Raw genomic sequence first — 184,321 nt, forward strand, 5'->3', positions numbered from 1 at the left:
ATCCTCCGCCGCCCCTGACCGCCGGTGCGGGCGCGTCTCGTACTGGAATTCCCGTCTCACGGGCATTCCGGTACGAGACACCTGCTCGCACCGCCTGCTCCACCCGCTCTGTCCGCTCATCGGTCCGGGGCGACGGCCCGCCCTTCCTGGCGACTACGCTGGACGTCGATCCGTCGTCCCCGTAACAGGAGTGAAATGGCCGTCAATCTGGTCAATGTCGAGACAGTCACCAAGGTGTACGGCACCCGTGCGCTGCTCGACGGTGTCTCTCTCGGCGTCTCCGAGGGAGACCGGATCGGCGTCGTCGGCCGCAACGGAGACGGCAAGACGACCCTCATCAGGATGCTGAGCAAGCTGGAGGAGGCCGACACGGGGCGCGTCACCCACAGTGGTGGACTGCGACTCGGTGTGCTGACGCAGCACGACTCGCTCGACCCCGAGGCCACCGTCAGGCACGAGGTCATCGGTGATCTCGCCGACCACGAGTGGGCGGGCAACGCCAAGATCCGGGATGTCCTCACCGGGCTCTTCGGCGGGCTCGATCTGCCCGGCTTCCCGCAGGGCCTCGACACCGTCATCGCGCCGCTCTCCGGTGGCGAGCGGCGCAGGATCGCGCTCGCCAAGCTGCTCATCGGCGAGCCGGACCTGATCGTGCTCGACGAGCCGACCAACCATCTCGACGTCGAGGGCATCGCCTGGCTCGCGGAGCATCTGCGCGCCCGCCGGTCCGCGCTCGTCTGCGTCACCCACGACCGGTGGTTCCTCGACCAGGTCTGTACGCGGATGTGGGACGTCCAGGGCGGCACCGTCCACGAGTACGAGGGCGGCTACTCCGACTACGTCTTCGCCCGCGCCGAGCGCGAGCGCATCGCGGCGACGGAGGAGGCCAAGCGGAAGAACCTGGTCCGTAAGGAGCTGGCCTGGCTGCGGCGCGGCGCCCCCGCCCGTACGTCCAAGCCGCGCTTCCGCGTCGAGGCGGCCAACGAGCTGATCGCGGACGTACCGCCGCCGCGCGACACCTCCGAGCTGATGAAGTTCGCCAACGCCCGGCTCGGCAAGACCGTCTTCGACCTGGAGGACGTGACGGTCCAGGCGGGCCCGAAGGTCCTCCTCACGCACCTCACCTGGCAGCTCGGCCCCGGCGACCGGATCGGGCTCGTCGGGGTGAACGGCGCGGGCAAGACGTCGCTGCTGCGCGCCCTCGCCGACGCCGCCCGCTCGCAGGGCGACGTCCAGCCCGAGGCCGGGAAGGTCGTCGTCGGCAGGACCGTCAAGCTCGCGTACCTCTCCCAGGAGGTCACCGAACTCAAGCCGACGCTGCGGGTGCTGGAAGCGGTCCAGCAGGTACGGGACCGGGTCGACCTCGGCAAGGGCCGGGAGATGACAGCAGGCCAGCTGTGCGAGCAGTTCGGTTTCGCCAAGGACAAGCAGTGGACGCCCGTCGGCGACCTCTCCGGCGGTGAGCGGCGGCGGCTCCAGCTGCTGCGGCTGCTGATGGACGAGCCGAACGTCCTCTTCCTCGACGAGCCCACCAACGACCTCGACATCGAGACACTCAACCAGCTGGAGGACCTGCTCGACGGCTGGCCGGGGTCGATGGTCGTCATCTCCCACGACCGGTTCTTCATCGAGCGGACCACCGACAAGGTGATGGCGCTGCTCGGCGACACGACGCTGCGGATGCTGCCGCGCGGGATCGACGAGTATCTCGAACGCCGCCGGACGATCGCCCGGTCGACGGTCCCGGCGCCCGCGCAGGCGCCCGTGGTGGAGCGTTCCGCCGCATCCGCGTCGGCCAAGGACGGCCGCGCGGCGAAGAAGGAACTCCAGAAGATCGAGCGGCAGCTCACCAAGCTCTCGGACCGTGAGACCACCCTCCATCAGCAGATCGCCGACAACGCCACAGATTTCGGGAAAGTGGCCGGACTGGACGCGGAACTCCGTGAACTGACCGGCGAGCGTGACGAGTTGGAAATGCGCTGGCTGGAGCTCGCCGAGGAGGCGTAGCGAAGGCTTGTAGAGACGGCGTGCAGAGCGCATAACGAGCGCATCACGGGCCGGTCCACCCTTGGGAACAGGGGCGGACCGGCCCGTCCTGTACAGCAGTTCGGGTGATACAAAGTAGGCCCGCTCGGCTGATACAGCGATGCGGGATCCACGCCCGATTCGCTCCATTCCGGTGGCCGATGGCCGACCGCCGGAATCGCGGGGGAGTCCGACCGGGCGCGGAGCGTACTCACAGGGGGAAAGCGCCGATGACCCATCCACCCGGCCGGGAACCACCGCAGGAGGGATTCGGCCCTCCTCAGGAACCATCGCAGGAACCACCGCAGGGGCAACAGCCGTGGGGCCCGCAGCAGTGGGGGCCGCAGCCCGGCCCGTACAGCGGCCAACCCGGCCCGTACAGCGGCCAACCGGGCCCGTACGGCAGCCCGCAGCCCGGCCCGTACGGTAGTCAGCCCGGCCCGTACGGCACGCCGCAGGCCGGTCCGTACGGCAGCCCGCCCGGCCCGTACGGCCCGCCGCAGCCCGGCCCGCACAACGCCCCGACCGTTTCGTACAGCGGTACTGGTGGCGGCGGCACTGGCGGCGGCAGCAACGGTGGCAGTGGCAGCGGTGGCAGGAACCCCTTCAAGGGCAAGCCCCGCGCCACCCTCGCGACCGTCGTGGCCGGGCTGTTGGTGCTCGGTGGCGGCACGTGGTTCGCGCTGAGCGGCGGTGGCGGCGACGGTGGCGGTGGCGGCGACGACGGCCGGGCCGGCCGTGAGGCGAAGCCGAAGGTCAGCAGGAGCGGACCCGCCGCGCCGAGTGGTTCGTCGGCCGCCGGTGGCTCCCAGGACTCCCGGAAGGAAGCCGACGCCTTCAACGCCGTGCGCAAGGACGGCGAGGCCAAGGTCGAGTGGCTTCACACCAACGATGTGGATCTGCCGGGCATCGGCGCGGACTCGTACGGGCCGTGGTTCGCCGGTGACACCGTCGTCAAGGCCACGTACCGGCAGGTCGTGGGCTACTCCACCACCGACGGCACGAAGAAATGGACGCTTCCGCTGCCCGCCGAGGCATGTGCCGCGCCCGCCGCTCCCACCCCCGACGGCAAGATCGTCATCGGGTTCAAGGGCGGTGTGTCGGAATCGGCCGCCTGCGACCAGATGCAGATGGTCGACCTCACGACCGGCCAGGGCGGCTGGCGCAAGGAGATCCCCGAGGCGCCCGGCGCGTACTCGATCCTCGACGTCACCATGGCGATCAGCGGAAACACCGTCACCGCCGGCCACACCGCCTACCGGGTGAGCGACGGCAAGAAGCTCTTCGGCAGGCCGCCGGGTGACTGCTTCCCGTACGCGTTCGCCGGTGGCGCCAAGCTGATCGCCGCCGAGGACTGCCCGAGCGGTGAATCCGGCAAGCAGCTGCATCAGTTGCAGGAGCTGGACCCGGTCACCGGCAAGGTCAAGTGGACCCACAGGGTCAAGAAGGACCTGGTGATCGACAAGATCTACTCGGTCGACCCGCTGGTCTTCTCCGTGAAGCACCAGGAGGACGGCGGCTGGGGTGTCTTCGTGCTCAACGCGGACGGCACCGAGCGTTCGCAGCCCACCGGCAGCGACGACCAGTTCCGGATGGACTGCGACGACAGTGAAGGCGTCGTCCTCGGCGGCCAGCCCACCACGGAGGGCTGTATCGGTGTCGTCGCCGACGCGAGCACCCTCTACATGTCGACGTCGTACGAAGAGGGAAGCGACTCCCGCGCCAACGCGATCCTCGCCTTCGACCTGGCCACCGGAAAACTCAAGTGGCGGGTCACGTCCCCCGACGACCGCATGATGACGCCGGTGCGCCTGGAGGGCGGGAACCTCCTGGCCTACCTCGCCCCCTGGGACGACCAGGCCGGTGCGGTCGTGACCATCGCACCGACCGGTGGCGCGCCCAGGACCCTGCTCCGGCACCCGGCATCGACGGACGAGATCGAGACGCACGTCTTCTCGCAGAAGTACGCCTATGTGGACGGCCGTTTCTACGTGTCCTCCAGCTCGGTCGGCGCGAGCGACGACACCGCGGAAAAGAAGCTGAAGACCATGATCGTCTTCGGTGAGTGACGCGACACGTCCCTGGGCCTGACCGCTTCTTCCGTTCCCGATCTTCCGTACTCCCCACTCCCACTCCGTACTCGCCACTTCGCTCCCTAGTCTTCTCCGAGGTACGTACGTCATGACGCAGCCGCCCCAGCCGCCCCAGCCCCCCAACGAGCCCCCGCAGCAGCCGACTCAGCCGCCCGCGCAGCCACCGGCCCAGCCGCCCGCGCAGTCGGGTTACGCGTATCCGCCCGCGCAGCCGCCCGCGCAGCCGGGGTACGGCTATCCGCAGACTCCGGCTCCGGGTCAGCAGCCGGGGCCGTACAACCAGCAGCCCGGTCCGTACGGTCAGCAGCCGGGGCCCTACGGTCAGCAGCCCGGCCCGTACAACCAGCAGCCGGGGCCGTACGGTCAGCCGTCCGCGCAGCCCGGTCCGTACGGCGGGGGCTATCCGCCCCAGCAGTTCCCCGGCGGGCCCACCCCGCCTCCCGGCGGTGGCGGCGGTGCCAAGGACTTCTTCAAGGGCAAGCCCGGCGTCATCGTCGCGGCGGCCGTCGCGGGACTGCTGGTCATCGGCGGCGGTACGTGGTTCGCCCTCAGCGGTGGCGACGACGGGCCCAAGCCGACCGCGGGCACGTCCGAGGACGCCAAGCCGACCGGCTCCACCGCGGTCGACCAGGGTGACGGCAGCGGCACCGGACGCGAGGCCGAGGACGACCTGAACGCCGGGCGCAAGGACGGCGAGTCCAAGGTGGCCTGGCTCCAGACCAACGACGTGGACCTGCCGCGCAACGGCACGGACGTGTACGGCCCGTGGGTCGTCGGCGACACGGTCGTCAAGGCCATGTACCGGCAGGTCGTGGGCTACTCCGCCGCCGACGGCACGAAGAAGTGGACGCTCGATCTGCCCGCCGAGGTATGCGCGGCGGCCAACGCGCCCACCGCCGACGGCAAGATGGTCATCGGGATCAAGAACGGTTCCACCGACAAGAGCATCTGCAACCAGATGCAGATGGTGGACCTCACCACCGGCAAGGGTGGCTGGAAGAAGGAGGTCGCCAAGCAGGGCGACTTCGACATCATGACCGACATCTCCCTGACGATCAGCGGAGATACGGTCACCGCCGCGCGCACCGGAAACTCCAACGCCTACCGGGTGAGCGACGGCAAGGACCTCTTCGACAAGATCGCGGGGGAGTGCCAGCCGTTCGCGTTCGCCGGTGGCGCCAAGCTGATCGCCGCCGAGAGCTGCCCGACCGGTGAAGTCGCCAGCACACGGAACCAGGTGCAGGAGCTCGACCCGGCCACGGGCAAGGCCAAGTGGACGTACAAGCTGGCCGACAACTGGGAAGTCGACAAGGTCTACTCGGTCAACCCGCTGGTCATCTCCGTGAAGAACAGCGACAAGAAGAGCTGGAGCGTGGTCGCGCTCAACTCGGACGGCAGCCCGCGCTCGCAGATCGAAGGCGGAAAGGACAAGTTCGCGCCCGACTGCGGCGGCGGATTCATCGTCTTCGGCGCCGTGCTGGAGGGCTGTGTCGGCGTCGCCGCCGACGCGAACACTTTCTACATGTCGACCGAGCCGGACCAGGGCGGCTCCGCGGGCACGAACGAGATCGTCGCCTTCAACCTCGACACCGGAAAGTCCAAGTGGCGCTCCAAGGCGCCCACCGGGAAGACCATGAAGCCGCTGCGCATGGAGGGCGGCAACGTTCTGGCCTACGTGGAGGCCTCGTACGACGCGGGCGGCGCGGTCGCGACCGTGGCGCCGACAGGCGGCGCTCCCAAGGTGATCCAGCAGCACCCGGCGTCCACGGCCGAGATCGAGAACTCCTTCTACTCGCCGAAGCTGGTCTACGCGGACGGTCGTTTCTACGTGGCGAGCGGGCGGGTCAGCGCGACCAACGACGAAGAGGAGAAGAAGACGAAGACCATGATGGTTTTCGGCGACTGACCGAGCCTGACCGGCGACTGACTGGGGCCTGACCGGCGACCGACCGAGTCCGACCGCTTCTTCCGTCTCACTCCTCACTCCCCTTCCGAGCTTCTTCCGAGTCTTCTCCGAGGTACGTACGCCATGACGCAGCCGCCCCAGCCACCCAACGAGCCTCCGCAGGGAGGATTCGGCGCACCGCAGGAGCCCCCGGCCGGTGGTTTCGGTGCTCCCCAGGACCCGCCCCCCGGCGGTTTCGGCGCACCGCAGGACCCGCCGCCCGGCGGGTACGGCGCTCCGGGCACGCCCCCGCCGCCGCCCGCACAGCCGCCGGGGCCCCCGCAGAACGCTCCGTACGGCTATCCGCAGACGCCGCCGCAGAGCGCGCCGGGATACGGATACCCGGGTCAGCAGCCCGGTCAGCCGGGCCAGCCGGGTCAGCAGCCCGGTTACGGCTACCCGACGCAGCCCATGCAGCCGCAGTACCAGCAACAGCCGTACCAGCAGCCGTATCAGCAGGCCGGCGGCAGCGGCGCCGGCGGCGGTAAGAAGCTGACCGCCCAGATGCAGATCATCATCGCCGCGGCCGTCGCCGTGGTGCTGATCATCGGTGGCGGCGTCTGGTTCGCCTCCTCGGGCGGCGACGACTCGGACAACGAGACCAAGGGCGGCTCGGCCGGGACCTCCCAGGGCGGCGAGCAGGCCGCGGACGGCGCCGGCAAGGAGAAGGCGCCGGACAACAACAAGGCCAAGGTGGGCTTCCAGCTGCCGGCTCCGGAGGTCGCGGACTACACCGACGTCGTCGGCTCCTGGATCACCGACAAGGCGTATGTGAAGACGGGCGTCAACCAGATCGTCGGGTACGACCTGACCACGGGCGCCCAGCTCTGGACGATCCCGCTGCCCGGCCAGGTCTGCGCGGCGACGAAGCACGTCTCCAAGGACAACAAGACGGCGATCGCCTTCGAGGCCGCGAAGCGCACCGGCGCGAAGGACTACCAGACGTGCACCGAGGTCGGTGCGATCGACCTGACGGCCGGAAAGCTGCTGTGGAGCAAGTCCGTCCAGGGCTCCAACGCCGGTGACGACAAGGTCCGTTTCGAGGAGGTCACCCTCAGCGGTACGACGGTCGCCGCCGGCGGTACGGACGGCGGCGCGGCCTTCGACCTCGCCGACGGCACGATCCGCTGGAAGCCCGAGGTCAGCGCCGAGGGCTGCTACGACATGGGCTACGGCGGCGGCGGAGGGCTGGTGGCGGCCCGCAAGTGCGGTTCGTACGACGACCCGCAGGTCACCATCCAGAACCTGAACCCGCTCACCGGCGCCCCGGTCTCCTCGTTCAAGATGCCGGCCGGTGTCGAGTACGCGGGCATCGTCTCCACGAAGCCGCTGGTCGTGGCCGCCGATGTCGGCGATACCGCGGGCGACGGCAGCAGCATCTCGGACTTCTTCTCGATCGACGAGAAGACCGGCAAGCTGCGCGCCAAGATCCCGGCGGACGCCGACAAGTACGCGGCGCAGTGCGGTTCCACCGAGGTCGAGAAGTGCCAGCAGGTCGTGGTGGGCAACGACAAGCTCTACCTGCCGACCGAGGAGCACGACGACAGCACGGGCTCGGACAACACCAACGAGATCGTCTCCTTCGACCTCGCCACCGGCAAGTCCACCTCGGACCGCGCCGACGCGGGCGACAGCTACACGATGTTCCCGCTGCGCATGGACGGCGGCAACATCATCGCGTACAAGATGCCGCCGTACGACAAGGGCGGCCGGATCGTCTCCATCAACGGCAGCACGTTCGAGGAGACGCTGCTGCTGGAGAACCCGAGCGACGAATCCGTCCGCGACGCGGAGAGCAGCTTCTCCGCGGACTATGCCGAAATCCTTTACGGGGACGGCCGGATGGTCATCTCCGAGAGCACGGTGAGCAAGCCGACGTCGTCGTCGCTGGACGAGAAGTCGTATCTCGCTGTCGCGTTCACGACCAAGTAGCGCGAAGGACCGGGCGGTAGCGCGAAGGACCGGCGGTACGAGCGCGGTAAGAGCGGTACGAGCGTTACGGGGCCCCGGCCCGTGGATGACACCACGGGCCGGGGCCCGCTTCATCTCCGCGAAGGCCGTGCCGTGCCCATATATCCGCTTCAGGTCAGCAACTAGTCCCGTATGCCGGGGAATTCGGCAATCCGGGGGGCTTCTGGCCGGTTGGGGGCGCGCGACGTCGAACAAGCGTGTAGCTTGCCGGGTCAGGAGGCCGGGGGGCCAGGGTCCAGCGGGATGGGGAGTTGCTCGATGGGCGTGCGGCTCATGGTGGTCGACGATCACAGGTTGCTCGCCGAGGCACTCGCCTCGGCGCTGAAATTACGCGGGCACCGGGTGCTCGCCGCGGCGGCGCCCACGGCGGGCGTCGCCGAACTGGTGGTGAGCAGGGCGCCCGAGGTGTGCCTGATGGGGACGGCGACGCCCGCCGATCCGGGGGTCTTCGACCCGATCGTACGGATCAAGCGCGAGCGCCCGCAGGTGGCGGTGGTGGTCCTCGGGCCCGTACCCAGCCCGCGCGGGATCGCCGCGGCCTTCGCGGCCGGCGCCTCCGGTTACGTACGTCACGACGAGCGCATAGAGGGCGTCGAACGGGCCATGGTCAAGGCGCGGGCGGGCGAGGCGGCGGTGGCGCCGCAGCTGCTCCAGGGCGCCTTCACCGAGCTGCTCAACCCGGTGGCGCAGCCGGACGACGAGGGGCAGCGGCTGCTGCGGATGCTCACGCCGCGCGAGGTCGAGGTCCTCGTCCGGGTCGCGGAGGGCGAGGACACCCGGCTGATCGCGGCGGGGATGGGCATCGCGCCCAGCACCGCCAGGACGCATGTGCAGCGGGTGCTGATGAAGCTGGGGGTGGGCTCCCGGCTGGAGGCGGCGGCGCTGGCGGCGCGTACGGGGCTGCTCGACCGGGCCGCGCTGACCGCGGGCGCGACGCCCGGACGCGCGGCGCCGGGCGGCGCGGCGCCCGGGAGTACGATGAGAGGGCCGGACCCCCGAGAGTGAAGTCCGGCCCGCTCGCGGGGAGTTACCCGGCCGGGCGGTCCTCGGCCGAGGCCTCCGCCGGCGTGGGCGGCACCGTCGGGCGCAGCTTCGGCCAGACCAGGAAGTACAGGCCGAGGGCCGGCATGCCCAGGCCCGTCCACAGATTGATGTCGATGTCCTGCGCCTTCTTCGGGCCGGCGTCGGACGCGGTGATCCCGGCGATGGTCACGATGATCCCGTAGACCACGACGAGGCCGCCGATGACGCTGCGGATGCCGAAGAGCCGTGCCGCCGTGGCGGACTTGGCCCTCGTTGCAGATCGCCGAGGAGAGTCCGCCGATGGTGATGTACGCGCGGACGAGGAAACCGGCGACGACGATCGCGACCCACTCGGGCCGGCTCAGCAGGGCCGGCTTCATGGGCATGTCGGACGTGGGCGTTCGGTCGTGCGGACGTCCGTCACGCGGTTGACGGCGACGGCTGACGGCCTCGGCTGACGGCGACGGCTGACGGCGCCCGCTCGCGCGCCCATCCGTGTGTTCACCGCTCCGCCGTTGACTCAACTGTTGGGTTGTGATTTCTTGTGTTTGCTTATGTTGAGTGGTGTGAGCGGTGTGGTCCTGGAGGCAACAACCGATGAAGAAGACGGTCACGAGGCTCGCCGACGGCCGCGAGCTGGTCTATTACGACTCCCGGGACGACGCCGTACGCGACGCGGTGGACCACAGGCCCCTCGGCCCGGTCGCGACCACCTCCGAGATCCGCCACGACGTACTGCTCGGCGACTCGATCGCCATCGCCTCGCACCGCCAGGACCGTACGTACCACCCGCCCGCCGACGAGTGCCCGCTCTGCCCCTCCCGGGACGGCCGGCTCAGCGAGATCCCCGAACCGGACTACGACGTCGTCGTGTTCGAGAACCGTTTCCCCTCCCTCGCCGGGGACGCCGGGCGCTGCGAGGTCGTCTGCTTCACCTCCGACCACGACACCTCGTTCTCCCAGATCGGCGAGGAGCAGGCCGGGATGGTGCTGGAGGTGTGGACCGACCGGACCGCCGAACTGGCCGAGCTGCCGCAGGTCGAGCAGGTCTTCCCGTTCGAGAACCGCGGCGCCGAGATCGGCGTGACCCTCGGCCACCCGCACGGCCAGATCTACGCGTACCCCTTCGCCACCCCGCGCGCCACACTGATGCTCCGCTCCGCCCGCGACCACCGGGCCGGCACCGGCCGCAACCTCTTCGACGACATCGTCGAGCGCGAGCGCACCGAGGGCACCCGGGTGGTGCTGGAGGGCGAGCACTGGGTGGCGTTCGTGCCGTACGCCGCGCACTGGCCGTACGAAGTGCACCTCTACCCCAAGCGCCGCGTCCGCGACCTGCGGGGACTGGACGACGCCGCGCGCACAGAGTTCCCACAGATCTATCTGGAACTCTTGAAGCGCTTCGACCGGATCTTCGGCGAAGGTGAACCGCCCACGCCGTACATCGCCGCCTGGCACCAGGCGCCGTTCCGGGCCGAGGGACGCGACGAGTTCGCGCTCCACCTTGAGCTTTTCACCATCCGCCGCACTTCCGGCAAGCTGAAGTTTCTCGCGGGTTCCGAATCCGGCATGAGTGTGTTCATCAACGACGTGCCGCCGGAGGCCGCGGCCGAGCGACTGCGAGAGGTAGCGAGCGAGTGAACAAGAAGTACCTGGTCACGGGCGGTGCGGGATATGTCGGCAGCGTGGTCGCGGCGCATCTGCTGGAGGCCGGGCACCAGGTGACCGTCCTGGACGACCTCTCCACCGGATTCCGCGAGGGGGTCCCGGAGGGCGCCGAGTTCATCGAGGGCCGCGTCCAGGACGCGGCCAAGTGGGTGGACTCGTCGTACGACGCGGTGCTGCACTTCGCCGCGTCCTCCCAGGTCGGCGAGTCCGTCGCCAAGCCCGAGAAGTACTGGGACAACAACGTCGGCGGCTCCATGGCGCTGCTCGCCGCGATGCGCGCCGCCGGGGTGCGCAAGCTGGTCTTCTCGTCCACCGCGGCGACGTACGGCGAGCCGGTCTCCACACCGATCACGGAGACCGACCCGACCGCCCCCACCAGCCCGTACGGCGCGACGAAGCTCGCGGTCGACCACATGATCAGCGGGGAGTGCGCGGCGCACGGTCTCGCGGCCGTCTCGCTGCGGTACTTCAACGTCGCGGGCGCGTACGGAAGCTGTGGCGAGCGCCACGACCCCGAGTCGCACCTCATCCCGCTCGTCCTCCAGGTCGCGCTCGGGCGCCGCGAGTCGATCTCCGTCTACGGCGAGGACTACCCGACACCGGACGGCACCTGCGTCCGCGACTACATCCATGTCGCGGACCTCGCCGAGGCCCACCTGCGCGCACTGGACGCGGCCGTCGGCGGCGAGCACCTGATCTGCAACCTCGGCAACGGCAACGGGTTCTCGGTCCGGGAGGTCATCGAGACCGTACGCAAGGTCACCGGGCACCCCGTCCCGGAGGTCATGGCCGCACGCCGCGACGGCGACCCCGCCGTCCTGGTCGCTTCCGCCGAAGCGGCGCACAGCCGCCTCGGCTGGACCCCGAGCCGCGCCGATCTGGCGGGCATCGTCGCGGACGCATGGGCGTTCGCACGCCGTTAAGGAGAACCAAGGGTGAGTGAGAGAGCCGGCGTGGAGCGGGCCACCGGACAGGTCGCCGAGCCGGTCGCGGACCCGGTCGCGGACCCGGCCGCCGAGGGGACCGCGGACCGGGTGGCCGAGGAGTTCCGGCGGCTGTACGGCGCCGAACCGGAGGGCGTCTGGGCCGCCCCCGGCCGGGTCAACCTGATCGGTGAGTACACCGACCTCAACGAGGGTTTCGTGATGCCGCTGGCGCTTCCGCACACCGCGGTCGCGGCGGTGTCCCGCCGCACCGACGGGCAGCTGCGGCTGCACTCCGCCGACGTCTCGCAGGGCGTGGTCCAGATCGGCACAGCCGACCTGGTCCCGCTCTCCGACAACACCGGCTGGGCCGCCTACCCGGCGGGCGTCGTCTGGGCGCTGCGCGAAGCGGGGCACGAGATCACAGGCGCGGACATCCATCTCTCCTCGACCGTCCCGACGGGCGCGGGGCTCTCGTCCTCGGCCGCCCTGGAGGTCGTCACCGCGCTCGCCCTCAACGACCTGTACGCGCTCGGCCTGAACCCCGCCGAACTGGCGGTCCTCGCCCAGCGCGCCGAGAACGCCTTCGTGGGCGTCCCGTGCGGGGTCATGGACCAGATGGCCTCCGCGTGCTGCGCCGACGGTCACGCCCTCCACCTGGACACCCGCGACCTCACCCCGCGCCAGGTCCCCTTCGACCTGGCCGCCCACGGGCTCCGGCTGCTCGTCGTCGACACCCGCGTGAAGCACGCGCTCGGCGACGGCGCGTACGCCGAGCGGCGCGCGGGGTGCGAGGCGGGCGCGCGGGCGCTCGGGGTCCGCGCGCTGCGCGACGTCCCGTACGAGGAACTGCCCGCGGCACTCGGCCGGCTGGCAGGGGAGAGCGACGACGTCCGCGCCTTCGTACGCCATGTCGTGAGCGAGGACCACCGGGTCGAGCGGGTCATCGGCCTCCTGGACGCGGGCGATGTCCGCGCCGTGGGCCGGATCCTGACCGAGGGCCACGCCTCGCTCCGTGACGACCTGCGGGTCTCCTGCCTCGAACTGGACCTGGTCGTCACCGCCGCCACGGCGGCCGGCGCGCTGGGAGCCCGGATGACGGGCGGCGGTTTCGGCGGCTCGGCGATCGTCCTGGTCGAGGAGGCCGACGCGGACGCGATCGCGAAGTCGGTCGTGGAGGCCTTCGCGGCGGAGGGCCGCACGGCGCCGCGCGTCTTCCCGGCGATCCCGTCGAGGGGCGCGCACCGGGTGTCGTGACAGGCCGGGGTGCACCGTCACAGGCGGGGGTGCACCGTCGTGAGGACGAGGCGCACCGGCTCTCGCACCGGCTTTCGCACCGACCCTCACACTGGTCATTCTCGGTCACTTGTCGAGCAAAGAACGTCAATTCTTATTGACTTCTGTCTCCCTGGCGAACAGGAGTCACACCCCGAACAGCCAGGCCGACGAGTTCCGCGAATCTCCTTCCGCTCCGGGCCTGCGCCCGTACTCTGATGCTCAGTACCGGTGGGGGCCGGTGCTGTTTCAGGGGTGGAGACAAGTCGGGTACGACGCCCGGGGTGGGGTAACAGTCATCACACGGCGGCGGCCGTGCCACTGACGTTCCACCGCACCGGGCGCCGTACTCGCGCAGTCCGCTCCCCGCCTTCAGGGGGTGTCCTTTGGTACGTATCCGGGTTCTGGTGGTGGACGACCATCGCATTTTCGCCGAGTCTCTCGCCGCCGCGCTCGCGGCCGAGCCCGACGTGGACGTCGCGGCCGCCGGCAGCGGTCCCGCCGCGCTCCGCTGTCTCGACCGGGCGGCGGCCGAGGGGCGCAGGTTCGATGTGATGCTGGTGGACGCCGATCTGGGCGCGGTCGTGGGCCCGGGCCCCGGCGCGCTGTCCGGCCCGCCGCAGGGACTGCCGTCCGGTCCGACGTCGGGGCTGTCTTCGGGGCCGGTTCATGTCCCGGTCGCCCGTGCCGTACCGGAGAGTGCCGACGCGGCCTTCACCGACGGCATCTCGCTGGTCGCCGGCGTCCGTTCGGGCCAGCCGTCCGTCCGTACGGTCGTGCTCGCCGAGAAGGACGACCCGAGCCGGGCGGCGCTGGCACTCCAGGCGGGCGCCTCGGGCTGGGTCGCCAAGGACTGCTCGCTCCAGCGGCTGCTCTCCGTCATGCGCGGCGTCCTGCGGGACGAGACCCATCTGCCGGCCGCCCTGCTCACAGGCGTCCTGCGGGAACTGACGGCCGCGCGCAAACACCGTACGGAGAGCGAACGTCTGGTCGAGTCGCTCACCCCGCGCGAACGCGAGGTGCTGCGCTGCATGGTCGCGGGCCTCGGGCGCAAAGCCGTCGCCGAGCGGCTCTTCCTCTCCCCGCACACCGTCCGTACGCACATGCAGAACGTGCTGGGAAAACTGGGCGTGCACTCCACCCTGGCCGCCGTCGCCCTGGCCCGCCGGGCGGGAGTCGGCCCGGTCGACCTGGTGCCGCGTCAGATCACCTCGACGGGATGACGGGCCGGGTGGGACTTTCGCACCGGACCTAGCCGGGGGTGATGTTGTCGAACGGGGCGGTCAACTGCCGTAGCAGATCGGCCAGTTCGCCCCGTTGCGCCCGGGACAGTTCGGCGAGGATCGCGCGCTCCTGGGCCAGCAGCCCGGCGAGCGCCTGATCCGCGCGGTCACGCCCCTCGGTGGTGAGCCTGACCAGCACCCCGCGCCGGTCGCTGGGGTCGGGCAGCCGCTCGACCAGGCCCTTCTTGGCCAGCCGGTCGATCCGGTTCGTCATCGTGCCCGATGTGACCAGGGTCTGCGTCAGCAGCTGGCCGGGGGAGAGCTGATACGGGTCCCCCGCGCGCCGCAGCGAGGTCAGGACGTCGAACTCCCAAGGCTCCAGACTGTGTTCGGAGAACGCGATACGACGTGCGCGGTCGAGATGACGGGCCAGCCTGCTGACCCGGCTGAGCACCTCGAGCGGTTCCACGTCGAGGTCGGGGCGCTCTCGGCGCCATGCTGCGACCAGTCGGTCGACCTCGTCCTCCATGACGATCAGTGTAGAGGGTCTGTCGACATGAAGTCTCTTGACGTCAAGAGAGATGGGGGTGCAGGCTGGAGCGAGCCGTGGATCAACGCCCGGACCACGGCTCGTCAGGTACGAGCGACAGGGATCCACCATGTCTTCAGCCACCTCACGTCCGACCTGGGACCCGAAGCAGTACCTCCGGCACGCCGGCCACCGCGGCCGCCCGTTCCTGGACCTGCTGGCCCGTGTCCCTGAGCTCCCCACCGGCCCCGACGGCATCGCCGCCATCGCCGACCTCGGCTGCGGCCCCGGCAATGTCACCGCGCTCCTCGCCGACCGCTGGCCCACCGCCCGCATCACCGGCTTCGACAACTCGCCCGAGATGCTCGACCTGGCGACAAAGGAGCACGCGGGCCCGACCCCCGGCGGCGGCACCATGGACTTCCGGTCCGCCGACGCCGCGCACTGGACACCCGGCGAACCGTACGACCTGATCGTCTCCAACGCGGCCCTCCAGTGGATCCCGGACCACGCCGACTCCTTCAACCGCTGGATCGACACCCTCGCCCCCGGCGGCACCTTCGCCTTCCAGGTCCCCGGCAACTTCACCGCCCCCAGCCACACCCTGCTCGCCGGACTCCGCGCCACCCCACGCTGGCGCGACCGGCTGGGCGGCGCGGACAGGGGCGCCGCCGCGGTCCTGGAGCCCGCGGACTACCTCGCGCGTCTCACGGACCTCGGCTGCACGGCGGACGTCTGGGAGACCACGTACCTCCAGCTCCTCACCGGCGAGGACCCCGTCCTCGACTGGGTGAAGGGCACGGCCCTGCGGCCCGTCCTCACCGCACTGGACGGCGACGAGGAGGCGACGGAGGAGTTCACCGCCCAGTACCGCGCCCTGCTCCGCGAGGCCTACCCGCCCGGCCCGCACGGCACGGTCTTCCCGTTCCGCCGGATCTTCGCCGTCGCCCACAAAGCGGCCTGAGCGGCTTGGCGGTCACCCGTTCCGGTGATCGACACGGATTCCCGTGCAGAGGGAAAGCCGGGGCTCGTAGCGTCCTGGCGTCGCTTGTGCCGTGGTGGTGCCTGCGCCCACACTTGGGAGGAGGTGCTTCACGATGACCGCTCTCGCACACGAGGTGATGCCGGTGACGGACGACACGCAGGCTTCCGTGCCGGTCTCCGAACTGGACGAGTTCCTGTGGCAGACGTGGAAGACCATGGAACTCCCCGAGGGCTACCGCGCCGAGATCATCGAGGGGTCCATCGAAGTGTCGCCGAGCGGTCGCCGTCGTCATGGCGTGCTCATCAACCGTCTCCGCCGGGCCTTGGACGCCCATCTGCAGGGCGGCGACTTCGCTGCGTACCAGGACGTCAACGTCATGCACCGCCGGAAGGTCTGGATTCCGGACCTCCTCGTCGCGCCTCTGGACCTGGACGAGATCCCCGATGAGGAAGATCTCGGCGTGGATGCCGCAGGGGTCGCCATGGTGGTCGAGGTCGTCTCACCCGGGCACCAGAACACCGTCCGCGACCGAGCCCGCAAGCGTCGCGAGTACGCCCGCGCCGGCATCCCCCTCTATGCGCTCGTCGACGACCACGACGGCGACGGAACGGTTGTCGTGCTGACGGCCCCCAACGCGGAGAAGGCCACGTACACCGACGAGCACCGCGTCCCCTACGGCACGGACGCGATCATCCCGGACGGCCCCGCCAAGGGCTTCGTCATCGGCGAGGCGATCACCCGGGCGTGACGGGGCCTGATGCCCCGCCCGCGGCTCCCCGGGGCGGGCCCAGAGCTCAGAGCGCGTCCAGCGCGTCCAGCGTGATGTCCACATCGACGGTGAACGGGACGCCGGTCTTCAGCCGGTCGTGGTGGATCCCGGTCAGCGCGTACGACTTGGTCAGGGGGTCCAGCTCATAGACGCGCACCACGGGGTGCTTGTCTGCGCCGGCCACCTCGACCAGCCAGAAGTGCGGGATGCCCGCCGCTGCGTACTTCTGCGGCTTGGTGCCCTTGTCGCGGGCTTCGGACTCCGGTGAGACGACCTCTACGGCCAGCAGGACATCGGCAACCTGGAAACTGGTCTGGTCCAGGCCGGTGACCGCTTCCGCGCGGACGATCGATACATCGGGTTCCGGGGCGTTGCGCCCATCCAGGACCACCGTCATCTGCCGCTCGACCGACAGACCCGGCAGTTGGGTGCCGCGCAGGCCGGCCACCAGCAGATCGACCATGACGCTGTGGAATTCCTGCTGCGGGTTCCGAAACACCAGACTTCCGTCGATCAACTCGGCGTGCGGCGGAAGGTCCGGCAGGGTGAACAGATCGTTCACGGTGTAACCGCCAGGTGGGGGCGCGGGCCGAAGCGCGGCTCCCGATCCGTCCATGAATTCTTCCATGGTCGGAATGCTCGGCCCTGGGACCTCCGAACAGAGCCGGAGGAACCACAACGTCACCGCAACGAGTGACCGCGGCTTCCCACCCCCGCTCAGACCTTCCGGTGGCCTATCAGACGCGGCTTCGGCTCCAGGTTCTCCAGCCCGTGCCAGGCCAGATTCACCAGATGCGCCGCCACCTCCGACTTCTTCGGCCGCCGCGCGTCCACCCACCACTGGCCGGTCAGCGCCACCATCCCCACCAGCGCCTGCGCGTACAGCGGCGCCAGCTTCGGGTCGAAGCCGCGGGCCTTGAACTCCATGCCCAGGATGTCCTCGACCTGGGTCGCGATATCGCTGATCAGCGACGCGAACGTGCCCGTGGACTGCGCGACCGGGGAGTCACGGACCAGGATGCGGAAGCCGTCCGTATACGTCTCGATGTAGTCGAGGAGCGCGAACGCCGCCTGCTCCAGCAGCTCACGGGGGTGACCGGCGGTCAGCGCGCTCGTCACCATGTCCAGCAGCTGGCGCATCTCACGGTCCACGACCACCGCGTACAGCCCCTCCTTGCCGCCGAAGTGCTCGTAGACGACCGGCTTGGAGACCCCGGCCTTCGACGCGATCTCCTCGACCGACGTGGCCTCGAAGCCCTTCTCGGCGAAAGCGGTACGACCGATGTCCAGCAGCTGTTCCCGGCGTTCCGCGCCGGTCATCCGGACCCGGCGGGCGCGCCTGCTGCCCGCGGACCGGCTCTTGTCGGGGCTGCCCTTGCTGCTCGTACTGCCGTCTATCGCCACAGTCCCCATCATGCCGCGTGGGAGGGGGCGTCCTGCCGCCGGGAGTCAAGACGTGACGCGGTCGGCCAGCGGACGTCCGACGCCCAGCCCAGCAGCTCGAACCAGCGGATCAGCCGTGCGCTCGAATCGAGCTGCCCCCTGAGCACGCCGTGCCGCGCGCTCGTCGGGTCCGCGTGGTGCAGGTTGTGCCACGACTCGCCGCAGGACAGCACCGCCAGCCACCACACATTGCCCGAGCGGTCACGCGACTTGAACGGCCGCCTGCCGACCGCGTGACAGATCGAATTGATCGACCAGGTGACATGGTGCAGCAACGCCACCCGGACCAGGGACCCCCAGAAGAACGCCGTGAAAGCCCCCCACCAGGACATCGTCACCAGACCGCCGACCAGCGGCGGAATCAACAGCGAGACAAGCGTCCACATCGCGAACTGGCGCGAGACCGCACGGATCACCGGATCCTTGACCAGATCCGGGGCGTACTTCTGCTGCGACGTCTGCTCCTCGTCGAACAGCCAGCCGATGTGTGCCCACCACAACCCCTTCAACAGGGCCGGAAGCGTCTCACCGAACCGCCACGGGGAATGCGGGTCGCCCTCCGCGTCCGAGAACTTGTGATGCCGGCGGTGGTCCGCCACCCAGCGCACCACCGGACCCTCCACGGCGAGCGACCCCGCCACCGCGAGCGCGATCCGCAGCGGGCGCTTCGCCTTGAACGCGCCATGGGTGAAATAGCGGTGGAAACCGATCGTGACCCCATGGCAGCCGATGTAGTACATCGACACCATCAGACCCAGGTCGAGCCAGCTCACACCCCCCCAACGCCAGGCCAGCGGCACAGCCGCCAGCACCGCGAGGAAGGGCACGACGATGAAGAGGAGCAGCGCGAACTGCTCCACGGAACCCTTGCTGTCCCCGCCCAACGTGGCGGAGGGTGTCGAGTCGGATTCATCAGGTGACGGAGAGGAGGAATCGTCGATCACATCGGGGGGTGTGGGCATGGGGATCCCCTGCGGTGAGTTATGGGGCAGATGTCTGGATACGGGTGCGTAACCTACGGCATCGTAAGTATGGCAGCGCAGAACGCCGCGAAAAGAAGCCTGTGGATAACGTCTGGCGAAGGGCACCTATCCTGGTGACGTCGGACAGCGCGGTCCGCCAGGCCGTCCGGAAACCGACGGGTGGCTTGAAAGTCTCCAGAAATCTCCAGACGTGCTCAAACACTGCAAGGAGCCGCACCTGTGAGCAGTGCCGACCAGACCTCAACCGCCAGCGCGGAGCTGCGCTCCGACATCCGCCGCCTGGGTGACCTGCTCGGGGAGACCCTCGTACGGCAGGAAGGCCCCGAACTCCTCGAACTCGTCGAGCGGGTACGCGCCCTCACGCGCGAGGACGGCGAAGCCGCCGCCGAGCTCCTCGGAGACACGGACCTGGAGACGGCGGCCAAGCTGGTCCGCGCCTTCTCCACCTACTTCCACCTGGCCAACGTCACCGAACAGGTACACCGCGGCCGCGAAATGCGGGAACGGCGCGCCACCGAAGGCGGACTGCTCGCACGCACCGCGGACCGGCTCAAGGACGCGGACCCCGAGCACCTGCGCGAGACCGTCAAGAACCTCAACGTACGGCCCGTATTCACCGCCCACCCCACGGAAGCCGCACGCCGCTCCGTCCTGAACAAGCTCCGCCGCATCGCCGAGCTGCTCGAAGCACCGGTCATCGCCTCCGACCGGCGCCGCCACGACCTGCGCCTCGCCGAATCCATCGACCTCATCTGGCAGACCGACGAACTCCGCGTCGTCCGGCCCGAGCCCGCCGACGAGGCCCGCAACGCCATCTACTACCTGGACGAACTCCACGTCGGCGCCGTCGGCGACGTCCTGGAGGACCTCGTCGCCGAACTGGAACGCGTCGGCGTCGAGCTGCCCCCCGGCACCCGCCCCCTCAGCTTCGGCACCTGGATCGGCGGCGACCGCGACGGCAACCCGAACGTGACCCCCGAGGTCACCCGCGAAGTGCTGATACTCCAGCACGAGCACGGCATCACCGACGCCCTCGAACTCGTCGACTACCTGCGCGGACTGCTCTCCAACTCCATCCGATACACCGGCGCCACCGACGAACTCCTCGACTCCCTCCAGAACGACCTCGTACGGCTCCCCGAGATCAGCCCCCGCTACAAGCGGCTCAACGCCGAAGAGCCCTACCGCCTCAAGGCGACCTGCATCCGCCAGAAGCTCGTCAACACCCGCGAGCGCCTCGCCAAGGGCACCCCGCACGCCGCCGGCCGCGACTACCTCGGCACCGCCGAGCTGCTCGACGACCTCACCCTCATCCAGACCTCCCTGCGCGAATACCGCGGCGGACTCTTCGCCGACGGCCGCATGGACCGCACGATCCGCACACTCGCCGCCTTCGGCCTCCAGCTCGCCACCATGGACGTACGGGAACACGCCGACGCCCACCACCACGCGCTCGGACAGCTCTTCGACCGGCTCGGCGAGGAATCCTGGCGCTACACCGACATGCCGCGCGACTACCGGCAGAAGCTCCTCGCCAAGGAACTGCGCTCACGCCGCCCGCTGGCCCCCACCCCCGCACCCCTCGACGCCGCCGGAGAGAAGACCCTCGGGGTCTTCCACACCATCCACCAGGCATTCGAACGGTTCGGGCCCGAGGTCATCGAGTCGTACATCATCTCCATGTGCCAGGGCGCCGACGACGTCTTCGCGGCGGCCGTCCTCGCCCGCGAGGCCGGACTCCTCGACCTGCACGGCGGCTGGGCCAAGATCGGCATCGTGCCGCTCCTGGAGACCACCGACGAACTGCGCGCCGCCGACGTCATCCTCGACGACATGCTCACCGACCCCTCCTACCGACGGCTCGTCTCCCTGCGCGGCGACGTCCAGGAGGTCATGCTCGGCTACTCCGACTCGTCGAAGTTCGGCGGCATCACCACCTCCCAGTGGGAGATCCACCGCGCCCAGCGCCGACTGCGCGACGTCGCCCACCGGCACGGCGTACGGCTCCGCCTCTTCCACGGCCGCGGCGGCACCGTCGGCCGCGGCGGCGGCCCCTCGCACGACGCGATCCTCGCGCAGCCCTGGGGCACGCTGGAGGGCGAGATCAAGGTGACCGAGCAGGGCGAGGTCATCTCCGACAAGTACCTGATCCCGTCCCTCGCCAGGGAAAACCTGGAACTGACCGTCGCCGCCACCCTCCAGGCCTCCGCGCTGCACACCGCGCCCCGCCAGTCCGACGAGGCACTCGCCCGCTGGGACTCGGCGATGGACACCGTCTCGGACGCCGCGCACGCCGCGTACCGCACGCTGGTCGACGACCCCGACCTGCCCGCGTACTTCTTCGCAGCCACCCCCGTCGACCAGCTCGCCGACCTGCACCTGGGCTCCCGCCCCTCCCGCCGGCCCGACTCGGGCGCCGGACTGGACGGACTGCGCGCCATCCCGTGGGTTTTCGGCTGGACACAGTCACGGCAGATCGTGCCCGGCTGGTTCGGAGTCGGCTCCGGGCTCAAGGCGCTGCGCGAGGCCGGCCCCGCCACGGCGCTCGACGAGATGTACGAGCACTGGCACTTCTTCCAGAACTTCCTCTCGAACGTCGAGATGACCCTGGCCAAGACGGACCTGCGGATAGCCCGCCACTACGTGGACACACTGGTGCCGGACGACCTGAAGCACGTCTTCGCCACCATCGAGGCCGAGCACGAACTCACCGTGCGCGAAGTCCTGCGGATCACGGGCGGGGAGAAGCTCCTCGACTCCAACCCCGCACTCCAGCAGACCTTCGCCATCCGGGACGCCTACCTGGACCCGATCTCCTACCTCCAGGTGTCGCTGCTGGCCCGCCAGCGCGCGGCGGCGGAGCAGGAGAAGGCCCCGGACCCGCTGCTGGCGCGGGCACTGCTGCTGACCGTCAACGGAGTCGCGGCCGGACTGCGCAACACCGGCTGATCTCTCGACGGGCGCCGGTTCCGGCGCTGGTACGGGCCTGCCCCCGCTCCCGGATTCCGGGACGGGGGCAGCCGTGTGCCGGTACGTGTGTACGGGTGGCTGTCGTACGGGAGGAAGGGCGACAGGGGGCGTCGGAAGAGCCCGGAGGAGAAGCCCAGGAGCAGAGCCCGCGGAGGCCCAGAGCTCAGATGCTCAGAGGGCGAAGAACGTGGCCAGCAGCAGCGCCGCGCCCGCCAGCGCCGTACCCCACGCCGTCCGCGTCAGGCGCAGACCCCCGCCGATGACCGCGGAGGCCAGCAGCAGCGCCCCGCCGAGCGGCACCCACGCGTACAGCAGCCCCGCCGTGCCCGTACGGACCAGCTCGTTCGTGTCCGGTTTCACCACCACCCGGAACCGCTCGCCCTTCTTGACGGCGACCGACTGCTCGATACTCATCCCGCCGCGCGGAGCCGCCGGGCTCTCCGATTCGTACCGCCCGGTGCAGGTCCCGTCCACACAGCCGGTGACCGTGAACGTGCCGTGCTCACGGCCCTTCGCGAGCATCACATGCTGCGCGGTGCCCCAGGACGACCAGACGCCCGCGACCAGGAGCAGCACAGCGACACCGCCCATCACGACCCGGCGGCCGAAGGACAGTATGCGGTGGGATGAGCCCTGCCCCTGCTTCACCCGCTTCTTCCGCTTCATGGGCGGGATCCTTGGCCATCCGTACGCGCCCGGTCAACCCATGGCCGACGAATGCGGAGGCTTGTCAGGAGTTGTACGCGCTCTGCGCGCGCTCCAGCCCCTCCGTCACCAGAGCCTCCACCGCGTCCGCCGCGCGGTCGACGAAATACGCCAGCTCCTTGCGCTCCACCGAGGAGAAATCCTTCAGGACGAAATCCGCCACCTGCATCCGGCCCGGCGGACGGCCGATCCCGAACCGCACCCGGTGATACTCCGGCCCCATCGCCTTCGTCATCGACTTCAGACCGTTGTGCCCGTTGTCCCCGCCGCCCAGCTTCAGCCGCAGCACGCCGTAATCGATGTCCAGCTCGTCATGGATCGCGACGATGTTCGCCGTCGGCACCTTGTAGAAGTCCCGCAACCCCACGACCGGACCGCCGGAGAGATTCATGTACGACGTCGGCTTGGCCAGCACGATACGGCGGTTCGCCGGACCCGGAGCGCCGATCCGGCCCTCGATCACATGGGCCTGCGCCTTCTGCGCCCGCTTGAAGGAGCCGCCGATACGTTCCGCCAGCAGGTCGGCCACCATGAACCCGACATTGTGCCGGTTGGCCGCGTATCCGGGACCCGGGTTCCCCAGACCCACGACCAGCCAGGGGGCATTGGCATCCGTCGTCATCCGCGCTGCGTCTCCTCGCGTACCGCTGCTGCTGCCGCTGTTGTCGGCGCCGTTGCCGCCGCTACGTCTGTCCGTGCCCGCCGGCCCTCAGGGACTGCCGGGCCACCGACAGACGGGGTGGCGGGCCCGCAGGCCCGCCACCCCGTCCGTCACCGTGCGAGGCTCAGGCCTCGGAACCCTCGGCCGCCTCGGCCTCGTCCGCCGGCTCCTCGGCCTGCGCGGCCAGGACCTGGAGGACAACCGCGTCCTCGTCGGTGACCAGCGTGGTGCCGGTCGGCAGCGGGACGTTCTTCGCCAGGATCGAGTCGCCGGCGTCCAGGCCCGCGACGGAGACCGTCACGGACTCCGGGATGTGCGTGGCCTCGGTCTCGACGCTCAGCGTGTTGAGCACGTGCTCCAGCAGGTTGGCGCCCGGGGCCAGGTCGCCCTCGGCGTGCACGGCCACCTCGACGGTGACCTTCTCGCCGCGCTTCACCGCGAGCAGGTCGACGTGCTCGATGAAGCCCTTCAGCGGGTCACGCTGCACGGCCTTCGGGATGACCAGCTCGTTGCGGCCGTCGATGTCCAGCGAGATCAGCACGTTGGCCGTCTTCAGCGCCATCATCAGGGCGTGCGACGGCAGGGTCACGTGGACGGTGTCGGCGCCGTGGCCGTAGACGACCGCGGGAACCTTGCTGGCGCGACGGGTACGGCGGGCGGCGCCCTTGCCGAACTCGGTACGGACCTCGGCGCTGATCTTCACTTCAGCCATGGCGGCACTCCTCGTAGAAGGTGACAGGAAATCGGCCGTCACCCGGCCACGACAGGCCTGCTACGAAGAGCGCGTCGATAACGGACCGCCGCACCAAAGAGTGCGGCCTCCCTCGCCGAGCAACTTGGTGAGTCTACCCGGCGGGGAGGCCGCCTCAGAAATCGATCTTCCACACCCGGAAACGGACGCCGGAACAGGCGTCGAGCCACCCGTCGGAGTGGTCGTCCGCCTGGCCATCCGGTTGGCAGTCCGGTTGGCGCCTCACAGCAACGGAAGAACAGGGCGAAAGAACAGGGCGTACGACTACTCCTGCTCCTCGAAGAGGCTGGTCACCGAGCCGTCCTCGAAGACCTCACGCACCGCGCGCGCGATCGTCGGCGCGATCGACAGCACCGTGATCTTGTCGAGGTCCAGATTGCCCGGGTCCGGCAGCGTGTTCGTAAAGATGAACTCACTGACCTTCGAGTTCTTCAGACGATCCGCGGCCGGCCCCGACAGCACGCCGTGCGTCGCCGTCACGATGACATCCTCCGCGCCGTGCGCGAACAGCGCATCCGCCGCGGCACAGATCGTGCCACCCGTGTCGATCATGTCGTCGACCAGCACACACACCCGGCCGGACACATTGCCCACGACCTCGTGGACCGTCACCTGGTTCGCGACGTCCTTGTCACGGCGCTTGTGCACGATCGCCAGCGGCGCCCCGAGACGGTCGCACCAGCGGTCGGCGACCCGCACCCGGCCCGCGTCCGGGGACACGACCGTCAGCTTCGACCGGTCCACCTTGTCCCTCACGTAGTCCGCCAGCACCGGCAGCGCGAAGAGGTGGTCCACCGGACCGTCGAAGAAGCCCTGGATCTGGTCCGTGTGCAGATCCACCGTCAGAATCCGGTCCGCACCCGCCGTCTTCATCAGGTCGGCCACCAGCCTGGCTGAAATTGGCTCCCGCCCGCGGTGCTTCTTGTCCTGCCGGGCATAGCCGTAGAACGGAACGATCACGGTGATGCTCCGGGCCGAGGCCCGTTTCAGAGCATCGATCATGATCAACTGCTCCATGATCCACTTATTGATCGGAGCGGTGTGGCTCTGAATCAGAAAGCAGTCCGCGCCACGTGCCGACTCCTGGTAACGCACATAGATCTCGCCGTTGGCGAAATCAAAAGCCTTGGTCGGAACTATCCCGACGCCAAGTTGCTCCGCTACCTCCTCGGCCAGCTCGGGGTGGGCGCGGCCGGAGAAGAGCATCAACTTCTTCTCGCCGGTCGTCTTGATCCCGGTCACAGCACTGTCTCCTCAGACGTGTTGACGGCCGCTGCACCCGCGCATCCCTGCGAGCCAGCCGAATTCGTGCAGATATCACGGTACGCCGAGATCAGCGCACCTGTTTCCGGTCAGCTTTCGTTCCCGGCCCTCCCCGGCGCCGACCGAGCTGCCTGCGCCGCCTGAGCGGCGGCGCTGCCCGGACGCTTCCGGGCCACCCAACCTTCGATATTCCGCTGCTGGCCCCGGGCCACGGCCAGCGAACCCGCCGGTACATCCTTCGTGATGACCGAACCGGCCGCGGTGTAAGCGCCGTCCCCCACCGTGACAGGTGCCACAAACATGTTGTCCGAACCCGTCTTGCAGTGTGAGCCGACCGTCGTGTGGTGCTTCGCCTCGCCGTCGTAGTTCACGAAGACACTCGCCGCACCGATGTTCGTGTACTCACCGATCGTCGCGTCGCCCACGTACGACAGATGCGGCACCTTCGTGCCCTCACCGATCGTCGCGTTCTTCATCTCGACATACGTGCCGGCCTTCGCCTTCACACCGAGCCGCGTACCCGGCCGCAGATACGCGTACGGACCGACCGAAGCCGACTCGCCCACCTCCGCGCCGTCCGCCACGGTGTTGTCCACCCGCGCGCCCGCGCCGACCGACGTGTCCTTCAGCCGCGAGTTCGGCCCTACCTCGGCACCCTCGCCGAGATGCGTGGCACCCAGCAACTGCGTACCCGGGTGCACCACCGCGTCCGGCTCGAACGTGACCGTGACATCGATCAGCACCGAAGCCGGGTCGACCACCGTCACACCGGCCAGCATGGCGCGCTCCAGCAGTCGTCCGTTCAGCAGACGGGAGGCCTCCGCCAGCTGTACGCGGTTGTTGATGCCGAGAATCTCGCGGTGGTCGCCCGAGACACACGCCCCGACCCGATGCCCGGCCTCCCGAAGAATGCCCAGCACGTCGGTGAGGTACTCCTCGCCCTGGCTGTTGTCCCTGCGCACCTTGCCCAGCGCGTCCGCGAGCAGCTGCCCGTCGAACGCGAACACACCCGAGTTGATCTCCCGGATCGCACGCTGCGCGTCCGTCGCGTCCTTGTGCTCCACGATCGCCGTCACCGCCCCGCTCGCCCCGTCCCGGACGATCCGCCCGTACCCCGTCGAGTCCGGGACCTCGGCGGTCAGCACGGTCACCGCGTTACCGTCGCCGGCATGGGTCTCGGCGAGCGTCTTCAGCGTCTCGCCGGAGAGCAGCGGAGTGTCCCCGCAGACGACGACCACGGTCCCGTCGGGTGCGCTCCCCAGCTCCTCGATCGCGATCCGGACGGCATGCCCGGTGCCGTGCTGCACGGACTGATAGACGGTGCGTACGCCGTCGTGCGAGGCGGCGAGGTGGCCCTCGACCTGCTCGCGGGCGTGGCCGACGACCACGATGAGCTGTTCGGGATCGAGTTCACTGGCGGCGGACACGACGTGTCCTACGAGCGAACGCCCGCAGACCTCGTGCAGAACCTTGGGGGTCTTCGACTTCATGCGGGTTCCTTCACCCGCTGCGAGGACGACGACGGCTGCCGGGCGGTTGGCGCTCACGGGAATGCCCTTCGGCTTCGGGTGGTGGACAACCGCAGGATACCGGGGGGTTTCGGAGAGGAAACGAAGGCGGGTCCCGACCGAGAGGTCGGGACCCGAATCGCGTAGCTCCCCCATCAGGACTCGAACCTGAACAGGCGCAGTCAAAGTGCGCAGTGCTGCCGATTACACCATGGGGGATTACAGGGCACCCCGAACCGGACATTTGGTTATCCGGTGAGAGTGGCCGCTCCTACTATGCCGTACCACCAGCCCTCGATGCGACGGTAAAGCTCCGCGCTTTGAGAGACCCGGATGACCAGGCAGCCCCGATATGTCTCGCCTACGTTCTTTCGTACAGTCTTCGGGTTGTGCTTCTTGAGGGTCGTCTTCTGGAAGGTGGCCGCGTCAACGCGGACCTGATCTGACCAGTACTGCTCGGCCGCCTTCGCGTCGGCGGACTCGTGGATCATGACCCGGTAGCTCAGGCGCTCGCTTTCCACCCCGATCAGCTTGAGCCAGGCGAGATAGAGCTGGATCACGCCCGCATCGCTGTTGACGAAGATGACGCTTTCGCGACGGGCGTACGGCTTGTCCTTCGTGCCCTCGGCCCAGTACAGGGCGACCCCGGCAAGGAAGAGTTCCCGGTCGCCCAGGGTGCCGATCTCGGCAACCGCCATGGCTTTCGTCTTCTGACGCTCCTCGTCCCGTATCGCCAGTTCGTGATCCCAGCGCTTCCGGGCCGCCAACCGCGCCTGTTCCTTCGCGTCGCGTCGCTCCGGCTTCGGCAGGTCCCGTACCCACAGTGAGATCGAACTCTTCGAGCAGCCCAGCTCCACCTGGATCTGGTCGTACGTGAGGCCCTGCAGGCGCAGCTCGCGGGCCTCCTCCCGCAGGTCGTCCTTGGCGTTCGGGCGCTTGGTCCACTCCGGGGGCGGTTCGCCCTCCAGGAGGCGGTTGAGGAGGTCGTTGTTGTCGATGTGTACGCGGTCGCGGATCTGGCGGCGGCTCAGGCCTTCCCGGCGCAGCGCCAGCACTTGCTCGCGAAGTCCTTCGAAGTCGGTGTATTTGATGGGAAGTGTTGTCATGGGGCGATCGTCCTGCGGAATCTGAGCTTCCGACTCGAATGCACGGGCGATTCACCAGTTCGAGTGATCGACTTGTGTTCCCGGCACGTCATGTCGTGATTCGTGGTCTCAAGGCCGCCGGATATTGGGGTGCGGGCCCCCTTAGGCTGGGAGACATGACCACAACGGGGGCCAACCAGGACGCTGCGGGCACGACCGCCCGTGGCTGGTGGTGGTGGGGACGACGGCGTAGTGCCGTGCTGGATGGGGGGCTGGCACTCGTGTCGGCTCTGGAGTGCGGGCTGGAGGGGAGCCAGTTCGCCGATTCCGCCGGGTTCTTCGTGCCCGGGGGGGTGGTTTTCGGGCTGCTGGCCGGTGCGGTGCTGCTGGTGCGGCGGCGGTGGCCGTTTGCCGTGGTGCTCGTTTCGGTCGCCATCACCCCGGCCGAGATGGGGTACCTGCTGGGGCTGGTCGGGCTGTATACGCTCGCCGCGTCGGAGGCGCCGCGCCGGATCATCGGCGCGCTGGCCGGGATGTCGCTCGTCGGGACGCTGATCGTGACGTTCGTACGGACGCACCAGAACGTGCTCGACACGGGGATCGAATCGGGGCGTTGGTACGTACCCCTCGTCGCGATTCTGATGTCGGTGGGGCTGACGGCGCCGCCGGTGTTGCTGGGGCTCTATGTCGGGGCCAGGCGGCGGCTGATGGAGAGCCTGCGGGAGCGGGCGGACAGCCTGGAGCAGGAGTTGTCGCTCCTCGCCGACCGGGCTGAGCAGCGGGCCGAGTGGGCGCGTACGGAGGAGCGGACGCGGATCGCCCGTGAGATGCACGACGTGGTGGCGCACCGGGTGAGTCTGATGGTGGTGCACGCGGCGGCGTTGCAGGCGGTGGCGTTGAAGGATCCGCCGAAGGCGGTGCGGAACGCGGCGTTGGTGGGTGAGTTGGGGCGGCAGGCGCTGACCGAGTTGCGGGAGATGCTCGGGGTGCTGCGGGCCGGTGAGCAGGTGGCGGCGCGTAAGGCGGTGGGCGGCGGGGCGGGGTCGGTTCCCGAGGCCGTGACGGTACCGCTGGCGGCTGTGGGGGTGGCGGCGGCAGCGGCGGCCGCTGCGGCGGCCGAGGACGGGCCGGGTATGGAGGACATCGAGGCGCTGGTCGGTGAGTCCCGGGACACCGGGATGGTGGTGGAGCTGTCGGTGCAGGGGGCGTCGCGCGCGTATCCGCCGGAGGTGGAGCAGACGGCGTACCGCGTGGTGCAGGAGGCGCTGACCAATGTCCTGAAGCATGCGGCGGGCGCGAAGGTGATGGTGCGGCTGGCGCATCGTGAGGCGGAGGTCGCGATGCAGGTGGAGAACGGGCCTTCGGACGGCGGTGCGCAGGACGCTGGGCTGCCGAGCGGGGGGAATGGTCTGGTGGGGATGCGGGAGCGTGTGACGGCGCTGGGCGGGGTGTTCGTCTCGGGTGAGACGGACGCGGGGGGTTTCCGGGTGTCGGCGGTGCTGCCGGATCGTGGTGCTGCTTGACGCTTGACGCTTGACGCCTGACGCCTGATGTGGGTTCTGGGGGAGTCGCCCGGCCGTGAGGCGTGAGACGGGAGCTGTGAGGCGTGAGCGGCGAGAGGTGAGCCGTGAGCGGCGGGTCGTCGGCCGTGGGCCGTGGGCTCTCAGGCCGAGGTGAGGCGTGCCGGTTCCATGCCCGTGATGAGGGTGCCGAGTGCCTGGTCGATGTCCGGTCCCAGGTACCAGTCACCGGTGTGGTCGATGCTGAAGACGCGGCCTGTGGCGTCCATCGCGAGGATCGCCTGGCCGTCGCCCTCCTCGCCGAGCGGGCTGATCTCGGTGTCCAGGGACCGGCCGAGGTCCGCGAGCGTACGGGCGAGATGGATGCCGGCCGTGGGGTCGATCCGCAGGGTGGCCGGGGCGATCTGCCGGCCGGGGCCGGGTGCGGTGATGCGCAGTCCGCCGAATTCCGCCCAGGCCTCGACGGCGGCGGCGCAGACCGTGAGCCGGTGGCCGGCGGGGGTGATGTGCGCGCGCAGGAAGTCGGCCCACTCCTCGGCCTGGCTTATGACCCAGCGTCCGGGTTGCCAGCCGGCCTCGCGCAGGGCGGTGTCGACGGGGGCGGGGAACCGGGTGGAGTGGTGGTCGGACATGCTCAGCCGTTCTCGGTCGGGTCGACGGGGCGTACGCCGAAGTGGGCGAGCAGTGCCGTGCAGGAGCGGCAGGGCGGGGCGTAGCTGCCGTGCAGGGGGTCGCCGTCCTCGCGGATGCGGCGGGCGGTCAGTTTGGACTGTTTGAGGGAGCGGCGGGCTTCGCCGTGGGTCATGGGTTTTCGTCTGGCCCGTTTGGAGCGGGCGGCGTCGGCGGCGGTGAGGTGGCGGGAGATCAGGATCACTTCGGGGCAGCGGCCGGTGAAACGTTCGCGCTGACCGCTGGTGAGGGTGTCCAGGAAGTCCTGTACGAGGGGGTGGAGGGCGGGTGGCTGGTCGGCCTTGCCCGCGGTGCAGGTGAGGTTCTGGCCGCGTACGGAGAGTGCGGCGGCGACGGCGGGCAGGATGCCGTCGCGGCGTCGGTGGAGTGCGGGTGGACGGTGTGCCTCGGTGCTGCTCCACCTCAGGCGCGGGTCGCCGGAAGCGTCGGTCGGTGCGGTCTGCATGTGTGCTGTCCCCTCCCCATGCCTGCGGCGGGCAGCCGCTGGTTCATGCCCCCGTGACTGGTGCCACGCCCCGTGTTTGGGTGGACAGCCTGCCAAATGTGACGGGCTGTGGGGAAGCTGGGGCGTGGATCGTGGCGTGGCGTCGGCGCTGGGTCACGCGGGTGTGACCGTTGGTCACGGCAAGGCGTGGCGGGGATGTGACGCGGACAGGGTGGGGTGTGCGGTCCCGGTGCGTTGGGGGCGTGGGCGGGAGCAGATGACCGGCGTGCGGGGGGAGTGAGCCCGGATGGCCGGTCGGAGGTGTCGCCGGAGGTGCCGGACCGGGACGGTGCGGAGGTGCCGGGACGGGCTGGTGCGGATGCGTCGGGCGGGGGCGGTGCGGATGCGTCGCGCGGGGGTGGGGCGGATGTGTCGGACGGTAGTGGATGTGTCGGACGGTAACGGGGAGGAGCGTCCGATCCGCTCTTGCCCCACCGCATAGGCTGTGCTGAACCAGGGCTGTGGAACCAGCCGGAAGCAGCAGGGGGCAAACGCCATGACGACAGGTCGGCTCGGGCAGCAAGCCGCGCCACCGAACGCGGCCTATGCCGGGCAGGTCGTGCACTTCCCGGATCCGGTCCGGGCCGCCCGTCACCCCAGAGGTGTACGGGTGGACGCTGACGGCTATCCGGACTTCGCGCCGTACGCGCGTGCCGCCGCGGAGATCGCGGAGCCCCCGGAGGGGTTCGGCGTGGACGAGTTGCGGCTCACGGACTACGTGTCGGCCAATGCCGCGCTGCACGCCGCGGGCCACGAGTTGTGGGACACGATCCCCCCGGTGACCACTCCGCACGGCTGGACCTGGCACCATCTGCCGGCTTCGCGCCGGATGGTGCTGGTGCCCGTCGAGGTGAAGGCGCTGTTGCGGCATCACGGCGGTCTGGCGACGACGCCGGTGGACCACGGCAAGCGGGGCACGCGTCCGCTTCAGGAGACCCGGCCGGTGCACTTCGGGCTGCCGAAGGGCGCGATATCGGTCACCGAGGAGCAGGTGCTGGGGGTCGAGGAGGATCTCGGTTACCGGTTGCCGGGCGCGTACCGCTCGTTCCTGAAGGCGGCGGGCGGCTGCGCGCCGGTGGGCGCGGCGCTGGATGCCCAGCTGGGTCTGCTGGTGGATCAGCCGTTCTTCACGGTGCGGGACGAGGCCGCGGTCAATGACCTGGTGTACGTCAACAAGTGCCTGCGGGACCACCTGACCAAGGACTATCTGGCCGTCGGCTTCGCCCAGGGCGGCATCGTCGCGGTGAAGGTCAAGGGCGACCGGATCGGGTCGGTCTGGTTCTGCGCGTACGACGATGCCAGGGATCAGGACGGGTGGAGCGTGCAGGAGCGCGTGGAGCGGCTGTTGCTGCCCTGCGGTGACGACTTCGACGCTTTTCTGCTGCGGCTGGCGGGCAGTCCGCCGGAGTTGGAGACCGTGGCGAACCTGATGGTCGACGGCGGCTTCGCGCGCGCCGTCCCGGTGGAGGGGTGAGCGCGATGGTGACCTTCGCACAGGCGCAGGAGCGCGCGGAAGACTGGGTCAACGGGGATCTGCCGGGCTACCAGCATCGTGAGGTGCGGGTACGGGAGTTCGAGCTGGGTTTCGTGGCGTGGGCGGAGGACCGTGAGGGCGGTCCGACGTCGGACGGCGGCCGGCAGCGGCTGGTGATCGCCAGGGACAGTGGTGAGGCCACCTTGTGGCCGGGGCTGCCGGTGGGCGAGGTGATCCGGCGGTACGAGGAGGATTACGGGGCGCCCGACGCGGCGGCGCCCGCGCCGGAGCCGCCGGCGCGGATCGATCTGAATCAGACGTCGTTCCTGTTGACGCCGCCGGAGTGGCTTCAGGAGGCGGCGGACAAGATAGGCATCCCGGACCGGCGGACGCCGGAGACGCCGGGGGCCTCGGCTTCGTCGGCGGCGTCTTCGCAGGCTTCGCCGTCGGCTTCGTCCTCGGGGGCTTCGTCCTCGGGCGGTGCGGACGCAGCCGTGCCGGCCGGTTCGTCCTCGGGCGGTTCGTCCTCGGCCGGTTACGGCCTTGGCACGAACGCGGACGCGGACGTCAGTACGGGTTCGGGTACGGGGGCCGGCGGCGGCGCCTCGCAGGGCGGCTCCGCCTGGCCCGGTCCGGGGGCCGGCGGTGGTGACCGGGACTACGATCCCACCGCCAACGACGGTGTTCCCGCCTCGAATTCGAGCACACCGGCCGGAACGCCGGTCGGGGCCACGCCCTGGGCCGGGACCGACACGAACGCCCCGTCCGCCTCGGCGGAGGACGGTTCCGTACCCCTGCCGGCGACGGTCTTCGCGCCGCCGCTCTCCGGGGCGGACGACGAGGACACCCCACCGCCCGGCGTGGGCGCCGACGCGCCGACCGCGCTGATGTCGGGTGGCAGCCAGCTGCCGCGTACGGCGTTCGCTCCGGCGCTGGGCGAGCGGCAGCCCGGTTCCGACTCCAGTGCCGGCTTCAGTTCCGGTTCCGGTCCTGGCTCGGGTCCTGGCCCGGGTTCCGCCGCTGACATCGCCGATGCCGAGACCGGAAAGGCACGCGTGTCGCCGACGGGTGCGCGCGGCAGTGGTTCGACGACTCCGCCGCCGCCCAGCCCGCCCGGTGTTCCGGGCGCGCGGCCGGAAGGCGCGACTCCGCCGCCGTCGGGGCCGGGTACGCCCGGTGCCCCGGCGGGCGGATATCTGCCGACGCAACTGGCCCCGCAGCTCGGCCCCGAGGGGCCCCGGCCCCCCGGTCCTCCCGGCCCGCCGCAGCCTCCGGGCCCGCCTGGTCCGCCCGGCCCTCCTGGCGTGCCGCACGGCACGCCTCCGGGTGGCGTGCATCATGCGGCGACGATGTTCGCGGATCCGAGCCAGCTCGGCCGGCCTCCGCAGCCTCCCGGTCCGCCCGGTATGCCGCCGGGCGCGCCGCAGCCGCCCGGTCCTCCCGGTGCGCCGCAGCCTCCCGGTCCTCCTGGTATGCCGCCCGGTGCGCCGCAGCCTCCGGGCCCGCCCGGCGGGACGCCTCCGGGCGGGGTGCACCATGCCGCGACCATGCTGGCCGGTCCGGGGGTCGGACCGATGCCGCCGTTGGCCCCGCAGCCTCCCGGTCCTCCTGGTCAGCCTGGTCCGCCCGGCATGCCGCCGGGCGCTCCCGGCCCCGTACCGGCACCGCCGCCGCAGGCGTACGGCTATCCGCAGCAGCCGTCCGGTCTGCCGACCGTCGGCCCCGGCTACCAGGCCGTGCTGCGTTACCGCGCGCCCGACGGCTCCGAGGCTCAGCTCATCCGCCGCTCGGCGCCCGGAACTCCGCACCCCGAGTGGCAGATCCTGCACGAGCTGCGCGCGATGAACGTGCCGCCGCAGCAGGTGCTCGAACTGCACACGGAGCTGGAGTCGTGCGAGCTGCCCGGCGGTTACTGCGCGCGGATGATCCGGGAGACCTGGCCGCAGGTACGGATCACCAGCGTCGCCCCGTACGGTCAGGACCATGCCAGCCGGCAGCAGGGCATGCAGCATCTGCTCACCCACCAGGGCGAGTTGCACCAGGTCGCGGACGGGCCCGCGCGGCCCGCGCCGGTCCGTGCGGCGCTGCCGCAGCTGGCGCCCGCGCCGCCGATACCTCCGGAGGGGATCGCGCACGAGCTGACCGGGGCGTTCGGACCGCAGGGCATCTGCCGGTTCGACCAGCGGGCGGTGTCCCGTCAGGGCGTGCCGGAGCTGGTGGCGCGCACGCTGGTGTGGGCGGGTCTGCCGGCCGACTTCGGTCCCTTCTTCTGGGCTCAGCCGGCTCAGCCGGTGGTGCCGACCCTGGCCGAACTGGCGGCGCAGCGGCAGGTGCAGCCGGCCGCCGACGCGGGTTCGTATCTGGTGATGGGCAGTGACTTCGGCCGTGCGATCTGCGTCCAGTACGGTACGGCGCACATCATGGCCGTATCGGTGGAGGCGGGTCCCGGCGGGCAGTCGGTGCCGCCGCAGTTCGTGAACACGGGGCTGCCGGAGTTCACGCGTTCGCTGGCGCTGCTGGGGCGGATGTGGCGGTTGCGCTTCGGTCTCACCCCGGAGCAGGCGGGCCGCTGGACCGTCGACTTCCAGGCGCAGCTGGCCGCGCTCGACCCGGCGGCGCTGTCGTCGCCGGAGAGCTGGTGGTCGGTGCTGCTGGAGCAGATGTGGGACGGCCTGCTGTGAACCACGGCCTCCTGAACGGCTGAACGCCGCCCGGCGGTATGTACGGATGACGAGGCGCCCCCGCGAGACGCGGTGGGCGCCTCGGTCATTTCCGTACGGCCGTCCTGCCCCTTTTCTGCGGAAAGTTGCGGCTACTTACGTTCCGTGACGCATTCTTGACCAACATGGTTGGGCGGAGTGTCGTGTTATGGGCATTTCGCTTCGATCCAGCAGGATTGCGTCGAATGGCGTTATGTGTCGGAGAGGGGCTTCAAGGATGGGTGCTGAACCGTTGTCGGCTCATGGCTTTGTGTCCGTACGAGGTCGTGGCTACCGTCCCGAACAGGTCGACCTTCGGGTCTCCGTGCTGTGCCGCCAGCGCGACGACCTCTGGGAACGCGCGGCGCGACTCACTGTTCTCGCCAAGCAGATGGAGGGCGAGGCGGAGCGGCTCCGGGAGCGGGTGGCGGCTCTCGTACCGCAGACGTACGCGACGCTCGGCCCGCGAGCCCAGCGGATCCTGGCCATCACGGTGGAGGAGGACGAGGCGGTACGGGCCGGAGCGCGCGCGGAGTGCCAGGCGCTGCTCGACGCGGCGGAGGCAACGGCCCGCAGGGTGCACGAGGCGGCGGTCGAACAGGCCGACGCCGTACGGGCGGAGGCGGAGGCGCACGCCCAGGAGGTCCTGGACGCGGCACGCGGCGTGGCCGAGGAACAGCGGATCGAGGCGCGGCGCGGAATCAAGGAGCGGCGTGGGGAGGAGCTTGTCGTACTGAAGGAAGTGCGACGGCGCACCCAGGACGTGATCGACGACCTGGAGCAGGAACAGGCCGAACGGCTGGCTGTGATGAACCGCGAATTCGCCGACCGTGAAGCCGCGTTGGAGGTCGAGCAGGCCGAACTCGCCGCGTACGCGGAGGCGCGGCTCGTCGACGCGCAGCGGGTGTTCTCCGAGGCGGGGGAGCGGGCGCGACGCTGCCAGGAGGACGCGCAGGCGAAGGCGGCCGAACTGGGCGCGCAGGCGCGGGCGCGGGCGGAGGGGATGGCGCGGGAGACGGAGCGGGTGCTGGGGGAGCACGCGGAGGCCCGGGAGGAGATGCAGGCGCACATGACGCGGGTGCAGAACAGCCTGGTGGCACTGACGGGGCGGGCGGCGGCGGAGGGGTGACGGTTCGTCTCCCGGCGGTGTGCCGTCCGGCGTGGCGTGGCGGGGTGCGGGTGCGGGTGCGTTGTGGTGGCGGTGCGGTGGTTCGTGTGCGGGTTGTTGCCGGGTGCCGCTCCGGGGGCATGTCCTGCACTGCATGATTTACGCCGCGTGCGGCTTTGTTCTTCGTGTGACGGCTCGTGAGCGGCACAAATCACGCTTTACGTTCCGGACACGACCCCTGCGCGGCCCCCTTCACCGCCCGTCACCAACTACCCCTCCCGCGCCGGGGCGACGGCCCCCCCCTCGCCCCGCCGGGGCGACGGCCCCCCCCTCGCCCCCACCGGGGTGCAGGCGGGGAACCGGCGGGAGGGGGTCGGGGTCGCAGGAGGTGACGTGTCCGGACGTGGAGCGTGATTTGTGGCGCTACTCAGCCCGCACTCTGACAACAAACCCGCACGCGCCGTAAATCATGCAGTCCGGACATGCGCCTCCGGAGGCCCCGGCACCCGCACTCACCGCAAACCGCACCGCACCCGCACCCCGACTAGTCGTTCTTCTCCGGGAGTACCGGAAAGCGGCGCGGCGCCACGAAGATGAGCACCAGCAGTGCGATGCCCGCCGCGCACGCCGCGCCCAGGTAGACGTGGTCCACCGCCGCGTCCACCGCGCGGCGCAGGTAGTCCGTCGCCTCCGCGCTGAGGGCGGTCGGGTTCTCCAGGGCGCGGGAGACCGAGTCCAGGTCGTCGGGGAGTCCCGGGGTCGGCGGGTCGGTCAGTCGTGCGGCGATGATTCCGTTGGCGACCGCGCCGAACACCGCCGCTCCTACGCTCTGTCCGACCTGACGGCAGAAGAGTATGGACGCGGTCGCCGTGCCCCGTTCCGACCAGCCGACGGTCGACTGGACCCCGATGATCAGGGGGAGTTGGAAGAGCCCGAGCGCACCGCCGAGCAGCAGCATGATCAGGGCCGGCTGCCAGGCCTGTCCCGGGTACGGGAGCAGGGGGAAGGCGAGCAGTACCGCGAGGGCGAGGGAGATGCCGGTGATCGCGGTGCGGCGGAAGCCGATGCGGTTGTAGACGCGGTTGGAGAAGGCCGCGCTGACCGGCCAGGTCAGTGTCATCGCGGACAGGACGAAGCCGGCGGCGATCGGGCCGAGGCCGAGCACGGACTGGGCGTAGGTCGGGAGGAAGACCGTCGGGGCGACCATCAGCAGTCCGAGCGCGCCGAGCGCGAGGTTGACGGCGGCGATCGTGCGGCGGCGCCAGACCCAGCCCGGGATGATCGGCTCCGCCGCTCGTCGTTCGATGACGACCGTGACGGCGGCCAGGACCGCGCTCGCGCCGAGGAAGGCGAAGGAGGGTGCGGAGAGCCAGGGCCAGGCGACGCCGCCCTGGACGAGGGCGGTGAGCAGGAGCGTTCCGGTGGCGAACACGGCGAGCGCGCCCGCCCAGTCGATATGGGTACGGGGCGCCCGGACCGTACGGTCGGCTCCGTCGTGGGCCGTCCGCGCCGTACGGCTACTGCCGCGCGGCGCCCGGACCGTACCGCTGCCCGTACTGCCCACTCCGTCGCGGGGCGCCTGCGCCGTACGGCCCGGGTCGCGGAGGTATTTGACCACCAGCCACAGGGCGATCAGGCCGACCGGCAGGTTGATCAGGAAGATCCAGCGCCAGTCCGCGTATCCCGCGAGCAGGCCGCCGAGGGCGGGGCCCGCGACGGACGAGGTGGCCCAGACCGTCGACAACTTGGCCTGGATCTTGGGGCGTTCCTTGAGGGGGTAGAGGTCGGCGGCGATGACCTGCACCGTGCCCTGGAGCGCGCCGCCGCCCAGGCCCTGGACGACGCGGAAGGCGATCAGGGAGGCCATGTTCCAGGCGGTCGCGCAGAGCAGCGAGCCGATGAGGAAGAGGATGATGCCGGCGATCAGGACTGGCTTGCGGCCGAAGGTGTCGGAGAGCTTCCCGTACACGGGGAGGGTGACGGTCACGGCGAGCAGGTAGCCGGAGAACAGCCAGGAGAAGACGGAGAATCCGCCGAGGTCACCGACGATCTGGGGGACGGCCGTGGAGACGATGGTGCCGTCCAGCGCGGCGAGCGCCATGCCGAGCATCAGCGCGGCGACGACCGGGCCGCGCCCGCGCTCGCGGCTCTTCCCGCCTCCGGGCTCGCGGCTGTTGCCACGTCCGCCTCCGGGCTCGATGCCCTTCCCGCCCCCGGGCTCGCGGCTGTTGCCGCCCCCGGACTCGCCCGGCCCCGGGGGCAGCTCCGGCTCCGGCACCTGGGCCGGAGCCGCCCCCGGGGCCTCGGGTATCGCTTCGGTACGTCCGGTGTCCTCGCCACTGCCGCCGGGGCTGCTCACGGGATCCCTTCCCTATGCACGTATCTGCCGGGGACACCCTCTCACCGACACCCGCCGCGACGGGAGGGTGCAGGCCGGGGCCCGTGGCCCCCACCTGTATCTCCCTCTCTGGGCGGAGACCCCTTAGGGGGATCTCCTTACTTCTGTCCAGGGGGCATTCGTCCCGGTGGAGGACGTGACGGCCGCCGCGGTTCCTTAAGTTGGTCTCAGGGATCCGGGAGACGCGGGACGGGGGAACGCCGCATCACGGGGGTGGGGGAAACCCCAGGCGAAGACGGCGCTGTGCACCAGCGCGCCGGGCCTCCTGGATCCCGCAGACTCAGAGCGCGCCCGGACTCGGAGCGCACCCGACGGCATCACATGACACCGGTGAACCGACCTCACCGGCGGTCGGCCTTGCCGATCTGTTGACCGACTTAGGAGACATACCGTGACAACGGCTGTAACCATCCCCAGGCACGGGGGTACTGGAGGGCGTACGGCCGTCGCGGCGCGAGCGCGGCAGGTCGTCAAGGCGTACGGCTCGGGGGAGACCCGGGTCGTCGCGCTCGACCACGTCGATGTGGACATCGACCGGGGGCGGTTCACCGCGATCATGGGGCCGTCCGGTTCGGGCAAGTCGACGCTGATGCACTGCCTCGCGGGACTGGACACCGTGACATCGGGCGAGATCCACCTCGACGAGACGGAGATGACGAAGCTCAAGGACAAGCGTCTCACCCAGCTGCGCCGGGACCGGATCGGTTTTATTTTCCAGGCGTTCAACCTGCTGCCGACGCTCAGCGCCCTGGAGAACATCACGCTTCCCATGGACATCGCCGGCCGTGAGCCGGACGGCCCGTGGCTGCGGCGGGTGGTGGAGACGGTGGGCCTCGCCGACCGGCTGAAGCACCGGCCGACGCAGCTGTCGGGCGGCCAGCAGCAGCGTGTCGCGGTGGCCAGGGCGCTCGCCGCGCGGCCCGAGATCATCTTCGGTGACGAGCCGACCGGGAACCTGGACTCGCGCGCCGGCGCCGAGGTGCTGGGCTTCCTGCGCCGGTCCGTCGACGAGCTGGGCCAGACGATCGTGATGGTCACGCACGACCCGGTCGCCGCCTCCTACGCGGACCGCGTGCTGTATCTCGCGGACGGCAGGATCGTGGACGAGATGTTCCGGCCGACGGCCGAAGCCGTGCTCGACCGTATGAAGGACTTCGACGCGCGGGGGCGGACCTCGTGACCGTGCTCAAGACATCGATGCGCAACTTCCTCGCGCACAAGGGACGGATGGCGCTCTCCGCCGTCGCGGTCCTGCTCTCGGTGGCCTTCGTCTGTGGAACGCTCGTTTTCACCGACACGATGAACACGACGTTCGACAAGCTCTTCGCCGCGACCTCCGCCGATGTCACGGTCGCGCCCAAGACGGCCAAGGACGGCGGCGAGACCACGCAGACCGGCAAGCCCGAGACGCTGCCCGCCTCCGTCGTCGAGACGGTGCGGAAGGCGGACGGCGTGAAGTCCGTCGAGGGCGCGGTCAGCAGTATGAGCGTGACCGTCGTCAACGCCGACGACAAGGACATGGGCGGGACCAACGGGGCCCCGACGATCGCCGGCAACTGGACGCGTAACGACCTCCGTTCGATGGAGATCGCCTCCGGCCACGCGCCGCGCGGCCCCACCGAGGTGATGGTCGACGCCGACACCGCCGAGAAGCATCACCTGTCGATCGGCGACGAGTTGCGCACCATCGCGGTCACGGGCGACTTCACGGCGAAGATCTCCGGTATCGCCGCGTTCACCGTCACCAACCCCGGCGCGGCCGTCGTCTTCCTCGACACCCCGACCGCGCAGCGTGAACTGCTCGGCGGCACGGGCCGGTTCACCCAGCTCAATGTCACGGCCGACGAGGGTGTCAGCGACACGCGGCTCAAGCGGGACGTGGCCACCGCGCTCGGTGGCGGTACGTACAAGCTCCAGACGCGGCAGGAAGCCGCGGACGCGAACCGCTCGGACGTCGGCTCGTTCCTCGACGTGATGAAGTACGCGATGCTCGGCTTCGCCGGGATCGCCTTCCTCGTCGGCATCTTCCTGATCGTCAACACCTTCTCGATGCTGGTCGCCCAGCGGACCCGGGAAATCGGACTGATGCGGGCGCTCGGCTCCAGCCGCCGGCAGGTCAACCGTTCGGTGCTGGTGGAGGCCGTGCTGCTGGGGATCTTCGGCTCGGTGGCCGGGGTCGCCGCCGGGGTCGGGCTCGCGATCGGGCTGATGAACATCATGTCCTCGATAGGCATGGAGCTGTCCACCCAGGACCTGACGGTCAAGTGGACGACACCGGTGCTCGGTCTGGTGCTCGGCGTCGTGGTCACCGTCCTCGCCGCGTACGTTCCCGCCCGGCGGGCCGGGAAGATCTCCCCGATGGCCGCGCTGCGCGACGCCGGCACGCCCGCCGACGGGCGGGCCGGACGGATCAGGGCGATCGTCGGACTGCTTCTGACGGGCGCCGGCGGCGCCGCGCTCCTCATGTCGGCGCGGGCCGACGAGGCGGGCGAGGGCTCGCTGTTCCTCGGGGTGGGCGTGGTCTGCACACTCATCGGGTTCGTCGTGATCGGCCCGCTGCTCGCGGGCGGTCTGGTACGGGCGCTCGGCGCGGTCCTCCTGCGGATGTTCGGCCCCGTGGGCCGGCTGGCCGAGCGCAACGCGCTGCGCAACCCGCGGCGTACGGGAGCGACCGGCGCCGCCCTGATGATCGGGCTCGCGCTGGTGGCCTGTCTGTCGGTGGTCGGCTCCTCGATGGTCGCCTCGGCCACCGACGAGCTCGACCGGACGGTGGGCGCGGACTTCATCGTCCAGTCCGGCACCGGCCGGCCGATCATGCCGCAGGCGCAGGCGGCGATGGAGAAGGCGCCGGATCTGACGCACGTCACCGAATACAAGTGGGTCGACGCCAGGCTGACCGCCCCCGACGGACGGACCGAGGCCGACGGGATCGTCGCCGCCGACCCCAGTTACACGCGGGATCTGCGCCGCGAGACCGTCGCGGGTGAACTGTCCGCGGCGTACGGGAAGAACGCCATGTCGGTCGGCAGCGACTACGCCACCGAGCACGGCGTCAAGGTCGGCGACGAGATGACGGTCGCCTTCACGGGTGGCAGGACCGCCGAGCTGAAGGTCGCGGCCATCACCTCGGACGACGGGAATGTCGACAAGGGCGCGATGTACACCAACATCACGACCGCCGCGCGGTACATCCCCGCCGACAGGATGCCCAAGAACATGTTCCTGTTCGCGGCGGCCGAGGACGGCAAGGAGAAGGAGGCGTACGAAGGCCTCAAGGATTCGCTCGCCGCGTACCCGCAGTACAAGGTGCAGAACCAGACCGACTACAAGCAGGACCTCAAGGACCAGATAGGCCAGCTGCTCAACATCGTCTACGGCCTGCTGGCTCTCGCGATCATCGTCGCGGTGCTGGGCGTGGTGAACACCCTGGCGCTGTCGGTGGTGGAGCGTACCCGCGAGATCGGTCTGCTGCGGGCGATCGGCCTCTCCCGTCGCCAGCTGCGCCGCATGATCCGGCTGGAATCGGTGGTCATCGCCCTCTTCGGCGCCCTGCTGGGCCTCGGTCTGGGCATGGGCTGGGGCACGGCGGCCCAGAAGCTGCTGGCGCTGGAGGGCCTCGGCGTCCTGGAGATACCGTGGCCGACGATCGCGGGGGTCTTCGTGGCCTCGGCGTTCGTCGGACTCTTCGCCGCGCTGGTCCCGGCGTTCCGGGCGGGCCGGATGAACGTCCTGAACGCGATCGCCACCGAGTAGGGGGCGGGCCGCGTGGTGATCGCGTCGTGGGCGAACCCCCCGTACGAATCCCCCGTACCGGAATTCCCACGTCACGGGAATTCCGGTACAGGAGCCTGGGCGTACCGGGGCGGGAGCCCAGGGCATACGGGGGTGGCGGGTGCCGGGTCCGGCTGTGCGCTCCGGCCCCGGGTGTCACACCGGCGTCGTAGGCTGGAAGACCCCCGGCCCGTGAGACGTGTCGGGCCCTTCGCGTGGTCGGCCGCTCACCCCGGCCGCCGCTCGCGCAGCCAGCCACTCCTCCTCAGGACCCGGACGGAACCCTTCATGAGCCTGCACGGTCTGCTCGACGCCGTCACCAAGGACCCGGCGCTCGCCGAAGCGGTGAAGGCCGCCGCCGACGGTCACCGTTCGCATGTCGACCTGGTCGGGCCGCCCGCCGCGCGGCCCTTCGCGGTGGCCGCGCTGGCGCGGGAGGCCGGGCGGCCGGTGCTGGCCGTGACCGCCACGGGGCGGGAGGCCGAGGACCTGGCGGCGGCGCTGCGGTCCCTGCTGGACCCGGACACCGTCGTCGAGTACCCGTCCTGGGAGACCCTGCCGCACGAGCGGCTCTCGCCCCGCTCCGACACCGTGGGGCGTCGGCTCGCGGTGCTGCGGCGCCTCGCGCATCCGGTCGCGGACGACCCGACGGCCGGTCCGGTCAGCGTGGTGGTCGCGCCCGTACGGTCCGTGCTCCAGCCGCAGGTCAAGGGCCTCGGCGACCTGGAGCCCGTCGCGCTGCGCAGCGGGCGGAGCGCCGATCTGAACGAGATCACGGAAGCCCTGGCGGCCGCCGCGTACGCCCGCGTCGAGCTGGTCGAGAAGCGCGGCGAGTTCGCTGTCCGCGGCGGCATCCTCGATGTCTTCCCGCCCACCGAGGAGCACCCCCTGCGGGTGGAGTTCTGGGGCGACGACGTCGAGGAGATCCGGTATTTCAAGGTTGCCGACCAGCGCTCCCTGGAGGTCGCCGAGCACGGTCTGTGGGCGCCGCCCTGCCGCGAGCTGCTGCTGACCGCGCAGGTACGGGGGAGGGCCGCGGCCCTCGCGGAGGAGCACCCGGAGCTGGGCGAGCTGCTCGGCAAGATCGCCGAGGGGATCGCGGTCGAGGGCATGGAGTCCCTGGCCCCGGTCCTCGTGGACGACATGGAGCTGCTGCTGGACGTCCTGCCGGCCGGTTCGATGGCGCTGGTCTGCGACCCGGAGCGGGTGCGGACCCGGGCGGCGGACCTGGTGGCGACGAGCCAGGAGTTCCTCCAGGCGTCCTGGGCGGCCACCGCCGGCGGCGGACAGGCCCCGATCGATGTCGGCGCGGCCTCCCTGTGGGGCATCGCGGACGTCCGGGACCGGGCGCGCGAGCTGGACATGATGTGGTGGTCGGTCTCCCCGTTCGCCCTGGACGAGGACCTCTCGGACGACTCCATCACGCTGGGCATGCGGGCCCCCGAGTCGTACCGGGGCGACACCGCCCGCGCGCTCGCCGACACCAAGGGCTGGCTGGCGGACGGCTGGCGGACGGTGTTCGTCACGGAAGGCCACGGCACGGCGTCCCGTACGGTCGAGGTGCTCAGCGGCGAGGGCGTCCCCGCCCGGCTCGACACCCCCGGCGCGCGCACCGCCCGGGGCCTCGCCGACCTCACCCCGTCCCTCGTCCACGTCGCCTGCGGCTCGATCGACTACGGCTTCGTCGACCCGGACCTCAAGCTGGCGGTCCTCACCGAGACCGACCTGTCCGGTCAGAAGGCGGCGGGCAAGGACGGCGCGCGGATGCCCGCCAAGCGCCGCAAGACCATCGACCCGCTCACGCTGGAGGCGGGCGACTACATCGTCCACGAGCAGCACGGCGTGGGCCGGTACGTGGAGATGGTGCAGCGCACGGTCCAGGGCGCGACGCGCGAGTATCTGCTGGTCGAGTACGCCCCCGCCAAGCGCGGCCAGCCCGGCGACCGGCTGTACATCCCCACCGACCAGCTGGAGCAGGTCACCAAGTACGTCGGCGGCGAGGCCCCGACGCTGCACCGCCTCGGCGGCGCGGACTGGACGAAGACCAAGGCGCGCGCCAAGAAGGCGGTCAAGGAGATCGCCGCCGACCTGATCAAGCTCTACTCGGCGCGGATGGCGGCCCCCGGCCATGCCTTCGGCCCGGACACCCCCTGGCAGCGGGAGCTGGAGGACGCCTTCCCGTACGTGGAGACGCCCGACCAGCTCTCCACCATCGCCGAGGTCAAGGAGGACATGGAGAAGACGGTCCCGATGGACCGGCTGATCTGCGGCGACGTCGGCTACGGCAAGACGGAGATCGCCGTACGGGCGGCCTTCAAGGCGGTCCAGGACGGCAAGCAGGTCGCGGTCCTCGTCCCCACGACGCTGCTGGTGCAGCAGCACTTCGGCACGTTCTCCGAGCGGTACGCGCAGTTCCCGGTCTCTGTGAAGGCGCTGTCCCGCTTCCAGTCGGACACGGAGGCGAAGGCGACCCTCCAGGGGCTGCGGGAGGGCGCGGTCGACATCGTCATCGGTACGCACCGGCTGTTCTCGTCCGAGACCAAGTTCAAGGACCTGGGCCTGGTCATCGTGGACGAGGAGCAGCGCTTCGGCGTGGAACACAAGGAGCAGCTGAAGAAGCTCCGCGCCAACGTCGACGTCCTGACCATGTCCGCGACGCCCATCCCCCGTACGTTGGAGATGGCTGTCACCGGCATCCGCGAGATGTCGACGATCACCACCCCGCCCGAGGAGCGGCATCCGGTGCTGACCTTCGTCGGCCCGTACGAGCAGAAGCAGATCGGCGCGGCCGTCCGGCGTGAACTGCTGCGCGAGGGCCAGGTCTTCTACATCCACAACCGCGTGGAGTCGATCGACCGGGCGGCGGCCAAGCTGCGCGAGATCGTCCCCGAGGCGCGGATCGCCACCGCGCACGGCCAGATGACGGAGGGCGCGCTGGAGCAGGTCGTGGTCGACTTCTGGGAGAAGAAGTTCGACGTGCTGGTCTCCACGACGATCGTCGAGTCCGGTATCGACATCTCCAACGCGAACACCCTGATCGTGGAGCGCGGCGACAACTTCGGCCTCTCGCAGCTGCATCAGCTGCGCGGCCGGGTCGGGCGAGGGCGCGAGCGCGGTTATTCGTACTTCCTCTACCCGCCGGAGAAGCCGCTGACCGAGACCGCGCACGAGCGTCTCGCGACGATCGCCCAGCACACGGAGATGGGCGCGGGCATGTACGTCGCGATGAAGGACCTGGAGATCCGGGGCGCGGGCAATCTCCTCGGCGGCGAGCAGTCGGGGCACATCGCGGGCGTCGGCTTCGACCTGTACGTACGGATGGTGGGCGAGGCGGTCGCCGACTACCGCGCCTCGCTGGAGGGCGGTGTGGAGGAGGAGCCGCCGCTGGAGGTCAAGATCGAGCTGCCGGTCGACGCGCATGTCCCGCACGACTACGCGCCGGGCGAGCGGCTGCGTCTCCAGGCGTACCGTGCGATCGCCTCCGCCACGTCGGAGGCGGACATCGCGGCGGTCCGGGAGGAACTGACCGACCGCTACGGCAAGCTCCCCGAGCCGGTGGAGAACCTGCTGCTGGTGGCGGGCCTGCGGATGCTCGCGCGGGCCTGCGGCGTCGGCGAGATCGTGCTCCAGGGGCCGAACATCCGCTTCGCGCCGGTGGAGTTGCGGGAGTCGCAGGAGCTGCGCCTGAAGCGGCTGCATCCCCGTACGGTCATCAAGCCGGCCGCCCACCAGATCCTGGTGCCGCGCCCGACGGCGGGCAAGATCGGCGGAAAGCCGGTGGTGGGGCGGGAGTTGCTGTCGTGGACGGGTGAGTTCCTGACGACGATCCTGAGCTGAACGCGTGTGGTGACTCGTGCCGGACAGGCCCTGGGGCTTGTCCGGCACGAGACGTAGGGTGCGAAGGTGCGCACACTTGGGAATCGAATATCGCGAACGTGTCTTGGCGGAGGGGCGCTTGTCCTCTCCGTGGCCGTACTGACCGGGTGCGAAGGGCAGTTGGGCGCGGATCCCGCGCCGTCGCGGTCGTCCGGAGGGGGCAGAGCCGCAGAGGGCGTGGCCGGCGGCTACGGGACCGGTCCGCTCGGCAACGCCGACGGTACGAAGCCGGGGCTCGCGCCCCTCACGTCCGAGGCCGACAAGAAGGCCGCGCGCAAGCTCATCGACACCGTGCGCACGGCCGGGCGAGGGCCCAGGACCGGGTACGACCGGGACAAGTTCGGTTACGCCTGGATGGACACGGCGGACGGGGTGCCGCTGGCCCGCAACGGCTGCGACACCAGGAACGACCTCCTCGCCAGGGACGGGCAGAAGGTGCGCCACCGCTCCGGTTCCGACTGCGTCGTCGTGTCGATGACCCTGCACGACCCCTACACGGGCAAGGACATCGAGTGGCGGAAGAAGTCCGCGACGGCCGTGCAGATCGACCATGTGATGCCGCTGTCGTACGACTGGCAGATGGGCGCCGCGCGGTGGAACGAGGCCAAGCGCGAGCGGATAGCCAATGATCCGCTCAACCTCATCCCGGTGGACGGCCCGGCCAACAACGCCAAGCGGGATTCCGGTCCGGCGTCCTGGCTGCCCCCGAGCAAGAAGATCCGCTGCTCGTACGCGGTGCGGTTCGCGCAGGTGTCCCTCAAGTACGAACTGCCGGTGACGGCACCGGACAAGAAGACCATGCTGGCCCAGTGCGGCGGCTGACCGGTCACTGATCGGTCGCTGACAAGTCACTATCGGTCACGCGTTGGGGGCACCTGACGCGCTCATCTCCGCAACTCTTGGGCGTAGCGCCGGTCCAGGTGTCGGCGGTGGTGTATACGCTCGGTCTGTATCCGTCCCGGATTCGCGTCCGCCCGTCCGCGCGCCCCCTCCGTGCGCCGCAGACGCGCGCGTGGTCCACCAGGCATTCAGGAGCAGCCATGTACGGCCCCGGCACCGGCTTCCAGCCGACGACCCGGCGGCGACCGAACCCCGCCGGGCTCATCATCGTGCGGGTGGTGATCGTGACGCTCACCATGGTGAGCATCGGGTTCCTCGGCTGGGTCGCGATGCTGCGGATCGCGGCGGCGCGCCGTCGCACGGCCGACTGGTTGCTGTTCGGCGTCACGGCCGTACTGGCCGTCGGCAGCCTGGTGGTCATCGGATCGGGCGAGTCGTCGGAGGCCCGGGACGTGGACGTGCTCCTCATGGGCCTGAACTTCCTGGCGTCGATCGTGATCTCGCCGTACTTCCTGGCCGTCGACATCAGGCACTACGCCCAGTACGACCAGCCCCCGGCGGTTCCGTACGGGCCGGGGTACCAACAGCCGCACCAGCCGTACGGGTTCGGCTATCAGGAGCAGGCGACGGCACAGACGCGGCCGGCCTCCCAGCCGCCACAGCCACTCTCGCAGCCCGCCCAGCCGCCTCATCCACCTCAGCCGCCCCACCCGTCCGCCGCGTCGTACAAGCCTCCCCGTATCGACCAGGTCCGCGCCGAGTTGGACGAGCTCAGCGACCTCCTGCGCAAGGACCGGGCGAGCCGTGAAGGCCAGGCGAGGGAAGGCCAGGCGGACCAGGCAGGTCACGACGACCGGACGACCGGAAGCGGCCAGGCGACCAGGGAAGGCCGGGACGGCGAGTGAACGGGCGGGTCGTCGCCGGGCGTTACGAGCTGTCCGCCCTCATCGGCCAAGGCGGCATGGGCCAGGTCTGGACGGCGTACGACCAGCGCCTCGACCGCCGCGTCGCCGTGAAGCTGCTCCGCCCCGACCGGATGGCGGCGGCCTCCGGGGCCGAGGAGATGCGCCGCCGGTTCGTGCGCGAATGCCGGGTCACCGCCCAGGTCGACCACCCCGGTCTGGTCACCGTGCACGACGCGGGCGGCGACGGCGACGATCTCTTCCTCGTCATGCAGTACGTCGAGGGCGTCGACCTCGCCGAACACATCGCCGGACACACCCCGTACCCCTGGCCGTGGGCCGTCTCGGTCGCCGCCCAGATGTGCGCGGTGCTCGCCGCCGTACACGCGGTGCCCATCGTCCACCGCGACCTCAAGCCGCGGAACGTGATGGTCAAGCCCGACGGCACGCTCACCGTCCTCGACCTCGGAGTCGCCTCCGTCATCGACACCGACACCACCCGCCTCACCCACACCGGCACCCCCATAGGCAGCCCCGCCTATATGGCCCCGGAGCAGGCCATGGGCGGCGCGGTCGGCCCGTACACCGATCTCTACGCCCTCGGCGTGCTCCTCCACGAACTGCTCAGCGGCGACGTCCCGTTCGCCGGATCCACCGCCCTCGGGGTGCTGCACCGCCATCTGTACGAGGCTCCGGAACCGGTCCGCCGGCAGCGGCCCGAGGTCCCCGAGCCGCTGGAGGCGCTCGTCCTGCGGCTGCTCGCCAAGGACCCGCAGCACCGCCCGGCCGGCGCGCTGGAGGTGTACGAGCACCTCGCCCCGCTGCTGCCCGCGCGCGGCGGTTCCGTGACCGGACCGCTCGACCCGACCCGTCCCTTCCTGCGCCCGCACGCGCCCTGGCCCGACGCGTCCACGCCGCCCGGGTCCGTGCCCGTACCCGCGTCGGTGCCAGGACCGGGGCCTGGATTCGCGAGCGCGCCGACGCCGGTCCCGGCGGAACGGCTGGATGTCGCCGCCGCCGTCGACGAGGTCAAGCGGCTGCTCGGCGAGGGCGGCATCACGCAGGCCGTGGACATCCTCGGGCGAGTCCTTCCGGCCGCCGCCGCCGAGCACGGCGAGCACTCCCCGGTCGTCCGCATCCTGCGCAAGCAGTACGCGTCCACGCTGATGGACGACGGCCAGTACCGCCGCGCGCTCCCGGAGTTGCGCCGTCTCGTGGACGACCGGATGGCGACGGCGGGCCCCGGCGACCCGCAGACGCTGGAGTTCCGCTACGACACCGCGCAGTGCCTGGAACAGCTCGGCAAACCGGCCGCGGCCCTGACCGAGTACCGCGCGCTCCTCCCGTACCACGAGGGCGGGCAGCAGCCCGACCCCGCCCGCGCCTTCGACATCCGGCACCGCATCGGGCATCTGCTGCTCGCGCTGGGCGATCACACCGGGGCGCAGCAGCAGTTGCGGAATCTGCTGTGGGACACCGAGCGGGTCTACGGCCCGTACCACCCGCTCCCGGCCGAACTGCGCCGCGCCCTCGACAGGCAGCAGCAGTTCAGGGGCCGGTGAGACCGGCGCCCCGAGCGGCGTAACCCCGCTGTGCCACACTCCTCTGTGGCCGGGGGCGCGGCCGTGGCCCGTGTCAACGCGGCGAACGGGCACCGAGAAACAACGGGCACCGAGAACAGGGAGCACACGTACGCAGATGACGGTCCGGGTCCAGATGGTCAGGTTCGCCTTGGTCGGCGTCGTCAACACCGGGACGTACTACGCCTGTTATCTGTTCCTGCTGAACCGGCTGCCGTACGTCGTCTCGCACGTGCTCGCTTTTCTGCTGAGCATGACGGGCTCGTTCTTCCTGAACAGCCGGTTCACCTACCGGACCCGCCCGACCCTGCGGAAGTTCCTGCTCTTCCCGCTCACCAACGCCGCGAACTTCGTGATCACCACGACCGGTGTCTATCTGCTGGTGGACGTCCTGCGCTTCAGCAGCCGCTACGCGCCCCTGATCACGGCGGCAGCGGCTGTCCCGATCACCTTCGTGGTCTCCCGCACGATCCTGACCCGCCCCGACCGCGGACGCCGGGCGGAGCGGGAAGAGGCGCGAGGACCGGAGCGGGAAGAGGACGTATCGGAGGACCAGGACCAGGAGAAACGCGACTCAGGGCTACGCCCGCATTCGGCCGGCCTGTAGCTTCATCGTCCGCTTGAGGCGCGGCCCGAACGGCTTCTCCACCAGCTGGTGGAGAAGCCACGCCACCACGAGCATCGAGACGACCGTGGCGATGAGCGTCAGCCACGCCGCCAGGCCGAAGTGCTTGTGCAGGACGGCGATCGCGAACCAGCCGAGATGCTCGTGGACCAGGTAGAAGGGGTACGTGAGGGTCCCGGCGAAGGTCAGCCAGCGCCAGTCCGCCCAGCGCAGCCACCCCAGAGCGACGGCGGCCACCGACGCGAAGGCGAAGGTGACGATCAGCAGGATCACATGCGGCGAACGCTCCACGAAGACACTGGTGGCGTCGGGGTTCCACAGGGCGGTGGTCGCGAAGCGCTGACCGAGCAGCCAGCTGGTGGCGACGATGCCCCAGAGGAGCAGATCGCTGCCGTAGCGGTGGATCAGGTAGAGCGCGAGGCCGCCGATGAAGAACGGCGCGTACTCCTGCATCACGATCTCGTCGATGATCGGCTGGTCGGCGACGACCGCGAGCACGGTGGCCACGGTCCACAGGCAGCAGAAGATCACGACGCGGCGGTAGTTGACGCCCTTCCACACCACGAAGAGCGCGAAGAGCAGATAGAAGCGCGCCTCGACCCAGAGCGTCCAGCAGACTCCGAGCACCCGGTTCGCACCCATGGGCTGTTGCATCATGGTCAGGTTGACCAGTACCTCGTTGACGCGCAGCGGCTCGCTGACCGAGGGGAGTACGACGCACGCGGCGGTGACGAGGACGATCGCCGCCCAGTACGCCGGGTAGAGCCGGGACACGCGGGAGCGGAAGAAGTCCCCGAGCGAACGTCCCCAGCTGCTCATGCAGATGACGAAGCCACTGATGACGAAGAAGATCTGCACGCCGAGGCAGCCGTAGGCGGCGAGCGGCGACAGATCGGGGAACAGCTCGTTCGGCGACCGGCCCCAGGCGTCGCCGACCTCGCCGCCCCGGCCCGCGTAGTGGTAGACGCACACCATGAGGGCGGCCAGGATGCGCAGCCCGTCCAGGGCACGCATCCGGTTGTGCCGGGGGGCGGGCGCCGCCGACGAGGTCGGCGGTGTCCCTGGCCCGGATGCCGGGTCCGGTACCCGAGCCAGTGTCGCTTGAGTCATTCCGTGATGTCCGTTCGTGTCCGCTTCGGCTTCGGCTATGGCTTCGGCTGTGCCTTCGGCTTCGCCAAGAGGTCAAGGAGTCTTGAGGCGTAGCTCTCCAGCCAAGGGACCTTAGGAGGCGTCAGGTGAACGGGGCGATATCCGTGGGGTGAACAGGATCCAGGGCAAGGTGTCCGCCGGGTGAACCACGCGCGGACGTGCCGGTGCCTCGGCACGTGCCTCAATCTCCTGGTGAATCGTTGGTCGAACCAGTGGCCCCAGGTCACGCCACTGCCTACCATCGATCACTGCAAGGTCTTGTGCATCGCCGCACAATCACGCCGGGAGGCCCCTTTGCACCGCCGCCGTCGCACCGCGCTCTCTTTCTCCGTCGCGCTTCTCGCCGCGGCTCCTCTCCTTACCGCCTGCGGTAATGACGCCCACCCCGGAGCCGCCGCCGTCGTCGGAGGGCAGCGGATCGAGGTGTCCACGCTCCAGGCCCAGGTACGGGACGTCCGGGACGCGCAGGACGGTTCGCCGCAGTCCGCGCAGCTCATCAAGAACACGGCGCAGCTCAGCCAGGCCAAGCTGAACACCATGATCTTCGACCGGGTCCTGGAACGGTCCGCCGCCGATGCCGGGGTGAAGGTCAGCCGCAAGGAGATCCAGAGCGCCCGGCAGCAGGCCGCCGCGCAGTCGGGCGGCGAGAAGCAGTTCGCCACGATGCTGCTCCAGCAGGGCGCTCTCTCCTCGGGCCAGATCGACGGCGCGATCCGCCGCGAGGTCCTGCTGACCAAGCTGGCGCAGGCGGTCGGGGCCAACACCATGACGCCGGAGGGGCAGGCCAAGGTCCTCGCCCGGCTGACCGCCACGTCCGAGAAGCTCGGGGTCGACGTCAATCCGCGGTACGGCAGCTGGGACGACAAGCAGGTCCGGCTCGGCGAGACCAAGACGCCGTGGATCACCCAGGTCACCCGCGAGGCGCCGCCGCAGCAGGAGCCGACGGGCGCCTGACCTGGCGCCTGACGGACGCGTCCTGGCAGCCGGGCGGGCCGCTGATGGCCGATCGGTGGCCGGTGGCCGGGGGCCGGTCGGTGGCCGGGGGCGGGTCCGCCGGCGGCCGGAGGTAGGTTCGAGGCGTGACAGACGAAGCTCCCGCAGCCACCGGCCGTATCGTCCTGCTGACCGCCAGCCACCGGGTCGCGCCCGGACTGCTGTCCTGGCCCGCCTGGCAGACGCTGCGCGAAGCCGACCGGGTGCTGTGCGCCGACGCCGGCCATCCGCAGCTGCCGTATCTGCGCGAGGCGGGCATCACCGTCGAGCACACCGTGGCCGACGCGCGCGAACTGGTCGACGCCTGTGCCGGCGGCCGTACGGTCGTGGTCGTCCCCTCCGCCGGGGGCGACGGTACGGACAGCGCGCTGACCGACGGCCTGGCCCGGCTGGCCGGGTCGGGCCGGGTCCGGATGCCGGACCTGGAGCTGCTCCCCGGCTCGTACGACCTGCCGGGCGCCCGGCTCCTCGATCTCGTCCAGGTCATGGACCGGATCCGTACCGAGTGCCCCTGGACGTCGGCCAAGACCCACAAGGGGCTCGCCAAGTACGCCATCGAGGAGGCGTACGAACTGGTCGAGGCGATCGAGGACGGCGACGGCGACGAACTGCGCGAGGAGCTCGGGGACGTACTCCTCCAGGTCGTCTTCCACGCCCGTATCGCGCAGGACGGCCTGGACGTGGAAGAGGGGGTCGAGCCGTTCTCGATCGACGACGTCGCGGGCACGATCGTGGAGAAGCTGATCCACCGCCATCCCCATGTCTTCGGCGACGAGACAGCCGAGACCGCCGAGGACGTCAAGGCGCACTGGCTCCGTATGAAAGCGATCGAGAAGCAGCGCGACTCGGTCACCGACGGCGTCCCCCTGGGCCAGCCCGGTCTGGCCCTCGCCTCCAAGCTCGCGGGCCGTACCCGTACCGCCGGACTGGAGGTCCCCCTCCCGGCGGGCGAGGGCATCGGGTACGAGCTGCTCGCGCTGGCGGTACGGGCGGAGGAGGCCGGGATCGACCCGGAGACGGCGCTGCGCGCGGCGGCCCGTACATATAGGGACGCGATCCGCACGGCCGAGGGGCACTCCGCGTAACCACGTCTCCGCCCTGCCCGTGCCCGGCCCGGAACCCGGGCAGCCGTGGCGGTTACTTTTGGACATATGCACGCCCAGCCGTCCGTCGAACCGGGCTCCCCGTCCCCCTCCTCGTCTCCCATGCCCACGCTCTTCACATGGGAATTCGCCACCGATCCGTACCCCGCGTACGCCTGGCTCCGCGAGCACGCCCCCGTGCACCGGGCCACGCTGCCGAGCGGGGTCGAGGCCTGGCTGGTGACGCGGTACGGGGACGCCAAGCAGGCGCTCGCCGACGCACGGCTCTCGAAGAACCCCGTGCATCACGCGGGCCCGGCGCACGCCCGGGGCAAGACCGGGATCCCGGGGGAGCGCAACGCGGATCTGATGACGCATCTGCTGAACATCGATCCGCCCGACCACACCCGGCTGCGCCGGCTGGTCTCCAAGGCGTTCACCCCACGCCGGGTGGCCGAATTCGCGCCGCGCGTGCAGGAGTTGACGGACCGTCTGATCGACGGCTTCGCGGCCGGGGGTGAGGCGGACCTGATTCACGAGTTCGCGTTCCCGCTCCCCATCTACGCGATCTGCGACCTGCTCGGTGTGCCGCGCGAGGACCAGGACGACTTCCGTGACTGGGCGGGCATGATGATCCGCCACGGCGGCGGGCCGCGCGGCGGGGTCGCGCGCTCGGTCAAGAAGATGCGTGGCTATCTGGCCGAACTCATCCACCGTAAAAGGGAGAACCCCGGGGACGACCTGATCTCCGGGCTGATCCGCGCCGGCGATCATGGCGAGCACCTCTCCGAGAACGAGGCCGCCGCGATGGCCTTCATCATCCTGTTCGCCGGATTCGAGACGACGGTCAACCTCATCGGCAATGGCATGTACACGCTGATGAGACACCCGGAGCAGCGCGCCCGGCTCCAGGCCTCGCTGGACGCGGGGGAGACGGATCTGCTCGCGACGGCCGTCGAGGAGCTGCTGCGGTACGACGGTCCGGTGGAGATGGCGACCTGGCGGTACGCCACCGAGCCGCTGACGCTCGGCGGGCGGCGGATAGCGACGGGGGAGCCCGTACTGGTCGTACTGGCCGCCGCCGATCGGGACCCGGAGCGCTTCACGGAACCGGACACGCTCGACCTCGCACGCCGTGACAACCAGCACCTCGGCTACGGGCACGGCATCCACTACTGCCTCGGTGCGCCCCTCGCGCGCCTGGAGGGCCAGACCGCGCTCGCGACGCTGCTGACCCGCCTTCCGGATGTGCGGCTTGCGGAGGATCCTGCCGATTTGCGCTGGCGGGGAGGGCTCATCATGCGGGGATTGCGCACGCTTCCGGTGCGGTTCACGGCATTTTCCGACCGCTGAGTTCCTGACGGTACGTCAAGACTGTGATATTCGCGTGATCTTCCCTGCATCGGCTTGTGACAGACGTTCGAGTACCGCTACGTTCACGAACATTCAGCAGACACACGCTGTAGTCGAACTGACATTCACACGGAAGGCAACCGCATGCGCTCCGGGAACGGCCGACACCGTCGACCTCGCCAAGCCCCTGCTCTGATCGTCGCCGCGGGGGTGACAGGATCGGCAATCGCCATTCCGCTGCTCGGTGCCACCAGCGCCAGCGCGGCGGAAGCCTCTTCGTGGGACCGCGTGGCCGAGTGCGAGAGCGGCGGCACATGGAGCGCGGACCTCCGTAACGGCTACTACGGCGGACTGCAGATGTCCCAGGCGACCTGGGACAAGTTCGGTGGCGGCGAGTACGCGTCCCGCCCCGACCTCGCCAGCCGCACCCAGCAGATAGCGGTGGCGGAGAAGGTGCTCAAGGTGCAGGGGATCACGCCCTGGCTCAGCTGCGCCACGATCGCCGGGCTGACGGGCATCCTGACCGGCGACGGCGACACCTCGGAGCCCGGTTCCGAACCGTCCGGCCCGACGGACGGGCGGAGCACCGCGCCGGCGGACGGCTCCTCGGCCGACCCGGGCGCCACGCCCTCCGCCTCCGACGACGGCGAGAAGGAGAAGGACGGCTCGACCCCCTCCGGCTCCGCCGAGACGCCCTCGCCCGGAGCCTCCAGCTCCGCCGACGGCTCCGACACGGACAGAGGCACCGGGCCGGCCACCGGCAAGCACCGCGGGAGCGCGGCGCCGGAGGAATCCGCCTCGGGCAGCGCGGACGAGGAGCGCGCATCGGACGGCCGTGCCTCGCGAAGTGACGGACCGACACGGGGCACGGGCAGCCTCACGGGCGGCGCCACGGACGACGGGGTGAAGGGTCCGTACATTCCGGACGGCCACCACGGCGTCGGCGACCCCGTCTGGCTCGTCGGGGCCGAGCAGAAGGTGTCCGGCGGGTGGGTGTGAGCCGACCGGCGGGCGAGCGGGCGTTGAACGGCCCGTCGTGGACCCCGGATTCGGCGGTCCGCCCCTGATCAGGGCCCTGATCTCGGCGCGGGGCAAGGGCAGTTCGAGGGGCGGTTCGGGGTTCTATGTCCGCTTCTGGGCAACTGAGACAAGGGTCTCTTTGCCACAAGTGATGCCCATTGCTCCGCTAGTTGGTCGGATTCGCCCCTCACCAGCGGAAACGTGATCACCAAGGGGGGGAGGAAGGGCGATTTTCCCGAGTTGTGCTCCTTTGAACAACCGGGGGGCCTGTGATTACGGTCTGAACCGCTCGCACCGCGGGCCCCGTCGACCGAAACGCCGAATCCTGCCGTCGGTCGGGGGGAACAGTCGTCGCGTCAAGCGCCGAAGGCAGGAGCGGGGGACCCAAGGTTTTAGCGCCGGGCCCGGCTGTCGAGAGGGACGCCCAACAGCGTCCCGGGAGACGGCGGGGACCGGCTTGGGGTGAAGCCGCGTGTGAGAACACGCGGCCGGGCAACTCACTTGGCCCGAACCCGACAGCTGACCTCGTAGGCGTCGGTGAGGGGATGATCCATGCTGTTTTCCGGTAAGGCCAAGCACCGCCGCCCGTCCAAGGCCGTTCGCTACGCCACGCTCGCCGGGATCACCGGTGCCGCCGTCGCGGCCCCGCTGATCGGCGCCACGTCCGCGTCGGCCGCGTCCTCGTCCGAGTGGGACCAGGTCGCCCAGTGCGAGTCCGGCGGCAACTGGTCCATCAACACCGGTAACGGTTACTTCGGTGGCCTCCAGTTCTCGTCGTCCACCTGGGCGGCGTACGGCGGCACCTCCTACGCCTCCAGCGCCGACCAGGCGTCCAAGTCGCAGCAGATCTCGGTCGCCGAGAAGGTCCTGGCCAGCCAGGGCAAGGGCGCCTGGCCGAGCTGCGGCGTGAACCTGGGTGGCGCCTCGACCGGCTCGGGCTCCGGCTCGTCCGACTCCGGTTCGGGCTCGTCCGGCTCGGGTTCCGGTTCCGGTACGCAGGAGCAGCCGCAGCAGTCCCAGCAGCAGGCCGCCCCCGAGCAGCAGCAGGCGCAGCCGAAGCAGTCCACCCGGGATGCCGAGCAGCCCGCCTCGCGCGGCGAGAGCCGTCCGGTCACGATCAAGAAGGGGGACGGCGAGTACAAGGTCAAGTCCGGCGACACCCTCTCGAAGATCGCCGACGCCAAGAAGGTCAAGGGCGGCTGGAAGAAGGTCTTCGAGCTGAACAAGGACATCGTCAACAGCGCCGATGTGATCTACCCGGGCCAGCAGCTCCACCTGAGCTGATCCGAGGATCCGAAGGGGATCAGCCCCAGCCGGGTTGATCCCCCGGGCCGCCCCACTGGGCGGCGCCCCCCACAGGCCACCCCGGCCCGGAGCGTTCACCCCCGTACGCGCCGGTCCGGGGTTTGTGCTGTCACCGACGTGTAATCGGCCCGTCACGCAACGGATTCACGGCCGCGTCCTTGCCCTGTCCGGCGCGGAATCAGGCCTCTTTCTCGTCCTGGACGGACTCTTGGAGGCGGCCACCCGCCGGTCGAGGGCCGTGAGCCGGTTAGGCTCATGTCGCAAGGACAAAGAGACCCTGCACTTCCAGCGCCACATCCCAGAAGGAGATGCTCGTGCCGTCCATCGACGTCGTCGTAGCCCGGGAAATCCTTGACTCGCGAGGTAACCCCACGGTCGAGGTCGAGGTCGGCCTCGACGACGGCAGCACCGGTCGTGCTGCTGTCCCCTCCGGTGCGTCCACCGGTGCGTTCGAGGCCCTTGAACTCCGTGACGGTGACCAGAACCGCTACCAGGGCAAGGGCGTCGAGAAGGCGGTCCTCGCCGTCATCGAGCAGATCGGCCCGGAGCTCGTCGGGTACGACGCCACCGAGCAGCGCCTGATCGACCAGGCGATGTTCGACCTGGACGCCACCCCGGACAAGTCGTCGCTCGGCGCCAACGCCATCCTCGGCGTCTCCCTCGCCGTCGCGCACGCCGCCTCCGAGGCCTCGGACCTCCCGCTCTTCCGCTACCTGGGCGGCCCGAACGCGCACCTGCTGCCCGTTCCGATGATGAACATCCTGAACGGCGGCTCGCACGCCGACTCCAACGTGGACATCCAGGAGTTCATGATCGCCCCGATCGGCGCGGAGTCCTTCTCCGAGGCGCTGCGCTGGGGCGCCGAGATCTACCACACCCTCAAGAAGGTCCTGAAGGAGAAGGGGCTCTCCACCGGCCTCGGCGACGAGGGCGGCTTCGCGCCGAACCTGGAGTCGAACCGCGCCGCGCTGGACCTGATCCTGGAGGCCGTGAAGGAAGCCGGTTACGTCCCGGGCCGCGACATCGCGCTCGCGCTCGACGTGGCCGCCTCCGAGTTCTACAAGGACGGCAGCTACGAGTTCGAGGGCAAGTCCCGCTCGGCCGCCGAGATGACCGAGTACTACGAGGAGCTCGTCGCCTCGTACCCGCTCGTCTCCATCGAGGACCCGCTGTTCGAGGACGACTGGGCCGGCTGGAAGGCCCTCACGGACAAGCTCGGCACCAAGGTCCAGATCGTCGGCGACGACCTGTTCGTCACCAACCCGGAGCGCCTGGCCCGCGGCATCGAGGACGGCGCCGCCAACGCGCTGCTCGTCAAGGTCAACCAGATCGGTTCGCTGACCGAGACCCTGGACGCCGTCGAGCTGGCCCAGCGCAACGGCTTCAAGTGCATGATGTCGCACCGCTCCGGTGAGACCGAGGACGTCACCATCGCTGACCTCGCCGTCGCCACCAACTGCGGCCAGATCAAGACCGGCGCCCCGGCCCGCTCCGAGCGCGTCGCCAAGTACAACCAGCTGCTGCGCATCGAGGAGATCCTCGACGACGCGGCGGTGTACGCGGGCCGCAGCGCGTTCCCGCGGTTCCGCTCCGCGTAAGCGACTCTCCGCGTAAGCGGCGTAGCCGGTAGGCGGCTTCGTCGGTGAGCAGCTTCGTCGGTAAGCGGCTTCGTCGGCGTAATCAGCGTGCGCGAGGGCTGACCCGCCCGTCGTCCGTACGTCCTCGGCCGCGGTCCCGTACCGTGTCCGGGGACGTACGCACGTAAACAGGGGAGGCGAGCCATGGCCGGGAACCGGGACCGGTTCTCCACCGCGACCAGGCTTCGGGTGCTCGGCGCGCAGACCGCCGCCCGTGTCTACCGCTCGCAGACCCGCCGGCAGGACCGCCGCTCCCGGCTCACCGGCCGGGCGGCCTTCCTCGCCCTGGTCGTCTGCACGCTGGTCGTGGCGCTGGCGTATCCGATGCGGCAGTACGTGTCGCAGCGGAACGAGATCGCCGACCAGGAGCGGCTGACCCGCGAGGCGAAGCAGCGGGTCGAGGAGCTGCGCGACGAGAAGGAACGGCTCCAGGACGACGCGTACATCGAGCGGCTGGCCCGCGAGCACCTCCACTACCTGAAGCCCGGGGAGACCGGCTACACCGTGATCGACCCGGGCGCGAAGAAGCGGGAACGCGAGGAGCGGGGAGCGGAGGACCGCCCCTGGTACTCGAACGTCCTGGAAGGCGTGGACAACGCGGACCGCCCGGACAGCCCGAACCGGTAGGCGGCGTCGGTCCGCGATCCGCGCCCCGGGCATACGGTGGAGACGCCGGACACCCGGAACCCCGGATACGCCGTACGTCAAAGAATTCACGCAGAACACAAGAACGTAGAACTAGGCAGGCATGGACACGCCCCCTCCGCAGACCGCACGCACCGAGCCCACCGAGGCGGACGTCGCCGCTTTCCAGGAACAGCTCGGCCGCCCGCCGCGCGGACTGCGGGCCATCGCGCACCGCTGCCCCTGCGGAAACCCGGACGTCGTCGAGACCGCCCCGCGGCTCCCCGACGGCACGCCTTTCCCGACGACGTACTACCTGACCTGCCCGCGCGCGGCCTCGGCCATCGGCACGCTGGAGGCGAACGGCGTCATGAAGGAGATGACCGAGCGCCTCGCGACCGACCCCGAGCTGGCCGCCGCGTACCGCAAGGCCCACGAGGACTACATCGCGCGCCGTGACGCCATCGAAGTACTGGAGGGCTTCCCCAGCGCCGGTGGCATGCCGGACCGGGTGAAGTGCCTGCATGTCCTGGTCGGTCACTCGCTGGCGGCCGGTCCCGGGGTGAACCCGCTGGGTGACGAGGCGATCGCGATGCTGCCCGAGTGGTGGGCGAAGGGCCCGTGCGTCACGCCGTGCGCGGTGACCGGAACGGCCGCCCACGCGACGGACACGGCCGCTCACGCGACCGGCACGGATGCCCGCGCGACGGACGGGGACGGCGCATGACCAGGGTCGCCGCCATCGACTGCGGTACGAACTCCATCCGCCTGCTCGTCGCGGACGCCCACCCCGACACCGGCGAACTGGTCGATCTGGACCGGCGGATGACGATCGTCCGGCTCGGCCAGGGCGTGGACCGGACCGGCCGGCTCGCCCCCGAGGCGCTGGAGCGTACGTTCGCCGCCTGCCGCGAGTACGCCGCCGTCATCGAGAAGCACGGCGCCGAGCGGATCCGCTTCGTCGCCACGTCCGCCTCGCGCGATGCCGAGAACCGCGACGAGTTCGTCCGCGGTGTCGTGGACATCCTGGGCGTGGAGCCCGAGGTGATCACCGGTGACCAGGAGGCGGAGTTCTCCTTCGCCGGCGCCACCAAGGAACTGCCGGGCCAGGACAGTTACCTGGTCGTGGACATCGGCGGGGGCTCGACCGAGTTCGTCGTCGGTGAGGACCGGGTACGGGCGGCCAGGTCCGTGGACATCGGCTGCGTACGGCTCACCGAGCGCCATCTCGTACGGGACGGAGCCGTCAGCGACCCGTACGACCCCGCCGACATCGAGGCGGTCCGCGCCGACATCGAGGCGGCCCTCGACCTGGCCGAGAAGACCGTCCCGCTGCGGGAGCCGAGGACCCTGGTCGGGCTGGCCGGTTCGGTGACCACGGTGGCGGGCGTCGCGCTCGGCCTGAGCGGATACGACTCGGCCGCGATCCACCACTCCCGGATCTCGTACGAGCGGGTCAAGGAGATCACCGACCACCTGCTCACGGCCACGCACGACGAGCGCGCCGCGATCCCCGTCATGCACGAGGGCCGGGTGGACGTCATCGGCGCTGGCTCCCTCGTACTGCTCGCGATCATGGAGCGGACCGGGGCCCGGGAGGTCGTCGTGAGCGAACACGACATCCTGGACGGGATCGTGTGGCAGGCGGCGGAGGACGTGGCACGGGAGGCCGCGAAGGACGCGCCGGAGCGGGACTGACCTGCGGTAATGAGGCAGCGCGCCCCCCGGGGAGGGATCTCCCCGGGGGCGTTATTCGTTCCGGGGGCGAATCCCGTCGAGCATCATCCCCAACAGCCGGGTCCGCCGGTGCGGGTCGGTCGGCGGCTGCCCGCTGACGCAGGCTATGGCCTCGGCCAGGTGCCGCACGTCGTCGGCGTCGATGTCCGCGCGCAGTGCGCCGGCCGCGGCAGCGCGTCGGATGAGCGCCGAGCCCGCGTCGAAGGCCAGCCGGCAACTGCTGCTCTCGTGAGCCGGCCGACGAGCGAGGGCCTGGGCCAGGCCCTCGAACGTGCCGCACTGCTCGATGTAGGCATCCAGCCAGCGGTTGACCGCCCTCAACGGGTCCGTCTCGTCGAGCAGTTCGACGCCGAGCCGGTGCAGGTCGGCCATGCCGTCGTCGATCAGCGCCAGGATCAGGTCGTCCCTGCTCGGAAAGTGCCGGTACAGGGTGCCGGGGCCGACTCCGGCCGCGCGTGCGACCTCGTCCAGCGACGCGGTCACGCCATGACGGGCGAACGCGTCGCGGGCGGCGTCGATCACCGAACGCCGGTTGCGTACAGCGTCGGCGCGCAGCGGACGCGCGCCCGATCCGGTAGCCACAGCACCCTCCTCGGCAGCCGCTCGACAAACGGAGACTGTCTCCACGTACTATGCGGAGCCAGTCTCCGAATACTACGTGAGGAGTCCCGTCATGGGATTCGGCCCCTCCACCGCGCACAGTCCAATGAGGCCGACCGGCGTCGGCGTATGGAGTGTGCCCTTGCGCTACGGCGATCTGGGGAGGGCCGCCGAAGCCGCCGCGGAACTCGAAGAACTCGGCTTCACCGCCCTGTGGCTCCCCGACGCCGGCGGATCGGTGCTCGCCTCGGTGGAGAACCTGCTGAAGGCCACCGAGCGCACGACGATCGCCACCGGCGTCCTCAACCTCTGGATGCATGACCCCGCACAGGTCGCCGCGGTCCACGCCGAGCTGCGGGAAGCACACGGCGACCGGTTCCTGCTCGGTATCGGCGTCAGCCAGGCGGCGGTGGTCGACGCGTCGCTGGAACCCGGCCGGTACCGGAAACCCCTCTCCGCGATGCGCGCGTACCTGGACGACCTGGACGCCGCACCCGTCCCGGTGCCCGGCGACCACCGGGTACTCGCCGCGATCGGCCCGAAGATGCTGAGCCTGTCGGCCGAGCGCGCCGGCGGCGCGCATCCCTATCTGGTCCTTCCCGACAACACCCGCGAGGCCCGCGAAATCCTCGGTAGCGGACCGCTGCTGGCACCGGAACAGACGGTCATCCTCACCGACGACGCCGACGAAGCGCGCACCATCGGCCGGGAGTTCCTGAGCGGCTACCTGGCCTTCGCCACCTACGCCGACAAGATGCTGCAGTCGGGATTCTCCGCCGACGACGTGGAGACCGTCAGCGACCGGCTCGTGGACGCGCTGGTCGTGTGGGGTGACGAAGACGCCGTCCTGCGCCGTGTCGACGAACACCTGGACGCCGGCGCCGACCACGTCGCACTTCAGGTGCTGACCGGCGACATGATGGAGTTCCCGATGCGGCAGTGGCGTCGGCTGGGAGCCGCACTCGGCGACCGACGCACGACGTGAGACCTCCCGACGTGGGACCTTCCGACGCACGACGTGAGACTTCCCGGGTGCGCCGGCCGAGGGTCTAGGTGGACCTCATCGTCTCCCAGGGCATCGAGTCCACGGCGGACCCCTTCGGCCAGATCGTGCCCTGCGCCGTCCGCAGCAGCACCCACTCGCCCGGCCGCGGGTCGCCGATCACCTCGACTATCTGCCAGTCCTCGCCCTCGGCGACCGTCGAGCCGTCCCGGCTGAGGACGTTCTGCAGGACGTACTGATGGGTGCGGAGGTACGAGTCGAGGAGCGGGACCGAGAGCTGCGGGGACACGCCCTTGACGTGCCGCTGTTCCTTGGGCCAGAGGAAGGCCCAGGCCTCCCACGAGTCCTCGACCCCGCCCGCCATGCTGTACAGCCGGACCCGTTTCACCTTGTGCACCATGACCATGGCCGTGACGTTCGCCGCCGGATCGCCGCGCACCTGGCGGATCTTGGCCAGGGCCCACAGCTTCCTGCTCGTGCCGAGACAGCCGGCGACACAGCCGATGACGCCCAGGAAGGCCGCCGTCAGGTGCACGAACGCCAGGGTCTGGACCGCCGCCGGAACGTCCTGGTCGGCCATCCGGCCGTCCCGCGTCAGGTCGTACAGGACGAGCGTCAGTGTGAGGACCCCGATACAGGCTCCCAGCAGTGCGACCAGCCGTTTGGGCGCGGCGGCGAGGCTGTCGAAGGCCGGGTCCTGGGCGTCGGTCCAGCGGTCCTCGCCGCGTCTTCGCCAGGGACGGATTCGTGGCCAGTAGTCCATCTCCTTGGCGTGGGTGAAGGTGGCCACCTGTCGCCGGTTCCAGGTGATGACCTGTCTGCTGGGCAGCCCGAAGTACACCGAGCCGTCCTCCGAGATGGAGCGGACGGCGCGGCGTTCGGAGTAGGTGATGTCCACGTTCTTGCCGATGGAGGTGGCGTCGGCCTCGTCGTAGAGGAACGCGTCGACGGCCTCGCCGCGTCCGGCCGCGACGAGGTCGTCCCTGGTGACGCCGAAGGCCGTCCGGTTGTCCGGCAGGCGGGCGTAGAGGACCCCGCGGGCGTCGCTGCACACCGGCAGTGAGGAACCGTTCCCTCGGCTGTCCAGGAACTCCGGGGAGAGGTCGGCCGCCGTGGGGTTCACGTCGCTGCCCGGTCCCACCAGGGGCCGGGCCCGCCGGCCGGGGGCGCTGTCGCGGCGGCGTGCCATCGGGAGCTGGCCCGCGCCGCCCGCCGCCTTCATGTGCGGGACCGGCCCCGTGGTGGCGAGGCTCTGCTGCATGTAGGAGTACAGGTCCTGGAACATGACGTAGCCGTCGTGCCCCGCCACCCCGCTCTCCAGCCCCTGCACCAAGGCGTGGGTGAACGGGCTGAGTTCGCCGTCCGTCGCCGCGTCGCGGGAGTAGTCCGCGTGGCTGGAGCTGGCCAGGACGTACCGCCCCTGACCTGCCAACTGCTGCGCCACATCAAGGCCCTTGACGGCGGCGACGCCGCTGAAGCAGCAGTCCAGCAGGACAACGATGGCCCGCGCGGGACAGTCGTCGATCAGCTCGTTGATGAGCTGGTGCTGGAGGGAATGGGTACGCAGCAGTTCGAGCGTGGTGTCCCTGGCGCACAGGTGAAGGCGGCTGGCGGTGTCCAGGCGGCCGTGGCCGCTGTAGTAGAGGAGGAGCTGTTCGTCGGGACGGGCCCGCCCGAAGAACCGTACGAGCCGGGTCTTGAGCTCCTGGTTGGTCTCGTCGAGGGCGGTCTCGACCGACCCCAGCTCGTACAGTCCCACCTCCCGGTCCACCAGGACCCGGTGCAGTTCGTCGACGTCGGTGCGCGGCCCCTTGAGGTCGGGGAGGTGCTCGGGCTCCTGCGGGAACGTGGCATTGCCGATCAGCAGGGCCCGGTATTCCGCTTCACCCATTGCCGTCGGCCTGCTGGCCCTCAAGCGTCCGCCGCTGGTCACCGAGGGCCTGTTCCAGGGCGACGCGCATCGTCTCGGAGTCGACCGCGTTCCCGTCGACGACCACCGAACGGAGTTGGCCGTCGGCGGCCTCCCAGTCGACCCGCACCCTGCGGTCCCGGTCCCGGCCCAGCCACGCCTTGGTGACGGACACCGCGCCCGCGACGACGGCGGGGCTGGCGAGCATCAGCAGCGTGTCCACTGCCGCGCCCTTCGCGCCGGGCGGGCCCGGGACCTGTCGCTGGACCAGGCTGCCCGTGTCCCGGTGCAGTTCACCGAAGAGTTCGTCCCGCTGCCGCAGGACGCGGTCGTCGCCCTCGTCGAAACGCGCGTTCCACGCCGTGATGCGTACCTGCGCTGTCCGGGTCATTCAAATATCCCCCTTGGACGGAATCGTGGCTGTCACCGGGCCGGCCTTCTTCGTCCAGGTCAACCCCCTTCATCATGACGGGGGTTGGTGTCCGCCTCCAGGTAATGGCCGTTATCGGCACAGCACCACCCCCAGCGCACACGCCCCGCGCATATGCCATCACTATTGGCGATGCGATGGCCATAATGAAGTCGGCGATTCTGGGCAGGAGCAGCCCATCGGGCCGTGTGTCATGGAACGGCCGCTCGTCGCACGGGGCCGGTTGGCGGGTCTGACCAGCCGTCAACCGCTGGTGGATTCCAGTTGGCGGATTCCAGCACAGACAAGTACAGAACGGAAAGCGCGTGGCTGCGCACACAACGGTGAGACCGGATGGGCAGCGAACTCCGCAGGCACGGGACAAGCGGGGTAAGCGGGGGAAGCTACGGGGGGCGTTACGGGGGAAACTGCGGGGTGCGGCGCGGGGGAAGCCGCGTGCGATATCGCGCGGGCTGTCGCGCGGACCGCTCCAGGGATTGCCGGCGTGGCTGCCGCGAGGGCTTCTGCGGGGGCTTCCGCGTGGGACGGGCGCGCGTATGTCGTCCGTCGCGCCGCGCGTGTTCTGGCCCGCCATCGCGGTCGTCATCGGATTTGTCCTCTACGCCGTGATCGGGCAGGACGTCGCGGCCCGCCAGGTCCAGTACGTACAGCGGGAGTTGGCCTCCAAACTGAGCTGGTACTACGTGGCTCTGGTGTCGCTGTTCGTCGTCTTCGCGCTCTGGATGTGCCTGGGCCGGTTCGGATCCATCAGGCTCGCGAAGGATGACGAGAAACCCGAGTTCAGCGTCGGCGCCTGGCTCACGATGCTCTTCACGGCCGGCATGGGCATCGGCCTCGTCTTCTGGGGCGTCGCCGAGCCGCTGACCTTCTTCGCCGAGGACCCGAGGCCCGGGGTGGGCGGGGACGAAGCGGCCAGGTCCGAGGCCGCCATGGTGCAGACGTTCCTGCACTGGGGGATCCACCCGTGGGCCATCTACGTCGTGGTCGGTCTGGCCGTGGCCAACTCCGTCCACCGCAAGGGCCGTTCGATATCGATCCGCTGGGCACTGGAGCCGATCTTCGGCGACCGGGTGAAGGGCGCGTGGGGCGACGCCATCGACGTCGTCGCCATCGTCGGCACCCTCTTCGGCGTGGCCACGTCGCTCGGTCTCGGCGTGATGCAGGTCGCCAGCGGCCTGGACTTCATCGACGCGGTCCACGACCCGGGCAAGCCGGTGCTGGTCGTACTCATCATCGTCATCACCGGGATCACGACCCTCTCCGTGGTGTCGGGCATCGGCCGGGGCATCAAGTGGCTGTCGAACGTCAACGTGGGCCTGGCGGCGGCCGTCGCGCTGTTCGTGCTCGTCGCCGGACCGACGCTGTTCATCTTCAACGGCCTGGTGCAGGACCTCGGCGGCTACCTCCAGAACATGGCCCGCCTGAGCTTCGACACGGGAGCCTCGCACGGCGCGGCGGGCACCGACTGGGTCAACCGGTGGACCGTCTTCTACTGGGGCTGGTGGATATCCTGGGCGCCCTTCGTCGGCGTCTTCATCGCCCGCATCTCACGCGGGCGCACCGTGCGGGAGTTCGTCTGCGGTGTGCTGCTGGTCCCGACGCTGCTGAACATCGTCTGGTTCGCCGTCTTCGGTGGCTCGGCCCTCCACAACGAGCTGTTCGGCCAGGGCGACATCGTCGGCGCGGGCGACAGGGTCAACGAGGACAACGCCCTCTTCCAACTGCTCCAGACGCTGCCCGGCGGCACGTTCGTCGTCGGTGTGGCCATCCTGCTGGGCGTGCTGTTCTTCGTGACCTCGTCCGACTCCGGCTCGTACGTGGTCGTCATGCTCGCCTCCGGAGGCAACCCCACCCCGCCGATCTGGGGCCGGGCCCTGTGGGCCCTGATGGAGGGAGCCGTGGCCATAGCGCTGCTGATGGCCTCCGACTCCGAGAGCGACACGGCCTCGCTCGACACACTCAAGACGGTGGCGATCATCATCGCCCTGCCGTTCAGCGTGGTGATGATCGGCATGTGCGTCGCGACGCTCAAGTCCTTCCGCAAGGACTACCCGGTCGCGCTCGCGGTGCGGCAGGAGAGCCGACGGGGGCGGGCGGCGGACGAGCTGGAGCCGCGGGTGTGAGGTGCGGGCGGGGCGGGGTGCGTTCACGGCCCACCCCGCCCGCAACGCGATCAGTGCTTCGGCGGAAGTGCTACCACCCAGTCGGTGTCCCGGAAATGAGTGGACACCCCATTCCCCACCTGAGACTTGTTGGGAGGTCCGGAACTCGGGAACAGCGAAGGCGCGACAGCACGCCCCAATCGTTCCTTCCACATGGCCGCCCACTTGGCAAGCTTCGGGAATGCCTCCCGAACCGCCGTCCGGTTGATGAAGCTGTACTTCTGGTGAATGAAGCCCTTTCGGATGTCTTCATCGGTGAGCTTTCCCGCGTTCTTCAGCTCATCCCACTTCTTCCGGGCCGCAGTCACCATCACATCGGATGAGATGTGAACGTCGCCGTCGCTGGGCGCGACCGCCATCCCGTTCTCATCGACCGCCCCCAGTTTGTGCAACGTGTCGAATGGACGGCGTGCCGGGCGCTCGCCGGCAGGTGTGGAGCCCATCCACTCCCGGAGCTTCTCCAGCGCCAGAGGCTGCCCTGCCAACTCCCGTTCGGTGGGGAAGTTCTTGTGGCCGCCAGAGAAGAAGAACGCCCATGAACCATGGAGCCGCACGTCGTAGTCCTTGGGACGCTCGCAGCCGGAGCACAGGGCCTTGAACAGAGACGACGACATGTCCTTGAACTGCCGGGGAGTCGTACCCAACGGTGCCTGGTAGCGGCGCCACCAGTCGACCTGCTGCCACGTCAGCCCGAGGAAGGCCAGGTCCCGAGGCTGGACACGGTATCCCGTGTCATCGCGTGGCCACGCCCGGATTCCCTCGCGCTGACTTCCCGGGACCCTGCCGTCGGAGTCGATGAATCCCTTGGCCTGCGATTCCTGGCGCCTCTTGAGATAGCCGGGGTCCTCGTCGGCCAACAGACTCGCTCGAACGGTCTGCCCTTGGACGGTCTTACCGACCGACCAAGGGGTTGCCGCAGCGGGCGGAGTGACCGAAGCCGCCGGTGCGATCGAAGGACCCAACAGAACCAGAGCCGCGACGGCGAGTACTCCCAGCCTTTGTCGCTGACGTGACACCCTTTACCTCCAGCAGGAACGGCCTCAATGGTCCGCGCTCCTCGCGATCCATGGCTCAGAGTTACGCACACCACGGCACGCCACTCTCACAGCCACGCCGATATGGGACGGGTGAGAATCTGGTCCCATGGATCTGTTCAACGGGTAATCGGGGCCGGTGTGGCTCCTCTTGGGGGAATTACTGAGTAACTGGCTGTTCTCTATTCGTGCGCGTGATCGATCTGCCTCGAACGGCGTGCTGGATCGGGTGAGTTGGTTGGTGTGGAGGCATGCAAGAGGGCCTCTTGGTGGCTCGCGGATGTCGAGTTCAGCGAGAAGCAAGAGGCCCTGTTGTCGGAAGTGTCGCGTGGTCGTGGTGGCCGGGGTCCAGTCCGTCCGCTCTTGGGTGTGGCTGTCTCGCCCACAGGTTCGGGAACGCGGCCGACCGGCCGGGGCGTCGGCCTCGGTACGGCATCAAGTGGCGGGCGATGCCCGCGGAGTTCCCGCCTGGGCCGCGGGTGTACGCGCTCTACCGTTCCTCAGTCCAGTGACAGGTCGCCCTGATCGTCCTTGATCTTCACCTTGACCCAGGCACGGCCGCTGCTGTTGCCGTCGCCGACGCCGACGACGGTGCATTCGAACTCCCGGCCCACCTCGACGGGGATGGAAACGGGGCAGCTGACATCGTCGATGGTCGGGGGCTTGGCGAAGGAGCTGTCGGATTCGGCGTTGTTGAGCACGGCCCGCGCCAGCGCCTCCTGATCCAGAACGCGCTGCGGCTGCACGGCGGGACTCCCGGCCAACAGCATGATGGTGAAAGTGAGCACACAACAGGCGATCACGGCCAGGGAGAGCGCGATGACGGTACGGGCGAAGCTGCGTTGATCAGTCACGCGGACAGTCCTATCCGGCTGTCCGTGCTCATACAACCCGTGTGGTGACATGAAGTCGCCTCTCGCTTCCCTCGGAGCGCAACAGGCGCAGCAGCAGAGGCGGCGTGTGACACGCCCGGGTGGGGGGCGAGCACGGGTGAACGAGCACGAGGGGTTGCGTACCTGGACGAGAGGTCCGTCGTTGATCGGCTCAGTAGCCCGGCTTCGTCACCGGGCGTGATCCGTGCGGGTGCCGGTCGTGGCCGGGAGCCGTCACAAGGACGGAGTGCCGTGAGCCTGAACATGGATGAGCGGAGCCCGGTGGCCGAGGGCGCTCGGCAGGACACGGGCGGCGGCGCCCGGAACGTCGGTAAGCGGGCGGCGGCCGTCGGTGCGGTGCTGGGGGCCGCGTTGGTCCCCGCCGGGGCCGCGCACGCCAATGTCGTCGGGATCGGGAACGCGGTGTTCGGCAACACCTGCGTCAACCAGGGGGACGCGCAGGCGGCCGCCGGGACCGTCGCGGGGAGCGGGGCGGCGAGCGGCAATATCGCGAGCCTGCCGTTGAGCCTGCCCCGTAACGACTGCGGGAACAGCGGCATCGTCTGCCACGTGCTGATCAGGGCCAGCGTCTGATCTGGGGTCGACCGAGGCGGGCGAGGCTGCGGAGGTTTCTGCGCGTGGTGGGTGTGTCGGTGGAGGACGCCGCGGTACGAGAGTTGGCGGCCCTGAGCGGGCGCGGGGTGCCGTTGCTGTGGGAGTGGGTGGCCGAACACCCGCGGCTCGGGGTGGCGCGGGCGCTGCTGGTGCTGGCGACCAGTGACGCCTTGAGCGACCAGGAGCTGCGGGAACAGCTGTCCGCCGCGTACGAGGACGCGCACGCCGCCGACGCGCGGTCCGTGAGCCTGGTCTACGGGGTGTTCCTCTACACCCACCGGCAGTACTGGCTGACGGCCGATCACCTGGTCACGCACTTCGCGCGGTGGCCCGGGGACGAGGTGGCGGGGCTGCTGCTGGACGCCTTCCATGCCTGCGGGGACGCCGCCTACCGCGCGCGGGGTGACGCGCTCGCCGAGCGGCAGTACACGCTGGTGGGCCCGGACAGCTGGACGTGGACGAGCCGTATGGCCTGGACGCGGGCCGAGCAGGGGCGCGTGGAGGAGGCGTACGAGCTGGCCGGGCGCGCGCTGGCGCTGTATCCGCGGTCGGGCCTGGCCGCGCACGCCCGCGCGCACGCCGAGCAGGAGTTGGGGGCGGGCCCCGCCTCCACGGCGTTCCTCGACCGGTGGCTGGCGGCCGATCCCCAGGCGGTGCAGTTCAAGCACCTGAACTGGCATGCCGCCTTGCAGTCGTTGGCCTGCGGTGACTTCGCGGACGCGCGCCGACGGGCGGACGAGGTGCTGGACCGCGCCGATGTGGGCATGCGGTCGGCGACGAACTGGCGTCTGCTGCTGGCCGGGCAGACCCCGGCCGCCCGCTCCGACCTGGCGCACGTACGGGAGTTGCTGGCGGACCCGCGCGGGATGGCGGAGGTCTTCCACACCTTCAACCTGGCGCTGGCCCTGGCCGTCGAGGCCGCCACCGACGATCTGTACGCCCTGGCCCGCCGGGCGGCCTACGACGAGCGGCCCGACTACCACCAGGTACTCGCTCCCGTCGTCCGGGCGCTCGCGGAGATCACCGCGGGCCGACCCCAGCGGGCGGTGGACCTGCTGACCAGGCTGGGCGGGACGGTGGAACGTATCGGCGGGGTACGGGTGGAGCGCGAGATCGTCCAGGACACCCTCGCCCGCGCCCTGATCGACACCGGCGAGCACGCCCGCGCGGCCGACCTGCTGGATCACCGCGTCGCCACCCGCCGCCATCACACCTACGAAGATCTCCTCCTCGCTCCCCGGGCGGCTCCGGTCACTTCATCCGCCGCACCGCGCTGAGTACGGCCGTCCCGTCCGAAGAGCCTGTCCTCTTTCTCTCTCCGGGAGACGCACCCATGGCTGTATCGCCGCAGGTGATCGTGGTCTCGCTGCGCGGCAGCGGTACGCCGCTGCTCGCCGAGGCCACCGCCGCGCTCGGCTACACCCCGTACGGCACGATGAGCGCCGCCCGGCCACCCGGTGGTGACCGCGACGGCGGCGGGGAACAGCCGGGGCCCGGGGAGGTCTATCCGCTGCTGGCCGCCGCGTACGGGCCGGACCGGGCCGCCCTTCTGCTGCGCAGGCAGGGCGGCGAGTGGGAGCAACTGGGGGCGGCTTTCCAGGAAGCGGTCAGCGCTCTGTGGCGCGTGTGGTGGACGCGCCTGGGGCAGCCGGTCGCCCTCGCCTCAGCGGTCGACCCCCGGCTCGAAGCGCGGCTGGCGCGCGTACCGGACGACGAACTGCCGGGGCTGCTGCCGGGCCGCGGCTGCTGGTACGTCAACAGCCTCGACCTCCAGCGGGCCGACGGCGGTTTCCTGCGTGCCTGGCAGGCCACGGGCAACCCGCCGGTCGTCTTTCACCACCGCGATGTACGGGACAGGATCGTCGACCGGATCCTTACGCTCTCCCGGCCCGACGGCGTCGGAACCATGCCTGACGAGCTGATCTACCGGGACATCCTCAGGGCCTTGCCGACCATGGACGACAGAATCACCCTGGCTCTGACCGACCCCGGCTTCCCCGGGACGGAAGAGGCCCGGCGCTGCCGATGGACGGCGCACCACCCGGCGGTATGCGTGATCACCCACGAGGAACTCGCCGGCCCCGCCCACGGTGGCACCGCCGAAGCCCGCGAGCGGGCCCTGGCCCGGCTCCGGGCCGCCACGGGACACCCGGCTCCCAGTACCCCGGCCATGGCTCTGCCGGAACAGGCCACGCGCGCACCCGACGACGACGGTGACGGTGACGGTGACGACGACGGTCTCGCGGTGGGCGCGTGGCGCAGGTACTTCACCCCCGAACACGAGCGCCTGCTCAGCCGGCACCACGGCGACCTCCTGCCGCCGGGCGAGGCGCGGGCGTACGCCCGGAACTTCTGATTCCGGACAGGGAGCTGACGGCCTGTCGCCCGGCCCATCGCCCAGCCCCTCGCCCGGCTGCCGAGCGCGCGACAGGGGTGCCGCAGGGGTGCCACAGGGGTCGCTGACCTGCTCATCAGATGGCCCCGCTCATCCACTGAGCGCCTTCTCGGAGCCGTTTCGCACCCGCCCGGAACACCTTCGCGAGGAACTTCGTGAAGTTCTTCACAAGGAAATCGACCCGCTAGGGCCCACTCGTGGTTCCTGGGGACCATCCGGCCCTATCGCGGGGTCGCCAGGCTCTGATTCCGTACGGTTCCCGGCGGGGTCGCGGCTGTATGAACCGGACAGCCGGTTCACCCCGTACAGGAGGATGGAGGGCCAGCTCACGAGGGGTGGACAAACGGCGGGCAACGGTCATTCGCTCCTGCCGGAACCCCCGTCCGGCCCGGGCATCGGCCAAGCGGGCCGCGCAGTGTAGCACAAGGGGCCCCGTACCTTGTGAAGGGGCTCACGAGCACCCCCTCCGAGGGGGGTGGATACTCGATGGCATGAGCACCACGGAGCGTCCCAGGATCCTCGTTGTAGGCGGTGGGTACGTAGGCCTGTACGCAGCTCGTCGCATTCTGAAGAAGATGCGGTACGGGGAGGCGACCGTCACGGTTGTCGACCCTCGCTCGTACATGACGTACCAGCCCTTCCTCCCCGAAGCTGCCGCCGGCAGCATCTCGCCTCGGCATGTCGTCGTACCGCTGCGACGCGTGCTGCCCAAGGCTGAAGTGCTCACCGGCCGGGTCACGACCATTGACCAGGACCGCAAGGTCGCCACGGTCGCGCCGCTCGTCGGCGAGGCCTACGAGCTGCCCTTCGACTACCTGGTCGTCGCGCTCGGCGCCGTCTCCCGTACCTTCCCGATCCCCGGCCTCGCCGAGCAGGGCATCGGCATGAAGGGCATCGAGGAGGCCATCGGCCTGCGCAACCACGTCCTCGAACAGCTCGACAAGGCCGACTCGACGACCGACGAGGAGGTCCGCCGCAAGGCGCTGACCTTCGTCTTCGTGGGCGGCGGCTTCGCCGGTGCGGAGACCGTCGGCGAGGTCGAGGACCTGGCGCGCGACGCCGCCAAGTACTACACGAACGTGAAGCGCGAGGACATGCGCTTCCTCCTCGTCGATGTCGCCGACAAGATCCTTCCCGAGGTCGGCCCGAAGCTGGGCACCTGGGGCAAGGAGCACCTCGAGGGCCGCGGCGTCGAGGTCTACCTCAAGACCGGCATGGACTCCTGCGTGGACGGCCACGTGGCGCTCAACAACGGCCTCGAAGTCGACTCCAACACCATCGTGTGGACGGCCGGCGTCAAGCCGAACCCGGCGCTCGCCCGTTACGGTCTGCCGCTCGGCCCCCGTGGCCACGTGGACACCAGCGAGAAGCTCCAGGTGCAGGGCACCGACTACATCTGGGCCGCGGGCGACAACGCCCAGGTCCCGGACATGGCCTCCCGTCGCGCCGGTGTCGAGAACGCCTGGTGCCCGCCGAACGCGCAGCACGCGCTGCGTCAGGCGAAGGTCCTCGGCGACAACGTGGTCTCCGGCATGCGGGGCTTCCCGCAGAAGGAGTACAGCCACGCCAACAAGGGCGCGGTCGCGGGTCTCGGGATGCACAAGGGCGTCGCGATGATCGTCATGGGCAAGATGAAGATCAAGCTCAAGGGCCGGCTGGCCTGGTACATGCACCGTGGCTACCACGGCGTGGCCATGCCGACCTGGAACCGTAAGATCCGCGTCTTCGCCGACTGGACGCTCGCGATGTTCCTCAAGCGCGAGGTCGTCTCGCTCGGCGCCATGGAGACGCCGCGCGAGGAGTTCTACGAGGCCGCGAAGCCGGCTCCGGCCGCCGCTACTGCGGCGACGTCCCCCGTCGAGAAGGCCAAGGCCTCCTGATCGGGTAGCGCAACGCACAACCTCGAAAGGGCCGTCCGCCATCCGTGGTGCGGGCGGCCCTTCGGCGTGCCCGGGTGCGTCCGGCGGGGTCACCCGAGCCGGACCCCGAGGCGGCACCCGATAGCTCTCTCGGCGCAGCGGCCCGCCCCCCGCTGTCCGGACCTCCCCGCCCGCCCGGGCCGGTGTCCGGGCTCCGTGTTGGGTACCACTCTCCAGAAGCCCCCGGAAGAAAGGGCGCGGCCCACCCGAAAGTACATGGTGGATGCAGGTATTTTGCCTTCTCGTTGCCTGCGAGCGGGACTGCATCCGTACTCGACCGGTGTTTACGTGGTGTTGAGCATGTTCGGTTTCCACCCTTACGGAGGTGTACGCCATGGCCAGCGCCGCGCTGCGGCTGACCACACTTGCCGAGGAACTGCTGGGAGCCCCGCTCCCGGTCCGTATCCGTGCCTGGGACGGGAGCGAATCGGGTCCCCCGGACACCCCGATCTTGATCATCCGTAACCGCCGAGCCCTGCGCAGACTTCTGTGGAAGCCGGGCGAGCTGGGGCTCGCGCGCGCCTGGGTGGCCGGTGAGCTGGATGTGGAAGGCGATCTCTACGACCTTCTCGGACGTCTCGCCGGACTCATCTGGGAACGTGGCGCCGAGGCCAAGGACACGGTCCATCCCGTACGTGACCCCCGGATGCGGGCCGCGGCCCTCGGGCTCGTACAGGTCGCCGGGCCCTGGCCGCCGCCCGTACCGCCCGCCGAGGAGATCAGGCGCCGGCACGGCGCGCTGCACACGAAGCGCCGCGACAAGGAGGCGATCAGCCATCACTACGACGTGGGCAACGACTTCTACGCACTCGTGCTCGGCCCGTCCATGGTCTATTCGTGCGCCTACTGGGACAACGCCGCGGGCGGACTTGGGTTCACTCTCGAAGACGCGCAGCGCGACAAGCTCGATCTGATCTGCCGCAAGCTCGCGCTCAAGGAGGACGACCGGCTCCTCGACGTCGGCTGCGGCTGGGGCTCGATGGCCATCCACGCCGCACGTGAATACGGTGCCCGGGTCACCGGGGTGACGCTCTCCCGCGAGCAGGCCGCCTTCGCGCGCAAGCGCATCGCGGAGGAGGGGCTCACCGACCGTATCGAGATCCGCGTCCAGGACTACCGGGACGTCAGGGACGGACCGTACGACGCGATCTCCTCCATCGGGATGGCCGAACACGTCGGCTCGGTGCAGTACGGCCAGTACGCCGACGACCTGCACGCCCTCCTCAGGCCGGGCGGACGGCTGCTGAACCACCAGATCGCGCGGCGCCCGGAGAAGGACGAAGGCACGTACCAGGTCGACGATTTCATCGACGCGTACGTCTTCCCGGACGGCGAACTGGCGCCGCTCGGCCGGACCGTCGGCACGCTGGAGGAATCCGGCTTCGAGGTCCGCGACGTCGAGTCGATCCGGGAGCACTACGCGCTGACGCTGCGTCGCTGGGTGGCGAACCTGGAGGCGCACTGGGACGAGGCGGTACGCAGCACATCGGCGGGCCGCGCCCGGGTCTGGCGGCTGTACATGGCGGCGTCCGCGCTCTCCTTCGAACGGAACAAGATCGGCGTCAACCAGATCCTCGCCGTGAAGACCCCGGAGAGCGGTGCGTCGGGGATGCCGCCGCGCGCTCGCGTATGGGGTGGTTGAGCGATCCCCGGCACCCTCGTTCCACGTCGTCCCTGTTCCACGTCGCTCTGCCATGAGTGAGGGCCGGACCCCGTCAGCCTGCCCGGGGTCCGGCCCTCATCAGTAGCCGTAAGTCGTACGTACCGTCGCGCGGTTACTCGGTCTTGATCGCCGTCAGCATGTTCAGCCGCGCGGCACTGCGCGCCGGCCACAGCGCGGCCAGTACACCCACCAGCGCGGCCAGCCCCAGGAAGATGCCGATCCGGTCCCACGGGATGACCAGGGCGAAGCCGGGGATCCCGGACTTGATGGTCTCGCCGATCGCCCAGGCCAGGAACGTCCCGAGCCCCACACCGATGACCGCGCCGAAGAGCGAGATCACCACGGCCTCCAGCCGGATCATCCGCTTGACCTTGCGGCGGTCCAGGCCGATCGCGCGCAGCATGCCGATCTCCTGCTGCCGCTCGAAGACGGACATCGCCAGGGTGTTGACGACACCGAGGATCGCGATGATCAGGGCCATCGCCAGCAGGCCGTACATGATGTTCAGCGCGGTGTTGATGAAGCCGCCGAAGGTGTTCCTGATGTCCTCCTGGTCCATGACCGTGATGGCCGGGTTCTTGCCCAGCGCGTCCACCAGGGCCTGCTCATGCTCGGTGCTCGCACCGCCGTCCGTCTTCACCCACACCTCACGGATGACCGGCTTGGCGTCGTGCGCGTCGGCCAGGTCCGTGGACATCAGGACCGGCGAGAGGAAATCGTTGCCCTTGTAGGTGGCGCCGAGCGTCAGCTTGCCCGGCTTTCCGTCGGTGAAGGAGACGGGGAGGGTGTCGCCGATCTTCCAGCCGTTGGCCTTCGCGGCCTTGTCCTCGACCGCTATCCCGCCCTTGCCGAGCGTGTCCATCGAACCGTCGAGCACATCGACGTTGATGACCTTCTCGATGTCTCCGGGGGTGACGGCGGAGGCGGCGTGGAAGCGGCCGTCGACCTCCAGCGAACTGGCCTGCTGCGGGGAGATCGCGCCCACGCCCGGCGCCTTCTCCAGCGCGCTCACCGCCGACTTGTCCAGCGTGCCCCCGCCCGCCATCTGGACCATGTAGTCGGCCTTGATGTTGTCCGTGGTCATCTTGTCCACGGCCTGGCCGACCGTGACACCGATCACCGTGAGCCCGGTGACCAGGGTGAGCCCGATGGCCAGCGCGGAGGCGGTGGCTCCGGTACGGCGCGGGTTGCGGACCGCGTTCAGGCCGGCCAGCTTGCCGGACACCCCGAAGACGCCGACCAGCAAGGGCCGTACCAGCGCGATGACCGGACGCGACAGCAGTGGGATCAGCACGATGATGCCGATCATCGCGAGGAACGCGCCGACACCGATGGTCAGCCGGCCGTCGGAGCCGGTGTTCGCGCCCGAGACGATCAGGCCGCCGCCGATCAGCGTGATGACGGCGCCGATGGAGTTGCGGACGACGAGGGACTTGGTGGTGGCCACACCGTGCACACTGCTCATCGCCGCCACCGGCGGGATCTTCGCGGCCCGGCGGGCGGGCAGCCAGGCGGCGAGCAGCGTGATCAGCACACCGACACCGAACGCCGCGCCGACCGCGGTCGGCGAGACCACCAGCGCGCCCGCCGGCACCTTCGCACCGAACGAGCCCATCAGGGACCGCAGCCCGATCGCCAGCCCGAGACCGAGCACGAAGCCGATCGCGGAGGCGATCACACCGACGACGGCCGCCTCGGCCAGCACCGTGCGCTTGACCTGACGGCGGGAGGCGCCGACGGCACGCAGCAGCGCCAGCTCCTTGGTGCGCTGGGCGACCAGCATGGTGAAGGTGTTGGAGATCAGGAAGATGCCGACGAACAGGGCGATGGCCGCGAAGGCGAGCAGCATCTGGTTGAGCGCGCTGAGACTGTCCTCGATCATCTTCGCCTGATCGGAGGCGAGTTCCTTGCCGGTCTTCGCGTCGGCGTTGGCCGGCAGCAGGGTCTTCATCTCGCCGAGGATCTTGTCCTGGGAGGCGCCGGACGCGGCGGTCACGGTGGCGTCGGTGAAGTAACCGGGCTCCAGGAACAGCTTCTGGGCGACCTTCGTGTCGAAGAGCACCAGGCTGCCGCCCGCGTTGACCTCGCCGTCGTCGGTGGTGAACACACCCGCGAGGGTGAACTCCTTCACCGGTCCGTTGGTGGCGACGCGGACCGTGTCGCCGACCTTGTACTCGCCCTTGGTCGCCGACACCTCATCGAGCGCGATCTGGTTGTCGCGCGTGGGTCCCGAGCCGTCGGTGAACGTGTAGGAGGAGTCACGGCCGTTCTCGCCGGGCGCGAAGTTGCCCCCCTTGTTGGACCAGCCGTCGCCTATCAGCTTGCCGTCGGGATCGGCGACCCCGGCGAATCCGCTGACCCGGGCGGTGACGCCGTCGACACCGTCGACGGCCTTCATCTTGTCGAGGGTCCGCTCGCTGATGCCGGGGCCGAGCTTGCGTTCGGCCGCGTCGTCGGATTCACGGGCGTCGTGGGAGGTGACGCCGACGGCGACGTCCTTGTAGCTCTTCGACGATTGACTCTGGAAGGCGTTGCCGAGGGTGTCGGTGAAGACCAGGGTGCCGGAGACGAAGGCCACGCCGAGCATCACGGCGAGCACGGTCATCAGCAGCCTGGCCTTGTGCGCGAGCACAGTGCGCAGGGCGGTACGGAACATGATGGAAGTCCTGGTGAGGGTGGGCCGGGCGGTGATGGGGCCCAGGCCGGAAGGGCGGAGCAGGGCGGGAGGCGAGGCGGGCGAGGCTGTCGGCTGAGGGAGCGTCAGCGTGTACGGGGCGTCTGGCGTGTACGGGGCTCTATCACCCGTACGGATGATGGAGCGCGTGCCGGTCGTCCAGCGTGTACGGGTCTCCGCCGGCCGCACGGACCGTTCGGCGCGTGCCGGTCGTCCGGACCGTGTGCGTCGCGCACCGCGCCGGCCTGAGCGTGCGTCAGCTGGTGCGGCCCTTGGCGTCGAAGGCCTTCATCCGGTCGAGCACACCGTCGGCGGTCGGGCTCAGCATCTCGTCGACGATCCGGCCGTCGGCGAGGAAGATCACGCGGTCGGCGTAGGAGGCCGCCGACGGGTCGTGCGTCACCATGACGACGGTCTGGCCCAGCTCTCGTACCGAGTTACGAAGGAACCCCAGCACCTCGGCACCGGAGCGCGAGTCCAGGTTTCCGGTCGGCTCGTCACCGAAGATGATCTCGGGCTGGGAGGCCAGCGCGCGGGCGACGGCGACCCGCTGCTGCTGACCGCCGGAGAGCTGGGTCGGCCGGTGGCCGAGCCGGTCGGCCAGCCCGATCATGTTGATGACCTGGTCCAGCCACTGCTTGTCGGGCTTGCGGCCCGCTATGTCCATGGGGAGCGTGATGTTCTCCAGGGCCGTCAGCGTCGGCAGCAGGTTGAAGGCCTGGAAGATGAAGCCGATCTTGTCCCGGCGCAACTTGGTGAGCTGCTTGTCCTTGAGTGTCGAGAGCTCCGTCTCCCCGATCCGTACGGAGCCGCTGCTGAAGCTGTCCAGGCCGGCCACACAGTGCATCAGCGTGGACTTGCCGGAGCCCGAGGGTCCCATGATCGCGGTGAACTCCCCCTGGCGGAAGTCCACACTGACATGATCGAGGGCGACCACCTGGGTCTCGCCCACTCCGTACACCTTCGAGAGATCGGAGGCGCGGGCGGCCACGGTGGTGACGCGTTCGGCGAACGGGGTGGTGGTCACGGGGAAACACTCCTGTCGGATGCGCTGTGGGAACCACTCCATCCTCGTGTCCGTTGGACCCCGGGGTCGTCCCTCCCCGTACCCGTTCGGAGGACCCTCTTGGGTCGCACCGCGGAGTGGCTCTCTCCTCCTAGGGGATGACACCGACCCCGACACGTCTCCGACCTGAGTCCGCGTCGGCTCCGGCCTGAGCCGGCGTCCGCCGCCGCGGAGCGCGGCGATGCCCCCGCGATGGTCCGAATGAGTGACCGGACGGCGACTTTTCGTCATTCCTGTGCGCCTCAGTACGAGATGCCCACCCGCGCCCGGCATGTGCCGATGGCCAGTTACGTGTGCTGACGCACCCTCAGACGTCAATAAAATAAGACAACATCGGGCTGTTGCTCGGCTGTTCGAGTGGTGTGTCCCGATAGGCTCAGGTGCCAACGCGGCGTCGCGTGCCTTGCCCGGATGGTGGAATGCAGACACGGCGAGCTTAAACCTCGCTGCCCCTCGGGGGCGTGCCGGTTCAAGTCCGGCTCCGGGCACATCAGCGGCCAGCGTCGGTGTGGATTGCGCGTGCGGGGGCGCGCGGAGTGTACGGAGCCCGGGTCCGGCCGGTGCTCCTCGTTCCTTTCGACTCCTTCCGGTGACCTTCCCTCGAACAGGTCCGGCATTCATGCTCTCTTCCCCATGTGACGAGCAGCACGCGTAGACGTCACGATCCTGGAAAGATCCTCCCCGAGCACTAGGGCATACGCTTTGCTAGCCCATTACTCTTGTCGCAAGGCCGCGCAGGGTGGCCATGGAGGAGTGAGATGAGGAGCAGTAACCCGGTCTTCTCGCGACGGGGCTTCAGCCGCGACAACGGCCACGCGGGCTTCAACGCGGCGCCGCAGGCCGGGGGCCCCGCTGTAGGAACGAACCCGTACGCGACCAACCCCTACGCGCCCCAGCAGGGCGCCCCGCTCGGCGGCCCGCAGGCGCCCGCGCGGACCGACGTCATGACGATCGACGACGTCGTGACCCGTACCGGCATGACGCTCGGCACGGTCGTACTCACCGCGGTCCTCTCGTGGGTCCTGCTGCCGGTGGACTCGGCGAACCTCGGCAAGTCGTACGGCATCGCGATCGGTGCCGCGCTGGTCGCGATGGTTCTCTCGCTGATCCAGTCCTTCAAGCGCAAGCCGACCCCGGCGCTGATCCTGGCGTACGCCGCCTTCGAGGGTGTCTTCCTCGGAGTGATCAGCAGCGCGGTGAGCACCTACATCGCGCAAGGCGTGGTGATCCAGGCCGTGATGGGCACGATGGCGGTCTTCGCCGGCGTGCTGTTCGCGTACAAGATGCGCTGGATCCGCGTCACGCGGCGCTTCTACGGCTTCGTGATGGCCGCCGCCATGGGCTTCGTGCTCCTGATGGTCGCCAACCTGCTCTTCAGTGTCTTCGGCGGCGGTGACGGCCTCGGCTTCCGCAGCGGTGGTCTGGGCATCATCTTCGGCATCGTCGGGATCGTCCTCGGCGCGTGCTTCCTGGCGCTCGACTTCAAGCAGGTCGAGGACGGCGTGGCGTACGGCGCCCCGCGCGAGGAGTCGTGGCTCGCGGCGTTCGGTCTCACCCTGACGCTGGTGTGGATCTACCTGGAGATGCTGCGGCTTCTCTCGATCCTGCAAGGCAACGACTGACGCGTGTGACTGAGTGCGTGACTGAGTGCGTGACTGACGCGCACGGCTGACGCCGTCGAACGGCGCAGGCTGTCGAACGGCGCAGGTTGTCGAACGGCACAGTGAGAAGGGGTCCGCGGGCTGATGCCCGCGGACCCCTTCTGTTGTGTTCGGTCGGGAGTTCTGGTGTGGGTCTCCACTGCGAACCGGAACCGGTCTTCACCGCGAACCGGTCTCCGCCGGGGGGTCGGTCGGATGCGGTCCGGTCAGAGCAGGCGGCGGGCCGCCCGCCTCAGGTCGTACTCGTGGACGATCGCTTTCGCGTGTCCGTACGCCAGGTCGTGCTCGCTCCGCAGCCAGCTGACCTTCTCCTCGAAGCGGAAGAGGGACGGTCCTTCCTCGACGGTACGGAGCCAGTCGGAGATCTCACGGCCGGTGCACTGGGGGATACGGGAGAGCAGATTGCGATGGGTCTCTTCGGAGAAGACAAGGGACATCGGCGCCTCCGGACGCTTTGCGCGTACTTGGTCCTTCAGCCCACCGTGCCCCAGTGCGGGCGTGTTGGCAACAGTCCCGCGCGGCCGCGTAGGGTCGGCCGGGTGCTCGACACAACGCCGTTGACGGCCGCCGTGGACCGATTCGCCGACCGGCTGCGGGCCGCCCCGCAGAGCCGCCTCCAGCGTGGCGCCGCGGCGCGGGCGCTCGCTCTGGCCAGGGAGCTTTCCGTACGGGCCCAGCGGCTCGACGCCCCCGGTGAGGAACCGCGGATCATGCCGGACGCGGGGGTGTTCGTGGTCGCGGACCAGCTCACGGTCGCGGCCGGGGATCTGGCCGAGGCATTGAAGGCGGCCCCGTCCGCCGCGGAGCTGGACGAGGCCGTGAGTTCGGTCGAGCGGGTGGCCGCCGAAGCGGCCCTGTGAAGCGCTACAGCCACAGCTGCAACCGCTACAGCGATGACTACAGCTGACGACTACAGCTACAGCGACGAGATGACGCGGTCCGCGAGGATGTAGACGTGCTCCGCGCCCTCGTCGGGTCCGTCGGCGTCGCCGCACGAGAAGGTCAGGGCGTACGCGCCGGAGACGCCGGACCCGCCCAGCAGGAACGGGGCCTCGCCCTCGCGCAGCGCGTCGGCGAGCCGCTCGGCGGTCTCACGGTGACCCGGCGTCATACAGAGCGTCGTACCGTCGGCGAAGACATAGACGTCGAGTGTGCCCAGCGGCCCCGGCCGTACGTCGGCCAGTGCCGTGCGGGACTCGCTGAGCTCTTCGAGCCGCGCCACGGTCCGCTCGTGGTCGGTGACCACCGGCGTCTGCACCGGTACGAAGTCCGGGTGCGAGGGGTGCCGGCGGCGGGCGGCGGCCAGCTCGGGGGAGTCCTCGGCGAACTCGCCGGTCTCGCTCCCGGCATGCGCTCCGTTGACCTCGCTGATCCCGGTGAGGCCCGGGTGGCCGGCGAAGTCGTCGCGTGCCTCGGTGGCGTCGAGGTCCAGTGACTCCAGGGATTCCAGCGATTCCAGTGACTCCAGCGACTCCATGCCGATGAAGTCCGCCTGGCGGGGCACGTAGAACGGTCCTTCCTCGGTGCCGAGTCCGGCCAGCCCGCCCAGCATCGACGGGGCGTCGGCCGCGTCCCGCGCCTCCTGGGCGGCCCAGAAGGCACGCGCCTCGGCCAGCTCGCGCTCACGTTCCTCGGCGAGTGCCTCGGCGACGGCGGTGCGTATGTCGTCGGTGTGGTCGGCGCTTCTGGCCTGAGGTACGGCGGCGGTGAGCCCGCCCGGGGTCGCCGCCAGTTCGCCGCGCAGGGCGCTGACCTGCTGCCGCAGCCCGTGAGCGGCGTGCAGAGCAGCGACGCCCACGGCCGTGGCGGCAGCCGTGGTCAGCAGCAGGGCAAGAGACATGGCGCTCACTGACTACTCCCGTTCCAATCGATACCCCCGACTTCCTACCTCAGCTTGTCCTGGGCGGGATCCCGCCGTCAGTGCATTACGTCATGAAATGGACAGGTCTTTGGGCCTTAGGTTTTTCGCCCGCACGGCTCTGACCTGGACAAACGAATCTCCCCCGGAGATAGGTCACATCCTGGGGGAGATTCAGTCACGACTGGGGCTCGGTGGCCTTGACCTGCACCTTTCCGATCCGTACGGCTACCCTCCGTCACCGGGAGGCCCGGTTCGACCCGGTTCGGCGTGGTCCGCTCCGGCCGGGGTCGACGGGCCCCGTCCGACCCGGGTCGGGATCTTCGGTTGTCTCAGTCCGGACCGTCGGTCGTCAGGGACTCTTGCGGGTTCAGCTCAGTCGCTCGATGACCATGGCCATGCCCTGGCCGCCGCCGACGCACATGGTCTCCAGGCCGAACTGCTTGTCGTGGAACTGGAGGCTGTTGATCAGCGTGCCGGTGATCCGGGCGCCGGTCATGCCGAAGGGGTGGCCGACGGCGATGGCGCCACCGTTGACGTTCAGCTTCTCCAGCGGGACGCCCAGGTCCCGGTAGGAGGGGATGACCTGGGCGGCGAAGGCCTCGTTGATCTCCACCAGGTCGATGTCGCCGATGGTCAGCCCGGCGCGGGAGAGCGCCTGCTTGGAGGCCTCGACCGGGCCGTACCCCATGATCTCCGGCGAGAGGCCGGTGACGCCGGTGGAGACGATCCGGGCCAGCGGGGTCAGGCCCAGCTCGCGCGCCTTGGTGTCGGACATGATCACGAGCGCGGCGGCACCGTCGTTGAGCGGGCAGCAGTTGCCCGCCGTGATCATGCCGTCGGGGCGGAAGGCGGGCTTGAGGCCCTGGACGCCCTCCAGTGTGACGCCGGCGCGCGGGCCGTCGTCCTTGGTGACGACCGTGCCGTCCGGGGTCGTCACGGGCGTGATCTCGCGCTCCCAGAAGCCGTTCTTGAGGGCTTCCTCGGCGAGGTTCTGCGACCGTACGCCGAACTCGTCCATGTCCTGGCGGGTGACGCCCTTGAGGCGGGCCAGGTTCTCGGCGGTCTGGCCCATCGCGATGTACGCGTCCGGGACCAGGCCGTCCTCGCGCGGGTCGTGCCAGCTCGCGCCCTCGCTCTGCGCCACGGCGGCGGTCCGGGCCTCCGCGTCCTCGAAGAGCGGGTTGTGGGTGCCGGGCATGCCGTCCGAGGTGCCGTTGACCTGGCGCGACACCATCTCGACACCGGCCGAGATGAAGACATCGCCCTCGTCGGCCTTGATGGCGTGCAGCGCCATCCGGGAGGTCTGGAGGGACGAGGAGCAGTAACGGGTGATGGTGCAGCCGGGGAGGTGGTCCATCCCCATCTGCACGGCGACGATGCGGCCGAGGTTGTGGCCCTGCTCCCCGCCGGGCAGGCCGCAGCCGAGCATCAGGTCGTCGATGTCGCGGGGGTCGAGCCCGGGGACCTTCGCGAGCGCGGCTTCGATGATCGTGGCGGTCAGGTCGTCGGGCCGCAGTTCCTTGAGCGAGCCCTTGAAGGCCCGGCCGATGGGGGAACGGGCGGCAGAGACGATCACGGCTTCGGGCATCACGGCTCCATGAAGGCGAGGGGGCGGGCGAGGGGGACGGGGGTGAGGAGGGGACAGGACTGAAGGCGAAGTTACCTGTACGTAGAGCTCGGGTCACCGGGCCGGACGTGTGATGCGGGCCTCTTTTCTAAGCGCTTGCTCAGTTGCTGCCTGTCGCCTGCTGACTGCTGGTCTCCGTCCCGGTCCCGGTCCCCGTCTCCGTCTCCGTTCCTGTCCCCGTCCCCGTCCCCGTCCCCGTCCCCGTTCCTGTTCCTGTTCCTGGTTCCGTCCCGGTCGGGTCCTCGGGCTCCGCTCCGGCTTCCGCCGTGGCGTCTGCCGCGGCCTCCGCCGGGGTCGCTTCCGTGGGCGTCGGGAGGCGGTGGCGGCGGCGGTGCTTCAGGAGGGCCCAGGGAGCGCGGACGCCGGTGACCTCCGTACCGGCCCGGGACGCCGCCGCCGAGGCCGCCTTCGCCACCGGAAGCACGTCCTCGTCGCGGGACACGTCCAGATGGTCCGTCTCCGGCCACAGGTTGAGCACGGCGCACAGCGTGGGCAGAACCGCCATCGCGGCGGTCGCGTACCCCTCCGCAGAGGGGTGGTAGTTGTCCGGGCCGAACAGCTCCCGGGGATTCGCCGCGAACTCCGGGCCCAGCAGGTCGCCCAGCGAGACCGTACGGGCGCCCTGTTCGACCGCCACGATGGTCTGGGCCGCGGCCAGCTGCCGGCTCACCCGGCGGGCCAGGAAGCGCAGCGGCTGGTACACCGGCTCGATCGTGCCGAGATCCGGGCACGTGCCGACGACCACCTCCGCCCCGGCCGTCCGCAGTCGCCGTACCGCCGCCGCGAGACAGCGCACGGACCGCGTCGCCGTCATCCGGTGTGTGACGTCGTTCGCGCCGATCATGATCACGCAGACGTCGGGCAGCCGGGTCGGGTCCGACAGCAGCAGCGTCACCTGGCGGTCCAGGTCGTCCGACTTGGCGCCGGGCAGCGCCACGTTCCAGAGGTCCACGGGCCGCTCGGCGACCGCCGCGAGCCCCGAGGCGAGCAGCGCCCCCGGTGTCTGCCCCGCCCGCCGTACGCCCTGGCCCGCGGCCGTGGAGTCGCCGAGCATGCCCATCCGCAGCGGTGTCGTATGGCCGAAGGCCAGTCCGTACCATCCGTCACCGCTCGGCGGTACGGGCGCGGTCCCGCCACCCACCGAGCGCTTCGCCAGCTGGACCTCCGCCAGCAGCACCCCGACGCCCGCCGCTCCCAGCAGGCCGATGCTCCCGCCGCCATAGGCCGCGCCCGCGGCGATCCGCCGCGCCACCCTCGCCCTCGACACAGTCCGAGCCACCTCCTCCTGTCCGTACGCACGCGACAGCCGCGCGCACGGGCCGTACGCATGAGCGGTACGCACCCGCGAAGCCGTACAGATCGTAAAAGCCGTCCGTGCGAGTACGTACACCAGCTAACTGCCCCGTAAGGGGAGGCGCCCAATCTCACCGCGTACGCATACGCTGGCCGGACCATCACGGAGACCCCGGAGACAACGGTGCAATTCCACGACTCGATGATCAGCCTGGTCGGCAATACCCCGCTGCTGAAGCTGACCAGCGTGACCGCAGGCATTCAGGCGACAGTCCTGGCCAAGGTCGAATACTTCAACCCCGGCGGTTCGGTGAAGGACCGTATCGCCCTGCGCATGATCGAGGCGGCCGAGCAGAGCGGGGAGCTCAAGCCCGGCGGCACGATCGTCGAACCGACGAGCGGCAACACCGGCGTCGGTCTCGCCATCGTGGCCCAGCGGAAGGGCTACAAGTGCGTTTTCGTCTGCCCGGACAAGGTCTCCACGGACAAGATCAATGTGCTGCGGGCGTACGGCGCCGAGGTCGTCGTCTGCCCGACGGCGGTCGACCCCGACCACCCCGACTCGTACTACAACGTCTCCGACCGGCTGGTGCGTGAGACGCCGGGCGCCTGGAAGCCGGACCAGTACAGCAACCCGAACAACCCGCGTTCGCACTACGAGACGACCGGTCCCGAGCTGTGGAAACAGACGGACGGGAAGATCACCCACTTCGTGGCGGGCGTCGGCACGGGCGGCACCATCTCCGGCACCGGCCGCTACCTGAAGGAGGTCAGCGACGGGAGCGTACGGGTCGTGGGCGCCGACCCCGAGGGGTCGGTCTACTCCGGCGGCTCCGGGCGGCCCTACCTGGTCGAGGGCGTGGGCGAGGACTTCTGGCCGACGGCGTACGACCGTACGGTGACGGACGAGATCGTGGCCGTGTCCGACAAGGACTCCTTCCAGATGACCCGGCGCCTCGCCAAGGAGGAGGGCCTGCTGGTCGGCGGCTCCTGCGGGATGGCCGTGATGGCCGCGCTGAAGGTCGCGGAAGGGCTCGGCCCGGACGATGTCGTGGTCGTCCTGCTGCCGGACAGCGGCCGCGGCTACCTCAGCAAGATCTTCAACGACGAGTGGATGAACGACTACGGCTTCCTGGAGCAGGGCGGGGACGCGGCGAGTGTCGGCGATGTCCTGCGGCACAAGGAGGGCGCCATCCCGACCCTCGTCCATATGCACCCGGAGGAGACGGTCGGCGACGCCATCGAGGTCCTGCGGGAGTACGGCGTCTCCCAGATGCCGATCGTGAAGCCGGGTGCGGGACACCCGGACGTGATGGCCGCGGAGGTCATCGGCTCGGTGGTGGAGCGTGAGCTGCTGGACGCGCTCTTCACCCAGCGCGCCTCGCTCGGTGACCCGCTGGAGAAGCACATGTCGTCCCCGCTGCCGCAGGTCGGCTCGGGCGAACCAGTGGCGGACCTGATGGCGGCGCTGAGCGGCAACAACGGCGCCGACGCGGCGATCGTGCTGGTGGAGGGCAAGCCGACCGGCGTCGTGAGCAGGCAGGACCTGCTCTCGTACCTCTCGCTGGGCCTGAAGTGAGGCTTGCTGGGTCTCGCTGGGCAAGCCTCCCTGTGCCTCACCGGGCCTCCCTGGGCCTCGCTGGGCCTGAAGTGAGCGGCCGGATTTAGCCGTCGGAGGCGGGCGGAGGCGGGCGAAGGCGCGGATTCGTGAAACTGGTACGAGCGCGACACGTCTACGCAGCACCCGCTTAACACGCGTCCGGCACATTAGTGGTTGTCGGCGTCAAGGAAATCCGGAGCGGCTCCCGGACTCCACAGACGCCCGGATACGTGACCCGGCCCTGACCCGGAGCGTGTCCCTCGCGGGGACCGTCGTCGTCCCGCCCCCCGGTAACGGGGGTGCGGCGGTCCCCGCGACTATCTTTTCCGGCCACGGAGGGGTTCATGCCCCGTCGGCCGTCCGCGTCTCCGTCCCGTCCTTCTTTCGGCTTCGCTCAGCCTTCCCAGTCGGACGACTGCCGCCGCCTGCGCGGCAGCCTGCCCCAGCCCCGGGACGCGTGGATCGCGTTGATCGCGACGATGCCGAGCCAGCAGACGATCAGACCCTCAAGTCCCGCCTGCACGGCGGCGATCGCGGTCAACGGCACGGCGGCGACCAGCGAGATGATGCCGAACCCGAACCGTTCGCCGAAGCTCTCCGGCGCCTCGGGCGAACGCGCGTCGCGCGCCACCGCCATCCGCTGCTCCGCGAGCTTCCTCCGGGCCTCACGATCGGATGTGCCGTCCATACGCTGCTCGACCTTCTCCAGGAACGACTCGATGAGGGCGGGCTCGTAGTCCGCGCCCAGCTCGTTGCGTGCCTGAAGGGTGGCGTGGAGTTCCTTCTTGAGCTCAGGGTCGCGGGCTTCCATGGGCCAACGGTACGAAGCGGGGTGGCCCGGGGAACTGGGGATAACCCCCGTCTTTCCCTGAGGCCTCCCTGAGGACTGCCTCAGGGAGGCCTCAGGGATCTCCGAGGAACAGGCACGGGACCGGTGACGGGCATGGACGGGACCGCCGAAGGACAGCGATGTCCGGTTCTCGACGCTCGCTGTCGTATTATCACCGGCCGGAGCCGTGTGGCCCGTTGAGTGAAGTCGACCGATTGTCGTGCGAAGTCGACCGGAATTATGCCAAGTTGAGTGAAGGGGCGGGGCCTGTCATGGAGTCCAGCCGTACCCAGGTCGCCGTCATAGGCGCCGGACCCGCCGGGCTCGCCCTGGCCAATCTGCTGCGGCAGCAGGGCATCGGCTGTGTGGTGCTGGAGGCGCAGAGCCGCGCCGTCATCGAACGCACCCCGCGCGCGGGGTTCCTGGAGGAGTGGGCGGCCCGCGCGCTGGACCGGCACGGTCTCGCCGGCCGGCCGCTCACGGACGCGCCGCGGCACAGCGCCGTCGAGTTCCGCTTCGACGGGGCCCGGCAGCTGTTCCCGTACACGGAACTGACGGGCCATCACCACATCGCCTATCCCCAGCAGATACTGGTCACCGATCTGGTCACGCGGTACGTGGACGCGGGCGGGGACGCACGTTTCGAGGTCCGGGACGTCGAGCTGCACGACACCGGTACCGACCACCCCTCGGTCACCTGGACCGACCCCGCCGACGGCACCGCGCGGCGGCTCGACTGCGACTTCGTCGCCGGGTGCGACGGAGCACGCGGGGTGAGCCGGCAGCGGCTGACGACGGCGGGCGCGCGGGTCGCGCGGCACGACTACGGCGTGGGATGGCTGACGCTGCTCGCCGAGACGCCGCCGTCGGAGGACCGGGTCATCCTCGGTATCCACCCGCGCGGCTTCGCCGCCCATATGCCGCGCGGTGTCGATGTGACCCGGTTCTACCTCCAGTGCCGCAAGGGCGACACCGCGTCCGACTGGAGCGACGAGCGGGCCTGGGCGGAACTGCACGCCCGGCTTGACATACCGGGTGGCGTGCTCAGGGAGGGACGGCTGATCGAGAAGCGCGTCCTGGACATGCACAACTACATGGTCGAACCGATGGCGCTGGGCAGACTGCACCTGGCCGGTGACGCGGCGCACATGATCGCGCCGATAGGCGCCAAGGGCATGAACCTCGCCCTGTACGACGCCCTGCACCTCGCCCGCGCCTACGGCGCGCACTACCGCGAGGGTGATGACGGACCGCTCGCCACGTACTCGGACACCTGCCTGGCGCAGGCCTGGGAGTACCAGGAGTTCTCCCAGTGGCTGTCCGAGGTCTACCACGGGCAGACGAGGGGCGAGGGTGATGAGCTCGGCGGAACGCCCGGACCCAGTGGCCCCGCAGGAATGGGCGGAACAGGCGTAACGGCGGACCGGTTCCGGGCGCAGAACGCCACCGCCCGGCTGCGCCGCCTGTTCAGCTCCAGGACCGCGGCGACGGCCTTCGCCGAGCTGTACACCGGCAGGTACACCAACGCCTGACCGCTCACGCCACCGCGTTGTCCGGCCGGTCCAGCCAGGCCGTTTGCGTGTCGGGGGTGACGGTCAGTCCGTAGCGGTCGATCGTCGGCCTGCCCGCACTCAGCCACTGCCGGTGGGCGGCGGTGACCTCGTCCCAGAGACGGCGCGGGCCGTGCTGCGCGACGTGGAAGGTCCGGCTCTGGAGACCGTCGTAATCGACGCTCGCCCAGCTGGTGGCCGCGTCGTCGGCGAGCCAGAGCCTGGTGTGAGCGCCGTCCGCTTCGGTGTCCCAGGAGTACCAGGCGCCCGGGACCGTCAGCCCGATGTGGAAGTCCAGGGCCGGTTCGGCACCGGCGACGGCCCAGGGGGAGAGGGGTGTCGTACTGGTTCGTGGTGTCTGGCAGGGGCGCAGCACATCGCGATGCAGTTCTACGTCGGTGCGCTGTCCGCTGATGAGCATGTACGAGCCGTAGGCCGCGAAGTGCCCTTCGGCGGTGCCGTCCTGACGCTTCGTCAGACGCAGGGTTCCATAACAGGACCAGGCGCTGTCCCACGGGGTGACGATGTGTCCGCCGGGGCGCGTCTGGTTCAGCCAGGCGTTGGGGACCGAGCGGACCGAACAGGTCGCGAGTACGCGGTCGTACGGTGCGGTGGGAGCCCAGCCGTCGGCACCGTCGGCGTCCACGACGGTCGGGGCGTAGGAGAGCGCGGCGAGGTTGGCGCGGGCACCGGCGGTGAGACCGGCGTCCACTTCGACGGAGGTGACCGCGTCGGATCCGAGTCGTGCGCAGAGAAGTGCCGTGTTGAAGCCGGTACCGGTGCCGACCTCCAATACCCGCATGCCATCTTCCAGTTGAGCGTCCTCCAGCAGGCGCAGCACGGTAGTGGGTGCGGATGCGGAGGACGAAGGGGAGCGGGTGCCGTCGGTTTCCGTCACGAACCGGGTGATCAGCGGGGCATCGGAGAACGCGGCCGACAGCCAGCCGTCCGGATCCTGCGCCCGGTCGCACGGCCGGTACCCGCCCTCGCCGTCACGGAGCCACAGTCGTGCCGGCAGGAACGCGTCCCGGGGAACGGCGAGAAGAACCTCTCGCCACCGTGGCGGCACCGGCTTCGTGCGGCGCTTGCCGATCTCATCCAGGAGCCGTACGGCCCCCGCCGCCGGGACGGGAGCGCTTGCGTCGGGGGCCTGAACCATGGGCGTCGGCCTGGCCTCTACTTCGACTTCGGCTGGGGCTCGGGCGGTTTCGGTGGAATCGGCCGACCGGGTTGCGAGCCGTCGTCGCCGATGGGTGAACGATGTTTCTGCGCCATGCGCGTTCCTTCCTTTCGGGGCCGCAATCGACCGCGCCTACTCTGAGTAGTGTGACGCACTCGGAGAGTGAAAGGGAAGTGTGGGTGCGCACTTGCCCGGTGAACCTCGGGCGTGACCTTCTGGGCTTTGCCTTGGGGTACGGGAAGGTCGGCGACCAGCGGCCGTTCGAGGACTCGCCCGTCTACGCCGTGATGGTGAAGCGCCTGAGTGATGTGCCTGAGTGATGTGCCTGGGTGACGCGCGGGCCTGGCCATCGGCCCGATCTGTCACTTCCTCGCGAGGCCGTGGTCGGCCGCCCAGGAGTTCGCGACGTCCTCCGGGTCCTTCTTGTCCTTGTCGACCTTGCGGTTCAGCTCGGTCAGGTCCCCCGTCGTGAGCGCGTCGCCCAGCCGGGCCAGGGCCTTGCGGACCGTGGAGTCGGCCTTGCGGTCGGCTATCAGGGGGACGACGTGCTGGCCCGGGACGAGGTTCTTGGGGTCGGTCAGCACGACCCAGTCCTCGGCGGCTATGTCCGTGTCCGTCGTGAAGAGGTTCGCGACATCCACATCGCCCTTCTTCAGCGCGCCCTTGACCAGGGGGCCCGAGGAGTCCAGCGACTTGAACTCCTTGAACTCCACGCCGTACACCTCCTTGAGGCCGACCACGCCCACGACGCGCTTCTTCACTTCCGGCGCCGCGCCGATGACCAGCTTGCCGTTCTGCTTCTTCAGGTCGGCCAGCGTCCGCAGACCGTACTTGTCGGCGGTCTCGCGGGTGACGGCGAAGGCGTCGGAGTCCTCGGCCTTGCCGTACGGGAGGATCTGGAGGCCCGCGGGGAGCGCGATGGCGAGGGCGTTCTGCATGTCGCCCTCCTCCGTGGCGGTGGCCTTCGGGGAGAGGTAGTGCAGCAGCGCGCCCTGGTATTCGGGGAGCAGGTCGATGTCGCCGCCCCTGAGCGCGGGGATGAGGATCTCGCGGGTGCCGAGGTTGGGGCGGACGGTCGACTTCACACCGGCGGCGGTGAGGACGGCCGCGTAGAGGTAGCCGAGTACCTGGTTCTCGGTGAAGTTGGCGGTGCCGATGACGACGCCGCCTGTGCTGGAGCCGCCGCCCCCGCCGCCGTTGGCATCTCCCTTGAGGCTGGTGATGCCCCCGCCGCACGCGGCGAGCACGGGCACGGAGGCCGCGGCGAACAGGCCGCCGAGCAGGGTACGGCGGTTCAGTGGCGGGTTGGTGCGGGAGTCGGCGGACGGCGGCGTGGGTGATTGCGTCGCCGCGTTCTCGGATGAGTTGGTGGGTGAGTTCATCGCGGGGTCTCCCTAGGCGGCGGTGCGGTGGCGGAACAGGATGCGCTGGAGCCCGGACAGTGCCAGGTCCAGTACGACGGCGACGACCGCGACCAGCACCGCCCCGCCCAGCACCTGGACGAGGTCACGCTGCGCCAGGCCGTCGAAGACGTACCGTCCCAGCCCGCCGAAACTGACGTACGCGGCGATCGTCGCCGTCGCCACCACCTGGATCAGCGCGAGCCGCAGCCCGGTCATGATCAGGGGGAGCGCGAGCGGGATCTCGACCTGGAGCAGCACCTGATGGCCGCGCATGCCCTGCCCCCGGGCCGCGTCCCTCACCTCCGGGTCGACGGCCGTCATCCCCGCGTACGTGTTCGTCACGATCGACGGGATCGCCAGCGCGACAAGGGCGACATACACCGGGGTCATGGACAGGCCGCTGGCCAGGAAGACCAGGACGACCAGGCCGACCGTGGGCAGGGCCCGGCCGAAGGAGGCCAGGTTGATGGCGACGAACGCGCCGCGCCCGGTGTGCCCGATCAACAGGCCCAGCGGCAGGGCGATCACGGCCGCGATCAGGGTCGCGAGCAGGGAGTACTGGAGGTGTTCGGCGAGCCGGTGGCCGATGCCGTCGGGGCCGGTCCACTGGTCGCCGGCGACCAGCCAGGCGCCGAGGTCCTTGAAGAGTTCGTACATGTCGGGTCAGGCCCTCCCACGCTGTGAATGCCGCCGCCGCGTCCAGGGGGTCAGCACGTACTGCACGGCGACGAGCAGCGCGTCCGCGACCAGCGCGAGCAGCAGGGTCAGGACGACACCGGCCACCACCGGGGTGGGGAAGTTGCGCTGGAAGCCGTCGGTGAAGAGCTGGCCGAGGCCGCCGTCACCGATGTACGTGGCGACGCTGACCAGCGAGATCGACATGACGGTGGCGATCCGTACGCCCGCCATGATCACGGGGAGCGCGAGGGGCAGTTCGACGGTGAGGAGCGTACGCAGGGGGCGCGTGCCCATGGCGACGGCCGCCTCGCGCGCCTTGGCCGGTACGGAGTCGAGTCCTTCGACGGTGTTCCGCAGCAGGACGACGAGCGTGTAGATCGTCAGGCCGATGACGGTCGTGGTCCTGGTCAGTCCGGAGACCGGCAGCAGGAGGACGAAGACCGCGATCGACGGGATCGTGAACAGGACGTTGGCGAGCCCGAGCAGGAAGCCGCGCAACGGGCGGACCCGGTGGGCGAGGACGGCCAGGGGCAGGGAGATCAGCAGCCCGAGGAGTACGGCGGTGAGGGCGGCCTGGAGGTGGGAGAGGGTGAGGGTGGCGAGATCGCCCGCGTGGTCGGATATCCACGACCATTGGATGGTCATGAGGCCGCGCCTTCGGGCTTGGGGAGATCCTCGGACGTCGAAGGGCCTTCGGGAGTGGAGGGGGCTGGGGACGTGTAGGGGCCTTCGGGCGTGGAGGGGCCCGAGGACTTGGAGGGGCCCGAGGACTTGGTAAGGCGCGCGGTCGGTGCTGCCGGGTCTGCCTGCGCCACCTCGTCTGCCTGTGCCGCCTCGTCCGCCTGCGCCGGCCTGCCCGCCCGCGCGGCCTCCTGGTGCCTGCGGCCCGCGTGCTCGTGGATCGCCTCGCGTGACGTGACCCCGGTCAGTACGCCGTCGGCGTCGACCCGGGCTATCAGGCCCGCCGGGGACGCGATCGACTCGTTCAGCGCCGCGAGCAGCGAGTCCGTGTCGCGCAGCGGGCGTACGGGAGTCAGCGGGCCGCCGGGCGGGGTGTCCCGGTCGCGCCAGCCGAGGGGTTCATCCCGGGCCGATACGACCAGGTGCGGGCCGTCGTCCCGCACCGGGGCCGGCTCGTCCTCCCGTACCGTCGTCGCCCGTTGCGTCGGGACCTCCGCCAGCGTCGTCAGCGACAGCAGCTTCAGCTCGCGCTCCGCGCCGAGGAAGTCCGCGACGAACGCGTCCGCCGGGCGGGCCAGTAGCTCGGCGGGCGCCGCGCACTGCACCAGATGGCCACCCGTACGGAACACGGCTATCCGGTCACCGAGCCGTACCGCCTCGTCGATGTCATGAGTGACGAAGGCGATGGTCTTGTTCAACTCCTTCTGGAGGCGCAGCAGTTCGTCCTGGAGCTGGGTCCGTACCACCGGGTCGACCGCGCCGAACGGCTCGTCCATCAGCAGCACCGGCGGATCGGCGGCCAGCGCCCTCGCCACGCCCACGCGCTGCTGCTGGCCGCCGGAGAGCTGGTGCGGGTAGCGCTTGCCCGCGTCCGCCGCGAGCCCCACCGTCTCCAGCAGCTCGGCCGCCCTCGCGCGGGCCTTCTTGCGGCCCCAGCCCAGCAGCAGCGGGACGGTCGCGATGTTGTCGAGGACCGTCCGGTGCGGGAAGAGGCCCGACTGCTGGATGACGTAGCCGATACCGCGCCGCAGTTCGGCGGCGTCCTGTTCCAGGATGTCCCGGCCGCCGAGGCGGATGGTGCCGGAGGTCGGGTCGACCATGCGGTTGATCATGCGGAGCGTGGTCGTCTTACCGCATCCGGAGGAGCCGACCAGGACGGTGATGCCGCCCTCGGGCATCTCCAGCGTGAGGTCGTGGACCGCTGTGGTGCCGTTGGGGAAGCGTTTGTTCACCGCGTCGAATGTGATCATCAGTCGTCCCTTGCCCGCGTCCCTTGCCTGGCTGCATATAGTCATGCAGAGTTCTTGGTGGCTGAATAGATTGTCAATGCCCCGGGGTAAATCACTGGTTACGGATGGCCGCAGGGCAAGACGTAGCGTCCGATAAGGAGGCGTTCGCGCATGATGTCGTCCCACATGGTGGACCCGCCGGTCGCGGCCCCGAGTGTCAGTGCCGGCAGTGACACCGTCGTGCTGGACGGACAGAGCCTCCCGGTCACCGACGTCGTACGGCTGGCCGACGGCACCGCCCGTCCCGTACCCGGCATCGAGGCCATGAAGCGCGTCGAACAGTCCTGGCACGTCGCGCGCGAGCTGGCCGCTTCGGGCCGGGTGTACGGACGCTCCACCGGCGTCGGCGCCAACCGTACCGAGGCCGTCCCCACCGAGGCCGCCGCCGACCACGGACTGCGCCTGCTGCGCAGCCACGCCGGGGCCATCGGCGAGCCGCTGCCCGCCCGCGAGGTCCGCGCCATGCTCGCCGTACGGGCCAACCAGCTGCTGGCGGGCGGGGCAGGGCTGCGACCGACCGTCGTCACCGCGCTCTGCGAGGCGCTGGAGTACGGCGCGTACCCGCTGGTGCACGAATTCGGCTCGGTCGGTACGGGCGACATCGCGGCCCTCTCCCAGATGGGTCTCGCCCTCGCCGGTGAACACCCCTGGCGGGGCGGTCACGACGGCCACGGTGAGTGCGACGGCCACGGTGGCCACGGTGAGTGCGACGGCCACGGTGGCCACGGCGAGTGCGACGGCCACGGTGGCCACGGCGAGTGCGATGGTCATGGCGGGCACGGCGGGTGCGATGGTCAGGGCGGGCAGGGCGGGCGCGCCCCCGCGCCGCAGCCCCTCGACAACAACGACGCCCTCGCCCTGATCAGCAGCAACGCCCTCACCCTGGGCCAGGCCGCGCTCGCCCTGCACGAACTGCGTCGGCTCGTCTCCGCCACCGAAGTGGTCGCCGCCCTCTCGCTGTTGGCCGTCGACGGCTCGTACGAGGCGTTCGCGGAACCCGTGCACGCCGCCCGTCGGCACACCGGTTCGTACGCCGTCGCCGCCGACATGCGCGCGATCCTCGGCGCCCCCGAGCGGCCGGGGCCGCCGCTCGGCCGGATCCAGGACCCGTACGCGTTCCGCTGCGTCCCGCAGATCCACGGCCCGGCACGCGACGCCGCCGACACACTGGAGAGCGCCCTCGCCGTCGAGATCAACGCCGCCGCCGAGAACCCGCTGATCCGCCCCGGTACGGAACTGGACCCGATCCCCGCCGCGTACCACCACGGTGGCTTCTACCTGGCCCAAATCGCCCTGGCCCTCGACCACTTCAGGCTCTCGCTCGTACAGACCGCCCGGCTGTCCACCTCCCGGCTCTCCGCCCTGAACGAGCCCGGCTTCACCCGGCTGCGGCCCTTCCTCGCCGATGCCGAGCCCGCCAGCTCGGGCGTGATGATCCTGGAGTACGCGGCCGGAGCGGCACTCGGCGATCTGCGGGCCTACTCCGCGCCCGCCTCCCTCGGGCACGCGGTCCTCTCCCGGGGCGTGGAGGAGCAGGCCAGCTTCGCCTCGCTGGCCGCGCGCCAGACGCTGCGCGTGGCGAGCGCGTACCGTCTGGTCGTCGGCTGTGAACTCGTCGCTGCCGTAAGGGCTTTGAGGCAGCGCGGGCTGCGGCCGGAGCCGGGTCTCCCGGTCGGCCGGGCCTTCGCGCTGGCCGAGACCGTACTGGACGAAGAGGTCATCGACCGGCCGTTGACCGATGATGTGACGGCGGCTGCCGCGCTGCTCGACCGGTTCACCGAGGTGATGGACGGTGGCGCGTACGACGAAGATCCGATGGCCGATGTGACGACCGATGACAACCGACGTGACAACCGACGTGACGACCGATGACGATTGATGCGGCGAGTGACGTGACCACCGATGTGACCACCGATGTGACGAACGATCCGGCCAGGGGGAGCGCATGAGTGACAGCCCCGCTGCCCGGCTTCAGCAGCTCTTCGAGGGCCACCGGCTCACCCCCACCCAACGGCGCATCGCGCACAGCATGGTGCGGCAGGCAGCCGACGCGCCGTTCCTGTCGAGCGTCGAACTGGCGGAGCTGGCCGGAGTCAGCCAGCCGTCCGTCACCCGCTTCGCGGTCGCCCTCGGCTTCGACGGTTACCCGGCGCTCCGTAAGCACCTCCGGGAGGTCGCACCGGCCGAGCCGGCGGCGGGGGAGTCCACGTACAACGAGTACCAGCAGGCCGTACAGGGCGAGATCGAGAACCTGCGGCAGCTCGCCGAACTGCTCGCCGACCCCGGTCCGGTCGAACGGGCCGGGCGGCTGCTCGCCGCCTCCCGGACGCTCCCGGTCCTGGGGCTGCGCGCCGCCTCCGCGCAGGCGCGCGGCTTCGCGTACTTCGCGGCCAAGGTCCATCCGGACGTACGACTGCTGGACGAGGGCGGCACGATGCTCCTCGACCGGATCGACACGGCCAGGAACGCGGGCGCGAGTGCGCTGCTCTGTTTCGCGCTGCCGCGCCACCCCAAGGAGGTCGTGGAGGCGCTGGCCTACGCGCAATCGGCCGGGCTGACGGTGGTGACAGTCGCCGACTCGGCGTTCGCGCCGGTCGCCGCGCACAGCGATCTGCTGATCCCGGCAGCGGTGGGCACGGGCCTCGCCTTCGACACGGCGTGCTCGCCGATGCTGCTGGGGCGGGTGCTGCTGGAGGCGATGTGCGACGGGCTGCCGGACGCTCAGGTCCGGCTGGAGGAGTTCGACGCGCGGGCGGCGGCACGGGGGCTGTTCGTGGAGTAGGGGCTTTCGCCGGTTTCCAGATGTCTGCTCGGGAGCCCTTGCAGCCCTTGCAGCCCTTGCAGCCGTTACAGCCGGGGGTCGGGCAGGAAGTGTTCTCGCGGCCTTGAGGCACTTGAGGCAAAGGGCAACGCCTGGCGTTTCCTGTGTGATTCGCACTCACCGCACGGCAATCGCGCCACCTCGGTCAGCCCGGCGCGGGGCGAGTAGGTATACAGATCCCTGACCACTCCCGGGCACTCCATCGTTCCGCACGGACGAGATGCCCATACTGCGGAACGGCCCCCACCGTTCGAAACCGAGTGGTTGCAGAAGAGACAGGGGAACGGGTGCAGACCGTCCTCGTTCTCGATGTAGGCGATTGCGTCGGGCCTACTGCACCCTGGGCAGATCCATGCCATCTCAGAACTCCCTTGGCCGGCGGGATTCGAATCATGGTCCGGACTCTTCGTCCGGCGAGGGTGATCGGACTGCGATTCACTCCTGCGTGTGGGGACTCCTGGCAGGCGTCGGAGGGACTCGCAGAAAGCACCTGATGTCCTTGCCCGTGGCGGTGAGCACGGTTTCCCGGTGCTCGGTCAGTTCATCGATCAAGATCAGCCCCCGGCCGTCCTCGGCGGTACCGGACATCTTCCGCCGGGCCGGTTCGACCGTGACGGGATCGCTGACCGTGATGAGGAGGAGTGGCTCGACCGGTCTGACGAGCAGTTCGCAACGGCCGCCCGCATGCCGGTGGACGTTCGTCAGCAGCTCTATGACGACGAGCACGGCGTCGTCACGGACCGCCGCGCAACCCCACATGTCCAGCCGTTCCACCAGGTCACGCCGGATACGGCCCAACTCCGCAGGCTGCACGGTGAGGCTGAGGCGCAATTCCCGTTCGATCCCGGCCACGCTCGCCATGGCTCCTCCTGGGCCGCTGCCGGATGGGCAGCACGGTAGGCAACGGCGAGTCACCGGGTCGGTGCGCCGCGTTACGGAGCGATGGTGTCCGGTGAAGTTGTAATTGGGCAAGTAATTCCCATGCGTTCACGCTTGAGAGTGAAGGGTGGCCCGAAGGGCGGTCAGTCGGAGGGCGGTCGCGGAACCATGTCGCCATGGACCAAAGGGATATGCCCACGATGCGCAGTAGGCGGCTCGGCAACGAGCTGAAGCGACTCCGTCAGGAGAGGGGCTACAAAGTCGGGGACATCGCCGACAAGTTGCAGTGCGGCCAGCCGAAGATCTCGCAGATCGAGAACGGCAAGCGGGGCATAAGGCCGCTGGACCTGACGGTCCTCCTGGACTTCTACGAGATCGATGATGTGGCGTACGTGGCGAGCATCAGGCGGCTCGCCAAGGAGATCCACAAGGTGGACTGGTGGAGCAGCCAAGGGCCCTTGCTGCATGACACGCTTCGGGACTACCTGACGCTGGAGGCGGACTCGGAGTTGGTGCGGGAGTATGACCCGGCGGTGATTCCCGGGCTGCTCCAGACCGAGGCGTACATGCGGAAGGTCTTCGAGGCACGCCACCCGGCTGAGAAGGCTGCCCGCCTCGTGGAGACGCGGATGAAGCGGAAGGAACTCCTCGACGCCCACTTGGACTTCACGCTACGCACGATCATCGATGTGCCTGTGCTGCACCGGATCAGCAGGTCGCGGTCAGTGGTCCGGGAGCAGCTCGAATATCTGTTGGAGATGGGGGATCGGTCCAACGTCAACATCCAGATCCTGCCGCTCGACGCGGCGACCCCCGCTGAGCAGTACCCACCGTTCACGCTCTTTTCGCTGCGCGGTGAACCCTCGATCGATGTCACATGGTTGGAACATGCCACCGGTGGTACGTTGTTGGAGCAGCGGGCTGACGTTCAGGTGTATACGCGCGTGTGGGACGAGTTCACCGCCGCGGCACTCTCGCCGTCCGCGTCCGAGAAGTACCTCAGAGATCTCATCAAGGACAGTGGATCGTGAGTTCTGACGCCCTCGATGGTGCGGTCTGGCACAAGAGCACCCACAGTGGCAGCGACAACGGCTGCGTTGAGCGTGGCCGGTTGTCCTCCGGTCGTCAGGCGGTCCGTGACACCAAGGACCGCTCACGTGGTGCCGCCGTCTTCGAGCCGGCGTCCTGGCAGGCGTTCGTCAACGCCGTCAACTCCGGTGCCCTGTCCGCCTGATACTTCCCGATACTTAAGGGAACCCTCAGAGAGCGCCATTACCCTTCGCCGCGACACGGCTTCGACGGCTGAGGAGGCAGGTAGTGGGTCGCGGCGGGCAGTCTCTGGCACGGGTGGCGGTGGTCGTACGGGCCGGAGCGGTCCCCTTGTGGTGGCTCGGGGTTCTCGCCACCGGTATCGGGGTCCTGCCGCCCGGACTGACCGGCCGCAGGATCGGCGTCTGGGCCGGGGCGGCCCTCTTTGTGGTGTGCGCCGCCGTCGTCGCGCTCGTGCGGCGCCGTAGGTACAGCGCGTGGGCGGACGGTGCCACGCGGGCGGGGAAGTTCGACTTCCTCCAGGACCGTGCTGTGACCCTGCGGAACTGGCGGCGGGCCCACCGCTGGTGGCTGCTGGCCGGGTTCCTCGTCGCCGTGGGAAGTTCGTTCGCGCTGCCCGCCGCCGGAGGCCCGGCCCTGGCGGGTGCGGGCGTCGGGCTGTGGCTCAAGTCGGCGTGGCTGGGCCGCCGGGAGCGCCGGGACGAGGCGCTGCTGTGGGTGCGTACCGACTGGGCCGGATCCGGGCAGCCCGTCGGCAAGCGGGTGAAGGGCTATCGGACCACGGGCCTCGGGGCCGGTGACGCCGTGCCGGGCGGGGCACGGCGCCGCCGCTGAACCACGGGGTGCTGAACCGGCAGTGGTTGACGGGGAGTTGACCCTGACGGTCGGGCTCGGGATCGTACGCCCGCTCAAGACCTTCCCGGTCCGGCTCGGGACCGTCCCGCCGCGACGTGCCTCGCCCGCTCAGACCTCCAGCGCGGCCTCGATCTTCATCAGCTGGTGGCGGGCCATCGCCAGGTTCGCCCGCCGCTTGTCCAGCGCCAGATAGAGGAACAGGCCGTTGTTTCCTCGCCCCTTGAGCAGCCGGATCAAGTGGTACTGACTGCCGAGCGTGATCAGGATGTCCTCGATCTCGTCCTTGAGGCCGAGCAGTTCCATCGTGCGGACCTTCGCCCGGACCACATCGGTGTTGCCCGCGGCGGCCACCGCCAGGTCGAGATCCTTGCTCCCGCCGACCGTGCCTAAGGCCATGCCGCTGGAGTAGTCCACGAGGGCGGCACCCAGGGCCCCTTCGATGACGGTGGTGGCTTCCTTGAGAGCGGCTTCGGTGTTGGCCATGGATGTCGCACTTCCTTTCGATCTGGTGGGGGTCCGGCGAGTTCCGGACGCCCGGGTGGTGCGTGGTGTCCGCGGCGTACGGGGTGTACGGGGAGGAGCGGGCGAAGAGGCCGGTGGAGTCGGGGATTCCGGGGGCTTCGGGGACGGGGGCCTCGGAGGCGGGGCCTTCGGAGGCGGGGGAGGAGCCATGGCTCAGGCGTTCTCCAGCCGTTCGAGAGCGCCGTCGACGAGTTCACCTATCCGGGCGCTGGACCGCCGGGCCTCCAGATGCAGCCGTCCCACGTTGATGCGGGGTTCGGCCAGGAGCGTCAGGACGGCCGCCGAGCCCGCCGCGTACGTGGCGACATAGCCCAGCTCGCCCCGGATCAGCAGTTCCCGGAATCCGCCCTGGCCGGTGGCGTCCGTCAGCCGGAGGGAGACGCCCAGCGCGGCGGCGGTGAGCGCGGCCACCCCTTCGGCCTCGACATCGGCCATGTCCTGGGCCAGCACCAGACCGTCGGCACTGGCCGCGAGCGCCCCGGTGAGCTGGGGGAGGCAGGCCCGCAGGCGCCTGAGTTCACCGAGTACATCGGGTTCCGCGGTCATCAGCAGTCTCCTCTCGGCACGCTGCCGCAGAGCGCGCCTCATGACGGTTCTGCGAGGGCCCGGGGGGTCGCGGGGAGTCAGAGTCACAGGCTTGCCTCCAGGGCGTCACGGAGCCGGCGCAACAGGGCGATGTCCGGGTCGGCCGAAACCGTCGCGACCCAGGAGGGAACCGTCGCGGGCGTGGCCGCCACCGGTTCGTCGGGTGTCTCGACCAGTCCCGCGGCGGCCAGCCGCCGGACATCGAGCAGGGTGTGGAACGCGGGGCGGCCCAGGGCCCAGGCGATGGCCACCGGGGTGCGTACGCCGTCCGCCAGTTCCAGCAGGGCGCGCTGTCTGCGTGTGACCGCCTGGCCGGGCGCGGGTTTTCGTGTCACCACGGGCGCGGTGTCGACGGCCGCGTACGGCCAGACCTGGTCGAGGAGTTCGCGCCGGCGCAGGGTCTCGCGTTCGACGGCCGTCGTGGACACGGGCCGTACGGGACCGATCCAGTGCGCCACGCCGGACCGGAACCGGGTCGGGCCACTGCCCTGGGCGAGTACGAAGAAGGCGGCGTCGAACAGCGCGCCCAGATGGCATATCTCCAGCTCACCGTCGTGGAGCCGGCCGCTGTCGACCAGGAACCGGCCGACCTGGCGGCGTGTGCCGGCCCGGTTGATCGCCTCTTCCCAGCCCGCGCGCGGCAGTCGGCCGCCGACGGTCAGCAGGACGTCGATGCCGGGGGCGGCGGGGCTCTCGGCGTGCACGACGCGGCCGTCGGTGAGATAGAGCGTGCCGTGGTCGCGGAGGAGGGCTCCGGTGGCGCGTTCGCCGGCCAGCCGTACGAGCATCGGGGAGACGGTGGACTGGAGGGGGTCCGGAGGCGGAGCCGGAACGGGCGCCGGGTGGGGAACCTCAGCGGCCGGTGATCCCTGGGGTGTTGGGGAGCCCTGGGACAACTGGGCGGCTTGAGGTGGCTGCGAGTCCTGGGGTGTCTGCTGGGCGTGAGAGGCCTGGGATGCCTGCGAAGCCTGTAAGGCCTGGGACTCCTGTGAGGATCGGGAGGCCTGGGCGGTCATCCGAGCACCAGCCGTTCGGCGAGCTGTCCCAGCCGTAATCGGGCCAGTGCGAGGTTTCCGGTGTCGCGGTCGAGCCACAGATGGAGGAAGACGCTGCTGTCGAACGTCGTCTCCACGAAGCTCAATATGTGGTAGCCGGTGCGGGTGGTGACGATGAGGTCCTCTACGGGCGGGCCTTTGTCACGGCCGGCGGAGTCGGTGCCTGGGGCGGCTGAGGTGGCTGACGCGGTTGGGGCGCCTGGGGTACCTGGGGCGCCCGAGGTGCTCGTACCACTGGTGTTGCCGGTTCCGCCCGTTTCGCCGCCGACGGGTCTTTGCGCCGTCGCGGTCTCGGCGGCTCTCGCCGCCGCCATCGCCGCGGTTGCCGTGGTTCTCACCGTGGCGACCGGGGCGAATGCCGTGTACTCCGCCGCCGCCCTGGCCAGTTCGGCCGTTTCGGCGGCGGTGGCCTCATGGTCACCGTTCGGTGATTCCCCCGCCGTACCCAGCGCGAGTCCGCTCGTCCAGTCGACGATCGCCGCACCGCGCGCTCCTGGCAGGCTCATGGCCTCTTTCAGGCATGCATCGATTCCGGGCACACGGACTCCCCTCCCAGCAGGGCGTACGGGCGCACTGTTGTGCGGCTGTGATCGTGAGGTTACGCAACGTCCGCGCGAGGAACAGGGGTTCTGGCATTTTCCAGCCGAACATGACCTCCGTCGAGGGCAACGAGTAGGAAAATGGCCGGACTTGACCGCTCAGTGGGGGTCTTGTCCACGTACCACATGCTTGGGCGCTCGCAGCCCCCGCCGATGGTCCTCTCCCGCCCGCGCGCACGGCCGGTCCGCGCCGGTCCTCTCCCGGTCCCCCGGTCCGCCGCCCGTCCCCGCCCGACCTCGGGTCAGCCGTCCAGCAGCGCGTCCGCGTACGCCCCGCCCGACTCGGCGACGATCTCCTCGACGCGCTGTGGTGCCCGTACGGTCGCGAAGCGCACCTCGCCGCCGGACGCCTCCGTGAAGCCGTGGACGCCGGGCCGGGCCAGGCTGTTGTAGGCGTAGTGGTTGGTGAAGTAGTAGGCGCCGGTGTCAAGGGCGGCGACGAGATCGCCCTGCTCCAGCCGCTGCACCGGCCGGTTCTCGGCGAGCAGGTCGCCCGCGAAACAGGCCGGGCCCGCGATGTCCTGCGCCACGGCGGGGCCCGTCCTGGGGCGCCCCTCGGCGTCGTACGCGGCGATGCGCAGCGGCCAGGAAGCCGGGTCGTAGACGGTACGGGTGGCGACCTGCGCGCCCGCGTGGGTCACCGCGATGGGGCGGCCCCCGGCGGACTTGACGTACTCGACGCGCGCGAGGACCAGGCCGTGCTTGGCGAGCAGAGAACGGCCGAATTCCGTCACCAGTCCGTAGCGGCCGTCCAGCAGTCCGGGGACGGTGTCCTTCAGGAGTCGCGCGTACGCGGCGTAGGTCGGGGTCTCCTCGTCGGAGGAGAAGTTGACCGGGAGGCCGCCGCCGATGTCGAGGGTGTCGATCTGTCGGCGGCCGGCCGCCGCGTTGATCTCCTCGGCGAGTTCGTACACCGCCCGCACGCCCTGCGCCATGAGTTCGAGCGGGACGCCCTGCGAGCCGGAGTGGGTGTGCAGCCGGGTCAGCCAGGGGCGGTCCAGGTATGCCTGGACGACCCAGGCGCGGGCGCCCTCGTCGCGCAGGGCGACACCGAACTTGGAGGTGGCGGTCGCGGTCGACAGGGCGCCGATCGAACCCCCGCCGATCTGCGCGTTGATCCGCAGACCGACGGGCGAACGCGGCGGTCCTGACCTCACCGGCGGTCCTGACCCCATCAGGGAGTCGATCCGGTCCAGCTCCTGCGGATTGTCGGCGTTGACGGCGATCCCGAGCGCCAGGGCCTCGCGCAGTTCGGCGGTGGTCTTGGCGGGGGAGTCCAGGACGGTGCGGTCGGCCGGTACGCCCGCCGCGCGGGCGAGGGCCAGCTCCCCCGGGCTGGCGACCTCGGCGCCGATGCCCTGCGCGTCGAGCAGGCGCAGCAGCGGTACGAGGGGCGCGGCCTTCACGGCGAAGGCGTGCAGGACGGGGGTGCCGGGCGCGGTGATCTCCTCGAAGGCGGTATGGAGTGCGGCGGCGGAGGCTCGGATTCCGGCCACGTCGAGGAGGGCGACGACGGGCTCGGTCCCGGAGATCAGCCCCTGTTCCACGGCGGCGCGCACGGCCAGGTCGCGGCGGACCGCCGAGGCGGTGGGTTCCCCGGCGGGACGGTCCGCGCTCCGCTCCGTGCCCTGCTCCCCGCCGTGTCGCGTGCCGTGTTCCCCGCCCTGACTGTTGTGCTGAACCGAAGCCATGAACGTCAGCCAATCATCCGGCGGGCGACCACGCAGCTGTTGACTACATCTATTCATCAGGCCAGGATGTGAATAGAAATGCCAACAGGTGCGCAACAGGTACGCGACAGGCACGCGACAGGCACGCAACGGGTACGCCCAGCAGGCACACCACGGAGGAGGCACCGCCATGTCAGGACCCCGGCCCGTACGGGCACCGCGCGGTACGGAACTGAGCGCCCTGGGATGGCAGCAGGAGGCCGCCCTCCGCATGCTCCAGAACAACCTCGACCCCGAGGTCGCCGAACACCCCGACAAGCTCGTCGTCTACGGCGGCACCGGCAAGGCCGCCCGCGACTGGCGCTCGTTCGACGCCATGGTCCGTACGCTGCGCACCCTCAAGCAGGACGAGACGATGCTCGTCCAGTCCGGCCGCCCGGTGGGCGTGATGCAGACCCACGAGTGGGCGCCGCGCGTGCTGCTCGCCAACTCCAACCTGGTCGGCGACTGGGCGAACTGGGAGGAGTTCCGGCGCCTGGAGGCCCTCGGGCTCACCATGTACGGGCAGATGACGGCCGGGTCGTGGATCTACATCGGCACGCAGGGCATCCTCCAGGGCACGTACGAGACGTTCGCCGCCGTCGCCGCGAAGAAGTTCAACGGGACCCTGGCCGGGACGATCACCCTCACCGCCGGGCTGGGCGGCATGGGCGGCGCCCAGCCGCTCGCCGTGACCATGAACGACGGGGTCGCGATCTGTATCGACTGCGACCCGCGCGCCATCGAGCGCCGGATCGAACACCGCTACCTCGATGTGAAGGCCGACAGCCTGGAGCACGCGCTCCAGCTGGCGACCGAGGCCCGCGACGCGCGCCGGCCGCTCTCCATCGGCCTGCTGGGCAACGCGGCGGAACTGCTCCCGCGCATGCTCGCCGAGGGCGCCCCCGTCGACATCGTCACGGACCAGACCTCCGCGCACGACCCGCTGGCGTATCTGCCGCTGGGCGTCGACTTCGACGACATGGCCTCGTACGCCACCGAGAAGCCCGCCGACTTCACCCTGCGCGCCCGGGAGTCGATGGCGCGGCACGTCGAGGCGATGGTCGGCTTCATGGACGCGGGCGCCGAGGTCTTCGACTACGGCAACTCCATCCGGGGCGAGGCCCAACTGGCCGGATACGAGCGGGCTTTCGCCTTCCCCGGCTTCGTACCCGCCTATATCCGGCCACTCTTCTGCGAAGGCAAGGGCCCGTTCCGCTGGGCGGCCCTGTCCGGCGAGGCGTCCGACATCCACAAGACGGACCGGGCGATCCTCGACCTCTTCCCGGAGAACGAATCCCTCCACCGCTGGATCAAGTTGGCGGGCGAACGCGTCCGCTTCCAGGGCCTGCCGGCCCGGATCTGCTGGCTCGGCTACGGCGAGCGCGACAAGGCGGGCGAGCGCTTCAACGACATGGTCGCCTCCGGCGAACTCGCCGCCCCGCTGGTCATCGGCCGCGACCACCTGGACTGCGGCTCCGTCGCCTCCCCGTACCGCGAGACCGAGGCGATGCTCGACGGCTCCGACGCCATCGCCGACTGGCCCCTCCTCAACGCCATGGTCAACGTCGCCTCCGGCGCCTCCTGGGTCTCCCTCCACCACGGCGGCGGTGTCGGCATGGGCCGCTCCATCCACGCCGGCCAGGTCTCCGTCGCCGACGGTACGAAGCTCGCGGGCGAGAAGATCCGCCGCGTCCTCACGAACGACCCGGGCATGGGCGTCATCCGACATGTCGACGCGGGCTACGACATCGCGGAGTCGGTCGCCGAGGATCGCGACGTCCGCATCCCGATGCGGGAGGACGCGTGACGCACGACGGGGTGGACCCCGGGATCACTGACGGGACCGGCCAGGGGGCCGGTCAAGGGCCCGGCGAAAGGCCCGACCAGCGGGCCGGTCAAGGGCAGAACGCGCGGCCCCGGGCTCCTCGCCCCCGAGCCGCCTCCTTCCAGGAGATGTGGCGGGACCTCGCCTCCCTCGGCCGCGACCCCGGCACCCGTGGCTACCGCCGCTACGCCTGGACCGCCGCCGACGCCGACTGCCGCGCGTGGTTCCGGGCGCAGGCGGAGACCCGTGGGCTGACCTACGAACTCGACCGCAACGGCAACCAGTGGGCCTGGCTCGGCGACCCGCTCACCGGGAACGCCGTCGTGACGGGGTCGCACCTGGACTCCGTACCCGACGGCGGCGCCTTCGACGGGCCGCTCGGTGTGGTCTCCTCCTTCGCCGCACTCGACGAACTCCGGGCCAGGGGAGCGCGGTTCACCAGACCTCTGGCCATCACCAACTTCGGCGACGAAGAGGGCGCCCGCTTCGGTCTCGCCTGTGTCGGCTCCCGGCTCACCGCCGGACAGCTCACCGTCGAGAAGGCGCACGAACTGTGCGACGGCGACGGCATCCCCCTGCCGAAGGCCATGGAGGCCGCCGGCCACGACCCGTCCACCCTCGGCCCCGACCCCGAACGCCTCGCGCGGATCGGCGCGTTCATCGAGCTGCATGTCGAACAGGGCCGCGCCCTCGACCTGTCCGGTGACCCCGTCGGCATCGCGTCCGCGATCTGGCCGCACGGCCGCTGGCGGTTCGACTTCCACGGCGAGGCCAACCACGCGGGCACCACCCGCCTCGCCGACCGCCGCGACCCGATGCTCAGCTACGCCGAGACCGTCCTCGCCGCCCGCCGCGAAGCGGAACTCGCCGGAGCACTCGCCACCTTCGGCAAGATCTCCGTCGAGCCCAACGGCGTCAACGCCATCCCCTCCCTCGTCCGTGGCTGGCTGGACTCCCGCGCCGCCGACCAGTCCACCCTGGACACCGTGGTCGCCGCGATCGAGACGGCCGCCCGCGCATCCGCCGACCGGGCCGGTATCGACCTGCGGGTCGTACGGGAGTCCTTCACTCCGGTGGTCGACTTCGAGCACTCCCTGCGCGACGAACTCGCCGCGATCCTCGGTGGACGGCAGCCCACCTCCACATCCACCTCCACTTCCACCTCCGTCCCCGTCCTCGGCACCGGCGCCGGACACGACGCGGGTATTTTGTCCGGCTCCATCCCTACCGCCATGCTGTTCGTACGGAACCCCACCGGCGTCTCGCACTCGCCGGCCGAGTTCGCGGCCGAGGACGACTGCGTGGCCGGGATCCTGGCGCTCGCAGACGTACTGGAAGGACTCGCGTGCACATGACGCAGCCAACCGCCGTATCGCAGCCGACCGTTGCCTCGCAGCCGCCCGTTGCCACGCAGTCGACCGCCGGACCGGAGCCGACCGTTGCGTCGCAGCAGCCCGTCGCGTCGCGGCGGACACAGGTCACCGACATGCCGCCCGGCGCGCGCGAAGCGAGGGAAGCGCGCCAGGGACAGGAAGAACCGGCCGGGGCAGCCGGGCCGGCTGCCCCGGGCACGTACGACGTCACGTACTGGCTGGAACACGCCTGGCTCGACAACCATGTCGAGCCACACGTGGCCGTCGGCGTCACCGGCGGCCGGATCGCCGACATCCGTCTCCATGTCGAGACCCCGCCCCCCGAAGCCACGGTCCTGCGCGGACTGACCCTCCCCGGCCTGGCCAACGCCCACTCCCACGCGTTCCACCGTGCTCTGCGAGGCACCGTCCAGGTCGGCTCCGGCACCTTCTGGACCTGGCGCGAGATCATGTACGGGATCGCCACCCGGCTCACCCCGGACTCGTACTACACACTCGCCCGCGCCGTGTACGCCGAGATGGCGCTGGCCGGCATCACCTCCGTCGGTGAGTTCCACTACCTCCATCACGCGCCCGGCGGCACGCCCTACGACAACCCGAACGCCATGGGCGAGGCCCTGATCGCCGCCGCGACCGAGGCCGGGATCCGGATCACGCTCCTCGACACCGCCTATCTCGCCTCCGGGATCACGAAGCGGCGCGGCGGGGCGCCCCCGGAACGCCAGCAGCTCCGCTTCTCCGACGGCACCGCCGACGCCTGGGCCGAGCGGGCGTCGGGGCTCAAGGACAGCGACCACGTACGGATCGGGGCGGCGATCCATTCCGTACGCGCCGTGCCCGCCGAACAACTCGCCACCGTCGCCGAATGGGCCGAGGCCCGCCATGCCCCCCTCCATGTCCATCTCTCGGAACAGACCGCCGAGAACGACGCCTGCCTCGCCGTCCACGGTCGCACCCCCGCCCGTCTCCTCGCCGACCACGGCGTCCTGGGCGCCCGCACCACCGGCGTCCACAACACCCACCTCACCGACGAGGACATCGCCCTGCTGGGCGCCTCCCACACCGGCACCTGCATGTGCCCCACCACCGAACGGGACCTGGCCGACGGCATCGGCCCGGCGACCCGCCTCCAGCGCGCGGGATCGCCGCTGTCGCTCGGCAGCGACAGCCACGCCGTGATCGACCTCTTCGAAGAGGCCCGCGCGATGGAGCTCGACGAACGGCTGCGCTCCCGCACCCGGGGGCACTGGACGGCCGCCGCGCTCCTCCACGCCGCCACCGCCGACGGCCACGCGGCGCTCGGCAGGACCGACGCGGGCCGCATCGAGCGCGGCGCGCTCGCCGACCTCGTCACGATCGCGCTGGACTCGGTCAGGACCGCGGGCACGCTGCCACGACTCGGCGCGGAGACCGCCGTATTCGCCGCCTCCGCGGCGGATGTACGCCACACCGTCGTGGGCGGTCGCCATGTCGTACGCGACGGAGCGCACGCCCTGATCCCGGACGTGCCCGCGTCCCTCGCCGAGTCGATCGAGGCGCTGCGCGGCTGACACCCGGGAGGCCAGGACCCGGGCCACTGACGCCGCTGCCGCTGCCGCCGACGACGCTCTTGAAGCCGCCGAAGGAGACCACCCCCGCGATGACCACGACCAACGCAGCCACCGCCACTGACGCAGCCACCGCCACTGACGGAACCGCCATCACTGACGGCGCCGCCACCACCGTCATCACCAACATCGCCAGTCTGGTCACCAACGACCCCTCCCTCGGTGACGGAACCCCCATCGGTCTGATCCAGGACGCGGCCGTCGTCATCGACGGCGACCGCGTCTCCTGGGTCGGTGAATCAAGCAAAGCACCCGCCACTGACAACGCCGTCGACGCCGGTGGCCGGGCCGTCGTCCCGGGCTTCGTGGACTCCCACTCGCACCTGGTCTTCGCGGGCGACCGCACCCAGGAGTTCAACGCCCGGATGTCCGGCCGCGCCTACTCCGCCGGCGGCATCCGCACCACCGTCGCCGCGACCCGCGCCGCGACCGACGCCGAACTCAGCGCCAACGTCGCCCGCTACCTCACCGAGGCGCTCCACCAGGGCACCACCACCCTGGAGACCAAGTCCGGCTACGGCCTCACCGCCCAGGACGAGGCCCGCGCCCTGCGTATCGCCCGCGAGCACACCGACGAAGTCACCTACCTCGGCGCGCACATCGTCCCGCCCGAGTACGCCGACGACCCCGCCGCGTATGTCGCCCTCGTCACCGGCGAGATGCTCGACGCCTGTGCCCCGTACGCCCGTTGGGTCGACGTGTTCTGCGAGAAGGGCGCCTTCGACGGCGACCAGGCCCGCGCGATCCTCACCGCCGGACGGGCGAAGGGCCTGCACCCCCGCGTCCACGCCAACCAGCTGTCGTACGGCCCGGGGGTGCGGCTGGCCGTCGAACTCGACGCCGCGTCCGCCGACCACTGCACGCATCTGACCGACGCGGACATCGACGCCCTCGCGAACAGCGAAACGGTGGCCACGCTGCTGCCCGGCGCGGAGTTCTCCACCCGCGCCACGTGGCCGGACGCCCGCCGCCTGCTCGACGCGGGCGTGACCGTCGCGCTCTCCACGGACTGCAACCCGGGCTCGTCCTTCACCTCGTCGATGCCGTTCTGCATCGCCCTGGCCGTACGGGACATGGGCATGACCCCGGACGAGGCGATCTGGTCGGCCACGGCCGGCGGCGCCACCGCCCTGCGCCGCTCGGACGTGGGCCGCATCACCCCCGGCGCCCGCGCCGACCTCGCCCTCCTCGACGCCCCGAGCCATGTCCACCTCGCGTACCGCCCGGGCGTCCCCCTCGTCTCCTCGGTCTGGCAACGCGGCAAGCGAGTCCGCTGAGCAGGCAAGTCCGCTGAGCAAGCGAGTCCGCTGAGCGAGCTCTCCCCTCCTCATTCCAGAGGACGGCCTCACCCCTTCAGTACGGCGACCTCGTCGATCTTCGGCCGCAGCTTCCGCACCGCCAGCGTCTTCATGTACGGCTTCAACCGCCGCCGCATGGTCTCGAAGTGCTCGTCCCCACGCGCCGACGACACATGTTCGTAGTCGTCCAGGAACTGCCACCAGCTTCCGCAGGCCGCCTCCAAATGGCCCAGTTCCAGCTGGCGTTGCGCCAGCACGGCGAGGAAGTGGACCCGGCCCTGGCGCTCGTTCCTCTGCTGCGCCTTCAGGGACTGCTGGAGCGCGGAGATCGAGCCCGGCAGGTCCTTGAACTCGTACAGCACATGCGACATGTGGAACAGATACGCCGTCTGGTCGTAGCCGCCGACCGACTCACGCCGGTTGTCCGCCTTCGTCAGCGCCGTCTCGGTCTCACGGAGCCGGTTGAACGCCTGGCGTTTGTCGCCGACCATCGCCGCCGAGTGGGCCTGCTGCCCGGACAGGAAGGCCCGTAGGCGCGGCCCGGCCTTAGGGGAGGCCTCGGCGGCCGAGTCGGCGAGTTCCAGCGCGCGCTTCCCGTAGCCGAGATTCGACGCCTGGAGGGACATTCCGCGCAGCGTCCGGCAGTACGTGGCGTGATCCTCGGCGGCGCCCGCCAACTCCAGTGCCCTCAGGTAGTACTGCTGGCCGAGGCCGTGCGCACGTTCGTACATCGCCATCCACCCGGTCAGATAGACCAGGTCGGACGCCGCGGACAGCATGTCGGCACGTACGCCGTCCTCCGCCTCCGCCTTCAGCCACGGCATGACCGTGTTTACGAGGAATGCCGCGGCCATAGGGCGCGCGTGACCGCCGCCGAGTTCATCAAGGATGTCCGCTATTCGGTCCGTCATCGTACGTACGGCCTGTACTTGCGGCGCGCCGATCCGGACCGTCCGCTTCCCCGGTGGAGCGGTCAACGGAGTGGCGGCGTGTGCCAGATCCGGAAACAGCGGTACCACAATGGCGGCGGAGAACAGCCCTGCGGCGATCAAGCTACGACGCGACGGGTCCATATCGGCCCTTCCCATGTCGACCAGTTCTTCGAAGGTGTTGACACCAGAAGAGCCGGAAGATCCGGAAGAGCCAAGAGCGCCAGGAGTGCGCGAGGAGCCCGGAGAGGCGCCCGGGATGGAAGTGGCGTATGCGGGGACCGAAACCGGGAGCCCCGCTTCCGTATGCGTTACCTGACGCCTCAGCTTTCGTGAGAACGCCTCTACGATCAGTGGCCTGACCTGCTCCTTCGGTGTGGTTCCCGCTACCCAGTGAGAGACCGCGGACTGGTCGTAGCGCAGCTCGAGGCCGGCTTCCGCGCCTATGCGATTGATGATCTGTGCGAACTGGGAGCGAGACCATTTGGCCTGGTCAAGCAGACACGCCAACCCGGTATTGGGTGTGCGTGAGTTACGTGAGTTACTCGCCATGCTTTTAACTCCCCCAAGCGTTCATGGCTTTCATTCTCAGACCTGCCCTCCACGGTACCCGCGGAGGGCAATGACGCGGTTTTCTCTACGTATGCGTCGAACACACGGAGAGCGGGGGCCAAGGTGACCACAGTGACAGACCATAGAGCCGGAGGCACAGAGGAAAACGTGCATTCGAAGGCATTGGCATATGACGCTATCGCCTTTGATGTCATCGGCTTGGATGCCGACAGAGCTCTGGCTCCACACCGTATGATGCCGCCGCCCCAGGAGATCGCCGATCTCACCAACCGGCTCATCGACCATGGAGCGCGGCTCGTCGATGTCGTCAAGCAGGTGCCCGAGGCCGAGCACTCGGTCCGGGCGACGGGTGCGCTGAAGGACTGGTACGACCTGACCGGCAGCGGTCCCGGGAGCGGGGCCATGGCGAACTGGGTGCACATGCGCGCCCTGGCCCGCATGTGCAGGACGTTCATGGATTTTCTGCACGAACGAGAAGGGCGCCGCCGGCCATGACGCCGGAGGCCAAGCAACAGGCGTGGTTCGTGGTCTCGGTCTGCGCGCTGGGGCTGACTCTTGCCCTGGTCGTGGGGCTGCGCCTATGACCATGTCCGGGGCAGGAGTCGCGGTGATACGGGCGAGACCACCGCCTTGACCAGCGCTGCCGCCCCTACTTGCGCTGCCGCCTCTACTCGCGCTGCCGCCCCTACTTGCGCTGCCGCCTCTACTCGCGCTGCCGTCCTGGCTCGCGCTTCTCGACTACCGCAGTCGTACCGGCAGTTCCCGCACGCTGTTGCTCACGAAGCTCGGGTTGTACGGAAGTTCCTGCTCCGGGACGGCGAGCGACAGACCGGGGAACCGGGTGAACAGCTGCCTCAGCGCGATCGTCGTCTCCAGCCTCGCCAGGGGTGCGCCCAGGCAGTAGTGCGTGCCGTGGCCCAGGGAGAGATGGCGGGTCGTGAAGCGGCCCCGGCCGCTTCTGTCTCCCCGGACGTCCCGGCGGGCCCGATCGCCCCGGGTGACGTCGAATCGGTCCGCGTCCGGGCCGTACGCCGCCGGGTCGCGGCCCGCCGCCGAGAATCCCGCCAGCACCGGGGTGCCCCGGGGGATCAGCGTGCCGTCCACCGTCACATCGCGGGTCGGGTAGCGGAACGGGAAGAAGCTGACCGGGCTGTCCCAGCGCAGGGTCTCCTCGGCCGCGTCCGCCCAGTCGGCCTCGCCGGACCGGAGCAGGTCCAGCTGGTCCGGGTGGGCGAGCAGGGCGCGGACCGCGTTGGTGATCAGGTTCAGGGTGGTCTCATGCCCCGCGACGATCATCACGAGCATCGTGCCGATCAGCTCCGGCTCGCTGAGCCGGTCCCTGACGCCCTCACGGCCCTCATCATGGCCGTCACCGCCGTCACCGCCGTCACCGCCGTCAGCACCGGCGTCCGGCTCCTCGTCCCGCGCCGCGATCAGCGCGCTGGTCAGGTCGTCGCCCGGCTGTCGCGTACGAGAGGCCGCCACCGCGCCCAGTACCGCGACCATCTCCCGGTTGGCGGCCAGTACCTCCTCCGGCCCCAGGTCCGTACTCACCACCTGGTTCGACAGCACATGCAGCCGGTCCCGGAACTCCTCGTCCACGCCGAGCAGTTCGCTGATGACGCTCAGCGGCAGCGGCAGCGCGAAGTGCTGCCGCAGGTCCACGACACCGTCGTCCGTCGCCGTGGCCACCCGCTCCATGCCGTCCAGCAGCCCGGCGGTCAGCCGCTCGACCCTCGGCCGCAGCGCCTCCACCCGGCGGGCCGTGAAGGCCTTGCCCGTCAGCGACCGCAGCCGTCGGTGCTCCTCGCCGTCCGACGTGACCATCCCCGCCACGGTCGCGAAGGTCCGCAGCGGCCAACCGTCCGGAATTCGACCCTCGCGCAGTGCGGTGAAGTGCCGCGCGTTCTTCGCGACATCCGGGTGGCCGATGAGCTCCTTCAGCGCCTCGTGCCCGAGAACCGCCATGCCCGGTACGCCGTCGGGAAGGACGACCTCAGCCACGGTTCCCTCGGCCAGCAGGGCGGCGTTGGCGGCGTGCGGGCAGCCGCGTGGCAGGTCCATCCGGGGCGGCGCGGGGTGGGGTGCGGAAGGCGCGGGGTGGGGCGCGGAATATGACTCGGTCAAAGGAACCTCCCTCCCGGAGCGCGGCAAGGCCGATCCTATGAGCGGTCGGGAGCCTTCGGACAGTGGTGGTTCCAGACGCATTGGCCAAAGCCACGTCCGCCCCTACCGTCCCCTGAGGCTCTCCGATCCCCACCCGCCGCACCACATTCGCTGATTCGTCACCGGATGGGGCGACTGGCACTGTTCCGGAACGATTCGGGACCGGTACCGTCCATTCGAGCGTGAGCCGTGGGGGACACCGGCTCGCGGGGGGACGCGACCGGGGGGTCGAGTTGAACGATGTACGTAGTGCCGCACGCATCCGTGTGGTCACTCCGGGGGAACTGAACGAGTCGGAAGCCGAGGCCTGGCGCGCGCTGCGCGTCACATCCGGTGCGCCGGCCAACCCGTTCATGGAACCGGAGTTCACCCGCGCCGTCGGCCGCGTGCGGCCCGGCGCCCGTATCGCCGTCGTACGGGAGGCCGGCGACCCGCGCGGTGAGCCCATCGGGTTCTTCCCGTACGAAACCGGCCCGCTGGGGCGCGGCAGGGCCATCGGCCTCGGCGTCTCCGACGCGCAGGGCGCGGTGTTCCGCTCCGGACTGCGGCTGTCGGCGCCCGAACTGCTCAGGGCCTGCGCCCTGTCGGCCTGGGAGTTCGACAATCTGGAAGCGGGCCAGGGACTGTTCGTGCCGGACGCCGCCGAGGAGTTCGAGTCCCCGGTGATCGACGTCGGGGAGGGGTACGAGGCGTACGAAACGGTCCTGCGCGCCCGGTCACCCAAGTTCTTCAGGACGACGACGGCGAAGGAACGCAAGCTCGGCCGCCAGGCGGGCGAGGTCCGCTTCGTCTTCGACGAACGGGATCCGGCCGCGCTGCGCACGCTCATGGAGTGGAAGTCCGCGCAGTACCGCAGGACCGGCCGCCGCGACCGCTTCGCCCAGGACTGGATCAGCGCACTGGTACGGCAGCTCGCGACCACCCGTACGCCGGGCTGTTCGGGCGTCCTCTCCGTGCTGTACGTGGCCGGGCGGCCCGTCGCCGCGCACTTCGGGCTGCGCTCGCGCACGGTGCTGTCCTGCTGGTTCCCGGCGTACGACCCGGAGTTCGCCAAGTACTCGCCGGGCCTGATCCTGCACCTGCGGATGGCCGAAGCCGCAGCCGCCGAGGGCATCCGCATGCTCGATCTGGGGCGCGGAACGGCCGAGTACAAGGACGCGCTCAAGACCGGCGCGCTACGGGTGTACGAGGGCTCCTCGGCGCGGCCGGGGGCGCGGGCGGCCCTGTACTGGCTGAGCCGGGAGCCGTCCCGCCGGGCGCACAGCTTCGTGCGGAGCCGACCGAGACTGGCCGGATACGCACAGCGGACGCTGAACCGGGTGGGGCGGCTGCGGGATAAGTGACGCCGTGCGATGACCCGTTGGGGAGCACGAGATGGCCCGTTGGGGAGCCCGAGATCACCCGTTGGGGAGCACGAAGAGATCACGCGCACCGAGCGAGCACGTACACACGAAGAACACGACCAGCGGGGCAGGCGATGACGCACACAGCACACACGTCACAGAGACCACAGCCGCACTTACCCGACCTGCCGCCCATCGCCGTCGCCCAACTCGATCTCGACGGGTTCGACGGCAAGGCGCTCTCCCTCAGGCCGGCGCCGGGCGGGCCGCCTCTTAAGGAGGGCAGTGTCCACGCCCTCGTACGGCTCCGGGGCCGGCCCGTCGGTACGGTGCTCTGCCAGGTACGGGCAGGCGAGGACCCGGCCGAGACGCTCGCCGCCGCCTTCCGCGCACAGACGGGCGAGAAAGGGCGGTACGAGCCGTCCGCACCCGAGAACCCCGCCACCCCGCCCCGTACCACCGTCGTCGTCGCCACCCGCGACCGTGGCGGACAGCTCGCCCCGACCCTCGACTCGCTCCTGGCCCAGGACCACCCGGACTTCCGGGTCCTCGTCGTCGAGAACGTGCCCCGCACCACCGCCACCCGCGATCTCGTCGCCTCCCGCTTCGCCGGCCGCGTCGACTACGTACAGGAGCCGAGGCCCGGACTGGCCAACGCACACAACCGTGGTGTCACGGCCGCCGACGGCACGGTCATCGCCTTCACGGACGACGACGTCGTCGCCGACCCGCACTGGCTCACCGCCCTCACCACGCCCTTCGCGGCGGACCCCGGACTCGGGTGTGTCACCGGCCTGATCCTCCCGGCCCGGCTGACCACCCCCGCGCAGATCCTGCTGGAGAGCCACGGCGGCTTCGCCAAGGGCTTCGCGTCCCGGCTGTACGATCCCGCCCGGCCGCCCGCCGACGAACCGCTCTTCCCGTTCACGGCGGGCAGTTTCGGATCCGGCGCCAATATGGCGTTCCGCGCCGGGGCCCTGCGGTCCGTGGGCGGTTTCGACCCCGCCACCGGCACCGGCACCCCGGCCAGGGGCGGCGACGACCTCTACGCCTTCGTACGGATCCTGTCCGCCGGGCACCGGCTGCGCTACACGCCGGAGGCGCTCGTCTGGCACCACCACCGCGAGACCTGGCAGGACCTGCGGAACCAGGCGTACGGATACGGCGCCGGCCTCACCGCGTACCTCACCGCCATCCTGGTGCGACGGCCCGCGCTGCTGCCCGCCCTGCTGGCGAAGCTGCCGCGCGGACTGGCGCACGCCCGCGCGATCACGGCGCACCGGGCGGACGGCAGCGGCGAAGCCGCATCCGGGGCGCCGGGCGCGCACGGCGCACAGGCGTACCCGTGGCCGCGCGCCCTCTCACGACTGGAGCGGAGGGGGATGCTGTACGGCCCGCTCGGTTACGCGAAGGCACGCGTGCGCGTCCGTGCGCAGGCGCGCACGCCGGGACCGCGCACGCCGGAACGCGGGAACGGGATGTGGACCGGCGAGAAGCGGACCGGAGGGCAGCCATGAACGACGCGCCCGTCCGGGGGTCTGCCCGTAGCCCCGTCCGCATACCTGTCATACCCGTCCTCCTCTACCACGCCGTGATGGCCGACCCGCCCGCCTGGATCGCCGAATTCACCGTCACACCCAGGGACTTCGCCGCGCATCTCGACGCGGTCGTCGCCAGCGGCCGTACCCCGGTCCCGATCAGTACGCTCGCCGAGCACCTCGTCAGCCATGTCCCCGGCGCCGACCGTCGCGCCCCGTTGCCGCGCCGGCCCGTCGTCCTCACCTTCGACGACGGCTTCGCCGACCTCCCCGGACCCACGGCGGAGGCGCTCGCCGCCCGTACCCTGCCCGCCACCGCCTATCTGACCACCGGGGCCATCACCCCGGGCCGGACCAGCCTGCTGCCGCCCGCGCCGATGATGAGGCTCACGCAGGCGACGGAGCTGGCGGATTACGGCGTGGAGGTGGGCGCGCACACCGTCACCCACCCCCAGCTGGACACCCTCTCCGCCCCGGCCCTCCACCGTGAACTGCGCGAAGCCAAGGACGCGTTGGAGGACACCCTCGGCCACCGGATCTCCCATCTCGCCTACCCGCACGGCTACAACAGCCGCGCCGTGCGCCGGGCGGCGGCGGACGCGGGGTACGCCTCCGCCGTCGCCGTACGGCACGCGCTCAGCTCGGAGCGGGACGAGCCGTACCGCATCGCCCGCCTGATCGTGCGCCGTACCCACACCGTGGCGGACATCGAGTCCTGGATGGCGGGTGAGGGGGCCAGGGGCGAGCGGACCAAGGTCGCCCCCTTCCCGGATTCGCTGCCCACGCTGGGGTGGCGGTTGTACCGGGGCGCGCGCGCCCGCGTGCGCGGCCCCGAGTTCGCCGGGTAGCGAACATGCGGCGCATGCGGCGCATGCAGCGCATACGGAGCGTAGGGCGCGTACGGCATCCAACACCCTTGTGTATCAAGGGTGTACGAGAGCAACACAAACGCGAAGAGAGTTCCTATACTTCGCTTCAGGGACAGCGGCGTGACGGCCGCGACCACATCTGTGGGGGGAGTCGCACTGTGCAGCAACGTGTGCCCACGCCGGTCACGGGGAGCGGCGAGCTGCCACCCGCGGACAAGACCGGCTCAGAGGCCGAAACGCATGAGGCGCATGAGGCGTGTGAGATGCGTGAGATGCCCGAGGCACCCGACGTGCACCAAGCACCCGACGCGCTCGAAGCGCCCGAGGCATCCGAAGCACCCGACGTGCTCGAAGTGCCCGAAGCGCCCGAATCGGCCGACCCGCCCCGCCGCCGGAGACCGGTCCCGGCCGTCGCCCTGGCGGCCGCTCCCTTCCGCCCCCAACTGCTGCTGACCTGGCTGCCGTTGGCGGTCGCGGCGGCCCTCTGGGCCTGGTCCTTACCGAGGATCGGGTTCCGTGACATCGGGGACTTCGGTCTCCTGGACCGTTTCCCGATCGCCTTCTACGCCTCGCTGGCCGTGCTCACGGCCGGGTTCCTGATCAGCCTGCGCCGCGCGGGCACCGCCCCCTGGTGGCCCCTGACGTACTGCGTCACCATGCTGCTGGCACTCAAGGCGCCGCCCGCCATCCTCTACGACACCGTGCGCTACGCCTGGGCGTCCAAGCACGACGCGGTCATCTCCCGGCTGCTGGCCGAGGGGACCGTACACCCCCATCTGGAACTGTCCGGCGGGATGTCCGCGTACGACCAGTGGCCGGGCTTCTTCTCGCTCAACGCGGCCCTGATCAAGGCCTTCGGGGTCACGGGCGCCGCCGTGTACACCAACTGGGCGCCCATCGCGTTCGGCCTGCTGATGATGCCGGTCCTGGTGCTGATCTACCGCACCTTCACCGACGACTGGCGGCTCGTGTGGACCGCCGTCTGGATCTTCCAGCTGGCCAACTGGGTGGGGCAGGACTACCTCTCCCCGCAGGGCTTCGCCTATCTGCTGTTCCTGACCGTCTTCGCGGTGGTCATACGGCATTTCGTACGGCCGGGAACCGCCGGTCCGCTGCGTGACCGCTCCCGGCTCGACCCGTCCGCGACGTATGTGCCGCCGCCCACCACCCGGCGCCAGCGGGCGGTCTGCGTGGCGATCCTCGCCCCGCTCATCGCGGCCGTCAACGCCTCGCACCAACTGACCCCTGTCATGCTCTGCATGACTCTGATGGCGCTCTGCCTCACCCGCCGCTACCGCAACATCGGGCTGCTGGTGGTCACCGGCGTCATCATGCTCATCTGGGACCTGACGATGGGCCGGGTCCTCTTCCTGGACACGCTCGGTACTCTGCGCGACTCGGCCGGCGAGCTGATGCGGAACTCCCGCCCCGGATTCGCGGGCGAACCGACCGGCCCCGGACCCGAGTTGGTCGGCGACGCCAACATCCTGATGGTGCTGGTCCTCGGCGGCCTGGCCGCGACCGCCGTACTTCTCCGGCGCAGGCTCACCCGCAGCGCGCTGCCCCTGCTGCTGGCCGCCGCCGCGCCGGTACCGCTGTTCGCCGTCAATGACTACGGCGGCGAAATGCTCTTCCGCGTCTACCTGTTCGGGCTGCCCGGCACGGCGTTCTTCGCCGCCGCCGCGCTCGTCCCGGCCGCCGCCGGTACGAGGAAGGCGCGGCGCGTCGCCCGCCGGGCCGCGCTGGTCGGACTGCCCCTGGCGCTGGTCGCCCTGCTGGCGGGCTTCCTTCCCTCGTACTACGGCAAGGAGGGCATGCAGTACGCGCCCCCGCAGGAGACCGCGCTGGTCGAACGGGCCTACGACCAGGCGCCGGACGGCGCGCTGATCATGGCCACCACCGGTTCGTTCCCCGGCGCCTACTACCGCTACGACCACTATGAGCGCTGGTTCTTCACCGAACAGGAAGTGCCGGAGAACCTGAAGATGCTCAAGGACCCGGCCGGTTATCTCGACGCGGGTGTGCCGGACGGTCGCCCGGCGTACGTGATCCTCACCCCGACCCAGGAGAAGGCCACGATCGGCGAGGGATATCTGCCGGCCGGCAGCTTCACCCGGATGAGTGAGGCGCTGCAACGTTCGCCGCACTTCCGGGTTTTGGAGAAGAGTCCGTACGGCCTGGTCCTGGAACACGTGGAGGTGTCCGCCCCACCCACCACCGCCACTCGATGAACGAGATGAACGACGTGAACGACACGGAGGGCAGTCGCATGCCACGTACCGAGGCACAGACCCAGCGGTGGCCCGGAGCCGCGCTCGCGCTCTGCGGATGGCCGGCGCTCGCGGCGACCGCCCTGCCCGACGGCTGGCCCCTGCGCTGGATACCCGTCCTGCTCTTCGTCACCTTCGGCCCCGGATGCGCGCTGCTCCTTCCGCTGCCCCGCGCACGGCAGTTGGGGCCCGCCGCCCGGATCGAGGTGGTGGCGCTGGCCGCGCCACTGAGCCTGTCCCTGGCGACGCTCGCCGCCACCGCGCTCTTCCTGGTGGAGGGCTTCTCGGTCACGGTGTTCCTGGCGTCCCTGGCCGCGTTCTGCACGGTCGCCGCGCCGCTGCCCGCCGTACCGCTCCCGGCGGCGACCCGTGGCGCGGCCGAACGAGCGAAACCCGCTTCCGGAAAACACGCCCCCGGGACCGGCCTATGACGGGATTCTGGAGACGGCACACCCGGCTGGCTCTCGTCCTGGCCGCCGTGGGCGCGCTGCTCGCCGGGCTCGGGATCTGGCTCATCCGGGCGGAGAAGGAGGACAAGGGGACCGGCTCCACGGGCCAGGGGCTCCCCGACAACGCCGAGTCGGGCCCGGTGCCGCACGGGAAGTGCGCGCCGGGCGCGTCGCTGGAACCCCGCTGCGGGGCCTGGTGGGGCGCGTACGTCCCGTACGCGGAGAACGGCTCGCTCACGGACGCGGTGTACGGCTTCGAGAAGAAGATCGGCCGCAAGCTCGACCTCGTCTACAACTACCACGACATGTCCAACACCCAGCGGGACGGAGTGCTGCTCACCCCCGACGAGCAGGAACTTGGCCGGGACCGGATGCTGATGCTGGCCTGGGAGTCCACCGTATGGACCGAGCCGCACCACGAGAACTGGACCGAGACCCAGCTCGGCTGGCGCAACGTGGCGGCCGGGACGTTCGACGAGGAGATCATCGATCCGCAGGCACGGCGCCTCAAGGCGTACGGCAAACGCGTCTTCTTCTCCTTCGACCAGGAGACCGACTTCCGCACCCCGGACGCGGGCACGCCCGAGGAGTTCGTCGCCGCCTACCGCCATATCCACGACCGGTTCGAACGACTCGGTGTGGACAACGTGGTGTGGGTGTGGACGGTCTCCGGCTATCTCGGCAACGCCGGGCTGATGAAGTCGCTGTACCCGGGCGACGCGTACGTGGACTGGATCGGCATGGACCAGTACAACTACTTCCGCTGCCACGATTCCACGAAGTGGCTGGACTTCGAGCACAGCCAGCGGCCGTCGTACGACTGGCTGCGCGCGAACATCTCCGACAAGAAGCCCCTCATGCTCTCCGAGTTCAGCACGGCGCCCGATCCGGCGCGGCCGGACCGGCAGCGCGACTGGTACGAGGAGATCCCGAAAGTGGCGCCGACGCTGCCGGAGGTGAAGGCACTGGTGCACTGGAACCGCCCGGTGCCCGGCGAGCACTGCGATCTCACGGTCGACAAGGGGCCAGCGCTGGACGGTTACCGGAAGGCGGGCCGCGCCGACTACTTCAATCAGCCGGTTCCGTCGCGCTGACGGCGCGAGGCCGCCTGTCCCGTGCGCGGCGCACACCTCGTACGGCCAACACCGCGAACAGAGTTGCGGCAACCGCGGCCGACACGGGCAGCGCGACCGTCGCGAACTGATGCTGCCCCGCCCAGCCGGCCACCACGAGCACCCACGCCACGCTGGCCAGGACGCGGGCGTCCGTACGCAGAGACCGGAGGATCGCGGCGGTCAGCCCCAGACAGAGCAGTTGCAGCGCGAGGGGCAGACCGCGCAGGACCCCCTCGGGGGTCACCGGCCCGCCGGCCCCCGCGAGGAAGTCGACGACCGGCTCGTGCCAGGGGCCTGACGCCCGGTCGGGCCGTACGCCCAGCAGCATCGGCGCGGTGTGCAGCGCGGCGAAGGTCATCAGCGGACCCAGCGCGAGCAGCACGGGACCCGGCCGTACGAGTGAGACGGCGGCGCACTGCACGACGATCAGCAGGATGCCCGCGACGACGGTGAGCGGGGGCAGCACGTCGAGGAGCTGGGTGCCGGTGAGCTCGTCACGGCCGATGCCGGCGGCGCGGATCAGGGGGATCCAGAAGAGCCCCGCCGCGAGCCCGAGCAGCAGCCACAGCACACTGATCGCCAGGCTCTCGTCCGGTGGCCCGGCGTGCTCCCCGCCGGAGCCGTCCGCCCTCCGCGCCCGCGCGTGGGCGGGCACGGGCAGGCCGAAGGCCAGCGTCGGGGTGTCGTGCGCGCCGTCCAGATACGCGGCCCGCCCCGCCCAGGGCGCCGTCCCGTACCGCGACACCTCCTCGGCCGCTTCCGCACGGCGCCGGGCGGCCCTGCGCGCCCACTCCGTGCCGTACGCGTCCGCGCCCGCCGGATGCCCCGAGGCGTCTGCTTCCTTAGGAGGACGACCGGTCTTCACGTCCTTGGAAGGACGTTCGTTCCGAAGAGCCGCGCGCAGTCCGGGCGCCGCGACCAGCGCCACCAGCGTCATGGAGAGCAGCATCGCCAGTCCCGCGCCCGAGATCCCGGCGGGTCCCAGCAGGAACAGCGCGCTGCCCAGCACCGACACGCACATGGCGCCCTGAAGGGCGGCGAGCATGCCCGTACGGCCCTGGACGCGTAGCACGCCTATGTACAGCTCCACGACGACCCGGGGCAGCGCGGCGGCGGCCAGCAGCCGCAGCACGGTGGTGCCGTGCCGCGCGTAGTCGTCACCGAACGGCGCGAGGATCTGCGGTGCGAAGACCACCAGCACCAGGACCACCGGCACCAGCAGGACGGCCATCCGGCGCAGCGCCCCGCGCACCCCCTCGGCGAGCCGGTCCGGGCTGTGCGAGGCGTGCGCGGTGAGCGAGGAGGCCATGTTGATGGCCATGAACTCCATCGTGCCGCCGACGGTGTAGGCGGTGTAGAAGAAGGCGTTGTGCGCGGCGTCGAAGCGGACCGCGACCATCACCGGCAGCAGATTGATCATCGCCAGGCTGAACAGCGCCCCGACCGAGTCCCCGGCGAGGAACCGCCCGATGTCCGCGATCCTCGGCGGCTCACGGTCGCGGTCGGCCGAGGCCTGCCGGGGGATGAGCCTGCGGAAGATCAGCCAGCCGAGCGGGAGTACGGACAGGGCGATGGCGGCGGCCCAGGAGACGAAGACGCCGAGGACCGGCATGGCCGTGGCGAACGCGATGAGCAGCACCAGTTTGCCGAGCGAGAACGCCGCGTTGCCGACGGGCACCCAGAAGGCCCGCCGCAGCCCGGTCAGCACGCCGTCCTGGAGGGTGAGCAGCGCCCAGGCGACACAGGACGCGGTGAAGACGAGTCCGGTGGTGAGCCCGCCGAGCGGCGCGTAGGACGGGCCCCACAGGTCGAGGGTCAGCAGGAACACCACGCAGGCGGCGCACACCACGAGCGAACTGATGGCGTACGCCCGCCACACCAGCGGTCCGGTGGCCCGGCCGGCCCGGGGGACGTAGCGCACCACCGCGCCGATCATGGTGGTGGCGGTGATCGAGGCCAGCAGCCGCATGGCGGCGATGGCCGCCGAGCCCTGCCCGACCGCCTCCTCCGTGTAGTAGCGCGCGGCGACCAGCCAGAAGCCGAGGCCCAGGGCGGCGGAGACGCCGGTGGAGAGCATCAGGGCATAGGCGTTACGGAACATCGAGTCGCCGTCGCCCACTTCGGCGGCCCCGGCCTCCGCCCCGGCCCCTGGTCGATCCCCGTCACCGGCCGCCGCCCCGTCGGCCGGTGCGGTTCCCCGTAACCGAACGGCGTCACCCACCGCTGCCGAGCCCTGGTAACCGCGCGGGCCGGGCGCCCAGTTCGGTGAGTACGGCGATCACCCGGCCGGCCAGGCGCGGGTCGACGGGCAGGGCGTGCCGGGCGAACCAGGCGGCCGGTCCGGGAGCGGGCGACGGATCGGTGAAGGCCTCGCCCGCGTACGTGTCGAGCGGCGGATCGTAGAGATAGCCGGTGGTGACGCGGTGCCGGGCGAGCGCGGCGACGGCGGCGTCACGGTCCTCTACGAGCAACGGCACCCGGAAGAGCGGCTGGACGGGCGCCCGGGTCCCGGGCCCCTCACCCCCGGGCCCCCCGGCACCCGAGCCCGGCCGTTCGCCGCCCGGCGCCGCCCAGACAGTGGCCAACAGCCTCTCCGTACCGCGCCGATGGGCCGCGAGCCGCTCGTCCAGCCCCGCGAGCAGCCGTTCCGTACGTCTCAGCCGGGTACGGCCCGGCCGGATCCGGTAGTCGTGCATGTCGACACGGACCCAGGGATGGAACGCGGCGAGCCCCGGCGCCGTACCCAGCGCCCGCTGCAGCTCCCCCGCCCGGAGCGGCATTCTGATGTCCTCGCGCTCCTCCTGACCGAGCAGCCGCAGCGCGGCCCGCGCGGTCCCGGCCAGCCGCAGTCCACGGACCCCGGCCTCGGCGTACGGGCGTAACGCGTAGGCCAGTTCGGCGGTCAGCCGGGACGGTTCGAGCAGTTCGTCGCGGGCCTTCGCCAGGGCCGTCCGCAGACCGGGGTCGGCGACCGCGAGAAAGCCGCCGGTCTTGGCCCCCACGTGCTTGGAGAGGCTGAACACGGACGCGTCCCCGAAACCGCCGACGGGCCGTCCCGCCACCTCGCTGCCGATGGCATGAGCGGCGTCCTCGATCAACGGAATCCCCAACGCGTCGCAGCGCGCGCGCAGTTCGGGCGCGGGGTCGGGATTCCCGTACAGATTGGTGGTGAGTACGGCCGACAGCCCACGCCAGTCGGATTCCGGGACGGCGGCCATGTCGATGGACCCGTCGCGCGCGTCCAACGGCGCCTGTACGGGCCGCAGTCCGGCGGCGAGCACCACAAAGAAGATCACGTCGTCGTTGACCGGCGACATCAGAACCCGCCCACCGGGCGGACACCAGTGGCGCAGCGCCACGTACAGCCCGAGCCGGCACGACGGTACGTACAGACAATCCCTGCCGAGGCGATGGCGCATCAGCGTCTCCAACGCCGCGTACGCCGTGTGCTCCACGTGCTCCGCCGGGCAGCTCTCCCCAAGAGCCATTCCCACTTCCCCCTGCTTCCCCCTGACCCAGCCTCCCTACCCAAAGACGTGTACCGGGATTCCCATGAGGCGGGAATCCCGGTACGAGAGCGCACGGCCGGCCGGGGGACCGGCGCCACGTCACTGCTACTCCTCCAGCGTCAGACCCTTTCTGAGCCTGGTGAGGGTGCGGGAGAGCAGCCGGGAGACGTGCATCTGCGAGATGTTGAGCTCCTCGCCGATCTCCGACTGGGTCATATTGGCGACGAAACGCAAGGAGAGGATCTGGCGGTCCCGCGGCGGCAGGCTCGCGATCAGCGGCTTCAGCGACTCGACGTACTCGATGCCCTCAAGACCGTGGTCCTCGTAGCCGATCCGGTCGGCCAGCGCGCCCTCGGAGTCGTCCTCCTCGGGCTGCGCGTCCAGGGAGCTGGCGGTGTACGCGTTGCTCGCCGCCATGCCCTCGACGACTTCGTCGTTGGTGATGCCGAGGCGGTGGGCGAGTTCGCCGATGGTGGGGGCGCGGTCGAACTGCTGGGCCAGTTCGTCACCGGCCTTGGCGAGGTCGAGGCGGAGTTCCTGAAGCCTGCGCGGGACGCGCACCGACCACGACGTGTCACGGAAGAAACGCTTGATCTCGCCGACGATGGTCGGCATGGCGAACGTGGGGAACTCGACGCCCCGGCTGAGCTCGAACCGGTCGATGGCCTTGATCAGGCCGATGGTGCCGACCTGGACTATGTCCTCCATCGGCTCGCTGCGCGAGCGGAACCGGGAGGCCGCGAACTTCACCAGCGCGAGATTCAGCTCGACCAGGGTGTTGCGTACGTAGGCGTGCTCGTGGGTGCCCTCCTCGAGGGACTCCAGGCGAGCGAAGAGCGTCTTCGACAGGGCCCGCGCATCTACCGCGCCCACCTCGTCGTAGGGCGGGATCTCGGGCAGTTCCTCCAGACCCTCGGTGTCGGCCGGCAGTGTGACGCCGGTCTCGATATCCGCGGGCGGAGTTGTCGACGGCGCGTAGGGGGTACGCGTTTCGTCGAGCCGGGGTGACATGGTCTCCTCCATCGTTCTCGGCATGTGGCTGCCGATGCCAATACGCGTTGCTACGGTTTGCCGCGCCTCCAAAGCCGGCCGTGTCGGTTGTGTCCCTACTAGCCCTACCCGCTCGGCGGGGACAGTTGCAAGTGTTAATTGTGCTACATGTCTGTATTGTGGGGGACTTTGGCTACCGGTGGGCGTTCGGAGGGCGTAATGTTCGAACGACGTCATCCACCTGTGATGACGTCGAGACATCGCACGGCAGCATCAGCTGAATCGCCATCTGATATACGGCGTACGACACGGCGAAGAGGGACGGGCATGGACCGCCAGACGGTCGGCAGCACGAACCGGGGCCGGCTTCGGGTCGAGGTTCGCACCGAGGGCCGGAGCGAGGTAGTGGCAGTGGCCGGTGAGTTGGATCACCACACGGCCGAACTGTTGCGCAGCCCCCTGGAGGACGCGCTCGACCAGGGCCGGGTACGCCTGGTGATCGACTGCTCACAGCTGGAGTTCTGTGATTCCACCGGACTCAATGTGCTGCTCGGGGCCCGACTCAAGGCGGATGCCGCCGGAGGAGGGGTCCACCTGGCCGGGATGCTGCCCGTCGTGGCGCGCGTCTTCGAGATCACCGGGGCGGACGCGGTTTTCACCGTCCACGACTCGCTCGACCAAGCCCTGGCCGACTGAGCCCGGAGCCCCATTTCCCGGCCCGTCCGCCCCTTGTGTTGCGCGCGTCACCACTTCCGCGCGCTGAAGTGGGTGTTGTCACGATTCGGAGGGGCAGAAGACCCCCGGCAGGCCGCACAGGATCCTGCACTCTCTGTATTGGTGAACTCGCAAATTGGTGAATCGGTGAGGTGAAGCGCTGATGAGCACCACCCGGCAGCCGCAGCCGGGCGGCCTCGGCCCCGAGTCGGACGACGCGGGACCTGCCCCCGTGACGTCCGACCAGCGGGTGCGGACGCTCGCGCTGTCCGGCGCCAGCGGTGTTGTCCCGCTCGCGCGCGACTTCACCCGCCAGGCGCTGTACGACTGGGGCTGGCTCCCCGCCGCGACAGCGGACCGGCGGGCGGCGGCCGAGGATGTCCTGCTGGTCGTCTCCGAGCTGGTCACCAACGCCTGCCTGCACGCCGAGGGGCCCGAGGGGCTCCGCGTCTCGTGCGACGCCAAAGTGCTGCGTCTGGAGGTCACGGACCGTGGCACGGGCCAGCCGGCGCCACGTACCCCGCACCGCGCGGGACGGCCCGGCGGGCACGGCATGTTCATCGTCCAGCGGCTCTGCCTGGACTGGGGCGTCGTACGGACCCCCGGATCGGCCGGCAAGAAGGTCTGGGCGGAGCTGGCCGCGCCCGCGTAGCCGCCGAAGCCGGGCGCCCGACCCCGTACATCCATCGCATACGTTCCTGAGCACGCCGGACCGGCGTGCTCTTTCGCTGTCCGCGCCGGGTGCGCTGTGCACACCGTCGAGTCCGCGCGAAGGGCCCGGCGCACCGTCCGACGGTGCTCCGGGCCCTTCGCCGTGTCGCTGCGGCCGACGGACAGTGGACGTCAGTGGATGTTGCCCATCAGCGCGCTGACCTTCCTGCGGTACATGAAGACCGCGAACCCGACCAGCGTGGCGAGTACCGCTTCCACGGCCACCGCGCCCGTACCGCTCAGATCGACACCGCCGATGGAGAGCAGGCCGGTGATCGAGTCGCCCGCGGTGACCGCCAGGAACCAGACGCCCATCATCTGGCTCGCGTACTTCACGGGCGCCATCTTCGTGGTCACCGACAGGCCCACCGGGGAGACACACAGCTCACCGATGGTCTGGAGCAGGTAGATGCCCACCAGCCACATCGGGCTGACCAGCGTGCCGCCCGCCGACATGACCAGCGGGATCAGGAAGAAGAAGAACGAGACGCCGATGAGGACCAGCCCGGCGGCGAACTTCACGACCGTGCTGGGCTCCTGGCCGCGCCGGTTCAGCCAGAGCCAGAGCCAGGCGGCGACCGGGGCCAGCGCCATGATGAACACCGGGTTCAGCGACTGGTACCAGGAGGACGGGAAGCCCAGCCCGAAGACCTCGCCGGCGGCCTTCGTCGTACCGAACGCCTGGACCGTCGAGCCGCCCTGGTCGTAGATCATCCAGAAGGCGGCCGCGGCGACGAAGAACCAGATGTACCCGGACATCTTGGTCTGCTCGGCTGCCGAGAGCTCCTTGTCGCGCTTGATCCGGATCAGTACACCGGCCGGGATGATGAGGCCCGCGAGCGTCAGCGGGACCATCGCCCAGTTGAGGGTGAAGTGGCCGCTGAGGACGACGATCGCGTAGAAGACGATGGCGACCACCAGCCACGTAATGCCCTTGCGCAGCCAGGAGTTGCGCTCCTCGCGGTCCAGCGGGGTGGGGACGCGGCTGCTCTCCGGGTTCAGGTTCTTCGTACCGGCCAGGAAGCAGATCAGGCCGATGCCCATGCCGACCGCGGCGAGGGCGAAGCCGAGGTGCCAGTTGTACGTCTCGCCCACGGTGCCGATGATCAGCGGGGCGAAGAAGGCACCGATGTTGATGCCCATGTAGAAGATGGTGAACCCGCCGTCGCGGCGCGGGTCGTTGGGCCCGTCGTAGAGATGGCCGACCATCGTGGAGATGTTGGCCTTCAGCAGCCCCGAGCCGAGCGCCACCAGCCCCAGACCGGCGAAGAAGCTCCCGGTGCCCGGCACGGCCAGGGTGAGATGGCCCGCCATGATGGTGCCGGCGCCGATCGTGACGGTCTTGCGCGGGCCCCAGACCCGGTCTCCCAGCCAGCCGCCCGGCATCGCCAGCAGGTAGACCATGGAGAGATAGATGGAGTAGATGGCCGTGGTCGTGGCCAGGTCCATCCCCAGACCCCCGCCCTGAAGCCCCTTCGAGGCGTCGGGACCGCCGGAGATCAGGTAGATCGTGAGCAGTGCTCTCATGCCGTAGAAGCTGAAACGCTCCCACATCTCGGTCATGAAGAGAGTGGCCAGTCCGCCGGGGTGGCCGAAGAAGGTCTTCTCGGGTCCGGCGGGGGCGCTGGGCGAGTCCTTCGTCAGGCTGGACGCCATGGGTCGATCCTTGCTTGCTCGGGACGCGGTGCGTCGCGGGCCGTGCTTCACGAGCCATGCCTCATGAGCCGTGTCCTTGGCGATACCGCGCCCGTGTGGGGGAGGAACCGGAATCTGGTGTTCCGGTCCTGGCGCAGAAAAAAGACCTTCGGCGCTCAGCAGGCCAAAGGTCTCCGAGTACTACTACAGACGTCTCGCCACCATACGGCACGACAGTGCACGATATGGAAGGACTTGAGAGATGGATCACAGGGAATCCTGGAACCAGACACCTGTAATCGAAGGCAGTTCATCGGATCAAACGCCAGACCCGCAGGTGCTGCCGAGCGCTGCCCTAGGGACGCTCCGCGCGGTCTACCATCACCTCATGACCCGTGTACTGCTCGCCGAGGACGACGCTTCCATCTCGGAGCCGCTGGCCCGCGCCCTGCGACGGGAGGGGTACGAGGTCGAGGTCCGTGAGGACGGTCCGACCGCGCTCGACGCCGGACTCCAGGGCGGTATCGACCTGGTCGTACTCGACCTGGGCCTGCCCGGGATGGACGGCCTCGAAGTGGCCCGCCGGCTGCGCGCCGAGGGGCACGCCATCCCGATCCTGGTGCTGACCGCGCGCGCCGACGAGGTGGACACCGTGGTCGGCCTGGACGCCGGCGCCGACGACTACGTGACCAAGCCCTTCCGGCTCGCCGAACTGCTCGCGAGGGTACGGGCGCTGCTGCGGCGCGGCGCCGCGGACCCCACCCCGGCCCCCGCGACCCACGGCGTACGGATCGACGTCGAGTCGCACCGCGCCTGGATGGGCGAGGAGGAACTCCAGCTGACGGCCAAGGAGTTCGACCTGCTGCGGGTCCTCGTCCGCGACGCGGGCCGGGTCGTCACGCGCGACCAGCTGATGCGCGAGGTCTGGGACACCACCTGGTGGTCGTCCACCAAGACCCTGGACATGCACATCTCCTGGCTGCGCAAGAAGCTCGGGGACGACGCCGCCAATCCGCGCTACATCGCCACGGTGCGGGGTGTCGGCTTCCGCTTCGAGAAGAGCTGACGCCTCCGGGCCGGTCGCGCGCCGTACGCCGGTCGCGCGCCGTACGCCGGTGACGTGCGGGCGGACGGAGGTGAAGCGCGGGCGGACAGAGGTGAACTCCGATGCCGCGGTGGCTCCAGGGCCTCCGCAGGTGTTTAGGCTCGGAGCGGCACTTCGCCACCCCGTGTCACCGCGTCACCCCGCCCGGAGGGCACCTTGCGCCGTCGTCTGATCAATTCCACGCTCGCCGTGGTGCTCGTCGTCATCGCCGTGTTCGGGTTCTCGCTCGTCATCGTCGAGACCCGCACGATCAGCAGCAGCGCCCAGGAGAGCGTGGACTCCGAGGCCCTGCGCCTGGTGAGCATCGTCGACGGCCGGCTGATCGGCGGTGACCACATCACCTCCGAGATCCTCTCCCACCAGATCGACCGGAAGCGGTACGCCCGGATCGAGATCCCCGGCCAGCAGACGGTCGAGATCGGCAAGCCCCCCTCCGGGAGCGTCATCCGGGGCACCGCCAAAGGCGAGGAGGGCGAGACCGTCACCGTCGAGGAGACCCGCTCCTCCGTGACCCGCGAGGTCGGCCGCACCCTGCTGATCATCGGCATGGTGGCGCTGCTCGCCGTCATCGCCGCCGTACTGCTGGCCGTCCGCCAGGCGAACCGGCTGGCCTCGCCGCTCACCGACCTCGCCGAGACCGCGGAGCGCCTCGGCTCCGGCGACCCGCGCCCCCGGCACAAGCGCTACTCGGTGCCCGAGCTGGACCGGGTCGCCGACGTCCTGGACTCCAGCGCCGAACGGATCGCGCGGATGCTCACCGCCGAACGCCGGCTCGCCGCGGACGCCTCGCATCAGCTCCGTACGCCCCTGACCGCGCTGTCCATGCGGCTGGAGGAGATCTCCGCCACCGACGACCTGGACACCGTGAAGGAGGAGGCGATGATCGCGCTGACGCAGGTGGAGCGGCTGACCGACGTGGTGGAGCGGCTGCTCACCAACGCCCGCGATCCGCGTACGGGCTCGGCCGTCGCCTTCGACCTCGACGAGGTCGTCAAGCAGCAGATCGAGGAGTGGCGCCCGGCCTACCGCAGTGCGGGACGCGCCATCGTCTGCTCCGGCCGGCACGGGATGCGGGCCGTCGGCACCCCGGGCGCGGTCGCCCAGGTGCTCGCCGCCCTGATCGAGAACTCACTCATGCACGGCCGCGGCACGGTCGCCCTGCGCACCCGCGTCACCGGCAACCAGGCCGTCATCGAGGTGACCGACGAGGGCCCCGGCGTCCCGGCGGACCTGGGCGCGCGGATCTTCGAGCGGACCATCAGCGGCCGCAACTCCACCGGGATCGGACTGGCCGTGGCCCGCGACCTCGCGGAGGCGGACGGCGGACGGCTGGAACTGCTCCAGCAGCAGCCGGCGGTCTTCGCGCTCTTCCTCAGCCGGGAGGCCCGTACCCGCAAGGCCCCGGAGCCCCCGGTCCGCTGACGCCCCACTCTTCCCTGGGGCTCGCGGTTCAGCGGGCGGCGTGGTCGGGCGCCGCCCGCCGCCCTTCCGCATCGGAGGCCAGGAACGATTCGCCCGACGTCCCCGCGTCCTCTGCGGGCAGCGTCCGGAACACCCAGGTGCGGTACGACCAGAAGCGGAAGAGCGTCGCGACCCCGGTGCCCAGGAACTTGAACACGTTGCTCTGGAGCGGGGTGTCCCAGCCGAAGCCGTACGTCGCGGCGTACAGCACCCCGTTCTCGATCACCAGGCCGACCACGCTGAACAGCAGGAACAGCGTCAGTTCCTTGGTGCGGCGGCTCTTGTCGCGGTCCCGGTAGGTGAAGTAGCGGAAGCCCACGTAGTTGAAGGCGATCGCGACGACGGTGGCCAGGATGCTGGCCCGCACCACGGGCAGCTCGGTGGTGTGCCGTACGAGGTTGAAGACCAGGAGATTGACCAGCAGACCCGCGCCACCCACCGCCCCGAACTTGGCCACCTCGCGCACGAGCCGGTCCAGTCGCACACGGAGTGCGCCGCGTTCGCTCATATGCCCGTTCAGCCCCGTCCGGTCGATGGTCAGTCCCCGCCATGCTAACCAGCGGCTCACCCGTCTGCCCGAACACGGTCTCCCGCACAGAATGTCACCGTGCGTGACGAATCGCGGCGGCGGGAAGCGCTCCGGGGCGCCGGGACCGCTCCCCGGACCGGTCGTGCCGGGCGGCGGATACCCTGGGGGCGTGACGTTTCCGGTAGTCGGCATGGTCGGCGGCGGTCAGCTCGCCCGTATGACCCACGAGGCGGGCATCCCCCTCGGCCTCAGATTCAAGCTCCTCAGTGACACCCCGCAGGACTCGGCGGCCCAGGTGGTCAACGATGTCGTCATCGGCGACTATCGCGACCTGGACACGCTGCGTGACTTCGCGCACGGCTGCGATGTGATCACGTTCGATCACGAGCATGTGCCGATCGAGCACCTGCGCGCCCTGGAAGCGGACGGTATCCCCGTCAGACCGGGCCCCGACGCGCTCGTGCACGCCCAGGACAAGGGCGTCATGCGTGCCAGGCTCACCGCCCTAGGCGCCCCCTGCCCGCGCCACCGCATCGTGGCCGACCCGGCCGACGCCGTGGCCTTCGCCGCCGAGGTGGGCGGCTTTCCCGTCATCCTCAAGACGGTGCGCGGCGGCTACGACGGCAAGGGCGTGTGGTTCGTACGGTCCGGGGCGGACGCCGAGGAGCCCTTCCGGGCCGGCGTTCCCGTCCTCGCCGAGGAGAAGGTCGACTTCGTACGCGAACTGGCCGCGAACATAGTCCGCTCCCCGCACGGCCAGGCCGTGGCCTACCCCGTCGTCGAGTCGCGCCAGGTCGACGGCGTCTGCGACACCGTCATCGCGCCCGCGCCCGGACTGTCGGAAGAACTGTCCGGCGAGGCCCAGCGGCTCGCCCTGCGGATCGCCGCCGAACTGGACGTCGTCGGGCACCTCGCCGTCGAACTCTTCGAGACCACCGACGGCCGCATCCTCGTCAACGAACTCGCGATGCGCCCGCACAACTCCGGGCACTGGACCCAGGACGGCGCGATCACCTCGCAGTTCGCCAACCACGTGCGCGCCGTGCTCGACCTGCCGCTCGGCGACCCGCGCCCGCGCGCGCCCTGGACGGTCATGTGCAACGTCCTCGGCGGCGACTACCCCGACATGTACGCGGCCTACCTGCACTGCATGGCCCGGGACCCGCAGCTGAAGATCCATATGTATGGCAAGGACGTGAAGCCCGGCCGCAAGGTGGGGCATGTCAACACCTACGGCGACGACCTGGACGACGTGCTGGAGCGCGCCCGCCACGCCGCCGGCTATCTGCGAGGAACGATCACAGAATGAGCTCTCCTCTCGTCGGCGTCGTCATGGGCTCGGACTCGGACTGGCCCGTCATGGAGGCCGCCGCGAAGGCCCTCCACGAGTTCGAGATCCCGTACGAGGTCGACGTCGTCTCCGCGCACCGGATGCCGCACGAGATGATCGCGTACGGCGAGCACGCCGCCGGCCGCGGCCTCAAGGCCGTCATCGCCGGCGCGGGCGGCGCCGCCCACCTCCCGGGCATGCTCGCCTCGGTGACCCCGCTGCCGGTGATCGGCGTCCCCGTACCCCTGAAGTACCTCGACGGCATGGACTCCCTGCTGTCCATCGTCCAGATGCCGGCCGGCGTCCCCGTCGCCACGGTCTCCGTCGGCGGCGCGCGCAACGCGGGCCTGCTCGCGGCCCGTATCCTCGCGGCCCACGACCCGGACCTCCAGGCGCGGATGCGCGAGTTCCAGCAGGAGCTGAACGACCAGGCGACGACCAAGGGCAAGCGCCTGAGGGCGAAGGTCGAGGGCTCGGAGCACTTCGGATTCGGCAAGTGACCGCCGTGGACCTGCTGGACCAGGCACACGAACTGCTCGCCGAATTCCCCGTCGTCGACGGCCACAACGACCTGCCCTGGGCGCTGCGCGAACACGTCCGCTACGACCTGGACCGCCTGGACATCGCGCAGGACCTCTCCGCGCACCTGCACACCGACATCCCGCGGCTGCGCAAAGGCGGCGTCGGAGGCCAGTTCTGGTCCGTGTACGTCCAGTCCGACATGGCCGGCGACGACGCGGTCAGCGCCACGCTGGAACAGATCGACGTGGTCGGCCGGCTGCTCGCCCGCTACCCCCGGGACCTGGCCCGCGCCCTGACGGCCGACGACATGGAGACCGCCCGCCGCGAGGGCAGGATCGCCTCCCTGATGGGCGCCGAGGGCGGCCACTCCATCAACAACTCCCTCGCCACGCTGCGCGCCCTGCACACCCTGGGCGTCCGCTACATGACGCTCACCCACAACGACAACATCGCCTGGGCGGACTCGGCGACGGACGTCCCGGGCGTGGGCGGACTCTCGGACTTCGGCCGCGAGGTGGTCCGCGAGATGAACCGGACCGGCATGCTGGTCGACCTCTCCCACGTGGCCACCACGACCATGCACGACGCGCTCGCCGTGACCGAGGCGCCGGTGATCTTCTCGCACTCCTCCGCGCGGGCCATCTGCGACCACCCGCGCAACATCCCCGACGACGTCCTGGAACTGCTGCCGGCGAACGGCGGGGTCGCGATGGCCACGTTCGTACCGAAGTTCATCCTCCCCGAAGCAGTGGCCTGGACGCAGTCGGCGGACGAGAACCTGCGCGCGCACGGACTGCATCACCTCGACACCACGCCCGAGGCGATGAAGCTCCACCAGGCCTTCGAGGCCTCTCACCCGCGCCCGGTCGCCACGGCGTCCACGGTCGCGGACCACCTGGACCACATGCGCGAGACGGCGGGCATCGACCACATCGGCATCGGCGGCGACTTCGACGGTACGGCGTTCACACCGGCGGGCCTGGAGGACGTGTCGGGCTACCCGAACCTCATCGCCGAACTGCTGTCGCGCACGTGGTCGAGGGCGGACCTGTCGAAGCTGACGTGGCAGAACGCGGTGCGGGTGCTGCGGGGGGCGGAGGACGTGGCGGGCGCGCTCCAGTCCGAACGCCCGGCGTCGCAGGCGACGCTTCCGTAACGGGGTCCTGGGAGCGCCGTACCCCCACCGGACCCCCGTCCGCGGCCCGGTGGGGGTACGTACCGGGCGAGGGGACCGTCAGGCCCGCGGCCGCCCCATCGCGCGGTACGTCCAGCCCGCCTCGCGCCACCGCTCCGGGTCCAGCGCGTTGCGGCCGTCCAGGATCAGCCGGCGGGCGGCCGCCTCGCCCAGGACCGCCGGGTCCAGCTCGCGGAACTCGCGCCACTCCGTCAGGTGCAGGACGACATCCGCGCCGCGCACCGCGTCCACGGCGGAGTCCGCGTACCGCAGCGTCGGGAAGAGCCGCTTCGCGTTGTCCATGCCCTTGGGGTCGTACACCGTCACCTGGCCGCCCTGGAGATGGATCTGGCCGGCGACGTTGAGCGCGGGGGAGTCCCGTACGTCGTCGGAGTCCGGCTTGAACGTCGCGCCGAGTACCGCGACCCGCTTCCCCAGGAACGACGAGTCGCCGCCCACCGCCTCGCGCGCCAGCTCCACCATGTGACCGCGGCGCCGCATGTTGATCGAGTCGACTTCGCGGAGGAAGGTCAGGGCCTGGTCGGCGCCGAGTTCGCCCGCGCGCGCCATGAACGCGCGGATGTCCTTCGGCAGGCAGCCGCCGCCGAAGCCGATCCCGGCGCGCAGGAACTTGGCGCCGATCCGCTCGTCGTATCCGAGTGCCTCGGCCAGCTTCACCACATCGCCGCCGGCGGCCTCGCAGACCTCGGCCATCGCGTTGATGAACGAGATCTTCGTGGCGAGGAACGAGTTCGCGGAGGTCTTCACCAGCTCGGAGGTCGGGAAGTCGGTGACGACGAACGGCGATCCCTCACCGACGGGTGTCGCGTACACCTCGCGCAGCAGCCGCTCGGCGTGCTCTCCGCGTACGCCCACCACGATCCGGTCGGGGTGCAGCGTGTCCTGTACGGCGAAGCCCTCGCGCAGGAACTCCGGGTTCCAGGCCAGCTCCACGTCGCGGCCGGCGGGGGCCAGTTCGGCGATGCGGGCGGCGAGCCGCTCGGCGCTGCCCACGGGCACCGTGGACTTGCCGACGACCAGCGCGGGCCGCCCGAGGTGCTTGGCGAGGCTCTCGACCGCGGAGTCGACGTACGACATGTCGCAGGCGTACTCGCCGTGCTTCTGCGGGGTGTTCACGCAGACGAAGTGCACATCGCCGAATTCGGCGACCTCCGCCCAGTCCATCGTGAACCGCAGCCGGCCGGTCGAACCCTCGATCCCGGCGACATGCTTGCGCAGCAGTTCCTCCAGGCCGGGCTCGTACATCGGGACCCGGCCCGCGGACAGCATCTCGATCTTCTCGGGGACCACATCGAGACCGAGCACCTCGAATCCGAGCTCCGCCATGGCCGCGGCGTGCGTGGCGCCGAGGTAACCGGTGCCGATCACTGTGATCTTGAGGGCCATGTGATGCTCCAGGGAGACGCGGGCGGATTGCCGCGCGGTCGCCGTGCACCGTGGGGTGCGACATGCGGTTCGACGTGCGGTGCAACCGCGCGGCCCGAGCATAGCCGCGTGGCCCCACGGCCCTGAAGGGGCACTTCCCCGTGACGGTGCGGCTGTCGGCAAACTCACCTATCCCTGTGACGGCTCAGCGATCTAAGCTGGTGTTACTTAACGGTAGTTAGCGTGTTGGGGAGTGAGAGACCGTGGCTGGATCGGCTGATTTCGACCTGTACCGCCCGTCCGACGAGCACGACATGCTCCGTGAGACCGTCCGTGCGCTCGCCGAGGCGAAAATAGCGCCGTTCGCCGCCGCGGTGGACGAGGAGGCCCGCTTCCCGCAGGAGGCGCTGGACGCGCTGGTCGGCTCCGATCTGCACGCCATCCATGTCCCGGAGGAGTACGGCGGCGCCGGTGCCGACGCGCTCGCCACGGTGATCGTGATCGAGGAGGTCGCGCGGGTCTGCGCGTCGTCGTCCCTGATCCCCGCCGTGAACAAGCTCGGCTCGCTGCCCGTGATCCTCTCCGGCGGCGAGGACCTCAAGAAGAAGTACCTGGGCCAGTTGGCCAAGGGCGACGGGATGTTCTCGTACTGCCTCTCCGAGCCGGACGCCGGCTCGGACGCGGGCGGCATGAAGACCAAGGCGGTACGGGACGGCGACCACTACGTCCTCAACGGCGTGAAGCGCTGGATCACCAACGCCGGTGTCTCCGACTTCTACACGGTGATGGCCGTCACCGACCCGGACCGGCGCACCAAGGGCATCAGCGCCTTCGTCGTCGAGAAGGCGGACGAGGGTGTCTCCTTCGGCGCCCCGGAGAAGAAGCTGGGCATCAAGGGCTCCCCGACCCGCGAGGTCTACCTCGACAACGTCCGTATCCCCGCCGACCGTCTGATCGGCGAGGAGGGTACGGGCTTCGCCACCGCGATGAAGACCCTGGACCACACCCGCATCACGATCGCCGCCCAGGCGCTCGGCATCGCGCAGGGCGCCCTCGACTACGCCAAGGGCTATGTCCAGGAGCGCAAGCAGTTCGGTAAGGCGATCGCGGAGTTCCAGGGCGTGCAGTTCATGCTGGCCGACATGGCCATGAAGCTGGAGGCCGCCCGCCAGCTCACGTACGCGGCGGCCGCCAGGTCGGAACGCGTCTCGGCGGGCAGTGCCAAGGAAGATCTGACCTTCTTCGGCGCGGCGGCCAAGTGCTACGCCTCCGACGCGGCCATGGAGATCACCACGGACGCGGTCCAACTCCTCGGCGGCTACGGCTACACGCGTGACTACCCGGTGGAACGGATGATGCGCGACGCCAAGATCACCCAGATCTATGAAGGCACGAACCAGGTCCAGCGGATCGTCATGGCCAGGAACCTGCCGTAGCGCTTCCGCTACTGCCCAGCACGAACGAGCCCCCGGCATGATGCCGGGGGCTCGTTGTGGGGCTACGGCTGGTCGATGACGCAACCAGGGGCGTCCAGCCACACCCGTTGCCCGTTGTCATCGACCGACAAGCCGAAGCGGGACCGTTCCGGTTTCCCCAGGTCGTGCCACCACAGGAACGCGTTCCGTACCTCGTCCCACAGTGCCCGGGGGCCGTACTGCTCCACCTCGTACGTCTCCACGTCCGGGACGTATTCCACGGTCGCCCACGACTTGCCGTCATCCGCGAAGAACCAGAGGGTGGCTTCTCCGCTGTCGTCGTCCGCGTCGCACCACCGGTACCACGCATCGGTGACGCTCAGACCGGTGAAGAACGCCGGATCATCCTGGATGACGTTCTGGGGCGCGATGTCCGTCGTTCCCTTCGCGCCCTCTTCCTCGTGGTAGAGGTCCGAGATGCGCCCGGCCCCGCCGCGCTGGGTGCGGTCCCACATGAAGGCCGGATTGCCGGAGAACGTGCCCTGTGCCTTCCCGTCCACCGTGTCCAGAGTGGCGAACGAGCCGCTGAAGAAGCTGCTGCCCCAGGGCGTGACGATCCGCCCGTTCGGGCACTGCTCCAGCCACGCGCCCGGAACGTCCCGCATGGTGCAGGTGCAGACGATCCGGTCGTACGGTGCGCCCCGGTGGTGTCCGTCGCGGCCGTTGCCGAGAATCGTCGTCGGGTGGAACCCCGCCCGTTCCAGGTTCTCTTTGGCTACGGTCAGCACCGCCTCGTCCAGTTCCATACTGGTCACGTTGGTTTCGCCCAAGCGGTGGGACAGCCATGCGGCGTTGTAACCGGTGCCGGTGCCGATCTCCAGAACCCGATGCCCGGCCCGTACGTCCAGCAGAACGAGCATTTCGAGCATGATCGACGGCATGGACGAGGACGAGGTGCAGAGCCGGAACACATCACCCGGAGTGGGCCTCCCGTCGTTGACCTGGATCACGACCGGACCGTCTGCGTAGACGATCCGCAACCACCCTTCCGCGTCCTCGGTGAAGTCGCCGTCCACGATCACCTCGGGGATGAACAGCGCCCGGTCCACCGACGCCACGGCGTCCTGCCACTCAAGTGGCAGCGCACCCTTCGCCAGCAGGATGTGAAGGAGCTGCCGCTGCGTCGTCATCCGGCCTCACTTCTTCTTCGGCTTGGGTTCGTACGGCCGCGTGGGGCCCGGGGGCTTGTCCCGGTGACCGTCACTGCTGGAGGTGTCGGGCTTGCCGGAGTGGTCTCCGCCCTGCTTGCCCATCTCGGACTCGCTTCCTGTTGCTCAAGGGATATGGCTGACGGATCAGCGGCCGTGGCACATCTTGGCCTTCTCCCGTGCCCGCTGCTCCAGGCCGGGGAACGGTCACCGATCAAGCGTCCGGAAGAGCGTGCCTGAGGTCTTCTCTTTGCTCTCCATGAATTAATATTCGCGCCCCAACAAGTCATTGTGTAGAGCTAGTTGCGTTGACGCATAAAACCGTCAGCTGCTTCCTCGAGGAATGTTGAAGCGTCATCATCGGTGAGAGCATGTGACCAAAAGAGATCGAACAAATTTCGATGCTGCGCTATGTCCTGCGGGTCGCGCAATACAACTTCTCCGGAGAACAGTTCGATGGTCACCAGGCGGTCGTCGTAGACCACGAAAATATTCATCGGAGTACCCGGAACTCGTACGTCTTGTGGGAGTATCCCAATTTCGACGTTGGACTTTCTGTTGACCTCGGCCATGTGCGCGCACTGAGCCGCCATGGCCTCGGTGCTCGCCCGTTGCCACTTGACGGCTTGTTCGGTCATCAGGAAGCAGAACGAGCGTGACGTGTCCTCCAAGATGGCCTGCCGGTCCATACGGGCCTGTACGGCCCGCGCGACGTCCCTCGCCGGGTCGCTGGTCACGGTGGGAGCAAGCGTCTCTGTGGCGTACTCGCGGACGTGCAGCAGGCCGGTCGGGATGGCCGGCAGGAAGTGCCGCATCACTCGCGAGGAAGACTCAAGGGATTTCAGTTCGGCTTGCTTGTGGTAAAGGCCAACGCGTGCGTACGCGCGCCAGGACGCATAGTCGACGTTGGCTCGGCGTGCCAGGCGAAGAAGCTCGTCGGCGACCTCGTCGGGCACGACAAGTGCCTTGAGGATGCGGTCAACATCGATAACCGTGGGAAGAGCGCGGCCGGTTTCAATTCGGCTGATCTTCGTTTGGCTCATGTTGCAGCGCAGTGCCAGGCGTTCGCCGCTGAGACCGGAAGCGCGGCGGAGGTCCCGAAGGGCCTCCGCCAAACTCTTCCGTTCCCGTTCTTGTGATTCAGGTTCGATAGGCACTGAACGGTACGGCACTTTCTAGTGCGAGATCCCGCCATGCGAGATACATGCCGATGTCTGGTTCGTGGATCAGTTCTCGATTGATCTGCGTTCCATCGGAACGGTAGTTGAGATGAACCACGGCTGTTTCGTCGAACAGCCAGAAATCTTGTTCAGGCAGTCCGGGGTTCGGCCGATCGGTCAAATCAACCATGCGGTAGTCCTCCCCGGCTGCGACATTCCCAGGGATGCACCACTCGAACAGGTACCGGCTGTACGGCGTGAGGGGTTGGCGCACGATCTTCGCTCGGGTCATCGTTCGCCCGGCCGCCGCGTGGTCCCGAATCATCTGGTGCCAGGGCGCGTTGAAGCCCTCCGGCATCGAGGCTCCGGCAAGGAAGTCACGGACCGTCTCGGCCTCGGCAGGCATGGTGTAGGTCTGCTGGACTTCCAGCCGGAACGCGGAGCGTTTGAAGTCGCGGAAGTACGCCTGCCACTCGTCGCCGTCCAGCAGTACGGGGCTAGAGCCATCCACGGGCACGGGCGGCCTCCTTGAGGATCTCTTCCGGGATCAGTACGACCGACTCGCCATCCGGTGTCGGATGGACCACGTCGTAGCCTTGGACGGCCAACATGCCGGGCTCCGGCGTCGCGTACACGGTCGGGCAGTCGCCGTTCCCGCATTTGTCGTCGTCATCGCCTCTGCACGGCCCGCCGGCAATCATCCGCAGTTCGTCCACTGAGCCCCTCCGGTCTGTGTGGTCAGCAAGCTACGGACCGTCATACCCCCACCACAAGGGTGGTCCGCAGTCCAGTCACGTAGTCGCATAGAACTGTGGGAACGAACCGGGTCCAGCGGATCGTCATGGCGCGAAACCTCCCGTACCCCGGTACGAGCAGCGGTCCGTACGACGCCCGAAGCCCCGGTCGCCGTGGCGGCCGGGGCTTCGGTGTGACGGGTGGTGACGAGTGCGACAGGCCGGTGGGTGCAGGCCCACGCTCCGTGCCGTCGGGGTCAGTTGTCGGAGACGGTGACCTTCTCGTCGTTGTTGAGCTGGTTCACCAGTTCCTTGACCTTCGCCTTGTCCCAGACGAGATTGCCGCCGGAGCTGCCCGAGATCGGCATGTTCATGGACTTGCCCTCGCCGCCCGTGACGCCCTTCATCGCGAAGAACATCTGGCCCAGCGACCACAGGGACATGTCCTTGTCCACGATCAGGGTGTCCAGGCCCGCGCTCATCGTCGGGTAGAGCTTGAACGGGTTGATGATCGTGCTCGGCGTGGCCGTCTGCGAGGCCAGGGCCGCGAGGAACTTCTGCTGGTTCTTCGTGCGGTCCAGGTCGCTGTTGGCGAAGGCGTACCGCGTCCGTACGAAGGCCAGCGCCTGCTCGCCGTCCAGAGTCTGCTCGCCCGCCTTGAAGTCGGCGCCGGACTTCTGGTCCTTGAACGCCTTCGGGATGTCCATGTCCACCCCGCCGATCGCGTCCACGATGTTGGCGAAGCCGGCGAAGCCGATCTCGACGTAGTGGTTGATGTGCAGGCCGGTGTTGTACTCGACGGTACGGACGAGCAGTTCCGGGCCGTCCTCGGCGTAGGCCGCGTTGAGCTTGGTCTGCCGTCCCGTGTTCGGGAAGGTCTTGCCGGACTCCGAGCCCACGAACGACGGGATCGTCACATTGGAGTCGCGCGGCAGCGAGATCAGCGTCGGGCCGTTCGATCCGTCGTGCAGGATCATCATCGAGTCGGTGCGCTTGCCCTCGGCGGAGCCCGTGTGGAGCTTCTTCTTGTCCTCGGCGGTCATGCCCTCACGGCTGTCCGAGCCGACGATCAGATAGTTCGTGCCGTCGCCCTCCTCCGGCCGCTCGATGACCTTGGAGAGGTCCACCTCGCGCTTGAGCTTGCCGTCGGCCCAGAAGTACGTGCCGATGGAGACAGTGAGGATCACGACGACCAGGGCCAGCGCGCCGACCTTGATCCGGCGGCGCCAGTCGGGCGCCTGTCGGGGCGAACCGCCCTGGCCGGATCCGCCGCCGCCCTGCGGGGGAATGCCGCCCCGGCCGCCGCCACCGCCGCCGTAGACCTGGCCCGTGTTGTATCCGCTGTCGTACGTCTGGTCCGGGCCCGCTCCGGGCCGGCCGTACCCCGGCGACTGCTGGGGTACGCCTCTGGGCTGTACGTGCGGCATCGCGCGCGCGCCCTCGGGCTGTGAGCCCGCACTGCCGCGCCCGTAGCGGTCGCGCCGCTCGCCGCGGTCGCCGGTCGGTCCATCGGGCCATTCATTCATGCGGACCAGTGTGCCGGGCGGGTCTGTGTCCCATACAGGGGAGTAGCGAATCGGGGCGGGGCTGTTGCCAATCTGATGCACATGGGGTCTGGACGTCACCTGCCGGCCACTTCCGCACGGCCCTCCCGGACGGTGCCCGCGGGACGGTCACGTGGCCGCTCCGGAGTGCGGAGCGGCCCACGTCACATGCCGTGGCCCATGACGGCGTGCCGGGCTCGGTCAGGCGTCCCCTCCGCCTCCGCCACCGCCGGGAACGACGTTGGTCACATCCAGAGCGGAGCGCAGGGCCTTGGCGAGTTCGACGGCGTCGCCCACGGCCCAGAAGTGGGTGAAGAACAGCCGGGGCTCCTCCGTCAGGCCGTGATTGTGCAGCTCTACGAGGCTGATCCCGCCGCGCCGCAGCGCCTTGAGAACCTTCTGGACCTCCTCGGCGACCATGACGAAGTCACCGTTGATCGCCGCCTTCCCGCCGCCCAGCGGCTGGAAGTTGAAGGCGGTGGACGCCCCCAGGCCCCGGGGCATCAGCATGCCGTCGTCGATGACGGTCTCGCGGCGGTGGAAGACGGCTTTGTAGAGGCCGCCGTCGTTGGAGCCCTTGGTGCCCAGCGTGGCGTCGAGCTGCCGGGTGTCCAGATCGAGCGGTGGCTTCGCCGGCGGGCGCCCGGGTTTGACGGGCGGCGTCCCCGTACGGTCGAGGGCCGCGCGCACACCGCGGGCGATGGCCACCGCGTCGTGCCCGTGCGCGTGGACATGGATCCACCAGACGTCGGGGCTGTGGGCCAGCAGATGCTTGTGGAGCGCGGTCTGCGCGATTCCGCGCGCCTGGAGGGTGTCGGACACCTTCTGCAACTCGCCCTCGGTGACGGTCAGATCGCCCATGGCGAGCGTGGAGCCGTCCTCGTAGCGGACGAAGGCCACGTGCGACCCCAGGGCGAGCCCCGAGGTGACCTTGACGTCGTACGAGACGACGTGCAGGTCATTGCGTGGGGCCCGCGCGTGGAGGTACTCGTCGCGCACCATGCTGCCGGGGAGGCCCAGCGCCTTCAGGACGTCGCTCCAGTCGGCTGCCTTGGTGGGCGCCGGTCTGAGCGGGTCCGGGTGGCCGATGCGGTGCGGGCCGTCCTGGTGATCGGGTTGGTCCCGGTCCGGGTGGTGCGGTCCGGTTCGCCGCGGGGTCCCGGCGCAGGCGGCGCTCGCCCCCGCTCCGGCCAGCAACGGCACCAGCGCGGCCGCGGTCAGCAGCCGGCGTCGGGGTGTGACGGCCTGAACGGATGTGTCCTGCTGTCGGTTTTCGCTCACCGTGTGAGCACCTCCGTGGGTAGGCAGAGTGGATAGGCGAGACATGTGGCTGGCAGGTGGACAGGTGGACAGGTGGACAGGTGGCTGGGAAAAGGAAGGGCAAGGGGACGGGACGGGACGAGATGGGTACGGCCGTGAGCGCGCGAGCGTCGTGACGCACCGCCCACCACGGCCCGCGCCGTACGCGAACGGCGTCCCTGAGCGCCGTACACGTACGCCTCTCAGGGACACACGACCTGGTCCCCGGTCACCGCCTCGAACTGGCCCTTGGGCTTTTCCTCCGCACGGACCGGCGTCACCGTCCTGTAGTCCGTCCCCGCCATCACCTTGAGCGTGGCGCCCTGCTGCCGTACGGCGCGCAGTTCACTGCCGGGCAGCGCGGCCGCCAGGGACTTCGCCGACCGGTCCCAGCGCGGGTCGTACATCACGACCGTCCGACCCACCTCCGGCCCGTCGGAGCCCAGCGGAGTCCGGGTCGTCGCGAAGCCCGTGCCGCGCAGGGCGTCGTCGACCTCCTTGCCGAGTCCGTCCCTCCGCGTGCCGTTGTAGACCTGCACCCGGATTTCCTGCGGCTTCACATCGACCAGCCGGGCATCCTTGGCGGGCTTCGGCGACGCCGATGACCGGCTCGGCTCCGGCGACCGCGCGCTCCGGGCCGGGGTCAGCGGCTTGTCCTCGCGCAGCGCGCGGAAGAGGCTCCTCGACTTCTCCGGGTCCCACTTCACCGTCGCTCCGACGCCCGGGACCGAGATGCCCTTGCCACTGAGCGGTACGGACGTGAACTCCGACGAGGACGGCGACAGCCCCCGCATCGCCTCGCCGACGGCGAGCATCTGTTCCGTACCGAAGCCCGCGTCGGCGCGGACCGAGCTGAGCATCGTCGAGGTGACGTCCCGGAGCTTCACCGGGTTCAGCAGGACACCGCGGTCGGCGGCCCGGCTGATCAGCGCGGCCACCAAGCGCTGCTGGCGCTGCATCCTGCCGAGGTCGGCGTCGCTGTCGATGTGCCGGGACCGTACGTACTGGAGCGCCTCGCCGCCGTTCATCCGGTGGGTGCCGGGAGCCAGATCGAGTCCCGTGTTCGAGTCCTTCAGTGAGCTGGGCGTACAGATCTCCACCCCGCCCAGCGAGTCCACCGTCTTCATGAAGCTCGTGAAGTCGACTTCCAGGTAGTGACTGATCTTCACGCCCGTCATGCGTTCCACGGTCCGGACCGTCAGACTCGGCCCGCCCTCCGCGTAGGCGGCGTTGATCTTCACCGGGTGCGGCTTGTGCTGCTTGCCGGTGGTTCCGTCGGTGTGCTCGGGCAGTTCCGCGTAACTGTCGCGCGGCACGCTCACGACGCTGGCGCGCTTCCCGTTCTCCGAGAGGTGGACGAGCATGATCGTGTCGGTGCAGTGGCAGGGAGCGCCGCCGAGCCGGTACGTCCGCCGTTCGGACTCCGTGATCTTGTCGCGGCCGTCGGTGCCGACGAGCAGGAGGTTCAGGCCGTGGCCCGCGTCGGGCCGGTTCTTCATGTCCTTGAACGCGTCGACCCGGCCGATCCCGGTGTCGAGGCTGGTCACCACCGCGTGGCCGATCCCGCCGGTGCCCAGGACCAGGACGGAGAGGGCGGTCGCCACCCGCGTTCCCCAGCGTGGCCGCTTGCCCCGGCTCCTCGGACCCGCCCTCCGGCCCGCCCCCGCCCGGGGCCGGCCGGCCGGCCGGTGCGGTGGGGCGGAGCGGCGGGAGGAGCGGGGCGGCGTGGGCACGGGGTACACCTCCGCGGTGACAGGGGGGAACGCGAGCACGGTAGGCCCATACGATCAGCGCCACTGGGCAGCAACCCGGGCGGCGCGCGTCGCTGTCCCCCGTTCGCGGTAACGTGGCGGTCTTACCGCCGTCTCCCGAAGGCCGGCCACGGCCGTGTGCAGCCTGGCCGAGGCCGGCCCCGGGCCCCGAAGGACCCCCGAAGGACCACATGCCTGCCCTGCCTCCCGCAGTCTCCGTGATCATGCCGGTGCTCAATGAGGAACGTCATCTGAGGAACTCCGTCCGGCACATCCTGGAGCAGGAGTACGAAGGCGAGATGGAGGTGGTCATCGCGCTCGGGCCCTCCACGGACCGTACGGACGAGATCGCCGCCGAGCTGGTACGGGAGACCGCGTCCCACGCGCGTGCACGCGTCCAGACCGTCCCCAACCCGACCGGCCGCACCCCGGCCGCGCTGAACGCCGCGATCAAGGCGTCCAGGCACCCCGTCGTCGTACGGGTCGACGGCCACGGCATGCTCTCGCCGAACTACATCGCCACCGCCGTCCGGCTGCTGGAGGAGACCGGCGCGCAGAACGTCGGCGGCGTCATGCACGCCGAGGGCGAGAACGACTGGGAGCACGCGGTCGCCGCCGCCATGACCTCCAAGATCGGCGTCGGCAACGCGGCCTTCCACACCGGAGGTCAGGCCGGGCCCGCCGAAACCGTGTATCTGGGTGTCTTCCGGCGCGAGGCGCTGGAACAACAGGACGGCTACAACGAGGAGTTCATCCGCGCCCAGGACTGGGAGCTGAACTTCCGTATCCGTGAGTCCGGCGGCGCGATCTGGTTCTCGCCCGAGCTGCGGGTGCAGTACCGCCCGCGCCCCTCGGTCAGGGCACTCTCCAAGCAGTACAAGGAGTACGGCCGCTGGCGCCATGTCGTCGCCCGCTACCACTCGGGCTCGATCAACCTGCGCTATCTCGCGCCGCCGACGGCCGTCTGCGCCATCGCCGCGGGCATCGTGGCCGGTGCGGTGCTCACGCCCTGGGGCTTCGTCGTACCGGCCGGCTACCTCGCCGCGATCGTCGCGGGCTCCGTCCCGGCGGGCAAGGGACTGTCGCTGAAGGCCCGGCTCCAGATCCCGGTGGCGCTGGCCACCATGCACATGTCGTGGGGCTACGGCTTCCTGACCAGCCCGCGCTCGCTGGCGAAGAAGGTCATCGCGAGCCGCCGCCCGGCGGCACGGCAGGACCAGGGGCAGGACCAGGATCAGGGGCAGGACCAGGGCAACATCACGACGGCCTGATTCCGGAGGGGCGGCCTGGTTCCGGAAGGGCGACCTGGTTCCCGAAGGCGCGCCGTGCCCGCGGTCCGGTCACCCCGGCCGCGGGCCCGGCCAGTAGGACGTACGCCTACCAGCGGTACTTGTCGTACACGTCCATACAGGCGTCCTTGTCGGACCCGTTGATGGCTTCCGCCGAGTCCGGGACACCGCCCGCCTTGGGCGGGGCCGCCTTCGGGTACGAGGTGCCGTCGCGCCAGTCGGCGCCCACGACCACCGTGACACCCGAGACATCCGTGGACCGCTTCACCGAAGTCGGCGGAATCCCGAGGGACTTGGCGACCGCCTGCGCGTCCCCCTCCAGATCCGCGGTGGGGAAGCTCACCGTGGTCTTCTCCTGCGGGACCTGCTGGGTGCCGGCCGTGGCCAGCGCGTAGCCCTTGCCGTTGAGCACGTCCGCGATGTCGGCGGCCCGGCCCCGTACGGCGGCCTGCTCGCCACCGGTGCCGTTGCGTACGGTCACGCCGGTCTCGGCGGGTGCGGCAGCCGGGTCCTTGGAGACCGGCTCGGTCGTCTTCTTCGCGGACTTCCCGGACTTCGCGGCCTCGGACGCGGAACCGTTGCGGTCGAAGGCGACGTCGTCGCGGAGCATCTCCCACATCGTGCCGGCATCGGCCTCGTCGGGGACCAGGTGGTTCGGGTCCTGGGCGTCCACCACCGTGGGCATGGTGCTCATGGTGATGCGGTCGGACGGTACGTCCTTCAGCTGCATGCCCAGGTCGAACAGCTTCTTGACCGTGCCGATCTCCTCGGAGACCTCCAGCGACTTCGTGGCGGCCTCCGCCAGATCGGTGAGCCGGGGAGCGTCGGTGAAGACGTTCTGCGACTGAAGCTCGCGGATCATGGAATTCAGGTACATGTGCTGGGCCCTGGCCCGGCCGAGGTCGCTGTAGAACGCGTGCCGGGTACGCAGCCACTGCAGCGCCTGCTCGCCCTTGATGTCGTGCACGCCCGCCGTGAGCTTCAGCCCCGAGCCGCCGGGGACCCCGGGGCGCGGCCGGTCCCAGATGTTGTCCTTGACGCAGACCTTGACGTCGCCGATCGCGTCGGCCATCTTCACCACACCGGAGAAGTCGATCGTCATCCAGTGGTCGATGTAGACACCGGTCAGCTTCTCCCAGGTGGCGAGGGTGCAGCCGGGGCCGCCGCGTGCCAGTGACTCGTTGATGATGGCGTCGGTCGCGGGGAAGACCTCGCCCGTTCCGGCGTCCTCGCACTCCGGGATCTCGACCCGGGTGTCCCGGGGGATGCTCACGACCGAGGCGTTCTTCCGGTCGGCGGAGACGTGGACGAGCATCTGCACATCGCCGAGCGGAGGGTTGTCCGCGGTGTCCCTGCTGCCGCCGAGCTTGACGTTCTCGGCCTTCGCGCGGCTGTCGGAGCCGATCAGCAGGATGTTCAGCGGGGTCTGGCCGGCCGAGTTCGCGCCGGGTCTGTCCACGCCGCTGGATCCGTTGCTGCGCTCGCCGCTGCGTATGTTGCCGTTGAGGTGCTGGTAGTACAGATAACCGGCGCCGGCCGTCCCGAGTATCAGCAGTGACAGCACGGCGGCGGCCCAGCGGATTATTCGTCTCATCCGCCGGGGGCCGCCGTTCGTACGCTGCGGGGCGGCGTCGGCGTCGGCGGGGGGAGCGCCTTTGCCGGCTTTGCCGCCTTTACCGGCCTTACTGGCCTTACCGGCTTGTCCGGAGGCCGGTTCAGGGCCTGTGCCCGGTTCCGGTCCTGCGCCTGGTTCGGATCCTGCGTCCGGTCCCGAGCCCGGCGCCGGGACCGGCCCTGCGTCCGGTCCCGGCCCTGGCTCCGAGTTCGCGCCCGAGCTCTCCGGCGACTTCCCGTCACCGTTACCGTCGTACAGACTGTCGTCCCAGCCCAACTCGCGGGCCTGCGGGGCGTCTTCCGGAGCCCCCTCCCGTCCCACACTGCCCTGACGCATTCGTTCTCGTTCTCCCCGTCAGGCTGTCCGTATGAGCCGGTGGTGGTGCTCCGGCGTCACTTCGAGCAGACCTGCTTGTCCGCTTCGACCTTCTGCACACCCTCCGGCGCCTTCGCCGGTCCGGTGATGGGCACGCCGGCCTCCTTGAAGTCCTCCCCGAGAGTCAGGGTCATCGCCTCAAGACCCTCGGCGTCCTCCGTGCCCGGCTTCATTCCGCTCGCGGGCAGACCCAGCATCTCCGCGAGCGCACGCGCCTGGTCGGCCTGGTTCGGCGCGTACTCCAGGGTCGTCTTGGACACATCCGCCGGGGCGTTGCCCTTGTTGGTGGACTTCAGCACGCCCTCGGTGTTCTGGAGCCAGTTCAGCGTCTCCTGCGCGGAGCCCTGCGGGCCACCGCCGTTGAACACATCGACCCGTACGTCGGCCGGGTCCGCCTTCGTGCCCTTGAGGAGCGCCTCCTGCTTCTTCTTGGCGGCCGCTTCCTTCGCCGACTCCTTCTTCTTCACCTCGGTGAGGGAGACGTCGTTCTGCATCATCGAGAACAGCGGCTTGGCCTGGGCCTCGTTGAGGACCACCGTGGCCGGGACGGGCTCATTCGGGTTGTCGACCACCGGCAGCGTCGCGAAGGTGATGTTCTTCGGGTTCACCGAGGCGAGTTCCTTGCCCAGGTCGCTGAGCTTCTCGATGGTGCCGATGCCGGTGTCGACCGTGAGCGCGTTGGTGGCCGCCTCGGCCAGCTTCCACAGCTTGCTGGGGCTGGTGAGGGTCTGGCTGGACTGTATCTGCCGGATCATCGAGCTGAGGAACTGCTGCTGCGTCTGGATCCGGGTGAGGTCGCTCTCGTTGCCGAACGCGTGCCGCGTACGGACGAAGGCGAGGGCCTGCTCGCCCTCGATGCGGTGCGGGCCCTTGGTGAGCTTGAGGCCCGACTTGGGGTCGTCGACGTCCTTGCCCACGCACACGTTGACACCGCCGACCGCCGTCGAGATCTCCTTGACCGCGTTGAAGTCGGCCATCATGAAGTGGTCGACCGTGAGCCCGGTGAGCTCCTTGACCGTACGCATCGTGCAGCCGGGGTCCCGGTCGTCCTGGCCGAGGCTGACGTTGAACCGTGTCTGCGGTGTACCGGGGATTTCCTTCGTGCCGTCCTTCGTCTTGGCCGTGCAGTCGGGAATGTCGGTGATCAGGTCACGCGGGATGGACAGCGCCGTGGCGTTCGTACGGTCCTTCGAGACGTGGAACAGGATGTTCGTGTCCGCGTGGCCGGCGCTGCCGTTGTCGCCGTAGCCCTCGTTGCCCGAGCCGGTGCGCTTGTCCGTGCCGATCACCAGGATGTTGACGGCCTGGTCCTTCTTGAAGCCGCCGCTGCCCGCGCCCTCGACATCGATCGTGTCGATGTTCCCGTTGAAGTGCTGGTAGACGAAGTACCCGGTGGTGCCACCACCGACGAGCAGGAACGCCATCACACCGCCGGTCCACACCAGCGCCTTCCTGCCGCCCGACTTCTTGGCCTTGCGCTTGCGGCGTCCGGCCGCTGCTGACGGGTCGGGCTGGCCCTTCCCCGCCCGGCGGCTGCGCTGGCCCGGCACGTCGGCGCGGGGCGCCGCGTCGTTGCCGGTGCCCTTGCCGCGCTTGCCGGAACGGCCCGTGGCCGCCGACGCGGAATCGCTCCGCGGCGCGTCGTCCCGCGGCGCGTCGCCGGTCTCCGGGGCGTCCTTTCTGCGAGAGCCCCTTCCCGACCTGGCGTCCTGCGGTCTTGAGGAGGTCGGCTGCCCTGTGGAGTGGTCCAGTCGCAGCTCGTAGTTACCGGTCTGCGGGTTGAGGACCCACTGGTCGGCGGGGTCGATCTCGTCCGCCTGTCCACGGCTATGCGCATCCACGGTTGTCTGATCCTCCGTCGGTGCCACGCGAGCGCCTTCCCCCGGAAGGTGCTCGGTTTTCGATCCAGTTGTGCGCGACCGTCGCGGTCGTATGCACCGGATCGCGCCACACTATCCGCCCAGTTCAGCGTGCAGTGACGCGAGTGACAAATTCCTTGGCCCTTACAAGCGGGCAATCTGCCCAATCTTCATAGACTGAAGGTCTCTCTTTGGTCATGGTTTTACTCGCACACCCCCACGGCGGCGTTTGTTCCCGAGAAGGTCGGGTCCGGTTCGGCGCCCTGATCGCTGGCGATCGTGCCGTCGTCCGGGCTGTCTTCCGTGCCGTCTTCCGTGCCGTCGTTCTTGTCGGCCGGTTCGACCGTGACGGGCTCGTCGTCGCGCAGCCGCTCGAAAAGCCTGTCCGCGTCGGGCTGGACGAGTTCGTCACGATTCGGGTCCTGGCTGTACGGCTGCCGGGGCGCGGTCAGGAACTGCACCTTCTCCGTCGGCACGCTCCGCATGGAACTCGCCAGGTCGTAGAGGTCGCCGAGCGTGCCCAGGCCCGGGTCGGTGGTGAGGGACTTGGTCGCCGCGTCCAGTACGGGATAGAGCTGGGCCGGATTGAGCAGCACCCCGTTGCTCCGCACCTTCTTGAACAAGGCGCCGAGGAAACGTTGCTGCCGCTCCATCCGCTGCGTGTCGCTGCTGTCGCCGATGCCGTGACGGGCGCGTACGTAGCCGAGGGCCTGTTCGCCGTCGAGGGTCTGAGTACCGGCGGGGAGCTTGAGATGCGCCTGTGGGTCGTCGACCGGGTCCTTGAGGCAGACCTGGACGCCGTCGACGGCGTCCACCACGTCCTTGAAGCCGCTGAAGTCGATGACCATGTGGTGGTCGACGCGTATCCCGGTGAGCTTCTCGATCGTACGGACCGTACAGGCCGCGCCCCCGAACTCGAAGGCCCAGTTGAACTGCGCGAACTGGGCGCCGCTGCGGGTGCCGTCCGCCTCGCGGCAGCTGGGGATGTCCACCATCAGGTCGCGCGGTATGGAGATGGCCGTCGCGCTCTTCCGGTCCGCCGCCAGGTGCATCAGCATCGTGGTGTCGGACCGCGACGAACCGCCGTCGTCCCGGCCGTACTTGCCGTTGTCCTTGCCCGAGCGGCTGTCCGAGCCGATGAGCAGGATGTTCTGCGCGTCGAGGGCGACCGGGGTGGGGCGGTCCTTCTCGTACGTCCGGAGCTCGGCCGCCGCGGCGTTGTCGGTGGTGATGTTCCCGTCGAGCTTCCGGTAGAACCACCAGCCCGTTCCGGCGACGGCGAGGACGACGACGGAGGTGCCGAGCGCCGTCCAGCGCAGCCAGTGGCGTGTGCGGCGGGGGCGAGGACCGGCCGGCTCTGCGGGCCCGGCACTGCTGTCCTCGACGAGCCCGGCACTGCCGTCTTCGACGGGCCCAGCATCGTTGTCTTCGACGTGGACCCCGCCCTCGGACGACTCGTCCGGTTCGGCCGGCGCACTCCCAGCACTTTCGGTCACGTCCACGTCCATCCTTCAAGGCGTCGGCAGCGCGCTGGGCTGCCGGTTGCTGGGGTAGACGGGCGAGCACCGTGCTTGGTTGTGCTGCGAGTTGAACGTATTACCGATCAAAGACAACGTTGACGAAACCGAAACCTGGGGGCGCTGAGGCCGTGCCCTGGTTGGCTGGTTCTGGTGTGGTGTCGGACTGCCCGGCGTGGGTCACGGTGGCCGGTCCGTCACTCCAACCGGTCCGTCACTCCAACCGGTCCGTCACTCCAACCGGTCCGTCACTCCAACCGGTCCGGCCACCCCGGGCGGTCCGGCCACCCCGGGCGGTCCGTCACCCCGGGCGGTGTCTTACACCGCCCGGTCGGTGACCCGCTCACTCGCGACGCGCTGTTCGAGCGATTCCGCCGACAGCCCGTCGAGATTCCGGCAGAGCACGACGGACCCGCCTGCCACGAGCGGGGCGTACAGCCCGGCGGACAGCCCTTCCCAACTGTCGTACGCCAGCCCCGACAGCAGCCGTGAACCGGGCGCCAGGCCGCGCTCGCCGGCGTCCGCGCCCGCCCGCGCGACGAGCTCGGCCGAGGTCAGTTCCGTACCGCCGACGGTGAGCGCGGGCGCGTCCGGGTCCACCGGGGCGTACGGCGCGAAGCGGTCCCCCTGGCCCGGTACCTCGACGGCGTAGTCCATGAAGCCCTGCGGCGGCTGTGGAAAACGGCCGCCCAGCGGGCGCAGCGCGAGCGCCACCCGCTCGCCGCCGCACGCGCGCGCCGCGGCGAGCACGTCGGGGTCGGGGCCACTGACGACGAGGTCGGCCGCCGCCGGGTCGCCGCCGATCTCGACACTCACGCCGACCGACGAACAGGCGAGCAGCCACACCGCGCTCTGCCAGTGCGCGGGCAGCAGCAGCGCGAGCCGGTCGCCCGGCTCCGCGGCGAGATCTCCCTGGAGCAGATTGGCGGTCTTGGACACCCAATTGGTGAAGGTGGTCACGGACAATTCCACCCGTTCACCGGTGGCATCGTCGTAGAAAGTGATCAAGGGGCGGGCCGGGTCCGCGGCAAGAGCGGATCGCAGCAGGTCGGCGGGGGTACGGTCGCTGGCGTTCACGCGGGAAAGGGTACGGGGCGGGGCCGGACGGCCGCCGCCGTACCGGTGACGGCGTGCACCGGTCGGACCGACGGGCCGTCAGTTTTCCGGCGGGCGGGGCGGGACCGGTGGCCGCAGGCTCGGACCATGCGTGCCTACCTAGCAACCTCGATCGGCGTCGCGTGTACCGCCGCCCTGGTCCTCCCGCTGTCGATTCCGCCGGGCGCGGTCGCCGCCCCGCAGGCCGCGACCTCGCGATCCACGGCCCCGCAGACCACGGCCGTGCCGGGCTCCACCCAGTCGCTCCCGCTGTCCGACCTGGCCTCGCGCCGCTCGCCCGGCGCCGCCCCCGAGCGGGGACTGGCCCGACGTGGCGTCAGCCCGTTCTCCCTGCTCGGCGTCGTCTGGGACGACGCCGACGCCGAACTCCACGGCTCGGTCCAGGTCCGTACCCGCGAGCTCGGGACACACGACTGGTCCGACTGGCAGCGGCTGGAGACACACAGTCAGGAACACGGCGCCGACCTCGGTACGAAAGAGCGCGACTCGGGGACCGTACGCGGCGCCACCGACCCGCTCTGGGTCGGCGGCTCGGACGGCGTGGAGATCCGCGTACGGGCCACGGAGAGGCTGGACGAGTCCGGTCCGTCCCGCTCGCTGCTGCCCCAGGGGCTGCGCCTGGAACTGGTCGACCCGGGGAAGGAGCCGCCGGTCCCCACGGGCACCACCGCAGGGAGCCCGGCCGCGGGCAGCCCGGTCGCGGTCCCTCCGGCCGGGGGCAGCCCGGCCGGGGGGAGTCCTGCCGCGGGCGAGCGCGTGCCTGCTGCCGCCATGACCGCCGAGGACGCGGCCAGTTCGGCCGTCAACGCGGAGTTCGCGGAGCTCGGCGCCACCGAGATCACGGCCCAGTCCAAGGCCGAGACCGAGGCCGACCTGGCCGAGGCGGCCGAATCCGACCAGTCCGCCGCCCGCAGGCCGTACATCGGACCGCGCCCGCGCATCATCACGCGCAGGGGCTGGGGGGCGGACGAGAGGCTCCGCGAGAAGCAGTTCGGCTACACGAAGACCGTCAAGGCGGCCTTCGTCCACCACAGTGGGACGGGCAACAACTACTCGTGCCGGCAGTCGCCCTCCGTCCTGCGCGGTATCTACCGGTACCACGTGAAGAGCAGTGGCTGGCGGGACCTCGGCTACAACTTCGCCATCGACAAGTGCGGAAACATCTACGAAGGGCGTGCGGGTGGCGTGGCGAGGCCCGTTCAGGGCGCCCACACGCTCGGTTTCAACAAGAACAGCATGGGCATCGCCGTCCTCGGGACGTACAGCGGCTCGAACCCGCGGGCCGCCGCCACGACGGCCGTCGCCAGACTCACCGCGTGGAAGCTCGGACTTCACGGCATCAATCCGCGCGGGAAGGTCAGGCTGACGTCCGGTGGGAGCAACAAGTACAAGAAGGGCGCAAGGGTCAGGCTCAACGCCATCTCCGGACACCGGGACGGATTCGTCACCGACTGCCCAGGAGCACGTCTCTACAGGAAGCTCGGCACGACGCGGACCTCGTCGGCCCGGTACCAGGGGCGCTGACGCGGGGCGCGAGTGGGAGGACACGGGGGCGCGGGTCCGCGGGTGGGAGGAGACGGGGGCGCGGGGCGCGCCGGACAAGCTGCACACACTGGTCGGCCTATGCATGTACGAATGTGTGTATGTATGAAATGCCGACCCCAGCAGGAAGCAGAGACGACACGGTGACAGAAGCGATCCTCCTGGTCGGCGGCAAGGGCACCCGGCTGCGTCCGCTCACGGTGCACACCCCCAAGCCGATGGTGCCCGCGGCCGGTGTCCCGTTCCTCACCCATCAGCTGGCCAGGGCGCGGGCGGCGGGCGTCGAACACATAGTGCTCGCCACGTCGTACCTCGCCGAGGTCTTCGAACCGTACTTCGGAGACGGCTCGTCCCTCGGACTGCACCTGGAGTACGTGACCGAGCACGAGCCGCTCGGTACGGGCGGCGCCATCCGGAACGTTGCCTCCCGGCTGCGCTCCGGGCCCGACGAACCGGTACTGATCTTCAACGGTGACATCCTGACGGGCCTCGACATACGGGCCCTCGTCGGCACCCACACCGCGTCCGGGGCGGACGTCTCGCTCCACCTGACACGGGTCGACGACCCGAGGGCCTTCGGCCTGGTGCCGACGGACGAGGACGGCCGGGTGACGGCGTTCCTGGAGAAGCCGCAGACGCCGGAGGAGATCGTCACCGACCAGATCAACGCGGGCGCGTACGTGTTCCGGCGCTCGGTCATCGACACCATCCCGGAGGGCAGACCGGTCTCGGTGGAACGGGAGACCTTCCCCGACCTGCTGGCCGCCGGCGCGCACCTGCACGGCATGGTCGACTCCACGTACTGGTTGGACCTGGGAACGCCCCAGGCGTTCGTACGCGGCTCGGCGGACCTCGTCCTGGGCCGCGCCCCGTCCCCGGCGGTCCCGGGCCGCTGCGGCGACCGGCTGGTCCTGCCGACGGCGAGAATCGCGGCCGACGCGAAGCTGACCGGCGGGACGGTGGTGGGCGAGGGCGCGCGGGTCGGCGAGGGCGCGCGGATCGACGGCAGCACGGTGCTGGACGGCGCGGTCGTGGAACAGGGCGCCGTGATCACGGACTCGCTGATCGGCGCGGGGGCGCGGGTAGGGGCGCGAACGGTTCTGACAGGGGCGGTGGTGGGTGACGGCGCGGTCGTGGGGGCGGACAACGAACTGCGCGAGGGGGTTCGGGTGTGGTGCGACGTGGAGCTGCCGGCGGGGTCGGTGAGGTTCTCGTCGGACGAGTAGTCGCGGGCATGCGGTGTCGCCGTCTCGGCGGGATGTGGTCGCGGGTGCGGTGTGTGGTGGGTGCGGGTGCCGGGGCCTCCGGAGGTACATGTCCGGACGGCATGATTTACGCCGCGTGCGGCTCTGTTCTTTGTGTGACGGGCGCGTGAGCGGCACAAATCACGCTTTAGTGTCCGAACACGCACCTCCTACGACCCCGACCCCCTCCCGCCGGTGGGCCAGAGCCCCTGTCCGTGCCGACGGGCGGTCTCGTACGTCCGGATCGTGACGCAGACCGGATCGCGGTGGCAGTGGCAGGTGTACGTGTACGTGGGTGCCCTGTTCGCGCTCACGTACGGCGACGGAGCTTGCGTGAAGCACGAGGTATGAGGCAAGCCGCTGCCGCGAACACCTTGTCTGCTTCGGTGGCCAAGGTCGCGAAGATGGAACGCGGGCTGGTGCCGATGCGCGATCCGGACATCCGGGCGCTGTGTCACCTTTACGAGGAGCATGACGCCCAGGTCATAGACCGGCTCCTGGAGTTGGCGAAAGCCGATCGTGACCGCCGCAAGGCGAAGGGCTGGTGGAACCAGTACCCGCAGCTCAAGTCGCAGGTAGAGCACTTCGCACTGGAAGACATCGCGACCGAGATGCGTACCTGGCAACTCGCCTATATTCCTGGTCTGTTGCAGACGGCCGCGTACGCCCGCGCACTGGCGGTCGACAACGCCGCCCAATCGAGTGCTGAGGTGACCGAGGCATTCGTCGAAGCCCGAATGGCGCGGCAGGCACGTCTCGCCGGTGAACGGCCGTTGCGCTTGTGGGCCACGGTGTATGAGGGAGCCGTACGTCAATTGGTCGGCGGGGCGGAGGTCATGCGCCAGCAGCTCACAAAGCTCCTGGATGCCGCCGAGTTGCCCCACGTGGGCTTGCGGGTGATTCCCTACACGGCCGGGGCTCATCCCGGCATGGCCAGCACCTTCACGGTGGTTTCCTTCGCTGAACCAGGGGCTCTGGACGTGGTCCAGTCGGACACCATTTCGACTATGGTTTGGTTGGAGAACGAGGCTGACGCTGCCCGGCATCTTGCGATCTTCGATCGGATCGCACAACGGGCCCTCACCCCGAACGACTCCACCAGATTGATCGAGAGCATCTGCAAGGAGTTGTAGGGACTGTGGAGGACTTCGCTTTCAGAAAGTCCCGCTACAGCAGTGGCGAACCGCACGGCGAGTGCGTCGAAGTAGCCCTCAACGTCCCCCACACCGTCGCAGTACGCGACTCCAAGCACCCCGACGGCCCGATCCTGCGCCTCGCGCCCGCCGTGTGGGGCGACTTCGCCTCGGCCGTACGGTCCGGCTGACCCCGCAACAAGATCCGCACGTCACGGGCCCCCTGCCCGCACCTCTTTGGTGCCGGGCGGGGGCCCGCCTCATGGTCGGTGGGGGTGCTGGCTACACCATGGTTCGGCGGGTGGGCTGTATCGATGCGGAGATCGTGACCGGACATGCTCAAGGGGTCCCGAGAACACCCCCGATCCACCGATCAGGTGGGCACAAGGAGTCCCCGTGTCCGATCGTCTTCACCACTCAGGCCGTACCCACGTTCCGTCGCCGTCGAAGCGCCGGCGGACACTGTCGGCGGTCGCGGCGCTGGCAGTGCTGGGCGGGGTTGTCGCGGGTGGCCCGCTGGCCTACGCCGAGACGCATGAGAGCAAGCCCCGGGTCGCCGCGCAGGCGGCGGAGGGCAAGGCTCGCGGCGCCGTGCAGAAGGCGGCGGACAGCCTGGTGCGCGATGACGGCTTCCCCGGCGTGCTGGCCGCCGTCGAAGGCCGGGACGGGCGTACCCGGGACTACACCGCCGGGGTCGGTGACCGCGAGACGGGGACGGATGTTCCGGTGAACGGGCGGGTGCGGGCCGCCAGCAACACCAAGTCGTTCGTCTCCGCGGTCGTCCTCCAGCTGGTCGGCGAGGGCAAGGTGAAGCTGGACGAACCGATCGAGACGTACCTGCCGGGGCTGGTCCGCGGGGAGGGGATCGACGGCAACAAGATCACCGTGCGGCAGCTGCTCCAGCACACCAGCGGTCTGCCCAATTACACCCAGTACGTCGCGCAGGACGCCTTCAAGACCCGGGACACGTACACGGAACCGCGTGAGCTGCTCGATGTGGCGCTCCAGCACAAGGCGCTGTTCGCGCCCGGCGAGAAGTGGGAGTACAGCAACACCAATTACGTCCTCGCGGGCCTGCTCATCCAGAAGGTCACCGGCCGTCCGGTGAGCGAGGAGATAACCAACCGGATCATCCGCCCGCTCGGTCTGCGGGACACCTACTGGCCGGGCGTCGGCGAGCGGGGCATCCGGGGAGCGCACCCCAAGGGGTACGACACGGAGAAGCCGGGGGCGCCGATGCGCGACATCACCAGGCTGGACCCGTCCTGGGGCTGGGCCGCCGGGCAGCTCGTCTCCTCACCGCGCGATCTCAACAGCTTCTTCTCCGCCCTGCTCGGCGGCGAGGTGCTGCGCCCGGCCGAGTTGAAGGAGATGACGACCACCGTCAAGACCGACGGCTCCCTGCCCAACTCCAGTTACGGGCTCGGCCTGTTCAAGTCCCCGCTGTCCTGCGGCGGCGAGCTGTGGGGCCACGGCGGTGACATCAACGGCTACGAGACTCGCGGCGGCGTCACCAAGGACGGCCGGGCGGTCACCGTGGCGGTCACCGCGCTGCCGAGCGCGGTGGCCACCGACGAGGCCGGGATGATGAAGGCACACCAGCACGTCCTGGACCTCGTGGACACCGCCATCTGCAAGTGATCCCGTACGGCGGCGAGTGATCTTGTGCCGGGAGCGCCGGTGACGGTCCTCATGGGGCCGCCACCGGCGCTCTTGGCATCGCATGGACCCCGGGGATCCGTCGAGGCGCGCCCAGGGCCTAGATGAGTAAGTCCGAAGTCCCGTCTGCCCGGAAACGTCTGGCACGCACGCTCGCCGCGTTGCCGAAATGTCCCCCGTAGCTGCGCTACGAAGACACTCCGGCGCCTTGCGATCGCACGCACCAGACGCCCCCGGGCCCGCCCTCTGGGCGGACGACGCTACTTCGGACTTACTCATCTAGCCTCGGGGGTGACCCCGACCCTGAGGACCCACCCGTGGCAGGCCGCTTCGCCCCTCGTCCCCGTACCGCGCCCGGCGCGCTCCGCGCCGAGCCACGGTCCGCCGATGCCACCCGGCGGTGGACGCCTCCTCCTGGTCCGTACGACCTCGGCCTCGTGCTCGGTCCGCTCCGGCGGGGTCCGGGTGATCCGACGTTCCGGGCGCTCCCGAACGGCTCGGTCTGGCGCACCGCCCGGACGCCCGACGGGCCCGGGACGCTCCGGGTCGTCGCGCGCGGTGGCGCTGTGGAGGCCGAGGCGTGGGGCGCCGGTGCCGGATGGATGCTGGAGCAGCTGCCCGAGCTGCTCGGCGCGGCGGACGATCCCGACGCCTTCGTCCCGCGTCACCGGCTGCTCGTCATGGCCCAGCGCCGCCGTCCCGGCCTGCGGCTGTGCCGTACCGGGCTGGTGCTGGAGTCGCTGATTCCGTCCGTCCTGGAGCAGAAGGTCACCACCGTCGAGGCGTACCGCGCCTGGCGCCTGCTGGTGCGCACGTACGGTGAACCGGCCCCCGGTCCCGCCCTGGGCAGCGGTGAGCAGATGTACGTGATGCCCGACGCGCGGACCTGGGCGCTCATCCCCTCCTGGGAGTGGCACAAGGCGGGCGTGGACGCCAAGCGCTCCTCGACGATCCTGCGTGCCGTCCGCGTGGCCCGCCGGATGGAGGAGGCCGCAGCGATGGAGCCGGAGCAGGCCGTCGCGCGGCTGGAGCTGATTCCGGGCATCGGTCCCTGGACGTCCGCCGAGGTCGTCCAGCGTTCGAACGGTGCCCCCGACGCCGTCACCGTCGGCGACCTGCACCTCCCCGGCATCGTCGGCCACGCGCTCGCGGGCGACCGGGACGCGGACGACGCGGCGATGCTGGAACTCCTCGCCCCGTACGAGGGCCAGCGCCACCGCGCCACCCGGCTGATCCTGCTCAGCGGCCACACCCCGGCCCGCCGCGCGCCCCGCATGGCGATCCGGAACATCGCCGCGCTGTAGGACCCGCCGGACAGGCTCAGCGGACCTCGATGAACGCCTCCGGCTCCCGCCCGGGCCGGTCCTTCGGCGGGGCCGCCGCGTGGCCCACCGCCACCGCGCCCATCGGGTCCCAGTTCTCCGGCAGGTCCAGGGCTTCCCGTACGACGTCCCGGCAGAACATCGTCGAGGAGACCCACGCCGAGCCGAGCCGCTCGCCCGCCAGGGCCACCAGGAAGTTCTGGACGCCCGCGCCCGTGGCGACCACGAACATCTCGCGCTCCGCGCCGTCGCGCCGGGCGTCTCCGTAGGTGTGCGCGCCGTCCGTCACCAGGCACGGCACGACCAGATACGGCGCCTTGCGCAGGATGTCCCCGCGCCGGACGCGCCGGGCGACGGACTCCTCGGACTTGCCGTCGCGGCGCAGGTCCGCGACCCAGGCGTCGCGCATGGCGTCGAGGAGCCGCAGCCGGGACCCGGCCGACTCCAGGAGGACGAAGCGCCACGGAGTCGTGTGATGCGGCGCCGGGGCCGTGATCGCCGCCGCGACCGCGCGGCGGACCGCGCCCGGGTCGACGGGCTCGTCCGTGAACTCCCGGACCGTACGCCGCTGGGTGACCGCTTCCCGTACCGCCTCGGACGTGCCGAGCCGGAACATGTCGTCCGCGGCGATCCGCACCAGGGCCCGAGCGTCCTCGCCGTCCGTGGCAGGGTCGGCGGCTTCGGCGACGAGATGCGGCAGACCACTGACCACCGCCACCGGCAGCCCCTCGGTCTTGCCCTTCACCAGGTCTCCCGCGGAGGCCAGCTCATCGGCGGTGGCGGTGACGGTCGCGCTCAGCGGATTGCCGTGGGCGTCCGTCCCGCCGCGCAGATCGTCCAGGACCCGCACCCCCGCGGCCCCGATCGCGACATCCATGAGGCCGTTGCGCCAGGGCCGCCCGAAGGTGTCCGTGACGATCACGCCCACATTCACCCCGAGCGTGTCCCGCAGCCCGGTCCGGATCGCCCGCGCCGAGGCGTCGGAGTCGTCCGGCAGCAACAGCACTGTGCCGGGTGCGGTGTTGGAGGCGTCCACCCCGGCCGCCGCCATCACCAGACCCTGCCGGTTCTCGACGATACGGAGCGGACCGCGCCGCGCGACGACCCGTACCGTCTCGGCGTCGATCGCCGCCTCGCGATCGGTGGCCTCGACGATCCGGCCCTCGGCCTTGGAGACGATCTTCGAGGTGATGAGCAGGATGTCCCCGTCGGCCAGCCCCGCCCCGGCGGCCGCGATCAGCTTCGTGAGGTCGTCACCGGGTCTGATCTCGGGCAGTCCGGGCAGAGCGCGTACGCGGTACGACGTCATGCCCGTACCTCCTCGGCCAGGGTCAGGGCCTCACGGGCCATCGTGGCGGTGGCGTCCAGGTCCGTCATCATCAGCGGGATCGCCCGGCTGCGGATCCCCGCCTCCTCGATACCGGGCACCGCCGCCTCGTCCACGGTGTCGACGAGCCAGCCGTCGAGCAGTCCGGAACCGTAGTGCAGGGCGACCGCCGCGGCCGTCGACTCGACGCCGATCGCGGCGAGCACCTTGTCGGCCATCCCGCGCACCGGCGCGTCACCGACGATGGGGGAGAGGCCGACGACCGGCACGCCCGCGTCGGCGATGGCCTCCCGGATGCCGGGGACGGCCAGGATCGTGCCGATGCTGACCACGGGGTTGGACGGCGGGAAGAGAATGACGTCGGCGGCGGCGATGGCCTCCAGCACACCCGGCGCCGGCTTGGCCTGCTCGGCGCCGACCGGGACGATCGCCTGGGCTTCCACGGACGCCCGCATCTTCACCCAGTACTCCTGGAAGTGCACGGCCTTGCGCTCGCCGTCCGCGTCGACCGCCACATGGGTCTCGACGCGGTCGTCGGACATCGGCAGCAGCCGGACCCCCGGCTTCCAGCGGGCGCAGAGCGCCTCCGTGACGGCGCTGAGCGGATAGCCCGCGCCGAGCATCTGTGTACGGACGATATGGGTGGCGAAGTCCCGGTCGCCGAGCCCGAACCACTCGGGTCCCACGCCGTAGGCCGCGAGCTCCGCCTTGACCAGGAACGTCTCGTCCGTACGCCCCCAGCCCCGCTCTTCATCGATGCCACCGCCCAGGGTGTACATCACCGTGTCGAGGTCGGGACAGACCTTCAGCCCGAACAGATGGATGTCGTCACCGGTGTTGCCGATCACCGTGACGTCCGCGTCGGGCGCGGCCTGCTTGAGGCCACGGAGGAAGCGGGCGCCGCCGATACCGCCGGCCAGAACCACAATGCGCATACGGCACATCATTTCAGGCCGGTACGACATCCTGGGAGGTCGGGGCGCAACGGGCCGAATGCATCGGCATCTCGGTCAGGCCGGGGTAGTAGATGTGCAGGCTCACGGCGGGTTCGATCGCGTCGTTGACGACTTCGTGGACGTAGCCGGGCGCGAAGACCCGCTGTGCGCCCGGTACGAGAGCGCGGCTTCCGCTCTCCGAACGTTCCGTCAGTTCCCCTTCGAGCACGGTCAGTACGCCCGAGGACCGGCCGTGGTCGTGTGGTTCGCTGCCCTGGCCGGGCACCCAGGAGAGCAGCCACACCTCGTAGCCGGGGCCGGTGCGCAGCCGGTGGTACCAGCGGCTGGTGGCGTCGTACTGGACGAGCGGCTCCCACTGCGCGCGGTCGGCGGCGAGAGAGCGGGCGAGCCCGGCGAACTCGGCCACGGTGACCGGGTGCTCCCGGGCGGGCTGGAGAAGGTGCTGGACCTCGAGCAGGTCGCCGGCGATCTGAAGGTCGTTGTCGCTGTTCATGGGTGCGGTGGTTCCTCGGCAGATAAGGAAGTGCGGGATGTCGCGGAACGTGGCGCCCGGGGGCGCGGGGAACGCGACGGCCGCGCGAACACAGGGAGCGCGGGGAGCGCGAAGGGTGCGGATCAGCGGGTGATCGCTTCGACCGGAGTCATCGGCGTCGTCGGAGCTACCGGAGTGGCCGGGACGCCCGGGACGGTGGACGGTCGAAGGGAGCGGCTGGAGCCCGGAGGCGTCAACAGCTGGAACAGCAACAGCGGGCCTGGACAGCACTGCGGAATCCACGGACGTGGGTCGCGGTCTGCGCGGGGTTCGCTGGCATGCCACCAAAGGTGACGAATTCGGTCCCCGCTGTCAACTTGATGCCCGAAATGGCGGTAATGTTTCACCTCATCCGGTTACCTCCCCCGGAGGGAGGTTTGCTCGCCCCTGCTCGTGGAGACATGGGGCAGCGACCGCGCTCGCAAACGCTGTCGCGCCCTCGTGATCGGACTGTGATCCCGATCGCTTCCATGGTCGGACGTGCAACAGGGCCGGATCTCGTGGCGTCTCTCTTGTCGAGGGGAGGGCGGATGTGGGCAGGCCAGTGGCATGTGTCAGGTTTTTGGTGATTTGAACACTTTCTGCATAGCCTTGGTTCCGCAGAGTGAATACCGGGGCCAATAGCAGATCTCGGCTTGACCGGCCCAGAGCACACACTTGTAATTTCACTCGTGTCGTTCGGCCGAAATCGGCAGCGGCCACCATCACGGGGACGCCAAAGACAGACGAGGGGCGCACATGACCGAGCTGTTCCAGCAACTGCTGGTCGAGGACGCGGACGAGGAACTCGGCTGGCAGGAGCGCGCCTTGTGCGCCCAGACCGATCCCGAGTCCTTCTTCCCGGAGAAGGGCGGTTCCACCCGCGAGGCCAAGAAGGTCTGCCTCGCCTGTGAGGTCCGCTCCGAATGCCTTGAATATGCCCTTGCCAATGACGAGAGATTCGGGATCTGGGGCGGACTGTCCGAACGTGAACGACGTCGGCTGAAGAAAGCCGCTATCTGACAGTGATCTGACGGCGATCTGACACCGATCTGACCAAGACCTGGCCGAAGTCGGACGGTGGACCTGCGGAGTCCGGCGGAAGTCGGGCAGCAGTCCGACGGAAGTCCGGTGGAGGCCGACGGAGTCCGGCGGAAGCCCGGCAGCCGATCGGTCAGGGATACCGCGGCGGTCCGGCCGCCGGCGGTCCAACCGTCTTCCGGCCACCCTCCGGCCGATGAACGCCGGGGCCACCGGGGCCACCGGGCCCGATGATCAGCCACCGGGCCCGATGATTAATCGTCACAACCTCGTACCTAATGAACGGTCCGCCGCCCGCACCTTCCCCGCGGGCGGCGGACCGTCCTGCTGCCAGCCGTTAGTGTGGGGCCCCGTCCGAGACGCTCCAACGCCCCTTCGGGGCGACCCCCCGGCCGGAGGGCCCGTTACCTCAATGTCCCCCACCACCGCCGCGTTCGTTCCCGCCACCGCCCCCGAGTTTCCGCGTCACGTAGTGACCGCGGTGCTCGTCTCCCACGACGGTGCGCGTTGGCTTCCCGACGCCCTCGCCGGGCTGCTGGGCCAGGAACGACCCGTACAGAACGTCATGGCAGCCGACACCGGCAGCGCCGACGAATCCGCCCGGCTGCTCACCGAGGCACTCGGTGACGAACGCGTCCTGCATCTCGCGCGCCGCTCCGGCTTCGGTACGGCCGTCGACGAGGCGGTCAGCACCGCCGGGGTGCTCACCCCCGACGATCTGCCGTATCTGAAGCGGCCCAGCGGCTGGGACCCGGTGACGCGGACCTGGCGCGACGAGACGTACGACATGCCGGAACTGCCGCACGGCGAACCGGTGCAGTGGCTGTGGCTCCTCCACGACGACTGCGCGCCCGCCCCCGACGCCCTCGCCGAACTGCTGCGCGTCGCCGACTCGGACGAGTACGCGGCCATCGTCGGCCCCAAGCTGCGCGGCTGGTACGACCGCAAGCAGCTGCTCGAAGTCGGCGTCTCCATCGCCAACAGCGGCCGCCGCTGGACCGGGCTCGACCGGCGCGAACAGGACCAGGGCCAGCACGACCAGGTCCGTACCGTCCTCTCCGTCTCCAGCGCCGGCATGCTCATCAGGCGCGATGTCTGGGAAGAACTCGGCGGGTTCGACCGCCGACTGCCGCTGATGCGCGACGACGTCGACCTGTGCTGGCGCGCGCACGCCGCGGGCCACCGGGTCCTCGTCGCCCCCGACGCCGTCCTGCGGCACGCCGAGGCCGCCGCGCGCGAGCGCCGTACGGTCGACTGCGCGGGCCGCTCCGTCGTCAACCCGCACCGCGTCGACAAGGCCGGCGCCGTCTACACCATGCTCGTCAACGCACGGGCCGCCGTCCTCCCTTACGTACTGCTCCGTCTCGTCGTCGGAACCCTGCTGCGCACACTCGCCTATCTGGTGGGCAAGGCGCCGGGCCAGGCCGTCGACGAAGTCATGGGACTCTTCGGCACCCTGCTGCGGCCGGGCCGGATCCTCGCCGCCCGCAAACAGCGCGGCAAAGGCGTGGTCGAGGCGGCCGAACTGCGCCCCCTGTTCCCGCCGTCCGGCGCGACGGTCCGGGCCACGGCCGAGCAGATCGCCGCGAGCCTCGGCTCCGACTCGGACTCCGACTCGGGCGGTTCACGGCACGGCGCCGTCGAATCGGGACCCGGCGGCGACGACGCCGACTTCCTGGAGATCGAACAGTTCGCCCGGCTGAAGAAGCTCGTGCACAAGCCGGGGCCCGTACTCTTCGCGATCCTGCTGGTCGTCTCGCTCATCGCCTGCCGCGGCCTGCTCGGCGGCGGCGCGCTCGTGGGCGGGGCGCTGCTGCCCGCGCCCGCCGACGTCTCCGACCTCTGGTCCCGGTACGCGGACGGCTGGCATCCCGTCGGCACGGGCAACGTCGAGACCGCGCCCCCCTATCTCGCCGTACTCGCCGCGCTCTCCGCGCTGTTCCTCGGCTCCACCGGCTTCGCGCTGACCCTGCTGCTCGTCTGCTCGGTACCACTGGCCGGAGTCGCCGCGTACTTCGCCTCGCGGCCCCTGGTCCAGTCCCGGCTGCTGCGCGCCTGGGCGAGCGTCGCGTACGCCTTCCTGCCCGCCGCGGCCGGCGCGCTGGCGACCGGGCGGCTGGGCACGGCCGTCCTGGCCGTCCTGCTGCCGCTGATCGCCCGCGCGGCCGTCGCCGCGTACGGGATGCGCGGCGGCGCGAGCGGCGAGGTCCGCGGCAGCTGGCGCGCCACCTGGGCGTACACCTTCCTGCTGACCTTCGCGATGGCCTTCACGCCCGTCGTGTGGCCGATGGCGGTGCTGCTCGGTCTCGGCGCCCTGGTGCTGCGTCGTCGCGACCTCGGCGGGTACGGACCGCGTGTCCTGGCCGCGCTCGGCACGCCGGTCCTCCTGCTGGCGCCCTGGTCGCTCTCGCTGCTGACCGACCCCGCCGCGTTCTTCCACGAGGCGGGCCTGCGCTTCGGTACGGGGTCCGCCTCCGCGCTCGACCTGCTCGGCATCAGCCCCGGCGGGCCCAAGGCCGTCGGCGGTGTCCTGCTGATCGGGATCGTGCTGGCCGCGCTGGCGGCGCTGCTGCGCGGCGAGCGGCAGTTCTCGATCCGTACGGCCTGGATCGTCGCGTTCGTCGCGCTGGTCTTCGCCGTCCTGTCCAACAACTCCGGCTGGGCCGGCCCCGCCACCCTCGTCTACGGACTCGCGCTGATCGCGGCCGCCGTACTCGGCGCCGACGGCGCCCGGACACGCGTCGCCGGCGAGAGCTTCGGCTGGCGTCAGCCCGTCGCCGTCCTCATCGCCGCCGCGGCGCTCGCCGGCCCGCTGCTGGCCGCCCTCGGCTGGATGATCAGCGGAGCGGCCGGCCCGCTGGAGCGCCGGGACCCGGTACAGGTCCCCGCGTTCGTCGCGGAGGAGAGCATCACCCGCGACCAGCCGCGCACGCTGGTCCTCGGCGGCGCGTCCCCCGCCGAGGTCTCGTACTCCCTGGTACGCGGCTCGGGCGGCCGGCTCGGTGACGCCGAGCTGGCCGCGGCGAGCGGCGGCGACCAGCGGCTCGACAAGGTCGTCGCCAATCTGGTGGCGGGATCCGGCGCCGATCAGACCGACCAGCTCAGCGGGTTCGCGATCCGCTATGTGCTCGTACGGGACGGAGCACCGCGGCAGACGAGCCGCGTCCTCGACGCCACCCCGGGGCTGACCCGGCTGAGCCAGCTGGACGGCAGCGCGCTGTGGCGCGTGGACCGGCAGATCTCGCGGGCCGTCATCGTCGACGGGAAGGGGAAGGGCGAGCCGCTGGCCGTCGCCTCCTCGCCGGTCGAGGCGCACACGACGATTCCGGCGGGCGCCTCCGGGCGGGTGCTGCGGATCGCGGACCGGGCCGCCGACGGCTGGCAGGCCACGCTGGACGGGGAGGCGCTGCCGAAGAAGACCGTCGACGGCTGGGCCCAGGGCTTCGAACTGCCCGCCGAGGGCGGCCGGCTGGACCTCACGTACGAGGACCCGGTCACGCACACCGCGTGGATCTGGGCGCAGGGCCTGCTCGCCGTCGTACTGCTGGTGCTCGCCCTGCCGGGGCGCCGCCGGGAGATCGACGACGACCTGCCCGAGGAGGACGTGGAGATGCCCGCGCAGGCGGTGGAGGGCGAAGGCCGCCGGGCGCGCAGGCTGCGGGCGGCGGCGGAGAACGAGGCTCCGGGACTGGAGCCCGGTGCCGAGGCGGTGGCGGGTGCCATGCCCGAGCCGCCCGCCCCGCAGGCGCCCGGGGTGCCCGATCCGTACGGCCGGCAGGTCCAGGAGGGGCAGCCGGTCCAGGAGGGTCAGCTCGACCAGCAGCCCGGTCAACAGCCCGGCCGACAGGGCGAGCAGCAGGAGCAGCCGTACGCGTCGGTGCCTCAGCAGCCGGCGTACGGGGAGTGGGACAGCCAGGCGTACGCGGGCGCGGGATATCCGCAGGCCCCCTACGCGAACGAGCAGTACCAGGGCGGGCAGTACGGCGAGGGGCAGCAGTTCGCCGAAGGGGCCTACCCCGAAGGCCAGTACGCGGAGGGCGGGCCCCAGCAGCCGTATCAGCAGTTCCCGGACGGGCAGTACCCGGCGAACGGTCAGTACCAGCAAGGCCAGTATCCGGAAGGGCAGTTCCCGGAAGGCCAGTATCCCGAAGGTCAGTACCCGGACGGCTCGTACCAGCAGGAGGGGCAGTACGACCCGGCGCAGTACGACCCGTACGGCTACGGACAGCGGCCCTACGCCGACGGTCCCGACAACGAACCGCGTCAGCGCCCCGACGGGAGCAGCAACCAGTGAACCGTACGACTCTCTCCCTCATCGCGGCCGCCACCGCCCTCGCCGCCGTCACCGGATTCGCCTCGCTGAGCGCGCCGGACGGCGAGGGCCCCGCGACCGCCCAGGCGCCGGCGCGGCTGCCCGTGGAGCGCAGCAGTCTGCTCTGCCCGGCGCCGAGCGTGTCGGACATCGCGGAGACGACGTACACCTCCTTCACGCCGGCGGGGACGGCCGGTGGTGACGCGGGATCGGCCGAACTGAAGTCGTCCACCGTCGCGTTGGCCGACACGGACCCGGCGGACGACAAGAAGAAGGACGAAGCGAAGGACGGCGAGAAGAACGACGACGCGAAGAAGGACACCGCGTCGGACAAGCCGTTCATCACGCTGAAGGAGCCCGGCAAGCCCGTCTCCGCCGATGAGAGCGGCTCCGAGTCCCCGGCCCTTGTCGGCACCGCCACCGGCCGGTTCGCACCCGGCTGGACCGCCCAGCAGACCACCAGCGTCAGCGTGGGAGGCGCGCGCGGGCTGCTCGGCATGACCTGCACCGCGCCCGACACCAGCTTCTGGTTCCCGGGGGCGAGCACCGACAAGACGCGGCAGGACTACGTCCATCTCACCAACCCCGACGACACCGCGGCCGTCGCCGACATCGAGCTGTACGGGAAGGACGGCGCCCTCAAGTCGGAGGCGGGGGAGGGCATTCCGGTGCCCGCCCGGTCCAGCGTCCCCGTGCTTCTCTCCACCCTGACCAGCGAGAACGCCGAGAACGCGACGGTCCATGTCAGCACCCGTACCGGCCGGGTCGGCGCCGCGGTACGCGCCGCCGACGACGGGACCGGCAGCGACTGGCTCTCCTCCGCCGCCGATCCCGCGGGCAGTCTGGTGCTGCCCGGAATCCCGGCGGACGCGACCGACGTACGGCTGGTGGCGTTCGCGCCCGGCGCCGACGACGCCGACCTGAAGGTGCAACTGGCGGGCCCCGACAGCACGATCGCCCCGGCCGGCGGCGACACGCTGCACGTCAAGTCGAAGATGACCGCGGCACTCGACCTGAAGGACGTCACCAAGGGGGAGGCGGGTTCGCTGGTGCTCACTCCGGCCCAGAGCGGGCGCGCGACGCCGATCGTCGCGGCGCTGCGTGTGGTCCGGGGCAAGGGCGCCGAGAAGGAGGTCGCGTTCATCCCGGCGACCGGCCCGGTCTCGTCGCGGGCGAGTGTGGCCGACAACCGCGCCAAGGGCTCGACGCTCTCCCTGACCGCGCCCGGCGCGACCGCGAAGGTCAAGGTCACGGCCTCGGCCGGGAGCGGCGGGGGTGAGCCGGCGGAGAAGACGTACACGGTCAAGGGCGGCACGACCCTGGCCGTCACCCCGCCGGTACCGGCCGGGCTGAAGGGCTCGTACGCGCTGACGGTCGAGCCGGAATCAGGCGGTCCGGTCCACGCGGCGCGCATGCTCGCGCTCCCGGAGGACGGCATCCCGATGTTCACGGTGCAGACGCTGCCGGACGACCGGGGGATGGTGTCCGTACCGAAGGCCGAGGAGGATCTGTCGATCCTGGACGGCCGGGGCTGAACTCCCGTTGCCCTGCTGATCTCCGAATGCTCCGAAGGCCGGACCGGGCTCGCCCGGTCCGGCCTTCACCGTAACCGGGACCACTGACACCTTCGCCGTCAGTCCTGGCCGTACCGGGGATCGACGGACTCGGGCGACAGCCCCAGCAGCTCCGCGACCTGCTCGACCACGACCTCGTGCACCAGCAGGGCGCGGTCGTCGCGGTTCTTGGTACGGATCTCGACGGGCCGCCGGTAGACGATGATCCGCGCGGGCTGCTCCTTGCCCGCGGGGACCGAGCTGCCGAGCGGCACGGTGTCCTCCTCGGGACTGGGCACATCCATGATCAGGAAATCGACGTCGGCGAGTTGTGGCCAACGTCGCTCCAGCCGGTCCACGGAGTCCCGTACAAGATCACGGAAGGAGTCCGAGCGGCTGGTCGAGAGCGGAACCTGGGGCGGGGCGACGGGCCCGCGCATACCGCGGCCGTGGCGGTCGCGGCGGCGCGGCCGGGGCTCGATCGGGCGGGGCGGTACAGGACTGTCCATCACTGACGCAGGGTAGCCCTCTCCGGGACACACCGATCGTGGCCGCCGCCCCCGCCGACGGCATGTCGCAAAATGAGCATTCCGGCCAAGCTTGGGCTCGTTTCCATACGTCCACACGATCACTACTCTTGCCTTCATTGACGGGATTTGCCCCAAGTGGTGACTCTGTCACGGGCTGTCGTCGGCTCGTCACTTCTCCTGCCGTGCAGGTCAGGCCAGTTGCTTCCAGCCATGTCGGGCCCGGCGTCGCGCCGCGACACGGGGGAGTGAGCTGGTGGTGAGTCGTCGCGGCCCGCTCAAGAGTGCGGTACCGTCCAACATCGTGAGCCCTGTACGTCGCTGTTCGCGCACCGCGTGCGGCCGCCCTGCTGTCGCGACACTGACGTACGTCTATGCCGACTCGACCGCGGTCCTCGGCCCGCTCGCCACCTACGCCGAGCCTCACTGCTACGACCTGTGTGCGGAACACAGCGAGCGGCTGACCGCTCCACGCGGCTGGGAGGTCGTCCGCCTGACGGACGGTTCGGCCCCGGCCCGCCCGAGCGGTGATGATCTGGAGGCCCTGGCCAACGCCGTACGAGAAGCCGCCCGCCCCCAGGAGCGTGCCGTCGAAGGCGGCGGCAAGGGCGCGCGGGGGGCGGATCCGGTGGAGGTCGGGCGCCGCGGGCATCTGCGGGTACTGCGCTCCCCCGACAGCTGACCCGACGACTGACCGGGTCTCCGCGTTCCTGAGTGATCTCCAACTCTCCGTCGCCTTCCCGAACCTTTCCTCGGCGACCTTTCCTCGGCCCCAGGTTTTCCGGTACGGATCCTGCGTGACGCATTGACCTCCGCTTGGCGCGGACACGACGATTTCCTCCACTCGTGAGAGATCAGTTTCCGTATCGCGGAATCCGGAGGTCTGTCGTGTTCGTACAGCAACTGGAACCTGTCGCCGACTCGCTCGCTCTCTCCGCCCTCGTCGCCGCGCTGCCGCTGGCCACCGTGCTGATCCTGCTCGGTGCCGTCCGTATGAAGGCTCACCGCGCGGGACTCATCGGCCTCGCCGTCGCGGTGCTGGTCGGCTGGCTCACCTTCGGTATGCCTCTGGGGCAGACCCTCTCGGCAGGTGCGCAGGGCGTGCTCTTCGGGCTCTTCCCCATCATGTGGATCGTCGTCAACGCCCTCTGGGTGTACCGGATGACGGTCCGTACCCACCACTTCGACATCCTGCGGCGCTCCTTCGGACGCCTCTCCGACGATCCCCGTATCCAGGCGCTCGTCATCGCCTTCTGCTTCGGCGCGCTGCTGGAGGCGCTCGCCGGTTTCGGGGCGCCGGTCGCCATCTGCTCGGTGATGCTCGTGGCACTCGGCTTCGACCCGGTCAAGGCCGCCGTCGTATCGCTCGTCGCCAACACCGCGCCGGTGGCCTTCGGCGCGATGGGTACGCCGGTCGTGACGCTTGCCCAGGTGACCGGACTGCCGCTGGACACGGTCGCCTCCGTCGTCGGCCGGCAGACACCGCTGCTCGCGCTCGTCGTACCGCTGGTCCTGGTCGGGCTCGTCGACGGCCGGCGCGGGCTGCGCGAGACCTGGATGCCCGCGCTCGCGTGCGGAGTCGCCTTCGCGGCCGCGCAGTTCGCCGCCTCCAACTATCTTTCCGCCCAACTCGCCGACATCGGCGCCGCACTGGCGGGAGCGGCCGCGCTGGTCGCGGTCCCCTCGGCCCGTAGGCCCGCCGAGGAGCGGGTGCGCGCGGCGGTGCTCACCGGCGTACGGAGCGAGGACCTGGACCACGACGACCCGCGGCCCGAAGTGCTGCGCGCCTACGCCCCGTACGCCCTGATCGTGGTCATCTTCTCCCTCGCCCAGATCCCGCCGGTCAAGGAACTGCTCGCGAAGGCGACGCGCGTCTTCGACTGGCCGTTCCTCAACGCCGCGGACGCGGAAGGGAATCCGGTCGGCGCCAATGTCTTCTCCCTGCCACTCGTCGCGACCGGCGGCACACTTGTCCTGCTCGCCGGCCTGGTCACCGCCGTGGTGCTCGGCGTACGGGCGGGCGACGCGGCCCGGGAGTGGGCGGCGACCGTGTACGAACTGCGGTACGCGATCCTCACCGTCACCTCGGTACTGGCGCTCGCGTACGTCATGAACCTGTCCGGACAGGCGGCCACCATCGGCCACTTCGTCGCGGCGGCGGGCGCGGGACTCGCCTTCCTCTCACCGATCCTCGGGTGGTTCGGTGTCGCGGTCTCGGGCTCGGACACCTCGGCCAACGCCCTCTTCGGCGCGCTCCAGGTGACGGCCGCCGGCGAATCCGGCCTCTCGCCGGAACTACTGGCCGCGGCGAACAGCTCCGGGGGAGTGCTGGGCAAGATGATCTCGCCGCAGAACCTGACGATCGCGTGCGCGGCGGTCGGGCTGGCGGGCAAGGAGGGAGACCTGCTGCGCAAGGTACTGCCGTGGAGCCTGGGGCTGTTGCTGGTGATGTGCCTGATCGTGGTGGGGCAGAGCACGGTGGTGCTGGGCTGGATGCTCCCCTGACGTCCGTAACGGTGAGCTGATACCCGTACGGGTAGTTTGAAGTGATCGCGGTCCGCCTCGCCGCACCGCGATCACCCTCAACGAACCGCCGTGACAGGAACTTCTGGAGGATTGTCCGTGGCTGATGTGTCACAGATCGTGAAGGCGTACGACGTGCGCGGGGTGTACCCCGATCAGCTGGACGACCGGCTCGCGGAGCTGTTCGGCGCCGCCTTCGTCGAGGTCACCGGCGCCGACGCGATCGTCATCGGCCACGACATGCGGCCCTCCTCGCCCGGCCTGGCGTCCACCTTCGCCCGGGGCGCGGTCTCACGCGGCGCGAACGCCACGATCATCGGACTGTGCTCCACCGACCAGCTGTACTACGCCTCGGGGAACATGAACGTACCCGGCGCGATGTTCACCGCCTCGCACAACCCGGCCCGGTACAACGGCATCAAGATGTGCCGGGCGGGCGCGGCTCCGGTGGGCCGGGACACGGGCCTCGCCGAGATCCGCGCGCTCGTCGAGGGCTGGCTCGACGCGGGTGCGCCCCTCTCGGTGACCAAGCCGGGAACGCTCGCGCAGCGTGACACGTTGAACGACTACGCCGCGCATCTTCTGTCCCTGGTCGACGTTTCAGCGATCCGCCCGCTGAAGGTCGTCGTGGACGCGGGCAACGGCATGGGCGGGCACACGGTCCCGACGGTGCTCGCCGACCTGCCGCTGGACGTCGTGCCGATGTACTTCGAGCTGGACGGCACGTTCCCGAACCACGAGGCCAACCCGCTCGACCCGAAGAACATCGTCGACCTCCAGGCCCGCGTCCTGGCCGAGGGCGCCGACCTGGGCCTTGCCTTCGACGGCGACGCCGACCGCTGTTTCGTCGTCGACGAGCGGGGCGAGGGCGTCCCCCCGTCCGCGATCACCGCGCTGGTCGCGGCGCGCGAACTCGCCAAGCACCCGGGCGGCACGGTCATCCACAACCTGATCACGTCCTGGTCGGTCCCCGAAGTCGTCAAGGAACACGGCGGCACCCCGGTGCGCACCCGGGTCGGCCACTCCTTCATCAAGCAGGAAATGGCCCGTACGGGAGCGGTCTTCGGCGGCGAGCACTCCGCGCACTACTACTTCCGCGACTTCTGGAACGCGGACACGGGCATGCTGGCCGCGCTCCACGTCCTGGCGGCCCTGGGCGGCCAGGACGGCCCCCTGTCCGAGCTGGTCGCCTCGTACGACCGCTACGCGGGCTCCGGCGAGATCAACTCCACGGTCGACGACCAGACGGCCCGTACGGCCCTGGTCCGCGAGACCTTCGCGACCCGCGACGGTGTCACGCTCGACGAACTCGACGGGCTGACGGTGACGGCGGCGGACTGGTGGTTCAACCTCCGGCCGTCCAACACGGAGCCGCTGCTGCGGCTGAATGTGGAGGCGCGGGACGAGGAGACGATGAGGAGGATCAGGGACGAGGCGCTGTCGCTGATCCGGGGATAGCGGTCGCCGTCGGGCGGGGGTGCCCGCCCCGGCGCGCTGGGGTGGTCTGTGGCGGGCGGTGAAGGGGGTCGCGCAGGGGTCGTGTCCGGAACGTAAAGCGTGATTTGTGGCGCACACCGGCCATCAGCCGAAGAGCGAGCCGCAGGCGCCGTAAATCATGCAGTGCAGGACATGACCCCGGAGCGGCCACCGGCAACAACCCGCACGGAACCACCCACCGCCACTGGACCACGCCCCGCCGGACGGCACACCGCGGCCACCGGCAACAACCCGCACGGAACCACCCACCGCCACTGGACCACGCCCCGCCGGACGGCACACCGCGGCACCCGGCAACAACCCGCACCCGAACCACCCACGGGCACCACAACGCACCCCCGCCCCCGCCCGGCCCCCGCCGGACGGCGCACCGTCGGGAGGCGACCGGCGGTACCCTGGCGTGGCCCGATCCGTCCGTTCGAAGGGACACCATCCACATGCCGCTCGAAGCCGGTCTCCTGGAGATCCTCGCCTGCCCGGCCTGCCGCGCGCCGCTGAGCGACCGTACGGCAGCCGAGACCCCCGAGCTGATCTGCAGCGGCGCGGACTGCGGCCTGGCTTACCCGGTGCGGGACGACATCCCGGTGCTCCTCGTCGACGAGGCCCGCCGCCCCGCCTAAGCGCCCGCGCCCGCCCACGCCCCCGCGTAAGCACTCGCCCCGCTCAAGCGCCACCGCAGCGCCGTCACAGCGCTGGTGATCGGAGGACCGTCCACATGCTCGACGAGTCGCTGCTCGACGCTCCCGACGCGCTGGCCCGCGCCGACCACCTCGGTCTGCTGCGCGGCGCCGCCGAGGCCGGAGCCCGGGTGCGTACGGCCCTGCGGCACACCGCGGAGGCCGGTATCGGCCGGCTCGCCCCCGAGGGACGGCCGCGCGCCGTACTGATCGCGGGTTCCGGCGCCGCCGCGACCAGTGTCGCCGACCTGATCGGCGCCCTGGCCGGGGCAGCCGCGCCCGTCACCCGGCTCCGCCCGACCGGCGTCGCCCCCGCCGCCGGGGCGCTGCGCTGGGCGCTGCCCGGCTGGGCCGGCCCCGTGGACCTGCTGCTGATCGCCACGACCGAGGGCAGCGAACCGGGCCTCGCGCTCCTCGCCGAGCAGGCGTACCGACGTGGCTGCACGGTCGTCGCCGTCGCGCCCGGGCGGTCGCCGCTGAGCGAGGCGGTCGACGGTACGCACGGCCTGATCGTCCCGATGGCGATGACGCCGAGCGAGCAGTACGAGGAGGAGCGGACCCAGGTGGCGGGCCCCGGCGCGCTGTGGGCGCTGCTCGTCCCGCTGCTCGCTCTCCTGGACCGCGTCGGCCTTCTCACCGCGCCGACCGAGACGCTTCAGCTGGTCGCCGACCGGTTGGACAGCACCGCCGAGCGTTGCGGCCCGGCCATCGCGACGTACAGCAACCCGGCCAAGACCCTCGCCGCCGAGCTCGCGGACAGTCTCCCGCTGATCTGGACGGAGGGTACGGCCGCGGCCCCGGCCGGGCGCCGGTTCGCCGCCGTACTGGCCGAACTGACCGGCCGCCCCGCCCTCGCCGCCGAACTCCCCGAGGCGATCCCGGCGCATGGCGCGCTGCTTGCCGGCGACTTCGCGGGCGGCGTCGGAACCGAGGACTTCTTCCGTGACCGGGTCGAGGAGAGCCAGGCGCTGAGGGCTCGCGTCGTCCTGCTCCGGGACCGCCCGGTCGGCGGACTCACCGCGGCCCCCGCCGCCCGTGAACTCGCGCTCGGCCACGACACGGCCATCAGCGAGCTGGAGCCGGAGGACGGCAGCGAGCTCGAGGCTCTCGCCGAGCTGATCGCCGTCACCGACTTCGCCACGGTCTACCTGGCCCTCGCCGGGAACGCCCCCGCGTAAGGGCGCTGCCGCCCTCACCACACCTTCACCCGCACAACACCTCCACGCCCACAACACCCGCGTCGCCACAGCACGCCGCCGTCACGTCACTCCGTACGAGGAATCTCACGCCATGGACCGCCTTCTCAATACCGTGCGCCCCTACGCCTGGGGCTCCACGACAGCCATCCCGGAGCTCCTCGGCACCGAGCCCACGGGCGAGCCCCAGGCCGAAATGTGGTTGGGCGCCCATCCGGGGGCGCCGTCCCGCCTCGACCGGGGTGCCGGCGAGCAGGCGCTCTCCGCCGTCATCGAGGCCGGTCCCGAGGCGGAACTCGGCGCGGACACGGTCCGGAAGTTCGGCCCCCGCCTGCCGTTCCTCCTGAAGCTCCTCGCCGCCGGTTCGCCGCTCTCCCTCCAGGTCCATCCCAACCTGGCCCAGGCGCGGGAGGGTTACGCGGACGAGGAACGCCAGGGCGTCCCGATCGACGCTCCGCACCGTAACTACAAAGACGCGAACCACAAGCCCGAACTCATCTGCGCGCTCACCCCCTTCGACGGACTGTGCGGCTTCCGCGCCCCGGACGAGGCCGCCGAGCTGCTCGCGCGGCTGGAGGTCGACTCCCTCAAGCCGTACGTCGATCTCCTCCACGCCCATCCGGAAGAGGCCGCGCTGCGCGAGGTCCTGACCGCGGTCCTCGCCGCGGATCCGGTCGATATGGCGGTCACCGTCGCCGAGGCCGAAGCGGCGGCGAACCGGCTCGGCGCCGACTACGCGCCGTACGTGTCGATCGCGCACCACTACCCCGGCGACCCGGGCGTCATCGCCGCGATGCTGCTCAACTACGTACAACTCCAGCCCGGCGAGGCGCTCTTCCTCGGCGCCGGCGTTCCGCACGCGTACCTCAACGGCCTCGGCGTCGAGATCATGGCCAACTCGGACAACGTCCTGCGCTGCGGCCTCACGCCCAAGCATGTGGACGTCCCCGAACTGCTCCGGATCGTCCGGTTCGAAGCGACCGAACCGGGAATCCTGCGTCCCGAGGCGTCGCCGTCGGGCGAGGAGCTGTACGACACCCCCATCGACGAATTCCGGCTGTCCCGCTACTCCCTCGCACCGGGCGCCGCACCGCGCGACCTCACGGCCGCCACACCTCAGATCCTGCTCTGCACGGACGGCTCCCCCCGGGCGAACGGCCTCGGCCTCACTCCCGGGGGCTCGGTCTTCGTCCCGGCGGGCGAGAAGGCCGAACTGTCCGGTACCGGAACCGTTTTCCGCGCGACAGTGGTGGCCTGATAAACCGGCCGTACGGTCAGCTGCAACAATGTCCCGCCGTACCGCGGCGCCAGGGCCGCAGAACCAATGAAGGGACTTTCACGCACCCATGAGCGCGTCAGGCGGAACCAAGGCGATCGTGGCGGCGCTCGGCGCCAATCTCGCGATCGCAGTAGCCAAGTTCGTGGCGTTCCTCTTCAGTGGTTCGTCGTCGATGCTCGCGGAGAGCGTGCACTCCCTCGCCGACTCCGGCAACCAGGGGCTGCTGCTGCTCGGCGGCAAGAAGGCACAGCGCGAGGCCACCCCGCAGCACCCCTTCGGCTACGGCCGTGAACGCTATATCTACGCCTTCCTCGTCTCCATCGTGCTGTTCTCGGTCGGTGGCATGTTCGCCGTCTACGAGGGCTACGAGAAGATCAAGCACCCGCACGAGATCGAAGCCTGGTACTGGCCGGTCGGTGTCCTCGTCTTCGCGATCATCGCGGAGTCCATCTCCTTCCGTACGGCCATCAAGGAGTCCAACGCCACACGCGGCTCTCTCTCCTGGAAGGACTTCATTCGCCGGGCCAAGGCCCCCGAACTCCCCGTCGTCCTCCTGGAGGACCTCGGCGCGCTGGTCGGTCTGGTCCTCGCTCTCGCCGGAGTCGGCCTCGCCCTGGGTACCGGCAACGGCATCTGGGACGGCATCGGCACGCTCTGCATCGGCATCCTCCTCATCGTGATCGCGGTGGTTCTGGCGGCCGAGACGAAGTCCCTGCTCCTCGGCGAGGCCGCGGGCACGGAAGACGTCGAGAAGATCAAGGCCGCGCTCGTCGACGGCGACGTGGTGACCGGCATCATCCACATGCGTACGCTCCACCTCGGCCCGGAGGAGTTGCTGGTCGCCGCGAAGATCGCGGTCGAGCACGACGACACCGCCACCGAGGTCGCCCACGCGATCAACGCCGCCGAGGCCCGGATCCGCGAGGCGGTCCCGATCGCCCGGGTGATCTACCTGGAGCCGGACATCTACAGCGAGTCGGCGGCCGCGACGGGCACGAACCCCGCCAAGCACCCCGGCGAGCCGACCCCCGACCCCGCCCACTGAGAAGCCCGGAGAACTGACCGGAGAACTGACCGGAGACGGGAAGCGGAGGTGGCTCGAACCTCCGCTTCCCGTAATCCGTTCCCGGAACGACTTGTCGGCCGCCGCATCGATCGGTGTAGATTCGTGACCAGAGCCAGACGTCGCTGCTGATGGCGGTCGGGCGGGCCGCTCGCGCGGACCGACCGAGGGAGAGAGGGCCACCGACGGACTGCGCCGCGAGTGCCCGGGCATTCGTATGCCCGCCGCCGCAGAGCCAGCCGACGTACCCACCTCGACCCGATTCACGAGGAGCAGCTCGTTATGACGACTGTCGCCAACCGACAGGACTTCAAGGTCGCCGACCTCTCGCTCGCCGAGTTCGGCCGCAAGGAGATCAACCTCGCCGAGCACGAGATGCCCGGCCTGATGTCGATCCGCAAGGAATACGCCGACGCGCAGCCGCTGGCCGGCGCCCGTATCACCGGCTCGCTGCACATGACGGTGCAGACCGCGGTCCTCATCGAGACCCTGACGGCTCTCGGTGCCGATGTCCGCTGGGCGTCCTGCAACATCTTCTCCACCCAGGACCACGCGGCCGCCGCCATCGCCGTCGGCCCGAAGGGCACCCCGGACAGCCCCCAGGGCATCCCGGTCTTCGCCTGGAAGGGCGAGACGCTGGAGGAGTACTGGTGGTGCACGGAGCAGGCCCTGACGTGGCCGAACACGCCCACCGGCGGCCCGAACATGATCCTGGACGACGGTGGTGACGCCACCCTCCTGGTTCACAAGGGCGTCGAGTTCGAGAAGGCCGGCGCGGCCCCCGACCCGGCCACCGCGGACAGCGAGGAGTACAGCTACATCCTCCAGCTCCTGAACCGCACCCTCTCCGAGAACCCGCAGAAGTGGACCCGCCTGGCGTCCGAGATCCGCGGAGTCACCGAAGAGACCACCACCGGTGTCCACCGCCTGTACGAGATGCAGCGCGACGGCCTCCTCCTCTTCCCGGCGATCAACGTCAATGACGCCGTCACCAAGTCCAAGTTCGACAACAAGTACGGCTGCCGCCACTCCCTGATCGACGGCATCAACCGCGCCACCGACGTCCTCATCGGCGGCAAGGTCGCGGTCGTCTTCGGCTACGGCGACGTCGGCAAGGGCTGTGCGGAGTCCCTGCGCGGCCAGGGCGCCCGCGTGATCATCACCGAGATCGACCCGATCTGCGCGCTCCAGGCGGCGATGGACGGCTACCAGGTCTCCACGCTCGACGACGTCGTCGGCATCGCCGACATCTTCGTCACCACGACGGGCAACAAGGACATCATCATGGCCGCGGACATGGCCAAGATGAAGCACCAGGCGATCGTCGGCAACATCGGCCACTTCGACAACGAGATCGACATGGCCGGCCTGGCGAAGATCGACGGCATCGTCAAGGACGAGGTCAAGCCGCAGGTCCACACCTGGACGTTCCCCGACGGGAAGACGCTGATCGTCCTTTCCGAGGGCCGCCTGCTGAACCTGGGCAACGCGACCGGCCACCCGTCCTTCGTGATGTCCAACTCGTTCGCGGACCAGACCCTGGCCCAGATCGAGCTCTTCACCAAGCCGGAGGACTACCCGACCGACGTCTACGTGCTCCCCAAGCACCTGGACGAGAAGGTCGCCCGCCTCCACCTCGACGCGCTCGGTGTGAAGCTCACGACGCTCCGCCCGGAGCAGGCCTCGTACATCGGTGTCGATGTCGCGGGCCCGTACAAGCCCGACCACTACCGCTACTGATCCCACCGGGCCCACACACGGGCCCGCAGGAACAGATACCGGTTGTACGGACAGGCCCCCGCACCCCCGTGTCGGGGGCCTGTCCCGTGTGTCAGTCGCCGAGGACTCGAAGGACCCGGAAGACCCCATGCCCCGCGGCCGTTATTCGCTCCACGATCCGCACGATCACACCCCTCTCGGTGACGAACACTTCCACTGCGCACCCGGCCCCTCCGGCTGGCGCTATGTCTCGCAGATCACCACTCCCTCCGGCGACCACGCCGGTTCCGTCGATCTGGCCCTCGACGAACTCGGCCGCCCCATCCGCCTTCAACTCCACGCCGCCAGCTGGCAGATCCGTGGCGCCGCCATCGACGGCGTCACCTGGGTCCGTACCGACCCGACCGGCACCCATGCCACCGAAGGCAACGTCCGCGCCCATGCCTTCACCGGCACCTCCCCCGCGTTTCTCGTCGCGACCGCCCGACTCCTGCGCCTCACCCCCGAATCCCCCGCGACCCGTGTCCGCCTCGTGGCCTTCACGGATCCGGTCCTCGCCCCCCGCACTCTCGATCAGTCCTGGGCCCTGATGAACAGTGAAGCGCATGCCACTGACAACGGGCCCCTGATCGTGGACGAGTACCAGGTCAGCGCCCTGGACACCGGCGAACAGCACACGGTTCACCTGGCCGGCGACGTGGTGCTCTCAGCCCCTGGCCTCGAACTCGAAGACCTCGAAACCCCGCCCTCGGCACTGTCCTGACACGGCCACGGCTCAGGCAGGTGGAGCGAAACCTGTCGTCGGCGGTGTCTCGGCGGCCCCGCCATCCGGCGCGGGCGTGGCTGTGGTTGGGGGCACGGCGGCGACCGAGGGACCAGGAGCAGGGGGACCAGGAGCAGGGGGACCAGGAACAAGGGGAACAGGGGAAACCGGGGCAGGAACAGCTGCGGCGACAGAGGCCGCCGACTCCGTGACGGTGGAGGAGGTGGAAGAGCCGAAGGCCCGCCGTGCGTCCCGCGCCTGCCGCTCGTTCACCACGGCCGCCAAATACGCGCCCGCGGGCACCCCTTGAGGCGCCGGAGTACCTGTACGCGTCGCCAGATCGCCCGCGAGGCGCTCCGCCATCGCATGACCGACCCCGGCATCGAGCTGCCGCATACGCGTCAGGTACTGGCGTATCGCGAGCCACAAGTCGTCCGGCACGGCGGACAGGTCCAGCTCCGAGAATCGCCCCACGAGCCACGGCGGAGGCGGCGGAACCGTCGTCATGCGCGCGGCCGGGACCCTTTCCCGTACGACCAGGGTCCCCGCGAAGACATCTCCGATCCGCCGCCCTCGCGCCGACACCAGCGACGCGATACAGCCGATCACCCCGAACGACATGAGGATCTCCACGACCCCGACCGCCCCGCGCACCAGCGCGTGCCGGAACCGTATGGGCCCGCCGTCGTCCCGTACGACCCGCAGCCCGCAGGCCAGTTTGCCCAGCGAGCGCCCGTGGCTGAGAGTCTCCACCGCGATCGGACCGCCCACCAGCACCAGCAGGAACGTGGCGACGCTCAGCGCCGCGACAGCCGCCTCGTCCAGCGAACCCGCCGCCACGAGAATCAGAACCGACACCAGAAGATAGGCAGTCCAGGCCACAACGAGGTCGATGGCGAGCGCCAACGCCCGGCTGGGCAGCTTCGCCGGGCGCAGCCCCAGTACAACCGCGTCGCCCGTCACAAGCTCATTCACCGATGCCCACCCTTCGCCGCCCTTCCCTGCCCCTGGAATCCTCAGTCTGCCAAGCTGGCCCGCAACGCGCCGCAGTAGTACGGACCGTACGCACTCAGTTCCTGGAGCAGCAGCCGACCATGGATCTCGATGTCTTCGTGACAGCCCACCGCACCGAGTGGGACCGCCTGGATCATCTCCTGCGCCGCGGTCGCCGCCTCAGCGGTGCCGAGGCCGACGAACTCGTCGCCCTCTACCAACGCACGGCCACCCATCTCTCCCTGATCCAGTCCAGCGCGCCCGACCCCATGCTCACCACTCGCCTCACCCAGCTCGTGGCGCGAGCCCGCGCCACGGTCACCGGCGCCCGCCGCGCCACCTGGCGTGACGCCGCACGCTTCCTGACCGCCGGCTTTCCCGCGGCTGTCTACCGCTCCCGGCGCTGGTGGATCCCGACCGCGCTCCTCTCCGTATTTCTCGCCGCGGTCATCGGCTGGTGGATAGGCGCTCACCCCGAGGTCCAGTCCGCGATCGCCGCCCCCGACGAGCTGCGCCAGATGACCCGGCCGGGTGGCGAGTACGAGACGTACTACTCAAGCCACCCGGCGGCGTCCTTCGCGGCCCAGGTCTGGACGAACAACGCTCAGGCCGCCGCCATGTGCCTTGTCCTCGGAGCCTTCCTCTGTCTCCCGGTGATCTGGATCCTCTTCGTCAATGTCCTCAACCTCGGAGTCGGCATAGGGCTGATGTCCTCGGCCGGCCGCCTGGACACCTTCCTCGGCCTGGTCCTCCCGCACGGTCTGCTCGAGCTGACAGCGGTCTTCGTCGCGGCCGGTACGGGGCTCCGCCTCGGCTGGACACTGATCGACCCAGGTCCGTACAGCCGTCGCACAGCCATGGCCCAGCAGGGCCGCGCCGCACTGGGCATGGCCGTCGGCCTGGCCCTGGTCCTCTTTGTATCGGGCCTCATCGAAGGCTTCGTGACCCCGTCCGGCCTGCCCACATGGGCCCGTATAGCCATCGGTATCGCCGCTGAACTGATCTTCCTCGCCTACGTCTACATCCTTGGTGGTCGAGCGGCCCGCGCCGGCGAGAACGGAGACGTGGAGGCCGCCGACCGGAGCGCCGAACTCCCCGTCGCCGCCTGATGTGCGCATCGTGTCTCTGACCTGTTAGTCTCTTCTTCGCCCCACAAAGACCGTTGACACGGCCTGAGCGGGGAGGTAGATTTGAACGGTTGCCTCGAAACTAGACAAACTTCGAGCGCGGTGGTTAACATCTACGCGGCTCCCGACGGAAATTGAATTTCCGTAGAGCCCCCTCGAATCGACATCTCAGATCGCCAAGCCGACGTGATCGGCTTCGGTTTAACTCTGATAAAGTCGGATCAGCCGAAAGGCAAAAGGCCAATCCAAAGGCCACCGGAATTCTTGAGGCAGACAGTAGCGCCGAGTGAATCTGGTAGAGTCGGAACCGCTGGAAA

The 184,321-nt window shown here is 70.1% G+C and carries 148 protein-coding genes, 2 tRNA genes, 2 pseudogenes and 1 riboswitch (1 of these 153 only partly in view); of the genes and pseudogenes, 89 read left to right on the forward strand and 63 right to left on the reverse strand.

Annotation, left to right across the window (positions count from 1 at the left end):
- From ACIQD6_RS29250 to ACIQD6_RS29275, 6 genes are all read left to right on the forward strand, one after another.
- Positions 1 to 18 carry the final stretch of a 4-(cytidine 5'-diphospho)-2-C-methyl-D-erythritol kinase gene (locus ACIQD6_RS29250; RefSeq protein ID WP_401888049.1) on the forward strand. It extends 930 nt beyond the left edge of the window, so only the last 18 of its 948 coding nucleotides appear in the window; its start codon lies off the left edge, out of view; its stop codon occupies positions 16 to 18.
- Between the two features lie 177 nt (positions 19 to 195).
- Entirely contained in the window at positions 196 to 2,007 is a 1,812-nt protein-coding gene (locus ACIQD6_RS29255) for an ABC-F family ATP-binding cassette domain-containing protein (protein WP_401888051.1), read from the forward strand.
- A 248-nt stretch (positions 2,008 to 2,255) separates the two neighbouring features.
- Entirely contained in the window at positions 2,256 to 4,094 is a 1,839-nt protein-coding gene (locus ACIQD6_RS29260) for a PQQ-binding-like beta-propeller repeat protein (protein ID WP_401888053.1), read from the forward strand.
- Positions 4,095 to 4,206: 112 nt separating this feature from the next.
- The gene (locus ACIQD6_RS29265; RefSeq protein WP_401888055.1) at positions 4,207 to 6,024 is read left to right on the forward strand and encodes a PQQ-binding-like beta-propeller repeat protein; all 1,818 of its coding nucleotides are present in this window, start codon (positions 4,207 to 4,209) and stop codon (positions 6,022 to 6,024) included.
- A 123-nt stretch (positions 6,025 to 6,147) separates the two neighbouring features.
- The gene (locus ACIQD6_RS29270) at positions 6,148 to 7,995 is read left to right on the forward strand and encodes a PQQ-binding-like beta-propeller repeat protein (RefSeq protein WP_401888058.1); all 1,848 of its coding nucleotides are present in this window, start codon (positions 6,148 to 6,150) and stop codon (positions 7,993 to 7,995) included.
- A 297-nt stretch (positions 7,996 to 8,292) separates the two neighbouring features.
- Entirely contained in the window at positions 8,293 to 9,039 is a 747-nt protein-coding gene (locus ACIQD6_RS29275) for a LuxR C-terminal-related transcriptional regulator (RefSeq protein WP_401888061.1), read from the forward strand.
- A 22-nt stretch (positions 9,040 to 9,061) separates the two neighbouring features.
- Here ACIQD6_RS29275 and ACIQD6_RS29280 read toward each other — a convergent pair.
- Positions 9,062 to 9,325, reverse strand: a pseudogene (locus ACIQD6_RS29280) (hypothetical protein); the annotation flags it as partial.
- A 329-nt stretch (positions 9,326 to 9,654) separates the two neighbouring features.
- Here ACIQD6_RS29280 and galT point away from each other — a divergent pair.
- From galT to ACIQD6_RS29300, 4 genes are all read left to right on the forward strand, one after another.
- On the forward strand, positions 9,655 to 10,698 hold the full coding sequence (gene galT / locus ACIQD6_RS29285; protein ID WP_401888063.1) for a galactose-1-phosphate uridylyltransferase: 1,044 nt from the start codon (positions 9,655 to 9,657) through the stop codon (positions 10,696 to 10,698).
- Positions 10,695 to 11,648 (forward strand): UDP-glucose 4-epimerase GalE, encoded by a 954-nt coding sequence (gene galE / locus ACIQD6_RS29290; protein WP_401888066.1) that lies wholly within the window; start codon positions 10,695 to 10,697, stop codon positions 11,646 to 11,648. Before galT ends, galE begins: the two co-directional genes overlap by 4 nt.
- A gap of 111 nt (positions 11,649 to 11,759) precedes the next feature.
- A complete protein-coding gene (galK, locus tag ACIQD6_RS29295) occupies positions 11,760 to 12,905 on the forward strand; it encodes a galactokinase (RefSeq protein WP_401888389.1) in 1,146 nt (381 codons plus the stop codon).
- A gap of 404 nt (positions 12,906 to 13,309) precedes the next feature.
- Positions 13,310 to 14,146: a LuxR C-terminal-related transcriptional regulator gene (locus ACIQD6_RS29300; protein ID WP_401888069.1), complete on the forward strand. Its 837-nt coding sequence runs from the start codon at positions 13,310 to 13,312 to the stop codon at positions 14,144 to 14,146.
- Between the two features lie 28 nt (positions 14,147 to 14,174).
- Here ACIQD6_RS29300 and ACIQD6_RS29305 read toward each other — a convergent pair whose 3' ends face one another.
- A complete protein-coding gene (locus ACIQD6_RS29305; protein ID WP_401888071.1) occupies positions 14,175 to 14,675 on the reverse strand; it encodes a MarR family winged helix-turn-helix transcriptional regulator in 501 nt (166 codons plus the stop codon).
- 130 nt (positions 14,676 to 14,805) lie between these two features.
- On the opposite strand from ACIQD6_RS29305, the gene ACIQD6_RS29310 reads away from it, so the two are divergent.
- Positions 14,806 to 15,639, forward strand: coding sequence for a trans-aconitate 2-methyltransferase (locus ACIQD6_RS29310; protein WP_401888073.1), 834 nt, complete (start codon positions 14,806 to 14,808; stop codon positions 15,637 to 15,639).
- Positions 15,640 to 15,772: 133 nt separating this feature from the next.
- Complete coding sequence (locus tag ACIQD6_RS29315) at positions 15,773 to 16,408, forward strand: Uma2 family endonuclease (protein WP_401888075.1); 636 nt, start codon at positions 15,773 to 15,775, stop codon at positions 16,406 to 16,408.
- A gap of 46 nt (positions 16,409 to 16,454) precedes the next feature.
- On the opposite strand, the gene ACIQD6_RS29320 is transcribed toward ACIQD6_RS29315, so the two are convergent.
- The 3 genes from ACIQD6_RS29320 to ACIQD6_RS29330 form a co-directional block, all read right to left on the reverse strand.
- A complete protein-coding gene (locus ACIQD6_RS29320; protein WP_401888078.1) occupies positions 16,455 to 17,057 on the reverse strand; it encodes a Uma2 family endonuclease in 603 nt (200 codons plus the stop codon).
- Between the two features lie 89 nt (positions 17,058 to 17,146).
- Positions 17,147 to 17,842, reverse strand: coding sequence for a TetR/AcrR family transcriptional regulator (locus tag ACIQD6_RS29325; protein WP_401888392.1), 696 nt, complete (start codon positions 17,840 to 17,842; stop codon positions 17,147 to 17,149).
- The gene (locus tag ACIQD6_RS29330) at positions 17,842 to 18,834 is read right to left on the reverse strand and encodes an acyl-CoA desaturase (RefSeq protein WP_401888080.1); all 993 of its coding nucleotides are present in this window, start codon (positions 18,832 to 18,834) and stop codon (positions 17,842 to 17,844) included. Before ACIQD6_RS29330 ends, ACIQD6_RS29325 begins: the two co-directional genes overlap by 1 nt.
- Positions 18,835 to 19,074: 240 nt before the next feature.
- On the opposite strand from ACIQD6_RS29330, the gene ppc reads away from it, so the two are divergent.
- On the forward strand, positions 19,075 to 21,804 hold the full coding sequence (gene ppc / locus ACIQD6_RS29335; RefSeq protein ID WP_401888083.1) for a phosphoenolpyruvate carboxylase: 2,730 nt from the start codon (positions 19,075 to 19,077) through the stop codon (positions 21,802 to 21,804).
- A gap of 192 nt (positions 21,805 to 21,996) precedes the next feature.
- Here ppc and ACIQD6_RS29340 read toward each other — a convergent pair whose 3' ends face one another.
- From ACIQD6_RS29340 to ACIQD6_RS29370, 7 genes are all read right to left on the reverse strand, one after another.
- Positions 21,997 to 22,491: a hypothetical protein gene (locus ACIQD6_RS29340; protein WP_401888084.1), complete on the reverse strand. Its 495-nt coding sequence runs from the start codon at positions 22,489 to 22,491 to the stop codon at positions 21,997 to 21,999.
- A gap of 64 nt (positions 22,492 to 22,555) precedes the next feature.
- Positions 22,556 to 23,152 carry an aminoacyl-tRNA hydrolase gene (gene pth, locus ACIQD6_RS29345; RefSeq protein WP_401888086.1) on the reverse strand — a complete coding sequence of 199 codons (597 nt, stop codon included), beginning with the start codon at positions 23,150 to 23,152 and terminating at the stop codon, positions 22,556 to 22,558.
- A gap of 163 nt (positions 23,153 to 23,315) precedes the next feature.
- The gene (locus ACIQD6_RS29350) at positions 23,316 to 23,903 is read right to left on the reverse strand and encodes a 50S ribosomal protein L25/general stress protein Ctc (RefSeq protein ID WP_401888089.1); all 588 of its coding nucleotides are present in this window, start codon (positions 23,901 to 23,903) and stop codon (positions 23,316 to 23,318) included.
- A 303-nt stretch (positions 23,904 to 24,206) separates the two neighbouring features.
- Positions 24,207 to 25,184, reverse strand: coding sequence for a ribose-phosphate diphosphokinase (locus ACIQD6_RS29355; protein ID WP_401888091.1), 978 nt, complete (start codon positions 25,182 to 25,184; stop codon positions 24,207 to 24,209).
- Between the two features lie 110 nt (positions 25,185 to 25,294).
- Positions 25,295 to 26,752: a bifunctional UDP-N-acetylglucosamine diphosphorylase/glucosamine-1-phosphate N-acetyltransferase GlmU gene (gene glmU, locus ACIQD6_RS29360; RefSeq protein ID WP_401888094.1), complete on the reverse strand. Its 1,458-nt coding sequence runs from the start codon at positions 26,750 to 26,752 to the stop codon at positions 25,295 to 25,297.
- A 108-nt stretch (positions 26,753 to 26,860) separates the two neighbouring features.
- Positions 26,861 to 26,932: transfer RNA gene (locus ACIQD6_RS29365), tRNA-Gln, on the reverse strand.
- A gap of 29 nt (positions 26,933 to 26,961) precedes the next feature.
- Positions 26,962 to 27,819, reverse strand: a complete 858-nt coding sequence (locus ACIQD6_RS29370; protein WP_401888096.1) for a hypothetical protein — start codon at positions 27,817 to 27,819, stop codon at positions 26,962 to 26,964.
- Positions 27,820 to 27,974: 155 nt separating this feature from the next.
- Between ACIQD6_RS29370 and ACIQD6_RS29375 the strand changes: the two genes are divergently transcribed.
- A complete protein-coding gene (locus tag ACIQD6_RS29375) occupies positions 27,975 to 29,321 on the forward strand; it encodes a sensor histidine kinase (RefSeq protein WP_401888098.1) in 1,347 nt (448 codons plus the stop codon).
- Between the two features lie 140 nt (positions 29,322 to 29,461).
- Here the strand turns inward: ACIQD6_RS29375 and ACIQD6_RS29380 are convergent, their stop codons facing one another.
- Complete coding sequence (locus ACIQD6_RS29380; RefSeq protein WP_401888101.1) at positions 29,462 to 29,950, reverse strand: SUKH-3 domain-containing protein; 489 nt, start codon at positions 29,948 to 29,950, stop codon at positions 29,462 to 29,464.
- 2 nt (positions 29,951 to 29,952) lie between these two features.
- A complete protein-coding gene (locus tag ACIQD6_RS29385; protein WP_401888103.1) occupies positions 29,953 to 30,453 on the reverse strand; it encodes a YwqJ-related putative deaminase in 501 nt (166 codons plus the stop codon).
- A gap of 535 nt (positions 30,454 to 30,988) precedes the next feature.
- Between ACIQD6_RS29385 and ACIQD6_RS29390 the strand changes: the two genes are divergently transcribed.
- From ACIQD6_RS29390 to ACIQD6_RS29400, 3 genes are all read left to right on the forward strand, one after another.
- A complete protein-coding gene (locus ACIQD6_RS29390; RefSeq protein WP_401888105.1) occupies positions 30,989 to 31,966 on the forward strand; it encodes an SMI1/KNR4 family protein in 978 nt (325 codons plus the stop codon).
- Positions 31,967 to 31,971: 5 nt separating this feature from the next.
- Positions 31,972 to 34,647, forward strand: a complete 2,676-nt coding sequence (locus ACIQD6_RS29395; RefSeq protein ID WP_401888108.1) for an SUKH-4 family immunity protein — start codon at positions 31,972 to 31,974, stop codon at positions 34,645 to 34,647.
- A gap of 256 nt (positions 34,648 to 34,903) precedes the next feature.
- Complete coding sequence (locus ACIQD6_RS29400) at positions 34,904 to 35,794, forward strand: cellulose-binding protein (protein ID WP_401888110.1); 891 nt, start codon at positions 34,904 to 34,906, stop codon at positions 35,792 to 35,794.
- Positions 35,795 to 36,317: 523 nt separating this feature from the next.
- Here the strand turns inward: ACIQD6_RS29400 and ACIQD6_RS29405 are convergent.
- The gene (locus ACIQD6_RS29405) at positions 36,318 to 38,132 is read right to left on the reverse strand and encodes an MFS transporter (RefSeq protein ID WP_401888112.1); all 1,815 of its coding nucleotides are present in this window, start codon (positions 38,130 to 38,132) and stop codon (positions 36,318 to 36,320) included.
- 430 nt (positions 38,133 to 38,562) lie between these two features.
- Here ACIQD6_RS29405 and ACIQD6_RS29410 point away from each other — a divergent pair, with 430 nt between their 5' ends.
- The 7 genes from ACIQD6_RS29410 (at position 38,563) to ACIQD6_RS29440 (ending at position 49,747) form a co-directional block, all read left to right on the forward strand.
- A complete protein-coding gene (locus ACIQD6_RS29410; RefSeq protein WP_401888115.1) occupies positions 38,563 to 39,351 on the forward strand; it encodes an ABC transporter ATP-binding protein in 789 nt (262 codons plus the stop codon).
- On the forward strand, positions 39,348 to 41,924 hold the full coding sequence (locus ACIQD6_RS29415) for an ABC transporter permease (RefSeq protein ID WP_401888118.1): 2,577 nt from the start codon (positions 39,348 to 39,350) through the stop codon (positions 41,922 to 41,924). Before ACIQD6_RS29410 ends, ACIQD6_RS29415 begins: the two co-directional genes overlap by 4 nt.
- Positions 41,925 to 42,230: 306 nt before the next feature.
- The gene (gene mfd, locus ACIQD6_RS29420; protein ID WP_401888120.1) at positions 42,231 to 45,779 is read left to right on the forward strand and encodes a transcription-repair coupling factor; all 3,549 of its coding nucleotides are present in this window, start codon (positions 42,231 to 42,233) and stop codon (positions 45,777 to 45,779) included.
- A 159-nt stretch (positions 45,780 to 45,938) separates the two neighbouring features.
- Positions 45,939 to 46,640 carry an HNH endonuclease family protein gene (locus ACIQD6_RS29425; RefSeq protein WP_401888395.1) on the forward strand — a complete coding sequence of 234 codons (702 nt, stop codon included), beginning with the start codon at positions 45,939 to 45,941 and terminating at the stop codon, positions 46,638 to 46,640.
- Positions 46,641 to 46,858: 218 nt separating this feature from the next.
- Positions 46,859 to 47,563: a hypothetical protein gene (locus tag ACIQD6_RS29430; RefSeq protein WP_401888122.1), complete on the forward strand. Its 705-nt coding sequence runs from the start codon at positions 46,859 to 46,861 to the stop codon at positions 47,561 to 47,563.
- Positions 47,560 to 49,122, forward strand: coding sequence for a protein kinase (locus tag ACIQD6_RS29435; protein ID WP_401888125.1), 1,563 nt, complete (start codon positions 47,560 to 47,562; stop codon positions 49,120 to 49,122). The genes ACIQD6_RS29430 and ACIQD6_RS29435 overlap by 4 nt, the downstream gene beginning before the upstream one ends.
- Positions 49,123 to 49,258: 136 nt before the next feature.
- Positions 49,259 to 49,747, forward strand: a complete 489-nt coding sequence (locus tag ACIQD6_RS29440) for a GtrA family protein (RefSeq protein ID WP_401888127.1) — start codon at positions 49,259 to 49,261, stop codon at positions 49,745 to 49,747.
- Here the strand turns inward: ACIQD6_RS29440 and ACIQD6_RS29445 are convergent.
- Positions 49,721 to 50,875: an acyltransferase family protein gene (locus ACIQD6_RS29445; RefSeq protein ID WP_401888130.1), complete on the reverse strand. Its 1,155-nt coding sequence runs from the start codon at positions 50,873 to 50,875 to the stop codon at positions 49,721 to 49,723. The two genes, ACIQD6_RS29440 and ACIQD6_RS29445, sit on opposite strands and share 27 nt — an antisense overlap.
- A 333-nt stretch (positions 50,876 to 51,208) precedes the next feature.
- Between ACIQD6_RS29445 and ACIQD6_RS29450 the strand changes: the two genes are divergently transcribed.
- The 9 genes from ACIQD6_RS29450 to ACIQD6_RS29490 all read left to right on the forward strand — a co-directional run bounded on the left by ACIQD6_RS29450 (position 51,209) and on the right by ACIQD6_RS29490 (position 60,626).
- Complete coding sequence (locus ACIQD6_RS29450) at positions 51,209 to 51,868, forward strand: SurA N-terminal domain-containing protein (protein ID WP_401888133.1); 660 nt, start codon at positions 51,209 to 51,211, stop codon at positions 51,866 to 51,868.
- 125 nt (positions 51,869 to 51,993) lie between these two features.
- Positions 51,994 to 52,992, forward strand: a complete 999-nt coding sequence (locus ACIQD6_RS29455) for a nucleoside triphosphate pyrophosphohydrolase (protein WP_401888136.1) — start codon at positions 51,994 to 51,996, stop codon at positions 52,990 to 52,992.
- A gap of 66 nt (positions 52,993 to 53,058) precedes the next feature.
- Positions 53,059 to 54,342, forward strand: a complete 1,284-nt coding sequence (locus ACIQD6_RS29460) for a cytochrome P450 (protein ID WP_401888139.1) — start codon at positions 53,059 to 53,061, stop codon at positions 54,340 to 54,342.
- 210 nt (positions 54,343 to 54,552) lie between these two features.
- Positions 54,553 to 55,341, forward strand: a complete 789-nt coding sequence (locus ACIQD6_RS29465) for a transglycosylase family protein (RefSeq protein ID WP_401888141.1) — start codon at positions 54,553 to 54,555, stop codon at positions 55,339 to 55,341.
- A 372-nt stretch (positions 55,342 to 55,713) separates the two neighbouring features.
- A riboswitch (cyclic di-AMP (ydaO/yuaA leader) is annotated at positions 55,714 to 55,911 on the forward strand.
- Between the two features lie 3 nt (positions 55,912 to 55,914).
- Positions 55,915 to 56,646, forward strand: coding sequence for a transglycosylase family protein (locus tag ACIQD6_RS29470; protein ID WP_401888144.1), 732 nt, complete (start codon positions 55,915 to 55,917; stop codon positions 56,644 to 56,646).
- Between the two features lie 335 nt (positions 56,647 to 56,981).
- Positions 56,982 to 58,265: a phosphopyruvate hydratase gene (gene eno / locus ACIQD6_RS29475; RefSeq protein ID WP_401888146.1), complete on the forward strand. Its 1,284-nt coding sequence runs from the start codon at positions 56,982 to 56,984 to the stop codon at positions 58,263 to 58,265.
- Between the two features lie 183 nt (positions 58,266 to 58,448).
- A complete protein-coding gene (locus ACIQD6_RS29480; protein WP_401888148.1) occupies positions 58,449 to 58,931 on the forward strand; it encodes a septum formation initiator family protein in 483 nt (160 codons plus the stop codon).
- Positions 58,932 to 59,052: 121 nt separating this feature from the next.
- Complete coding sequence (locus ACIQD6_RS29485) at positions 59,053 to 59,655, forward strand: DUF501 domain-containing protein (protein ID WP_401888151.1); 603 nt, start codon at positions 59,053 to 59,055, stop codon at positions 59,653 to 59,655.
- Positions 59,652 to 60,626 (forward strand): exopolyphosphatase, encoded by a 975-nt coding sequence (locus ACIQD6_RS29490; protein WP_401888154.1) that lies wholly within the window; start codon positions 59,652 to 59,654, stop codon positions 60,624 to 60,626. Before ACIQD6_RS29485 ends, ACIQD6_RS29490 begins: the two co-directional genes overlap by 4 nt.
- Before the next feature lie 51 nt (positions 60,627 to 60,677).
- Here ACIQD6_RS29490 and ACIQD6_RS29495 read toward each other — a convergent pair whose 3' ends face one another.
- Positions 60,678 to 61,247 carry a TetR/AcrR family transcriptional regulator gene (locus tag ACIQD6_RS29495; protein ID WP_401888157.1) on the reverse strand — a complete coding sequence of 190 codons (570 nt, stop codon included), beginning with the start codon at positions 61,245 to 61,247 and terminating at the stop codon, positions 60,678 to 60,680.
- Positions 61,248 to 61,338: 91 nt separating this feature from the next.
- Here ACIQD6_RS29495 and ACIQD6_RS29500 point away from each other — a divergent pair, with 91 nt between their 5' ends.
- Complete coding sequence (locus tag ACIQD6_RS29500; RefSeq protein ID WP_401888159.1) at positions 61,339 to 62,250, forward strand: LLM class F420-dependent oxidoreductase; 912 nt, start codon at positions 61,339 to 61,341, stop codon at positions 62,248 to 62,250.
- A gap of 64 nt (positions 62,251 to 62,314) precedes the next feature.
- On the opposite strand, the gene ACIQD6_RS29505 is transcribed toward ACIQD6_RS29500, so the two are convergent.
- Together ACIQD6_RS29505 and ACIQD6_RS29510 are read right to left on the reverse strand one after the other, a co-directional pair.
- On the reverse strand, positions 62,315 to 64,159 hold the full coding sequence (locus ACIQD6_RS29505; RefSeq protein WP_401888162.1) for a caspase domain-containing protein: 1,845 nt from the start codon (positions 64,157 to 64,159) through the stop codon (positions 62,315 to 62,317).
- Complete coding sequence (locus ACIQD6_RS29510) at positions 64,152 to 64,568, reverse strand: hypothetical protein (RefSeq protein ID WP_401888165.1); 417 nt, start codon at positions 64,566 to 64,568, stop codon at positions 64,152 to 64,154. Before ACIQD6_RS29510 ends, ACIQD6_RS29505 begins: the two co-directional genes overlap by 8 nt.
- A 575-nt stretch (positions 64,569 to 65,143) precedes the next feature.
- Here ACIQD6_RS29510 and ACIQD6_RS29515 point away from each other — a divergent pair.
- Positions 65,144 to 66,730, forward strand: coding sequence for a BCCT family transporter (locus ACIQD6_RS29515; protein WP_401888167.1), 1,587 nt, complete (start codon positions 65,144 to 65,146; stop codon positions 66,728 to 66,730).
- A 50-nt stretch (positions 66,731 to 66,780) separates the two neighbouring features.
- On the opposite strand, the gene ACIQD6_RS29520 is transcribed toward ACIQD6_RS29515, so the two are convergent.
- Entirely contained in the window at positions 66,781 to 67,626 is an 846-nt protein-coding gene (locus ACIQD6_RS29520; RefSeq protein ID WP_401888169.1) for a hypothetical protein, read from the reverse strand.
- 677 nt (positions 67,627 to 68,303) lie between these two features.
- Entirely contained in the window at positions 68,304 to 68,657 is a 354-nt protein-coding gene (locus tag ACIQD6_RS29525; protein WP_401888172.1) for a DUF4333 domain-containing protein, read from the reverse strand.
- Between the two features lie 270 nt (positions 68,658 to 68,927).
- On the opposite strand from ACIQD6_RS29525, the gene ACIQD6_RS29530 reads away from it, so the two are divergent.
- The 5 genes from ACIQD6_RS29530 to ACIQD6_RS29550 all read left to right on the forward strand — a co-directional run bounded on the left by ACIQD6_RS29530 (position 68,928) and on the right by ACIQD6_RS29550 (position 75,246).
- On the forward strand, positions 68,928 to 69,269 hold the full coding sequence (locus ACIQD6_RS29530) for a chaplin family protein (protein ID WP_401888175.1): 342 nt from the start codon (positions 68,928 to 68,930) through the stop codon (positions 69,267 to 69,269).
- A 44-nt stretch (positions 69,270 to 69,313) separates the two neighbouring features.
- Positions 69,314 to 70,567 carry a hypothetical protein gene (locus ACIQD6_RS29535; protein ID WP_401888178.1) on the forward strand — a complete coding sequence of 418 codons (1,254 nt, stop codon included), beginning with the start codon at positions 69,314 to 69,316 and terminating at the stop codon, positions 70,565 to 70,567.
- Between the two features lie 56 nt (positions 70,568 to 70,623).
- Positions 70,624 to 71,646: a hypothetical protein gene (locus tag ACIQD6_RS29540; protein ID WP_401888181.1), complete on the forward strand. Its 1,023-nt coding sequence runs from the start codon at positions 70,624 to 70,626 to the stop codon at positions 71,644 to 71,646.
- 530 nt (positions 71,647 to 72,176) lie between these two features.
- Positions 72,177 to 73,565, forward strand: a complete 1,389-nt coding sequence (locus ACIQD6_RS29545) for an NAD(P)/FAD-dependent oxidoreductase (RefSeq protein WP_401888184.1) — start codon at positions 72,177 to 72,179, stop codon at positions 73,563 to 73,565.
- Positions 73,566 to 73,938: 373 nt separating this feature from the next.
- On the forward strand, positions 73,939 to 75,246 hold the full coding sequence (locus ACIQD6_RS29550) for a class I SAM-dependent methyltransferase (RefSeq protein ID WP_401888186.1): 1,308 nt from the start codon (positions 73,939 to 73,941) through the stop codon (positions 75,244 to 75,246).
- A gap of 133 nt (positions 75,247 to 75,379) precedes the next feature.
- On the opposite strand, the gene ACIQD6_RS29555 is transcribed toward ACIQD6_RS29550, so the two are convergent.
- Positions 75,380 to 77,923: an ABC transporter permease gene (locus tag ACIQD6_RS29555; protein ID WP_401888189.1), complete on the reverse strand. Its 2,544-nt coding sequence runs from the start codon at positions 77,921 to 77,923 to the stop codon at positions 75,380 to 75,382.
- A 274-nt stretch (positions 77,924 to 78,197) separates the two neighbouring features.
- Entirely contained in the window at positions 78,198 to 78,968 is a 771-nt protein-coding gene (locus ACIQD6_RS29560; RefSeq protein WP_401888191.1) for an ABC transporter ATP-binding protein, read from the reverse strand.
- Between the two features lie 444 nt (positions 78,969 to 79,412).
- Between ACIQD6_RS29560 and ACIQD6_RS29565 the strand changes: the two genes are divergently transcribed.
- Together ACIQD6_RS29565 and ACIQD6_RS29570 are read left to right on the forward strand one after the other, a co-directional pair.
- Positions 79,413 to 79,495: transfer RNA gene (locus tag ACIQD6_RS29565), tRNA-Leu, on the forward strand.
- Positions 79,496 to 79,765: 270 nt separating this feature from the next.
- Entirely contained in the window at positions 79,766 to 80,629 is an 864-nt protein-coding gene (locus ACIQD6_RS29570) for a Bax inhibitor-1/YccA family protein (RefSeq protein ID WP_401888194.1), read from the forward strand.
- Positions 80,630 to 80,874: 245 nt separating this feature from the next.
- Here the strand turns inward: ACIQD6_RS29570 and ACIQD6_RS29575 are convergent, their stop codons facing one another.
- A complete protein-coding gene (locus ACIQD6_RS29575) occupies positions 80,875 to 81,105 on the reverse strand; it encodes a DUF4287 domain-containing protein (RefSeq protein WP_401888196.1) in 231 nt (76 codons plus the stop codon).
- Positions 81,106 to 81,207: 102 nt separating this feature from the next.
- On the opposite strand from ACIQD6_RS29575, the gene ACIQD6_RS29580 reads away from it, so the two are divergent.
- The gene (locus tag ACIQD6_RS29580; RefSeq protein WP_401888198.1) at positions 81,208 to 81,528 is read left to right on the forward strand and encodes a hypothetical protein; all 321 of its coding nucleotides are present in this window, start codon (positions 81,208 to 81,210) and stop codon (positions 81,526 to 81,528) included.
- A gap of 56 nt (positions 81,529 to 81,584) precedes the next feature.
- On the opposite strand, the gene ACIQD6_RS29585 is transcribed toward ACIQD6_RS29580, so the two are convergent.
- The 3 genes and pseudogenes from ACIQD6_RS29585 to ACIQD6_RS29595 form a co-directional block, all read right to left on the reverse strand.
- Entirely contained in the window at positions 81,585 to 82,508 is a 924-nt protein-coding gene (locus ACIQD6_RS29585) for a hypothetical protein (protein ID WP_401888397.1), read from the reverse strand.
- Between the two features lie 388 nt (positions 82,509 to 82,896).
- Positions 82,897 to 84,117: an acetyl-CoA C-acetyltransferase gene (locus ACIQD6_RS29590; protein ID WP_401888201.1), complete on the reverse strand. Its 1,221-nt coding sequence runs from the start codon at positions 84,115 to 84,117 to the stop codon at positions 82,897 to 82,899.
- A 328-nt stretch (positions 84,118 to 84,445) separates the two neighbouring features.
- A pseudogene (locus ACIQD6_RS29595) lies at positions 84,446 to 85,408 on the reverse strand (SGNH/GDSL hydrolase family protein); the annotation flags it as partial.
- Between the two features lie 225 nt (positions 85,409 to 85,633).
- On the opposite strand from ACIQD6_RS29595, the gene ACIQD6_RS29600 reads away from it, so the two are divergent.
- Positions 85,634 to 87,028, forward strand: a complete 1,395-nt coding sequence (locus ACIQD6_RS29600; RefSeq protein ID WP_401888203.1) for a cystathionine beta-synthase — start codon at positions 85,634 to 85,636, stop codon at positions 87,026 to 87,028.
- A gap of 415 nt (positions 87,029 to 87,443) precedes the next feature.
- On the opposite strand, the gene ACIQD6_RS29605 is transcribed toward ACIQD6_RS29600, so the two are convergent.
- On the reverse strand, positions 87,444 to 87,860 hold the full coding sequence (locus ACIQD6_RS29605; RefSeq protein ID WP_401888205.1) for a hypothetical protein: 417 nt from the start codon (positions 87,858 to 87,860) through the stop codon (positions 87,444 to 87,446).
- A 290-nt stretch (positions 87,861 to 88,150) separates the two neighbouring features.
- On the opposite strand from ACIQD6_RS29605, the gene ACIQD6_RS29610 reads away from it, so the two are divergent.
- Complete coding sequence (locus ACIQD6_RS29610) at positions 88,151 to 89,410, forward strand: 4-hydroxybenzoate 3-monooxygenase (RefSeq protein WP_401888207.1); 1,260 nt, start codon at positions 88,151 to 88,153, stop codon at positions 89,408 to 89,410.
- A 4-nt stretch (positions 89,411 to 89,414) separates the two neighbouring features.
- Here ACIQD6_RS29610 and ACIQD6_RS29615 read toward each other — a convergent pair whose 3' ends face one another.
- From ACIQD6_RS29615 to ACIQD6_RS29635, 5 genes are all read right to left on the reverse strand, one after another.
- Positions 89,415 to 90,587 (reverse strand): methyltransferase domain-containing protein, encoded by a 1,173-nt coding sequence (locus tag ACIQD6_RS29615; protein WP_401888213.1) that lies wholly within the window; start codon positions 90,585 to 90,587, stop codon positions 89,415 to 89,417.
- A 383-nt stretch (positions 90,588 to 90,970) separates the two neighbouring features.
- Positions 90,971 to 91,906 (reverse strand): ABC transporter substrate-binding protein, encoded by a 936-nt coding sequence (locus tag ACIQD6_RS29620; protein ID WP_401888400.1) that lies wholly within the window; start codon positions 91,904 to 91,906, stop codon positions 90,971 to 90,973.
- 96 nt (positions 91,907 to 92,002) lie between these two features.
- Positions 92,003 to 92,668 carry an ABC transporter permease gene (locus ACIQD6_RS29625; protein ID WP_401888216.1) on the reverse strand — a complete coding sequence of 222 codons (666 nt, stop codon included), beginning with the start codon at positions 92,666 to 92,668 and terminating at the stop codon, positions 92,003 to 92,005.
- Between the two features lie 6 nt (positions 92,669 to 92,674).
- The gene (locus ACIQD6_RS29630; protein WP_401888218.1) at positions 92,675 to 93,334 is read right to left on the reverse strand and encodes an ABC transporter permease; all 660 of its coding nucleotides are present in this window, start codon (positions 93,332 to 93,334) and stop codon (positions 92,675 to 92,677) included.
- Positions 93,331 to 94,620, reverse strand: coding sequence for an ABC transporter ATP-binding protein (locus ACIQD6_RS29635; RefSeq protein WP_401888221.1), 1,290 nt, complete (start codon positions 94,618 to 94,620; stop codon positions 93,331 to 93,333). Before ACIQD6_RS29635 ends, ACIQD6_RS29630 begins: the two co-directional genes overlap by 4 nt.
- Positions 94,621 to 94,773: 153 nt before the next feature.
- Here ACIQD6_RS29635 and ACIQD6_RS29640 point away from each other — a divergent pair, with 153 nt between their 5' ends.
- Positions 94,774 to 96,531, forward strand: coding sequence for an aromatic amino acid ammonia-lyase (locus tag ACIQD6_RS29640; protein WP_401888403.1), 1,758 nt, complete (start codon positions 94,774 to 94,776; stop codon positions 96,529 to 96,531).
- Between the two features lie 73 nt (positions 96,532 to 96,604).
- On the forward strand, positions 96,605 to 97,441 hold the full coding sequence (locus ACIQD6_RS29645) for a MurR/RpiR family transcriptional regulator (RefSeq protein WP_401888223.1): 837 nt from the start codon (positions 96,605 to 96,607) through the stop codon (positions 97,439 to 97,441).
- Between the two features lie 474 nt (positions 97,442 to 97,915).
- Here the strand turns inward: ACIQD6_RS29645 and ACIQD6_RS29650 are convergent, their stop codons facing one another.
- Positions 97,916 to 98,341 carry an ATP-binding protein gene (locus ACIQD6_RS29650; protein WP_401888225.1) on the reverse strand — a complete coding sequence of 142 codons (426 nt, stop codon included), beginning with the start codon at positions 98,339 to 98,341 and terminating at the stop codon, positions 97,916 to 97,918.
- Positions 98,342 to 98,535: 194 nt separating this feature from the next.
- Between ACIQD6_RS29650 and ACIQD6_RS29655 the strand changes: the two genes are divergently transcribed.
- The 3 genes from ACIQD6_RS29655 to ACIQD6_RS29665 all read left to right on the forward strand — a co-directional run bounded on the left by ACIQD6_RS29655 (position 98,536) and on the right by ACIQD6_RS29665 (position 100,243).
- On the forward strand, positions 98,536 to 99,390 hold the full coding sequence (locus ACIQD6_RS29655; protein WP_401888228.1) for a helix-turn-helix domain-containing protein: 855 nt from the start codon (positions 98,536 to 98,538) through the stop codon (positions 99,388 to 99,390).
- Positions 99,387 to 99,593 (forward strand): DUF397 domain-containing protein, encoded by a 207-nt coding sequence (locus tag ACIQD6_RS29660; protein ID WP_401888230.1) that lies wholly within the window; start codon positions 99,387 to 99,389, stop codon positions 99,591 to 99,593. The genes ACIQD6_RS29655 and ACIQD6_RS29660 overlap by 4 nt, the downstream gene beginning before the upstream one ends.
- 83 nt (positions 99,594 to 99,676) lie before the next feature.
- Positions 99,677 to 100,243, forward strand: a complete 567-nt coding sequence (locus tag ACIQD6_RS29665) for a hypothetical protein (RefSeq protein WP_401888232.1) — start codon at positions 99,677 to 99,679, stop codon at positions 100,241 to 100,243.
- A 129-nt stretch (positions 100,244 to 100,372) separates the two neighbouring features.
- On the opposite strand, the gene ACIQD6_RS29670 is transcribed toward ACIQD6_RS29665, so the two are convergent.
- The 5 genes from ACIQD6_RS29670 to ACIQD6_RS29690 form a co-directional block, all read right to left on the reverse strand.
- Complete coding sequence (locus tag ACIQD6_RS29670; protein ID WP_401888234.1) at positions 100,373 to 100,747, reverse strand: hypothetical protein; 375 nt, start codon at positions 100,745 to 100,747, stop codon at positions 100,373 to 100,375.
- Between the two features lie 192 nt (positions 100,748 to 100,939).
- Positions 100,940 to 101,374 (reverse strand): roadblock/LC7 domain-containing protein, encoded by a 435-nt coding sequence (locus tag ACIQD6_RS29675; protein ID WP_401888236.1) that lies wholly within the window; start codon positions 101,372 to 101,374, stop codon positions 100,940 to 100,942.
- Between the two features lie 41 nt (positions 101,375 to 101,415).
- Positions 101,416 to 102,159 carry a transcriptional regulator gene (locus ACIQD6_RS29680; protein WP_401888239.1) on the reverse strand — a complete coding sequence of 248 codons (744 nt, stop codon included), beginning with the start codon at positions 102,157 to 102,159 and terminating at the stop codon, positions 101,416 to 101,418.
- 224 nt (positions 102,160 to 102,383) lie between these two features.
- Positions 102,384 to 102,965, reverse strand: a complete 582-nt coding sequence (locus tag ACIQD6_RS29685) for a hypothetical protein (protein WP_401888242.1) — start codon at positions 102,963 to 102,965, stop codon at positions 102,384 to 102,386.
- A 302-nt stretch (positions 102,966 to 103,267) separates the two neighbouring features.
- On the reverse strand, positions 103,268 to 104,716 hold the full coding sequence (locus ACIQD6_RS29690; RefSeq protein WP_401888245.1) for a diaminopimelate decarboxylase: 1,449 nt from the start codon (positions 104,714 to 104,716) through the stop codon (positions 103,268 to 103,270).
- Between the two features lie 169 nt (positions 104,717 to 104,885).
- Here ACIQD6_RS29690 and hutU point away from each other — a divergent pair, with 169 nt between their 5' ends.
- The 4 genes from hutU to hutI are packed head-to-tail and all read left to right on the forward strand — an operon-like array spanning position 104,886 to position 110,819.
- The gene (gene hutU / locus ACIQD6_RS29695; protein ID WP_401888248.1) at positions 104,886 to 106,544 is read left to right on the forward strand and encodes a urocanate hydratase; all 1,659 of its coding nucleotides are present in this window, start codon (positions 104,886 to 104,888) and stop codon (positions 106,542 to 106,544) included.
- Positions 106,545 to 106,567: 23 nt separating this feature from the next.
- Positions 106,568 to 107,917: an allantoate amidohydrolase gene (locus ACIQD6_RS29700; RefSeq protein WP_401888406.1), complete on the forward strand. Its 1,350-nt coding sequence runs from the start codon at positions 106,568 to 106,570 to the stop codon at positions 107,915 to 107,917.
- The gene (locus ACIQD6_RS29705) at positions 107,914 to 109,485 is read left to right on the forward strand and encodes a formimidoylglutamate deiminase (RefSeq protein WP_401888251.1); all 1,572 of its coding nucleotides are present in this window, start codon (positions 107,914 to 107,916) and stop codon (positions 109,483 to 109,485) included. Before ACIQD6_RS29700 ends, ACIQD6_RS29705 begins: the two co-directional genes overlap by 4 nt.
- Complete coding sequence (gene hutI, locus ACIQD6_RS29710) at positions 109,482 to 110,819, forward strand: imidazolonepropionase (RefSeq protein WP_401888408.1); 1,338 nt, start codon at positions 109,482 to 109,484, stop codon at positions 110,817 to 110,819. The genes ACIQD6_RS29705 and hutI overlap by 4 nt, the downstream gene beginning before the upstream one ends.
- 68 nt (positions 110,820 to 110,887) lie before the next feature.
- On the opposite strand, the gene ACIQD6_RS29715 is transcribed toward hutI, so the two are convergent.
- Positions 110,888 to 112,321 carry a hypothetical protein gene (locus ACIQD6_RS29715; RefSeq protein WP_401888253.1) on the reverse strand — a complete coding sequence of 478 codons (1,434 nt, stop codon included), beginning with the start codon at positions 112,319 to 112,321 and terminating at the stop codon, positions 110,888 to 110,890.
- Between the two features lie 168 nt (positions 112,322 to 112,489).
- Between ACIQD6_RS29715 and ACIQD6_RS29720 the strand changes: the two genes are divergently transcribed.
- Positions 112,490 to 112,837, forward strand: coding sequence for a DUF6415 family natural product biosynthesis protein (locus tag ACIQD6_RS29720; protein WP_401888256.1), 348 nt, complete (start codon positions 112,490 to 112,492; stop codon positions 112,835 to 112,837).
- A gap of 243 nt (positions 112,838 to 113,080) precedes the next feature.
- On the opposite strand, the gene ACIQD6_RS29725 is transcribed toward ACIQD6_RS29720, so the two are convergent.
- Positions 113,081 to 114,406 carry a cytochrome P450 gene (locus ACIQD6_RS29725; protein ID WP_401888411.1) on the reverse strand — a complete coding sequence of 442 codons (1,326 nt, stop codon included), beginning with the start codon at positions 114,404 to 114,406 and terminating at the stop codon, positions 113,081 to 113,083.
- A 335-nt stretch (positions 114,407 to 114,741) separates the two neighbouring features.
- Here ACIQD6_RS29725 and ACIQD6_RS29730 point away from each other — a divergent pair, with 335 nt between their 5' ends.
- The 6 genes from ACIQD6_RS29730 to ACIQD6_RS29755 all read left to right on the forward strand — a co-directional run bounded on the left by ACIQD6_RS29730 (position 114,742) and on the right by ACIQD6_RS29755 (position 122,071).
- Entirely contained in the window at positions 114,742 to 115,851 is a 1,110-nt protein-coding gene (locus ACIQD6_RS29730) for a GNAT family N-acetyltransferase (protein ID WP_401888258.1), read from the forward strand.
- A 134-nt stretch (positions 115,852 to 115,985) separates the two neighbouring features.
- Entirely contained in the window at positions 115,986 to 117,368 is a 1,383-nt protein-coding gene (locus ACIQD6_RS29735; RefSeq protein ID WP_401888261.1) for a glycosyltransferase, read from the forward strand.
- Complete coding sequence (locus ACIQD6_RS29740; RefSeq protein ID WP_401888263.1) at positions 117,365 to 118,237, forward strand: polysaccharide deacetylase family protein; 873 nt, start codon at positions 117,365 to 117,367, stop codon at positions 118,235 to 118,237. Before ACIQD6_RS29735 ends, ACIQD6_RS29740 begins: the two co-directional genes overlap by 4 nt.
- Before the next feature lie 284 nt (positions 118,238 to 118,521).
- Positions 118,522 to 120,489: a hypothetical protein gene (locus ACIQD6_RS29745; RefSeq protein ID WP_401888264.1), complete on the forward strand. Its 1,968-nt coding sequence runs from the start codon at positions 118,522 to 118,524 to the stop codon at positions 120,487 to 120,489.
- A 38-nt stretch (positions 120,490 to 120,527) separates the two neighbouring features.
- The gene (locus tag ACIQD6_RS29750) at positions 120,528 to 120,959 is read left to right on the forward strand and encodes a hypothetical protein (protein WP_401888266.1); all 432 of its coding nucleotides are present in this window, start codon (positions 120,528 to 120,530) and stop codon (positions 120,957 to 120,959) included.
- On the forward strand, positions 120,956 to 122,071 hold the full coding sequence (locus tag ACIQD6_RS29755) for a glycosyl hydrolase (RefSeq protein ID WP_401888269.1): 1,116 nt from the start codon (positions 120,956 to 120,958) through the stop codon (positions 122,069 to 122,071). Before ACIQD6_RS29750 ends, ACIQD6_RS29755 begins: the two co-directional genes overlap by 4 nt.
- Here the strand turns inward: ACIQD6_RS29755 and ACIQD6_RS29760 are convergent.
- The 3 genes from ACIQD6_RS29760 to ACIQD6_RS29770 all read right to left on the reverse strand — a co-directional run bounded on the left by ACIQD6_RS29760 (position 122,046) and on the right by ACIQD6_RS29770 (position 126,612).
- Entirely contained in the window at positions 122,046 to 124,313 is a 2,268-nt protein-coding gene (locus ACIQD6_RS29760; protein WP_401888271.1) for a lipopolysaccharide biosynthesis protein, read from the reverse strand. The genes ACIQD6_RS29755 and ACIQD6_RS29760 overlap by 26 nt on opposite strands.
- Positions 124,306 to 125,511 (reverse strand): DegT/DnrJ/EryC1/StrS family aminotransferase, encoded by a 1,206-nt coding sequence (locus ACIQD6_RS29765; RefSeq protein ID WP_401888414.1) that lies wholly within the window; start codon positions 125,509 to 125,511, stop codon positions 124,306 to 124,308. Before ACIQD6_RS29765 ends, ACIQD6_RS29760 begins: the two co-directional genes overlap by 8 nt.
- A gap of 195 nt (positions 125,512 to 125,706) precedes the next feature.
- The gene (locus tag ACIQD6_RS29770; protein WP_401888273.1) at positions 125,707 to 126,612 is read right to left on the reverse strand and encodes an RNA polymerase sigma factor SigF; all 906 of its coding nucleotides are present in this window, start codon (positions 126,610 to 126,612) and stop codon (positions 125,707 to 125,709) included.
- A gap of 306 nt (positions 126,613 to 126,918) precedes the next feature.
- On the opposite strand from ACIQD6_RS29770, the gene ACIQD6_RS29775 reads away from it, so the two are divergent.
- Together ACIQD6_RS29775 and ACIQD6_RS29780 are read left to right on the forward strand one after the other, a co-directional pair.
- The gene (locus tag ACIQD6_RS29775; protein ID WP_401888275.1) at positions 126,919 to 127,287 is read left to right on the forward strand and encodes an STAS domain-containing protein; all 369 of its coding nucleotides are present in this window, start codon (positions 126,919 to 126,921) and stop codon (positions 127,285 to 127,287) included.
- Between the two features lie 181 nt (positions 127,288 to 127,468).
- Positions 127,469 to 127,957 carry an ATP-binding protein gene (locus tag ACIQD6_RS29780; RefSeq protein ID WP_401888278.1) on the forward strand — a complete coding sequence of 163 codons (489 nt, stop codon included), beginning with the start codon at positions 127,469 to 127,471 and terminating at the stop codon, positions 127,955 to 127,957.
- A 191-nt stretch (positions 127,958 to 128,148) separates the two neighbouring features.
- On the opposite strand, the gene ACIQD6_RS29785 is transcribed toward ACIQD6_RS29780, so the two are convergent.
- Positions 128,149 to 129,672: a peptide MFS transporter gene (locus ACIQD6_RS29785; RefSeq protein WP_401888281.1), complete on the reverse strand. Its 1,524-nt coding sequence runs from the start codon at positions 129,670 to 129,672 to the stop codon at positions 128,149 to 128,151.
- Positions 129,673 to 130,039: 367 nt separating this feature from the next.
- Between ACIQD6_RS29785 and ACIQD6_RS29790 the strand changes: the two genes are divergently transcribed.
- Both ACIQD6_RS29790 and ACIQD6_RS29795 read left to right on the forward strand, forming a co-directional pair.
- Positions 130,040 to 130,717: a response regulator transcription factor gene (locus ACIQD6_RS29790; protein WP_401888284.1), complete on the forward strand. Its 678-nt coding sequence runs from the start codon at positions 130,040 to 130,042 to the stop codon at positions 130,715 to 130,717.
- Between the two features lie 195 nt (positions 130,718 to 130,912).
- Positions 130,913 to 132,178 (forward strand): ATP-binding protein, encoded by a 1,266-nt coding sequence (locus ACIQD6_RS29795; protein ID WP_401888287.1) that lies wholly within the window; start codon positions 130,913 to 130,915, stop codon positions 132,176 to 132,178.
- A 28-nt stretch (positions 132,179 to 132,206) separates the two neighbouring features.
- On the opposite strand, the gene ACIQD6_RS29800 is transcribed toward ACIQD6_RS29795, so the two are convergent.
- The gene (locus tag ACIQD6_RS29800) at positions 132,207 to 132,725 is read right to left on the reverse strand and encodes a GtrA family protein (RefSeq protein ID WP_401888289.1); all 519 of its coding nucleotides are present in this window, start codon (positions 132,723 to 132,725) and stop codon (positions 132,207 to 132,209) included.
- A 211-nt stretch (positions 132,726 to 132,936) separates the two neighbouring features.
- Between ACIQD6_RS29800 and ACIQD6_RS29805 the strand changes: the two genes are divergently transcribed.
- The 3 genes from ACIQD6_RS29805 to ACIQD6_RS29815 are packed head-to-tail and all read left to right on the forward strand — an operon-like array spanning position 132,937 to position 135,754.
- Entirely contained in the window at positions 132,937 to 134,055 is a 1,119-nt protein-coding gene (locus tag ACIQD6_RS29805) for a 5-(carboxyamino)imidazole ribonucleotide synthase (protein ID WP_401888416.1), read from the forward strand.
- Positions 134,052 to 134,576 carry a 5-(carboxyamino)imidazole ribonucleotide mutase gene (gene purE, locus ACIQD6_RS29810; protein ID WP_401888291.1) on the forward strand — a complete coding sequence of 175 codons (525 nt, stop codon included), beginning with the start codon at positions 134,052 to 134,054 and terminating at the stop codon, positions 134,574 to 134,576. The genes ACIQD6_RS29805 and purE overlap by 4 nt, the downstream gene beginning before the upstream one ends.
- The gene (locus tag ACIQD6_RS29815) at positions 134,573 to 135,754 is read left to right on the forward strand and encodes a dipeptidase (protein WP_401888293.1); all 1,182 of its coding nucleotides are present in this window, start codon (positions 134,573 to 134,575) and stop codon (positions 135,752 to 135,754) included. The genes purE and ACIQD6_RS29815 overlap by 4 nt, the downstream gene beginning before the upstream one ends.
- Positions 135,755 to 135,832: 78 nt before the next feature.
- On the opposite strand, the gene ACIQD6_RS29820 is transcribed toward ACIQD6_RS29815, so the two are convergent.
- Positions 135,833 to 137,179: a UDP-glucose dehydrogenase family protein gene (locus tag ACIQD6_RS29820; protein WP_401888296.1), complete on the reverse strand. Its 1,347-nt coding sequence runs from the start codon at positions 137,177 to 137,179 to the stop codon at positions 135,833 to 135,835.
- A 242-nt stretch (positions 137,180 to 137,421) separates the two neighbouring features.
- On the opposite strand from ACIQD6_RS29820, the gene ACIQD6_RS29825 reads away from it, so the two are divergent.
- Positions 137,422 to 138,594: an acyl-CoA dehydrogenase gene (locus ACIQD6_RS29825; RefSeq protein WP_401888299.1), complete on the forward strand. Its 1,173-nt coding sequence runs from the start codon at positions 137,422 to 137,424 to the stop codon at positions 138,592 to 138,594.
- Positions 138,595 to 138,656: 62 nt separating this feature from the next.
- On the opposite strand, the gene ACIQD6_RS29830 is transcribed toward ACIQD6_RS29825, so the two are convergent.
- The 7 genes from ACIQD6_RS29830 to ACIQD6_RS29860 form a co-directional block, all read right to left on the reverse strand.
- On the reverse strand, positions 138,657 to 139,763 hold the full coding sequence (locus ACIQD6_RS29830; protein WP_401888301.1) for a methyltransferase domain-containing protein: 1,107 nt from the start codon (positions 139,761 to 139,763) through the stop codon (positions 138,657 to 138,659).
- 317 nt (positions 139,764 to 140,080) lie between these two features.
- Positions 140,081 to 140,953 (reverse strand): helix-turn-helix domain-containing protein, encoded by an 873-nt coding sequence (locus ACIQD6_RS29835; protein ID WP_401888303.1) that lies wholly within the window; start codon positions 140,951 to 140,953, stop codon positions 140,081 to 140,083.
- Complete coding sequence (locus ACIQD6_RS29840; protein ID WP_401888305.1) at positions 140,922 to 141,458, reverse strand: DUF6879 family protein; 537 nt, start codon at positions 141,456 to 141,458, stop codon at positions 140,922 to 140,924. Before ACIQD6_RS29840 ends, ACIQD6_RS29835 begins: the two co-directional genes overlap by 32 nt.
- Entirely contained in the window at positions 141,439 to 141,657 is a 219-nt protein-coding gene (locus ACIQD6_RS29845; RefSeq protein WP_401888307.1) for a hypothetical protein, read from the reverse strand. Before ACIQD6_RS29845 ends, ACIQD6_RS29840 begins: the two co-directional genes overlap by 20 nt.
- 275 nt (positions 141,658 to 141,932) lie before the next feature.
- Entirely contained in the window at positions 141,933 to 143,201 is a 1,269-nt protein-coding gene (locus ACIQD6_RS29850; RefSeq protein WP_401888309.1) for an LCP family protein, read from the reverse strand.
- A 219-nt stretch (positions 143,202 to 143,420) separates the two neighbouring features.
- A complete protein-coding gene (locus ACIQD6_RS29855) occupies positions 143,421 to 144,500 on the reverse strand; it encodes a DUF1259 domain-containing protein (RefSeq protein ID WP_401888312.1) in 1,080 nt (359 codons plus the stop codon).
- A 221-nt stretch (positions 144,501 to 144,721) separates the two neighbouring features.
- Entirely contained in the window at positions 144,722 to 146,251 is a 1,530-nt protein-coding gene (locus ACIQD6_RS29860; protein WP_401888315.1) for an LCP family protein, read from the reverse strand.
- Positions 146,252 to 146,460: 209 nt separating this feature from the next.
- Here ACIQD6_RS29860 and ACIQD6_RS29865 point away from each other — a divergent pair, with 209 nt between their 5' ends.
- Entirely contained in the window at positions 146,461 to 147,540 is a 1,080-nt protein-coding gene (locus tag ACIQD6_RS29865) for a glycosyltransferase family 2 protein (protein ID WP_401888317.1), read from the forward strand.
- A gap of 106 nt (positions 147,541 to 147,646) precedes the next feature.
- Here the strand turns inward: ACIQD6_RS29865 and ACIQD6_RS29870 are convergent, their stop codons facing one another.
- From ACIQD6_RS29870 to ACIQD6_RS29885, 4 genes are all read right to left on the reverse strand, one after another.
- Positions 147,647 to 149,152 carry an LCP family protein gene (locus tag ACIQD6_RS29870; RefSeq protein WP_401888319.1) on the reverse strand — a complete coding sequence of 502 codons (1,506 nt, stop codon included), beginning with the start codon at positions 149,150 to 149,152 and terminating at the stop codon, positions 147,647 to 147,649.
- Positions 149,153 to 149,565: 413 nt separating this feature from the next.
- Positions 149,566 to 151,389, reverse strand: a complete 1,824-nt coding sequence (locus ACIQD6_RS29875; RefSeq protein WP_401888322.1) for an LCP family protein — start codon at positions 151,387 to 151,389, stop codon at positions 149,566 to 149,568.
- Positions 151,390 to 151,610: 221 nt separating this feature from the next.
- Positions 151,611 to 152,903: an LCP family protein gene (locus ACIQD6_RS29880; protein ID WP_401888323.1), complete on the reverse strand. Its 1,293-nt coding sequence runs from the start codon at positions 152,901 to 152,903 to the stop codon at positions 151,611 to 151,613.
- Between the two features lie 339 nt (positions 152,904 to 153,242).
- Entirely contained in the window at positions 153,243 to 154,001 is a 759-nt protein-coding gene (locus tag ACIQD6_RS29885) for a TIGR03089 family protein (protein ID WP_401888326.1), read from the reverse strand.
- A gap of 126 nt (positions 154,002 to 154,127) precedes the next feature.
- On the opposite strand from ACIQD6_RS29885, the gene ACIQD6_RS29890 reads away from it, so the two are divergent.
- The 6 genes from ACIQD6_RS29890 to ACIQD6_RS29915 all read left to right on the forward strand — a co-directional run bounded on the left by ACIQD6_RS29890 (position 154,128) and on the right by ACIQD6_RS29915 (position 160,922).
- Positions 154,128 to 155,564 (forward strand): peptidoglycan recognition protein, encoded by a 1,437-nt coding sequence (locus ACIQD6_RS29890; RefSeq protein ID WP_401888328.1) that lies wholly within the window; start codon positions 154,128 to 154,130, stop codon positions 155,562 to 155,564.
- A gap of 128 nt (positions 155,565 to 155,692) precedes the next feature.
- Entirely contained in the window at positions 155,693 to 156,808 is a 1,116-nt protein-coding gene (locus ACIQD6_RS29895) for a sugar phosphate nucleotidyltransferase (protein ID WP_401888419.1), read from the forward strand.
- Between the two features lie 365 nt (positions 156,809 to 157,173).
- Positions 157,174 to 157,959 (forward strand): DUF5753 domain-containing protein, encoded by a 786-nt coding sequence (locus ACIQD6_RS29900; protein ID WP_401888329.1) that lies wholly within the window; start codon positions 157,174 to 157,176, stop codon positions 157,957 to 157,959.
- A 5-nt stretch (positions 157,960 to 157,964) separates the two neighbouring features.
- Positions 157,965 to 158,150 carry a DUF397 domain-containing protein gene (locus ACIQD6_RS29905; protein ID WP_401888332.1) on the forward strand — a complete coding sequence of 62 codons (186 nt, stop codon included), beginning with the start codon at positions 157,965 to 157,967 and terminating at the stop codon, positions 158,148 to 158,150.
- Between the two features lie 205 nt (positions 158,151 to 158,355).
- Positions 158,356 to 159,600: a serine hydrolase domain-containing protein gene (locus ACIQD6_RS29910; protein ID WP_401888333.1), complete on the forward strand. Its 1,245-nt coding sequence runs from the start codon at positions 158,356 to 158,358 to the stop codon at positions 159,598 to 159,600.
- 335 nt (positions 159,601 to 159,935) lie between these two features.
- Positions 159,936 to 160,922: a DNA-3-methyladenine glycosylase family protein gene (locus ACIQD6_RS29915; RefSeq protein ID WP_401888336.1), complete on the forward strand. Its 987-nt coding sequence runs from the start codon at positions 159,936 to 159,938 to the stop codon at positions 160,920 to 160,922.
- A gap of 16 nt (positions 160,923 to 160,938) precedes the next feature.
- On the opposite strand, the gene ACIQD6_RS29920 is transcribed toward ACIQD6_RS29915, so the two are convergent.
- The 3 genes from ACIQD6_RS29920 to ACIQD6_RS29930 are packed head-to-tail and all read right to left on the reverse strand — an operon-like array spanning position 160,939 to position 163,716.
- The gene (locus ACIQD6_RS29920) at positions 160,939 to 162,249 is read right to left on the reverse strand and encodes a coenzyme F420-0:L-glutamate ligase (RefSeq protein WP_401888338.1); all 1,311 of its coding nucleotides are present in this window, start codon (positions 162,247 to 162,249) and stop codon (positions 160,939 to 160,941) included.
- The gene (gene cofD / locus ACIQD6_RS29925; RefSeq protein ID WP_401888341.1) at positions 162,246 to 163,202 is read right to left on the reverse strand and encodes a 2-phospho-L-lactate transferase; all 957 of its coding nucleotides are present in this window, start codon (positions 163,200 to 163,202) and stop codon (positions 162,246 to 162,248) included. The genes ACIQD6_RS29920 and cofD overlap by 4 nt, the downstream gene beginning before the upstream one ends.
- Before the next feature lie 13 nt (positions 163,203 to 163,215).
- Positions 163,216 to 163,716 (reverse strand): cysteine dioxygenase, encoded by a 501-nt coding sequence (locus ACIQD6_RS29930; RefSeq protein WP_401888344.1) that lies wholly within the window; start codon positions 163,714 to 163,716, stop codon positions 163,216 to 163,218.
- Positions 163,717 to 164,493: 777 nt separating this feature from the next.
- On the opposite strand from ACIQD6_RS29930, the gene ACIQD6_RS29935 reads away from it, so the two are divergent.
- The 3 genes from ACIQD6_RS29935 to ACIQD6_RS29945 all read left to right on the forward strand — a co-directional run bounded on the left by ACIQD6_RS29935 (position 164,494) and on the right by ACIQD6_RS29945 (position 170,622).
- Entirely contained in the window at positions 164,494 to 164,757 is a 264-nt protein-coding gene (locus tag ACIQD6_RS29935; protein WP_014046372.1) for a WhiB family transcriptional regulator, read from the forward strand.
- 430 nt (positions 164,758 to 165,187) lie between these two features.
- Entirely contained in the window at positions 165,188 to 169,069 is a 3,882-nt protein-coding gene (locus tag ACIQD6_RS29940; protein WP_401888346.1) for a glycosyltransferase, read from the forward strand.
- Positions 169,066 to 170,622: a DUF5719 family protein gene (locus ACIQD6_RS29945; RefSeq protein WP_401888349.1), complete on the forward strand. Its 1,557-nt coding sequence runs from the start codon at positions 169,066 to 169,068 to the stop codon at positions 170,620 to 170,622. The genes ACIQD6_RS29940 and ACIQD6_RS29945 overlap by 4 nt, the downstream gene beginning before the upstream one ends.
- Positions 170,623 to 170,720: 98 nt before the next feature.
- Here the strand turns inward: ACIQD6_RS29945 and ACIQD6_RS29950 are convergent, their stop codons facing one another.
- A complete protein-coding gene (locus tag ACIQD6_RS29950; RefSeq protein ID WP_401888422.1) occupies positions 170,721 to 171,149 on the reverse strand; it encodes a metallopeptidase family protein in 429 nt (142 codons plus the stop codon).
- A gap of 274 nt (positions 171,150 to 171,423) precedes the next feature.
- Here ACIQD6_RS29950 and ACIQD6_RS29955 point away from each other — a divergent pair, with 274 nt between their 5' ends.
- The 9 genes from ACIQD6_RS29955 (at position 171,424) to ACIQD6_RS29995 (ending at position 181,884) form a co-directional block, all read left to right on the forward strand.
- Positions 171,424 to 171,849, forward strand: coding sequence for a DUF3499 domain-containing protein (locus ACIQD6_RS29955; RefSeq protein WP_401888352.1), 426 nt, complete (start codon positions 171,424 to 171,426; stop codon positions 171,847 to 171,849).
- A 206-nt stretch (positions 171,850 to 172,055) separates the two neighbouring features.
- Complete coding sequence (locus tag ACIQD6_RS29960) at positions 172,056 to 173,672, forward strand: L-lactate permease (RefSeq protein ID WP_401888355.1); 1,617 nt, start codon at positions 172,056 to 172,058, stop codon at positions 173,670 to 173,672.
- 117 nt (positions 173,673 to 173,789) lie between these two features.
- The gene (locus ACIQD6_RS29965; protein WP_401888358.1) at positions 173,790 to 175,148 is read left to right on the forward strand and encodes a phosphomannomutase/phosphoglucomutase; all 1,359 of its coding nucleotides are present in this window, start codon (positions 173,790 to 173,792) and stop codon (positions 175,146 to 175,148) included.
- Positions 175,149 to 175,624: 476 nt separating this feature from the next.
- The gene (locus ACIQD6_RS29970; protein ID WP_401888360.1) at positions 175,625 to 175,807 is read left to right on the forward strand and encodes a Trm112 family protein; all 183 of its coding nucleotides are present in this window, start codon (positions 175,625 to 175,627) and stop codon (positions 175,805 to 175,807) included.
- Between the two features lie 95 nt (positions 175,808 to 175,902).
- Positions 175,903 to 177,042 carry an SIS domain-containing protein gene (locus ACIQD6_RS29975; protein ID WP_401888363.1) on the forward strand — a complete coding sequence of 380 codons (1,140 nt, stop codon included), beginning with the start codon at positions 175,903 to 175,905 and terminating at the stop codon, positions 177,040 to 177,042.
- A 112-nt stretch (positions 177,043 to 177,154) separates the two neighbouring features.
- Complete coding sequence (gene manA, locus ACIQD6_RS29980; RefSeq protein ID WP_401888365.1) at positions 177,155 to 178,318, forward strand: mannose-6-phosphate isomerase, class I; 1,164 nt, start codon at positions 177,155 to 177,157, stop codon at positions 178,316 to 178,318.
- 88 nt (positions 178,319 to 178,406) lie between these two features.
- The gene (locus ACIQD6_RS29985) at positions 178,407 to 179,384 is read left to right on the forward strand and encodes a cation diffusion facilitator family transporter (protein ID WP_401888368.1); all 978 of its coding nucleotides are present in this window, start codon (positions 178,407 to 178,409) and stop codon (positions 179,382 to 179,384) included.
- Between the two features lie 300 nt (positions 179,385 to 179,684).
- A complete protein-coding gene (gene ahcY, locus ACIQD6_RS29990) occupies positions 179,685 to 181,142 on the forward strand; it encodes an adenosylhomocysteinase (RefSeq protein WP_401888371.1) in 1,458 nt (485 codons plus the stop codon).
- Positions 181,143 to 181,269: 127 nt separating this feature from the next.
- Positions 181,270 to 181,884 (forward strand): hypothetical protein, encoded by a 615-nt coding sequence (locus ACIQD6_RS29995; RefSeq protein WP_401888373.1) that lies wholly within the window; start codon positions 181,270 to 181,272, stop codon positions 181,882 to 181,884.
- Positions 181,885 to 181,896: 12 nt separating this feature from the next.
- Here ACIQD6_RS29995 and ACIQD6_RS30000 read toward each other — a convergent pair whose 3' ends face one another.
- Entirely contained in the window at positions 181,897 to 182,859 is a 963-nt protein-coding gene (locus ACIQD6_RS30000) for an RDD family protein (protein WP_401888376.1), read from the reverse strand.
- A 119-nt stretch (positions 182,860 to 182,978) separates the two neighbouring features.
- On the opposite strand from ACIQD6_RS30000, the gene ACIQD6_RS30005 reads away from it, so the two are divergent.
- Positions 182,979 to 183,986: a stage II sporulation protein M gene (locus ACIQD6_RS30005; RefSeq protein ID WP_401888378.1), complete on the forward strand. Its 1,008-nt coding sequence runs from the start codon at positions 182,979 to 182,981 to the stop codon at positions 183,984 to 183,986.
- The last annotated feature ends 335 nt before the right edge of the window (positions 183,987 to 184,321 follow it).

It is taken from the genome of Streptomyces sp. NPDC088400 (assembly GCF_044753355.1).
Lineage (GTDB): Bacteria > Actinomycetota > Actinomycetes > Streptomycetales > Streptomycetaceae > Streptomyces.

What these genes read in the sequence shown, in the direction of transcription:
- ACIQD6_RS29255 (WP_401888051.1), top strand. Translation starts at nt 196, where the DNA reads ATGGCCGTCAATCTGGTCAATGTCGAGACAGTCACCAAGGTGTACGGC.
- ACIQD6_RS29260 (WP_401888053.1), top strand. Translation starts at nt 2,256, where the DNA reads ATGACCCATCCACCCGGCCGGGAACCACCGCAGGAGGGATTCGGCCCT.
- ACIQD6_RS29265 (WP_401888055.1), top strand. Translation starts at nt 4,207, where the DNA reads ATGACGCAGCCGCCCCAGCCGCCCCAGCCCCCCAACGAGCCCCCGCAG.
- ACIQD6_RS29270 (WP_401888058.1), top strand. Translation starts at nt 6,148, where the DNA reads ATGACGCAGCCGCCCCAGCCACCCAACGAGCCTCCGCAGGGAGGATTC.
- ACIQD6_RS29275 (WP_401888061.1), top strand. Translation starts at nt 8,293, where the DNA reads ATGGGCGTGCGGCTCATGGTGGTCGACGATCACAGGTTGCTCGCCGAG.
- galT (WP_401888063.1), top strand. Translation starts at nt 9,655, where the DNA reads ATGAAGAAGACGGTCACGAGGCTCGCCGACGGCCGCGAGCTGGTCTAT.
- ACIQD6_RS29305 (WP_401888071.1), bottom strand. Translation starts at nt 14,675, where the DNA reads ATGGAGGACGAGGTCGACCGACTGGTCGCAGCATGGCGCCGAGAGCGC.
- ACIQD6_RS29310 (WP_401888073.1), top strand. Translation starts at nt 14,806, where the DNA reads ATGTCTTCAGCCACCTCACGTCCGACCTGGGACCCGAAGCAGTACCTC.
- ACIQD6_RS29315 (WP_401888075.1), top strand. Translation starts at nt 15,773, where the DNA reads ATGACCGCTCTCGCACACGAGGTGATGCCGGTGACGGACGACACGCAG.
- ACIQD6_RS29320 (WP_401888078.1), bottom strand. Translation starts at nt 17,057, where the DNA reads ATGGAAGAATTCATGGACGGATCGGGAGCCGCGCTTCGGCCCGCGCCC.
- ACIQD6_RS29325 (WP_401888392.1), bottom strand. Translation starts at nt 17,842, where the DNA reads ATGGGGACTGTGGCGATAGACGGCAGTACGAGCAGCAAGGGCAGCCCC.
- ACIQD6_RS29330 (WP_401888080.1), bottom strand. Translation starts at nt 18,834, where the DNA reads ATGCCCACACCCCCCGATGTGATCGACGATTCCTCCTCTCCGTCACCT.
- ACIQD6_RS29340 (WP_401888084.1), bottom strand. Translation starts at nt 22,491, where the DNA reads ATGAAGCGGAAGAAGCGGGTGAAGCAGGGGCAGGGCTCATCCCACCGC.
- pth (WP_401888086.1), bottom strand. Translation starts at nt 23,152, where the DNA reads ATGACGACGGATGCCAATGCCCCCTGGCTGGTCGTGGGTCTGGGGAAC.
- ACIQD6_RS29350 (WP_401888089.1), bottom strand. Translation starts at nt 23,903, where the DNA reads ATGGCTGAAGTGAAGATCAGCGCCGAGGTCCGTACCGAGTTCGGCAAG.
- ACIQD6_RS29370 (WP_401888096.1), bottom strand. Translation starts at nt 27,819, where the DNA reads ATGACAACACTTCCCATCAAATACACCGACTTCGAAGGACTTCGCGAG.
- ACIQD6_RS29375 (WP_401888098.1), top strand. Translation starts at nt 27,975, where the DNA reads ATGACCACAACGGGGGCCAACCAGGACGCTGCGGGCACGACCGCCCGT.
- ACIQD6_RS29380 (WP_401888101.1), bottom strand. Translation starts at nt 29,950, where the DNA reads ATGTCCGACCACCACTCCACCCGGTTCCCCGCCCCCGTCGACACCGCC.
- ACIQD6_RS29385 (WP_401888103.1), bottom strand. Translation starts at nt 30,453, where the DNA reads ATGCAGACCGCACCGACCGACGCTTCCGGCGACCCGCGCCTGAGGTGG.
- ACIQD6_RS29390 (WP_401888105.1), top strand. Translation starts at nt 30,989, where the DNA reads ATGACGACAGGTCGGCTCGGGCAGCAAGCCGCGCCACCGAACGCGGCC.
- ACIQD6_RS29395 (WP_401888108.1), top strand. Translation starts at nt 31,972, where the DNA reads ATGGTGACCTTCGCACAGGCGCAGGAGCGCGCGGAAGACTGGGTCAAC.
- ACIQD6_RS29400 (WP_401888110.1), top strand. Translation starts at nt 34,904, where the DNA reads ATGGGTGCTGAACCGTTGTCGGCTCATGGCTTTGTGTCCGTACGAGGT.
- mfd (WP_401888120.1), top strand. Translation starts at nt 42,231, where the DNA reads ATGAGCCTGCACGGTCTGCTCGACGCCGTCACCAAGGACCCGGCGCTC.
- ACIQD6_RS29430 (WP_401888122.1), top strand. Translation starts at nt 46,859, where the DNA reads ATGTACGGCCCCGGCACCGGCTTCCAGCCGACGACCCGGCGGCGACCG.
- ACIQD6_RS29440 (WP_401888127.1), top strand. Translation starts at nt 49,259, where the DNA reads ATGACGGTCCGGGTCCAGATGGTCAGGTTCGCCTTGGTCGGCGTCGTC.
- ACIQD6_RS29445 (WP_401888130.1), bottom strand. Translation starts at nt 50,875, where the DNA reads ATGACTCAAGCGACACTGGCTCGGGTACCGGACCCGGCATCCGGGCCA.
- ACIQD6_RS29460 (WP_401888139.1), top strand. Translation starts at nt 53,059, where the DNA reads ATGCACGCCCAGCCGTCCGTCGAACCGGGCTCCCCGTCCCCCTCCTCG.
- ACIQD6_RS29470 (WP_401888144.1), top strand. Translation starts at nt 55,915, where the DNA reads ATGCTGTTTTCCGGTAAGGCCAAGCACCGCCGCCCGTCCAAGGCCGTT.
- ACIQD6_RS29480 (WP_401888148.1), top strand. Translation starts at nt 58,449, where the DNA reads ATGGCCGGGAACCGGGACCGGTTCTCCACCGCGACCAGGCTTCGGGTG.
- ACIQD6_RS29485 (WP_401888151.1), top strand. Translation starts at nt 59,053, where the DNA reads ATGGACACGCCCCCTCCGCAGACCGCACGCACCGAGCCCACCGAGGCG.
- ACIQD6_RS29490 (WP_401888154.1), top strand. Translation starts at nt 59,652, where the DNA reads ATGACCAGGGTCGCCGCCATCGACTGCGGTACGAACTCCATCCGCCTG.
- ACIQD6_RS29500 (WP_401888159.1), top strand. Translation starts at nt 61,339, where the DNA reads ATGGGATTCGGCCCCTCCACCGCGCACAGTCCAATGAGGCCGACCGGC.
- ACIQD6_RS29505 (WP_401888162.1), bottom strand. Translation starts at nt 64,159, where the DNA reads ATGGGTGAAGCGGAATACCGGGCCCTGCTGATCGGCAATGCCACGTTC.
- ACIQD6_RS29510 (WP_401888165.1), bottom strand. Translation starts at nt 64,568, where the DNA reads ATGACCCGGACAGCGCAGGTACGCATCACGGCGTGGAACGCGCGTTTC.
- ACIQD6_RS29515 (WP_401888167.1), top strand. Translation starts at nt 65,144, where the DNA reads ATGTCGTCCGTCGCGCCGCGCGTGTTCTGGCCCGCCATCGCGGTCGTC.
- ACIQD6_RS29540 (WP_401888181.1), top strand. Translation starts at nt 70,624, where the DNA reads ATGGCTGTATCGCCGCAGGTGATCGTGGTCTCGCTGCGCGGCAGCGGT.
- ACIQD6_RS29545 (WP_401888184.1), top strand. Translation starts at nt 72,177, where the DNA reads ATGAGCACCACGGAGCGTCCCAGGATCCTCGTTGTAGGCGGTGGGTAC.
- ACIQD6_RS29550 (WP_401888186.1), top strand. Translation starts at nt 73,939, where the DNA reads ATGGCCAGCGCCGCGCTGCGGCTGACCACACTTGCCGAGGAACTGCTG.
- ACIQD6_RS29555 (WP_401888189.1), bottom strand. Translation starts at nt 77,923, where the DNA reads ATGTTCCGTACCGCCCTGCGCACTGTGCTCGCGCACAAGGCCAGGCTG.
- ACIQD6_RS29570 (WP_401888194.1), top strand. Translation starts at nt 79,766, where the DNA reads ATGAGGAGCAGTAACCCGGTCTTCTCGCGACGGGGCTTCAGCCGCGAC.
- ACIQD6_RS29575 (WP_401888196.1), bottom strand. Translation starts at nt 81,105, where the DNA reads ATGTCCCTTGTCTTCTCCGAAGAGACCCATCGCAATCTGCTCTCCCGT.
- ACIQD6_RS29585 (WP_401888397.1), bottom strand. Translation starts at nt 82,508, where the DNA reads ATGTCTCTTGCCCTGCTGCTGACCACGGCTGCCGCCACGGCCGTGGGC.
- ACIQD6_RS29590 (WP_401888201.1), bottom strand. Translation starts at nt 84,117, where the DNA reads ATGCCCGAAGCCGTGATCGTCTCTGCCGCCCGTTCCCCCATCGGCCGG.
- ACIQD6_RS29605 (WP_401888205.1), bottom strand. Translation starts at nt 87,860, where the DNA reads ATGGAAGCCCGCGACCCTGAGCTCAAGAAGGAACTCCACGCCACCCTT.
- ACIQD6_RS29610 (WP_401888207.1), top strand. Translation starts at nt 88,151, where the DNA reads ATGGAGTCCAGCCGTACCCAGGTCGCCGTCATAGGCGCCGGACCCGCC.
- ACIQD6_RS29615 (WP_401888213.1), bottom strand. Translation starts at nt 90,587, where the DNA reads ATGGTTCAGGCCCCCGACGCAAGCGCTCCCGTCCCGGCGGCGGGGGCC.
- ACIQD6_RS29625 (WP_401888216.1), bottom strand. Translation starts at nt 92,668, where the DNA reads ATGTACGAACTCTTCAAGGACCTCGGCGCCTGGCTGGTCGCCGGCGAC.
- ACIQD6_RS29630 (WP_401888218.1), bottom strand. Translation starts at nt 93,334, where the DNA reads ATGACCATCCAATGGTCGTGGATATCCGACCACGCGGGCGATCTCGCC.
- ACIQD6_RS29635 (WP_401888221.1), bottom strand. Translation starts at nt 94,620, where the DNA reads ATGATCACATTCGACGCGGTGAACAAACGCTTCCCCAACGGCACCACA.
- ACIQD6_RS29640 (WP_401888403.1), top strand. Translation starts at nt 94,774, where the DNA reads ATGTCGTCCCACATGGTGGACCCGCCGGTCGCGGCCCCGAGTGTCAGT.
- ACIQD6_RS29645 (WP_401888223.1), top strand. Translation starts at nt 96,605, where the DNA reads ATGAGTGACAGCCCCGCTGCCCGGCTTCAGCAGCTCTTCGAGGGCCAC.
- ACIQD6_RS29650 (WP_401888225.1), bottom strand. Translation starts at nt 98,341, where the DNA reads ATGGCGAGCGTGGCCGGGATCGAACGGGAATTGCGCCTCAGCCTCACC.
- ACIQD6_RS29655 (WP_401888228.1), top strand. Translation starts at nt 98,536, where the DNA reads ATGGACCAAAGGGATATGCCCACGATGCGCAGTAGGCGGCTCGGCAAC.
- ACIQD6_RS29670 (WP_401888234.1), bottom strand. Translation starts at nt 100,747, where the DNA reads ATGGCCAACACCGAAGCCGCTCTCAAGGAAGCCACCACCGTCATCGAA.
- ACIQD6_RS29675 (WP_401888236.1), bottom strand. Translation starts at nt 101,374, where the DNA reads ATGAGGCGCGCTCTGCGGCAGCGTGCCGAGAGGAGACTGCTGATGACC.
- ACIQD6_RS29680 (WP_401888239.1), bottom strand. Translation starts at nt 102,159, where the DNA reads ATGCTCGTACGGCTGGCCGGCGAACGCGCCACCGGAGCCCTCCTCCGC.
- ACIQD6_RS29690 (WP_401888245.1), bottom strand. Translation starts at nt 104,716, where the DNA reads ATGGCTTCGGTTCAGCACAACAGTCAGGGCGGGGAACACGGCACGCGA.
- hutU (WP_401888248.1), top strand. Translation starts at nt 104,886, where the DNA reads ATGTCAGGACCCCGGCCCGTACGGGCACCGCGCGGTACGGAACTGAGC.
- ACIQD6_RS29705 (WP_401888251.1), top strand. Translation starts at nt 107,914, where the DNA reads ATGACGCAGCCAACCGCCGTATCGCAGCCGACCGTTGCCTCGCAGCCG.
- ACIQD6_RS29715 (WP_401888253.1), bottom strand. Translation starts at nt 112,321, where the DNA reads ATGGCGAGTAACTCACGTAACTCACGCACACCCAATACCGGGTTGGCG.
- ACIQD6_RS29725 (WP_401888411.1), bottom strand. Translation starts at nt 114,406, where the DNA reads ATGGACCTGCCACGCGGCTGCCCGCACGCCGCCAACGCCGCCCTGCTG.
- ACIQD6_RS29735 (WP_401888261.1), top strand. Translation starts at nt 115,986, where the DNA reads ATGACGCACACAGCACACACGTCACAGAGACCACAGCCGCACTTACCC.
- ACIQD6_RS29740 (WP_401888263.1), top strand. Translation starts at nt 117,365, where the DNA reads ATGAACGACGCGCCCGTCCGGGGGTCTGCCCGTAGCCCCGTCCGCATA.
- ACIQD6_RS29745 (WP_401888264.1), top strand. Translation starts at nt 118,522, where the DNA reads ATGCGTGAGATGCCCGAGGCACCCGACGTGCACCAAGCACCCGACGCG.
- ACIQD6_RS29750 (WP_401888266.1), top strand. Translation starts at nt 120,528, where the DNA reads ATGCCACGTACCGAGGCACAGACCCAGCGGTGGCCCGGAGCCGCGCTC.
- ACIQD6_RS29755 (WP_401888269.1), top strand. Translation starts at nt 120,956, where the DNA reads ATGACGGGATTCTGGAGACGGCACACCCGGCTGGCTCTCGTCCTGGCC.
- ACIQD6_RS29765 (WP_401888414.1), bottom strand. Translation starts at nt 125,511, where the DNA reads ATGCGCCATCGCCTCGGCAGGGATTGTCTGTACGTACCGTCGTGCCGG.
- ACIQD6_RS29770 (WP_401888273.1), bottom strand. Translation starts at nt 126,612, where the DNA reads ATGTCACCCCGGCTCGACGAAACGCGTACCCCCTACGCGCCGTCGACA.
- ACIQD6_RS29775 (WP_401888275.1), top strand. Translation starts at nt 126,919, where the DNA reads ATGGACCGCCAGACGGTCGGCAGCACGAACCGGGGCCGGCTTCGGGTC.
- ACIQD6_RS29780 (WP_401888278.1), top strand. Translation starts at nt 127,469, where the DNA reads ATGAGCACCACCCGGCAGCCGCAGCCGGGCGGCCTCGGCCCCGAGTCG.
- ACIQD6_RS29785 (WP_401888281.1), bottom strand. Translation starts at nt 129,672, where the DNA reads ATGGCGTCCAGCCTGACGAAGGACTCGCCCAGCGCCCCCGCCGGACCC.
- ACIQD6_RS29790 (WP_401888284.1), top strand. Translation starts at nt 130,040, where the DNA reads ATGACCCGTGTACTGCTCGCCGAGGACGACGCTTCCATCTCGGAGCCG.
- ACIQD6_RS29800 (WP_401888289.1), bottom strand. Translation starts at nt 132,725, where the DNA reads ATGAGCGAACGCGGCGCACTCCGTGTGCGACTGGACCGGCTCGTGCGC.
- ACIQD6_RS29805 (WP_401888416.1), top strand. Translation starts at nt 132,937, where the DNA reads ATGGTCGGCGGCGGTCAGCTCGCCCGTATGACCCACGAGGCGGGCATC.
- purE (WP_401888291.1), top strand. Translation starts at nt 134,052, where the DNA reads ATGAGCTCTCCTCTCGTCGGCGTCGTCATGGGCTCGGACTCGGACTGG.
- ACIQD6_RS29820 (WP_401888296.1), bottom strand. Translation starts at nt 137,179, where the DNA reads ATGGCCCTCAAGATCACAGTGATCGGCACCGGTTACCTCGGCGCCACG.
- ACIQD6_RS29830 (WP_401888301.1), bottom strand. Translation starts at nt 139,763, where the DNA reads ATGACGACGCAGCGGCAGCTCCTTCACATCCTGCTGGCGAAGGGTGCG.
- ACIQD6_RS29850 (WP_401888309.1), bottom strand. Translation starts at nt 143,201, where the DNA reads ATGAATGAATGGCCCGATGGACCGACCGGCGACCGCGGCGAGCGGCGC.
- ACIQD6_RS29865 (WP_401888317.1), top strand. Translation starts at nt 146,461, where the DNA reads ATGCCTGCCCTGCCTCCCGCAGTCTCCGTGATCATGCCGGTGCTCAAT.
- ACIQD6_RS29870 (WP_401888319.1), bottom strand. Translation starts at nt 149,152, where the DNA reads ATGAGACGAATAATCCGCTGGGCCGCCGCCGTGCTGTCACTGCTGATA.
- ACIQD6_RS29890 (WP_401888328.1), top strand. Translation starts at nt 154,128, where the DNA reads ATGCGTGCCTACCTAGCAACCTCGATCGGCGTCGCGTGTACCGCCGCC.
- ACIQD6_RS29895 (WP_401888419.1), top strand. Translation starts at nt 155,693, where the DNA reads ATGCCGACCCCAGCAGGAAGCAGAGACGACACGGTGACAGAAGCGATC.
- ACIQD6_RS29900 (WP_401888329.1), top strand. Translation starts at nt 157,174, where the DNA reads ATGAGGCAAGCCGCTGCCGCGAACACCTTGTCTGCTTCGGTGGCCAAG.
- ACIQD6_RS29920 (WP_401888338.1), bottom strand. Translation starts at nt 162,249, where the DNA reads ATGACGTCGTACCGCGTACGCGCTCTGCCCGGACTGCCCGAGATCAGA.
- cofD (WP_401888341.1), bottom strand. Translation starts at nt 163,202, where the DNA reads ATGCGCATTGTGGTTCTGGCCGGCGGTATCGGCGGCGCCCGCTTCCTC.
- ACIQD6_RS29930 (WP_401888344.1), bottom strand. Translation starts at nt 163,716, where the DNA reads ATGAACAGCGACAACGACCTTCAGATCGCCGGCGACCTGCTCGAGGTC.
- ACIQD6_RS29935 (WP_014046372.1), top strand. Translation starts at nt 164,494, where the DNA reads ATGACCGAGCTGTTCCAGCAACTGCTGGTCGAGGACGCGGACGAGGAA.
- ACIQD6_RS29940 (WP_401888346.1), top strand. Translation starts at nt 165,188, where the DNA reads ATGTCCCCCACCACCGCCGCGTTCGTTCCCGCCACCGCCCCCGAGTTT.
- ACIQD6_RS29950 (WP_401888422.1), bottom strand. Translation starts at nt 171,149, where the DNA reads ATGGACAGTCCTGTACCGCCCCGCCCGATCGAGCCCCGGCCGCGCCGC.
- ACIQD6_RS29970 (WP_401888360.1), top strand. Translation starts at nt 175,625, where the DNA reads ATGCCGCTCGAAGCCGGTCTCCTGGAGATCCTCGCCTGCCCGGCCTGC.
- ACIQD6_RS29975 (WP_401888363.1), top strand. Translation starts at nt 175,903, where the DNA reads ATGCTCGACGAGTCGCTGCTCGACGCTCCCGACGCGCTGGCCCGCGCC.
- manA (WP_401888365.1), top strand. Translation starts at nt 177,155, where the DNA reads ATGGACCGCCTTCTCAATACCGTGCGCCCCTACGCCTGGGGCTCCACG.
- ACIQD6_RS29985 (WP_401888368.1), top strand. Translation starts at nt 178,407, where the DNA reads ATGAGCGCGTCAGGCGGAACCAAGGCGATCGTGGCGGCGCTCGGCGCC.
- ahcY (WP_401888371.1), top strand. Translation starts at nt 179,685, where the DNA reads ATGACGACTGTCGCCAACCGACAGGACTTCAAGGTCGCCGACCTCTCG.
- ACIQD6_RS29995 (WP_401888373.1), top strand. Translation starts at nt 181,270, where the DNA reads ATGCCCCGCGGCCGTTATTCGCTCCACGATCCGCACGATCACACCCCT.
- ACIQD6_RS30005 (WP_401888378.1), top strand. Translation starts at nt 182,979, where the DNA reads ATGGATCTCGATGTCTTCGTGACAGCCCACCGCACCGAGTGGGACCGC.